Source organism: Marinomonas sp. G8-14 (genome assembly GCF_055808935.1).
Genome location: NZ_CM147891.1, coordinates 2,206,573 through 2,437,258, shown reverse-complemented (window position 1 = coordinate 2,437,258; position 230,686 = coordinate 2,206,573). Strand labels below are relative to the sequence as shown.

Genomic DNA, 230,686 nt, shown 5'->3' with positions numbered 1-230,686 from the left:
GCCTCTTGGCTTTTTTGAAAAACAGGGGTCTCTGGCGAGTTGAGATATTTGGGTTTTTCATCGCCAAATGCTCGTCCGCCAAAGGCAATCACACGGCCTCGTGAATCGCGAATGGGAAAAATGATCCGGTCGCGAAAGCGATCATAGTAGTGGCCCGGTTGGTCTTTTTTCTCAATCAGCATGCCGCCTAATAAAAGCTGTTCTTGGCTCTCTGCGCGGGTACCTACTTTCTTAAGAAGATTGTCCCATCCGGCAGGTGCGTAGCCCAAGCCAAATACTTTAGCGATTTGACCAGATAGTCCACGCTCTTTCGACAAGTAGTCTGTGGCTTTTTTCTTGTCAGGGTGTTGAGTGAGTTGTTGCTGATAAAACTGCGAGCTTTCGGATAGGCGTTTAAGTAATTCTGCGTTTTGTTCGTATCTGTCTGGTGCACCTTGTTCTCTTGGCACTTCCATGCCCGCGTCTTTTGCCAGTACTTCAATGGCATCGACAAAGTCTAAATGGTCATGTTCCATGACAAAGGAAATAGCATTACCACCTGCGCCGCAACCAAAACAATAATAGAACTGTTTGTTTGGATTGAGACTAAAGGAAGGGCTTTTTTCGTTATGAAATGGGCACAGTGCACTGTAATTTTGTCCGGTTTTTTTAGGCTAATGCGAGACGCAACCACATCGGTCAGGTCGGTTCGAGCCAAAAGCTCGTCAATAAACTGATCAGGGATACGTCCCGCCATTATGTTAGCCTAATTGTGCTTTAACTTGTTTGCTGATTTGTGCCATATCGGCACGACCTTGAACTTGTGGTTTTACAATGGCCATAACTGCGCCCATTTGTTGCATGGAAGTTGCGCCCGTTTCTGCAATGGCTGCTTTTACAATCTCACCGACTTCATCGTCGGTCAATGGTGTTGGTAAAAACTCGCTAATGATGGCCATTTCTTCTTGTTCAATCGCAGCAAGGTCTTCGCGACCGCCGTCGATAAACTGTTGGTTTGAGTCTTTGCGTTGCTTGTTCATTTTGTCAAGAACGGCTAATACACGAGCATCATCTAGTTCAATGCGTTCATCTACTTCGATCTTTTTGCATTCGGATAGGATGGTGCGAATGACAGTGACACGTTGCTTTTCTTTGGCGCGCATCGCCTCTTTTAATGTGTCTGAAATGTGTTTTTTTAGGTCTGACATGGGATCCTCTTACTTTCGGTAGATTGCTGTCGAGTAGGCTGATAGGCAAAAAAAACGGCTAGTTGGTTAACTAGCCGTTTTTTATAAGCCTAAAAGTTAGAAACGTCTAGGCAAACATTTGTTTATAGCAAATTGCCAAACGGCAGATTGGCCTAGTACAAACGTTGGAATTTCTTTTGCTCACGAGAAACTTTCTTCGCGTGGCGTTTTACAGCGGCAGCTGCAGCGCGTTTACGAAGCGTTGTTGGTTTTTCGTAGCATTCACGACGACGAACTTCAGCCAAAACGCCTGCTTTTTCACAAGAGCGTTTGAAGCGACGTAGAGCGATGTCAAATGGTTCGTTATCTTTTACTTTTACTGCTGGCATGTTATTACCTTTAATAATATTTTTTTAAAGTTTAAGTATTCACAAAAACGGCGTGAATCATACCCGTATTTAATGGGCTTTCAAAGCGCGCTTTTGTTGAACAGAGTGTGGTCATAAATAGACCGATTTTTCTAGGCTTAGTAAAAGCCTAACCCTGAACAGACTATGATCGCGTCTGTAATGGTATTCATTCTTTTAGAGGGTGCTTGGTTCGCCATTTGCTTACATTTGAAGCTATGTGCCAAGCTAGAAAAATCACCTGCCTTTTATTTTAAACATTTAAAACGCGCGCATTATAATGCTTTTGCCTAGCTGTGTCTAATTTTCATTTGAGGGATCTGTAAAGGAAGTTGCTCTTTGCTCTGCAATGGAACGGGTAGATAAGGTACAATGTGCTTAATTTATTGATGAGATTGCTCTAATGAAAGTATTGGGATTAGAAACCTCTTGCGATGAGACGGGAATCGCCATTTACGATACCGAAAATGGGTTGTTGGCTCACAAGATTTATTCTCAAATCGCACAGCATGCAGAGTATGGCGGTGTGGTACCTGAGTTGGCTTCCCGTGATCATGTCCGTAAAACATTGCCGCTTATCGATGAGGTATTACACGCTGCGGGAATAAAAAAATCGGAACTGGATGCGATTGCTTATACCAGTGGTCCTGGCTTGGTTGGTGCTTTGATGGCTGGCGCGACGATTGGTCATTCTTTGGCGTATGCGCTAGGGATTCCAGCTTTGGGAGTGCATCATATGGAAGGGCACCTTTTAGCACCAATGCTAGAAGAGTCGCAACCTGAGATGCCTTTTATTGCTTTGCTCGTTTCGGGTGGCCACACTCAGTTGGTGCGTGTTGATGCGATCGGTGAATACCGTCTGTTAGGTCAATCTCTTGATGATGCGGCAGGAGAGGCTTTTGATAAAGCCGCTAAGATGATTGGCCTACCTTATCCAGGAGGGCCATACATTGCGGCGTTAGCGAAACGTGGTAATGCGGAATCTGGGTTGATATTCCCGCGCCCGATGACAGATCGTCCTGGTTTGGATTTCAGTTTCAGTGGTTTGAAAACGGCGTTTTTAACGGCGGTGCATGATGCATTAGATCATGATCGCTGTGATGAGCAGTTCAAAGCGGATGCTGCTTTGGCGTTTGAAACCGCTGTAGTCGATACCTTGGTCATAAAGTGTCGTCGAGCGCTGGAAGCAGAAGGTTTGAAACGATTGATTATCGCCGGTGGCGTGAGCGCGAATCAGAGATTACGTGAGCAGCTTGAAAGCCAACTGAAAAAAATCAAAGCCAGTGTGTTTTATGCCAGGCCAGAATTTTGTACCGATAATGGTGCCATGATCGCTTATGCTGGTGCTCAGCGTTTGGTCAATGGTCAATCTTCTGCGCTTAGTTTGTCGATACGCGCCCGTTGGCCTTTATCAGAATTGTCGCCTCTAAAGGAGTCTTAATGTGACCGACCTAGTGTTTATTGAGGGTTTAAAAACGCAAGCTGTGATCGGTGTGTACGATTGGGAAAAAAAGATCCAGCAAGATTTGGTGTTTGACTTGGAAATGGAGCACGACAATCGTGTTCCGGCAGAGACGGATGATCTTGCGAAGACACTGGATTACGAGGCAATCTCCAATTATATTTTAGCGTTTTGTGCCGAACGTCAATTTGAGTTAATTGAAACCTTGGCCGAGCACTTGGTTTCTGAATTGATCGGACAGTTTAAATTAAACGCTATCACGCTAACATTACGAAAGCCTGGAGCGGTGTCAGCAGCTCAAGCCGTAGGTGTGAAAATTCACAGAAAGTCTACGGTCACTTATTGAGACGTTATGTGTTAATTGATTAAAGGGGATAGGGTTTTGTCGAGAGCCTCTGTACGGGCTTTTTTCAACGCTTGACCCAGCTCTGCGCCATTTAAGCCTTGTTTGATGAATGGGGCGGCATTGATGGTCGCTATGGTATTTCGCAATGATTGCCAGTCATGAATGTCGCTGTTCGTCAAATGGCTCAGAACCTCAATCAGTAAAACATAAGGTTGGGGTTTTTTTATGGCATTAACGCAAACTAACCAGTTTTCCCATGCGATGGAATCCATAGGTATGCGTTGATTTTCTATGAATGAGCGTGTTTGCTCTGCCAGTATTTTGAATTGATTTGGGCTGCGGATGCGCTCATGTAATTGGGTGAGATTTGCAAGTGGCGTGTTTTTGCATAACATTGCCCAGCGCTGGGCGGGTGTTATGTCCTTTTGGCTTAGGCCCTCGGTAAGGTTCAGGTCTTCCTCCCATACTAACTCAGGAAAAAGCTTATCTAGAGCGTTTACTTCCTTTAATACCGAGAAAAAAATATTGGCATGGTGGGTATTAAGGGCTTTTTCTAGTTCTTTCCATACCCGTTCTGCACTTAAACTAGCCAGCTCTCCCGAGGCGCTAATGGTTTGCATTAACAAGATAGTTTCGGGGGCAATAGTAAAGCCAAAGTGATGGAAACGTGCGGCAAAGCGAGCAACTCGCAATACTCGAAGCGGGTCTTCAACAAAAGCATCTGAAACGTGACGTAATACGCGATCTTGTAAATCCTGTTGCCCGTGAAAGGGATCAATTAAGGCGCCATCCTTATCTTGTGCTATGGCATTGATGGTAAGATCTCTGCGCTCTAAATCTTCTTCGAGGCTGATATCAGGAGAAAAATCACAAATAAAACCTGTATAGCCTTGCCCTTGTTTTCTTTCTTTGCGAGCAAGGGCGTATTCCTCTTTACTTTTTGGGTGCAAGAAAACAGGGAATTGTTTGCCTACTTGTTGATAGCCTTGTTGCTCAAGTTGCTCTGGGGTGGCGCCCGTGACAACCCAGTCATGATCTATAACTGGCAGTGCTAAAAGTGCGTCTCTAACAGCACCGCCAACGAGATAGACTTGATACTTGGCTGTCATGGTTAGTTAGCTACCTGTTTCGCATTGTTCTGGGAACATGGCGCTCCATTGACTAAAACCACCATTTAGTGAATAGACTTCCTTGAAGCCTTGTGATGCTAGGTATTCTGCAGCGCCTTTACTACTATTGCCGTGGTAGCAGCAGACAATGACAGGTTGATCTTTTGCGGCACGATCAATAAAGTCTTGAACATTATCATTGGTTAAACTGATTGCGTTTGTTATGTGACTGTTATGGAAACTGGTCAGATCGCGAATATCAACAATAGTGGCATTGTTTTCCATAATTGGCAGTGCATCTGAAATATCAATACAATGAAAAGTCATGAATTCTTCCGATTAAGTGTGCAAGGTGTACTAAAGCGCTGTTTATCTTCTAAGCGCAACGCTGTCAGACTTCCGCCCCAGACGCAGCCTGTGTCTAATGCATGGATGCGTTCTAATTGGGTTTTTCCTTCTAAAGCGGCCCAATGACCAAAAACAATATGGCAGTCCTCGGGGACTTTTGAGGGATAATTAAACCAAGGAGCGAAGCCTTTCTCAGCCGTGTTAATGCCTTCTTTAGATTTAAGATCAAGCTTACTGTTTTCATCGCAAAAACGCATGCGAGTTAAGTAGTTGGTGATCGCACGAAGACGATCTAAGCCCGTCAGTTCATCACTCCAAGTGTCTGGAGTATTACCATACATGGTCGCAAAAAAATCATCAACACTGTCTGATTTGAGTTTTTTTTCGACTTCCTTGGCGAGAGATTGAGTTTTTGCTAGATCCCAGCAAGGCGGGATTCCCGCGTGTGTCATAACGGTATTGAGTTGTTCGTCGTAATGAAATAAGGGTTGTTGGCGAAGCCAGTTCATTAAGTCATCACGATCACTAGCCGTCAGAATTTCAGCTAATGTATCACCTCGTTTTAACTTACCATAGCCATGGGAAACCGCTAGCAAATGCAGGTCATGATTACCTAGAACAATGGTGGCGTTGCTGCCCAGTGATTTTATGAAGCGAAGCGTTTCTAGAGATTCTTCACCGCGATTGATCAGATCACCAGCAAACCAGAGCTTGTCTAGTTGTGGCTGGTAGTTAATTTGTTCCAAAAGCTGCACTAGCGGTGTAAGACAGCCTTGTAAATCACCAATAACATAGGTTGCCATAAGTCGCCTCAGTGAACCTGATTGGGTACGGACAGGGTGAAAGGATGAATAGGGGCTTCAAACTCTGTGCCATCATCAGCCAGAAATTGATAACTACCTTGCATGCTACCAACGACCGTGTCCATCACCGTGCCGCTGGTGTAATGAAAAGACTCTCCTGGCGCTAAGTGCGGATATTCTCCAATGACACCGCTGCCTTTCACTTCTTGTACCTGTTCATTGCCATTGGTAATAATCCAGTGGCGGGTCTGAAGCTTGGCTGGCTCTGTTCCGCAGTTTTTGATTGAAATGTGATAGGCAAATACGTAACGGGATTCATTAGGTGTGGATTGGCTTGCGAGATATTCTGTGCGAACAGAAACCGCGACGTCATATTTCTGCATTTACCCTTCCTTTTTGAGGATGTAGTTGGTGATTCGAACGAAGTCTTCTACGTCAAGCCTTTCAGGACGCAAGGTGGGGTCAATATTGAGTGCCGAAAAATCATCGGTGTCTAATACCCCTTTGTAATTGTTGCGTAGGGTTTTGCGGCGTTGTTGAAAGCCTATTCTGACCATGTCTTCTAGCATTTTTATGTCATTAACTGGGTAAGGTAATGATTTGTGTGGCGTCATTCTCACAATCGCAGAATCGACTTTTGGTGCTGGGTCAAATGATTCAGGCCCAACAATAAAGAGTGATTCGACGGAGCAGTAATACTGCGCCATTACGCTTAGGCGTCCATAAAGGCTATCACCAGGGCGCGCGGCTAAACGATCAACCACTTCTTTTTGTAGCATGAAGTGCATGTCTTCAATGGCGTTGGCTTGGCTTAATAAGTGAAAAATAAGCGGCGTTGAAATGTTGTAAGGCAAGTTGCCTACAACACGAATGGCTTGTTCTGGCGTGCTCAGTGAGGCAAAGTCAAATTTCATGGCATCCGCTTCATGAACGGTAAGCTCGGGAAAGCGGAATAAGTTTACCTTCAAAATAGGGATTAGATCACGGTCAAGTTCAACCACATCCATGCGCTCAGTGACACTGATTATGCCTTCCGTTAAGGCGCCTTTGCCCAGCCCAATCTCGACGATGCGCTGACCTTTTTTGGGGCCAATGCATGCCACAATGCGTCGAATTACGCCGTGATCATGAAGGAAGTTTTGGCCGAATCTTTTTCTGGCTTTATGGGGTTGCTGTTTGCTCATTTAGAAAACTTTTTCGCGTTATTTGCCATGTTAATAGCATGTTGAATGGCCACTTTAAGGCTGCCGTTGTTTGCTTTGCCTGTGCCAGCCAAATCAATGGCTGTGCCGTGGTCGACAGATGTTCGAATAATAGGTAAGCCTAATGTGATATTGACGGCATTACCAAAACCTGAATATTTTAACACAGGTAAGCCTTGATCGTGATACATAGCCAAGGCGCAGTCGGCATCATTTAGGTATTTTGGGGTAAACAGGGTGTCTGCTGGAAGAGGGCCCACAAGATCTAAGCCTTCTTGGCGCAGTTTATCGAGTGTTGGGATAATTACGTCAATTTCTTCTCTGCCAAGGTGGCCATCTTCACCCGCGTGGGGGTTTAAGCCACAGACTAAGATCTTTGGTTTTGTAATCCCGAATTTCTCTTGCAGGTCTTGATTCAGTGCGTTGATGACAAGACTGATACTTTGCTCTGTAATGGCAGCAGACACATCTTTTAGTGGTAGGTGAGTGGTGACGAGTGCCACTTTCATTGCTTCTGTTGCTAGCATCATCACCACATGTGGTGACTTACACTGAGCCTGAAAGAATTCGGTATGCCCAGAAAAATGCACACCCGTTTCGCATAAGATGCCTTTGTGAACCGGAGGGGTGACAATGGCATCAAATTCTTTTCGTAGACAACCTTCCCCAGCTTGCTTGAGTGTTTCTAAAACATAGGGGGCGTTTTCAATATCAAGCACGCCTGCAATCGTCTGTTTCGCTTGCTGAATTGGCAAGACGCTAATCATGCCTTGTTGATGTGCACTTACTTCATGTGAGTGACTGAGTGTTCGAGTGTCGACAGTTAGACCCAGTGTTGACGCTCTATCTTTCAGCAATTGTGGATCAGCAAGAATAATTAAACGAGCAGGAAATGCCTGCTCGTTTAAGGCGCTTAGAATAATGTCAGGGCCGATTCCTGCCGGTTCACCAGAGGTGATGGCAATAATAGGGAGTGACTCTACCGGATTATTCGCCATGTTTTTCTCTTATTTTTTGATGTCAATAAAGGCATCTGCGCGTAGCTCGTCAAGCCAGTTACTAAGCACGACATCTTGTTTTTGAGCGGTTAAGGCGCGCTCAGCATTACTACGTTTTACTTTGTCGCTGATATCTGCTTCACGACGACCTTCGACTTGCAAAATATGCCAGCCGAATTGTGTGCGGAAAGGTTTGCTGATGTCACCGATGCTAGTTTGATTCATCATATTCTCAAATTCAGGGACCATGGTGCCCGGTGTTACCCAGCCTAAATCACCACCTTGCAAGGTAGAGCCTTGATCTTCGCTGTGTTCTTTCGCAAGTTGCGTGAAATCTGCACCATTTTCTAGCTTATTATAAAGGTCATCGGCTAATGCTTTGGTTTGCTCTATATTGCGAATTTCATTAGCACGGACCAAAATGTGACGTACTTTAGTTTGTTGTTGCAGGGTAACATCAGGGGAACGTTTTTCGATCAGCCAAAGCAAATGAAAGCCCGCATTACTTTGTAATGGTCCAATAAGAGGGCCATTATCGGCCTCTAAGGCACGAACAAATAACGGCGGTAGTTGATTTAGCGGACGCCAACCTAAATCCCCTCCTTCAATAGCAAATTGCCCGTCAGAGTTTTCAACTGCTTGCTGAATGAAATCTTCTTCGGTATTGATTTTTTGTCTAATAGACTGAATTTTGGCTTCTGCTTCTTCTGGGTTACTCGCTCTGATAAGTAAGTGACGCAGACGAACTTGTTCTTTTTCTTTGGTAATGCTGGTATCTGAGCTTAAATAATCGTTAATTTCTTGCTCAGAAATCACAATACGCTTTTTTAAAATTTCTCGTTTGACATTATTGATTAGAATTTCTTGCTCAATTTGCTCGCGATAGCGTGAGTAGTTAATACCCTTGCTAGCGAGTACATCTTTTAAGCCTTGCAAATCTAAGTTCATATTTTGAGCGACTCCAAGTATGGCGTTATCCACATCTGTGCTAGAGACACGCATGCCGATTTTGCGCGCGTAGTTTACCTGCAGAGCTTCGTCAATCATCTGGTTTTGAATTTGACGGTGAATGTTATCTGTCATCACTCCGCCAGGCACTCGGTCTTTGACAATTTGAAAGCGATTTTGAATATCACTTTCTAAAATAGGTTTTGAGTCTACAATGGCTGAAATGCCATCAATCTTCGTCGGTTCAGCATGTAATGTTTGCAACGGTAGCAATGTCACGAACATAAAAGAGAAAAAGAAAACAACTTCATGATTAATATCCAACTTTTCCTTGGTTCCAATAACTGTCAGCAATGTTAGTTTCGCTATTAGCACGACCCGCACTGCTTAAGCCACGTAAAATAAATTGTAAAAAGACGCCACGATCGTATTGATTGTCATCATTGAGCCAGTGTTGATAGCTCATCGAAACCTTTATACAGCAGTTTTCATAACCTAGTCCTGCGATTTCTTTAGTGCCATCCTCTCTTAAGAAATCATAAGTGTATTGTGTGAACATTGACCAATTTTGGTTGATTGGAAAAATTGTCCCTACGCTTGCTTGTTTGGCATCATCATCTGGATCAGTATTGTTAATTGTATACAAATAACTAAGATTGATTTTGACATCATCAACTGGTGTTAGTGATGCAACGATTTGTGCTAAGTTTACCTTGCTGTTGTCTAGGTTGTAATTCAAATTCCCTGTTAAACTAAAACGATCAGTATTGTAGTTAGTCGAAGTGAGTAAATCGCTGCGCTTTGAGTCATCAATTGCATTGTTTTCATCCGTGTTGCCAGTAATACCAACATAACGATCTTTCAAATAAAAGATCTGACCGGCTTTAAATGCCCATCTTTCATTATTGTTTGCATCATATAGACGACTTTCTAGACCAAATGTTACTTGCTCTGTATCGCCGATTCTATCATTGCCATTGAAGCGATTGTGGCTGAAGGCTTGAGAATAGGTCATCGTTGGTACGCTTGCATCAAAGTCAGGAATAAAATCTTGATCTTTATAAGGCGAGTTTAAATAACTTAATTGTGGTTCCAGTGTTTGTCTCCACGGGCTATTGTCTAGAATTAAGCGGCGTTCAAACACTACAGAAGAGTCTATGTATCCAGTAATGTGACTAATGGACTCTTCGCTGTCAGATGTTGTTGTGTAATTGTGGATGTCATAGTCACGGTACTGTATTAAAAGTCCTGGCGTTAAACTTCCCCATCCATTGCTGATGTTCGCTTTTGTGTCTTGATTCAAAACGATTCGTTTGCCATCAAAATTATTTTCGTCTGGATCGTAAAAATCCGTGTATTGGGCATCAATTCTATAATCTAAATTACTTGTCGATAATCGATAGGAGCTATCAACCCTGGGTAACCATTCGAAAGGTTTATCAACCGTATTATCTGGTGTTTGGTAAGTTAAGTAAGTCACCTTATTTAAGAGGTTGCCATTATTAGCGCTCACATAAACACTTCGTTGGTAATGATCTTTTTCACCAATGGATGTGCTGTTTGCCTCTGGGTATTTGTTTTCTGTTGGATTGTCTTCTAGCAAGAAGCCTGTACTAAAATAGGTGTTTATTTTTTGTGCGGTTGTGAGTTTGAGTAGGGTTTGCTCACCTTCGTCATTATCAAAAAAAGTGGACTGCTCATACATTGTCTCACCATAAGGGCTTAGGTGACGTAACTCTAGATCGAGTCCTTCGCCTTTTTTTTGAATAACCTGTGGTGTGATAGTGGCATCATAGTTCGGTGCAATGTTCCAGTAAAAAGGCGCTGATAGGCTTAGACCATCTGATCCTGAGAACCCAAAGCTAGGAAACAAAAAGCCTGTTTGACGAGTGTTATCAATTGGAAAACGCAACCAAGGGAAATAAAAAATAGGCAGTCCAGCCACACGAATTTGTACATGTTCTGCAGTACCAAAGCCACTTTTCGTATCAATCTTAATGGAGCTTCCATAAAGCTGCCAGCTCTCTTCAGTGGGTTCACAGGTAGTAAAAAAGCCTTCTTTTATAAAAATGACGCCATCTTGACTCCGTGAGAGTAGCTTAGCTTCGCCACGCGTTTTGGACTGATGGCTAAGGAACTTGGCGTCGCTAAATTCTGTTGGAGAGCTGTTATTATTTGTTATGTAGGCGCGTGAACTGCGGATCAGCTGATCGTTACTACGTAGAGTAACATTTCCATTAGCTTGATAATATTCATTTGGTATGCCTTCAATTTTGTCAGCAGACAAAGTGGTTTCTGGCTGGCGTATTTCGGCCTCACCTTGAAGATGAATCACGCCGTTTTCGTCACGGACTATTAGATCTGCGGTGAGGTCGGTTCCTTGAATATCGTTTGCTTGCCAGCTATTGATATAGGATCCTTGACAGTATCGACTGAGTTGAGATTGCTGTTCTTTCGTTAAGGATTCTCTTGGTATCCAATCCCATTGGTCCACTTGTCCGTATGCCATTGGCAATACGAAAAGACTTTGAAAAAATAAGGCGTATGTTCGTAAATGCTTAACCATGCAGGGTATACTTGCTACCAAAAGTTATTGTCCGAAATCGGATACTGCCCATAAGCGGGTCCATGTTGAGAGACAAATGATAATCTAAGCAGGCCCATAGGGGCTACCGATTCTGGAGAAATATCTTTATGTGGAAGATTGTTTGTGCAATTTTGGGTTATATTTTAGCCGGTTTTATCGGGGCTTTACTGGGATTTTGTGTGGGGGGCGTGATAGACAAAGCCCAGACTGGCGGTGCTTTCAGTCGAATTCGTAGTCGAGCCGATGTACGGCTGCAGCAGGAAACTTTTTTTCGCACATTATTTCTTTTAATGGGGCGATTGGCTAAGTCTGATGGTCAAGTAACAGAAGCAGAAATCCAGTTGGCTCAATCTGTTATGCAGCGTTTAAGGTTGTCGCCAGCGGCTCAGGATCAGGCTAAGCGATTGTTTAATGAGGGAAAGTCTGAAAATTTCGACCTCGCTTCAGTACTAAATACCTTCAAGCAGGTGGTTGGCCCTGGTGATTTAACTCGCACACTTTTAGAGGTGTTGCTGGTGTCGGCTTACGCTGATGGCCATTTTAGTTTGGAGGAGAAAGCCTTTGTTTCTCAAGTTTGTTCGTACCTTGGGGTGTCGGTTGCAGAATTTGAAGCGTTGCATATTCAAGTAAAACAGCAAGCTCACTTCAGTCAAGGTTTTCAGTCATCCTCAAATAGCATGGGATCGAAAGATTTATTAAAAGCGGCCTATGAGGCGCTGGGTGTGACGCCTGAGATGACGGATGCCGAGATTAAAAAGGCGTATCGTCGTTTAATGAGCCAGCACCATCCCGACAAATTGAGTTCAAAAGGCCTGCCAGATGAAATGATTGAGCTGGCGAAAGAGCGTACTCAAGAAATTCAAGCGGCATATGAAATGGTTAAGAAAGCGCGCAAATAACACTTTATGAATTATTTTTTTAGTGATCAATTGTTAATAGGGCTTTCGTAAAAGAGCCCTTTTTTTACGCTGGGTAATGTTTTTTGTTGATTTATTTGATCGGTGTTTTGTTTTAAAAAGCCTCGAACTCGCTGTATAAGCAGTTGTTTGCTGTCTTTTCCGGTGACTCTATCTGGTAAAGCATCAAGTTGAATAAAGTCCCCCCGTTTTTCTGCTCTTTGGTTGGCGGCTTGTTTGCGCCACATCGCAAATTGATCACTTCTTGTTGAGCTAACATAATAGTCCAAAATAGGCTGGGGGACTTGGCGAATTTTTTGAGCCATTTCGTAGCTAGATGAGCCTGCTGGTGATTCAATGTCAATGAGAATTAAAGCGTTACCCGCGCCTTGGTTCGCGGCTAAAAAACTCAGTGCGTAACTTGCGCCAGTTCCATAGCCAAGAAAACTAAATTGTTCGATGTTTTGCGTCTTTGCGTAAGCGATAGCGGCGTCTATTCTGCCAAAAACCACAGCTTGGTTAGGCAGCTCAGCGGATGTTGGTTGTGTGTTGTCGGCGATTGATGCATCGTTTGGTGTTGATGTATTGATTTTTATTGGGTCTGCGCGCTTGATAATGTCTGGAACGTCAATGGATAAGGTGCACCAGCTGTATTCAGGTAGGGCATTACGCAATGGCGCTATCGCATCAGGCCAATCGGGATGTTCGTTGTCTGAGTGTAGTAGGAGAATGCAGCCTTGCGTGTCGCTGGTCATTGATCTTCTGTAAAGGGTAAGAAAAGGCTCACTGTTCGCCTCTAATGTTAATATTTGGTGATTTAGTTGCCTCAACATTAAAGACGTTTTTAGCGCATTAAGGCGTGATGCTTGTGGCTGAGGGATAGCATATTCAGCGTTGTTTTGTGTTGAAGTGTTTGGCGCAGGAGTGCTTTCATTTGTCGTGCTTTCTGTTGGCGTGGCAGTTTTTTCTTGTGTGCCATTGGTCGCGGCTTGTGGCTCTTCTGCTAAAACAGGGAGGTTTTTGCTCAAGAAAAGAAGTGTAATGATGGCGTGGCTTAGCGCGTTAAATTTCTTCATTGTTTTCAATACTTCTTTTAAGTGTCTTGGTAAAATGCAGTGTAAATTTTCATTATGAGACCTTTATTGTGTCACTGCTGGAGTCAGATATGAATGATTTTATCATTGCCCCTTCTATCCTTTCTGCCGATTTTGCTCGATTGGGCGAAGAAGTTGACAATGTGTTAGAGGCCGGAGCCGATATCATACACTTTGACGTGATGGACAATCATTACGTTCCCAATTTAACGATTGGCCCTATGGTCTGTAAAGCGTTGCGTAAACATGGTGTGACCGCGGATATTGATGTTCATTTGATGGTGAAACCAGTGGATCGTATGATTGGTGATTTTATTGAAGCTGGGGCTTCCTTTATTACTTTTCATCCAGAAGCCAGCGAGCACATAGATCGATCCTTACAGATGATTCGAGACGGTGGTTGCAAAGCGGGTTTAGTGTTTAACCCTGCTACCCCCTTACATTATTTAAAACATGTCATGGACAAGATCGACATGGTCTTATTGATGTCTGTCAATCCAGGTTTTGGTGGACAGTCTTTTATCCCTGGAACGCTAGACAAGCTTCGTGAAGCACGAGCATTGATAGACGCTAGCGGTTATGACATTCGCCTTGAGGTGGATGGTGGTGTTAGTGAAAAGAACATTGCTGAGATTGCTCGTGCTGGTGCGGATACTTTTGTGGCAGGGTCGGCTATTTTTGGTAAGTCTGACTATAAGTCAGTCATTGATAGCATGCGCAAAGAATTAGCGAGCGTTCGTCAATGAAAACACCTAAGTATTTTTCCGATTGGTTTGAAGGGTGGCCTGAACTGGTGTGTCTGGATTTGGATGGCACCCTAGTTGATAGTGTGCCGGATATCGCCGACGCTGTTGATGCGTTTTTAGCGGAATTGGGTGCCCCTTTAGCGGGCGAGGGTCGCGTACGGGGCTGGGTGGGCTTTGGCTCGGCCAAGTTGATTGAGCAGGCCTTGGATTGGGCTGGTATAGACAAAGCTAAGCACGAAGAAGCGTATCGAGTTTTCTTATTGCATTATCATGCACACCTGACGGATAAAACGACCCTTTATCCTAATGTAAAAGCTTTGTTGAAAGCGCTGAAACATCATAATGTGCCCGTTGCGTTAATTACCAATAAGCCAAGTGTGTTTGTTAAACCTATGTTGGATCATTTTGAGTTAACGGAGCAATTTGGTTGGCTGTTAGGTGGCGACACATTAGAAGAGAAAAAACCCTCCGCTTTGCCTTTGTTGCATTGCAGTGAGTCGATTGAAGCCTTGCCAGAAAATTGCTTGATGATAGGCGATTCCATTACCGATTTTAAAGCTGCGAGCAACGCCGGGTTTAAGTGTGCTTTGGTAACTTATGGTTATCATCAAGGTGAAGATTTGGCTGCGTTAGGTGCGGATGCGATTATTGATGATTTGGCGGAGTTACTGGTCTAGACTCGCTGTGAAACAAAGTACGCATTAAAAAATGCCAAGTTATTTAACTTGGCATTTTTTGTGGCAATCATTTTTCAACTTCGGTTGATAAAGGTTCTGGTGATCCTGATTGTTCAGGCAATAGTGTCATTTTACTGTCTTTTGCCATATGGAGAGTGTGTGTGGGGAACGCAACTTCCGCACCGTGTGCTTCTATGATCTGCATCGCTTGAAATAAAACATCTTGTTTGACGTTGTGGTAGGTTCTCCAATCTACCGTTTTAGTATAGGCGTAAATAAAGAAGTCTAAAGATGAAGGGCCAAACTGATTAAAATTCACCATATAAGTTTGGTTTGTATCTAGATCTTCGTGATTGGCGACCATATTTTTTATGTCAGCCAAAATAGTGGGTAAAAGATGAAAATCGCTATAACGCACGCCAATTGTTTCATTAATACGGCGATGGGTCATACGTGAAGGGTTTTCGACCGAAATAGTTGAAAATGTGGCATTTGGTACATACAGCGGGCGTTTATCAAAGGTACGGATGCGCGTCTGTCGCCAGCCTATGTGTTCGACTGTGCCTTCAATATTCTGATCTGGTGAGCGAATCCAGTCGCCGATAGCAAAAGGACGATCTAAATACACCATTAATCCACCAAAGAAGTTGGCTAGTAAGTCTTTTGCCGCAAAACCCACCGCTATACCACCAATGCCACCAAACGCTAATACACCAGAAATGCTATAGCCTAAGGTTTGCAAGATGACGAGGGCCGAGGTAATAACCACGGAAGCGCGTAATAATTTACTGATAGCGCTGGCGGTGGTGTAGTCAACCTTAGTGGCCACTTTATCTGAGTTAGTAAGGGTTCTTTCACTCTCAGAAACACAGCGTAGAATAAACCAAGTAAGAATAACAATAACGCCAATTTCTCGGATTGACTTAATCAGCGAAGACAACCCAGGATCCATCTCTGAACCAGATATCTCAGCGGCAACGCTTAGGCCTACTAACCATATGAATACTCCGACGGGTTTTTGTGCAGCGTGAATCAGTACGTTATCCCAGGGGGTTTTTGTACGTTCTAGTTGTTTGTCTATACGCGTCAAAATATGATTCGCAACAAAGTTGGCGATGAGTGTGCCAAATACCACAAAAAAGACTCGGACCACCCAGTGCATTTGGGTATCTCCAAGGCCTAAATAAATTTGCATTGTTTCCCAGTTCATTTTTTTCTTAGTCTCTTTGTCGTATGAGTTGTTTAGTGGATTAGAGTAACAGCAAAGTACCCAGCCCTAAGAAGGCGACGAAACCTGCAATATCCGTTACCGTAGTTAAAATAACGGAACCAGATAACGCAGGGTCAATACGTAGTTTGTCTAGCAAAACAGGTATTAGTACACCAGAAAGTGCTGCCATAAGAATATTGACAATAATAGCGAGGCCGATAACGGCACCGAGCATCGGACTTTCGAACCACCAAAGAGTGACCACTCCGATGACAATAGCCCATAATATACCGTTCAGTCCGCCAACTTTTAACTCTTTTGACAGCAATGACTTCAAGTTGCTACGGGTGATTTGTCCAAGTGCTAAGCCTCGTACAATAAGGGTCAGTGTCTGGCTACCGGCGATGCCACCCATTGAGGCAACAACAGGCATCAATACCGCTAGTGCAACTACTTGCTGTAATGTGGCTTCAAACAAACCAATAAAAGCGGAAGCCAAAAAAGCGGTCAGGAGATTAATGCCCAGCCAGATGCCGCGAGTTGCCGCACTGCGTTTGACTGGTGCGAATAGATCAGATTCTTCGTTAAGACCGGCTGTCGACATTTGTTGAGCTTCGTTTTCTAGACGCCATGTTTCCATGGCCAGCCCAGCATGAAAACGGCCTAATAAAATGTGATTGTCGTCCACAACAGGAAGTGCTGACAAGGAGGAGCGCTCTAGTTGTTCTGCGGCTTTGGTTAGCTCTGTATCAGCATGAATAAAGGAGCATTCCTCATCAATAAGTCCGGAGATAGGCTCATGCCCTTGCGCCTTAAATAGCTGGTCAAATTTGACGCACCCTACCCAGCGACCAGTTCGATTCACGAGATACACCATGTCTGTGTAGGCAGGGGTATTCTTTTTCAGTAGTCTTAGTGCTTCTGATACTCGAATGGATTGAGAGGCAATGAGCAGTTCGTGGTCTATCCAGCGGCCAACTACATCGTCATCGTAGACAATACCTTGTTGGTAATATTCTCGTTGCTTATTGTCCATTTGCTTAAGGGCAATATCAACGAGGCGATCAGGAAGGGAGTCTGTTATTTCAAGTAGGTCTTCCGCGTCTACATCGGTGAATAAGGTTTCAATTTCGGTATCGTCTAAGCCTTTTAGGAGTAATTGACGAGATTCTCCGCGCATTTCAACGAGAATATCAAGGCGGTTTGCCTGCTTAATATTTGCCCATGCTTGTTTACGTTGTGCCAGAGGAATAGACTCAAGCGCTAAAGCAACGTCATCGGGGGTTAGTTCGGAAATGGCCTTATTAATTGACTCGGGAGAATGCTCGTCATGAATGAGGGTTTCGATGAGATCGGTGACTTGGCTGTGCACTGGACATCCTTAAAACACAAAATAATTGTGGTAAAGATAACATGCTTTCAGCTTTGTCGCATAACCGTATGCATATGAAGCAAAGCTTTATAAATCAGCGATGGCGTATCGCATCCTTCCTATGGGAGACACGGTGTTCATGACAGTGTAGAATTTGGCGCATTTTACATTACGATATTTTATTATTGCTTTTAGGCGCGTCTCTTCTTTATGTTATTGATGATCGACAATTACGACTCTTTTACTTATAACCTAGTGCAATACTTTCGTGAGTTGGGTGCAGATGTGCAGGTGTTTCGTAATGATGAAATTAGTCTTGAAGATATTGAGCGTCTTGCTCCGTCTCATCTGGTGATTTCACCCGGTCCCTGTACGCCTAACGAAGCGGGTATATCTTTAGCGGCGATTGCGAGGTTCGCAGGCAAGATTCCCATATTGGGTATTTGCTTAGGTCATCAAAGTATTGGTCAAGTCTTTGGTGGCGAAGTGATTCGTGCTAAAAATGTTATGCATGGTAAAACTTCATATATTTATCATCAAAATACGTCGCTATTTAAGGGGTTGCCGAATCCTCAAACAGCCACACGTTATCATTCGTTGGTAATATCTGCAGACTCTTTGCCAGATTGTCTGGAAGTGACGGCGTGGAGTCAAACGGCAGCGGGTGAAAGAGAAGAGATTATGGGTATTCGACACAAAACGCTTGCCGTAGAAGGGGTGCAATTTCATCCTGAGTCGATTTTGACCGAAGCAGGCCATGCTTTATTGGCCAATTTCTTAACACGATAATTTTAATACGATAGGAGAGGCTGGTGGATATTCAAAAGGCGATTGCCGCTGTTGTTGAGCGCCAAGATCTAAATGGTGCTGAGATGCGCATAGTAATGAATGACATCATGACGGGAAAAGCCACGCCAGCACAGATAGGTGGTTTTCTTATAGGCCTAAGAATGAAAGGTGAGTCGGTCGAAGAAATTACGGCGGCAGCACAAGTCATGCGAGAGCTGTCCAGTAAAGTGGAGTTAAATCTTGATGGTGTTGTGGATACCTGTGGTACGGGGGGACGGCGGTAATTTATTCAACGTATCGACGGCGTCTGCTTTTGTAGTTGCCGCTGCTGGCGGTAAAGTGGCAAAACACGGAGGTCGATCCGTGTCTTCTAAATCAGGTAGTGCGGACGTGTTGGAACAGGCTGGTATTTACCTTGGCCTAGATGCGGTGCAAGTATGCCGATGTGTTGAAGAAATTGGCTTAGGCTTTATGTTTGCGCCGAATCATCATTCAGCGATGAAGTATGCCGTTGGCCCTCGTAAAGAAATGGCCACTCGTACTATTTTTAATTTACTGGTACCTTTAACCAATCCAGCGAATGCTAAACGTCAAGTGATGGGCGTATTTCATCAAAAATGGGTGCGACCTATCGCGGAAGTATTAAAAGCGTTAGGCAGTGAACATGTGATGGTGGTTCATTCAGAAGATGGCCTAGATGAAATTAGTATTGCGGCGCCCACCTATGTTGCTGAGTTGAAAAATGGGGTGATTTTAGAATACAAAATTTCCCCTGAAGATTTTGGTATTCCTCTGCAGTCTATTGATACCATTCAAGCGGCCGATGCCACAGAAAGCCTTGTTTTGGTGAAGACGGCGTTAGATGGTAAAGGAAAAATTAATCCTGCTCGAGATATTGTTGCTTTAAATGCCGGGGCAGCGATCTACGTCTCAGGTATTGCAGATACTTTAGCTGAAGGAGTAAACATTGCCGAAGATGTGATTGGTGGTGGTACAGCGAAGGTCAAAATGTCTGAATTGGCTAGTTTTACTCGTTGTTTTATGAGTCCCTAATTCACTGTAAATAGAGAGGAGCAGTAATCCATGCAAATAGAAACTCCGACCATTTTAAAGAAAATAGTCGCTCGTAAATACGAAGAAATTCAGGAGCGTAAATCCCACACACCATACGGAAACTTAGAAGTGGCAGCGTCAGTGGCGAATGTCCATAATGCGCCTCGTGGTTTTGCTCATGCCTTAAAGCACCAAATTGCCATTGGTAAGGCCGCTGTTATTGCTGAAGTGAAACAAGCGTCTCCGAGCAAGGGGATCTTACGTAACCCCTTTATTCCTGCCGATATTGCAAAGTCCTATGCAAAAGGCGGTGCAGCTTGTTTGTCAGTTTTAACAGACAGTGATTTTTTTAAAGGCCACGAAGAGTTTTTAGTACAAGCTCGGGCCGCTTGTAAATTGCCTGTTATTCGCAAGGACTTTATTGTTGATGAATATCAAGTTCTTGAAGCTAGGGCGATTGGTGCTGACTGTATTTTACTGATTGCTGCTTGTTTAAGTGGTCAAAAGTTACGTGAATTGGATCAAATGGCGCGTGATTTGGGTATGGATGTTTTGGTTGAGGTGCATAATCGTTCCGAGTTAGATTTGGCGTTAGAGCATACTCAGACGGAATTGCTTGGTATTAATAATCGGGACCTTCATACCTTTGAACTGAGTTTAGATCATACATTTGAGTTAATGCGTGATGTCCCCTCTGATCGACTTATCGTCACTGAGAGTGGTATTCACACTCGTGATGACGTTGCCTTGATGCGTCAAAAAGGGATTCATGCGTTTTTGGTTGGTGAAGCGTTTATGCGTGCTGATGATCCGGGTAAAAAATTAGCTGAGCTGTTTCAATCATAGTGTCGACAGTTTTAGTCATGGCTGAATAATATAAGGTTAAAATATGAAAGCGAATGTGAGTTGGCAAGAAGATGTGCATTTTACTGCCGAAACAGGCTCTGGCTTTAAGGTGGAAATTGACGGTAATCAAGTGGCTGGGCCAAGACCTATGGAGCTGTTGTTGGCAGGGCTTGGTGGTTGCACTTCCTATGATGTGGTGAGTATTTTAAAGAAGTCTCGCCAGGATGTTGTTTCCTGCGTTGCGCAGATTGATGCTGATCGTGCTGATACTGTGCCGGCCGTGTTTACTGAAATTCGAGTGCATTTTGTTGTGACTGGCCGTAATTTGAAAGAAAGCGTAGTTGCCCGTGCGGTTAAACTATCCGCAGAAGAGTATTGTTCTGCTTCTCTTATGCTTGAGAGAGGTGGGGTGAAAATCGTTCATAGTTTTGAAGTGATCGACGTAGAATAAGCCATTATGCCAGACATAAAAAAAGCGCTTATAAGCGCTTTTTTTATGTCTGGCTTTTCTTGGTATATAGAAAAGTGGTGTCCTCACCAGGACTCGAACCTGGAATAGCTGCTTAGGAGGCGGCCGGTATATCCCGTTTACCTATGAGGACGTATTTTTAAGAAGGTTTTATACCTTATTTTTGCCTGAAACACAAATTCGAACCCAGTATAGTATTGATTCGTATGACTTTTTAAGCTCTGCCTAGTGTGTGTTTACTGCTGATAGGGCGAGTTGATCCTCTGGCTGTATAGACTTTGTTCTTACTATTGTGGCCTTGGAGGAGTTCGAAGAGATGTTTATTGCGTTTTTGCAGCGTATTTAAAATACGAGCGTTAGTATTGTTTTTGGTTTTGCATTGTCTTAATAGAGTGTCGCACTCTTGCATGAGAAGGCGAACATTATCCATAGAGCTATCTTGTAAGCTAAGCCACTTTTTAAACGCTTCTTCGGTAGGATTTTTTCGGTCAACAATATCGAATTTAATAAGGACGTTAACTCTTTTTTCATTGAGCTGATTCATTTCATCAAGCAGTGTCTGCTTTTGCTCTGATAAGCTAAGAATGGTTTGGCTGTTTACTTCACCATAAGCGAGGCGTTCATCATCAAGAAGCAAAGAGAGCTTTTCTAATATCTCTTTGCTTCTGACAAATATAGGGGCAATGGGAATCATAAGACAGACCGTTTAAAGACCGTATTAAATATACAGTCTAGAATAGCGAGTCCATAGAAGCCATATTATTCGCTAGCTTCTGCGTATCGATTTTGTATTCACCAGCCGCTATTGCTTTTTTAATCTGTTCTACTTTTGCCATGTCGACGTCTGGTAAATTGTTAATTTTAGATTGTTGATTTTGCAAAGTTTGTGCCGTACCGCTTAGTCTAACGGTATCTTCTGCTAACGTACCACCTTGCACTGTGCTTTGTTTTCCTGTCGCACTACCAGTCGAATCGTCTTTTTGCGATCGCTCACTTTTGTTGATTGTGCTCTGGTTTGATAGACCTGTAAAATGTATTGCCATTGGGTTTTCCGCCCTTTTATGATTTGCCTGTCTATATTGTCGGCTGGGTCTACAGAAACTTTAATGAAAAGCCCAGAAAAAAGCATTTAGTAAGTCGCCGATCATTCTGTACTCAATAGTTTACAAGAACCTCACTGTCAGTTACAACTTTGGCGTATATAATTCGTTCAGAGCTGGTGTTTTTGACACGTATTTGTTGTCCCTTTACGCCATTTTCCAATGCAACGCCATTCATTCTAACTATAATGGTACCACTGCTTGCTGTAATTAGGACAATATCGCCTTTTTTTACCAGTGTTGGTTGGTTGATAAGAGTGTCGGTTATGAAGGTGTTGATACGAAGGTTGCGTGAAGCGATGAGGCCATAGGGTGGGTTCTTTTTGGTAAAAACCTGTCCTCTAAGGGTTGATATATCAACGTCACCGATATCTGTGTTGGATTGGTCAATAACCTGTCCACGGTTAATCGGTGTTGTGGTCTTTATCGCGGGAATTAGAATTTCTTGTGTAACGGGTATGTAGGATTTCCACGTAGGTGAATCACAGCTGATTTCATAGTTCGTGCGTTTGACGGCTTCAGGTCTTTGGTTGCTAATTTGAATTGCGTCATCTTCGCATTCGGATAGATAATTGAGAGCCGCGAGATTATTTAAGGTAATGTTGATCGTCGCTTCAGGGTATATTTGTGATAGCCGAGGAATTTCTACTCGATCTATGAAGTGGTTAATTTGTTCTTCTGTGGATAAGGCGAATACTAGGCCTGTTTGGAAACAAATGAAGGCTACGCTTAGCCTTATTATTCGCATGATTCACTCTCTTTGTTTATGATTAGGTTATAAATAAGATAGTTAGTAAAATAGTAAAAATCACTTTATCATTGGATGATGCATTTTAACAATTTTGAGGTGATACCTCATTATAATGTTTACACATTTTGGAGGCGTTTATGGCTGGAGTTCTGGATACTGTTAACCAACGTACACAGCTTGTAGGAGAAAACCGACTTGAATTGCTGTTGTTTCGCTTAAATGGTAAGCAAATTTATGGCATTAACGTCTTTAAAGTCAAAGAAGTGCTTCAATGCCCTAAGTTAACGACCATGCCTCATAGTTCACCGGTAGTGAGAGGCGTTGCCCATATTCGTGGTGGCACTATACCTATTTTGGATTTAGGGTTAGCGACTGGGGCGAAGCCCAATGGAAAACATTAGTCAGTGTTTTGTGATTATCACCGAGTACAACCGTCGTATTCAAGGTTTTCTAGTGCGTGGTGTAGAGCGTATTGTCAACATGAACTGGAGCGATATTCAGCCGCCACCAAAAGGTTTGTCAAATGACAATTATTTAACCGCCGTTTGTCAGGTTGATAAAGAGATGGTTGAGATTATTGATGTTGAGCAAATCCTTTCCGAAGTGGCGCCTACTCGCCAAGATATCTCTGAAGGTATTGTCAATGCAGGTGTCACAGAAAATGCGCAGAAACATCATATACTCATAGTTGATGATTCTTCTGTGGCACGTAAGCAGATTAAGCGTTGTATGGAGCAAGTCGGTTTTGCAACAACGGTTCTTTGTGATGGGCGAGAAGCGCTTACTTATCTTCAAAACATGGTGGCGGAAGGTAAGGATGTGACGAAAGAGTTTTCTATGGTGATTTCTGATATAGAAATGCCAGAGATGGATGGATACACGTTAACGACTTCAATTCGTAATGATAGCCGTCTACAAGACTTATTTATTCTTCTTCATACATCATTAAGTGGTGTTTTTAACGAATCAATGGTTAAGAAAGTTGGGGCAGATGGTTTCTTGGCGAAATTTCAGCCAGATGAGCTGGCTCGATTAGCAATAGAAACAGTGCAGGTTCAGTCTGAATAATGGTTGGGCTGGACGCTTTGTCTAGCCTTAAATGGAACCTGTAAAATATGGAGTTTTAATGCTCAGTAGTACAAATGCAATTACACCTAATGGCTATATTAGGTTCAGGGACTATCTGCAGAAAGCTTGTGGCATTTCGCTGAGTGATAACAAGCAATATCTGGTTGCCAGTCGTCTGGGAAAAGTGCTGGAGAGAGAAGGCTTTTCTAAGATTGAGCAACTTGTTGATGCCTTGGAAAAATATGGGAGCCTCTAAACTAAAAGAAGAAGTCATTAATGCGATGACAACGAACGAAACGCTTTGGTTTAGAGATATTCACCCGTTTACAATTTTAAAAGATAGGGTGTTGCCTGAAATGACATCAGGCCCTCTTAGAATTTGGTCGGCAGCCTCATCAACAGGTCAAGAGCCTTATTCTATCAGTATGGTGATAGACGAATTTAAATCGGCTCGTCCTGGTGTGTTAAAAGCAGGTGAAAAAATAGTAGCGACCGATATTTGTACGAATATCCTTCAGCACGCTAAGCAGGGTGAATACGATAGCTTGGCTATTGCACGTGGTCTTGGGCCGGACTTACAAAGACGCTATTTTGATAAGATAAATGACCTAACATGGAAGATCAAACCGCATTTAAGCGCTCGGGTTGAGTTTAAGTATTTGAATCTTATTGAATCCTTCTCTACTTTGGGTAAGTTTGACGTGATTTTTTGTCGAAATGTGCTGATCTATTTTACTGTTGATCTTAAGTTGGATATTTTGAAGAGAATGCACGCTTGCTTGAAGCCTGGAGGGTATTTGTTTCTTGGTGGTTCAGAAGCACTCAGTGGTCTGTCAGACTATTTTGAAATAGTGCAGTGTCACCCAGGGATAGTCTACAAGGCCAAATCTTTATAGTATTTCCGTTTACATTTATTTCTATTCTGTATTTAAGAGCCCATCCGAGTAATCGATGGGCTTTTTTGTTTCTGTATTATGTCTTTTAGTGATTGCCGCTTTTTGCCGTTTGTTTATTTTTATTTTTTAAGTATATGAATTTAAAGGGTTTTTGTTTTTGGCATTATAATTGCTTTATATCGATCAAGTTAATAAATTATTTTTGAGGGTCGAATGGCTATATCTTTTGCAAGTGCATTTGCCGGGCATGATAAAACGCTTGAGTTTCGCAGCGCAAGAGCGGCGGTTCTGGCAAATAACATCGCCAATGCTGATACGCCAAATTATAAAGCCAGAGATATTTCATTCGATTCACTATTTAATGCAGAGAGTAATAAGTTGAAACTGGCTGGTACAAATTCTCGTCACATATCAGGCGAGAGTACTGCTGGAGAGTCGGATGAGTTGCTTTTTCGCAATGCGAGTCAGCCGTCATTAGACGGTAACACAGTTGATATGCAAAGAGAGCAAGCAGAGTATGCGCAAAACTCATTGCAATTCGATACGAGTTTTATGTTCTTGGATAGAAAAATTAGCGGTATGAAAAAAGCGCTTACTGGGAATTAATAGCCATGTCATTGAGTAATATTTTTACTATTTCTGGGTCTGCGATGAGCGCCCAAACGGTTCGTTTGAATACGATTGCAAGTAATATGGCAAACGTAGACAGTGCCGCCAGTTCAGCGGATCAAACATATCGTGCTCGCAAGCCCGTATTTTCAGAAATGATGAATGACAGTATGCGCGAAAACGGCTGGGGCAATGTTAATACCGATAACAGTGGTGCAGGTGTCGGAGTGAAGGTGGACGGCATAGTGGAGTCAAACGCGCCGTTGCAGCCAAGGTATGAACCAGATCACCCGATGGCGAATGAAGAGGGCTATGTTTTTTACCCTAACGTAAATCCGATGGAAGAAATGGCGGATATGATGTCAGCTTCCAGATCCTTTCAGACAAACGTAGAAATTATGAACTCAGCGAAAAGTATGATGCAAAAAATGCTCACGCTTGGTCAGTCATAGGAGCTGATAGATGGCAAATATATCTGATAGCAAAGGTCTTGGTGGGTTAATTTCCCAATATGGCACAGACGCTGCTAAATCCAAGGCTGGCATTGAAAAGCCAGATGTATCAAAAACAGAAGAGGCGGGAGCATTAGCCGATCAAAATGTGTTTTTGAAGCTATACATTGAGCAGCTCAAAGGTCAAGACCCGACGTCTCCGCAAGATGCGAATGACATGGTGGCGCAAATGTCTCAGTTTAGTTCTTTGGAGAGGTTGACGAGTATTTCGGATCAATTAGAAAGCATGGCCACTTCGCTCACCTCCAATCAGGCGCTTAGTGCGTCTACACTGGTGGGTAAGTCTATTCTTATGGACGGAAGTAAAGTGAAAGTAACCGACGGTCTTGAAACGGTTCAGTTAAGAACAGTAATACCAGAGAACTCCAAAGCCGCAACACTGAAAATATACGATGCTGATAATCGTTTAGTTCGCACTGCTGCGCTGGATTCAGGGGAATTTAAATGGGACAAGTTAGGTGATGACGGAAATCCCTTGCCGCCTGGTGAATATCGTTTTGCCGCATCTTCAACGGATGAGAAGGGCGAAGTATCGTCAATGACGACTCAGCTTCCAGCGCGCATCCAGGGTGTCACCATTAATGGCGAGAACGGTACGGTTTTAAACGTGGAAAACCACGGCAAGATCAAACTTACGAATGAATTAGAAATATTAGGGTAATTGGAGAGCATCATGGGATTCAATACTGCACTGTCTGGCATTAAAGCTTCTGCTGATTATTTAAGTGTGACAGGTAATAACATTGCCAACGCCGATACGACAGGCTTTAAAAAGTCACGTATTGAATTTGACGACCTATATAACACGAGTGTTCTTGGTGCTGGGAGTGGTAATACTATTGGCTCCGGTGTCAGTGTGAGTAAGGTTTCTCAAGAGTTTTCCGCTGGCAACATATCTTATACGGATAACAACCTTGACCTTGCCGTTGATGGTAGTGGTTTCTTTATTTTAGATTCCGGTATTGCTCAATCCTACACCCGTGCTGGTAACTTTAAGCTTGATGAAGATGGCTTTTTGGTCACTAATAACGGCAGTAATGTTTTGGGGTTTAATGCGGTTGATGGTGTTGTTGGTGGTAATTTGGAAGACTTAAAGGTACCAACGGATAGGATCCCACCAGAGCCAACCACAGCAATGGAGTTAAAGGTAAATTTAAACTCAGAAAATGATGATGTTCCGGCATTTATTCGAGCTGATTTTGACCCATTGAATCCAGATACCTATAACTTTACGCAAACTCAGGGTATTGCCGATGGGAACGGACAAAGTCATATAGTGACTTACTATTATTCAAAAAGTGAGTTGCCGAACACCTATAAAGTTCATGCGACAGTGGATGGTAATTTGACAGATGAAACAGGTGCAGCGTTCCTAGGTGAAACGTTTGCTACTTTTAACTCTGCAGAAGGCGGTACGGATTATAACGGTGATGGTGTAGAAGAGCAGCCATTTGAGCTTCTATATCTTGGTGCTGCAGCGCCTGGTGAAGCAGAGATCGCTGCGGCAACAAAAACACCTTTAGCCGTTGCTGGCACATTAGGAGGTGTGGCGATTGCTTCAACTCTTGCGCCAGAAGAGGTGCGAGAACCTATCGCGGTGGCCCGAGAAGTGTTTGATCCATTAAGTCCTGAAACGTACAATTATGGTAATACCAGAACGGTTTTTGACTCTTTGGGCGAACCGCACACTATGGGTTATTATTTTATTAAGCAGGGAGAAAATAATACCTACGAACTTCGAGTCACTCTGGATGGAAAGGAAAGTTATGTAGATCCATTTAGTGGTGCAGATACACGCTTTTTAGAGAAAAATACAACCGTCTCTTTTGACCCTGCAGGTAACTTGTTGGGAGTGTATCGTGGGCTTCCACCTTTTGGTGTTCCGCAGCCGATTACATTAGAAGTTATGGGATTGGATCCGACCAATCGTGGTCAAATTACACCATTAGACTTAAAGGGTTCGACGCAGTTTGCTTTAAATAATACAGACAGTTTTGAACAAAATGGTTTTTCAGCTGGTGAGTTGCAAGGTGTGTCATTCGATAGTGATGGCTTTTTGATGGCCAATTATACCAACCAGCAAACGGCAACTCTTGGCCAGATCGCCTTGGCAACATTTGACAGTACTGACGGTCTTATGCCGTCTGGACACACTACTTGGTTGGCAAGCAAGGGTTCTGGCCCTGCTGATATAGGGCGCCCCAATACGGGAACGTTCGGAAAAATTCAAGGGGGGCGTTAGAAGAGTCTAACGTTGATTTAACGTCTGAGCTTGTTGCGCTTATTGAGGCGCAGCGTAATTATCAAGCAAACAGTAAAACATTAGAAACCGAAAATACGGTAACACAGACGATTATTAACCTCCGCTAGTTTTCTGGAGAGAGAAGATTTGGTGCCGGAACGGCTTTGCTGTTCCGGCTTTTTTTTGCCTTTTTTATGTTCTTTATAAGTTGGTACGATTTTTGATAGTAGTTAATCATGTGATGTGAATTTTTGAGGAGTATCGCGGTGGATAAGGCCTTATATTTGGCAATGAGTGGTGGTGTACAAACCATGAACGCTCAAACAATACACGCTAACAACTTGGCAAATGTCAGTACAACAGGTTTTCGTTCTGATTTCGAACAGGCCCGTTCTATGCAGGTCTATGGGGATTATTATCCTAGCCGTGTGTATGCAATGACCGAAAATCCAGCGACACGATATACTCAAGGTGACATGATTCAAACGGGTAGAAATTTAGATGTTGCGGTGGCAGGCGATGGCTTTATTGCTGTATACGATGAGAGTGGTCAGGAAGCCTATACTCGAGCTGGCGACTTGCAAATTAATGCCGCTGGACAATTGGTAACAGGACGAGGTTTGCCTGTTGCCGGTGTGGGTGGTCCTATTTTTTTACCACCGTTTAGCAGTATTAACATTACCGCAGACGGTTCTATTTCTATTGTGCCTCAAGGCGGGGCCGAGAATGAAGTGGCGGTACTTAACCAGATTAAGTTGGTTAATCCAGACCCACAGAACTTACGCAAAGAAGAAGACGGTTTAATACATTCTCGGGATGGGCAAGAATTTGATCCTGATCCAAACGTCCAGTTAGCGAGTGGATTTATTGAAGGTAGTAACGTGAATGCTGTTGAAGAGATGACACACATTATGAACCTTGCGCGACGCTTTGAAATGAATGTGAAAATGATGGATACGATTCGAGATAATGCAGATTCTTCTGCTCGAATTTTACAGCGCTCGGCTTAAGTATCATCAATTTATAACGAATAACGGAATGTAAAAGAGGCAATTATGAATTCAGCATTGTGGGTCAGTAAAACGGGTTTAAGTGCCATGGATAAGCAGTTAAACGTTGTCGCCAACAACTTGGCAAACGTTTCAACGACGGCGTTTAAAAAAGACAGGGCGGTATTTGAAGATCTCATGTACAAAACCGTTCGTGCACCCGGTGGTCTGAGTGCTCAGAATGCGGAATTACCATCAGGCCTGCAATTAGGTACAGGGGTAAAAGTAGGCGCGACCCAAAAAGACTTTTCTAATGGCGATTACAATATGACGGATAGGCAGCTTGATATTGCCATCCAAGGTAAAGGCTTCTTACAAGTATTACAGCCCGATGGTACCATCGCGTATACGCGCGATGGTAGCCTTCAACTTAACAGTCAAGGCCAGCTCGTGTCATCTGGTGGTTTGGTTATTGAGCCAGGGATCCAAATCGATCCAGGTGCAGTTGAAATCATGATTGCCGAAGATGGTATTGTCTCAGTGCGAAACAGTGGTGATGCCGACGCTCAGCAAGTTGGCGCAATTAATATCGCTGGTTTTATCAATCCAACAGGGCTTAACTCTGCCGGGCAAAATTTATTTACGGAAACCAATGCGAGCGGTCCACCGATCGTTGGTGTTCCTGGTACAGATTCGTTGGGAACGATAGCACAAGGCATGTTAGAAGCATCAAATGTGAATTCCATTGAAGAGCTAGTGAACATGATTACCACCCAGCGAGCTTATGAAATGAATTCGAAAGTGATTGCGTCGGCCGACGGTATGATGAGTTTTGCAATACAGCAATTATAGTAACGTGTGGAATATGATGAAGATTAAATTTGCCTTCTTAGTGTTGTTCAGTGCTTGCTTGTCAGGTTGCCTTTCTTGGGATGTGAATGAGCAAGCTGTTGCCAATGCCGCGGCCGCAGGTGTGGTGGCGGCAGTGACTGATGCCGTCGTTGATGCTGTAACGGATGAGGAAGACCCCCCAGAAGAGCCTGCAGAGGTGCCGCGTAAAGGGTATGTACCGGACCCGAACGATCCTCTGAATGGACCAGAAATCAGTCAATCGATTCAGTCTGATGACCCTTATTATGCGCCAGTTTATCCGAATGGTATGACGCCCTCCCAAGCACCAACAGGCGGTATTTATCAGACAAGTATGGGCGATGTGTTTTTTGGTGATCAAAAGGCCAGCAAGGTTGGTGACATATTAACAATTAATTTGAATGAAACGACAACGTCAACGAAGGCCAATGCGGCTACGGTGTCTAAATCGTCTTCAGCTACAATTGAAAACCCAACAGTATTAGGCCAAGAGCTGAAAGTAGATACCACCTTGCCGCAACAGGGGACGGATTTCACAGGTAATGCTTCTGCTAATCAAAATAACAGCTTAAGTGGGACCATTTCAGTTACTGTTTTTCGAACCTATCCAAACGGTCTTTTGGCAGTACGTGGTGAAAAATGGCTGCGTTTAAATCAAGGGGATGAGTATATTCGTTTCTCAGGTATTGTGCGTCGGCAAGATATTTCCCCAAATAATACCGTGGATTCCGAACGTGTTGCTGATGCAAGAATTACCTATTCCGGTACTGGAGATGTGGCGGCTGGAAGTGAACAAGGTTGGGTAAGTCGTTTGCTTAATTCTAGCGACATGCCTTATTAATTTAATGATTCTAACAGCAGAGAGATTGGTTTCTCTCAATAGGTGATGTGATGAAGTACGCAGCGCTAATTGTCTTATATTTCTTGTCCTTTTCAGTTCAAGCTGATCGGTTGAAAGACATTGCCAGTGTTCAAGGCGTTCGAGAAAACCAATTATTTGGTTATGGCTTGGTTATTGGTCTAAATGGCACGGGTGACAGCACACCGTTTACCAATCAAAGCTTCGCTAGCATGTTGTCACGTTTTGGTGTGACGTTGCCAGAAGGGGTCAGCGCGACGTCGAAAAATGTCGCGGCGGTGTCTTTAACCGCCACATTGCCTGCTTTTTCAAAACCAGGACAAAAAATTGACGTGACAGCATCGTCGATAGGTAACGCCAGTGCGCTACGTGGTGGGACGCTATTATTATCTACCCTAAAAGGGGCTGACGGTGAAGTGTATGCTATTGCTCAAGGTAATCTAATTGTTGGTGGTTTAGGCACAAATGGTACGGATGGCTCTCGAACCTCTGTCAATGTTCCTACGGTGGGTCGTATACCAAACGGTGCGAGTGTAGAGCGCATGGTGCCAAGTAGTTTTAATACGGGTGATACCTTGACGTTTAACTTAAATCGTCCAGACTTTACAACGGCTAAGCATGTTTCAGATAAAATTAATGATCTTCTCGGGCCTGGTGTTGCTACGACTTTAGACGCAACGTCAATACGAGTATCTGCGCCAAGAGATTCGAGTCAGCGTGTGACGTTTTTATCGATTCTGGAAAATCTTGAAGTGGATGTGGCTGAGGAGCGGGCGCGGATTGTAGTGAATTCTCGCACCGGAACCATTATTATTGGACAGCACGTGAAAGTCTCTCCCGCCGCAATTACCCACGGTAGTCTGACTGTGACAATAAGAGAAACGCCACCTGTGGTTGGGCAAGATGGAACGGTAACGGGTGGGGAGACGATTATCTCGCCTCGCGAGGGTATTGAGATTGCTCCTAATAGCGGTCGTATGTTTGTCTTTGACCCTGGTGCTTCATTGAATGATATCGTTCGAGCTGTCAACCAGGTTGGCGCAGCGCCTGGGGATGTGATGGCAATTCTGGAAAGTTTAAAGCAAGCTGGCGCAATTAATGCGGATTTGGTTGTGATATAGGTGATCAGTTTTTATGATGAATTCAGTGCCTCCTAAACAAGATTTTTTTGCTGATTTCTCGACGTTAACCGCGTTAAAAACGAAAGCTCAGCAAGACCCTGATGCCGCACTGGAAGTGGTTGCTCAACAGTTTGAGTCCATCTTTATCAATATGTTACTTAAAAATATGCGCAGCACGAATGAGGCAATTGGCAGCGATCTTTTTTCAAGTGCTCAAACTAAGCAGTATCAAGAGATGATGGATGCCCAGATGTCTCAAAGTTTAGCCAAGTCCGGTGGCATTGGTTTATCGGAAGCGCTTATTCGTCAATACCAAACACAGCAGCAAGGGGGAGTCAGTTCTCCTGGGGCAAAAGAGCGAGGCGATACAGACTTTCTTAATCAGGTGGCTAAGCAAGATCTGGCTAGGATTCAGGCTCTGGCTCATCGTGCTTCCACAGAATTTATTGAATCTGTGCAGCAAGAAGCGAAGCAACAATCACAGAACGTCACTCAAGTTACAGAACGCTCAAATCAACCTTCGCCATCGGCTATTTCCGTTGTATTTGACTCTCCAGATGAATTTGTTGAGCACCTGTGGCCTCATGCTCAGCGTGCGGCACAAAAGTTAGGTGTTAACCCGAAGGCAGTGCTTGCGCAGGCGGCTTTGGAAACGGGGTGGGGGAAATACCCTATTGCCAAAGAGAACGGTACGGCGAGTTTTAATTTGTTCGGCATCAAGGCAGACAGTCGCTGGCAAGGAGATCGCGCTGTGGTCAATACATTAGAATTTCGTGATGGCGTAGCAAAACGAGAAAAGGCCGCGTTTAGAGCATATGACTCTTTTTCTCAGAGTTTTGAAGATTATGCAGATTTCCTCTCATCAAGTGAGCGGTATAAAGATGCCCTTAAAGCTGGAGATGACGCATCAATGTTTGCCGCTTCTCTGCAAAAAGGTGGTTATGCAACAGATCCTAAGTACTCCGATAAAATAGATAGCATCCTTTCTAGTAAGTGGTTCAAAGGCTTACCGCAATAAAATGACGCAATTATTATCTTTGGTAAAGTTTTTGCATAGATAGCCGATAACACGAAAGGTTATCTTCGACAAACGCACTAGGGGTGTGAGCTATGGGCTCAAATTTATATTCAATTGGTTTATCTGGACTACAGTCCAGTAATGCCCGTATTAATACGACAGGGCAGAATACGGCCAATGTGGATACTGAGGGCTATAGCCGTCAAAGAACGGATACCGCTAGCTCGCCCCTCGGTGGTGTTGTCATTCGTGATACAGCTCGTCTTGTTGACAATTTTGTGAGTGCACAAGTGCGAGCGGACACATCGGACTTCTCTTATCATGATACTTATCATTCCTTGATGACAATGTCAGATAGCTTGCTTGCCGAAGACAGCGTTTCTTTAACGGGTTATTTGAATAAGACATTCAGCGCACTGCAAAATGCAAACAATGATCCAACCTCGTCATCCCTTAGGGAGCTTGCTTACTCTAGTTTAAACAATCTGGTGAGCCAGTATAAAACCTTGTCAGGTTTGGTAAAAGATCAGGAAAATTTGGTTGACGAACAGTTGTCATCGTCATTGACTGATGTCAATGCCATCACCACTAAAATCTCGGATTTAAACAGTAAAATCTTACGAGAAGAAGGTCTGTCCTCTTCGTCTGCGAATGAACTACGAGATCAACAGGAATTGTTGGCAAAAGATCTCTCTAAATATTTAGACATCAATGCTCAGTTCAATGATAAAGGCTTAATGACGATTCAATTGATGAATGGTCAGCCTTTGGTCATGGATCAAAATCCAACGGAACTGAAAGTGATTCAAAATTCGTTAAATCCCAAAAGAATGGATTTTGTATTGAGTTTTGGTGATTACAATGTTGGTTTAAAAACCGAAAGCTTAGGGGGGAGCGTTGGTGGCATGGTAGATTTTCGCTCCGAGTTTAGCGAATACGCAGATCGTACTTTAGGGCAGCATGCTATCGCGATTGCGGATGCTATGAATACTCAGAATGCGAAGGGATTGGATGCTAATGGTGAATTTGGCCGAGATTTATTTTCTTTGGGTCGGATAGATATATATTCTAGTAAAGACAATATCCAGAAATTACCTAATTTTTCGGTACGAGTCTCTTCTGGAGAAGCGTCCAAAATCACCACAGATACTTATGAGGCTCAGTAGAACCGATGATAATCGTTTTGCTATTACAAAATACGATTTAAATGATAAAGCTGTGGGGCAATCGACCGTGTTTGATTTGGCGAATATGACTCCGGATCGTCATGGGTATTACAAAATAGAAGAACTGGGTCTTGATATTCGTGTAGGTGATCTGAATGCTTTTGATCAAGACGATGTGTTTCGTTTTACGCCAACAGCTGGCGCCGCTGCTAATCTGAGTCTGCACGCAAAAAATGGGGATGCACTTGCGTTGAGTGCACCTGTAGGGGCGACGACCAGTTCAGATAACTTATCTGATGCGAGAATATCTGTGTCTTCTGTGTCGAATACAAAGCCAGATTCTTCTGCATTTGCAGCCGATGGTTCGCTTTATCCCAGTGCGCCTCATCAGATTTATTTTACTTCTCCTAGTTCTTATGTGGTTCGTGATGCATCAGGGACTGAGATTGCATCTGTGAATAATGTTTTTCAGTACAGTAATTTACTAGAGCAGGCAGGGCTGGCAAAAGAGGCGGGGTTTGATGTGTCAATTTCATCCATGCCTCAGCAGGGGGATGAGTTTTCTATTAGTACGGAGGATGTGGGGCCATCAGATAATGTCAACGGCTTGGCGTTAATTAATCTACAGAACCAAGCATTAGTCGAAGGTAAAGCCAGCCTAACAAAAGCGTTTGCGGGCTTTATTTCGTATGTTGGAACTAAGACGGCTGAATCCGCTGGGCATGCAAAATCCAGTGAAGTGATTATGAATGATAGTATCAATCGTCGAGACAGATTGTCGGCAGTGAGCCTTGATGAAGAAGCGGTGAATCTTATGAAGTACCAGCAATCTTATTCTGCCTCAGCTCAGGTGGTGACGGCTGCACGTACAACGTTTGAAACGCTATTAGGGATCATGAGGTAGATTTATGCGAGTGACGAATAATCTCATTTATAGTCAGTCCAGCAGAGCGATTGGTCAAGCGAACGAAAAAATTCTGAATGCGCAAGAAAAGATTTCTGCGCAAACCGATATTGTTAGGCCGAGTGATAACCCAGTCGGTGCCAGCCAAATATTGATGTATGAAGGTAGTAACAATAGTCTAAAGATATATGATGAATCGATAAAAATGGCGACTAGTCATCTAGAATATCAAGAAGTGGCTTTAGAAAGTCTGAACGATTCTTTAGACGATGTTCGTACGCTTTTCATGCAGGCACAAAACGATATCAATACTCAAGCGGATGTAGATGCAATAGTACAAGAAATAGCCTTAATTACGGGTTCAATGGCAGAGCTGATGAATTCAAAGAGTGCTGATGGTAACTATATTTTTGCGGGAACTGATACACAAGGTCCACCTTTCATATTAAATAGTGATGGCCGTTATGAGTGGGCAGGGAATGAGGGTCAAAAATTTGCCCAAATCTCGGAAGATATGAAAATTCCCGTTTCAGACTCTGGGAAAAAGTTGTTTCAAGATGTTTGGACCAGTCGAACCTTTTCATCTCAGGTGTCAGCTGGCGATGTGTCCCTTACAGCCAAAGTAAAACACCATGGCGACTTTAATCAATTTGTTGAAGACTATTATGACCCTCAAAACCCTACTGCTAATCAATATCGTTTGACTACGCAGCCAATCCTTGCTGAAGGTGCAGTAGCTGACCCTATAGAAGCCTCTACAGGATCAGACACCAAAGCAGATGAGGATCGTCGTCGAGCGTTTGATGGTACACCTGGTTCTTATAGCATTACCAATAGCCTCGGAGAGGTTGTGTCTTCTGGATCTTATACTGCTGGGAAACCTATTGCCTTTGCTGGTATGACATTTTTGCTAAAGGGGGCACCAGGCGCAGTGGTTGATATCTCTTTGGATAAACCAAGAAGAGACAATGTATTGAACGAAATAAACGATAGTTTGGCGGTATTGAGTGATTTATCGTCTAGTAACGATGAGCGTCAAATGGCTTTTTTTGATGCGACGGTCAGTATTAATAATGCGCAAAGAAAAGTCAGTGAAGGTCGATCTTCTGTAGGCGCTAGATTGAATATTTTGCAAGACAGGACTGGTTTTAGCTCAGCGAATCAGTTATCAAACAATGTTGCGCAAGACCGTATTGGCGGTTTAGATATTGCAGCGGCGGCAACGGAGCTAACCATGAAAGAGTCTGCGCTTAGTGCTTCACAAAAGGTGTTTACTCGCATGAATAACCTTTCCCTTTTTAATAAGATGTAATCACCAAGGTATGATATAAAAATGTCAGCATTTAAAATTGAGTCTTGTTTTGGGGCTGATATTTATGTTGGGTATTTCGACATGGAAGAAATACTGGAAATTTTAGGGATTAAAGATCAAGTTGTTAGCAGTAAGCGGGTTCAAAGCTTAATAAAAATGCATGGAAGAAAAGACCGCATTATCAGTGTTGCGATGCGCCAAGTAACTTTTGATGTGCTGCGTCCTGCGTTAGATTCTGAATATTTACCTTACGATCCATATTTCGCTTATGACAAGTTGCTAAGTACTCGCCGTGAAAGGCTATATGATGCACAAGAGCGATTTCTTCTCCTATGTTTGTCCATTGCTTATGGTCGATCTGTAAAAGGGCTAAAAAAGCTCAATCCCGACTTAAATACTAAAGAGTTACGTATCAAACATACGAAAGGGCAAAGCTTGTTTCGCTATTTTCGACAAGAACTAAACGAACAGACCCGTGAATACATTCTTAGTTATAAAGCGCGTATGGATAACAGTGCTGATGGTTCGGTCAAAGAGAGTAGCAGTGCTACGGTTGAGTTAGAGCCAAAAAATACGCTTTCTGGTAGTAATAAAAAGATTCCCTTCGAACATAAGTTTATTCCCACGTCATTTGATGATGAGACGGTCACAGCGCTTAAGTTGTTTCAAGATGGGTACTCGCTGTTGTCATCGCAAGTTGAGCGTTTTAAGCGTGGCGAGCAATTAGATATGTTGGAGTTAGTGAAATTTTGCCGTCGATTAATACAATCTCATACCCGCAATAATTTCTCTTTAATGGCGATACGTCATATAAAAGACGCCTCTATTTATTTAGAGCAACATGCCATGGGGATGGCTGTTCTGGGCATCCACTTTGCGAAAGCCATGAAATTATCGAGTGCGTATGTCGAGGTTATTTCTCTCGGAGCACTTTTGTTTGATTTAGGACGTTTTCGTTTACCAATGGCCATGGTATCTAAAACAACAAAAATGACGGACGGTGAGTTTGATCTGTTTCGTAAGCATATCCAATTTGGCGAACAAATTTTACAAAAATGTGAAGGTGTTCCTAAAGCCGTTTATCAGATGCTATTAGATCACCATGAAAAAATTGATGGCTCAGGCTATCCTGCTGGTAAGCAGGGGGATGAAATTTCTGTTTACGGTAAAATAGCTGCGATTATAGATGCATATGATGCCATGACATCAGAACAGCCGCACAAGCCCTCGATGGGGCCTATCAAGGCGTGTCAGCAGATGCAAAAGGAATCAGGATTGGCATTTGACAGGCAATTGCTCGCGGTGTTTTTAAAAAGTATCGGTTCTGTTCCTGTCGGTTCCTGTGTGCAATTGTCTAATGGGCGAATAGGATTCGTTCTGACGCTTAATAAATCCTTTCAGCCATCGCTCATCCGACAGGTGTACAGCATAACAAATAGATCTTTTGTGGCTGCTTCAGATATCGAGCTTAATAAGTCTGCTAATCTCAGAACCGAAGTGACAATTGAAAAAGAGGTTGATCCTCAAGCTTTTGGATTGCAGTTTATCAATCATATCTCATAATACCGTTCACCGTTCACCGTTCACCGTTCACCGTTCACCGTTCACCGTTCACCGTTCACCGTTCACCGTTCACCGTTCACCGTTCACCGTTCACCGTTCACCGTTCACCGTTCACCGTTCACCGTTCACTGCTTAAGAAAAAATTAGAGTTCAAATGTTTTCAATCTTCTTTTTTTATGATTGTGCTCTTTTAGCATTATTTTGATGTTTTAGTGCTTTTATTTTTAAAGTTATTTGCTCTGAGTTCGATAACTGTGGGTACTGCTTTTTTTGAGTGTAGAAAATGTAAACAATTCAAAAAAAGTATAAAAAAATATTAAAGATCAGACCTAATGTGTCGATAACCTTAATAAGAGACAAAAACCAAATAACTAATTAAATCAAAAGGTTGTCTCGTTAAAAAAATGTTTTTAGGAGAGAAAAAATGGCTTTATACGTAAATACAAATGTGTCCTCGCTGAATGCTCAGCGTATGCTAACCAACTCTAGTCGAGAACTTGATACCTCTTACGAGCGTTTATCATCAGGTCGTCGAATTAACAGCGCTGCAGACGATGCCGCTGGTCTTCAAATTTCAGATCGTTTGACATCACAGATTAATGGTTTGAATCAATCTGTTCGAAACGCAAACGATGGTATTTCTTTGGCTCAAACTGCTGAAGGTGCGTTGGACGAAACAACGAGTATGTTACAACGTATGCGTACTTTGTCTATCCAAGCGGCCAACGGTTCAAACACAGACAAAGATCGTGTCGCACTACAGCAAGAAATGGCGCAATTATCTGAAGAGATAAACCGTATTGCATCAACCACAACATTCGGTGGTGAAAACTTACTTGACGGTACTTATCAAGGTTTGTTCCAAGTGGGTGCTGATGCTAACCAGACAATCAGTTTTACTCTGGAGTTTGGTGGTGCGAATAATTCCATTGATTATCAAGGAAATAATGGCTTCACCATGTCTGGTTTATCAAGCCAAGCATCATCGCAAGTGAGTGTATCAACCGCTTCTGTCTCTACGGTCGTCAATGCGCAGAGTATGATAGGTATTATTGATACGATGATTTCAGCGGTAGATTTTAAGCGGGCAGAATTAGGTGCGGTACAAAACCGTTTTAGTTCAACTATAACGAACTTAAGCAATATTTCTGAAAACGTGTCCGCAGCACGTGCTCGTGTTCGTGATGCCGATTTCGCTCAAGAGACAGCAAACTTAACCAGTGCGCAAATTCTTCAGCAAGCGAGTAGTACTATCCTTGCTCAGGCTAATCAGCGTCCTCAAGCAGCACTTTCTCTATTAGGTAATTAATTGAAATAAATGGCATTGCGTGAGGCGGCACAAGATTGTCGCTTTTACAAAGTATTCGAGTCTTTTCTCGGATTATGGGCAACTTCTCTCTCCTAGAGGTGCCTTTTAAGCCAGGTGATTTTTTCACCTGGCTTTTTTTGCCCAAATAATGCGATGTGTCAGCATTTTGGTGGGTTAGGAGTGCGCAGGCTTATGTCACAGGCAGTTAATGAACAATGTTGCGAAGGGGGAAATGATCCCTTTGGGTTCTGGATTGGCTTTGAGATGGGCTTCATTAGCAAAATGAAATTTAGACTATTCGCCCTTTAGTGAGTGTTTTCTAAAGAATTTTACTGTTACGGCAGGACATCAAGATAAATTTTACGTCGTATTTTTATGAGGTGAATGATGGTTTTTACAGAGGGGTTAACTGCTTTTAGGTGGATGGCATTGCTGCGTAAGCGATGATTTGGCTGGGATTCCTCAGAAGTCAGTTAATGCATGAGGTTATGTGGAAAAAATTACGAGACTGAAATGTTAATAACACAGGTGTGGTGCGCTGATTATTCGGTATTTATTGGCCAAGCTGCTCAGATGGTTACTCAAAACTCTGCGAAGTTGAAGTTGGGTTAATGGAAGGTAGTTACTTTGTTCCTCATGTTTTTGCCTCTCCAAGAGGTGGTGTTGGAGTGATGCTGTGGCATAGCCACGTCTTATTTTTGAGGTATTTACTGGTGGCGTCGGCTCGGGATCCTCTATGTAAAAACAGCTGTGTCTATTGTTTCGCAAAACGAAGGTGGATCAATTTATGAGGCAAAAAACGCTGAATGAGTTCTTAAATGGATATTAGGTGTTCGTCATTAGGCATTGGGTCTTAGAAATCCCCGCGCTCTAAATATGGCGTTTCGACATACTGGTACGGCACAGCTACGTCTTTTTTTAGCTGAGTATGGGGTGGTGAGCATATAGATATTGGTGGTTCGGATCCGTGGTCACCTTGTTGGCATTCTGGCTGTTATTTGTAAGCCCGTGGGTATAGCGATCCGTTTTCAAAAAGGTGCTAAGGGGGACTGATTATTGGGTCTTTAAATATAAAAAATCAAAATGATGGCATGGCACTACTGCGTCTTTTTTTTGGGGGGGTTGTTGAATGTCCGTTTTGAACATAAATGGTCGCTGTTTTCTACAACGAGGGGAGGGAGGCTGTCGTGCGTAAATCGATAATACGTTCAACGAAAAGCAGAGAAAAAAGGGTCTCACTTGGGCTATTTTTGTGAGCCATTTTTTGTCGGTTTTTATAGGCAGTTTTCGTCGTTTAAAGGCGGGGTTTTGCCACTTTTTGTGTGCTGCTAAATATGATGTATGAGCTGCGAGAGTGTTGTTTCTGCTCGCCTCAAATTTTGTCACGGCAACGTAAGGTTCATGGGCATTTTTAGTGTATTTAATGACCGATTTTGATGAATAACGCTTTTTTTAAAGAAAAAGTGTAAAAAAATTTAATTGTTTTTTAGTGATTTAAAACAATTAGTTAGGCAGTTATTTGCCGCTGTAAGGGAATGTTTTATCCACTATGAGGAGAAAATGTTCCGAATTTGACTAAAGGTTTTCAAAGTCTTGCCGAAAACCTTATACGATCTGCTTTATTTTGCAGGATTTAATAAAACCTAGGAGGCTATAATGGCTCTTTATGTAAATACTAATACTTCATCTTTAAGTGCACAGCGCCAGCTAATGGGCTCTGCTAAATCTTTGGATACATCTTTTGAACGTTTGTCTTCTGGTTTGCGTATCAACAGCGCTTCTGATGATGCGGCAGGTCTACTTATCTCCAACCGTTTAACCTCTCAGGTAAATGGTTTGAATCAGTCTGTTCGTAACGCTAATGACGGTATTTCTTTGGCTCAAACAGCAGAGGGTGCATTGGATGAAACGACGAATATGTTGCAACGTATGCGTACGCTATCTATCCAAGCGTCAAACGGCTCTAACTCAGATAAAGACCGTGCAGCCATTCAACAGGAAGTAAGTCAACTTTCTACTGAAATAAACCGTATCGCTTCCGATACTACTTTTGGTGGTGAGAATTTATTAGATGGTACCTACACTGGTATCTTCCAGGTGGGTGCAGACTCTAACCAAACGATTAGTTTTAACCTAACCGACGGTGGTGTTAATAACACAATCGATTACGCTGGAAATGGTGGTTTCACTATGTCTGGTTTGTCGAGCAGTTCTACTACAGCGCAGGTGAGCGTGTCTACGGCTTCGGTTTCTACTGTAGCGAATGCTCAGAGTATGATTGATACACTAGATACTATGATTGCTGCGGTTGACTCGAAGCGTGCTGAGTTGGGTGCGGTCCAAAACCGTTTTGGTTCAACAATCAGCAACTTGAGTAACATCACAGAAAACGTATCATCTGCACGTGCTCGTGTTCGTGATGCTGACTTTGCGGCAGAAACGGCGGAGCTAACAAGCTCTCAAATTCTTCAGCAAGCAAGTTCATCTATTTTGGCTCAAGCGAACCAACGTCCACAAACGGCTTTGTCTCTTTTAGGCTAAGTTTAGTGGTAGCGGAAAGCTGGGACTTTGTCCCGGCTTTTGTCTATTTGGAGGAACTCTGATATGTCTATTAATGCCAGTGATTTTTCTAAGCAGGGTCTCAACTATTCCTTGAAGCCGGATCAGCGTACAGTGGAGGATTTTGCTGCATTGCGCCAAGCAAATGCTAAAGTTGTACAGAATGCGGCCGAGACAAACAAAAGTGATAGAGAAAATAGACATTCTCATTCCTCGAATTTGTCGGCCCCTGTTGAGCCAAGCGATCTGAAGGCAATGAATCAAAAATTGTCTCAATTAAATGTACATTTAACCTTTGAAATGACAGAAGACCGAGCGCAAAATATTGTGAAGGTATTGGATCAGTCAACGGGGGATGTGGTTCGTCAAATTCCAACAGAAGAGTTTCTCAAAATGTCGGAAAGAATTGATGCTATCATGAGCCAGTTAAGTGATATCAAAGGAACCTTGGTAAACAGTGAGGTTTGATTAGATCATAGATAATGCGAAGCGTTAGGAGATGAAGTTATGTCGGTAGGCTCATTAGGTGCAGGGTCTGGTATAGATTTAGAATCCCTTGTAAATCAAATGGTGAGTGCTCAAAAAGACGTCAAGGTTAAACTTTATCAAGATAAAATCAATGATTATGAAGCAGAACTGTCTGCTCTTGGTAAAGTTGGTTCGGCCATTGATAACTTTAAATCTTCCGTTAAGGCGCTGAATGATGATGAGGCTCTTTACTGGTCGAGATGCCAAAATAGACCAAAAAGAAGGAGAAGAAGTTATTGCTATCACCACAGATAGTACGGCTTCTAATGGTTCCTACGCAATTGATGTGAATCAATTGGCGAAAGGCAGTCGCGTGATGTCGGCTCCTGGGGTTTTTCTTCCGCTGATGATGTGGTCTCTAACGAGGAAGCACAGCTCATTTTTAAAGCTGGCAGCCATGAATTTTCCATAAATGTTGCTGCCGGTACAACTTTATCCGAACTACGCAACCAAATTAATACGTCAGAAGATAACTTTGGCGTGTCGGCTAATCTTGTTGATGATGGTAGTGGTAATTTATTTTTTACCTTAACCTCTTCTATTCAAGGGGCTGGTAACACTCTAAAGATATCCAACACCGCCGTTGCTCGAGATGAAGACGGTAATATCATTAAAGATAACCCTACAATTGAAGAAAGCGATGACACTAGCTCGGAAGATGCGTCGACCGATGAAATCGATGAATTAGACCTAGAAGGTGACGATGTCGATTTCGCCAATGACGGTCCTATTCCTGCAGATGAAGAAAAAAATCGCTTAGCGGCGGATGATGAGTCCAGCCCTGACTCTGACGAGCTTGATAAAGCAGACTCCAATTTATCACCATTTGCTTCCGGTATTACATTAGACAGCGTGTCGACAGAGGGCGCGTTTGCTGGCTTATACACACCTTTGGGTGAAGAAGCGCGTGATGCTGTGATTACCGTTGATGGTATTCAAATCCGAAACGATACCAATACTTTTGATGAAGCCGTTGCCGGATTATCAATAGAGGCGCTAGCGCCAACGAATAAGACCACGAAAGTGGATATCAGTTTTGACCAAAAAACAGTGCAAGAAACGATCGAGCAATTCATTTCTTCCTATAATGAGATGGTCGGTTTGTTAAACGCCAGCTCTCAGAAAGGCGCGGTGCTGAACGGTAACAGTATGATTCGAAACCTCCAGGCGTCTTTGTCGACTCAGTTAATGAGTGGTCATGGTGATTCATCGACCTTTACATCCATTTTTGATTTAGGCGTAAAAATGGACAACCAAGGCCAATTAAGTTTCGATAGTACCAAGTTTAATAATGCTATGAAGCGTGGCTACAGCGAGATAGCGCCGTTGATGTCTGGTGATAATGGTTTGGCTCAGTCATTGGAGAACCTGTTAGATAACTATACAGGACCACGTGGTATGACAAATACATTAAAGGATTCCATAAGTCGGTCGATAGATAGTACAGAAGAGACATTAGAAGCGTATGAAAGTCGTATGGCGAAATACGAAGAGTCGCTTCGTACTAAGTTTACTAGTTTGGATTCTCGCCTAGCGGAGATGAACGCGCAGGGTGGATATCTAAACTCTGTCTTAGCGAAAATGTAAAACGGTTTAAATTGTGTAAGTTAATAAATGGGGTTGTATATGTACAAGAGTAAAGGGATCCAAGCCTACAGAAAGGACTCAATTAAGTCCGATTTAGCGTCGGCTGACCCTCACCGTGTCATTCAGCTCTTAATGCAAGGCGCGCTTGAAAAGCTTGCCTTAGGAAAAGGCTGTATTGAGCGTCGTGACTGGGAAGGAAAGGCGGCAGCATTGACTCGTGCGAGTGAAATTATTAATGCATTAAGAGATGCATTAGATCGCGATGTTAATCCAGAGCTCGTTGATAACCTTGAGTCTCTTTACGAGTACATGATAGTCCGTATTACTGAAGCCAGTATTGCTAAAGATACCAGCATTCTTGATCAGGTAATGGGTCTTCTTCTGCAAATTAAAGGCGCTTGGGATCAAATATCCAACGCTGATAAAGAAGCGGCTTATCATGGTCAAAATGAAGCTAGGGTAGGCGCAGTGTAATGTTTGATATGTCTCACTTAATAACCTTGAGTGCCGCATTAGAACAAAGTATCACCGATAGAGACATAGATCAGATTCAGCAGTTATGCGAAGACAATAATCGTTTTATTCTCACCATAGAGCCGCTTGATGATCCGGCTGCCAATGAAAAAATAAGACACTTTATATTGGTACATCAATCGGCTATTCGGCTCATCCGTGATGTGCGCTCAGAAATGCAAAAACAACTTTATCAAACTCATAAGACCCGTAAGGGTGTAAATAAGTACAAAGGCGTGAAACATGCAGAATGAGGAGAATTTCTCGTCTCTTGGTCAGGCAGAAGCGTTTGTTTCTATGTTTGAAAGGGGTGCGGCTCGCCTCAAAGAGAATGATCAAGAGTTAACAGACCGTTACCTAAGAAACATGAATATGTTTGCTCAGGTCATGCCTCATATCTTTGAATCTTTTCAAAACTATCAGCCCAAAAAACGCCATATCTACATGGAAGAAAGCGGTGAGCTTAACCTTTACCGTGAAGATATTGGTGTACCGCTTTTTTCCAATGTGCCAAGAACTCAAGCGGCAGAAAAAGTAAAACGGGCTTTTTTGAAACCTAACAAAACGCTGTTAAATTTAGAGCGTACGGCGAATCATCCCAGTCGTCACGTATATTACAGCAATAAAATTTTAGATAAGGTTGAACATCAATCAGAAGGGCTAACAGCACAAGAAGGCTGGCCGGAATTCGTCGGTTCGACCATTTTGTTTGGTATAGAGTTCGGCTATCAACTTGAAATATTGCTTGCCGAACGTCAGATCAAACACCTGTATCTTTATGAACACGATTTGGACTTTTTTTACTATTCGTTGTTTGCCATTGAGTGGCGAGATATTTTAGAAGTGTGTAACCAAGATGGCCGCACTATTCATTTCTTCTTAGGCGTCAGCCCTGAAGAGTTTACTGAGAAATATTTGCGTCAGTTGGAAGAAAATGGTTTTTTCATGGCGCCAGAGACCTTCTTGCATGTTGGTTATACTAGCCCTGAAAATGATCAGGCCATCGATCATTTCAAAAAACAGTACGCCCGCCAAGTAATGGGCTGGGGCTTTTTTGATGATGCCTTAATTGGCATTGCGCAAGGTCTAAAATCCTTGCCGAAAACCAAAGTGGCTCATTTCCAAGGCCGCGATGCTTTGCCTAAATGGGTGTCCAATATTCCTGTCTTTATTTTGGGTAATGGGCCTTCCCTTGACCAAGGCATCGAACTGGTTAAAGAAGTGCGAGATCAGGTGTTAGTTATCTGTTGTGGCTCCACCATTAATACCTTGAAAAAATTGGGTGTGACGCCTGATATTCACGTGGATATTGAGCGTCTCAAGCAAACCGTAGACAAGTTCCAATTTTTGGATCAGGACTATCTGGACAAAATCTGGGCGTTGTCCGTCAATGTGATGCACCCAGGCCTGTATGACTGCTTCAAGCGCTCAGGCATGGCGATGAAACCAGGCGAGGCCATCACGTCTTTGATGCTGAACCAAGCGCGCCTGAATGGTGATAACAAAGAATACGTGCAACTTAACTACTGTAACCCTGTGGTGGCTAACCTTGCCTTGTCTTATGTGCATCTGTTTGGTTTTAACAACGTTTACTACTTGGGCGTGGACAACGGCTTTAAAGACAAAGGCAGTCACCATTCTATTCACAGTGGTTACTACAAAGATGGCAAAGAATCTGGCTTCCAAACGTTTCAAGAGGCTAAGTTAGTCGAGCGTGAAGGTAATTTCGGTGGCACTATCTATGCTACAGGTATCATGGACACGTCACGAGTGCAGCTGGAGTCTCTTACTCGGTTGCTGAATAAACGTCGTAACTTTGCCAGCTTCAATTTATCTGATGGCGCGAAAATCGAAGGGGTGACGCCTTTGCCATTAGAAGATGTGTTGATCATGGATCCAAAAATCGACCACGCCAAAGTGATCGACATCCTAGAGCAAACTTTTTTTACAGATCCGCCATCGGCTCTGCTAGATAAAGCCACAGACTCACTGATCTCGGTTGATGATTTCCGTAAGATCAGTCAGAACTTGCAACAGGGCTGGGATGAATCGGTGACCACCCGTCAACAGGTGTGTGATTTACTTTGGTCTCACCATCGTCAAATCTATTTCTTGAAGGGCAGTGTGCATCGTCACATTTACGACTTGCTGATAGGTTCCTTCACTTATTCCGCCTTCCTGATCGTACAGTTCCTGTTTAAATATCAAGATGAAGCGGAAACCGTGGCACGTGCAAAACATCTATTTGCCCCATGGTGCGAGTTCTTAGAAGAAATGCCTAGTATGTTGCAACAGGCCTCAGACTATGTGGACAAAGGCAACGACCACCTGATTACTTACTACAACGGTTAATTATGTTCGAAGCTACGTTTGAAAAAATGCCTTTTATCATTGCTGAGTTATCGGGCAACCATGACCAAAACTTCGAGCTTGCCAAAGCCATGATTCATGCTGCGGCTGAGGCGGGAGTTGATGCCATCAAGTTGCAAACTTATACCCCAGATACCATGACTCTCGATGTGCGTCATGGGGAATTTATGGTGTCAGAGAGCGACAGCTTATGGCGTGGTACCAACCTTTATGATTTGTACCAAAAAGCGTCGACCCCTTGGGAATGGCATAAACCCTTATTTGAACTGGCAGAGTCTTTAGGGCTGGTGGCGTTTAGTTCACCGTTTGACTTGAGTGCGGTGGACTTCTTGGAGTCCCTTGATGTGCCTTTGTACAAGATCGCTTCCTTTGAAATGACCGACATTCCGCTGATTCAAGCAGTAGCACGCACTGGCAAGCCCATCATCATGTCTACTGGCATGGCAAGCGAAGCGGAAATAGCGGAAGCCGTGGCGACCATCCGAGCCATTGGCAATAACCCGTTAACCTTGCTCAAATGCACCAGTACCTACCCTGCAAAAATTGAAGACACCAATTTAGTGACCATGGCGGATTTGGCGGCTAAAACAGGTTGCCCTGTGGGGTTGTCCGATCATACCCGTGGTTTGGGAGCGGCGGTGGCCGCTACGGCCTTGGGTGCGACCGTGATTGAAAAACACTTTGTGTTGGATCGCAGCGCAGGCGGAGTAGACGCAGAGTTCTCTATGGAGCCTGCCGAAATGAAAGCGCTTGTCGATGCCTGTCGCGCAGCCAAAGCCGCCTTGGGCACCGTGACCTATGGCGGTTCAGAAGCCGAGCAAGCGGCGAAGAAATATCGTCGCTCTATCTACGTAGCAACTGACCTGCCAGCGGGTACGGTACTCACTGAAGCTCATCTAAAAATCATACGCCCGTCTTTTGGCTTAGAGCCAAAGTATTGGCCTGACGTGTTGGGTAAAACCCTCGCCAGAGATGCTCAAAAAGGTCAACCACTCGCTTGGGATATGCTGGCGTGAAACTGCTCGTGCGCGCCGATGCGTCTGTCGAAATCGGCATGGGGCATCGAGTGCGCAGTCAAGCGCTGATTCATGCGTTTCACGCTCTCGGTTGGCAATGTCAGTTTGCGGTAGCGCAGCGACATGCTTCGTTTGCCAGCCCAGACGATATACTCATAGAGGATGAAGTGGCTTTTCTTGCCGTGGCTCAGCAAGCGGATTTAGTCATCCTAGACCACTATGGCTATAGTGCAGCAGACATCCGACGTTTGTATCAGCATCAGCCTAATCTGTTGGTGCTGGATGACATGAACGACCGTGGCGACTTTCCTGCCCGATGGCTATTGAATCCCCTTGAGCAAAACTATTCCACTTTGGTAGAGAAGCCGTTAACGGGTAGCCAATACGCCTTGCTGAGGCCAGCCTTTCAACAATCAAGCATCGATCAACCCCGAACTAAACGCGCCGATAAACTCTTAATTACTCTTGGTGGAACCGATCCGCTGGCGCTCACTTTGCCCATTGTGCAGAGCCTATTAACTGCGGGTTTTGCTATCGATAATCTACAAGTCTTATTGGGAGCCAATGCCAAACAGGCCGACCAAGTGGAGGCGTTTTGCGCTGCTCATCAGATTGCGGTTGAGCGAGGTGTCTCAGATGTTACGCCGTTAATGAAACGCGCGAAAATGGCCATTTCTGCCGCAGGTGGAACCCTGTTTGAATTAGCTTGCATGGGCGTGCCGACGGTTTTTGCGCAAGTAGCTGACAACCAAACGCGCTCCCTTGAACAACATATCCCTTTGGGCTGGTGCCGCGCGGTACGCTTTGATAATCAGCCTATTGCTTTGCACTCGGCTTTGGTGGAGCAACTGGTGTCTGAGCTTCGTTCACTCTGGCTGAATGATGCATGGCAAGTCCAAGCTCGTGCTACGGCAAAAAGCTTAGTCGATGGCTTGGGTGCGCAGAGAGTGGCACAAGTCATCACAGATGATCTGTCACGACTCGGCAAGCTTGAGTCGCATGATTTGCGTTAAGCGTTGCCAATCTTCCTCGGTATCTAGATCCTGAATTCGATGTCTTGGTAATAGCAGTGGCTTGGATCGTGGGCCAAATATTACTTCATCAAACCAGTCTTTTGTGCTTGCCCAATAAAACTGTCCAGCATCGTGTATGGCTTCCACTAAATCCTGTGAACGCTTGCCAATGTGTTCGGGGAACATAGGCGCTAGCTCACCATTGGTTTGAATATGCAGAGCGCGCTGAATAGGGAAGGCAAAGGTCGTAGCGGAAAAGCAAAAAGTCGTGTCGGCCTCTGCTAACTTCTGCCAACCTTGTTGTATGTCTTCGACGGTGAGCATTGGGCAAGTGGCGTAAATCAAACAGGCTTGGTCTGGCGCTCTGCCTTCCTCAATAAGATAGTTCAGCGCGTGCTGCATCACAGGGGTTGTGCCCGTCATGTGGTCGGCTAAGTCAGCAGGGCGCATAAAGGGCGTTTCTGCACCATAACGTCGCGCCACGTCAGCTATTTCAGCATCATCGGTCGATACAATGACGCGATCAAACAAGCCAGACGCCAACGCCGTTTCAATGGAATACGCAATCAGCGGCTTGCCTTCCAATGGACGAATGTTTTTCCTTGGAATGCGTTGTGAGCCACCACGAGCGGGAATGACCGCCACTCGATAAGGCCGCTGCTCAGAAAAAGAGTCATCTTTTAACCGCTGTTCGTAAGACATGGTTAGGCTCTCATGACACGATTGGCGATCAAAGCATGTTTTAAAATCAGTGCCACTCGTTCTTGTTGTGCATAAGTGAGGTCGGCAAAAAGCGGCAAACTCAGTGTGCGAGCATAATAATCTTCAGCGATAGGAAAGTCGCCATGTTTAAATCCCAACGCTTGATAATAAGGTTGCGTATGCACAGGAATGTAATGTACCTGAGTCCCAATACCAGCGTGACGTAGCACATCAAAAACGCCTTTCCTAGCGGACTTATTGTGCTCAGGTAATAAAATCGGATACAAGTGCAAGGAGGAATAGTTGTCCTCAGACTGATAGGGCAGAGTAATAGGAAAGTTTTTCAACAGAGTTTTATAGTGTTCAAATTGTTTATGACGACGTTCTATGAAGTCGTCCAAATGAGATAATTGAGCCAACCCGAGTGCAGCTTGCAGCTCTGTCATACGGTAATTAAAGCCTAATGTATGTTGTTCATAATACCAATCGCCAGGTTGTTGATTGAGTTCGTCTGGTGATTTGGTTATGCCTTGCGAAGCATGAGTGCGCATGTGTTTGGCGAGCAGTTCATTATTGGTGACAGCCATGCCACCTTCCGCTGTGGTAATGATTTTTACCGGATGAAAGCTAAAAACACAGATGTCGCTAAATTTTCCATTGCCCACATGATCGCCTTGGTAGGTGGCACCAATGGCATGAGAAGCGTCTTCAATAATGCGAAAACCATACGCTTTAGATAGGGCATAAATGGCCGCCATGTCACAGGATTGTCCAGCAAAATGTACTGGTATAACCACTTTTGGAAGCGTGCCAGTTAACTTCGCTGCCTGAAGTTTTTGGGCCAATTTGTTTGCACACATGTTGTAAGTTCGAGGATCAATATCAACAAAATCCACCAAGGCACCACAATAACGAGCGCAATTGGCCGAAGCGATAAAGGTATTCGGCGAAGTCCACACCCTATCGCCCACACCAACGCCCAACGCCAAACAGGCAAGGTGCAACGCTGAGGTGGCACTGTTTGCCGCCACACCGAAACTTGCTCCCACTTTGGCTGCGATAGCTTGCTCAAATTCACCAACACACGGTACTCGGGTTAAAAAATCAGAGCGCAGCGATTTTACAACAGCCGCAATGTCGTCTTCGCTAATGGATTGGCGACCGTAAGGAATAAAATCAGTGGGCATCATCGAAGGTTAAAATCTCTGCAATACTTAAAAAGTGTGGATTACTACCAGATTGATACTCGTATCCTGGTTCAACTAACTCACCTATTTCTCCTAAACGACTGTGGGCGAAATCCATATCGTCTTGGTAAAACTTAATGCTAGGAGCAATCACGTAATGATTTTTAAACTCATAGGTGTGGTAGGAATCATCACTTGGACACATGACTTCGTGCAGTTTCTCACCAGGGCGAATGCCCACGTCACGGGTGGGAATATTTGGTGCATAAGCTGCCGCCAAATCCAGAATACGCACGGAGGGAATCTTAGGCACAAAAATTTCACCACCATGCATGCGTTGAAAGTTTGTTAGAACGAAATCGACACCCATTGGTAGCGTGATCCAAAATCGTGTCATGTCAGGGTGTGTGATAGGAATAGAATCCGCACCATCGGCTACCAATTTTTGGAAAAAGGGCACCACAGAGCCACGTGAGCCAACCACATTGCCATAGCGAACCACAGAGAAACGTGTACGGCCTTGACCGACCATATTGTTAGCCGCCACGAACAGCTTGTCAGAGGCTAACTTAGTGGCGCCGTAAAGATTGATAGGAGCCGCGGCCTTGTCAGTGGATAACGCGATAACCTTGTCCACATTGTTCGCAATGGCCGCCGCGATAACATTTTCAGCGCCATGAATGTTGGTTTTAATGCATTCCATAGGGTTGTATTCTGCTGCTGGAACCTGCTTGAGGGCCGCCGCATGAATCACATAATCCACATCACGCATGGCTTGAGTCAAACGGTCTTTGTCTCTCACATCTCCAATGAAGTAGCGCATACAAGTGGCATCAAAATCTTGCTGCATTTCGTATTGCTTGAGTTCATCGCGGGAGTAAATAATCAAGCGTTTAGGTTGGTAATTGGCCAGTAACGTTTTGACATACTGACGACCAAATGACCCCGTGCCGCCAGTAATAAGAATGCTTTTGTTGTTAAACATGTATGAGTACCAAACCAAAATGAAAGTTACACAAGCCTAATGAAGATTGATGATGAACCAGTTTCATAGACAAAGAATCTTTTTACCGTATCGACAACTTTAGGCGAAACATTAATGAAATCAAGTGCCTCCTTTGAGGCTATCCCTTTTCAGACCATCGCAAAAACGACAGCTTCTTCGAAGGAGGTAATCTTTTAAGCGTCATTTGCTTTGCGAGCCACACAGTTCGCAATATGGTCATTCACCATGCCGGTAGCCTGCATAAAAGCATAACATGTTGTGGGACCAAGAAACTTAAATCCTCTTTTTTCAAGTCTTTGGCGAGACGCGTCGACAGCTCTGTTACGGCGGGCACCTCAGCCAGTCCATTAACCCGATTATCAATCACCTTGTGATCACTAAAGCCCCAGTAGTATTGACTGAAAGAGCCAAACTCGTCGGCGATTTTTAAAAAGGCTTGTGCATTATTAATGGTGGCTTCTATTTTGGCTCGGTGACGAACAATCCGTTCGTCCAGTAACAATCTTTCCACATCATCGTTTGTCATTTTAGCGACTTTGCTTGGATCAAATCCATTAAAAACGGCCCGATAGCCTTCTCGTTTGCGTAAAATGGTAATCCAGCTTAGACCTGCTTGGGCGCTTTCGAGTACAATGCACTCAAACAGCGAGGGGTCATCGTATACAGGGATGCCCCATTCGGTATCGTGGTAATGAATGTACTCGGGCGATCCCAAACACCAAGTGCAACGTATATTGTCCATGTAGCGCTCCGTCTTAAGATTATCAATGAAGGAAAATCGATCCTTCTATTTCTCATTTACTGATCTGATCATATCAGAGTCGATTCAACATAGTGTTTTACTCAAAGCGAGACAGCATGAAGTTTAAACCAACATATAGTAAAAATGACGTAGAAGTTATAGCTGACGAATGCCTTTACAAAGGTTTTTTTGAAATGCGTAAACTGACCCTACGACATAAGAAATTTAATGGCGGATGGAGTCAACCCATGAGCCGCGAAATGATGGTGCGTAATGATGCCGTCTGTGTTCTTTTATTTGATCCTGTGGCCGATAAGATTTTGCTGATCGAACAATTTCGACCTACGGTACTTCGCAGCGAATCGCCTTGGTTGCTGGAGCTGGTAGCTGGCATGGTGGAAGAGGGTGAAAGTGATGAAGAAGTCGCGCGTCGTGAATCTTTAGAGGAAGCGGGTGTGACCGTAAAACGTCTCGAATACATGTTTAAATTCGTGCCTTCTCCTGGTGGTTTGGTGGAGTATTTACGCATGTATGCCGGTGAGTTTGACTCGAGCCTTGTTGACACCAGTAAGGTGCACGGTTTAGACGCTGAGAACGAAGATATTAAATTGCATCTCATCTCTGCTGATGACGCCATTGCCTTGCTGAAAGATGATGTGGAAAATGCCAGCACAATAATGGGACTGCAATGGTTTGCGTTAAATAAAAACGATCTTGTTACACGTTGGAGTGCATAAGTCGATGGCAGATGAACATAACATCTCCACAATGTCTATATTAAAACGCATGGTAATACAGCCTATAACGGGTGTGTTTTCTTTCTTTTTTATGTCCGCTAACGCGCTTTTTTGGACACTGCTGGCGCACTTGGTTGCTCCGCTATTGTTGCTGAAAAATACACAATACGAGGCGTTTGCTGAGCGGTGTTTTAATCGTCTCTATGAGGGTTGGGCGGCGGCGAACGAATGGTGGTTTCAGCATGTGCTTGGTATAAACTGGGAATTAGACGACACCATGGAGGTCGATTTCCAGCATTGGCATTTGATCATTGCCAATCATCGTTCTTGGGTGGATGTGTTTGTGATTTTTGCGCAGCTAAGAGGGCGTCGCCCTTTGCCAAGGGTGTTTATGAAGCAGGCCTTGATCTGGATGCCTTTTGTTGGCAGTGCCACGTATATCATGGGGTTTCCTTATATGAAGCGCTACAGTAAAGATACGCTAAAGAAAAAACCGCATTTAATTGGCAAAGATTTAGAGACCACACGCAAGTCCTGCGTTAGGCTATTAAAACGTCCTAACGCCATTATGAGTTTTGTGGAAGGCACACGCTTTACCGACGGCAAACATAAGCAACAAGCGTCGCCTTATGGCTGTCTTCTTAAACCAAGGGCTGGTGGCGTGAGTTTTATTCTGCAAACCATGCCACAGACCATCAAAAGTATCACTGACATCAATGTCTTGTACGAACGACCCAAGGTAACGGGTTGGGATTTGCTGTGTGGACGCATAGGTAAAGTCAGAGTGGTAGTGCGAGACATCGCATTACCAAAGGCAATGTTAACGCCAGAATATAACGCGGCAGGCAAAGACAGAGAGCACTTTTTTGCGTGGTTTAATCTATACTGGCAAGATAAAGACACACGTTTGAGTCGTCAACTCGAGGCATTAAGGCATCCTTCGAATCTCGGTACAGAAGCTGATTTTTCCATAAAAAATGCCCCGTAATGATGGCAAATCTGATAACAAACGATGATAAAGGCAAAATGATAGAGAAAATGTCAAAACAGTACGTACCAGACTTGGTCAGTTTACAGATGTTAGGCGAACTGAATTATCGTCGCTTAGGTAAACTCATGCGTGGCCAAGAGGAAATGGATGCTTGGCACTTTTCGATTCACAGCGTGGGGAACCAAGAAAGCCGCTTGTCTCTCACCTTGGGCAAAGAAAGCCGATTTACCACTGAGATAGGGTTAGAGTTTGGCCCTGAGATTGAAAAAAAGCTGTTATTTGAAGCCAGATTATCCATGACAATACGCCTTTATCATGATGTCGCTATTGCAGAAATCACGGATGGACATAGGCAATATCAAGGGGCTTATCCATACCCTAACGATGCTATGCTGCACCGAGATGAAAAGTTTCGCTTGAATCAACAGTTAGCGGATTTGTTGGAACTGTGCTTGAAGCATGGGCATAGACTGAATAACACTTTGTCTTTTCAGTTCGCCTAATATTGACGTATTTAGGAAATCCTTTGACTAATTTACTCTACATACACGGTTTTAATAGTTCAGAGCGCTCCCATAAAGCCACCGTATTAGTCGATGCGGCTACGGCAATGGGGCGACCAAATGCGGTTATTTCTCCCCGTTTGTCTTGGCAACCCGCGCAAGCAATTAAACAGCTTGAAGCCATTATTGAAGCCAAACAGGACGATGGAATCACGTTAATTGGCAGCTCACTTGGTGGTTTTTACGCGGCTTACTTAGCGGAAAAATATCGTCTTAAAGCAATATTAGTAAATCCAGCAGTACAAGCGCCCCTCTTATTAAAAGATTATCTTGGTCCACAAACCAACCCTTATACCCAAGAAAAATACGAACTGACAGAGGCTCATATGCGAGAACTGGAACAGTTAGTCGTTGCGGAACCCACCGCATCGTTATATTGGCTGATGGTGCAAGAGGGCGATGAAGTATTGGACTACAAAGAAGCACTCAATGTTTTTTCTAAAACAGCACGCTTAACACACGAAGCAAAAGGTGACCACAGCTTTACTGAATTTGAGCGGTTTTCCTCAGAAATTCTGCGGTTTGCACAAATTATAACCGAGTAAACCATGGCTCTTGTTGGACTATTTCACACCACGTAAAACCAGTGATAGACTCTAACGAATCTAATTTACACTCGCACGCGCTCTAGTATTTTGACACTATGGCGCACGATCAACTTGGAAGCAAAAACACGCATGTCTGCAAAAGAATATAACGCCGGATCGATAGAAGTTCTTAGTGGCTTAGAACCTGTTCAAAAACGTCCTGGAATGTACACAGATACCTCGCGGCCGAACCATTTAGGGCAAGAAGTTATCGATAACTCAGTTGACGAAGCCTTGGCTGGTCATGCAGACCGCATTGAAGTGATTTTATACAAAGATGGCTCCTTGAGCGTAGAAGACAATGGCCAGGGTATGCCGGTGGATATTCACCCAGAGGAAGGCATATCCGGTGTTGAATTGATTCTTACCAAACTGCACGCTGGTGGCAAATTCTCGGGTGACAATTACCAATTTTCAGGCGGTTTACACGGAGTTGGTGTCTCTGTGGTGAACGCGTTATCAACCTCTTTAGAGGTGTGGGTAAGACGCAACGGCATTCAGTACCACATAGGTTTTGAAAACGGTTTTAAAACCTCAGAGCTAAAAGAAATTGGCACTGTGGGTAAGAAAAACACCGGAACCAAGGTGAAATTTACCGCGGACAGTAAATACTTTGATAGTCCTAAGTTTTCGGTTTCCCGTTTGAAACATCTTTTAAAAGCCAAAGCCGTATTGTGTTCAGGCTTGCATGTTGTCTTTATTGACCAAAGTGGCGCAGAAGAAGTCCGTGAAGAATGGTTTTATCAAGACGGCTTAAAAGATTATCTTGCACAAGCAAACAACGGTTTTGTCCTATTACCGGATGAGCCTTTCATTGGCGGTGTAACGGAAAAGACACAAGGCGTTGACTGGGCGGTACAATGGTTGCCAGAAGGCGGTGAATTGGTAACAGAAAGCTATGTCAACTTAATTCCAACCGCACAAGGTGGCACACACGTCAATGGTCTTCGAACAGGGCTGTTAGAAGCCATTCGGGAATTCTGTGACTTTCACAACCTCTTGCCTCGTGGTGTTAAGCTTACCGCAGAAGACGTATGGGATCGCTGTAGCTATGTGTTGTCAGCAAAGATTCAAGAGCCGCAGTTTTCTGGTCAAACCAAGGAGAGGTTATCGTCTCGTCAAATCGTTGCCTTTATTTCGGCCACACTCAAAGACGCCTTTAGTCTATGGCTGAATTCGAATGTTGAAGACGGTAAAAAGATTGCCGATATCGTCATCAATAGTGCGCAGAAGCGCCTAAAAGACAGCAAAAAAGTCGTGCGCAAACGAATTACGCAAGGCCCAGCCTTACCGGGTAAATTGGCCGACTGTTCAGGACAAGATTCATCACGAAGTGAGCTTTTTAGTGGAAGGGGATTCAGCGGGCGGTTCTGCCAAACAAGCCCGTGAAAAAGACTTCCAAGCTATTTTGCCACTGCGTGGTAAAATTCTGAACTCATGGGAAGTAGACTCCAATCAGGTACTGGCTTCGCAAGAAATTCACGATATTTCCGTGGCGCTTGGGGTGGACCCAGGCGATGACGATTTGAGTGGCTTACGCTATGGCAAAGTCTGTATTCTTGCCGATGCTGACTCGGACGGTTTACACATCGCCACCTTGATTTGCGCCTTGTTTGTACGACATTTTCCGGCTTTGGTGAACAGTGGACATGTCTTCGTTGCTATGCCGCCCTTGTACCGAATCGACATCGGCAAAGAAGTGTATTACGCCCTAGATGACGAAGAAAAAGACATCACCTTGCACAAAATAGCCGCGGAAAACAAACGTGGTACACCAAACGTACAGCGCTTTAAGGGGTTGGGTGAGATGAACCCAGCACAATTACGTGAAACTACTATGGCGCCAGACACCCGTCGTTTGATCCAACTTACTATGGAAGACAAACCAGATACCGACGAACTACTGGACAAATTGCTATCGAAAAAACGCGCTGGTGATCGCAAAAACTGGCTAGAAACCTATGGTAACTTGGCGATTATTGATTAATGAATCGATAATTTCTTGCTTTGGCCAAGACAAGCTAAAATATATGTATAGCTCAACTAAATGGAAACGAATAAATGTCTGAAGAGATAAACGATGATGTCATCAGCGAAGAAGTTCTGTACGAAAAAATAGACCACTATTTATTGACGTTTGGAACCGATCGTTCGCTGATGTGTGTGTCGGAGTTAGATGGCTTTTTAACTGCGTTGGGTTGTTCTGTACAAGAATTAGAGCCGGATGTCTGGTTGAACGCCATTTGGGGAGCAGATGAAGATCAGCCTGTTTGGGAGTCCACTGAACAGGAAGATGAGTTTCTCAGTCTCGTGTTGATCATGTACATGGAAACGATGAACAGCTTGTTGTTTGGGGATTTTTACCCTGTGTATCTAGAGCAAGAAGTGGATGGTGAATACAGCATCTTGGTTGAAGAATGGTGTGTTGGCTTCATTCGCGGTGCCAAACTGATAGGAATGGGTATCGGCGGCGACAGAGAATTTTTTGATGAAGCGATGGCGCCAGTGCGACTATTTGGTACAGAAGCGGGCTGGGATAAATTGGAAGCCATGGTGGAAGAAGAAGTGACTTTTTGGCGGGATATGTTAGAACCATCCATTTTGCGCTTGGTACAGTATTATCATCCAGATATGCAAGCGGGTAAAAAGAACTCAGAGAATCGCGTAATACACTGATTCAGTTGGTTTTTCGTACAGTATTCTTTTTTGCTAAAAACAAAAAAAGCCGTGATGAATTACATCACGGCTTTTGCTTTTTTTACAGGCGAGGAAAATTAACCCACGACCTTCGCAATGCTTTCACACAAATAATCGATGTTGTTATCACTGACACCCGCAATGCTCATACGGCCAGTATCCGCAATATAAATCGCGTATTCACTGCGCAAGGTACGCACTTGCTCTAGGGTTAAACCAGAATAAGAGAACATACCGCGCTGATCTTTGATGAAGCTAAAGTCTTTACTCGCACCAGAAGCCGCCAATTTTGCGACCAGCTTTTCACGCAAACCGTTAATGCGATCACGCATCGCTGCCACTTCTAGTTCCCATTCTGCTTTCAGCTCAGGATTGCTCATAATGGTATAAACCACTGCCGCACCGTGAGCGGGTGGCATAGAGTAGTTGGCACGAATGGCCTGACCAATGATAGAAAACGCCGCATTGGCTTCATCTGCAGACGCTGCAATCACACTCAAACCACCACAACGCTCGCGGTAAATACCAAAGTTTTTCGAGAAAGAGTTCGCGATCAACATATCTTGAACATTGGCCGCCATATAACGCAAGCCTGCCAAATCTTCATCCAAACCATCACCAAAGCCTTGGTACGCCGCATCAACCAACGCCAATAGACCGCGTTTGTTAACGAACTCCGTTAGGACTTTCCAATGATCGAATTGCAAGTCGATGCCGGTTGGGTTGTGGCAGCACGCATGCAGCAACAACACATCGCCTTCTTTTACTTCGGCTTCTAGGGTGGCCATCATGTCGTCAAAGCGCAAACCGTTTGTTGCTGGATCGTAGTAAGGGTAGTTTTTCACCTCAACGCCAGCAGAGTCAAAAATCGACTTGTGGTTACCCCAAGTTGGGTCACTTACCCAAAGGCGCGCGCCTTTTAAGTTAGCACTGATAAAGTCAGCCGCCACTTTTAATGCGCCAGTGCCACCAGGCGTTTGCGTTGAGCGAACACGACCAGATGCGATCAGTGGATTGCCTTCACCCAAAATCAAATCTTTGATAATGGCTTCAAACTCAGTAGCACCATAAATGCCTAGATAGCTTTTAGAATCTTCTTGTTCAAGCAAAATGGCTTCGGCTTTTTTTACCGTATTAAGAATCGGCGTATGGCCGTTATCGTCTTTATAGACACCCACACCCAAATCGATTTTCTTTGGATTGGTATCTTGCTTATGGGCCATAATAAGGGCTAAAAGAGGGTCGCCAGAAACAGCTTTAAGATGCTTGAACATAATAATTACGGGGTCCTTATATACGTCACAGGGAAATCACTGTGGCTAGAATCATTGCTTAAATAGCCTCTTCATTTTGCCGTTTTTATGACAAAATACAATGCAACAGTGAGGGAAATTTCCCCAATACTGTCAAGAAAAAAAGACACTGAGTTTTCCTCCTGCACCGAGCCTGTTTATGACCTCTTTCCAACGGCGTTTTCAATCTTTAGACACTTGGTTAAAAACGCACCAAGCCCTTTGGCAATTTGATACATTTCACCAATTCAAAACCCCTTGGCGTGATGATTATCCAGCTTTAGCCGATTACCTAGAAAACCATGGACAGCAACCAATCGATGACACCTTTTACGCTGAAGTATTTCGTCTTTGTCCTGAGCTTCAGACGCCATTTGACGAAAAAACACAGGGAAAAAATACCTTACCGACGAAGCGAACACTTACTAACGACTTTCCTGCTTATGTATCCGCGGGGATAAAAGGCCGCAAATGGTCGCAGATCCAAGCCTTTGTTGCACACACGCCGCACGCCAATAACTATCTAGAGTGGTGCGCTGGCAAAGGCCACTTGGGCAAACTCTTGGCTTTTGAAGATCACCACCCAGTCCACAGCCTAGAATGGCAGAAATCACTCTGTGAAGCGGGAGAACAAGAAGCCAAGCGGTTAAAAATTCCACAAACTTTCACTCATGCCGATGTGCTAAAAGGTGAAGGTCAAGAGGCGTTAGCGAACGCTCACTGCGCTGTAGCGCTTCATGCTTGTGGGGATTTGCACCGAGAACTGATCAAACAAGCTGTTGCTGCCCATACTGCTTCGCTGTGTATTTCTCCTTGCTGCTATCACCTAACACAAGACGAGTATTATCAGCCGCTGTCACAGACCGCCCAACAATCCGCACTGACACTACGCCAAGCCGACCTCAAACTCGCCGTCAAAGAAGTCGCCACCGCAGGCGCCCGTGAGCAACGCCTCAAACAGCTCGAACTGACTTACCGACTCGGCTTCGACGCATGGCAACGAACCGCCCGCCAGCAAGACGACTACCTACCGGTTCCTTCCATACAAAAAAACCGCTTAAACCAAGGCTTCCACACTTTTTGCCAGTGGGCCGCCGAGCAAAAAGGGCTAACGGACTTAACCTCTAAAACCTCTTTTGAAAACTTCGAAGCCACCGGCCAATCTCGTTACCAACAAATTCAAAAACTCGAAGCCATTAGCCAACTCTTTCGACCCGCCCTCGAACATTGGCTTGTCCTCGACCGTGCCATGTACCTAGAAGAGCACGGCTACCACGTCGAGATAGGAAAATTCTGCGAGAAAAGCCTCACCCCAAGAAACTGGATGATCAGGGCTACGCAGACGTAAGAGGCTTTTGTGATATAGTGTTTAGCGAGGTGCTTTCTTTTAGAACGGTGCTATATGTACCGTCAACGAACACGCATGGATGCAGATAACATTGACCATTGGGAGAGGGTGTTATGATCAAAAAAACGCAACTTAGCCTACAAGACCAAACCTCAGAATTCTTACTTTATACCGCCCCGAATGGAGACGTAAAAGTAGAAGTATTGCTCAGTGGTGAAACCATTTGGTTAACACAGGAGCGGATAGCAGAGCTGTTTGGGGTACAACGTCCGGCTATCTCTAAGCATTTAAAAAATATTTTTGAAAGCGGTGAGCTGCAAGAGGAACTGGTTATTTCCATTTTGGAACATACCACTGCTCATGGTGCCATGGCGGATAAAACGCAAACTAAACCTGTGAGATATTACAACTTAGATGCCGTGATCTCGGTCGGCTATCGGGTTAACTCAACGCAAGCCACCCAATTTCGTATCTGGGCAACTCAACTCATTAAAGACTACATCATCAAAGGCTTTGCTATGGATGATGAACGTCTTAAAAACGGTCGCTTTTTTGGCAAGGATTACTTTAAAGAATTACTGGAACGAGTTCGCTCCATTCGAGCCAGTGAGCGACGTGTTTATCAGCAGATAACCGATATTTTTGCTGAATGCAGTATTGATTACGACCCACGTTCAGAAACAACGCACTTGTTCTATGCCCATGTGCAAGATAAGTTTCACTTTGCTATTACAGGGCATACGGCGGCAGAAATTATTTCACTGAAAGCCGATGCCAGCCAACCCTTGATGGGCATGATGACGTATAAAAACGCCCCTTCAGGTCGAGTGCTTAAATCCGATACAACCATCGCGAAAAACTACCTAAGTGAAGATGAAATCAAAAAATTAGAGCGCACAGTTTCCGCCTTTTTTGACTACATAGAAGGCATCATTGAGCGCCGCAATACCTTTACCATGGAAGCCTTTGCGGAAAGCGTTAATAAATTTTTAGCCTTCAACGAGTATCAAGTGTTAGAAGGTTACGGCCAAGTATCGCGTCAAGCCGCAGAGCAAAAAGCCCATATTGAGTATGAACAGTTTAATAAACAACAAAAAATAGAATCAGATTTTGACCGTGAAGTGAAGCAATTACTGAGCAATAAAAAAAGGACGTAGATAAATCTGCATAGGCAGGGCGCTAATCAACAAGCAAACACACAGCGACACATTTATTGATCTGACTACAAAAACACCACAATTGTGATTTGGCGATCAAACAAAACTGCGTTACATTGCTAGACCGTCAAATGTAAAGGAATGCTCAGAATGGAAGTGGCGCAACGTTATTGGATGATAGAACTACTGGCTTTTTGGGAAGGGCAGATTAACACCACCCCTTTAATCAAGAGCTTCGGCCTATCGCGGCAAAGTGTCAGCCAGCTTCTTAAACAATATCAGGCCAATTTTCCAAACTCGCTAGACTATGATGCCAAACGAAAAGCCTATCAAATAACAGACCACTTCAAACCGCATTACATTGACCAAACCGTGGATGAATACTTTGATTGGCTAAATTACGGCAAAATCCCCACTTTTTCGAATACCGCCACGCACTCCGCTCAACACAGAATAGAAGCCCTAGCACGCTTCGTTTCGCCACAAGTCATGCGGCCGTTATTAAAAGCCGTCAGAGACAAAACCGCCGTAGATTGCGAATACCTCTCTGTTTCCAGCAGCGACCCACAAGGTCGGCTACTCTATCCCCATAGCTTTGTAAAAACTGCAGGACGCTGGCACGTTCGTGCTTACTGCGACATGCGACAACACTACCTCGACTTCGTCTTGAGCCGCTTTCAACATGTCGACTACGATGGCAAAGCCAGCGAACATACCGAGCAACAAGACACACTGTGGAACACCCCAGTCAGCCTCATTCTAGCCCCTGATTCGCGCCTCACCGACAAACAAAAACGCGTCTTGGAAAACGACTATGGCATGACGGATGGACAGCTCAACGTCACCACCCGCGCCGCTCTTGTTAAATACACCCTAGACGACTTGCAAATCAAAACCAAAATGCTCGAAGCCAACCCCCAAGCCCAACAACTGGTGTGTGTTAACTATACCGACATAAAACAATGGTTATTTGACTGATAAACACCATAAAACGCTGACATAGGGCAAAACCTGTCAAATGACTTTACGTGTGTAAATGAACAGTGTTGTGGGAGGACGGGAAATCAATCAAAGTATTGGAATTGAAGGAAGGAGAACCATAGTGAGTGAGAAAAAATTGGCTATTAAAGAGGCTCTTTCTCTTATTTCGAAGTATTGGGGAAAGGCTCGATCTTCATCCGATGAGGGGGATCCTTATCACTTGCTTCCTTTTCATTGCTTGGATGTGACCGCTGTCGCTGCTTATTGGTGGGATCATAGCTTTGTTATGCGAAACCGATTTGTACAAGGCAATGATTTACCTGAGGAACAAGTTAGAGCCTGGGTGCTATTTTTTATTGCTTTGCATGATCTTGGAAAATTCGATATTCGTTTTCAATGTAAGGCAGATAGTGTGTGGATATTACTAAACCCTGATGATAAACCTGTTCAACGCCCTTCTTATACGGCGTGTAAGGGTTTTGATCATGGACGTGCCGGCTTATATTGGTTTGTTGAAGATTCTCAGCCAACGTCTAGTATGGCGATGGGTAGTTTAGATTTTTTATTAAGTGCTCCTTTAGAGCACCCATATCAAGAGTGGTTTAGTTGGTTAGAAGCCGTGACAGGGCACCATGGCTATATTGTGAGAAGGGAAAACGTCAACAACCTTATGCTTGCTGAATATCCACAGCTTGCAGAGCGAGATAAATTAGCTCGACAGGCATGGTTAAAGGTTTTAGAAGCGCTTTTCTTAGAGCCAGTTGGCTTGTCTCTTGAATATATTCCACCTGCTCCATCGTCTTTACTTGCTGCTTTTTGCTCTATTTCCGATTGGTTAGGGTCTTGGATCTCAGAAGATACATTCCTTTATCGGGCATCGCCTTGCGACAGTTTAGGAGCATTGCGAGACTATTTTCAGGAAAAATATAAACGAGATGCAGCCTTAGTGATAGCACGCAGTGGCTTGATAAAAGAAAGCCGACCCTATGGGGGCGTGGCGAGTTTATTAAAGCAAGGTTATGAACCTAGACAGCTTCAGGTATTGGTGGATCATTTACCCATAGCATCTGGTTTAACTCAGGTTGAAGGTCCGACGGGGTCGGGCAAAACGGAACTTGCTTTAGCCTACGCATGGCGGTTATTAGAGGCTGGACTGGCAGACAGTATTGTTTTTGCTTTACCCACTCAAGCGACAGCAAACGCTATGCTAAGTCGTTTGGGGTCATTGGCAGATAAGCTGTTTGACCAGCCAAATATAATCTTAGCGCACGGTAATTCTCGTTTTAATGAGGAATTTAAAGCGATTAAGCAACGAGGCGGTAATGTTCAACAGCAAGAAGAAGCATGGGCACAGTGTTGTGAATGGTTAACACAAAGCCGTAAACGTGTATTTCTAGGTCAAATCGGGGTATGCACCATAGATCAGGTATTGGTGTCCGTATTACCAGTGAGGCATCGTTTTATTCGTGGATTTGTGGGACGAAGCATTCTTATTGTGGACGAGGTACATGCCTATTCAACTTATATGTATGGCCTGCTAGAAGAAGTGCTTAAACAACAGGCGCGAGCAGGTGGCAGTGCAATATTGCTATCGGCAACCTTACCAAAACATCAAAAGCGCCAGCTAATGGCGACTTATGGCGAGGTGGAGCTAGAAATTCCAGAAGCTTATCCATTAGTGAGCTGGAAAGGGAGTGATAAAGCTCGGTTTTGGGATTTAGAGAAAACGCCAGAGCACCAACCTAATCCTATTTCTCTAACACTTGAGCCTTATTATTCAGAGCAGCTTATACCCACCCATGAGCTATTAGAGCGAATGGTAGATGCTGTCGAGCAAGAAGGTGCTCAAGTGTGCTTAATTTGCAATTTAGTTGATGTTGCACAGCAAGTTTATGAGCAGCTTAAAGCACTGACTCATCATGAGGTCATTCTCTTCCACTCGCGTTTTACATTGATCGACCGGCAGGCAATAGAGGAAAAAGTACTGTCTTACTTTGGGCCTGATGGAAACCGTAGTGTAGGGCGCATTCTGGTATCCACACAGGTTGTAGAACAATCCCTTGATCTTGATTTCGACTGGCAAATTACTCAACTCTGTCCTGTGGACCTACTGTTTCAGAGATTTGGCAGGGTCCATAGACATAAACGAGACAATCGCCCGAAAAGCTTTCCTGAACCTAAAGCCACTGTCTTACTGCCAAAAGAAGAGAGTTATGGTGGCAGTGGCGTAATTTATTCCAATACAGTGGTTATGTGGCGAACTCAGCAACATATCGAAGCGCTTGGGCAATCGTCTTTGCAATTCCCTCCTGCCTACCGTGATTGGATCGAACCTATCTATCAAAAGGAATTAAAGGGTGATGAGCCTGAATGGGTGCGTCTAGGTTATGAAGAATTTAAAAAGAAAGAATTCATTAATAGAGGGTTAGCTCGGCAGATGTTGGAATGGGCGAAAGAGGCAGTGCCACATAAAGATGATGAGGCTAATATTCGTGCAGTTACCCGCGATGGTGACATGAGCTTACCTGTTATTCCTTATATTGAGACAGCACAAGGTAAGCAACTATTAGATGGTAAAGTGCTAGAGCGGATTCCAGAGTTCGAAAAACAAGAAGCTCAAATCTTAAATCGTGTCAATGTTCCCTCCACATGGAAGGATCTGTTTTTACAAAAAGCGGATGAAGAGGGGCTGATTTGGTTGCCGGGTCAGAGATTGGGTGATGTCTTTGAATTTAAAGGTAAAAAAGGTGTGAAATTTGTTTATTCACAGGAGAAAGGATTGGAGAAGCAACAATGAACCTACTTTTAGATAACTGGATTCCCGTTCGGCCTCTAGCCGGAGGCGAGCCGGAAAAAATAACTTTGCAACAGCTTTTCTGTGGGCAAGTAAGGTGGATACTGTGCTTGCCAAGAGATGATATGGAATTGGCTGCATTGCAATTGCTAATTTGCCTAGTGCAGGTCACTTGGCTGCCTAAATATAAGGGCGAATTTTTGGCGCGAGTTAGGGATGTGCTAAATGAGTCAGACTTTCAGCAAGGCGTAGCGCAATGGGGAGAAACTTTCCGCTTAGATCACCCAGAATATCCTTTTATGCAGGTAAAAGGTGTAGCGGCCAAAGAGCCAACGGGTATGGATAAGCTGATGGCGGGGTTAACTGGAGCTACAAACAGCGCTTTTGTTAATGAACCAAATCAGGCGGAAAGCCTATGCGGTGGTTGTGCAGCGATTGCGCTTTTTAACCAAGCCAATAATGCGCCTAGCTTTGGTGGTGGTTTTAAAAGTGGTCTGCGCGGTGGGTCCCCTGTTACAACGTTGATCAAAGGGAGCGACCTGCGCACGACAGTATGGCTCAATGTCTTAACAGAAGAACATTTGGATTCTTCTATGCCTGATTGGCGAGAATTGACTGACCAAGCACCCACTTGGCTACAGCTTATTGTTGCAGGTGAGAAGATACCAGCGATAAAGATTGGGTTGCTGAGAGGTTTGTTTTGGCAACCAGATCATATTGAATTATGTCCACCTGTAGGTGAAGGTCAGTGCTCAACCTGTGGTGCTTATAGCATTCAGCGCTACAGTGGTTTTCTAAAAGCGAAATTTAATTTTACTGTAGACGGTGTTTGGCCCCATCCGCATTCTCCTCGTGTATTGCAGATCAAAAAAGGCCAACAAGAAGAGAAGTTTTTGGCCTTTACTACTTCTGCACCTTCTTGGACTCAGATCAGTCGAATGCTGGTGGCACAGCAGGTAGAGAAAGGGCAAGAAGGTCATAAAACAGCGTCTGTTTTACAACAAATGCAGCAGATTTGGCCAGGACATCGTCTGCATCTGATTGTTGGCGGTTATCGTAATAATCAAGCATCTATTTTAGAACGTCGCCACGAAGTCTTATCTTTTAATCAAGGCTGGGAAAAGCACCCAGATACCATTCTCGCAGTGGTGCAGATAGGTTTGGGTTATAAAACCGCGTTGCGTAAAGCTCTATTCTTATTCGCCGAAGGGGTTAGAAATAGCGAGATAAAAGGCGCGGGTGTTGCCGTACAGGAGGTCGCTGAGCAGCAATTCTATCGTCAGAGTGACCCCGTTATTACAAGTTTGCTGGCTAGCTTAGATTTTGATCAGAGTGAACAAATCCTCGCTTATTTAAGGCTGCAACTGCGTGATATTTGCCTGCAACTTTTTCAGCAGACGACAGCTCCTTATTACCATCATCCTAAACTGGTTGCCTCCATGGCAATCGCCCGTCGTAATTTGCATAAGTCTCTTTCAGAACTTCAACCTCAAGGAGAGAAACATGACCCTCAAGAAGCTTGATGCCATGGCACTCTTTAACGCTTGGCAAACACTGGACTCAGGAGCCAGTGCCCAATTAAGACGTGTCACCAAACCGGATGAGCTACAAGATATTCCGGCGTTTTACCGCTTGGTTCAGCCATTTGGCTGGCAGGAAAAAGACAATCAACGCCAGTTACTGAGCATGGTGTTTTGCTTGAGTTCGGGTAAAAACGTGGTGAAAAATACTGCTGAAAAAGTCAGCTTAGGCAGGGCCTTGGCTAAGACTGGCGCCATTAATGAACGTCGAGTTTTTCAGCTTATCCGAGCAGATTATCCCAATGATTTGGTACAGCTTCGCCGCTTACTGATTCATGCTCAGCCTACTCTAAATTGGGACGATTTTGCTCAACAATTGCAGTACTGGGGCGCGAAGGCTAAGCGCCAGTTACTGGAAGACTTTGTGCTTGCTACACCAAAAAAAGATTAACTCTAGAAGGACTCAATCATGACTAACTTTATTAATTTCCATGTGCTTATTTCCCATAGCCCAGCCTGTTTAAACCGTGATGATATGAATATGCAAAAGGATGCTGTTTTTGGTGGTAAGCGACGTGTACGTATCTCCAGCCAAAGCCTTAAACGCGCTTTTCGTAAAAGTGACTATTACGCAAATCATTTTGGTAGCTCTAGTATTAGAACAAGACAGCTAGCTCTACTTGCAGAAGAGCTAGGATCGAGGCTGGAAATAGAAAATGAAGAGGATAAAGACTGGATACATAAAACTATTAAGGCTTTTACAAGTCAGTCGGCGACATCATCAGCTAATGATGAAAGCAATGAAGAAGAGGAAAGTGTTGTTAGTACAAAAAAAGTAGCTGTGGCTCCATGGTCATTAGAAGAGTTTAAGGAATTAATGTCTTTGGTGAAGACAGCTTACCAAACACCTTTAACAGAAAAAGAAGAAGCCAGCTTGGCTCAAAATATTAATAAAGAGCATGCTCGTAAGCCTACACAGAAGAAACCAAGAAAATCGGATGATGAGATAAAAGATGACTTCTATCTTAAAAAAGTGGCTGGGTTGGTGAAAGATAATATAAAAGTACTTTCTCAAGCATGTGGACAAACATTAGATATTGCCTTATCTGGTCGTATGGCGACGTCTGGTTTAATGACAAACATTGATGGTGCTTTATCATTAGCACATTCTATTACGACTCATACAGTAAATTCCGATATTGACTGGTTTACCGCTGTGGATGATTTGCAGCCACTTGGCTCGGGTCATCTTGACACCCAAGAGTTTTCAGCGGGGGTGTTTTATCGCTATGCCAGTTTAAATATTAGCCAGCTACAAGAAAACCTTGGTAATGCGGATAGGGCAAAAGCACTGGATATTGCGTCCCATTTGGCGCATCTGCTCGCTACAGAAACGCCTAACGCAAAACAGCGCAGCTTTGCAGCCTTTAACCCAGCTGATTTAGTGATGGTTTCCTTCTCTGATTTTCCAATGTCACTAGCCAATGCGTTCGAGCAACCTGTAAAACAAGATTCTCAAGGTGGATATTTATCTCCTTCGATTAAAAGCTTGAATGGCTACTGGGAAAAGGTTGCTAAAGGCTATGGATTAAATGGTGCGACGGCACAGTTCCAAATTTCAGTTAACGACGTGCCAGAAGGGATTACATCACTCGATACTCTTGCATCACTGAAAGAATGGATCCGTAACAATGGCGAGGTGTAATGATGGGGCAATATCTGATATTAAGGCTTTCTGGCCCCATGCAAGCGTGGGGACAGCCAAGTTTTGAAGGAACGCGCCCAAGTGCTGCGTTCCCCACTCGTAGTGGCTTATTGGGTCTTTTAGGTGCTTGTCTTGGGATTCGTCGTAATGATCGTAAAGCCCTGCAAGAACTGAGTAATGGGGTGCGTTTTGCTATACGGTGCGAGCAAAAAAATATCGAAGGGAAGGTGATCAAGGTTACTAAGCTAACGGATTACCATACGGTAAAAGACGCTCGTGAAAGTTACCAAGGTTTAAAAAGCCACGAAACCATACAAACATGGCGAGAATACTTATGTGATGCGACGTTTACTCTTGCAGTGTGGACGGTTGAGTCTTCTACTGTTTCATTAGAGCAATTGGCGCTAGCGGTTAAAAAACCTGTCTTCACACCTTATCTTGGTCGCCGGAGCTGTCCGTTGTCTGAGCCTCTTTATTTATCAGAAGTCGAGGCAGAAAAACCGCTGGATGCATTAAACCTTCATCCTCCCATTGAAGGTATCGTTTATAGCGAAATAGCAAATACAGAATATGATGGGCGAGTTTCAGTTCGAGACGAGCCTATTATTAATTTGCCTAGACAATTCGCAACACGTGAATGGTTTATTGTTCAAGGAGGGATCGGAAATGTATCTAAGTAAAGTCATGGTTAACTGGAAATGGGTCGAGAATCCTTACAAGTTACATAAAGCATTATGGCAACTGTTTCCTGATAGAGATGGTCAAAAGCGTGATTTTCAATTTCGAGTTGAGCAATACCAAAAAGGAATTGGTGCATTGGTTTTGTTGCAATCAGAGCAAGAGCCAATAAATGCTGATGTTGCCATGATTATGGCAAGCAAGTCTTTTAAGCCAAACATCGAAACAGGCTCAATTATACGTTTTAAGTTGCGAGCAAACCCTGTGAAAACGATCAAGGATAAATATGGTCGATTAACAAAAAAAGGGGAGCCAAAAAGTTGTCGAGTTCCTTTACTTAAAGAAGAAGATCAAATCAATTGGTTGCAACGAAAGCTTGAAGGAAAAGCGACTTTGCAATCTATTCAAGTACAAGTAGAAAAGCCTCTGTATTTCTATAAAGAATCTGAAGACCGCCGTGGTCAGATTAAGCCTGTTTGTTTTGAAGGAGTGCTATCTATTGATAATGCCGAGGCATTTTCACAAATGCTTCAAACAGGTATTGGGGCGGCTAAAGGAATGGGGTGCGGGATGCTATCACTGGCCCCTGCGGGATAAATATTCTCCCAATGTCATTGAATCTAATGACATTGGCATTGTTTTAAACCCGTCGAATCCAACGGGTTTAAAAATTTACCTGAGCCTTAATTGGCGAGCCACAAATAGTAATGAGCTAAACCATACAAGGAGCCAAGTATGAGTAGTTTTATTGCACTGAATCCGATTCCGATTAAGAATCGGGTGTCGATGATTTTTCTGCAATACGGTCAGTTGGATGTGAAAGACGGGGCGTTTGTGCTGATTGATGTGAATGGTGTGCGCACCCATATTCCAGTGGGTTCGGTGGCGTGCATTATGCTGGAGCCGGGCACGCGGGTGTCTCATGCGGCGGTGAAGTTGGCAGCAACTGTGGGGACATTACTAGTTTGGGTCGGCGAAGCGGGTGTGCGTTTGTATGCATCAGGGCAACCGGGTGGTGCTCGTTCGGATCGTCTGCTTTATCAAGCTAAGCTTGCCTTAGACGATGACTTACGCCTAAAAGTCGTGCGTAAAATGTTCGAGCTGCGTTTTGGCGAAGCGCCGCCTAGTCGCCGCTCGGTGGAGCAACTACGCGGTATCGAAGGCGCACGAGTCAAAGAAACCTATAAGTTACTTGCTAAGCGTTACGGTGTGGATTGGCAAGGCCGCCGTTATGACCCGAAGGATTGGGAAAAGGGTGATACCGTCAACCAATGCATCAGTGCGGCTACCTCATGTCTATACGGCATTACCGAAGCGGCCATCCTTGCCGCAGGTTACGCACCTGCTATTGGCTTTGTCCATACAGGTAAGCCCCTATCTTTTGTTTATGATATTGCCGACATTATCAAGTTTGATGCAGTGGTTCCTAAAGCCTTTGAAATCGCTGCCAAGGGGACTCATCAGCCTGATAAAGATGTGCGTATTGCCTGCCGAGATATTTTCCGCAGCGCCAAAGTGCTGGATAAGCTGATTCCATTAATTGAAGAGGTCCTTGCAGCAGGCGAGATAGCACCACCCGAACCACCAAAGGATAGCCAACCTCCCGCGATTCCAGAACCAGAGTCCTTGGCTGATAGTGGTCATCGGAGTCATTAGCGGAGAAACATCATGAGCATGTTGGTAGTGGTAACGGAAAACGTACCGGATAGGCTAAGAGGGCGTTTAGCCATCTGGTTATTAGAGATTCGTGCCGGTGTTTATATCGGCGATACCTCACGCAAAATCCGTGAAATGATCTGGGAGCAAATCAATGTTTTAGCGGAACAGGGCAATGTTGTAATGGCTTGGGCGACCAATACCGAATCAGGATTTGAGTTTCAAACTTATGGCGAAAATAGACGGATTCCTGTTGATTTAGATGGATTGAGACTGGTCTCCTTTTTACCAAAAGATAACTAACTTATTGATCTTAAAAAAATTTTGGTGGAACGGTTTGTTCTAAAAAAGAAATAAATAAAAGTTTTTAAAATCAATTGGTTACAGTTCTTTAAAAATTCAAAAAAGAGAAAAACTCTTGGTGGATTTTTTGCTAAAGAATTTTTCTTTGCAAAACAATCGTCTACACTAAGAGCGTTCCCCATGCACATGGGGATTAACCGCCATCAAAGTGGCCGAAGTTTCTCAGATTGAAGCGTTCCCCATGCACATGGGGATTAACCGTTTCAATATCTTGTATTTCTAGATTGCGAGACGCGTTCCCCATGCACATGGGGATTAACCGACAGGGGAAACGGATCAAAATGATGTCAATCAGCGTTCCCCATGCACATGGGGATTAACCGTGGAAATTTGATCGCGTGAAATCTGCGGTAGAGCGTTCCCCATGCACATGGGGATTAACCGGATTAAGAAATGAACTAGAAGGTCAAGATGCAGCGTTCCCCATGCACATGGGGATTAACCGCCATTTATGGCGGAGCTGATTTTGACACAGCTGCGTTCCCCATGCACATGGGGATTAACCGCACGGTTTATGCGGCGGTGGGCGCGGCACTGGGCGTTCCCCATGCACATGGGGATTAACCGCGGATATGGCATTTATTACCATTGCGGGTCAGGCGTTCCCCATGCACATGGGGATTAACCGTATAGCCTCTATAAAAATTGAATCTATTGATTGCGTTCCCCATGCACATGGGGATTAACCGTAAGCCATTTATTTGAGGAGTAACCTTTATTAGCGTTCCCCATGCACATGGGGATTAACCGCCAAAGGCAAGAACAGCACAACCGAAATCGAAGCGTTCCCCATGCACATGGGGATTAACCGACCGCGCTAAATTCGTTTAAAGAATGGATAGAGCGTTCCCCATGCACATGGGGATTAACCGTCAATACAGATGCCGTGGCAGAGCAGTTGTTTGCGTTCCCCATGCACATGGGGATTAACCGCACAAACTTGCCGCCTTGGAGACGCTAGACAAGCGTTCCCCATGCACATGGGGATTAACCAGTATTGTCCCTTCCCAATCGCTCAGCATGAGCGCGTTCCCCATGCACATGGGGATTAACCGCGAAACAGCGCGGGTAACATTCCGCGAGCGTGGCGTTCCCCATGCACATGGGGATTAACCGCCATTAGAAAAAACAATGGCGCAGATGCTAGCGCGTTCCCCATGCACATGGGGATTAACCGCGCAGTATTTCAAACATCAACAGATAAAGTATGCGTTCCCCATGCACATGGGGATTAACCGAGCTGTTGAAAATATTTTGAATAAACCTGCAAGCGTTCCCCATGCACATGGGGATTAACCGTCGGTAACGGGCTGGCTTGATCCTGCCAATCCGCGTTCCCCATGCACATGGGGATTAACCGCGCCAGCTAGTCAAAGACAGCTTTGAATTGAAGCGTTCCCCATGCACATGGGGATTAACCGATGCAGGTTTGTTTTTTGTTGGTTACACAAACGCGTTCCCCATGCACATGGGGATTAACCGAGGTTCGATAGATTGTGAAATAGACATGAAGGCGCGTTCCCCATGCACATGGGGATTAACCGGAAACCGCTATCCGCTCTGGCATGTACAGTTTGCGCGTTCCCCATGCACATGGGGATTAACCGTTCTAAATTAGTTTCGATTGGCAGCATGTTTAGCGTTCCCCATGCACATGGGGATTAACCGATGATGCTTTTTCCGCGCACGATCACCAACTAGCGTTCCCCATGCACATGGGGATTAACCGTATCAGATATTGAGGCAGCCACTGCAACTGGGGCGTTCCCCATGCACATGGGGATTAACCGCGGCGGTGTTTGATTCTGACGGTAATATGATAGCGTTCCCCATGCACATGGGGATTAACCGGCGGATATAATCAGCAACCGCCCCAAGGTGGAGCGTTCCCCATGCACATGGGGATTAACCGTGATGATACCCGCGACAGATTGACGCGCTTAGGCGTTCCCCATGCACATGGGGATTAACCGATTGGCACGATTTAATGCTTGAGCGTAGTTTGGCGTTCCCCATGCACATGGGGATTAACCGCATTTTGTTGAAATCGTGTACTCATTTGTGTAGCGTTCCCCATGCACATGGGGATTAACCGACAGTGTTGGGCTGGTTGAATTGACGCTCTTCGCGTTCCCCATGCACATGGGGATTAACCGAAGAAACAGATATTAATGCAATAGCTAACTCAGCGTTCCCCATGCACATGGGGATTAACCGAATCCGCCACCAAAGTAGAAGGCGATTATCGTGCGTTCCCCATGCACATGGGGATTAACCGTTATAAAGCGGCTTGCCTTGATCGTGTTTGGCGCGTTCCCCATGCACATGGGGATTAACCGCCAACGCTAAAGCAGAAGGCGTCATAACACAAGCGTTCCCCATGCACATGGGGATTAACCGGTCTTAAATCTTCCCCGCAGGGCGAAGCCCTCGCGTTCCCCATGCACATGGGGATTAACCGCACCTAGAAAGCATTTCTCGCAAACTAGATTGGCGTTCCCCATGCACATGGGGATTAACCGCTGTTGCCCAACACTAGGCAGCACATGCAGAGGCGTTCCCCATGCACATGGGGATTAACCAAGCACTGTTATTGTGACAGAGGGTAGAGATGCGCGTTCCCCATGCACATGGGGATTAACCGCTGAAATTGATGCGGCCATGGCTCGTGGGGAAGCGTTCCCCATGCACATGGGGATTAACCGGGCTTTTAGTACTTGCTTTAATTTCACCACTTGCGTTCCCCATGCACATGGGGATTAACCGCCATACCTGCATTAAACAGCCTACTCAAATAAGCGTTCCCCATGCACATGGGGATTAACCGTAGATATAAGGAAAATGCAAAAAAAATAAAGGGCGTTCCCCATGCACATGGGGATTAACCGCTCTATAGCCCATAAGCGGATGATCGCTCTCAGCGTTCCCCATGCACATGGGGATTAACCGTTCCGCCTCGCCCCGAACGATGAAAACTTGTTGCGTTCCCCATGCACATGGGGATTAACCGATCCAGCACCAAACATAATTCTAGTATCTTTAGCGTTCCCCATGCACATGGGGATTAACCGGACTTTGGCCAGCCTTTCGCTCCGTGCCTGTGGCGTTCCCCATGCACATGGGGATTAACCGGTTCTGCGACTTACGCAAAAGGTGGTGATCCGGCGTTCCCCATGCACATGGGGATTAACCGGCTTAGATAAACTAAACCCCTCTTTCGAGGGGGCGTTCCCCATGCACATGGGGATTAACCGTGATACCGCTGGAAACTCGGGTGTTTTTACTGGCGTTCCCCATGCACATGGGGATTAACCGGCGGGACGGTTACGAGCAACAAGGATCTTACTGCGTTCCCCATGCACATGGGGATTAACCGGCGAGGCTGCGAAAATGATTAGAGACAATTCAGCGTTCCCCATGCACATGGGGATTAACCGCCTTGGCTGCAAAGTCAGTTACTAGATATACTGCGTTCCCCATGCACATGGGGATTAACCGCATTCAAATTTAGCTTCTACATTGCCGACACGGCGTTCCCCATGCACATGGGGATTAACCGTGACTATATTCATAGTTATTGTGAACTAACATGCGTTCCCCATGCACATGGGGATTAACCGCCCTCATTGCGAGGGCTTTTGTTACTTAAACCGCGTTCCCCATGCACATGGGGATTAACCGAACTAACGGGAAATATGCGGGAAGCGCAATCGGCGTTCCCCATGCACATGGGGATTAACCGTTGCTACTATTGAACAAATTAAGGCCGTATATGCGTTCCCCATGCACATGGGGATTAACCGCTTTCAGAAAACGCTATCAAACAGATTATCCCGCGTTCCCCATGCACATGGGGATTAACCGACCGTGACATTGTTGAGCTTGATGAGCTTGGAGCGTTCCCCATGCACATGGGGATTAACCGCAAAAAGATAACCGTCAATGCAGATGGTTCCGGCGTTCCCCATGCACATGGGGATTAACCTCAACTAATTCAAAAATGGCCTGAGTGTAAAGAGCGTTCCCCATGCACATGGGGATTAACCGCTGGCCAGCACCATACGCAAGCTCTTGGAATCGCGTTCCCCATGCACATGGGGATTAACCGCGTCAGTAGTTGAACCTTGCTGCAAGAAGTTTGCGTTCCCCATGCACATGGGGATTAACCGGTTGCTTTGATGAACGCTTATGCGCCATTCAAGCGTTCCCCATGCACATGGGGATTAACCGCGTGCTTTAGATACTGGAAAGATAATGGTGAAGCGTTCCCCATGCACATGGGGATTAACCGCGAACCAAAATGACGAATATTACCGCATTCTGGCGTTCCCCATGCACATGGGGATTAACCGGTTGTCTAAAAACTCTTCGGCAATGTCGGGTTGCGTTCCCCATGCACATGGGGATTAACCGGCGAGATAGAACCTTGTCTATCTCGATACGCTGCGTTCCCCATGCACATGGGGATTAACCGCCGAGACGGCGAGCGTTATCAATCAAGAGTTGGCGTTCCCCATGCACATGGGGATTAACCGGTTCGGCGGTGGGTTATATCGTCAAATACATTGCGTTCCCCATGCACATGGGGATTAACCGGTTTCCGCCTTGATAGATGACCCGTGTGTCAGGCGTTCCCCATGCACATGGGGATTAACCGCGTCTGCATTTTTGCGACAAGGTTATTACTGAGCGTTCCCCATGCACATGGGGATTAACCGTATTTAATTGACGGTAAAACGGTCGTCCTAGAGCGTTCCCCATGCACATGGGGATTAACCGCGATCCGAAGCCAGAAACCGGATCAAGCAACGGCGTTCCCCATGCACATGGGGATTAACCGTCATTTTTTGGGTACATACCGAGGAAAATACAGCGTTCCCCATGCACATGGGGATTAACCGATAACATTTCACAATCTGTTAGCTATTTCACAGCGTTCCCCATGCACATGGGGATTAACCGCGCTCATGCTCGTCTCTACCGATCGCATTGCAGCGTTCCCCATGCACATGGGGATTAACCGATTATTAATTTGCGTTTCATGGTCTACCCCTTGCGTTCCCCATGCACATGGGGATTAACCGGCGAGCTTACACGCCTGGCATTTGAAGATCGCGCGTTCCCCATGCACATGGGGATTAACCGCGTTTATTGATCCATTACAGTTATCCCACTGCGCGTTCCCCATGCACATGGGGATTAACCGGCGGCATTGGCGGTTGAGCTGGGTGATAGATCGCGTTCCCCATGCACATGGGGATTAACCGTGAATACGTCATCACCATCATTGTCGGATTTAGCGTTCCCCATGCACATGGGGATTAACCGACGATCTATTCTGGTTGTTGGGTTCGCGCACAGCGTTCCCCATGCACATGGGGATTAACCGGAATATCACCTGGTGCAATTACAGTTAACATGGCGTTCCCCATGCACATGGGGATTAACCGTCCGTTTTATTTGACTTGTGAAATGGCACAACGCGTTCCCCATGCACATGGGGATTAACCGACTAAACAAGACATTGACAGAATGAAAAAACAGCGTTCCCCATGCACATGGGGATTAACCGTATTTGACGGTTGGCTGGGTGCGTACTGTGGCCGCGTTCCCCATGCACATGGGGATTAACCGGTATCGCGTGAAGACGTGGAAGCCGAAAAAGAGCGTTCCCCATGCACATGGGGATTAACCGCCACTATGGTCGTAGTAAGTAACTCTTGGCGTGCGTTCCCCATGCACATGGGGATTAACCGTTGGATGGTGTGGACGATAGTCCTTTATCAGGGCGTTCCCCATGCACATGGGGATTAACCGCCAGCAATCAACGTCAGGCCGCGCCACAACAAGCGTTCCCCATGCACATGGGGATTAACCGGGCGCATTGCCATTGCCGACGGTGCCACTGGTGCGTTCCCCATGCACATGGGGATTAACCGGTTGGTTGTGTTGACATCGGTGCGGCTGAACAGCGTTCCCCATGCACATGGGGATTAACCGCATCTACTATGCAGCGCAATACCTAACAAAGCGCGTTCCCCATGCACATGGGGATTAACCGGATTTAGATAGTTGACGCGACGCGCCAATACTGCGTTCCCCATGCACATGGGGATTAACCGCAAATCTTGCCTAGTGATGCTCTCAGGCTTGTGCGTTCCCCATGCACATGGGGATTAACCGGTACTTTACAATGGTTTCACCGACCTACGAACGCGTTCCCCATGCACATGGGGATTAACCGGTCCAGCATAGATTGTAGAACCACACCGAAAGGCGTTCCCCATGCACATGGGGATTAACCGCTCGAAAAAGAGTCAATGGCATGGGAAAAACAGCGTTCCCCATGCACATGGGGATTAACCGCGGCCGCGCTCACAGGTCGAACGCCAAAAGAAGCGTTCCCCATGCACATGGGGATTAACCGCGGATGGTGGCCAAAAGTTGGGTATTAAACCCGCGTTCCCCATGCACATGGGGATTAACCGCTCAAAAGAGCCGACTCGCCCTCTGTATCCTCGCGTTCCCCATGCACATGGGGATTAACCGCCTAACCAACTTACCTTTAGACGACATTTCAAGCGTTCCCCATGCACATGGGGATTAACCGCGTTAACGCGCCGATGATGTCAGTAGGTGTAGGCGTTCCCCATGCACATGGGGATTAACCGAAAATAAAAAACAGGATAAGAACGAAGAAAAAGCGTTCCCCATGCACATGGGGATTAACCGGCACTCGATTCATTTTCCATTGGTTATAGAGTGCGTTCCCCATGCACATGGGGATTAACCGCGGCTAAGTGCTGAAAAGAAGTAGCAAAATAGGCGTTCCCCATGCACATGGGGATTAACCGACAACATAAAAACCAGTGGCATGTGCTCCTAAGCGTTCCCCATGCACATGGGGATTAACCGTACTGAGTAGTGAAGATTGAGTTTATGACTTCGCGTTCCCCATGCACATGGGGATTAACCGGTAGTTATCATGGCTAGTCGTACAATCATCACGCGTTCCCCATGCACATGGGGATTAACCGGTGTCTATTATGCGTTTTGGTTATGCGCGGGTGCGTTCCCCATGCACATGGGGATTAACCGTATCAATCTCTATATGGTGGCGGATCGAACGGGCGTTCCCCATGCACATGGGGATTAACCGTCTTTGGAAGCCGAGGAAGCCGCCGAAAGCGCGCGTTCCCCATGCACATGGGGATTAACCGGCGATTTGCCTGTTGAGGTTTTGCACCGCCTACGCGTTCCCCATGCACATGGGGATTAACCGACTTAGCAACCTTTATTTGCTATTATTTATCTGCGTTCCCCATGCACATGGGGATTAACCGGCCTTGATAGGCTTTGGCGCGGTGCTAAAGACGCGTTCCCCATGCACATGGGGATTAACCGTCGTATAGATGTTGAGTCCCATGTAACCATTTGCGTTCCCCATGCACATGGGGATTAACCGTTATCTAAAGGTTCGAGTTCGCCATTGTGGTGGCGTTCCCCATGCACATGGGGATTAACCGCGGATATCTAGAAGAGATTGAGTCTGGACGCTGCGTTCCCCATGCACATGGGGATTAACCGCGTTAATTTATATGCCCAAGAGATCAACGATGGCGTTCCCCATGCACATGGGGATTAACCGATTTATTAGGTCTCCGACATCCTCATTTTTAGGCGTTCCCCATGCACATGGGGATTAACCGCAGGGCGCTTGGCTATTGCGCAGTATGTGAAAGCGTTCCCCATGCACATGGGGATTAACCGTGACACTTACGCCATTGGTGAGATTGGGGCGCGCGTTCCCCATGCACATGGGGATTAACCGCAGGGCGCTTGGCTATTGCGCAGTATGTGAAAGCGTTCCCCATGCACATGGGGATTAACCGTGACACTTACGCCATTGGTGAGATTGGGGCGCGCGTTCCCCATGCACATGGGGATTAACCGCAGGGCGCTTGGCTATTGCGCAGTATGTGAAAGCGTTCCCCATGCACATGGGGATTAACCGTGACACTTACGCCATTGGTGAGATTGGGGCGCGCGTTCCCCATGCACATGGGGATTAACCGGTTTTTCCAGACGACACAGAAAGCACCATTAAGCGTTCCCCATGCACATGGGGATTAACCGCCGCCAGCGACTAGAACCAGCTTGTTCATTATGCGTTCCCCATGCACATGGGGATTAACCGGTCTCATAATCACTATATGGGTCAAACAATGCGCGTTCCCCATGCACATGGGGATTAACCGCGTTTCGGATGCTGAAAGAACGCATCGGCTATGCGTTCCCCATGCACATGGGGATTAACCGCCATCTTGTATCGATGGCGCGTAAGCTAACGGGCGTTCCCCATGCACATGGGGATTAACCGCAGCCACATCGCCTTGAAACTCCCACGTCAATGCGTTCCCCATGCACATGGGGATTAACCGTCTAAAGAGGTAGCGTTTTTAGCTTTATCTAGGCGTTCCCCATGCACATGGGGATTAACCGAGCTTGATATGAAGTTGCTTCGACATAGCCTAGCGTTCCCCATGCACATGGGGATTAACCGTATCTCATTGCTATCATATTCCAACCTTCCTAGCGTTCCCCATGCACATGGGGATTAACCGGAATCTTACTTCCTGCACTATCTTCTAAATACGCGTTCCCCATGCACATGGGGATTAACCAGGTCAGGACAAGTTACTATGCAGCCGCTTAGAGCGTTCCCCATGCACATGGGGATTAACCGCGGTCGAAGTGTCAGCGGGTGCCATGTACCAGGCGTTCCCCATGCACATGGGGATTAACCGCGTTTACGGCTACGCTGGCTGGCAATGTGCTTGCGTTCCCCATGCACATGGGGATTAACCGCAGCAAGCAAAGGTTGGCGGGGTTGTCGGAAGGCGTTCCCCATGCACATGGGGATTAACCGATCTGGTGAATGACCTAATTTGTCAGTCAAATGCGTTCCCCGAGCACACGGGGATAAACCGCGAATGGTAAACATATGCACCAATCGGCCCCGGCGTTCCCCGAGCACATGGGGATTAACCGAATTGTCATTTCCCTGTAAACTCGGCTGGCTGGCGTTCCCCATGCACATGGGGATTAACCGTTGGTTGGACAGGTACACACGCAGCAGACCAAGCGTTCCCCATGCACATGGGGATTAACCGGCCAACTCGGCAGAGCAATGGATCAATGGCGCGCGTTCCCCATGCACATGGGGATTAACCGCAACTCTTCCAACTTCCAGCCGTTTGGGTTGTGCGTTCCCTATGCACATGGGGATTAACCGAAATCGGAACGACTCACCTTGCTTTCGACTACGCGTTCCCCATGCACGTGGGGATTAACCGATAAACGTGTTTGGCTGAGGGAAACGACCAACGCGTTCTCCATGCACGTGGGGATTAACCGTTCTAATTGGTGCGGCTGCTCAAGGTCTAGGTGTGTTCCCCATGAACGTGGGGATTAACCGTGCCGCTTGATATTCTTCTTGCGAGTCAAAACGTGTTCCCCATGAACGTGGGGATTAACCGCTGATGTCAACGGTAATCGGAAATTGACCCAGTAAAGGAGTGGTCTCGCCAGTGGCACTCAAGCTGCCGTGTGGATTGAAGTATTAGTTGGTAGGTGATTAGGCGCTGGGTTGTTGTTCCGCCTTATAAGGTGATGGTTTATGCGTATAGTAACTGATGCTTATTTATTCTTTGTTTCTTGGATTTTAATTATGGCGAGTTCGCCACAGTTAAAATATCAGCAGACTGGGTAATTGTTTTTCAATGATGATAGAGCGGATAAACAGGAATGACGGGAGAATATTTCTGTCGTGGGATTGTGAGTATGAGGAGTTGGATCATCTATTGTTTTAATGTCATCGAATTCAATGATTTAGTTTTGGTCGTTAAGTCTGTTGTTGGCAGATTACGGTCGTGCTCTCCTCATGCTGCCCTACAGTGTGGTTTATGACGGTTGGGTGTGTTTTGGGGCAACAGGCCTCTGTGGCAGATTACTGTCGTTCCTCCCTAACGCTGTCCTACGGTGTGGTTGGATGTTAAAGGGAATGGGTTTTTGCAGTTGTTAGATGATTCGATTATATTGTATGAGTCGAACGATTTATTTGGAGATGATGATGAATACTATTTCTGCCAATGAGGCTAAAACTCATTTTGGTGATTTATTACTAAATGCTCAAAAATCTCCTGTTCAAATCAGTAAAAATGGTAAGCCAGTTGCTGTTGTTATTTCCGTTGATGATTATGAGAGTATCGAAGCGTTAAAATTGCATTTATTGCAAAATAAAGCCGCTCAAGCAATGAAAGATATATCAAAGGGAGATCTGATTGCTGGTGAAGCGTTTTTCAGTGAGCTTGAAGAAGGGCTTTATGATTAATGTCTGTCACTTATTATTTAACACCTGATGCAAAGTCAGACTTAGTTGGAATTCATCGTTTTACGTTAGCAAACTGGGGAATCACTCAGTCTAAACAGTATTTGTTTGGGATTAGGCAAACGATTAGATTGCTTGCCGAATCACCTTCTCTTGGTAAGAGTCGGCCGGAGATCCGAGAAAATGTTTTCAGTTTTCCCTACGGTAGCCACGTTATTTATTATGTTGAAGGTAAAAATCAAATTGTTGTCTTTGCCGTTTTGCATAAAAGTATGGTGCCGTTTATTCATCTTATTGAGAGAAAATTCATCTAAACTCCCCTCCGTTTTATAGGCCGCTGTGGCAGATTACGGTCGTGCCTCCCTCATGCTGCTCTACGATTTTGTGGGTTTTATTTGGTGGGGAGCCCAATTAAGGAAGTGTTTCCTGCGAGCCTAGTACGGTGATTTTGTCAAAGGCACTAATAAAGGTGAGAACGTATTCATTGATAGGTGCTTTGCCAGACTGTTTGGTTTCCTTTATTTATTGATAAGGGTTATCATTATTATTTGTATGTTGGTATCTACCTCCTAATACTTTTCTTTTATTTGGTGTTTTGGGGATCGGTACTTTTTGTACTTAATAAGTGAGTTTTGTTCCTAGAATAGGTAGAGGGTTTGCAGTGTCGATATTGAAGCATGAGCGTATTCAGGTTCCTTTAAAACAGCGTGTTGCGAGGGTCATTAAGTTAGCCGATTTGTCATCCACATTACGGCGAGTGACTCTGCAGGGAGAGGATTTACAAGGATTTGGTTTTCATCCGTTGGCACCAGAAGCTCATGTGAAGCTTTTTTCCTGCTGGGGCTGATGATGTGCTTCGTATGCCTGAGGTATTGGAAGATGGCAATGCGGATTGGCAAGGTGCGGCTGAAGGGCGTTTTTCAGCGTTTCGTGATTATACTATTCGTGCGTTTGATGCCGATTTATTAACCATTGATATAGATTTTGTGTTGCATGACGTCGGAGTGGGTGGGCCTTGGGCGAAGCAGGCAAAAGTGGGAGACTTGTTGGGGATATTTGGGCCAAGATCTGTGAAGTTGCCTCCTCTTGATGCTGTGAAATATGTGTTTTTTGTTGATGAAACAAGCCTTCCAGCCTTAGCTCGTTGGTTAGAAATTTTGCCTGAGTCCGCCAATGTTGATGCTTGGATAGAAGTGGATTCAGTGAACAGTGAGATTTCATTACCGGCACATGCTGGTGCTAATTTGCATTGGCTTCATCGCAATAATGAACAAGAAAGCCATTCATATGGTCGTTTATTGTTGGATGCGTTAGATAATATGCCAAGTGATTGGGCATGTGGAAACTCTTGGGTATGGGCTGCCACGGAAGCACATGCGATTGTTCAGTTGAAACGTAAGCTGATAAATATTGATGCCCTTAATAAGGATCATTTGGATTTGATAGCCTATTGGAAGCATGTTTAAAAAAGAAGGGTGAATCGTGCGATATTGAGAATGCCTCACGATTTATTTTTCATTGTTCATTTTGAGTTTAACCCTGTGAGAATCTACAGGGTTAAACGGTGACGCAATATAACTTCCCCAAGTGTCACACTTTACGTTTAATCAAGCCAGGTCAAACAGTAGGGCTTTGACGCGTTTTTTGCTCAGTCTTTCGAAGTTTATTTCGGTTATGTCTTCGATTTTCGCGCCGTCGCCTGGATGCATGGTGATGCCGTTGCCTAGGGAGAGTTCGCCTTCGATGAGGTGAACGTAGTAGCGACGGTGGTTGTCTGCTTGCCAGGTGGCGGTTTGTTGATCTTCAAGGATCAGTTGGATGAGTTGCATGTTTTGTTTTATGTGCAGCGTGCCATCTTTGCCATCGGGTGTGATGATGGTGGTGAAGCCTTGTGCTTGGCTAAATTCTTTTTGTTGGTAGCCGGGTTGTCCGCCCAGTTGGTTTGGTTGTATCCAAATTTGTAGGAATTTGAGCATGTCTTTTTTGGATGCGTTAAATTCGCTGTGATAAATGCCTTTGCCTGCGGACATCAGTTGGTATTCGCCTGCGGGCAGTTCTTTTACGTTGCCTGCGCTGTCTTTGTGGGCGATGGTTCCTTCCAGTACTAAGCTGAGTATTTCCATGTCTCTATGACCATGCGTTTCAAAGCCGGCGCCGGGTGTGACGGTGTCGTCGTTGATGACGCGTAGGTGCGAAAAGCCCATGTGTTGTGGGTCGTAGTAATTGCCAAAGGAAAAGGTATGGTGGCTGTTCAGCCAGCCGAAGTTGGCGTGTCCACGGTCTTTTGCGTTGCGTAGTGTGATCATTGTTTGTCTCCTGATTTTTTCTCGCAAGTCTTAATGAAGTGCGGTGTATGAAGTGAGTGTAGTGGGTGGTAAAAAGAAAGAAAATTGGAAGGTTTTGAGCTAGTATTTCAAAAAATTTGAATGAAGGTTGGGCTATGGCGTACGCGGTCACGTTGGAAGCATTGCGCGTTTTGGAGGCGATTCATCAGTTGGGCAGTTTTGCCGCGGCGGCGGAGGCGTTGTTCAAGGTACCGTCGGCATTGACCTATACGGTGAAAAAGCTGGAAGAGGATTTGGGGGTGGCGTTGTTTGACCGATCTCGGCAAAAAGCGGTGCTGACGCCGGCGGGGCATTTGGTGTTGGAGCAAGGTCGCGCGATTTTAGAAGCGGCGATGCGTTTAGAAGATTCGATCAAGCAGTTTGAGTCTGGCTGGGAGCCTAAGCTTAGAATTGCCCGTGATACGGTGCTTTTGGAGTCGCCTTTGATGTCGGTGGTGGGGGAGTTTTTGTCGCAGAGTCGGCCTGTTGAGCTGACGTTGTCAGAAGAGGCGGTTGGCGGTGGTTGGGATGCGTTGCAAGACGATCGGGTCGATTTGGTGATTGGGGCGACGGGGGAGTTGCCAAAAGGTAGTGTGCATATTCGTGCTATTGGTGAGATCGAGTTTGTGTTTGCCGTGTCGCCCACGCATCCGTTGGCTCTGACCGACGGGACTATTACGGCAGCCCAGTTGCGTCAATATCCGGCGATTGTGGTGGCGGACAGTTCAAAAATTTTGCCAGCGCGCAGTAGTGGGGTTTTTGAGAGTCGTCAGGTGCTTAGGGTCGATACTATGCGCAGTAAAATTCAGGCGCAATGTTTGGGCTTGGGGGTGGGGTATTTGCCGAAACATCGTATCGTCGATGAACTGAACTCTGGGCGTTTGGTGTTACGTCAATGTGAGTTACCAAGGCCCAATCAGATGGCGTATTTGGCGTGGCGAAAAGACGAACCTGGGCGAGGTTTGTCGTGGTTTGTTGAGCGTTTGGCGATACAGGATTGGCAGCTTTTGCCGGTGTAATTATGGCGGTTATCTGGTGATCGTCTTGTTTGACGATTTAAAGGGGTGTGTGTGTTTTCTCTTTCTCTTTCGGTTCTTCCGGTCTTTTTGTTGTTGGTGGCGGGAGCCGTGTGTCAGCGTTGGCGTTTTCCTATGGAGGGGTTTTGGCAGGGCGTTGATAAGTTGTCTTATTGGGTGCTGTTTCCGGCTTTGTTGTTTCATAAAACCTCGCAGATAGACTTTTCTAATCCTTTGTTGCCTAAGTACGCTTTTATTTTGTTGTTTGCGTTGTTGGTGACCGCGGTATTTGTGTTTGTTAGCACTTGGTTGATGAAGGTGGTGGCGCCGACGGCGTCGTCTATGCTGCAAGCGGGGGTGCGTTTTAACACGTTTGTGATGTTGGCGTTGGCTGGCAGTGTGTATGGCAACGAAGGGTTGGTGTTGGCGGCGTTGGGGGCGTCGGTGTTGATTCCTTCTATCAATGTTTTTTTGGTGGTGTCCATGACGTTAATGCATGGGCCGTCTTCAGCGGATCGTTCGTCGTCAACCTCCTTACCACGTTTGTTAAGTGGTGCTTTGATTCGCAATCCGTTAATCGTCTCTATCGTGTTGGGTAGTGGCCTGAATTTGCTTGGTTTAACGCCCATTATTTTGCTGTCTGATGTGGTGGGGATGGTGTCTCAGGCGGCGCTGCCATTGGTGTTGTTGGCGGTGGGGGCAAGTGTGCGCTTTGAGACCATTCGGTCTGTTGGGATGACGTTTGTGATGTCGTCGGTGGCGCGGTTTGTGGTGTTTCCTCTGGTGATCGGCCTGATGTGCTGGTGGTTGGAAGTGCGAGGGTTGCCGGCTTTGGTGGCGGTGTTGTTTGGTGTGGTGCCCACAGCGACGTCGGCGTATGCGCTTGCTCGTCAGTTGGGGGGCGATGCCGATAGAATGGCGGCTTATATCACCATGCAAACCTTGCTTTCTGTGGTGACTGTGCCAGTTAGTATTTGGTTAAGTCAGTTGTATTTGGCGTAAGGCTTACGAGTAGGAGGAGTAAAAAAAGCATCTTGTTACCTTTTTTCATATCAATATTGATATGCAGTTTGCTGTAACTTGCATTTGAAAGCGCAGGAAGTGAGTTATATTCTCAATGGCAGAGTATGGCTTGGTTGGTGTCTCCGCTGGGTTGTTCTCAGTACTGATCACAACAAAAATAAAAGGAATCTAGTATGCAATCTCTTTCTACTCGTCATCCGTTACCTTGGCTTAGTGCGTTTAAACGTAAAGCGGTGGTGACGACCTTCTCTGTGTTGCTTCCGGTGTTGTCCGCTTCGGCGATGGCAGCAGATTTAACTCTTGGTTTTTCGCAAATTGGTTCGGAAAGTGGTTGGCGGACTTCTGAGACGGAGTCGATTAAGGCGGAAGCCGAACGCCGTGGCTACGATCTGAAATTCTCTGATGCGCAACAAAAGCAAGAAAACCAAATCAAGGCGGTGCGTTCTTTTATCGCACAGGGTGTTGATGGTATTTTGCTGGCGCCTGTGGTGGAAACGGGCTGGGATCAAGTGTTAAAAGAAGCACAACGGGCTAACATCCCGGTTGTGTTGATTGACCGTGGTGTGGCGGCAGATCCAAGTTTGTACCTAACCAAAGTGGCATCTGACTTTAAAGAAGAGGGCGCGTTGGCGGCTTCTTGGTTGGCAGCACAGACCAATGGTCGTTGTAATATTGTTGAGCTGCAAGGTTCGGTGGGATCGTCTGCGGCGATCGATCGTAAGACAGGGTTTGACTCTGTTATCAGTAACTTCCCAAATATGACCATTATTCGCTCTCAGTCTGGCAACTTTACTCGCGCTGGCGGTAAAGAGGTTATGGAAAGTTTCTTGAAAGCCGAAGGCGGTGCGAAGAATATTTGTGCCCTGTTTGCTCACAATGACGACATGGCATTGGGTGCAATTTTGGCGATGAAAGAAGCGGGTATCAAGCCAAGTAAAGACATTATTGTCGTGTCTATTGATGCGGTGCCAGATATCTTTAAAGCCATGGCCGATGGCGAGGCGAATGCAACTATCGAGTTAAACCCTCATCTTGGTGGTCCTGCCTTTGATGCGATTCTAGCGCATCAAAAAGGAGAAAATGTCGATAAGTGGATCAAGGCAAATGGCCCACTTTACCTTCCAGACACAGCGGCTGCGGAATACGCGAAGCGTAAATAATATCGTGACGTACCTAGGTACTAAAACCTGATAACTCGTTGAAATTTTACGATTTGTTGGAATAGGTCTAGGTACGTTGTGCTCTTGTTGATTTATGTTAGCGAAAACGGAGACCGCGGATCATGTCACATTTAGTCAAGACAACGTCGGTAGTGGAAGAGGCACAAGGTGCCGCTCGTCCTTTACTTGAAATCAATCATTTATCCAAATCATTTACTGGCGTTCAAGCTCTTAACGGCGTGTCTTTGCAGGTTCAATCGGGTGAGATTCGAGCGTTATTGGGTGAGAACGGCGCAGGTAAATCAACGCTGATCAAGGTGCTGACAGGGGTTTATCCACGAGACAGCGGCGAGATTTTTTTAGATGGCCGTTTAATGAACGCATCGGATAGCGGCCATGCTCAGCGTTTGGGGATCAGTACGGTTTATCAAGAGGTGAATCTCATCCCAACCATGTCGGTGATGGAAAACCTCACGCTGCAACATCAAGAAAAAACCTTTGGTCTGATTAGCTGGAAGAAAGCCGAAATCCGCGCCAGAGCCTTATTAGCTCAAGTGGGTTTAGACATAGATCCATTGCGTCAACTGGATACGTATTCGATTGCCATTCAGCAGTTGGTGGCGATTGCGCGGGCGTTAAGTACGCAAGCCAAAATGTTGATTTTAGATGAACCAACCGCCAGTTTGGACAGCGATGAAATCCAGCAGTTGTTTACTCTGATGAGGCGTCTAAAGGCTGAAGGGTTGGGGATTATCTTTGTTACACATTTCTTGGATCAGGTGTATAGCATTACCGATAGCATCACTGTGTTACGCAATGGCGAGTGTGTGGGTACGTTCCAAACAGCTGAGCTGACGCGTTCCGAGCTGGTCAGTCACATGGTGGGGAAATCGTTAGAAGATCTTACGCCAACGGCCCATGATCACTCGATTCAACGAGAGCGTGCCGATTTATTACAGCTTAAAAATGTCGGCAAACAGCGTTACCTGCAGCCGTTGGATTTGCGTATTGCGGCAGGGGAAATTGTGGGGGTGGCAGGCTTGTTAGGTTCTGGCCGTACTGAGTTATGTGAATTGGCATACGGTTCGGTGAAGGCCGATCAAGGCGATGTGACGCTGGGTAAACATTCGCTGACAAAATCATCTTTACGTCGGGCGATTCAAGTGGGCATGGGTTATTGTCCAGAAGATCGTAAGCAAGACGGTATCGTGGCGGAATTGAGTGTCCGAGAAAACATGATTTTGGCTTTGCAAGCGAGCAGAGGTTGGTGGTCGCCCATTTCTATGGCGGAGCAGCAACATTTGGTTGAAGACATGATCCAGCGTTTGGCGATCAAGACATCGGATATGGATAAGCCTATTGGTGAGTTAAGTGGCGGTAATCAGCAAAAAGTGATTCTGGCTCGCTGGTTGATTACGCATCCTGCGTTGTTGATTTTAGACGAACCAACGCGGGGCATTGATATTGGCGCTCATCACGAGATTATTCAAATTATCAAAGAGCTGTGTGAACAGGGCATGGGGTTGCTGGTGGCGTCTTCCGAACTGGAAGAATTGGTGTTGTTTGCCCATCGTGTGGTGGTGATGAAAGACCACCATAAAATAGCCGAACTTCACGGAGAGGATGTGTCTGAACAGGCCATATTGCGTCAAATCGCCAGTTAATGTGTTGTTGAAAGCGTCTGTTGCGCTGGTTCTATTTGTGTCTCAATCAATCTCTTTATTAGTAAGTATTCAAAGTAGTTGTTCCTATGAAAAAGAATCATTTTCTGCATAAGCATCAAAAAACACTCGCGCCCTTATTGTCGCTGGTGCTGATTATTTTGGTTACGGCGTCGGTTACACCGGGGTTTCTGAGCATTCAGGTTGTGGATGGTCATTTGTTTGGCAGTCTGGTGGATATTTTGCACCGCGGTACGCCCACGGCATTGGTGGCCTTAGGTATGGCGGTGGTCATTGGTACGCGTGGTATTGATCTTTCTGTCGGTGCGGTGATCGCGATTTCTGGCGCGGTGACGGCGGTGTTGACGGTGAATACCGATTGGCCTGTTTGGCTGGTGATTATGTGTGCCTTAGGTGTTGGCATGTTGTGTGGATTGTGGAATGGGATTTTGGTGTCGGTGTTTTCCATTCAGCCCATTGTTGCTACGTTAATTTTAATGGTGGCGGGCCGTGGTATTGCACAGATGATTACCGAAGGGCAAATCGTTACCTTCCATTCCGAGGTGTTGGATGCCATTGGTAATGGTTATTTTTTGGCGTTTCCGATTCGGGTGTGGATTGCGATTGGCATGATTGTGTTGACCTTGGTGGTGATGCGGAAAACCGCACTGGGTTTGTTTATTGAAGCGGTTGGGGCGAATGTCAGAGCCAGTCGTTTGGTGGGAATTGAGGCGCGCTTGCTCGTGATGTCGGCGTATGTTTTTTCTGGTCTGTGTGCGGCCTTGAGCGGCATTATTCTAGCGGCTGATATTCGTGGGGCAGACGCCAATAACGCCGGTCTGTGGTTGGAGCTGGATGCGATTTTGGCGGTGGTATTGGCTGGTGCTTCGTTAGCGGGTGGGCGTATTTATTTATTATTGACGATTGTCGGAGTGTTGATTATTCAAACCTTAACCACCGCCATTCTGACCAGTGGCTTGCCAGCGCAATACAATTTGGTGGTTAAAGCGACCATTATTTTGGCTGTTTTGCTGATTCAGTCACCGAAAACGCGGCAATGGGTTTCTGGTTTTTTCCTGAAAAAACAGAAGGTTGTTAAAGGGAGTACCACACCATGATCAATGAACGTAATTTGCCTATTTTAGCGACTTTGCTGGTGTTCATTCTGTTGTATGGTTATGGCGTGTATGAATACAAGGGGTTTCGTGACACCTTGGTGTTTTCCAATCTACTGACGGATAACGCGTTTTTGATCATTACCGCCATTGGCATGACCTTTGTCATTCTCTCTGGGGGCATTGATTTGTCCGTGGGCTCAATGATTGCGTTTGTGGGCGTATTGATGGCGTATCTTATTTCCACGGCTGGTATGCATCCTTTATTTGCCATCGCCATCGCATTATTGGTTGGTGTGGCGTTTGGTACGCTGATGGGGATCATTATTGCGTTTTTCGAGATTCAAGCCTTTATCGTGACCTTGGCGGGGATGTTTTTATTTCGTGGTTTGGCGTATTTGATTAACCTAGATGCGGTGCCCATCAGTCATCCGTTTATTACGGGGTTGTCTGATGTCTATTTACCCTTGCCAGGGCGGGGTGGACTGACTTTTATCGCTATGGCTATGTTGGTGTTATTGGTCATCGGTATCCTCATTGCCCGTCGCACGCGTTTTGGTATGAGTGTTTATGCCTTGGGCGGAGACAGCCATTCGGCGGCTTTGTTGGGGGTGCCAGTAAAAAAGACCATTATTAAGATCTACGCCCTAAGTGGTTTTTACAGTGCTATGTCTGGGGTGATTTTTGCGATTTACACCGGTTCTGCGTACCCGTTAGCGGCGGTTGGGGTGGAGCTGGATGCGATCGCGGCGGTGGTGATTGGTGGAACCTTGTTAACGGGTGGTGTGGGTTATGTGTTTGGTACGTTTTTAGGCGGCATGATTCAAGGCATTATTCAGACGCTAATTACTTTTGATGGCTCGCTAAACAGCTGGTGGACAAAACTGGCGGTGGGTGGTTTGTTACTGTTCTTTATCTTGCTGCAAAAAGGCATTGTGATGTGGGTGAAAAAACGCTCAGCAGCCTAGGGTTTGGTTTTGTAGATACTCTGTTTAAGCGCAAGCTTTTTTATGCTCATCACTGAATAATTTTGAGGAGTCATAGGGTGTGTTTAATTTTAAACACGCCCATATCCCTGTTAACATTTTACGCATAACTGCGCACATGGCTTGTATCTTTTTCTTACCTCGTGCGACTAATGCCTCGTAAAACGCTTTTACATTTGGGTCATGACGTACAGCCGACATGGCAGGCATAAAGAGCGCGCTACGCAAATAAGCATTTCCAGCCTTACTGAGTCTACCTGGACGGTTGAGACTGCTACCAGATTGGTTAAGTCGGACATCCAAACCTGCATAGCGACTAACCTGATTGGCCTTAAGTGTTTCAGGTAAAATAATCAGCTCTCCTAGCATCGCAATAGCAGAGACTTCTCCAATGCCCTTAGCCGCTAGAATATTATTAAATTGCTGTGCTATTTCAGTATCGCTTTTAATCATTTCTAGGGCTGCCATTCGCAAGCGTTGAATACGACTTTCTAGGTACGCAATGCCATCTTGCTCATCATGGATGACTAGATCAGAGGTGTCTTCATAAGATTTCATAGCATGTAAGCGGTTCTTCGCTTTGGTGCAATCATCTGTTAAACGATTGATCTGCCTTGATATATCTCGTATTTTTAATTTATTTTTCTGGGGAGGCGTCCACTTTTCAGGTGCCATTCGTTGTGCATATTCAGCCAGTAAGCCAGCATCAATATTATCAGTTTTGCTGTGTTCTAGTTTTATTTGAGCGAAGTGGTTAAAGCTTTTAGGGTTAATCACACTGATAGGTATGTCGGCATCATGAAGCGCGACAGCTAAATCCAAATAATAGATTCCAGTGGCTTCCATAACGACAGATTGCGGCGCATGTTGTTGCAGGAGAGTAAGTATTTCTGTTCGCCCATTTGGCGTCTGCTCAAAGGTTTTTACTAGACTATTTTTATTGTCATGGCGTATGACAAGGTCAACGGTTTTTGCTGCGATATCAATACCTACAAATGTGCTCATAATTTGCGTACTCGCTAATTTGGTTGGATAATAATTATCGGTTCCCGACCTCGCACTTTTTTACCGCTCAACCTTGTAACGCGAAGTCACTTAAGTGTGCTTCTTGATACTCTTCGAGATGAGTAAATGAGGCGGGAGCCACTCTACACGCGAGGTCAGTACACTGCCTCAAGGTCGCCGCGGCCTCCCGATAATGGTTAAATAATACACCTCAATAACCATTAAATTCATCATACAAGGTCGTGGCTTTAGCCCGACAAGACGTCATGTGTTGTGATGAGCTTTTGTCGGCATAAATGCACGACCTACAGTTTGATCTTGTAGGTCGTGGCTTTAGCCCGACAACACTGGTTTTTTATTTCTGCTTTATTTTGGTGCAAAGCGTGTTGTGAGTGACATTACACAGCGGTCGGGTCTTTGTAGATGTTTTGGTAGCAGTAGTTAGTGGCTTCAACAAAGCCGTCTACACTACCGCAGTCAAAACGTTTGCCTTTGAATTTATAAGCTAATACACAGCCTTCTTTTGCCTGTTGTAGTATGGCGTCAGTGATTTGTACTTCGCCGTTACGACCTGGTGGTGTGTTACGAATTTTGTCGAAAATATCGGGGGTAAGAATGTAGCGGCCGATAATGGCAAGATTCGATGGGGCGTCTTCTTTGGCGGGTTTTTCCACCATGTCAGTAACGCGATATAAGCCTTCCATCATAGATTCACCTTGGATTACGCCGTACTTGTGTACTTCGTCTTCAGGGACTTCTTCGATGGCAACGATGGTGCAACGGAATTGGTTATAAAGTTTAACCATTTGTGCCATGACGCCATCGTCTTCGCCGAAACAAAGGTCGTCTGCTAACACGACGCCAAAGGCTTCGTCACCGATCAGTGGTTCGCCGGTAAGGATGGCATGGCCTAGACCTAACATGTTGTTTTGACGAGTAAAAGAGAAGTTGACGTTATCGATCAGGTAACGAATCTCATCCAAATATTTTTCTTTGCTGGTGCCTGCAATTTGGTGCTCAAGCTCATAGCTGATGTCGAAATGGTCCGCAATGGCACGTTTACCACGACCTGTTACAAAGGTGACGTTGTCCAAACCTGCTTTGACTGCTTCTTCTACGCCGTATTGAACCAAGGGTTTGTTCACAATCGGAAGCATTTCTTTTGGCATGGATTTGGTGGCAGGCAAAAAGCGAGTGCCATAGCCAGCGACAGGGAATAGACATTTGCGAATCATAATTTTTCCTTAAAATGTTGTTGTAAAATGGCGGCCCAAAAAATGGCTGTCCAGAAGTAATGCATGCCAGCCTGTTTCGATAGATGCCTGCATTCCTGCATTATAGAGCATCTCGCGTGACAGCTCGTATCACCTTGGTTAACCGATCTAATACAGGTGAATTAAGTTTGTACCAATGCCAGTAAAGTGGCAAGGCCAGTCGCTTGTTTGGCAGCAAGGATACCAGTTTCTTGCTTTTTATTTTCTGTTTAATTTGAATACTAGGTACTAAAGCACAGACTGTGCCACTCATAACCAATTCAACAAAGCCATGGGAAGACGGGTACCAATGGCTGTGGCTAATGTCTGTTGCTACGTTCAAGCATTCGTTTTGATATCGAGTTCCAGAGTTCATCGTATTCGTCATAAATCAGAGAGGGAGATTTTAGAACCGCTGTAGCGCTAAGGTCACCTTTTAAATGCTCTTCAATGAAGCTTGGTGTGGCGACCAGCTCATAATACATATTGCCAAGAAAAATAGAATCCCCACCTGCGACTGGTGTGCCGATTTGACTGACGCAGGCGACCACTTCGCCGGTTTGTAAGAGAGCGCGAGTTTTAGCTTGATCGGCGGCTTTGATGTGCAGTTTGGTTTTATCTGATGCCGAGAATTGGCAGACAACGTCTGTAAACCAGGTTGCGAGTACATCATTGTTTACCGCGATATTGATAGGTTGTGTGGCCTGTTGACCTTGAATGGCTTCTTGCAAGCCTTCTTCGAGCATGGTGACTTTGTTGAAATGCGCCAGCAGCTGTTCACCAAGCGGCGTGGCAACCACAGGTCTGGCACGAATTAATAGTGGCCGTCCGCATTCTTGCTCCAAACGTTTGATGTTCTGAGACACCGCGGACTGAGTAAGGTGAAGGTATTCAGCGGCTTTATCAAAGCTTTGAAACTTTAGGACAGCGTGAAGGCTGGAGAGTGCTTTATAATCCAACATTAATTTTACTAATGTAATTTAAGTTTAATTAATTTTAATTTAGTCTTTGTCATGTTTAATATCAAGCGCTATCGAGAGTACAGGCAGTAGGGTAACGCGATGTTAGCATTTTTGAGTGGGGCAATTACCGGTGGCGGCTTGATCGTCGCGGTAGGCGCGCAGAATAGTTTTTTATTAGAGCAAGCATTGAAGCGGCATTATGCGTTTCCGATTGCGCTGTTGTTTATCGTAAGTGACGCCATTTCCATTGCCCTTGGTGCGTTTGGCTTGGGCTTGATTTTGCAAAGTCACGATTGGCTTTTAACGGTATCTCGTTGGGCTGGCGTGGCATTCCTGGTGTGGTTTGCCTTGGGGAAATGGCGTGCTTCTTTCCAAGAGGAACATTTGATTCTGAAACAGTACAGTATGCGTCTCGCGTTATGGCCTTTGGTGATGATGGGCTTTGCTGTCACTTGGCTGAATCCGCATTTTTATTTAGACACCATGATCTTAATGGGCAGCTTGGCAAATCAATGGCAAGGGGAAAAATGGGAGTTCGTATTGGGTGGGATAGTGGCGTCCGTATTGTGGTTTCTATCTCTGGCCTTTGTTGGCAAGCTTTGCGCTAAGTGGCTCGAGAAAGCGTCATTCTGGCGCTGGTTTAACCGCGTTAATGCGATTTTAATTTGGAGTATCGCATTAAAAATAGCCACACAACCCTTGTCCTAGTTGAACAAGGGTTGCGTATGATAAAAGTATCAAGTCGCTACAGTTTGATTTCCACTTCGTGGCTTTTCTCTTCATGGTTCGATGAAGAATCGGCTTCGGCAAGCATTTCCGCGGTTGCCACAGAAGACACGGTCAAGGCGACAGGGATTTGATCCCCTTGCTCTTCGATGTTCATGGCAGGTTGGTAGTTGATTCGATACAAGGCCACCAATGCAACACTTAGGTTCATTGCGGCAACAAACCAGAACAAAGCATCAAGACGAACCCAATCCATAAATATGGCCGCCAGCAATGGCCCTGTCATACCGCCAACACCGTTTAGTAGGATAATGCCGCTACTGGCTGACAAGATTTGTTCTGGTCGCAGCTGATCGTTAATGTGCGATGAGGCCAAGGAATACATGGGAAAAGTGAAAGCCCCAATGAAAAACATCCCTACCATCATGACGACCTGACTGTTGAGTGTGCTGCCAAGTGGCACAATAAACGCCGCAATCGCACCAACAATGGCCACCCAAAGAATCGTTACACGTCGATCTTGGCGGTCAGATAATCGCCCAATAGGCCATTGTAAGAGCATCCCCCCAACATAACTGGCACCAATGAACAGGGATATTTGCCCCACATTCATACCGCTCGTCTTAGCGTAAAGCGCCCCTAAGCCTAGCAACGCGCCAGAAGTCACCCCTGCAATGGTTACCCCCGTCACCCCCAAGGGCGCCGTTTTGATTAACCCCATAATATTGAGTTTTTCAGGGATGCTAATCGTCGGAGACGGTGTGCGTACTAATAGCAAAGGCACCAAGGCCAATGAAATTAATACCGATGATAAAATAAATAAGCCATAGCCGCTTGGTGAGGCCAAGTTAAGCAACACTTGTCCAAGTGTCTGGCTCGCCCATAGCTCAATAATATAAATCGAAAACAAACGACCACGGGTTTTATTGGTCGCAATGTCGTTTAACCAGCTTTCCGTTACGATAAACAGCGCGGCATAACACAAGCCAGTACACATCCGCATCAACATCCAGAACCAAGGATTGACAATGACTGACTGCATTAAAATGGTAATGGATGCCAAAGAGGCAACCGCAGCAAACACACGGATGTGACCAACATTCTTGATCCAATTCGGCACCAACAACGAACCGATAATGAAACCTAGATAATAAGCCGACATGATTAACCCCGTTGCCGAGGTATTAAAGGATTCGATAGAGGCCCGAATACCAATCAATGAGCTTTGCAAGGCGCTCGCCATGGTCAAAATGGCAATACCGAAGAGCAGGCTCCAGATCGGAAACAGGGTTTGCTTTAACATGCAGTGTCCTTATTGAGCTGAGCGTGTTTTTAATAAAAATATCTTAATAATCGGGGGTGATCATTATTTGCGCCGACTATACCAAGAGAATCTTTGAATGCAATCAATAATGTCCCTAGTAAAAGATAGCAAAGAAAGCGAGCATTTTCAGAACGTATTATGGCATTTGTGTTATTGGAATTATGGAGATCAATTTTTATGCCAATATATTTACTATAGGATAATTTTATGACAATTAAGTATTCGTCATACAGGTTGCCATGCGAGCAGGTTTCAGCGATAACATAATAAGTAACTATTACTTTTCATTTTGTGAGTACGACTTAGTTTATAGAGCGGTTTATTCCCCGTTTATGAGAGGATCTGAATTATGAAAACCTATCAAGAATGGCAAGCGTTACGATCAAACCTTGTTTTGCCGAATCAAGCGTATATCAATGGGGCGTTTGTGGCCGCGCAGAGTGGCGAGACTTTTGATTGCATTAATCCGACCGATGAGTCTTTATTGGCTCAAGTAGCCAGTTGCGATAGCGCAGATGTCGATTTAGCTGTGACGGCAGCGCAAGCCAGTTTTCGATCTGGTGTGTGGTCTGATATGGCACCAGGAAAGCGCAAGCGAGTGTTGCAAAAATGGGCAGATTTGCTTGAGCATCATCAAGATGAATTGGCGCTGATAGATACTCTAGATATGGGAAAGTCCATCAGTGAGATGGTGAATATTGATGTGCCTGATTCGTTAGACTGTTTACGTTGGTCTGCCGAGTGCATTGATAAATTGTACGGTGAAATTGCCCCCACGAATTCACAAAATCTTGCACTCATCAGTCGTGAGCCATTGGGGGTTGTGGCGATTATTACGCCTTGGAACTATCCTCTAATGATGGTGATGTGGAAAATTGCACCAGCGTTGGCGGCGGGTAACAGTATTATTTTAAAGCCGTCTGAGAAGTCGCCATTAAGTGCATTAAGAATTGCGCAGTTAGCCACGCAGGCTGGTGTACCTGATGGGGTGTTTAATGTGTTACCCGGTTTTGGACATACCGCAGGTAAGGCACTGGCGTTGCATCATGGAGTAGGCACTTTAGCGTTTACCGGTTCTAGTCGTGTGGCGGGCATGTTAATGCAGTACGCGGGTCAATCGAATATGAAACGTGTTTGGTTGGAGGCAGGAGGGAAATCCCCCTGTTTGGTGTTTGATGACTGTAATGACATTAAAGCCGCTGCAAAAGGCGCAGCCACGGCCATTTTTACCAATCAGGGCGAAGTGTGTATCGCCTGTTCGCGTTTGTATGTTCATAGCCGTATTAAAGACGTTTTTATGGCAGAGCTTTTGAATGCGGCCCGTGAGTATGTGCCTGGAGATCCATTAAATCCGAGCACCAAAATGGGGCCGTTGGTAGACAAAAACCAATTTGAAACCGTGTCTCAGTTTATTCAGAGTGCGATAGACGAGGGGGCTAAGCTTGAATTAGGCGGTGTGCCTGAATATCAAACTGGCCAAGGGTTCTTTATGCCACCAACGATTTTTTCACAGGCGAATCACCAGATGCGCTTTGTGCAAGAGGAAATTTTTGGCCCAGTCCTTGCTGTAATGAGCTTTGATACAGAAGAAGAAGCCATTGCATTAGCGAATGATTCTAAATATGGCTTGGGGGCAGCTCTTTGGACGAATGACTTATCGCGGGCGCATCGTGTGAGTAGACGCTTAGAAGCTGGTATGGTGTGGGTCAATACTTGGGGCGATGGCGATACAACGGTGCCTTTTGGTGGTGTCAAAGCCTCTGGAAATGGCCGAGATAAATCGTGGCATGCGTTAGAGAAATATACCGAGATTAAGAATACTTGGATTCGTCTTTGATGTTTAAAGGAGTACTTCATTTATGTCCGCGCCTACTCATGTGAACTCGTATTACGCTGATTCTGCCAACGATAAAGTGCTGCGCCCGAAACTGAGTGGTGAGCAACGTTTTGATGTGTGTGTTATCGGTGCTGGATTTACCGGTATTTCCACGGCTTTGAGCCTCGCCGAAAAAGGTAAAAAGGTGGTGGTTTTGGAAGGTAGCCGTATCGGTTTTGGCGCTTCGGGCCGCAATGGCGGTCAAATTGTGAATAGCTTTAACCGTGATATCGATTACATCACTCAGCATTATGGTGAGGATATTGGTCAAAAAATGGCTGCGATGGCGTTTTCTGGGCAAGCTTTGATTCGTCAGCGTGTTGAGCGATACGGTATCGATTGTGACCTCAAGCCTGGCAATATCTTCGCGGCCTGCAACGCTAAGCAATTTGAGGCGCTAAAAGCTAAAAAAGCACTGTGGGAAGCGAATGGCCATGAGGGATTGACGTTATTATCGGCAACAGGCATTCAAGACCACATCGGTTCAGAACGTTATGTTGGTGGTCTGTTGGACAAACACGGTGGTCATATTCAGCCGTTGAATTTGGTGCTAGGACAAGCGAAAGCGTTTGAATCGTTAGGTGGTGTTATTTATGAAGATTCGAAGGTGGTTCGAATTGAGCACGGAAAGCCGATTAAAGCCATTACCGCAGACGGTGTCGTTATCGCCAATACGCTTGTGGTAGCGGGTAATGCCTATGTGTTTGGTTTGCTTCCTGACGTGGAGAAGAAAGCCATGCCTTGTGGTACTCAAGTGATTGCGACGGAACCGCTCTCTGAGGCATTACAAAAACAACTTTTACCGACAGATCACTGTGTCGAAGATGGTAATTATTTATTGGATTATTACCGTTTGTCCGCAGATGGACGTTTGATTTATGGTGGTGGCACGACCTATGGTGCCCGTGAACCTGCAAAAATAGAAGCCATTATCGGTCGTAAAATGCTCAAAACTTATCCCATGCTCAAGGATGTGAAAATTGAGTTTGCTTGGACGGGGAATTTTTTGTTGACCATGATGCGTATGCCACAAGTTGGGCTGATTGGCGACAATCTTTATTACGCTCAAGGTTACTCTGGCCATGGGGTAACGAACTCGCATTTGATGGGGGAAATTCTGGCGGATGCGATAGAAGGCGATACATCACGTTTTGATGTGTTTGCCAGCATGCCACAATACCCTTTCCCAGGGGGCGTTTTTTACGCGTCCCTTATACCGCCATGGGGGCCATGTATTACAGCCTGAGAGACAAATTAGGTATCTAACATTTTTTCAGCAACTGGTTTTTTTGAATTCTCCCGTTATTTAAAGCGTATTTTTTAGAAGAGTATGTTGTATGTCGGAAATGTATGAAGGGAATAAAGAGTTTGATTTATTTATTGCAGATTTAAACGGCAATCTTCGAGGTAAACGAATCCCGGCAAGTGGGCTTGAAAGTGTCATGACCCAAGGTGTTAAATTGCCTCAATCGGTGATCGGTTTTGACAATTGGGGAGACGATGTTTTAGGTAATGGTTTGGTTTTTGAAACAGGCGATACGGATGGTATTTGTTTACCAGTATACGATGAGCCAACATCTGTGCCTTGGGCTGAGTCGCCCCGTGGACAAGTATTGGCGATGATGCACAATATGGACGGTTCGCCTTTTTATCCTGATCCGCGTCAGACATTGTTGCGTATCGTTGAGCGCTATAAAGCACTAGGGTTAACGCCTGTTGTAGCGACTGAGTTGGAGTTTTATTTGCTGGATGGCGAGTCAGAATTTAAACGTCGCCCAGAGGAACCCATTATCAACGAGGGTAATGGTCGTCGTTTGAGTGAAATTGACTGTTATTCCATTGATGAAATGGATGGCTTAGAAGGTTTTTTTACCGAGGTGCGTGAGGCGTGTGAGGCCCAAGATATTCCTGCTGATACCATTGTGTCTGAATTAGGGCCTGGACAGTTCGAAATTAATATGCAACACACCAATGACGCAGTATTATCCGCCGATCATGCGATACTCTTTAAACGCCTGATTAAAGGCGTAGCCAGACGCAACGATTTAGGGGCGACTTTTATGGCAAAGCCTTATGCCAATAAGAGCGGCAGTGGGATGCATGTCCACTTTAGTTTATTGGATGAGGCCGGTAATAACGTATTTGATAGTGGTGATGAAGACGGTTCGTTGATGATGCGCTATGCGGTCGCAGGTTTATTGAACCATATGTCTGAGTCCATGCTGATATTTGCACCACATATGAATTCTTATCGTCGTTTTCAGAATGGGGCCCATGCGCCAACTTTCGCCAGTTGGGGTTATGAAAATAGGACGGTGGCGGTGCGCATTCCAGACAGTGAATGCGAAGCTCGCCGTATTGAGCATCGAGTGGCTGGAGCGGATGCGAATCCGTATCTTGTGCTCGCGGCGATATTGGGAGCAGCATTACATGGTATTGAGACCAAGATGCTGCCACCTCAGCCGATAGAGGGAGACGCTTATTCGCTCTCTGAGCGTTATGAAGCACTTCCTAATCGTTGGGAAATGGCAACGGAAGCCTTTCAGGACAGCGCATTTATGCGGGAGTATCTTGGAGAAACCTTTGTCAGAGTGTTTACTGCGGTAAAGGAACAAGAGCAGGAAAAAATTTATGGACGTATTTCTGATGTGGAATACGAAGCATATCTATAAAAAGGTTGTAATAGGCTTCGGCCAATTTTATTAGCTGATTGGGAGATCCCTCAATGAAAAAGAAGACACTTGGTTTAATGCTCGCATGCGCAGCTAGTTCTGCAACGGTTTCTGCAGAGCAGGTGGTTAATATATACAACTGGTCTGATTACATGGCGCCAGGTACGTTAGAGCAATTCACTGCCGAGACCGGCATTAAGGTGAATTATGATGTGTATGATAGTAACGAAGCATTAGAAGCCAAAATGATGGCAGGTGGTTCTGGTTACGATGTGGTAATGCCATCGAATTCTTTTTTGAGCGCCAAGTGAAAGCAGGTGTTTACCAGACGATAGACAAGAGTAAGTTGAGTAATGTGGGCAACCTAGATGAGACTTTACTTAAGCAAATCGAAAAACATGATGCGGGTAATCAGCACAATATTCCTTACGCATGGGGAACCATTGGTATTGGCTACAATACGAAAATGATTGAAGAGCGATTAGGCACCACGGAGTTGGATTCTTGGGATGTACTGTTTAACCCAGCTATTGCGGCAAAGCTGAAAGATTGTGGTATTGCTGTATTGGATTCGCCGGCCGAAATTATGTCTATTGTGCATAATTACCGTGGTGTGGATCCTAACTCAGAGGATGGGGATGAATTAACGGCGTCTGCGAAATTAATGTCTGAAGCGCGCCAAAACATCAAATACTTCCACTCTAGTACCTATATTTCCGATTTAGCCAACGGCGAAATCTGTGTGGCGGTAGGTTACAACGGTGACATTCTGCAATCACAAGGGCGTGCAGAAGAAGCCGGTCAAGGTATCGAGATCAATTATTCGATCCCGAAAGAAGGAACCTTGGTATGGTTTGATTTGATGGCTGTGCCAGCAGATGCTCCACACCCAGAAGCCGCGTTGGCGTTTATTGATTATATTTTACGCCCTGAAGTAGCTGCGTCTATCTCTAACTATGTGTATTATGCCGTGCCAAATAAAGCCGCTGAGCCACTGTTAGATGAAGCGATTCTATCAAATAAGGGCATCTATCCTACCCAAGCGGTGAAGGATAAGCTTTATGTGCAAGTGGCTCATACAGCGCGTTTTGATCGTTCTTTAACGCGTGCATGGACTAACATTAAAACAGGTCGTTAATCGACATATCGGCGGAGCTTTCTGGCTCCGCTATTTTTTCGCTCATTTTGATAGGTCGTAGGTTATGTCTGCTTTTCCCAATCCCTCTGTTGTACAGACGAAATCTGTGCCGACGTGGCGTCAACAAGACGCAAAACCTTTTGTGCAAATTGAACAAATTACCAAACAATTTGGTCAGTTTACCGCGGTGAATTCTGTGTCTTTGGATATTTATCGAAATGAGCTATTTTGCTTATTGGGCGGTTCTGGTTCAGGGAAAAGTACCTTATTGCGTATGCTGGCTGGGTTTGAAGAGCCAACATCGGGCCGTATTTTAATCGACGGCGTCGATATGACGGGCATTCCACCTTGGGAGCGTCCAGTCAATATGATGTTCCAGTCTTATGCCTTGTTTCCGCATCTATCGGTCGAAGCCAATGTGGCATTTGGCTTAAAACGTGAGGGTATAAAAAGCCCAGAAGTGAATAGACGGGTGGGCGAAATTTTGGAGATGGTACAACTAGGCCATTTGGCCAAGCGCAAACCTCATATGTTGTCCGGTGGTCAGCGTCAACGTGTGGCTTTGGCTCGAGCCTTGGTAAAACGCCCAAAGTTGTTGCTATTGGATGAACCGTTGGGCGCGCTGGATAAGAAGTTGCGAGAAGAAACGCAGTTCGAATTGATGCGTTTACAAGATGAATTAGGCATTACCTTTGTGGTGGTGACCCATGACCAAGAAGAAGCGATGACCTTGGCAACGCGTATTGGTGTCATGAACAATGGCGAAATAGTTCAGACCGCTGAGCCTCATGAAGTCTATGAATACCCTAAGAGTCGTTTTGTTGCGGAATTTATCGGTAATGTGAATCTTTTTGACGGCGTTGTCGTGGAAGATGAGCGAGACAGTGTGTCGATTCAAAGTCCAGATTTAGACGCCTTGTTGCAAGTGGATCACGGTATTAGCTGTGCGCCCAATCAAGAGGTCAGTGTGGCGATCCGGCCAGAAAAAATTCATATTAGTCGTGAGCCAATGGACATCGAGTTAAACGGTGCGACAGGCATTATTTCTGATGTGGCCTACATGGGAAGCCAATCTGTTTTCAAGGTGCGTCTTGCTTCTGGTAAAGAACTGCGTATCACTCAGCCTAACGTTTCTCGTGAGATGGGTAGCCGTTTAACTTGGGAAGACAATGTGTATCTTTCCTGGGACCCAGATAGCTGCGTGGTATTGATGTCATGATGAGTGAGACAACAATAGACAAGAAAAAACACCGTTTGACTTGGCGCTTGTCTGAGCTTCGCCTCGGACGTGCGGCGGTTATTTTGGTTCCTATGTTGTGGTTGGCGGCGTTTTTCTTTATCCCCTTCTTGGTGGTATTTAAAATATCACTCGCAGAAGCGGTCATTGCCATTCCACCGTATTCGCCGTTATTACAATGGGACTCGAGCAGTGCGTATCTTACTTTTAAGATTAATTTTGGTAATTATCTGTACCTATTCGAGTCGCGTTTCTATTTAGATGCGTATTTAAGTTCGTTAAAAATTGCCGCCATCTCGACGTTTTTTGCTTTGTTGATTGGTTTTCCGATTGCCTATTTGATTGCGCGTAGCGGCCCCACGATGCGGATTACATTACTGGCTCTGGTCATTTTGCCGTTTTGGACGTCCTTCTTATTGCGTGTTTATGCTTGGATGGTACTGCTTAGAAAAGATGGCTTGGTGAATGATGTCTTGATGGTGATAGGTATCATTGATCAACCTTTGCAAATATTGCAGACCGATTTTGCGGTGTATTTGGGTATTGTCTATACCTATTTGCCTTTTATGATTTTGCCTCTTTATACCTCGTTAGAAAAGATGGACCTGAATCTAATCGATGCGGCTCAGGATTTGGGGGCGAAACCGTACCAATCCTTTTTCTTGGTCACTTTGCCGTTGGCGAAGACGGGGATTATTGCGGGTTGTTTACTGGTGTTTATTCCTGCGGTTGGTGAATATGTGATTCCTGCTTTGTTGGGCGGGTCAGATACCCTGATGATTGGCCGTGTGTTATGGGATGAATTCTTCCAAAATCGTGATTGGCCTATGGCGTCGGCTGTTGCCGTGATGATGCTGATTGTCTTGGTGGGACCGATTATGTTTATTCGTAATAGCAATAAGGAGGCCGAATGAAACAGGGCAATTCTTTGACCTTGAAAGTCATGTCTGGTGCGGGCTTTGTGTTTTTGTATGCGCCAATTATTGCCTTGATTGTGTACAGCTTTAATGAGTCTAAATTGGTGACAGTTTGGGGTGGATGGTCATTAAAGTGGTACGTGGAGCTGTTTCGTAATGAACAGATCATGAGCGCGGCGTGGGCCAGTTTAAAAATTGCCTTTATCAGTGCCACACTGGCGTCTGTATTGGGTACTTTAGCGGGCTTTGTTTTGAGTCGAATGCGCAAGTTTGTTGGTAAAGCCATGCTAACGGGTTGGGTGACTGCGCCTCTGGTGATGCCTGAAGTCATTACAGGTTTGTCTCTGTTGCTGTTGTTTGTATCATTGGAAAACATGTTTGGTTGGCCTGCAGGACGTGGCGTCATGACCATAGTGATTGCTCACACGACTTTTTGTTTGGCCTATGTGGCCGTGGTGGTGCAATCTCGCCTGGCAACGTTAGATGAAACCCTAGAAGAAGCGGCCATGGATTTAGGAGCGAAACCGACATCGTTGTTTTTCCTGATCACGTTGCCTTTGATTGCGCCAGCGATAATTTCTGGTTGGTTGCTGTCTTTTACCCTGTCACTGGATGATCTGGTCATTGCCAGCTTTGTGTCGGGTCCGGGTAACAGTACCTTGCCGATGGTGATTTTTTCAAAAGTACGTCTAGGTGTGACACCCGAGGTGAACGCATTGGCAACATTAATGATTGTCGCTGTGTCGATCGCGGTGATTGCTGCGATAGTGATTTTGCACAGACAGAGTCGTTATAACGAGGTCAATAAGTAGTATGCAGCTTTGTATTGAGAAATCGTTGTTTAAGGACAAATAAATGAAAATAGGTATTCTTGCGGCAGGTATCACCCCAGATTCTTTATTGGGTGAATTTCCCTCTTATGCGAATATGTTTGCTGAGCAGATCGGGAAAAAGCAAAGGGATTTCGACTTTGTCACTTACGATGTGCGCCTAGGTGTCTTTCCTCACGGTGCACAAGAATGTGATGCTTGGCTGATTACCGGGTCTAAAGCCGATGCGTACGCAGATGACCCTTGGATTCTGCGTTTATGTGATCTTATCCAAGACATTGATCAGTTGCAGCGACCTCTAGTGGGTATTTGCTTTGGTCATCAAGTTATTGCTCGGGCATTGGGTGGTCGTGTTGAGAAGTATCAAGGCGGTTGGGGAGTGGGTGTGCATCACTATACTGTCTGTGAGCCTTTACCTGTGTTGCCTGAGGCAGAAGAATTGGCTTTGTGCGCGTTTCATCAAGATCAGGTGGTGGAAAAGCCTGCGCGAGCGCGGGTCATTTTGCGTTCTGATTTTTGTGAAAACGCAGGCCTGCTATATGATCAGCATATTTTGACGTTCCAGGGCCATCCCGAATTTTCTAAGGTGTATGAAAAAGCCCTGATTGATTTATACGATGGTCAGCAGTTAACGCACGAGCAAGCATTGCTTGCCCGTGAGTCTCTTGTCAGCAGGGATATTCAATCGTCACAATTAATGACCTGGATTGGTCAGTTTTTAAAGCAGTAGAGTGAAGACGACTCCCGTTTCAAGGGAGTTTGTCCAGCGTCGAATAATACAGCATGCCAGCGACCAGTCCTGGCCAACGCAATAGAGTGCCGCCAGGAAATTTTTCATCGGCAGGCGCTCAAACGCGTCTATGCCTTCTAATGAACCCTGTACGGCTTTAGCAAACAGCGCGCCTGCATAGGTGGCAAGCGCCACTCCATGTCCAGAATAGCCTTGAGCGACAAACACATTGGCTTCTTGTCTAGCGATGTGTGGCATACGATTGAGTGTGATGGCTAAAGTGCCTCCCCAAGCATAATCAATAGTATGATTCACCAATTCAGGATACACATTAAGCATGTGCTTTTTGACGAAGCCAGCAATGTCGTTTGGAAAGCGTTGACGATAATTCTCACCGCCACCCCACAGTAAACGGTTGTCGGCTGATAGTCTAAAATAATCCACCACAAATTGAGAATTCGCGACAGCCAAACGTTCTGGATTGATGCGATTGGCAATGTCATCGCTCAACGGCTCGGTCGCTATGATGAAATTGTTAATCGGCATGATTTTTTTCGCGGCTGAGTGATTGAGTTTGCCTAAATAGCCGTTGCAGGCGAAGAGTAAGTAGCGGCAGCGTATTTTACCTTGTTCGGTCACCACTTCGGGTCTTTCTCCTGTTTGATAGGACAGGACTGCGGTGTTTTCATAAAGCGTGGCGCCATGTTGTGTGGCCGCCTTGGCCATCCCTAAGACAAAATTAAGTGGGTGGAGGTGCGCGCCGTCTCGATAGAGTTCACCGCCATAAAAGTGTTCAGTGCCAAGCAATGCCGATACTTCTGGCGCGTTGAGATAGTCCACGTCTTGGTAAGCTAATTGTGTATGTTTGTATTCAACTTCGCTTTTAAAGTCTTCAGCGTGGCGGCGTTTGCTGGCGACGTGTAAAACGCCATCGCTTAAATCACATTCTATGTTATGACGTTTGATCAGGTCTTTGACTAGGGCGACGGAATCGACAGAGCTTTGCCAAAGCTGATCGGCTATCTGTTTGCCAACGTGCTTGACCATGGTCTCGTGGCTCATGTTATGGCCTTGACACAGTTGCCCACCATTGCGACCTGACGCGCCCCAGCCGATTTTGTTGGCTTCGACTAGGCTGACATTAAAGCCAGCTTCGGCAAGGTGTAACGCCGCAGATACCCCCGTGAAACCACCACCGATAATGCAAATATCCGCCTCTTGCTCGCCGTGTAAAGTGGGGTAATCTGTCTGTTGATTGGCGCTCGCCGCGTAGTAGGTTGCTTCGTGTGTGTTCAAACGTTGGGACTCCTATGAAAACAAACAGCAATAAAGGCTTGTTAAGTTAATGCGTTGTTTTGGTATGACTATTTTGTGTGAGTGTTTTAGTCTGTTAACAAAATAGTGCCAGTTTAGTGTGAATGATAGAGCAATAGAGTAAGATCGCAATACGTAATATTTTGGCTCCGTATCCTAAAAAGGCAGGTAGCATAAGGTGAGTTATGACAGAGTTTGAAGCTTTTTTGAAAGAACATTCTATTACTGAAATCGAATCGACGTTGGCGGACATGACCGGTAACGCCCGTGGTAAGTTTTATCCAACGTATAAGTTTTTAGCAGAATTATTTGGACGTATCCCAGAAACCATACTCGTGCAAAGTGTGACGGGGGATTGGGCGGATAACCATTATGAGCTGGTGGACGCCAGTGACCGAGATATGGAGCTACATCCGGACCCAAATACTTTCCGTTTAGTGCCTTGGGCAGATGAACCGACAGCGCAGATTATTAATGACTGTTATGATAAAAGCGGTCAGTTGCACCCTTTGTCGAGTCGTACCATTTTGCGCAACATTCTGGCTTTGTACGCAAAAGAGGGGATCACACCGGTTATTGCCCCTGAGGTGGAGTTTTATTTGATCGATCCCAATACCGATCCAGATTACGAATTAAAGCCTGCTGTAGGACGTTCAGGCAAACGAGAAACCTCACGTCGCTCTTATAGTATCGACGCCGTGAACGAGTTTAATCCTGTTATTGATACGCTTTACAGTTATTGTGAAGCTCAGGGTTTGGATGTGGATACGCTGATTCATGAGTCAGGTGCCGCGCAGATGGAGATCAACTTTATTCATGGTGACCCATTGGATTTGGCTGACCAGGTGTTTGTCTTTAAGCGTACGTTACGAGAAGCTGCGATGAAGCACGGCATGTACGCAACTTTTATGGCCAAACCTATGCAACACGAGCCGGGCAGTGCCATGCATATTCATCAAAGTCTGGTCGACAGCAAGACGGGCAAAAATTTGTTTGATAACAACGGCAGCCCAAGCGAATTGTTTTATAACTATTTAGGGGGGCTGCAAAAATACACCCCGAATGCGATTAGTTTTTTTGCTCCTAATGTGAATTCTTATCGTCGTTTTTCCCCTGAAATGGCGGCGCCGATTAACATGCAATGGGGGGTTGATAATCGTACTGCTGGGCTGCGAATTCCGTTTTCTGCACCGGAAGGTACGCGCATTGAAAACCGTTTTCCTGGCGCCGATTGCAATCCTTACTTGGCGATTGCGGCAACCTTGGCTTGTGGTTATCTTGGTATTAAACAGCAATTACAGCCAACTGAACCGGTAGAAGGTAAAACACCGCCTTCGGAAGAAGTTGAGATTGCACGAACATTGGAGGAAGGTTTGCGCTTACTTGAGGAATGCCAACCACTTTGTGACATTATGGGCGAGCATTTTGTCAAAGCCTTCATGGGAGTCAAACGCAGTGAGTTTGAAACCTTCAACCGAGTGATCAGCTCTTGGGAACGGGAACATCTTCTGCTGAACGTCTGATGATTTGAATGGTGATTGAAATAAAAAGGCCAGATGTTGAACATCTGGCCTTTTTATTTCGCGTGTTATTTGTATTCCATCAACAGCGAATCATTACGCTGCCACTTCTTCACGTCCAAAGTGTTTACCCAATAGAGCGTGGTAAAAATTATGGTCGTTGAGGATACCGATGCATTGGTCTTTGTCTTCCAATACCATGAACATGTTTGAGTGGTAACGCAGTTCTACCGCATCTCGCATGGCGATGTTGGCTGGTACGATGAAAACGGTGTTTTCAGGCACATTGGCGAGGATGGTTTCGGGTGTCCAGCGGGCGGTTGGTATATCGCCTTTTGGTCCTTGTACCGACGCTAATTTGCCATTTTCCAGAGTCAGCCAAATGTCGTCACTGACAGAAATACGATCCTCTTTGACGGCTAATTGAGCCAGTGGTGTCATTAAAGAATTGCCACACAGTACATTGAGCGGGTTGGTGTGGGCAACAAACCTTTCCACATAGTCAGTAGCTGGATTTAGTACGATCTGCTCTGGTGTGTCTTCCTGAATGATTTTAGCGGACTCCATGATGGCGATTTTACTGCCAATTTTGAGGGCTTCGTCTAAATCGTGGCTAACAAAGATGATGGTTTTATTGAGACATTTTTGTAGCTCAATCAACTCGTCTTGCAGCTGGGAGCGAATTAAGGGATCCAGCGCTGAAAACGGCTCGTCCATTAACAATACATCGGTATCCATGGCAAAGGCGCGTGCTAGGCCTACGCGCTGGCGCATACCACCTGATAATTCGTCTGGTTTTTTGTCCGCCCATTTGTCCAGGCTGACCATTTTCAGCTGTTCGCGAGCTTTTTTTAGCCGCTCTGCTTTAGGCATGCCTTGCATTTCTAAGCCGAAGGCCACGTTTTCTAACACGGTAAGCCATGGCATTAGGGCAAAGCTTTGAAATACCATGGACACTCGACGAGTACGCATGTGTCGTAGTGTGGCATCGTCGCATTTTGCCATATCGACCATGGTGTCGCCGTCTCTTACAAGGCAACGACCACGGGCAATTTTATTTAACCCGTTAACAGCACGTAACAGGGTGGATTTGCCCGATCCAGACAGACCCATCAGGACACAGATCTCTCCTTCATTGACTTCGATGTTAGCGTTTTGTACTCCAACAACGTCACCTGTCATGCCAAGAATTTGATCTCTGGTATGACCTTTATCCATAAGCGGAAGTGTTTTTGCTTTATTGTCACCAAAGACGATGTCGACGTTTTCAATTTTTACAACAGACATAAATTATCCCTCGTTTTTCGTTGCTGGTGATTTACAAATGCGGTCTAGCATGATGGCGACCAATACAATGGCAACACCCGCTTCGAAACCTTGGGAAATGTTCACCGTGTTTAATGCTCTAATGACGGGTTTTCCGAGGCCGTCTGCACCTACAAGAGCCGCTACTACCACCATTGAAAGTGACAGCATGATACATTGAGTGATACCGGCCATGATGTTGGGCATAGCAGCGGGTAGTTCGACTTTGTAAAGTAGCTTTGACTTTGTGCAACCAAACGCTAATCCCGCTTCAATTAATTCACTAGGGACTTTACTAACGCCTAAGTAGGTCAAACGGATCGGCGCAGCGATGGCGAAGATAATGGTGGAGATTAAGCCTGGTACGTAGCCTAGACCAAACAGAATCAGTGTCGGAATAAGGTAGACAAACGTAGGGATTGTCTGCATCAAGTCGAGAACCGGACGTAGCATGGTGTATAACCAAGGACGGTGCGCGGCAGCAATACCAATAGGTACACCAATTAAGACACTGATGGTGGTGGCCGTCACAACTAGAACAAGGGTTTGAATTGTTTCTACCCAGTAACCCATGTTAATGATCAATAAAAAAGAGGCGGCAATAAACACCAGCAAACCAATATTGCGATGTAGGAACCATACGCCGATAAGGATGACCGCGATCACCGCCAGTGGATGAGGCCCATAGAATCGAGTCTACTAGCGTGTAGATGATGGTCTCAAGTGTAATAGAAATGAAGTCAAAGAATACGGAAGCTGCTGAAACTAGCCAATCGACAAAGCTTTCCATCCAAGCGCCAAGAGGGATTTTATTATCCGTCAGCCAATTCATATATGTGTTCTCCCGATAGTTCGATGAAGCACCCTACGCAGAGTGTGTGTTGCGTAGGGTGTGAGTAAGTGCTGGTACAAAAAAAGATTACAGACCTAGGTGTGATTTTACTGCGCTTAAGCCGTTATCACCGGAGGTTGTTGTGACGCCTTCAAGCCAGGTGTTAAGCACATCTGGGTTGGCTTTAAGCCATTCTTTGGCCGCGATATCAGGTTTCTTGCCATCGTCTAAAATGGCGCCCATGATTTCGTTTTCCATTGGCAAAGAAAAGGTTAGGTTAGTGAGAAGTTTACCGACATTTGGGCACTCTTGAAGGTAGCCCTTGCGAACGTTGGTGTGCACATTGGCACCGCCAAAATTAGGGCCAAAGAAATCGTCTCCACCTGATAAGTATTCCATTTCAAAGTTGGCGTTCATGGGGTGTGGTGCCCAACCTAAAAAGGCAATCCATTTATCGCGGCGTGCATTACGGCTGACCTGAGAAAGCATGCCGGCTTCACTGGATTCAACCAGTTGGAAATCGCCTAGGTTGAAAGCATTCGAATCAATCATGTCTTGGATAATACGGTTGCCGTCGTTGCCAGGTTCGATGCCGTAGATCCGGCCTGAAAATTCTTTGCGGTGTTTTGCAATATCAGAAAAGTCGGTAACACCAGCGTCGTAGGCAGATTTGCTGACGGCTAGGGTGTATTTTGCACCAACCAAATTTGGGCCTAAATCTTCCACCGTGCCTGCTTGTAGGTAGGGTTCGATGTCCGCTTGCATGGTTGGCATCCAGTTGCCTAGAAATATATCAATATCGCCATTGGCTAGTGATGTATAAGTAACTGGAACAGACAGTAATTGCGTTTTTGTCTCGTAGCCTAGGCCTTTGCTGATTTCACTAACAACGGCCGTTGTTGCCGTAATGTCTGTCCAGCCAACATCGGAAAAACGAACTGTGGAGCATTCCGCTGCCATGGTTAATCCAGAAAAACTGGCGATACTAATGGCAATTGTGGTCTTTTTTAGCTTATTCATACCCATACCCTCTTTCTATTGAACTCAAAATCAATGAGCAAATACAGTGCCTAGTGTTGGCACTGAGCGTGAACTCCTAAAAGCGTTTAGCAGCGTGTTGGTTTGTAGGCTGCCTAAAAATATGATGATAATGTTGTATACGCTGTGTTTTATTTGGCTTGAAGTGCCTAACAAAGCGATTTTTATCTGGTGTTGTCAGGCGTTATCTTGAAACACCAAATCTAAGTAATCTTGTATTTGTTCAGCCGATTCTTGTTTGTTGATACCACCGGCTAATGAACCTCGTAGCCACATGCCATCAATGAGTGCGGCGACGGTGAGAGCGATGCCACGGGCTTTTTTCACATCAAACTCTTCTCTTAACACGCACACGAGCGAAGACTGTAGTCGTCTAGAATAAACATTCTGCAATCGGTACAAAGACGGTGTGTGCATGGCTGATGCCCAAAACCCCATCCACGCTTTGACAACTTGAGGATGTGTTTGAGACTGACTAAAACTGGCTCTAACAATCGCCATTACTTTACTTTTAGCTGATTTGTTTTTCGTTTTTGTGACTTCTTTGGATAAAATTTCAAAAAACTCACGAATCAGACTTCGCATGGTTGCTTCATAGAGACCATCTTTACCACCAAAGTAGTGGTTGATGATGGCTGGAGAAACTCCCGCTTTTTTACCAATAACACTGACGGTTGCACCTGCAAAACCGTACTTGTCTATGGCTTTTATGGCTGCCTCGATGAGCTGAGGTTTACGTATTTCAGGCATTCCAACTTTTGGCATTATGGATCCTTTTTTATTAAACAGCCGTTTAATGAAAACTATACTAGGCTGATTGTGTAATTTAGGTCAACCCTTGACAAATCAAAAACTTAGTTCTCTAAGTAATTTAAAATATTGATTTATAAGGATATTAAGGCTTTTAAAAATTTTTTAGTCTTTTTTGTCTGGTATTATGTCGGTTTAAGATAAGAAATGAGGATTTTTTACCTTATTTCGTTTTTAAAGAGTCAGCTTGATTTTGTATTTTTTCATTTCCTTTGAGGTTATTTATGGCTGGAATTAACGGCTAAGATTGTGTTAATTATAAAGCTAAATGAATGATGGGAGTGTAATTTAATGGATGTCTCTTTGTCGGTATTTGATACCCTAATTGACCGATCAGATATGAGCAGTGATAAGTGGGCTAAATACCCTAAAAATGTGATTCCTATGTGGGTTGCAGACATGGATTTTGACGCTCCAGATTGTGTTAAAGAATCATTAAATCAAAGGGTTAACGAAGGTGTATATGGCTATACGCATACGCCAAAAGCGTTAGTCACTGCCATCCAGTCACATTTAAAATACCGCTATGATTGGTCCGTTTCTGGTGCGCATCTAGTGCATTTACCTGGCTTAGTTTGTGCATTGCATCTGAGTGTTCGTGTCTTCTCCGAAGAAGGTGATGGCATCGTTGTTCCAGGGCCTGTTTATTATCATTTAACTAAGGCACCATTGACGGCAAAACGTGAATTGCTCAGTGTCGACATGCAGGCTGAAAATGGTCGTTGGGTGCCGAACATGACGCAATTTGAGGATGCCTGCGCCCATCCCAAAAGTAAAATGATCCTTTTGTGTAACCCCCATAATCCAGGCGGAAGTGTCTATACCAAGGCTGAATTATTACGTATTCATGCTCTGGCAGAAAAATATGATCTTATCGTCGTAAGCGATGAAATTCATTGCGATTTGATTTTAGATGATGTCCCTCATGTACCTTTTGCTAGTTTGAATCAAGATGCCGCGAATCGAACCATAACCTTAATGGCGCCAAGCAAGACGTTTAATCTTGCTGGTTTAGGCTATGCTTTTGCGGTGATTGAAAACCCCTCGTTAAGACACGCTTTTAATCAGGAAAAGGCCGGTTTGATCCCATCGCCTAACATGTTGGGCTTGACCGCGGCTATTGCCGCTTATGAAGATGGGCGCGCTTGGCACCAGTCATTGTTGAAGTATTTGAAAACTAATCGTGACTTTTTGGCCAAAAGAATTGCCGCGACGCCTATGAAAATGCTGCATTTAGAGGCGACTTATCTTGCATGGATCGATGTTTCCGCTTTGTCATTGGATAACCCGCATCAGTTTTTTTGGACGCTGGAGTCGGGGTATCCGATGGTAAAGATTTTGGTAATCCTAATTATGTTCGCCTAAATTTTGGTTGTCCCCAATCTGTTCTTGATAAAGCCATGACTCGTATTGAAGAAGCATTAATCGCGCAAGGTTTTATGTGATCGATTTTAGTTTGCGTTTTGGTGTCTTTCTTGCGGTGTTTAGTGCCTTATTAATATGGCAATGGCGTTGCCCAAGAGGAATGTTGCTGCAATGGCGTCAACGCTGGCGCCATAATCTCTTTTTGTTAGGGATTGGTGCGTTGTGTGTCAGAGTGGTACAGCCTGTGCTGTTGTCAATCGTCGCAGTCATGAATCAATACGTTGGCGTATTGTCTGTCTTTGAGCTGCCGTTTTGGTTGATCGTTTTACTGAGTATTTTGGTACTGGATTGTCTGATTTATTGGCAGCATAGACTCTTTCATCAGGTGTCTTTTTTGTGGCGCATCCATAGGGTGCACCATTCTGACCCTGAATTAGACATTAGCTCTGCGGTGCGTTTTCATCCCATTGAGATTCTTTTGTCTTTGTGTATTAAAGCCGTCGCAATTTGGCTGTTTGGTATACCATTAGAAGCCGTATTGATATTCGATATTTTATTGAATGCATCGGCGATGTTTAACCATACGAATGCGAGGTTGCCAGTCAGTATTGAAAGCGCGGTGCAGCGATTATTCGTGACGCCAGACATGCATCGTATTCATCATTCAAGGGTAGATCTTGAAGCAAACAGTAATTTTGGTTTTTTCTTGAGCATTTGGGATGTGCTTTTTTTAAGCAAAAGAGCACAAGCGTTAGATGGAGACGAACACTTAAAAATAGGATTGCCTAGTACGAAAACATATCAACCTACATCGTTTAAAGAAGTATTGCTGATGCCTTTTAAGACGTTCAAAAGGCACCGTTAATGACCCGATAGAGTCAAGCTGAATAGACCAAAGCTGTTAGGGAGTCTTATGCGTTATCATGAAGTGAATTTTATCGAAATGCGTGTGATTGGTTGTCTTTTGGAAAAAGAGATTACCACGCCAGATCAATACCCTCTTAGTTTGAATGCCTTAGTCAATGCCTGTAATCAAAAGTCGAATCGTGAGCCGGTGACTCAATTATCCGAGTCCGTGGTGCAAGATGCCGTAAACGCCTTAGTGGATCGTGGTTTGGTAACGGAAATGACAGGTTCACACAGTCGTGTGAGCAAATATCAACACAGGTTTTGTAATACGGAATTTTCTGATTTGCAGTTATCGTCAGCCGAAACCGCTATTATTTGTTTGCTTTTTTTACGAGGAGCCCCAGACACCGGGTGAGTTACGCTCGCGAAGTGGACGTTTACATAGCTTTCAGTCTCTTGATGAAGTGACATCGGCATTGCAGTCTTTGCAAACCAAAACGGGCGGTCCTTATGTATGCCAGTTGCCGAGAGAGCCAGGCAAGCGTGAGCAACGTTATCAAGAGTGCTTTTGTAATGAATCTGAACGCCCTCAAGCTGATGTGTCGGTTTCTAATGAGGAATATACTCAGCAATTGAAAGAGCGGATACTTGAGTTAGAGGCGCAGGTAGAGAAATTAAACGAACGCATTCAAGAGCTTGAAAATGCCAGTGGACTCTAGTGCTTTTTGAGGTCAAACTTATAGGACTTTAGCACTATGGTTGTACTTGCCAATATTGTGTTCAAAATAAACGCGTTTTGGCGTCGTTCTTGACGTCAAGAGAATGTCTCTTAGTGAGAGTTGGAATGCTAATGCTGTTGATTATGGCGGTGGGGAGAATCCTATGAAGAAAGTACGCTGGGGTATTATTGGTACAGGTCAAATCGCGCATGTGTTTGCGGGTGATTTTTGTCATGTCAAAGCGGGCGAACTTCGTGCTGTGGCTTCTCGTGATAAGGCATCTGCTGACGCGTTTTCAGATGAATTTGATATTGAGTTGGCTTTTGTTGATTATTTTTCATTGATCAATAGCAATGAGGTGGATGTCATATACATAGCAACGCCTCATGTGTATCACTATGATTTGACAAAAGCCTGTATTCTAGCTGGTAAGGCTGTGTTGTGTGAAAAGCCTTTTACACTGAATGAGGCGCAGTCTAGAGAGCTTTATGATTTGGCTTTAGAGCATGATGTTTTTGTCATGGAAGCCATGTGGACACGCTTTAATCCCGTCATTGAACAGGTTGTAGAGTGGGTTGAAGAGGGGGAAATAGGTAATTTAAATAGCATCCAAGCCAGCTTTAATTTTATCGGTCCTACCGATCCAAATCATCGTTTGCTGAATTTAGAACTGGGCGGCGGTGCTCTACTGGACATTGGCATCTATCCTGTTTTCTTAGCACAGTTGTTTTTTGGTAAGCCCGATTTTGTGCAAAATCAGGCGGTGATTGGCGATACAAATGTCGACTTGTTTGAACAGATCTTACTGGGTTGGGAAGGGGGGCAGCTTGCCTCACTGGACGTCTCTCTGATCTCTCATAATCCAAACCGAGCCATCTTGTCAGGTTCAAAAGGGTACATTGAAATTGATTCTGAGTGGTTTAGAGCAAAGTCTTGCCGTATTGTGACTGCGGATAATAAAGAGCGTGCTGTGGAATTTGACTTCCCTGGTAATGGCTATCAGTTTGAGGTAGATGAGGTAAATCGTTGCCTAGCGGAAGGAGTAATTCAAAGCCCTAATCACAGTTGGCAGGACAGTTTAGAATTGATTGCGACGTTGGATGAGATTCGTCAGGACATTGGTTTGTATTATCCTGGAGAAACGAATCCATGTGACGATCATCATCATGATGATGAGGATTTGCATGACCATCATCACGAGCACTGTCATCACAAGCATTAAAAGTGTGTGTTAAATAAAAAGGGGCTCTTTCCTGCGTCAGAAAGAGCCCCTTTTAGTGTCTGTGTATTAGTATTAGTTAAGGTGTTTGTTTAATGTAGGCAACAAGACTTTAAACAAACGAGGCGCTGCACATAGTACATCACCTTTGTCGATACTGGGTGAACCATCAAAACCGGCGAACAAACAACCCGCTTCTTTTGCAATGAATAGCGGTGCTTGCATTTCCCATTCTTGAAGTTTAATACCCCAAGCCGCATCCAGACGGCCAGCGGCAACGTTAGCAAGCATCAATGCTGGGCAATCTTGCATAACAGCACGAGCGCCTTGTTCTGCTATTTCAGTTAGTACCGCAAATTGACCAGACAGATAAGGCATAAGGCGATCTGTGGCAGGAAATTGAGCCGCTACCGTTACTTTTTCTAAAGTGCGTGCAGAGCTGCTACGAATGCGTGAATTGTTTAGGTAAGCACCACGACCTTTACTGGCGTAAAATTCGTCTTTGGTGTGAGGATTGAGCACGAGAGCGTGCTCCACTTTACCGGCAACTAAGTAGCTCATTGTAATCACGTTACCTGTTAGGCCGCGTGAGAATAAGTGCTGTCCTTGGATGGCATCAATGATCCATTCGCCTTCGTTACCATTTTGTACAGTGCCTTGCAGGCGAGTGGTAATGGTATCCGCTGGGTAAGCTTTTTCTAGGTGGTAAACAATGCTGCGTTCTGCGCCTGAGCAAACGGTTTGATAAACTTGTTCAGCGGATTGGCCTTGTTCTTTATCAAACAGTAGTTTCTCTTGCGAGTGAACTATGTATTCGGCAGCGGCACGAGCTGCTTTGAGTGCGACATTGATTCTAGGTTGCATAATTTACCGTCAGTTATTTCGTCATTAAAATGCACATACCGCCAATAAAGACGATAAGTTGCCAAATAAAGTGTTAAAGAGCGGGCGTCTAGGGGCTATCTGTTCACTTCAAGCCAATCAATGGCTTAAACGACGTGAGCGATATCATCGAGCGCCTGTAAATAAGAGCGCGAATTCTAGCGTAACAGTATGCTTTTTGCCAGTGATATTTTGGTTAAAAACTGAACGGTTTGCGGCTTTGTGACAAATATCTGTTAAGATACGCCGCATTGTTTGATGGCTATCACTGGTAACTTATAAAATGCAAAATACAGTAAGAATTGTCCTTGTTAATACTTCGCACCCTGGCAACATCGGTGCCGCTGCTCGTGCCATGAAAAATATGGGGTTAGCGGATCTTTATCTTGTTGCCCCAAAGGTGTATCCGAGTGAAGAGGCCATTAGCCGCGCAGCGGGTGCGACGGACATTTTAGACAATGCCGTTGTGGTGGAAACACTAGAAGAAGCTTTGGCCGACTGCCAATTGGTCATTGGCACCAGTGCTCGTGAACGAAATATTCCTTGGCCTTTGGTTGACCCAAGACAGGCGGCAGATTTGGTGTTTGATGAAGGTTTGCTCACCGCGTTTGTTTTTGGTCGTGAGGATCGTGGATTAACCAATGAAGAATTGCAGCGTTGCAATTATCACGTGCATATTCCTTCGGTTGAGACCTTTAGCTCATTAAATTTAGGTGCCGCGGTACAGGTCATTGCTTACGAGTTACGCATGAAGAGCTTATTGATGAAAGATGCGCCTGTGGTTGCGAGTAAATGGGATGTGCCAGCGGCCAATGTGGAGCAAATTGATTACTTGCTTGAGCATCTAGAAAAAGTATTGCTGCAGACCGAGTTTCTTGACCCAGAGATGCCGATGCAAGTCATGACGCGCTTTCGCCGTTTATTTCAGCGCTCGCGTTTGGACCAACAGGAACTGGGTATGCTTAGAGGGATGTTGACGTCAATGGAAAAGAAAATGAAGTAATGGCTACTGTGCTGACAAGACGTTGTTGAGAGCTGGTGCCAACTTTTTAAGTTACATAAAAAAAACGCTGACTTATTGCTAAGTCAGCGTTTTTTAATCGGAAAATAGCCTTACGCTTTGCGTTCCGGACGACCTTTTTCTTGCCAGTACGTGTGGAATTTTTGACCTGGTTCTGCGTCTACTCGCTCATAAGTATGGGCGCCAAAGTAATCGCGCTGTGCTTGCAATAAATTAGCCGGTAGCACCTCTGAGCGGTAGCCATCAAAATAAGCCAATGCCGAGAAGAAAGAGGGGGTTGGAACACCAGATTGCGCCGCAAGGACAACCGCTTTACGCAGACCAGACTGTTTCTTAGCCATAGCGTCGGCGAAGTAATCGCTTAGTAGCAGGTTTTCAAGCTCATGATTGTGATCAAATGCGTCGGCAATTTTCTGTAGGAAAGAGGCTCGAATAATGCAGCCACCGCGCCAGATTTTGGCGATATCACTGAAATTGAGCGTCCAGTCGTATTCTTTTTGAGCCGCGCGCATGATTTGGAAACCTTGTGCGTAAGCGCAAATTTTTGCGCAATATAGGGCTTCTTCAATCGCTTTTTCCACCTCTTCCGCGACAATGTCGCCGCTTTCTACATCGGCGGTTAATATGCCGGCTGCATGTTCGCGTTCACTGGTTAAGGTACTCAGTGCTCGGGCATAAACGGATTCACTGATAATGCCAGCTGGAACGCCCATTTGAGTTGCGCTGATCGATGTCCAACGGCCAGTGCCTTTTTGCCCAGCACTGTCGAGAATCATGTCAACAAGGGGGGCGCCTGTTTTATGGTCATATTGCTGTAGAATATCGGCGCTTATTTCAACAAGGTAGCTGTTCAATACACCCTTATTCCATTTTTCAAATAACTTGCCAATTTCTTCTGGCTCGTAACCAAGTAAAGAACGTAGCAAGTGATAAGCTTCACAAATAAGCTGCATGTCAGCATATTCAATGCCATTGTGAACCATTTTAACGTAGTGGCCAGCGCCATTTGGTCCTAAGTAAGCGGTACATGGTTCGCCTTCGGTCACAGGCTTGCCTGGTGTGTTGCTTTCAATTGGCTTGCCATTTTCATCGACTTTGGCTGCAACGGCTTCCCACATAGGTTGTAGGTATTTCCAAGAGTCAGCGTCACCGCCTGGCATTAATGATGGGCCAAAGCGAGCACCCACTTCACCGCCTGATACGGCCGTGCCAAAGAATTTAAATTTTTCTTTGTACTCTGATTCACGACGAATGGTGTCTGTCCATTGACTGTTTCCGCAGTCTACAACGATATCATCCGCTTCTAGTCCTGCATCAATTAGGCTTTGGCAAACAATATCAACTGGTTTTCCTGCCGGAACTAAAACCACAATCACACGAGGTTTGACTAGGTTTGACAGCATGTCTTCCATGCTGGTACAGCCAATGATTCGGGCTTCTTTGGAAGATTCAGGGCGTTCAGCCGCTTCGGTGTCTAAAACGTCTTGTATTTTATGCGTGTCAAGATCAAAGCCTGCAACTCGGTAGCCATGGTCAGCTAAATTTAAGGCCAAGTTTTTACCCATGACACCCAGGCCGACAAACCCAATATTGCAGTTCTGATTTGTTTTTAACATAAATATTGATCAACCTTTTGGACAATTGGAGGGGAATTGAAGAAATAATCTTACCACGAAGCAGTCGTATTCAGGACATATTAGAGGTAAGAAAAATTCAAATAATTGTGTTTTTTTGATGTTTTTTAATAGAAACCTTACATTTTGGGTGGCCTTTTATTCCTAATCCGCTTCTTATTTAAGGACTTTTTTACAACGTTGATGATTGGTAAGAACTTTCCTGTTAAGTAGGAAGGCAACAAAAAAGAAAGAAAACTACAAAAATATTAGGCTGTATGAGGGGCTTAAGGATAGGTTGATGCTATTTTAATACGAAATTTTTATAAAAATCCTTATTTATCATTTGGTTATGAGTTTTTTGAAAATTTCAAAATGGTAATAAAATAACATATTGTTATAACAATATTTTTTTAGATTGTTTTGTTACTATCCTTATCACAGTAAAAAACTTTCGCATAATAATAAATATGACCAGACAATCTTTATAGTTCAGAGGATCTAGCAACATGAACTCCGCATCAGACGTAATAACTATTCACACAAATCTAACGACGCCGCAGTTGGTTGAAAAAGCCTTGCAGAATGGCGAAGGTGTGCTTGCCGATAATGGCGCGCTTGTTGTTGAAACAGGCGCTCGTACTGGTCGTTCTCCTATGGATCGTTTTATCGTAGAAGAGGCGTCCAGCAAAGATAGTATTCATTGGGGGCCTGTTAACCGACCCTTCCCAGAGGTGAAGTTCGCTCCTTTGTGGGACAGGGTGGCTGCTTACTTGGATGGAAAAGAGTCATTTGTGTCGAATATTCATGTCGGTGCGGGGGATGAATATTATCTACCAGTTATTATGCGTACTGAGACCGCTTGGCATCAGCTGTTTGGGCGTAATCTATTTATTCGCCCCGATATTTATAACCCATCAGGCAAGGGTGAATGGCAAATTTTGAATGCGCCAAACTTTGTTTGTGAGCCGGAACGTGATGGCACGAATTCTGATGGTTGTGTGATTTTGAACTTTGCTGAGCGCAAAGTGCTGATTGCCGGTATGCGTTATGCTGGTGAAATGAAAAAAGCCATGTTCTCTGTGCAAAACTACCTGTTGCCAGCTTATGATGTATTGCCAATGCATTGTGCGGCTAACGTCGGTACTGAAGATGATGTTACTTTGTTCTTTGGTTTATCTGGAACGGGGAAAACGACCTTGTCTGCTGATCCAGAGCGCTTTCTAATCGGCGATGATGAACACGGTTGGGGCAAAGATACGGTGTTCAATATTGAAGGCGGTTGCTACGCCAAAACCATCGATCTTTCACAAAAAAATGAGCCAATTATTTGGGATGCGATTAAATTTGGTACTATCGTTGAAAACGTGGTGCTAGATCCTAAAACTCGTGTGGCGGATTATGCAGATACTTCTTTGACTCAAAATGGTCGTGCTGGCTACCCACGTGAGCACATTGAGAAACGTGCTGCCGACAATCGTGCTGGTGAACCTAATGCCATTATCTTTTTAACGTGTGACTTAACTGGTGTTTTACCTCCTGTTTCTATTTTGACGAAAGAGGCGGCTGCCTACCACTTTTTGAGTGGTTACACCGCACTGGTTGGTTCCACTGAAATGGGGGCTGGTACAGGCATTAAGTCAACTTTCTCCACTTGTTTTGGAGCGCCTTTCTTCCCACGTTCTGCCGACGTATATGCGGATCTTTTGATTAAGCGTATTGAGGAGTTTGGTAGTAAGGTTTACCTAGTCAATACTGGTTGGACCGGTGGCGCACATGGTAAAGGTGGCAAACGCTTTAGCATTCCAACGACCCGTGCAGTGATTGCTGCGATTCAGTCCGGTGTTTTGGTTGATGCAGAAACAGAGCATCTGGCGGATGTCAATCTTGATGTGCCAACTCAAGTGCCAGGTGTGGATAGTATTTTGTTAAATCCACGTAAAACATGGTCGGATCAGGCGGCTTATGAGGCGCAAGCTAAGCATCTAATTTCTCAATTTGTTGAAAACTTCAAAAAGTTTGATTCAGTCTCTGAGTCTATTGTGAAGGCGGGTCCCTCTCTTTAAAGTGCTTTCCCGTTATATTTTAAAAAGCCGCGCTAAATGCGCGGCTTTTTTATGTCTGATTGCTTTATAATTTAGCACTTGCCTTCTGAATTCATGTAATCTTTTGTGTATGTTGATTGATAGCCATTGTCACTTTGATTTTGATGTATTTGATGCGTCTCGCGATGTATTAATGTTGCGCTGTCTTGAACAAGGCGTGGCGGGTTTTTTGGTTCCAGCAACAACCTATGCAAGCTGGTCAAAATTAGAGTCTCTGATTGAGTCTTATCCATCATGGCGTGCAGCTTACGGGTTGCACCCTTATTTTTTGAAAGAGGCTTTGTTAAGTCAGATAGATTTACTTGGTGAGCAGTGTGAAAAAAGTAAGGTGGTAGCTGTGGGTGAGATAGGCTTAGATTGTTGGCCTAATGCGGTTGATATGAGCACTCAGATGGATTTTTTCTCTCGCCAGTTACATGTTGCTAAATTATTGAAATTACCAGTTATTTTGCACGCTAGGAAAAGTTATGATCTAGTGTTTAAATGCTTGCGTGATGCTGAATTTAAAGAAGGCGGAGTAGTTCACGCTTTTAATGGTAGCCTTGAACAGGCTAAGCGTTTTTTAGGATTGGGTTTTGTGTTGGGAATTGGCGGTACTATTACCTATCCAAGAGCTAAAAAGGCGCATAGGGTATTGGCCTCATTGGATGGTCGAGATTTTATTCTTGAAACTGATTCGCCTGATATGCCGATTCAGGGGTTTCAGGGACAAGCAAATACACCTCTTTCGATTCCTTTGATTGCACAGAGTGCTGCAATAATAAGAGATGAGAGCATCGAACAGATTACAGCTCAGACATATGATAATCTACTTAGGGTTTTTCCTAAGTGGCGTGAGGACTTACTTTGAATAACATACAAGATATTAATGCCCCTATTCGTATTCTACTATTAGGCAGTAATACTGAGGTGGGATTATCTTTATTATCGCTTTCTGCAGGCAAAAATGAGTTTGAATGGTTATGTCCAGAAGAGTCATTGTTGCTGGATGTAACAAGGAGGGCGGAATTAGATGCTATGACGTTTGATGTTGTCATCGATGCGTTAAGTCTTCGTCATGCGCTGCAAAGTGATTATACAAAATTTCAATCTACATTACGCTATTTAAGTGAGCAGGGTAGAGCGTCATTGATAATGATTAGTAGCGCGCGAGTGTTTTCGGGCAACAAGGATGTTCCTTACTCTGAAGTCGATGTGCCAGACAGCTCAGACCCTTACGCCTTAGCGCTAATTGAAGCCGAGAAAATTGTTTTGAGTCATCCTGAGAACATTGTACTACGCACTGGGTGGTTGTTTAGCGGAAAAGGGGATGACTTCGTTTGCAGAACCCTTGGACTTATTCAAGATGGCGTTAATCTTGCTTATAAAGATGATTTGATCGGCAGTCCAACGCCCGTGTCCGACTTGGTTCGAGTCATTTTATCTGTGGTGAAGCAAGGTCACTATGGTGCGAAAAATAAAGGTGTATACCACTATTGCTGTGCTGAGGAGATCAGTTGGGTGGGCTTAGTCGAGGCTATTGTTGCGACATCGAGCCAGTTTGATCCAAAAGCGCAAGTGGAAGTGGAAGCGATCAGTGATGCATTCCCAGAAGTACAGGACATGGTGGTGATGAAACGACAATCATTGTCTTGTCGAAAAATATTTAATCATTTTGGTATAAAGCAGCGCCCATGGCGATCAAAGTTACGCAATTTAGTCAAAGAATTATACCAGGCTGGCAGTCAAAGTTAGTTGTTTATCCATTTAAGCAAACGGAATCATAGGGGATGACGTGTACAAAATAAATTATAAAGCAGTTGTGTTGGCTTTTATTCTGCAAGTGCTTGCCGGCGTGGTTTGGTATGCTTCAACGCCTGTTAAATTCTTAGGTCGACCTGTATGGGAGGATGTATCCACACAGCCTTCTATTGGGATGATCTTGCTGTTTGTGTCTTCATGTTTTACTTGCCTATTTTTTACCGCTTGGGTACTTGCAAGGGTCAAGGGGGTTTCAGGGAGTGGTCGGTTTTTTTAGTAATAGGTATGTGGTTATTTATCGTGCTGCCGAATCATTTTTTTATAAGTATGCAGCTTCACTTAGATGAATCTGAGGTGTTGTATTTATTGTCTTATGGTGCTGTTAATAGCGTCATAGCGGCAATCATATTGCCACTATGGCGCTCTTCTCGATCAATATTTAAAAACTAGAGATCGATAAACTAATATAGACTGCTTTCCGGCCAAATCAGCCATAAGCTAAATGCGCTGATTATGCCGCTAATGACAACTTGACTGGCCATAATGTGACTGATTTTGTTTGTAAATAACAGAACCAGTGGTGTGACGAATAGGCTGGCACTTAGCATTAGCATAACCTCTAAAGGAATATCGGCAAGGACATGACTTTGCGTAATCAACCCGCCTAATATTAAAAGCGCTGGAACAAAGGCGTTGTTTTGAGCGTGTTTTGTTAAATAACCGACAATAACATAAGCCAACATTGCTGCAGCGAACGCTCCTAGTAATTGCCCAATCAGCAAACTACCTCCAATGGACACCACTGGAGCAGCACATCCAGCCACAATCATTAAGCCGATAGGTAGAAGATGGTTATGTAAACTGCGTGTTTCATTTTGATATGGTTTTTGTGTTTTGTGGGAAATAAGGTAATAACACATGACGATCAGCGAGGAGATTACTGCCCAACTTAAGCTCATCATAAAGCCTGTATGCTTTAGCACAGGATTTAGTAAAAAGAAAAACGATAGTCCAGACAGAAGAAAAAGAGCGCTGTTCGTAATGGCTGGGGTTTTTATTAGACTGAGGCAAAGTAATAATATTATGCCAATGAGTATGGTTACTGCGTAATAATCAAGCGCTTGATTCGGAGGAAAACTCAGGCCTGAATGAATCAGGCTGAGTCCTACTACGAATCCACCGAGATAACCAAGGTAAGATGATGCACGTAACAATTTACCAGCGACAAGACTGATTATGAGTGCGGCGATAAAAGGGTAAACCGCCGTATGTAATAACATCAGGAGGTTTGTATTGCTGGCTTCTTGGTACATGTTTGTCTGCTTCCTTAGCTAATTACTGGCGGATGCCTTCTACATAAACATCGATTTCTGTTTTATCAGAAACACCAGGAATAAAGTAAGTGATGCCAAAATCGCTGCGGTTGATTTCAGCACTCGCTTCAAAACCTGCACGATAACCACCCCATGGATCGCTGCCTTCACCAATCTTATCTACATCAAAGCTAACGGTTTTGGTTACGCCATGAAGGGTTAGTTCGCCAGTTAACGTTTCGCCATCAAAGGATGTACTTTTGAATGTGAGTGTTGGGAATTGTTTGACGTTAAGGAAGTCTGGGCTGCGAAGATGTTTGTCGCGAGCTTCATGGTTGGTGTCAATGCTATCTGTGTTGATAGTAAAGTTAGCGCTGCCAGATTTACCATCGTCAGAATAAGAGAAATCGCCCTCAAAGCTGTTAAAGCGTCCTACAGTAGTGCTTACACCCAAGTGGCCAACTTCGAAAGTAACGGCAGAGTGAGCTGGGTCGATTTTATAATCGGCTGCCATCGTCATGCTTGATGCAAGAGCAAGTGCACTGATAGTGAGTAATTTCATTCTGATTTTCCTTGTGTCTAGTTTGAAAGATGGTATTAGTCTAAAGTGTTTTTATTAATAAATAATCCAACCAAAAAACAATTCAATATTAACTAAAAAGAAATGATAATGATGGAACTTTCAGTTTAATTGGTGAATGAATGGATAAATTGCAAGCAATGAAGGTTTTTTGTCGAGTCTGTGAGGCAGAGAGCTTTAAGTTGGCCAGTGATTCGTTGGGTATTTCTCGCCCGATGGTGACACGTTATATTAATTTCATTGAGGAAGAGTTAGGCACTAAGCTGCTACAGCGAAATACACGCAATATAAGTATTACTCATGCTGGTCATAAGTACTATCAGCATTGCATCACCATACTAGATGCTATTGAAGAAGCGGAAAACGAAATAGGTGAGTTGACACAAAAGCCAAAAGGTCTATTAAAGCTAAGTGTGCCAATGGACTTTGGTTTATCTCATGTCGTGCCTTTATTGGATCGATTTAGCCGTTTGTATCCTCAAATTGAGTTGGATATTGACTTTACCGATAAGCGTGTCGATATGACGGAGTCTGGTGTCGATATCGCTATTCGAGGAGGGGATCTTGGTGGCGATCAATTTGTTGCCCGGCCGTTGTGTCTTTTAACGGGGTATGTTTGCGCCTCACCCAGTTACATCTTGGAAAAAGGCGAGCTGAAAGATTTAGAGGATTTAAAGCACCATTCATGCCTTCTTTATAATAATGCGCAGATGCCTGATCGTTGGTCGTTGACAGATGGTGAGGGTGTGTCTCGAACGGTAAGTGTTTCTGGTGCGTTAAGGGCAAATAATGGCAGTGCATTGACACGCTTTGCGTTGGCAGGATTAGGCGTTATTTATCAGCCCGATTTTTTAGTGGCAAAATATATTGAGTCAGGTGAGTTGGTTAATTTGTTGCCAGATTACAAAGGCTATGAGTTTAACTTTTACGCTATTTATCCGCAAAGAAAGTTAATGTCTAGAAAAACACGACTATTGTTGGCTTTTTTACAACAAGAGTTAACCAACACAAAATTCTAGTTGTGTTGGTTAACTCGACTGTTAATAAGCGCTTAGCTTAGATCACCAAATTCATTTTCTATGTTTAGATCGACCGGTATGTCGTATCCTGGTAAACGAATTTCTTTGTCTGTAATTTCTAACTCTTCACCGCCTAGTACGTTGAAGCCAAACTTATAGATAGGTAAGGTTTCCCCTCGAATTGTCGCTTGGTTGTACTCTTCTGCCGCATTAACAACATCTGCTTTTTTAGTTTGGTAAGCATCAAGTTGTTCTGCAGTGTAGCGTTTACTTAGCATCTTCATTGCTTGATTGGGTGATAACAAAACAGCTGTTGCGTTGTTACCTCCGAATCCTTTTGAGTTTAATAAAGCGGCATCAAAATAGTCTTTTCCGTAAGCTTCGTGTTTTAGCTGAAACTTTAAGCCATCCTGATATACATCATCAGCAATTTCATGTGACGTTGTAATACCTGGCAAAATGCCATCTTTCCATACACCTAATGAGAGGTGAAGTTGATCACCACCAGCTGTTCCTTGGGAGTGACCGAGAAAAGCTTTCATGGCAACAACGGGTATGCCTGTTGCGCCAAAGCTGGTTGCCGCTTTACTAAGTACATGAGATTCTGTGATGCGGTTTTGTGGTGTACTTGTGCCGTGCGCTTGAATAAAGGTGCGTTGCGTTAAACCATCATTACCAATGATATTTTGCAAGTATGCCATGGCTTTGCTCATGGTTAAATAATTGCCAATACCCGGTGCTGAGATGGACTTTTTATGTCCGTCAGCATAAGAAAAAACAGCTGGGATAGCGCCAAATATTTGTGCTCCAAGTTCAATGGCGAGTTCATCGTCCATTAACAGGGTCCATTGGCTGGATTCTCCGATCGTAAAACCACAGTTTTGAGCAAATGGTCGACAACTACGAGTGTGGTCCGGTTCTTCTTGGTTGGTAATTTGATCCAGAGCCAAGAGTGCGGTGTCTTCCGCCAGCGCTCCCATGGTTCTAAAGCCTTCGATAATCTCAGGGGTGATAGGTGCATCACTGCCACCAACCATAGCAACGCGGAACTTGCCCGATTTAATACCATCAATGGCTTTTTCTAAGTTGAAGAAATAGGTGGCACAAGCACCAATAGCTGTCCCTACATTACCTACACTACCTAGTATGTAGGCGTTAACAAAGTCAGCTGGCATTTGAGCGTAACCAAGAGGTAAATGTTTGGAAGTGGTACGTTTGCCCATTAAGGCTGATTTTAACATGCCGCCAAATCCAAGGTCGTCCATTTGACCAATGGAGTTCGCCGCATAGACGGCCATCTGATCGGGAGCCACTTTACTGCGGATGATTTCCCAGTCAATCCCACTGCTTTTGATGGCGTCAGAAGCGCCATATACCGTCATTTGTAAACCGCGTGGATGGTTTCGGCTTTGGTATAATCTGGATGGATCAAAGCCTGTTGGCAGCTGACCTGCTGCTTTTACGGACAATGGTCTGGTGTCCTTTATAAAGGTTTCCAAATTACCATCGACGACGACTTCACTCAAACTGTCAGATATTTCAGTCACCTGCCAATTGGTCGGTCGATCACTAGGAAGAGATCTTGTTTTAATGGTAAAACTTAGTTTCTCTTCTGATTGATTGGCTTGTAATACCGTCGATTTGTGTAACACCACATGATCTACGTCGAATAGGCTTGGGTGAATGCGACGAATCAGAGTACGTGCTAGTAGTGACTCACCAATACTATCAATCAGTGCAGCAGCGTCTAACGCTTCACCACTTTTTGTGTGCCAAAGTCCATTTTTATGCTCCGCCATCTCCGTGATGGTCGCAAGATCTAATAACACATCCTGCTGGATTGAATTTGGCAGAAGATCAAAGACAATTCGACGATATGCTTGATGAGATGAGGTACGACCAGCCGAATTGATTCCGCCAAAGCCAACAATAACAGGTAAACGGGCCAATTGAATTTCCTCGTTTGATGAGTGGGTGAAATATTACGATATTGTAATGAAGGGGGGATGCTTAGCCACCCCGCGTATGATAATTTCGTAACAATAAATTGCATTTTATTACATATAGGCCTGTTTAGGCTGAGAGCTTTGTAGGATTTATTGTGGCTCTGCTGTCTGTTGGGAGCGATTGAAACGCCACAACTTGTTATAATTAATTAAACCTTCTATTTCTTCAACATACGCTTGGCCACGTTCTGAATAACGTTGTAAACCATGCACTAGAGCTAAGCCTGTAATTTCTTCGTTGTTGTCACGCAATTCGGCGTGCGCTGCGCGCAACTCTTTATAGGCTGCGTTTGTATTTAGGTTGTCTATGTATGCAAAGACAGACTCACGGGCGTCGTTAAACTTGCGAACTTCATGATCCGCATCGCTGTCCCTTGATTCTGGCACTAGGCCACACCCCTTGCGAAAACACCATTGTCCAAAATAGTTATTTCCTTCTGTTGCAAAGCGGGAAGTACCCCAAGCGGATTCATTTGCGGCCTGGGCTAATACTAAGGAAACAGGAATAATATCGAGTCGATTCAGCAGAACTTTGAGATCTTCTTTTGAATAACTATCAAGCTTTTTGAGTTTAAGATCTTGTCGAAGAGAGGAGATCCACTTTCTGTTTTTATTTGACAACTTCTTGCTGCTGTTGAGCAAATCGGTTAAACGTTCACGGTCCTTTAAAATAAGGTTGTTTTTTTCATTTACAAACGGAGATAAGTAGTCAAAAAATGCGCTCTTACGTTCACTGATGTCTGTGATGGTTGCAAAGTCTGGGCGGCTGGTTTCTATGGGGTGTGATTTAAAGTAGCTTTTTTCGTTAGAGGTTGCTTCTTCCGCGTCTTGATGTGGCTCGCTTGATTCTGGTTTTTCTTCTTTATAGTAGCGTTCTGTATCACTTTTAAAAGGACCTGCTTTTATCCACAGAATAAATATCAGTGCAAAGGAGATAGTCCACAGTATTCTTTTTTCCATAAGCCACAACTCTCAAGTATTTATATTTTCTAGCAAGCGCTACTTATGTCTGTAATGGCTGGCTAAAGCGAATAAAAAGTGAGCGTATTATCCTTAAAAAGCACTCACTTTAATAGACTTTAACTTAGGCTTCTTGAATTTGCCTTAATTCCCTTTTTAGTCCTCTAACTCTCAATTAAAGAGTGTAGCAGGTCCGGCAGGAACAAGCTGGGTAGGATTGATGGTTGTATGGCTGAAGTAATAATGGCGTTTGATATGCTGTAAATTGACCGTGCTCGCAATATTGGGCACCTCGTAAAGACGTTTCAAATACGCATTAAGATGTGGGTAGTCTAAAATGCGCTTTATATTGCATTTAAAGTGGCCAAAATAGACCGCATCAAAACGAATGAGTGTGGTAAAGAGTCGCCAATCCGCTTCAGTTTGTTCATCCCCAAGCAAATAAAGGCGATCTGAAAGACGTATTTCCAAAAAGTCCAGCGTGTCAAACAGAGGTGTTAATGCCTCCTCGTAAGCGTCTTGAGTTGTAGCAAAGCCGCATTTATACACCCCATTGTTCACTGTGTTGTAAATACGTTCGTTGATCTCATCTATCTCTGCTGCTTTTTCAGTGGGATAAAAATCGAGAGTATTCCCAGTGATATCATTAAATGCATGGTTAAAGATACGGATAATGTCTGCCGATTCGTTAGACACTATGGTTTGGCGCTCTTTGTCCCATAAAATTGGAACAGTTACTCTACCGCTGTAATTAGGATCTGCTTTGGTATAGAGCTGATGAGCAAAATCAAAGTGATACAGTGGATCGCCCATTGTTACATTTGGGTCGTCAAAATGATGATCGTGCTTAAACTCCCAGCCATTTTCGAGCATGTCTGGGTGCACGCAGCTGATACTAATAATCTCTTCTAGTTGCTTAAGTTTGATGAATGCTAAAGTACGGTGCGCCCAAGGACAAGCGAGGGAAATGTACAGGTGGTAGCGTCCCTTTTGAACAGGAAAATGACAAGTATCATTTGAGTTGTACGCATTTTCTGGGTGAATCCAATTTCTGAAAGCCGATTCGCTGCGAACAAATTTACCTTGGTTTGCTTTTGTGTCGTACCACTGATCAACCCATTTTCCGTCGACAAGTAATCCCATTGTTTTTTCCTTTAATTTAGAATTCACATTATTATTGATGAAAACGAATCGTTTTCGGGGCAATATATTGGTCGTATTTAATCGAATGATTCGATGGGTTTGATTTCTCTATGTCCGAACGTTTAAGTTCATTGTTAGTGCCTTGCTTCATTCTTCTAGTAAGTATTTATGCTAGTTTGTATGTCGGGTTGCTGCCACCTTTGTGGTTTAGTTTGCTGCCTTTATTGCCGTTTATCTTATCCGGTGTTGCGATTCTTCTTGCTTGGCATTTTAACAAAGGCCGAGTGTTGATCCTTATCCTGTTACTGCTGATTCCTAAGTTATACGGGGATTTTGATCAACAGGCCTCATTGACAGCGTATTTGGTGGTGTCGTGTTTTTGCATTGCCTTGCTAAGTTTTGTGCCAGAAAGGGGCTTTTTTAATCGTTTTGCGATAAATCGCATTCTGTTTGTGTTTATGTTGGTTTGCTGGTGCTATGCGATAGAACGTAGTTGGGTATCTTTTGCTTTTTTAGATAGTTCTTTTTTTGGCACCAATGTGAGTTGGTCGACAATTTTGCTCTGGTGTGTATTGGTCGTTAGTTTGTCAGCGATAGGTCTGGCTTGGTGGTTGAGTGGTGAGGTATTTCGGGCCAGTGGGTTAGTAAGTATCGTCAGTCTGCTGATTATTAGCCACTTTGTTTCATCAAGTGTTCAGTTTGATGCTTTATTGTCTGCGCAGTTTCTGTTGTGGATTTGGTTTTTGCTGATGGAAAGCCACCGAATGGCGTATTTAGACGATATGACTAAGTTACCAGGTCGGCGTGCATTAAATGAGCAACTTGTTGGTTTGCCTAAGCAATACGCCATTGCGATGGTTGATGTGGATCATTTTAAGTCATTTAATGACACTTATGGCCATGATATGGGTGATAAAGTGCTGAAAAGTGTGGCGTCTGTATTAAAGCAACATGCTAGCCCTGGTCGCGCATTTCGTTATGGTGGGGAAGAGTTTACGATTGTATTCCGAGGTCGACATCTTGGGAATGTTGAACATGTTTTAGAATTGGTGCGTAAGAATATTGAATCTACTCTTGTTAAAGTGTTTGACCCTAAAAAGAAAAAAGATGTGGAGGTTAATGTAACCGCCAGTCTTGGAGTTGCTTTTGCGGGCCAAGGTGAGTCGCCGGATTCGGTGCTAAAACGAGCCGATGACGCCTTGTATCAATCAAAAAAGAAAGGAAGAAACCGTGTTTCCAAGTCCTCTTTGCCGAGGAAAATACCGTAACCTAAAATAATTGATCAATCGGTCAATTATTTTCATTCCACCTATTGCGCCCTAATGTCACTTGTTTAATAATGAATCTACTTATTCATAAGTGACTGTATGTGGCTTTAATCTTCATACTGTCACTTAAGGTTGCTTTCATGAGTAATCTTAAAGAACATTGAGATGCGCATTTTTATTGTGCCTCGATTACAGTGCCAACGTGGTGTAGCAGTTAGCCCAGTGACGAATGCCTATAGTCATGACGGTCTCTGCTACGAGGGGAAATGGGGAGCTTCGGCTCCCTTTTTTTATGCTGATTTTTCTTATCGCTTCGTGTCAATTCTAAAGGATGTTATTCTTTCGCTGGTATCGCTCAGGATGATAAGTCGATATCTATTACTTTTCCCCTTTAGTAAAAAATACATTGTGAGGCCACACGTTGAGTGAAGAAAAACGACCAAAAGATCAGTTAAAAGCGCATATTCGCGCTCAAAACCAAGCACTTATTTTGGAAACGTCTGAGCGTGTTTTTGCGCGACAGGGGCTTGCGAAAACAACGACGCAAATGATCGCTGATGAAGCGGGACTCCCTAAAGCTAATGTTCATTATTACTATCGTTCTAAAAAAGATTTATTAGAAGCTGTGTTGGAGCGCATTTTGCGCTTATGGTTGGATTCTGTCAGTGAATTTAATCTTGAAGAAGGTCCCAAACGCAATTTAACGCGTTATATTAGCGAAAAAATAGATCAATCTCGTATCAACAAAAACGCCTCGAAAATTTTTGCTATGGCGCTGATTGGTGAAGAGCATTTTGTTTTAGATTATTTACGAAATTTATTTGTTACTGAGTTGAAGCGAGAGAAAGCTACCATTCAAGCATGGGTGGATAAGGGGTTAATGGCGCCAGTATCGACGGAGCATCTTTTTATCAGTATTTGGGCGATGACGCAGACTTATGCCGATTTTGATGCGCAAGTGAAAATAATGCTGCAGAAAGACGAGCTAGAAGAAAGCGACTTTGATGAAGCGAAACAGTTTATTACTCGGATGGTATTGGCTGGTTGTGGTGTGGTTGAGCATTAATTGAGGGCAGGTTATGACATTAGAAAGTGGGATTACGTTCTTTTTGGCCATCTTTATTTTTAGCATTACCCCAGGCCCTGGTGTGTTTGCTATTTTGGCTAGAAGCATGTCTAAAGGGGCGCGTGCCAGTATTTCCTTGAGCGCTGGAATGGTGTTGAGTGATATTGTCTATTTGGTGATGGCTTGCTTTGGTTTGGCAGCCATAGCGTCTGCTTGGGAAGATCTTTTTTTAGTGATTCGTTATGCCGGTGCGGCGTACCTGATGTATTTAGGTTGGAAAATGTGGGTATCGCCAGTGGCAACAGCCTCTTCAGAAAATGATGTGCATGCAGAAACAAATCAAGTCGCAAGTTTTATTCAGGGCTTTATGATTTCGGCATCTAATCCCAAAGTGATTTTATTTTATGTGGCTTTTTTACCGACCTTTATGGACCTGACTGTATTGAGCGGCTTTGATATTGTATTGGCTTCGGTGCTGGCTTCGGCTGGACTTATGCTGGGGTTGACCATTATTTCTGTGAGCGCTTCACAGGCGCGGCGCTTTATGAAATCGGAGCGCTCAATGAAGGTATTAAACAGAACGGCGGGGGGATCATGGCCAGTGCTGGTGCGTTTCTTGCGCTAAAAAACTAGCCCTTTTTCTATAGTCAAACAACGGCTGTTGTTCAAAGCAATAGCCGTCGTTTAAAACAGTATAGGCCGCCTATTTTAGGTCAATAAGGCGGCCTATTGTTTTATACGGGTTGCTAACGGTTAGCGAGTGCCGTAAATACGGTCGCCAGCATCGCCAACACCTGGACGAATATAAGCATGTTCGTCAAGGCCACGATCGATCGAGCCTATGTACATAGCAACATCAGGGTGTGCCGCTTTAAATGCTTGAATGCCTTCTGGTGCCGCAAACAAACAGATAAAACGAATGTCAGTGGCACCCATTTCCTTCATTTTTTCGATCGCCATGATTGCAGAGTTGCCGGTTGCGAGCATAGGGTCGACCACAATAATGGTACGTTCGTTAACGGAATGTGGCATTTTTAGATAGTATTCAACCGGTTGTTTTGTTTCTGGGTCACGATATAAGCCAACGTGCCCAACTCGAGCGGAAGGCGACAGTTTCAATACTCCCTCTGCTAATCCGTTTCCTGCTCTCATTATCGTCACGATACACAGCTTTTTGCCTTTTAAAACTGGGCACATGGCTTTTTCAAGAGGGGTTTCTATTTCGACATCAGTCGTTTCTAAATCGCGTGTTGCTTCGTAGCCTATGAGTGTGCCGAGTTCTTCTACCAGCATTCGGAATTCACGTGTGCTGGTGTTTTTGTCGCGAAGACTAGTGAGTTTGTGCTTCACAAAAGGATGTTTGATCACAAATATATCGTTGTAAGCCTTAAGGAGTTCATCGCGGGTCATTAGCCTTTCCTTTTTTGATCACTTTGGAAGTGTGAGATTGATCGAGTTGTGTATAAGTCATGGGGGCTATAATAACACTAAGTTGGTATTGACCAAATAACTAATCCTGTCTACACGGTTAGTTATTCATGAAGTAAGTAAGGATTGGGAAAAGTAAGGGATGGTGTTGTTTTCAGAAATATTGTCATTACATATGAGATAACCCAGTAAGAAGTAGCGAATGTCTATTTTTGAAGTTTGAACCTTTAGATTCATTGAGAAATATATTATGAACGATGACGAACAATATTCAGATGCGCAAGAAGGAAATGAGGTTATATCAGAAGAGGAGAGTGTGGTGATCAGTGATCCACGAGGTCTTGCACTTCCTGATGATGTGTTGCCTGAGACGCTTTTTATTTTACCTATTTCAAGTCGTCCTTTTTTTCCGGCGCAGGTTCAGCCTGTTATGGTTGACGCAGAGCAGTGGGAAAACACACTAGAGCGTATTGCGGAGCATCCTCAGGCTGCTGTGGGTTTGGTCTATGCGGACAAAAAAGCCAAAAAAGCGCCTTCTGTTGACGAGTTTCGTGCAATTGGTTGCGTCGCTAGAGTGCACCGAGCAGAAAAGCAAAATGATAAGTTAACGTTTTTGGCACAAGGCGTGAAGCGTTTTGAGGTGATTGAATGGCTGAGTGAAGAAGCGCCTTATCTTGCACGTGTGCGTTATATCAATGATGTGAAGTCAAACGATGACGAGTCGAAGGCTTATTCTATTGCCATACTGGATGCGATAAAGCAGCTGATTCGTTTGAATCCATTATTTAGTGAAGATCTACGACAATATTTGGGGCGATTCTCGTTTAATGAATCGGGATTGCTAGCGGATTTTGCCGCATCGATTACCTCTGCAGAAGCGGAAGATTTGTATGACGTATTAGCGACCATTTCCATTCCTGCTCGTATGCATTTGTCCCTTACATTGCTAAGGAAAGAGTTAGAAATTGCTCGCCTTCAGAACGAAATAAGCGCTGAAGTGAACGATAAGATTAGTAAACATCAGCGAGACTTTTTTCTAAAAGAGCAGCTGAAAGTCATTCAGAAAGAGTTAGGCATTTCGAAAGATGATCGCACCTCAGATGTGGAAACATTTCAGGCTCGGTTGGAAGGAAAAACCTTATCGAAAGCCGTGAATGATAAGATTCAAGAAGAACTACATAAGCTCAGCATTCTTGAGACCGGTTCGCCTGAATACGGTGTAACGCGCAATTATTTAGATTGGGCGACGTCATTACCTTGGGGAGTGCATTCAAAAGATAACCTAGATATTGCCTTAGCCCGTGATGTACTAGAGTCTCATCATGCGGGTCTGGGAGATATAAAGGATCGCATTGTAGAGTTCTTAGCTCTTGGTGCGCATCGCGGTGAAATGGGCGGCTCTATTTTGTTGTTAGTGGCTCCTCCAGGGGTTGGTAAAACGTCAATTGGTAAATCGATCGCTGAGTCGTTGAATCGTAAGTTTTATCGTTTTAGTCTTGGTGGCATGAGAGACGAAGCGGAGATAAAAGGCCATCGACGCACCTATATTGGCGCATTGCCAGGCAAGTTTGTACAAGCCTTGAAGGATGTGGAGGTTGAAAACCCTGTCATCATGTTGGATGAGATCGACAAGATTGGCTCTTCTTTTCAAGGCGATCCGGCTTCATCTTTATTAGAAGCGTTGGACCCTGAGCAAAATAGTGAGTTCTTAGATCATTATTTAGATATGCGTATCGATTTGTCGAAAGCCTTGTTTATATGTACCGCTAACCAGCTTGACACCATTCCACCTCCTTTATTGGATCGAATGGATGTTATTCGCCTGTCTGGTTATATAGGCGATGAAAAACTGGCGATTGCCAAGCAGCATTTATGGCCAAAATTGCTAAAGAAAAACAAGCTGCTTAAAAAACAGTTAAACATTACCGATGCGGCCTTGCGTCATATTATCGAGCATTATGCCCGTGAAGCAGGGGTTCGAGGCTTAGATAAATTGCTGCAAAAGGTATTGCGTAAATGCGTGGTCGAGCTGATGACGGGCGAAAAAGAGCGCATTAATATCGGCGTGAAAGATGTCGAAACGCTGTTGGGAATGCCATATTTTAGACCTGAGAAAACCTTGCAAGGGGTAGGTGTGGTGACAGGTTTAGCCTGGACTTCCATGGGGGGAGCGACCTTACCGATTGAAGCCAACAAGGTACATGAATTAACGCGAGGCTTGAAACTCACAGGCAAGCTGGGTGATGTGATGAAGGAATCAGCCGAAATTGCTTATTCGTACGTATTTTCTCATACGAAGAGTTATCAAAAAGCCCCTGAGTTTTTTGATAAGAGCCTTGTGCATTTGCATGTGCCTGAAGGGGCAACGCCAAAAGACGGCCCAAGTGCGGGTATTTCGATGGCGACAGCTTTGCTATCTTTGGCCAAAGGCGAACCCGTGCGTCGAGGATTGGCGATGACGGGCGAGTTGACGTTAACAGGTCAAGTGCTCGCTGTTGGCGGTATCCGTGAAAAAATCATTGCCGCTAAGCGCAGCAAAATTAGTGAAGTGATTTTGCCTGAGTCTCAATCGTCGTGATTTTGAGGAGCTACCTGAATCCGTTAAAGATGGCATGACGGTGCATTTTGCTGAGCGTTTTGCTGATGTTGAAAAGATCGTTTTTAATCGCTCAAATAATCATCTTCATTAAGTTATTCACAAAGTAAGCATTTTCTCAAAACCTCATACATGAGAAAATATGGAACCGGACGAGCGGGTGCTTGTCCGGTTTTTTATTATTTGTCGTATCGTTTGGCGTTGCTTTGGTGATGCTGCATAGTAGATACGCCATTTTTAGGGGAAACGAATGCCTGGTTCGGCAAAGCTTACGCAAGGTTCAACATTTAAGCATGTAGTTAGCATGTCTGTTACTGGTGCGTTAGGCTTGATGTGTATGTTTTTGGTAGACCTTGTCGATATGCTGTTCCTTTCTATGTTGGGGGAGAAAGAAGCGGTAGCGGCGGTGGGTTTTGCCAGTACTATCATGTTTTTTACCATTTCCTTGAGTATTGCTGTGTCGATTTCGGCGACTGCATTAGTATCTAAAGCCATTGGTGAAGGAAATATCGAATTAGCTAAGCGTCGAGCCGTTAATGTATTGGCGTTTGGTATTCTATTTTCGTCAGGTGTTGTCTGGTTTTTATGGCCAAATATTCCTCATATTTTGTTGTACATTGGTGCAACGGGCCGAACTCTTGATTTAGCGACAGACTATTTGCAAATTCTAGTGATCGGTATGCCTGCTGTTATGATTGGCATGATAGGTTCTGGAATCATGCGTGCCTTAGGGGATGCACGTCGTGCGATGTACGCTACTCTTGTGGGTGGATTGGTTAATGCCGTGTTAGACCCTATCTTTATTTTTGCTTTTGGACTAGGGGTGCAAGGTGCCGCTATTGCCTCGTTGATTGCGCGCTTTTCTATGGTGGCGGTGTCTTATTATGGCGTGGTATATATCCATAAAATGTTGGGTGAGTTCGATCTAATAGATTTTTTCAAGGACGTTAAGTCCATTTCTGTGATTGCCGTTCCTGCGATGTTAACCAATATGTCGTCTCCGTTAGCAAACGCGATTGTCATGGAGCATACTTCGTCATTTGGCGATGATGCGGTAGCTGCTGTGGCAGTGATAGGGCGTATTATTCCCGTTGTTTTTGGTGGGGTGTTTGCTTTATCCGGGGCGGTAGGGCCGATATTAGGACAAAATTACGGTGCTGGCCGTTTTGATCGAATGCACAGTACGATTAGTAGCGCTGTTGTTTATGCTTTTGGTTATTGTTTGTTGCTGTGTGTTGTGTTGTATCAGATGCAGGATTGGCTGGTAGCTACTTTCAATGCCACACAAGGCAGTGCTGATATTATTCGTTTTTTTGCGACTTTTGTTTCTTTTAGTTTTTTCTTTCAAAGTTTGTTATTTATTGCGATTGCTGTTTTTAATAATCTGGGTAAGCCCTTAAATAGCACGTTGCTGAACTTCGGTCGCGCGACGCTTGGAACTTGGCCGCTCATTACGGTGTTTTCTCTTTTTATGGGAGCAGAAGGGATATTGTTTGGGCAAGCTATTGGTTCGGTGATTTTTGGCTGTTTGGGTTTCTATATGGCAAGAAATTACATCACTGAGCTGGAAGAGAAGGAAGCTAAAGAAATCCTACCAAGTAATCATCTTAGCTTCGATGAGATTATTTGACCCGTTATACTTTTATCGCCCAGAGTAAAAATTCTTGGTTGCCATCCCCGCCTTTTATTGGGCTTTCAATATAGCATTTTACTTCAAAACCGAGCGATTTAATAAAGGCTTTCATGTCGTGTTCAAGCTGATCGACACGGGGTTTGTTTTTGACGATTCCACCTTTGCCAATAAATTCTTTTCCTACCTCAAATTGTGGCTTTACTAGAGTAATAATATGGCCATTTTTAGTCAGTAAATCTGGCAGTCTAGGCAAAATCTTAGTTTGTGAGATAAAAGAGACGTCCATGACAACAAGATTAAAACCATGTTGAGGAAAGTGTCCCTGTAAATCTGCTACTGATAAGTCACGTGCGTTGATGCCTTCTAAGCAGACAATCTGTTGATGGTTGCGTAGTCTAGGGTCTAATTGGTCGTGACCCACTTCAACTCCGACCACTTTTGCCGCGCCGTGTTGAATAGCACAGTCACTAAAGCCTCCGGTAGATTGGCCGATATCTAGGACATGAAAGCCTTCGATGTTTAATTGAGTGTGCAGTAAAGCGCCTTCAAGCTTTAATGCCCCGCGAGAAACATACTTATCGGCTTCATCCTCAGTAAGGCTAAGTTCGATATCCGAGGAGAGTTTTAAGCTAGGTTTGGTGACTTTTATCCACTGTGTGTTTTGTTTGTATGATACTCGTCCTTCACTGATAAAGGTTTGTGCCTGTGAGCGCGATTTGGCTAGGCCTTGCTCCGTGAGAATTAGGTCGATACGTAACATAGAAACACTCAATAGTAAGATAACGGTCGTAAATATTAGCAAAAATTACAGAATCAAAGTAGATTTAAACCAATAGAAAAGGTCTGTTTTATGACCGTGGATGACTGTCTGAGGAAAAGCCTGTGTTATTAAAAACGTTAATAAATACAAATGAACTGGCCATACTGCTTGGGCTGCCGGATGTGGTTGTTTTAGATTGTCGGTTTTATTTGACCGATCACACGAAAGGTAGGTCTGAGTATAATAAAGGGCACATTCCTGGTGCTATTTTTGTGGATGTTCATCATGAATTGGCTTCGCCAGAAACCACGTTGACTGGCCGACACCCTTTGCCAGAGGAAATGGTTTTTTCTAAGCAGTTGCAAGATTGGGGCATTGATATGAACTCTCAAGTCATCGTTTATGATGATATGGGAGGCGCCATTGCCGCTCGTGCTTGGTGGATGCTCAGTCAGCAAAATGTGGATGTTAGAGTCTTGAATGGTGGCTTTCCTGCATGGTGTAAACAAGGTAAAGACGTCTCTGTGACACCCAGTATTGCTACACCAACATCCAATCAAATAAAGGTGTCATTTCCTTGGGCTATTAGTGAGCAAGCCATTGTGGAAAATTTTGAAACCAATCAATTTCAGTTAGTGGACGCGAGGGCAGCAGATCGTTTTAATGGCGAAAATGAAACGATAGACCCTGTTGCTGGCCATATCCCAGGTGCGATAAACCGTCCTTTCTCCGATAATTTAGACCCTGAGGGGTACTTTAAACCCGCTGAGCAGTTGCATGTCGAGTGGCAAGATTGGTTGTCTGATAATGGTGATGCTTATGTGTATTATTGTGGATCTGGGGTAACTGCCTGCCATAATGTTTTGGCTTTGAATCATGCAGGGATAGAAGCAAGACAAGTGTACGTGGGATCATGGAGTCAATGGTCTAAGAGAATGCTGAGAGCGTTAGCGACTTGATTGGAGTTAAACTTAGCCTCTGTTAAATAGAGGCTAAGCTGTTTGCAAGACTATTGCGCTTAGTTTGGTGTTGCGCCAGCCATAAAAATTTGCACTTGTTGGTGTGTTTCACCCCAGATGTGTGACTTAATGGCGTGCAAAAAACGTTCTGCTTCTTTTAATGTGACAATACCGTCCATTAATTTGATGCCAATGCCTTCTTGGGTAAAGAAAAAATACCAAGTGTGCTTGTCTACAATTGCTTCACCTTCTCCGTTATTGTAACAGACTTGCTCAAATGGATAATCGCTGGGAATAAAGCAGGAAAGCTCTTTTCCTGCCGCGCCATAGTTGAGATCCGGGATGTAGCCTTGACGATCGACCAGTTCAAATTTCATGTGGAACTCCTTGTTTTTTTATTGATATTAGCCTTGGTGTTCTCTATTCGCTGACTTTATTGATGTAATTCACAAAAAAAGCATGATTTGGCATTTTTAATTATGGTGCAAGCTGTAAAATAGCGTCTTTTGAATACAAATTCTATCTTTATAGTGAAGGGTAAACGCAATGAAAATAGCAGTGGCAGGAACAGGGTACGTTGGCATTTCTAATGCTCTGTTATTAGCGAAGCACAATCAGGTTGTTGCTTTAGACATTGTTGCCGCTAAAGTGGATATGCTCAACAATAAACAATCCCCGATTGAAGATCGTGATATTGAACGTTATTTAATTGAAGAGACGCTTGATTTTGCTGCGACCCTTGATAAGGAGGAAGCATATCTTGGTGCAGACTATGTGATCATCGCGACCCCCACTGATTATGACCCTGAGACCAATTATTTTAATACACGCCATGTTGAGTCTGTTATTCAAGACGTTATTCGCATTAACCCCAAAGCAATTATGGTGGTGAAATCAACCGTTCCGGTTGGCTTTACGAAATCTGCAAGCGAGCGTTTTGCAACGAGTAACCTGTTGTTTTCGCCTGAGTTTCTGCGAGAAGGTAAAGCCTTACACGATAACTTATACCCTTCTCGCATTATTGTCGGTGAAGTGTCTGATCGAGCCTCAGGTGTTTGCTAATCTTTTGGTTCAGGGCGCAGACAAAGAAAATATTGATGTGTTGCTAACGGGGTCGACAGAAGCGGAAGCGATTAAGCTATTTGCCAACACTTATCTAGCTATGAGAGTGGCATTTTTTAACGAGTTAGACAGTTATGCAGAATCTCACCATTTAGACAGTCGTCAAATAATCGAGGGCGTTGGGTTAGATCCCCGTATAGGAAGCCATTACAACAATCCCTCCTTTGGCTATGGCGGCTATTGTTTGCCAAAAGACACTAAGCAACTGCTTGCTAATTACGATAAAGTGCCTAATAACTTAGTGCGTGCCATTGTTGACGCGAATGCGACTCGAAAAGATTTTGTTGCTGAGTCCATTTTGAAAGGTAATCCTAAAGTGGTTGGTATTTACCGATTGGTCATGAAAGTTGGTTCAGATAATTTCAGAGCATCAGCGATTCAGGGCGTTATGAAGCGTATTAAAGCCAAGGGGGTTGAGGTCGTTGTGTATGAACCCGCCCTTGCCGAAGATCGATTTTTCAATTCAAAAGTGATAAAAAATCTAGAAGAGTTTAAAGCGCTCTCCGATATTATTGTTGCGAACAGAATGACTGATGATGTGCTTGATGTGAAAGAAAAAGTCTATACACGTGATTTATTTGGTGTGGATTCTTGATTAGATTTCTGATTTACATTATCAATTTTCATTTTTAGGTATGATCATGGCGACCAGTAGTAAGCGTTCTGTTTTTAGCTGTTTTATAATCATAAATATATTTTTTTCTGTTCTTATATCTATACGATATTTTTCATTTTTGCCTGAGTTTCCAACGGATGTATTAGGGGCTTCATTTATTTTTACTAGCTTAATAGGGCAGATGGCGCTATTAGGTGGTATATTAGGTTTTTTTCTTTCTTCTTCGTTTTTTTACCTAGAAAGATTTTTTATTTTATAGTGAGTCTTTTGGCTTCTGTTGCATTATTTGTATTGCTAATAGATACCTTTGTTTTTGCTCAATATCGTTTCCATATTAATGAGGTGGTTCTTAAACTCGTCTTTTCTGGCGATGTAGTCGATTTTTCTCTTCTTACTTGGTTCGTCGTTATAGTAAGTTTTCTTGTTATATTTCTTATCGAGTATTTTTTACTGCATTTCCTCACTAAAGATATAGGTAAAAGCGTTAAAAAAAGATATTTCGTTTCTGTATTTATTGTGTGTTTTTTAGCAAGTAACTTCATTCATATATGGGCAGCGGCAAATGCTTATCAGCCAGTCACTATAAGTAAAAGCTATCTGCCTTTATTTCAGCCAGCTACTGCAAATGGGTTTATGCGTAAGCATGGTTGGATTGATGAAGAAGCATTGGCTCAGCAAAAAGAGTTATCTTTAAAAGTCAGCAGTAATCTTAATTATCCAAGAGAAGTGCTCAGTACTATTTCTGTAGATAAGCCAGTGAATATTTTATTCTTGGTAGTCGATTCGTGGCGTTTTGATACCTTTAACGCAGATAATACGCCGAACTTATGGTCATATGCTCAAAATGGCGTTTCTTTTTCGAACCATATGTCTACAGGGAATGCCACTCGAACGGGGATTTTTGGTTTGTTTTATGGTTTGCCTGGTACATATTGGCAGGCAGTATTATCAAATCAAAAGTCGCCTGTTTTAATGGACAGGCTTCAAGAATTGGATTATCAAATGGGAATATTTGCTTCTGCGTCTCTTACAGACCCAGAGTTTAATAGGACTGTTTTTTCTAAAATAAATAATTTGCGGCTCAGATCTGAAGGTGAATCTCCAGCTGAAAGAGATCAGGGGTTGACCGAAGATTGGTTGCGCTGGTATCAAGCGAGAGATAAATCCAAACCGACTTTTTCGTTTCTTTTTTACGACGCTCCGCATGGCTACGATTTTCCGAATGATTATGATAAACAATACACGCCAATGCTAAATACGGTGAATTATCTGGCTCTTAATAACGATACAGATCCAACCCTTTTTATGAATCGTTATAAAACCAGTGTGCGTTATGTAGATGAGTTGGCTAAAAAAGTATTGGATGAGCTGAAAGAGAGTGGTGATGCAGAGAATACTCTTGTCGTTATTACTGGTGATCATGCTCAAGAACTCAATGATAATAAATTGAATTATTGGGGGCATAATAGCAATTTTACAGCGGCACAGATTCATGTTCCATTTATCATTGTTGGGCCTGATTTTTCCTCTGCCGACTCTAGTGATGTTCAGGTTTTAACTAGTCACGAAGATCTAGTGCCAACCTTAATGAAAAACTATCTTGGCGTGAATAGTCCTATAGATAGTTATTCAGAAGGATTAGACCTTTTGCATGATAAGACCAGAAGAGAGTGGGTGTTATCATCAAGCTATTCTGGCTATGCAATGATTACTAAAGACAGTATTTTAGAAGTTGGAGCAGGCGGTCAATATAAAGTTTATGATCTATCTAACCGCGTAAAAAAAGAGGCTGAACCAAACTATATTTATTTGAAAGATGCATTAGAAAGTATCAGCCGATTTAAGAAGTAATAGAGCGTTAATAACAGCTAAAGAGAATTCTCTTTAGCTGTTATTTTATGATAAAGAGATGAATAACTTTCTGCCATTCTTTGTGGTGTATAGTTTTCGAGTTGTTTTTTTGCGCCTTCAACTAATTTCGCTTGAAGAATCTTATCGCTAGAAAGTCTAATGATGGCCTCCTTTAATGCCAAACTATCATTTGGAGGAACTAGGATGCCTGTCTCATTATTAATAACAATATCTGGGATACCACCAACATTAGAGGCAATGATAGGCACATTGGCATCCATCACATCTAACAAAGTTGATCCTAGGCCTTCATTGCGAGAGGGGAAAGCGAAGAGGTCGAAGTAAGGTAAATAATCACCAATCTTGGCTTTAAATCCCATCCACGTAATGTTTGTCATTCCTTTGGACAAAGACTCAAGCTCTTCTTTGTCGGCACCATCACCAAAAACAATCTGCAGGTTAGGATGGCTTTTTTCTAATAAAGCTGCGGCTTCAATGAGTACCTTTTGTCCTTTGTGTTTATCAACTAAAGCACCTACATGACCCACAATGGTTTTTCCAGGAAAGGCGCTACGAAACAACTCGCCTTCTTTATGATTGGTTTCTAAGTGGGCAAGCGTGCTTGGAATCTGATAAACCTCTCCCCATTGTTTATCGCGAATGTGGTTGGCAATAAGTGTTGATATGCCAACTAGTGCAGATGCATTTTGGTAAGTCTTTTGGTTTAGCCATTTATCTTTTACAGCCGTATCTACTCGCCGAGTAATGATATAAGGCGTACTTTTTAATAGCTTATGCACATAAGCCCAATGAACCGCTTTCGCCTCATGAGCGTGAACAATGTCGACCTTAGGGGTAGTGTAGTGCCCTGAGAGCTGATGATTTGCGGTAACGAAAGATAAATTGTCTATATCAGCCAGTCTATCGCGCAGAGGGGAGTCTTTACGACAAGCCAGTAGTTGTTGGGTATTAAAGTGCTTAGATAACGCTCTAATAAGCAGTTCAGTTTGCCTTTCTCCACCGCGGAAACCCTTGGCGAGATTGACATGGAGTACAGTTAGCGTTTTGCTCAAGGTGTATCGCCTGTTTTATTACCAAATATTTTTGAAGTCGTCTTGTTGAGTGACGCTTGGATCGCGTTGATATTCCAGTAGTTTTGCGTATTTTAAATAGCTATTCACCGCTGCACTTAAGGCAACGGTCATTCCATCAACACCACCCATAAAGCCTCGTTGAAAAATATATTTACGAATAAAGGCATTTAAGCCATGAGTGAAAGGAGATAAAGCATTTGCTCTCTTACCCTTGGCGTACATTATTTTTGCTGCTCTACCGCTGAAATTACGGCCTGGCTTGGCAAATAATTCGCCGATGTTCTTAAAGGAGTAATGGACAATATCCGCATCAATATTTTTGACATTTTTTGTTTGCACACTGGCGTGCTGTTTTACATCTGCGAAGCGGGTTTTGCTTGTATTGTATAAACGTATGCAGCGGTCTGGATACCATCCACAATGTTTGATCCAGCGATCACCTATCATGTTTTGTCTACGAAACGAATACGCCTCAAAAGTGGCTGACTCTAAGTCGAGTTGTTGGATGGCTTCTGTCATCTCAGGGGTAAGGCGTTCATCAGCATCTAAGCTTAATACCCAAACATTTTTAGTATGATTTAGCGCAACATTTTTTTGGATGCCGTCGCCTAGGTAGGGTTGATGCACAATGGTCGCTCCTAACTCTTGAGCGATGGTAACGGTATTATCTGTGCTGCCAGAGTCAACCACGATAATCTCATCGCATACAGTTTGCATGGATTTGATGCACGCTGCGATATTTTTTTCTTCATTTAAGGTGATGATATTACCTGAAATTTTCATACTTAGCTCTTTAGCAGTGTCACCGCATGATCTATTACGGCTTGTGGTTGGATAGTTTTTATACCTTGCCCTTCTTGTGGAAGTATTTTTATCGATTTTGGATGATATAGAAACCACTCTGTATTTGGTTCTCTGAAGAGTCCAATATAGGGTTTTTGCATACATTGCGCTATATGAGAAGGGCCGCAATCATTTGCGATTGTCAAATCGCATTCATCCACTAATTTTGCGATGTCTTTGATGGGGATGTTTATATACAAAGAAAAGCGGTTATCAGAGCGTATGAGTTTTTCCACAAACACAATTTCATCTTTCTCGTCAGGCCCTAGTAATACATTGATATGGCAGCTTTTATTGACTGACTGTGCAATTGATTTGCTCGCTGATACGAAGTTTTCGATCCCCCACTTTTTTATTTCTCCGGCACCACCACCGGGCATAATAAGGATGTTTAGTTCTGCTTTTTTTGTCTCTAATTTGGAGTCCTTTATTAAAGAAAAAAATGGTGCGGAAAGATGTTCTAATAGTGCTTGTTCATCTTTAATAAAGATCTTCAGATAGGCGCTTGCCCTGTATTCACTAGTACATAATACATTGTGAGTGTTTGATGTCAGACGTGCGAGAGAGTCATTTTTGACCAGATCAAATAGATTCCCTTTTCCCAGAATCTTATGCAGCATGACGGGGAGGCGATTGCTTGGTCTTAAATTAAGTAAATTATCACAGCTGCAAAGCTTTTTTATTTCTTCTATTTTGCTGTTTGAATGAATGCACTCTTCTATCCATGGTAGTTGTTGATAAACCCATGAAACATTGCTTTTTGATAAAAGCGTCAGAGGCACTTGTTTTCCATGATGAAGGAAAAAAAGTACAAAACAGGTAGGCTGGTTATTTGAGCGCCAAAGTGTGGTCTGTTTCTAAGTAGTACAAGATTCATGGGGAAATGACTGCCCTTATCACTCTATCTGGAGTGAGTTGAGTCTGACAGTTCGTGTGCCCTAATGGGCAAGTCCGTTTAAAACAAGGTGAGCATTCTAGGTGAAGGTTATGAATGGTCTTGTTTTCCGTCAGAGGTGGGGTGAACGCTTCGCTAGTCGAGCCATAGATGCCGTGAACTTCTGTTCCTACCGCAGCCGCGATGTGCATCAAACCAGAATCATTGCTCACCGCTTTTTCTGCGGCGGCAAGTAGGTCTATCGCATCGACTAATTGTGTTTTACCGCATAAATTATGGGCAAATTCGCCTAATCCTCTTGTTATAATTTCGCCATCCGAGGCGTCTTTCGGGCCACCTAAAACCCAAATTTGGTAACCCGAGTCAATGGCGCTTTTCGCTAATTCGTGAAAGTAGGCAATGGGCCATTGTTTTGAAGGGCCAAACTCCGCCCCAGCCATCAGCGCAATGGCTGGTCTATCTGATAAATGGTGCTGTTGATAAAGACTTTTCTGGTTTTCTGAATTAACACTTAAAGCAGGAGACGGAATATCCACAGGTGGATACGCCTGCTCTTTTGGTAGACCGAGAGAGGTAAAGCGCTTTACGGTTTGATTTAAAATATTTTTATCGAGCTTGCGACGCTCGTTGAGTAACACATAACGCTGTTCACCAGTAAAGCCAACACGATGTGGCACTTTGGCAAAAAAAGGCACTAAAGCTGACTTCCATGAACGAGGCATAATAATGGCATGGTCATAATGTTCTGCACGCAGGGTATAACCAAGGTTACGGCGTGTGCTGATGCCCCATTCACCATGACTTGTTGGCAGGGTGATGGCATGTCTTACTTCTGGCATACGCGCTAAGATAGGAGAAGACCAACTGGGGCCTATGACATCAATAATCGCTTCTTCATCACGTTGTTTTAGCGTGATGAAGAGACTTTGTGCCATCACCATGTCACCCACCCAAGATGGGCCAACTATTAAATATTTAGCCATGTGTATCGAGCCAACCCAAATAGTCTTGCACACCTTGTGCTAAGCCACGAAAATTACCTTTGTAGCCTGCGTCACGAAGTTTACTGATATCTGCTTGAGTAAAGCTTTGATAAGCGCCTTTCAAGTGTTCCGGGAAAGGGATGTATTCAATTTCGCCTTTTTTATAATGGGCGATAACCGTTTCCGCTATGGTGCGGAATGGTTCTGCTTTGCCTGTGCCTAGATTGAAAATTCCAGATTTTTCCGGATTTTCTAGAAACCAAAGTTTGGTATTTACGAGATCTTCAACATAAATAAAATCTCGGCTTTGACCGCCCGCCTCGTAGCCATCGTAGGCGCCAAATAATTTCGGATTTTCGCCTGCCAGTACCTGATTGCGAAGATGAAAAGCCACACTGGCCATACTGCCTTTGTGTTGTTCACGAGGACCATAGACATTGAAGTAACGGAAACCCACTATTTGGCTTTTCGCTTTCGGTAACACTGCGCGAATGTATTGGTCAAATTGAAATTTAGAGTAGGCGTACATATTAAGCGGTTTTTCGTTTTCGCGAGATTCTTGGAAAACGGGGCCAGAGCCGTAAACTGAAGCAGAGGATGCATAAGAGAATGCGGCTTCATGCTTTAGGCAAAAATCTAATACTGCTTTTGAATACTGGTAATTGACGTCCATCACATATTTGCCGTTCCATTCGGTGGTTGCTGAGCAAGCACCTTCATGAAAAACGGCAATCGGGTTAATGCCTAAGGTGTCATTTTTAATGGCATCTAAAAAATCGTACATATCCATGTAATCGGCAATATCAAGGTCAGATAGATTCAGACACTTTTTCCCATCTGTCAGGTCGTCGACGAGAAGGATGTTTTTGATGCCTTTGTTATTTAGGGCTTTAATGATATTACTGCCAATGAATCCAGCACCACCAGTGACTATATACATAACTTATGTCCTATTTTGTCTTTATTAAGTATGTCTTTAAAACCAGACTTTTACTTAAAAAGAATCTTCTAAATCATTATTTGCTTTTGCCCATGCTATCACTTCTGTAAGGCCTAGAAAAATATGATAGCTGCTCGTGCCTGGGAGTGGAAAGTCTTTTGGCGTATTATCGGCATTAAGGTATTCGTTCCAGCGCCCATTTGGCTGTAAATAGTGTTGTTGCATAAAGTCGAGCGCTTTTTCTAAACGATTTATTTTTTCTTCTTTTCCGATGGGCATAACCGTGACGGCTTTCAGGTATTCAGTGATCGGCCAAATACGTTTTTCTTTGTCGATAGGGTGGTAGTCGTTGCCGTCGATCTGGTTGTAAATCCCCCCATTGTTTGCAAGTCCATGGCGGCTAGCTGTTAGCCAGAGTTGCTGTGCAAGGTCTGTATAGTCTGAATTAGGTAAAATTTTATTGGCTTGATAAAGCAACCATACCCACTCAAAGTGATGGCCAGGTTCTACCAGATGTCCCGTCGTTGGGTGTAACTGCCAGTCTGTGTTGAAAAACTCACGCAGTGTTTTGGACTTTTTATCATAAAAATGCGCTAAGGCTAAGGCAAGAAGGGATTGTATTGTTGCCTTATAGTCAGCATCTTGAGTGACTTCAAAGGCAGCAATATAGCCTTCTAAAAGGTGCATGTGTGGGTTTTGGCGACGAGTCTGTTCAACATCGACAGGAAAAGATTCATAAAAGCCGCCGGATTCAGCCTGCATATTGTTTAAGAGAAACTGATGTGTTTCTTTCATGTAAGAAAGCGCTCTGTCATCGTTTGTCACTTTGTAGTAGTGGCTAAAGGACAGTAGAACAAAGGCGAGGGCATAGGCATCAGAGTGTTGATCTTTAATGGATAAATCGTCATTTAAAGCGAAAATCCAACGACCATCAATGAAGTATCGAGAAGTAATAAAATTAAACAGTGGCCCTAACAATGCTTGCCAATCTTTGGTGTGATGATTTTGGCAGGCATGGCTAAAAGTATAAAGTTGGCGGCATTGAGTGAGTAAGCGAATACGGTTAATGGAGTTTATTGTCCAGTCATGATTCATGCTTTCATAGCTAAAACCCTGTTCTTTATCGATGCCATGACGCGACCAATTCTTCAATAGCCCATCAAACAAAAAAGATTGGCTAGATAGTAGAGCGGAATTCAGCATTGTGTAAAAGCCTTATTTCGTGTGTTTTAGGTATGTCCAACTTATTGAGGGAGTATGATAAGATGAGTGTCTCTAAAAATCGATTATTATGTGGCTATGAACTCTTCGTATCTAAATTTTAAAGATAAACACATCCTAGTTGTTGGGGATGTCATGTTGGATCGTTATTGGCATGGTGGTACCTCACGTATATCGCCGGAAGCGCCGGTACAAGTCGTAAAGGTTTCCAACATTGAAGATCGTCCAGGTGGTGCGGCTAACGTTGCGCTGGGTCTGGCTAAGTTAGGGGTGTCAGTAACCTTGGTGGGGGTGGTCGGTAACGATGAAAATGCCGATGTTTTAACCCGATGCTTGGAAAAAGTGGGCGTGACATGTCGATTTATTCGCTCGGAAACCTTGCCTACCATTACGAAACTACGAGTAATGAGCCGCCATCAACAACTTATTCGTTTGGATTTCGAAGAGCGTGAGGACAATCTTTCGCAGAATGAGGCTTTGGCAAAAGTGGTTGAAGAATGTTTGCCAGAATCTGACGCTGTCATTTTTTCTGATTATGCAAAAGGCTGTTTAGCAGACGTTCAGAACCTGATAAAACTGTCCAATGCAGCAAAGGTCCCCAGTTTTGTGGATCCCAAAGGAGATGATTTTTCCATTTATCAAGGTGCTACTCTGGTTAAGCCAAACCTTCTTGAATTTGAAACCATCGTGGGTAAATGCCATTCAACAAAAGAGTTAGAAGAAAAAGCTAAGGCACTGCGTGAAAAATTTGGCTGGAAGGCGCTACTAGTTACTCGAGGTGAAGAAGGGCTAATCTTATTGAGCGAAGGTAAGCCGCCTTTTTCGTTGGCCACGGCCGCCAAAGAGGTGTTTGATGTTACCGGAGCGGGTGATACCGTGGTGGCGGTATTGACCGCCGTGTATGTGACCAGTAAGCGTTTTATTGACGCGGTTGAGTACGCTAATCAAGCCGCGGGTTATGTGGTTGGTAAGCTTGGTACGGCTTCGATTAGCGCAGACCAACTTGAAGCGATCATGTTTCAACGCTCACACAGCACAAACTTTGGTGTACTTTCGCCAGAAGAGCTACTTGAGCAAATCAAGTTGGCGCAAATGAATGGTGAGAAGATTGTTTTTACCAATGGCTGTTTTGATATTCTTCACCCAGGGCACATTGCCTATATGAAACAAGCTAAGGCGCTAGGCGACAGGTTGGTCGTCGCGGTCAACACGGATGCGTCTGTTAAACGACTAAAAGGTGAGAAACGCCCAATTAACCATTTAGAACATCGTATGGCGGTACTGGAAGGCGTCGGCGCGATTGATTGGGTTACTTGGTTTGATGAAGATACTCCAAAAGAAATTATTGAAAAACTGACTCCTGATGTATTGGTGAAGGGCGGCGATTATACCATCGAGACCATTGTTGGTGCAGACCACGTTCTTGCTAATGGGGGCGAAGTAAAAGTCTTGACCTTTGTCGACGGCTATTCAACCACTGCAATTATCAAAAAAGCGAACCTGTAAATGCAAGAAAAAGAAAATGTTGAAGCGGACATGTCTACGCAAAAGGCTCCTGTTTCAGGTGTGAAAATCTACTTTCGCTTGCTCGGTTACGTGCGTCCGTCTTGGATGTATTTACTGTTGAGTGTGATTGGTTATGTCATTTACGCCGCTATGGAGCCCGCGTTGGCGGCATTGTTAAAACATATTGTCGATATCGTCTCTGTGGGTAGTATTTCTGAAAGTCGTTTGTTAATTCCGCTGGCTATTTTAGGGGTTTTTATTGCGCGAGGAGTGGGGACTTTCTTAGGTAACTATTTTATGGCGAAGGTCGCTAATAATGTTGTTTTTGATTTGCGTACCGACATGTTTAACAAACTTGTGCTCTTGCCTTCGAGTTACTACCACTCTATTCCCACGGGACGTTTGTTAGCCAAGTTGACTTATGATACAGAGCAAGTCATCGGTTCTATCACGCAAGCCATACGGGTTTTATTGCGTGAAGGGTTAACGGTAGTTGGTTTGTTATGCTACATGATCTACATGAACTGGCGTTTGTCTTTGTTGTTTCTGTTGGTCGTGCCGTTAATTGGTTTAGTGGTTTCTTATGCATCAAAACGCTTTCGTAAGTTAAGTACCCGTATCCAAAATGCCATGGGTGGTGTGACAGATGTCGCCTCAGAGGCGATTAAAGGGCATGAAGTCGTCAAGATATTCGGTGGTAGTCAGTATGAAATTGAGCGTTTTCATAAAGCAGCCAATGAAAACCGTCGTTCTCAGCTAAAAATGGAAATGACCAAGTCTTTGAATATACCTATTGTGCAGTTTATTTTGGCTGTCATGATGGCAATTTTGATTTGGTTTGCATTGAGCCCGTCTATCAGTTCGCACATGTCTCCTGGCGACTTTATTGCTTTTTTGACCGCCGCTGGGATGTTGGGAAAACCGATTCGTCAGCTGACGGACGTGAATAGCATTTTGCAAAAAGGCATTGCGGCCTCTTACAGTATTTTTGATTTTCTGGATTTGCAAGAAGAAGTTGATAAAGGCAAAACATCGGTGGAAAGTATCAAAGGGAATATTGAATGGCATTCAATGTCCTTTAAATATCCCAATGCCGAGAAGCAAACCTTGAATAAGATTACCTTGTCTTTGCCTGCAGGAAAAACGCTAGCGTTGGTGGGACGGTCTGGTAGTGGTAAGTCTACTATCGCAAATTTAATTCCACGTTTTTATGATATTGATGATGGGCTGTTAAGCATTGATGGCATCTCTATCAATGATTATAAGCTGACTGAGCTGCGATCAAATATTGCCTTGGTGAATCAGCAAGTGGTGCTTTTTAATGGCACGATTCGTGACAATATTGCTTATGGTTATTTGCAAAACACCAGTGATAAAGAAGTAATAGAAGCCGCTAAAGCTGCTAATGCTTGGGATTTTATTCAGGAGCTTGATCATGGTTTAGATACTATGGTCGGAGAAAATGGCGTTCTGTTATCTGGGGGCAACGCCAGCGCATTGCCATCGCGCGGGCTATTTTGAAAAATGCGCCGATTCTTATTTTGGATGAAGCTACGTCGGCATTGGATACAGAGTCTGAGCGAGCGATTCAGACAGCGTTGGATGGCCTGATGGCGAACCGCACGACCATTGCCATTGCGCATCGCCTATCGACCATCGAGAATGCTGATATTATCGCGGTTGTGGATCATGGAGAAATTATTGAACAAGGTTCTCATAGTGAGTTATTGGCGATGAATGGCGCTTACGCTCAGCTTCATAACCAGCAATTTAGTGAGACGCCTGTTTAATTATGTGGTTTTATCGAATCGCTTTGCTGTTATTAACGCCGGTTGTATTGTTGAAAATTCGGCGTTTTAAAAAAAGCTATGCGGATTATCGGGCGAAAGAAGCATTTGGTATCTGGCCTTCTGTCGAGGCTGATTTATGGATCCATTGTGCGTCTGTGGGAGAAGTGCTGGCGGTTCGGCCACTGGTACTTCAATGGCGTGAAAAATTTCCCACTCATCGTCTTTTAATGACAACAATGACGCCAACAGGGGCGGAACAAGTGGCGAAGGCTTTTCCTTTCGCGGAGCATCGTTACTTGCCGATGGATTGGCGTTGCAGTGTTAAAAGTGCATTGAATAAAATTGCCTGCAAGCATTTATTGATTGTCGAAACCGAGCTTTGGCCAAATTTATTGCAGCTAGCCAAGCGGCAAGGTTTGCGAGTTGAGGTGGTCAATGCACGCTTGAGTGATCGCTCTTTTCAGCGTTATCAGAAGTTTCCTTTTGTTTCGCGTCCTTTGTTTGCGCTGCCTGATTGTTTCTTGGCTCACGCTCAAGCTGATGCTTTGCGTTTTGAAGCGTTAGGGGCAAAAAAAGTCTTGGTAACTGGCAGCATTAAATTTGATCTGGTTGTTCCTCCTGAAGTGATGCAGGCGAATTGGCGTCGTCGACTTGGTTCGCGGTTTGTTTGGGTAGGCGGGAGCACTCATCAAGGGGAAGATGAAGCGCTATTGCGTATCCATAAAACCCTTATGCAGAAATTTTCTAATGCGTTGTTGTTGCTCGTCCCTCGTCATCCTGAACGGTTTGAGGCGGTGTATGCCTTGGCCAAACAGTCTTTTGAGCGGGTCGCTCTTCGTAGTCAAATACCACCAGATCAATGGTCTGACTTCGATGTTGTGATTGGCGATTCGATGGGGGAGCTGATGTATTATTATCAGGCTGCCGACTTAGCCTTTGTTGGCGGAAGTCTGATTAAACGAGGAGGGCACAATCCGATTGAGCCTGCTCTGCTGGGTAAGGCTGTTTTGGTGGGGCCTTATACGTTTAATTTTTTGGACATCACAGAACAGCTTTTACAAGTGAATGGTGCTGTTCGTTGTCACGATGAAGCGCAATTAGAAAGTGTGGTGGTGGATCTTGCTGGGCAGTCGTCACAACGTTATCGACTTGGGCAGACTGCGTTGCGTTTTGCCGAAAAAAATCAAGGGGCTGTGACGCGAGTGCTTACGGAAATAGACTTCCGCTGAACGACTCTTTACAATAATGACTCTTTATCTCATGGGGTGCTTTGGTTGTTAAAGGCTAGAGCTGAGAAGCGGATTGACCGCTAACCCACTGAACCTGATCCAGATCATGCTGGCGTAGGAATTGAGGTAGCAAGCTAAGCAATCGTATCTTGCCGTTTCTCCTGTACGCCGCTCACTTATTTTTAGGAGCGACACCTTGAATACATTTTCATTTAAAACTCTTTTTTCGGCTGCCATCGTCAGTTGTGGCGTTATTTTCTCGCCCCTGATGTTGGCTAAAGATACCCTTAATGTATATACCTACGATTCGTTTGCTTCGGATTGGGGGCGTGTCCAAAGATTAAAGCCAATTTTGAGAAGACATGTGATTGTGAGGTGAATTTTGTCGCCTTAGATTCTTCAGTTGGGATTTTGTCTCGAGTGCAGCTAGAAGGGCGGTCTTCGCAAGCAGATGTTCTGCTGGGGCTGGATTTGAATTTGATGGAAGCAGCCAAGAAAAGCGGATTATTACTAGAACATTCTGTCGATACGTCTAACGTTACTGTCCCAGGAGGCTGGTCAGATAAAATTTTTGTGCCCTTTGATCAAGGCCACTTTGCTTTTATCTATAACTCTGACACGCTACAGAACCCGCCGACTAGTCTGAAGGATGTGGTGGATAATAAGAATTTGCGAGTGATTTACCAGGATCCGAGAACCAGTACACCAGGTCTTGGATTATTGTTATGGATGAAGTCAGTTTACGGTGAAGACGCTGCTGATGCGTGGGCGCGTTTAGCGGGTCATACGGTAACGGTGACGAAAAGCTGGTCTGATGCCTATAGTTTGTTTTTAAAGGGCGAAGCCGATTTGGTACTGAGTTATACCACATCCCCTGCTTATCATATTGTTGCGGAAGGCGAAACTAAGTACCGGGCTGCAATGGCCAGTGAAGGGCTGTATCCTCAGATTGAAGTAGCCGCTATGATGAAAAATGCCCCTAATTCTGCTCTGGCGCAAGAGTTTATGCACTTTATCCTTCAGCCAGGTTTTCAATCTACGGTAGCGACTGGAAATTGGATGTTACCAGTGATTGAGTTGGATGAAACCTTGCCTGCTGCTTTTGACAGCGCGTTAAAGCCTAGTAAAAACTTAGTGTTGTCCGCAAAAGATGTGGCTGAACACCGTGGCGCTTGGGTGGATGAGTGGCTAAACGCCACGACGCGATAACAGGCGTTATATCGTTGTCTTTTCGATCTATGAAAGGATTATTACCGGCGCTATTAGGCGTCGGTTTTTTCCTATTGATGGGAGTTGTCTGCTTGGCGGCTCTTTTGCGTTATAGCGAATTACACTCTTGGTTTGGCTATTTGCAGCAGCCTTATCTTTGGCGAGTTGTGCGTTTTTCTTTATGGCAAGCCCTGCTAAGCAGTGGTATTAGTTTGCTCATTGCCATTCCTGTTGCTTCTTGTCTTATGCACCGACGATTTTATGGGCGAGCTGCACTCTTGCAGTTGTTTTCTGTGTCGATGGTGGTGCCAACCATAGTGGCCATCTTGGGATTGGTCGTAGTGTATGGCCGTTCAGGTTGGTTAAGTCAGTTTTTGGGTATTCAAGTTTCCTTGTATGGTTTAACTGGTATTTTATTGGCGCATGTGTTTTTCAATATTCCTTTGGCTGTGCGTCTTTTGTTGCAAGGGTATGATTTGATTCCTGCAGGTCAGTGGCGTCAGGCTACGCAGTTGGGCTTTTCTCGTTGGACAGCCTTTCGTTGGATTGAATGGCATTACATGAAAAAAGTCTTACCGGGAGCGTTTGTGCTTATTTTTATGTTGTGCTTTTCAAGCTTTGCTGTGGTGTTGAGCCTAGGCGGTGGGCCTAAGTTTAGCACCTTGGAGGTGGCTATTTATCAAGCTCTCAGGTTTGATTTTGACCTCAATAAAGCCAGTTTTTTAGCTTTGCTGCAGGTGATGATATGTTCGCTCTTCGCGTTGTTTGTATACCGTATAGCACCTGTTAATCGCCAAGATGTGAGCTTATTGGCGCTGACTCGTTATCCACTCAAAGATTCTTATTGGGCAAGGTTTGCCGATAGTATGGCCTTGCTGTGTGTGTTTGTGCTGGTAATTCCACCTTTTTTGGCTATTTTGGGTCCTATTTTTTCGCCTTTATTTTTTGAAACTTTGCAGTCTCCTGCGCTTTGGCGGGCGGTGTTGGTGTCATTACAGATTGCGCTTCCTGCCGCCTTGGTGAGTTTAGTGCTCGGTCTCTGCTTTGCTGTGCTTGCGCGGTTTTGCATGGGGCGTCCATATTTGGCTTTTTTACCAAATAAAATTGAACACTTGGGTAATATGATCTTAATGGTACCAGGGCTGGTAATAGCCACAGGCCTGTTTCTGGCGTTACGAGATATTGGTTGGGGGCTGCAGTCGAGCTACTGGATTGTCGTGTGGGTGAATGCGGTAATGGCGTTGCCATTTGTGCTGCGCGCTTTAATGCCAGTGATGTATCAACAAGAGCGGCGCTTTAGGAATGTCTATCTGAGCTTAGGTATTCAGTCTTGGTCGCGGTGGCGACTTGAGTGGCCCTTAGTTCGCGTGAATGTGGCTCAAGCTTTAGGTTATGCGCTGTTACTGTCTTTGGGAGACATGGGAGTGATTGCTTTGTTCGGCAGTCAGGGATTGGTGTCTTTGCCCTTGTATCTTTTTCAACTCATTGGTTCCTATCGTTTGGAAGAAGGTTCCTGTGTGGCGGTGGTGTTGATTTTACTTTGCTTGATGCTGTTTTATTGCTCATCTCGCTTTGTAGGCGGAAAAATGGGTGGTGTACATGTTAAAAATTAACCTTCAATATGATTGGGAGCGTTTTCATGCAAATTATTGTGTGAATATTGAGCCGGGTATGACCACCTTACTAGGAGGCAGTGGTGAAGGGAAAAGTACGCTTTTGCATCTGCTGGGAGGGTATTTAGAGGGACGTGGTGAGCTGTATTTTCATGAGGAGTCTCTATTGTCTTTACCGGCTTATGAACGTCCTATTTCTACTTTGTTTCAGAGTGATAATCTCTTTCCGCAGTTGACCGTTTGGCAGAATGTCGCCATTGGTGTGTCGCCTTCGCTGAATTTAACGCCAGAGCAAAAGGAAAAAGTGAGTTGGGCGTTGGAAAAAACACAGCTTGTTGATAAGATGAAACGTTTTCCTCAGGCATTGTCAGGTGGCCAAGCCCAGCGAGTCGCGATTGCTCGGGCCTCTCGTTAGAAAGAAACCTATTTTATTGTTGGATGAGCCTTTTAGTGCCTTGGACCCCGCTTTGCGGGAAGAAATGCTTTATTTGGTTAATGAGGTTACTGAGGAGTTAGGGTTAACGACCTTGCTGATTTCCCATTTGCCTCAAGAGGCTTGCTTGGTGGGAGGGCGTGTTATTTTGATCGAGCAGGGTGAAGTGATTGCTCATGAACCTGTGTCCGTATTGTCTCAAATTGAACCTCATGTGCTTTTTTCTAATTATCTTGGTGTCGGCGTATCTAGTCGCTCGACAATCTAGTTTGGTTCAGTTAAATAGTCATCCCGCTTCACGTTTATAGAAAGAGCGATTTAGTGTTAGATGATAATGAGTTGTTGAAGAAAGGTATCATAATGACAATCGCTTATGCGTTTGTTATGTCGCTTACCGCATTGGCTGCCAAGCAGGCTCAAACCATGATTCCGGTATCAACTTTAGTATTTTGGCAAAGTCTCTTTTGCGCCCTCATATTATTACCGCAGATGCACGGACGTTGGCAAAAGCGTTCTTTTGTGGTGTGGAAAATTCATTTTCTACGTAGTTTTGGTGGCTTTGTGGGCTTTCTTTTTTACTACTGGGCATTGAATCACATCCCCCTTGTTGAAGCGTCTTTATTACGTACATGCGCGCCTTTGTGTGTGCCGTTTGTGGTATGGATGCTGCATCGGATTCGCATTCCGAAGGCGCGCTGGTTGCCCTTGATTATTGGGTTTATTGGGGTGGCTTTTGTTATTCAGCCAACACCGGATCATTTGAACCCGTGGCATCTTGTCGGTTTTATATCGGCTCTTGGGTTGGCGCTGTCCATGGTGACGACGCGTATGTTGTCTCAGCAGGTTTCTGGACAAGAAACGTTATTTGTGTATTTTTTTGTGTCGACGGTGTTGTCACTGCCTTTGGTATGGTTACAAGGTGAGTCATTGGTTTTGCCTTTAGAGGTTTGGCCTTTAGTGGCAGCTGTTACTGTCACCTTGTATGTTGGCATGTATCTTTATAATTTGGCTTACACCTATGCGCCAGCCAGTATCGTCTCACCAGTAAGTTATGTTGGTGTGGTATTCAGCGGCTTTTGGGGCTGGGTTATTTGGGACCATGTGCCTGATATTTACGCCATTTTGGGGATGCTGTTCATTTTTTCGAGCATCATGATTAGCACCCGAATGGCGAAGAATAGAGGTTAAGATATTTTTGTCTTATTGGGGTGTTTGTGATTTGGTTATTTTTTTATTTAGCATGGTTGCGACAAAAATCCCTGAAAAAATGAGTAGAATGCCGACATAGTGGAAGCTTAGTAGGTTTTCACCCAAAAAGATAACGGATAGAACAATACTAAAAACAGGCAGTAAATGAATGAAGTGCCCTGCTGTGGCAGCGCCCAGTTTTTGTACGCCAGTATTCCAGCATAGAAATGCGCCGATAGAGGCAAACAGTCCCATGTAAAAAATGGCTCCCCAGTTACTTACACTAAGATCAGTAAGTGAGCCGTGACCGAAGAGAAAAAATAGCGGCGCTTGAATAAACGTGCCAATTAGTGCGGTGCACGCGAAAAAGCCAATCAGAGACATGTCTTTTGGTCGCTTTACAATCAGTACGGAATAAATTGCCCAGCTGATGGCGGCTGTGATAATCCACAGGTCGCCTGGTGAAAAACTGAGATGTAAAAAGGTCTCCAAACTGCCACGACTGACGATGGTGATGGCGCCTAGTGTAGAGATTAAAATGCCAGTGTTTTGGCGCCAAGAGGTTTTGCTGCCCAATAGTATGCGCGCGGTGATTAAAATCATCACTGGCATAATGGAGTTGAGTAGTACAGCATTGGTTACTGTGGTTGAGGTGAGTCCGATATACAAAAATAAATTGTAATTGCAGATACCAAGCCAACCAAATAGTGCCAGTAATTGCCAGTTATTCATGATGATGTGACGTTCTAACCGGAGTTTTTTGTAAGCAAAAGGCAAAATGATTAAGCAAGCGAGGGACCAGCGTAAAAATGAAATGGAAAAGGGATCTATGCCGCTTGAGACAGTAATACGCCCTAAAATGTAATTGCCTGACCAGAAAAAAATGGGCAAAAGTAAATAAGCAAACGCTGGCATGGAGAGTCCTATGTAGATTGTTTGGTTTTTTTCGCTACGTTTTGTACAAACAGCCCAACAAGAATGCACGCTAGACCAATGATAGTGGAATTTAGGATGGGTTCTCCTGCAAATTGTGACAACCAAATAATGGACAGCAAAGGGGATAAAAAGATGAGGTTAGCGACTTGGCTGGCGTTTGTTGTTAATTTCATTGCTTTGTTCCATAAAACAAAACTTAATCCCATTTCAAACAAACCAATATAAATGGCGCCCCACAAGCCATTGTTATCCCACTGCGTTAGCTCTCCAGTGATACCCGCAAAAATAAGTATTAATGGCAATGCAAAGGCGAAGTTTAGCGTAATACCTATTAGGCTAGGACGGTTATCTTTTGTGTTTAGTAGCCAATAAAGTGCCCAAATAATAGTGCTAAATAGAGCGAATGCGACACCAGAAGCATTGGAAAATTCTAATGAGCCAATCTGCCCACGGGTTGAAATATATAAGACACCAAAATAGCAGGCTCCAGCGGCGAGATAGTCTGCAGGTTTAAGTCGCTGCTTGAGAATGGGCACGGCCATAAAGCTTAACATGATTGCCCAAGTATAGTTGATGGCCTGTGCCTCCTGAGCGGGAAGGGTGTTGTAGGCTTGCAGTAATATTAAGTAATAAAGAAATGGGTTAATAGCACCAAAAAACAAAGATGACTTCCACGTTTGTTTTGCTATGGTCATTAACGACTTTATTTCGCCTTTATACATAATTAGGCTAACTAAAAAGAGCAGCGATATTAGATTGGCGACGAGCAGAAGCTGTGTTGGGGAAAAATGTCTAAGAGACAGTGAAAAGGCTGTTGCAACCGTTGACCAGAGTAAAACAGCGCCAAGCCCAAAGAGCATGGCTTGGCTATTGTTGGAAAGTTTGCTCATCAGGTTTATTCCGAAGCCTTTGTTTGTGGTAAAGCGTTTTAGTTCGCGGTTTCAAGTTGCGGCTGTTTTAGAAGGACAGGCTAACACCCGCTAACACAGAAGTAATGGTGTTATCTTCTACGATAGGACTTTTTAGAATGTCTTTATCGAATCGTGTATGACTGATACCAAGCATGAGGTTAAGGCTTTTAAACACGGGGTAGATCCCTCTTACTCCATAGCGAATGGAAGAAATAGCATCTGTATCATAGGCATCAATTGCACCGCCTGTTCTCGCTGATTCTGCTTGAGATACACCAAATAGGTGGTTGCTCATTTTACTGTCCATATACCGATAAGCGATGGATGGGATCACTGTCCAAGCGCCAGCAGCAATAGGGTATCCCGCCGATATTTGTGCGTAGTAGCCATCATGTTCGCCGCTTATATCCTGCGCTATCTTTGTGGTAACTGGACCTAGCTGATAGGATGCAAATGCCATAATACTGGCGTCCCTATCATCGAGCTGCCTAATATTGGCATTATTTGAGTCATCGGGATCGAATCCTGTGCTTTCGTAAGATAAGCCCACTGACATGTTTTGGGCCGACTGTTTGGGTAGAAAACGATAGCCGATTTCAGGTAGGCGAAGGAAGAAGTGTTCGCCTTCATAACTAAAGTTAGGTAAAAAAGTAGACTCAGAATCCGTGTCTTTATAGAGGGAATCTGACTTGACTGCAATGATGCCCAAATTGGTGTCGGCCTGAGCAAAGACTGGAATAGCCAATAGCAGTGTTAAGCATACTTTTTTCATGAAAACTATGTCCGTCAAAAAGAGTTAAGTAAAAGGGCGCAAACAAAAATCCATTTGATTTTATGGTCTTTGATTAGAGCTGTAAAACATTTTCGTAGAGTGCGTATTTATTGCTTTTTTGGGTTTACATGGCGCCACCGAAAGCGACTTTTTTATGGTTTTCAGAGTTGGTGTGTTGATTTCGTTTACTTATTGTCCACTCGTGCTATATAATGCGCGTCCCTGTAAATCAATACTCCTTGTCTCACAGCTTTATCACAGGGGAAGCAAGCGTGGAGACTAAGAACCCATAAGGAGCTTAAATGCGTCATTATGAAATCGTCTTTCTGGTTCACCCAGATCAAAGCGAGCAAGTACCAGCAATGGTAGAGCGTTACACTAACCTAATCACTGAAGATGGTGGTCAAGTTCACCGTTTTGAAGATTGGGGCCGTCGTCAACTTGCTTACCCAATTAACAAAATTCACAAAGCACACTATGTTCTAATGAACATTGAGTGTTCTGACAGTGTTTTGTCTGAACTAAACGACACTTTCCGCTACAACGATGCCATCATCCGTAACTTGGTGATTCGTCGTAAAGATGCGGTAACTGACGTATCTCCTATTAAAGCTTCTGAAGGTCGTGAAGATCGTCGTTCTGCTCCTCAACGTGAAGAGCGTCACCACGACAATTCTGACGAAGTATCTGAAGAATCTGAAGATTAATCTATTTTTATTAGGAGACACTCATGGCTCGTTTTTTCCGTCGTCGTAAGTTCTGCCGTTTTACAGCAGAAGGCGTTAAAGAGATCGATTACAAAGATCTAGACACACTGAAAGGTTACATCACTGAAACTGGTAAAATCGTTCCTAGCCGTATTACTGGCACTAAGGCTCGTTACCAGCGTCAGCTAGCGACTGCAATTAAACGCGCTCGCTACATTGCTTTGCTTCCTTACACTGATAGCCATTTTAATTAATAGGCTAAAGAAGCGCTTTATATGAGTGGTTTAGCAAATTGGGTAATGAAAAAACGTCTTAATGCCATAATAGGTGTTATGGTGTTTGGTCTAATTCCTATGATGTTTTGGCTGGCCGCTGCAATCCTTGGATTGGTGGTGCTTCGCAAAGGTGTAAAAGAAGGAATACCTGTATTAGCTTGGGGATGTTTACCAGCGTTTGTGCTGTGGATATACCAAGGCGATGCAACGGCACTTATGGTATTAGTCGATGTGATGTTGTTGGCCTATTTGCTTAGATCAACCATGTCATGGAGTTGGGTGTTATTAGCTGGCAGCTTTTTAGCGGTCGTTAGCACTCTGCTTCAGCCTCTTTTGATGGCTGATGTTTTGAATTTGGCTGTTGCCTTGGTTCAAAAAGTATTGGTTTCGGAAGGTGTTGAAGTTCCCGATAAAGATATGATCTTTAACCAAGCGGTGATGGCTGTGTCCATCTTCCAAGTGGTGATTGCCGTGATTTCGCTGTTTTTGGCGAGAAAGTGGCAAGCAGGATTCTATAATCCTGGCGGTTTACGCGCAGAATTTCATCAATTGAGGCTGCCGATCGCGTTTAGTTTGGTGTTGGGTGGAATGATTCTTGTAGGGGAATCCTTAGGTGGGTCCTTTGCTATTCTGTCTCAAGCTGCTATTCCTGCATTAGTGTTGCCAGGGCTTGCTTTAGTACATGGTGTTTTAGCAAAAAAAGAAATTGGGGTTGTTGGACTGATCGCATTTTACCTTGTGGGATTTTTTGTTTTGAATGTGTATTTCGCGAACGTGTTAGTCGCACTTTGTGTGATTGATAGTTTTGTGAATATTCGTTCTAGAATCCAAGGTAAGGCGTCCAACTCAAGTGATAGCTAATGATTAATTAGAGGTGATCGAGATGGAAGTTATTCTACTCGACAAAGTAAACAAGCTAGGCGGTATTGGTGACGTTGCAGTTGTTAAACCAGGCTATGCTCGTAACTTTTTGATTCCAAACAAAAAAGCTGTAATGGCTACTAAAGCTAACTTGGCTAGCTTTGAAGAGCGCCGTGTTGAACTTGAAGCTCAAGCAGCAGAGCGTAAAGCGGCTGCTGAAGCTCGTGCTCAATTGCTAGAAGGTAAAACTTTCACTATCGCTGCGAATGCTGGTGACGAAGGTAAGCTTTTTGGTTCTATCGGTACTCGTGACATCGCTGATGCTATTTCTGCGCAAGTAGCAGTAGAGAAAGCGGAAATCCGTCTGCCAGAAGGCGCGATTCGTCACACAGGTTCTTTCGAAGTAGACGTTCAACTTCACGCTGAAGTGATTGTAACGGTTACTTTGTCTGTAATCGCTGAGTAATTTGTTTCGATAAATTACTTAAGAGAGATGCGAATCTTTCTTGAATAAGAGAAGGGTGTCTTGCTATTGCAAGATGCCCTTTTTTATTAGCGTGATAAGCTAATCTTCCTGTTTTTTCTGTCTCTGTATGGGTGTTTTGCGTGCAACTAAATGATTCTGAAGTCGCTTCTATTAAATTACCGCCATATTCCATTGAAGCTGAGCGTTCTGTTGTTGGTGGCTTGATGCTTGATCCCCAAGCTTGGGAAAGAGTCTCTGAGTTGGTTATTGCGGATGATTTTTATCGTCCAGAGCATAAGTTAATTTTTACTGTTATTGCACGCTTAGCCGATGAATCTGAACCGATTGATGTGGTGACCATTGGTGAGCGCCTTGATAAGCGCGGTGACTTAGAGTCTATTGGTGGCATGGCTTATCTTATCGAGGTGGCTGAAGCGACTCCTAGTGCTTCGAATATAGCAGCCTATGCCGATATTGTGCGAGAACGCTCCATCTTACGTCGCCTTATCTCTACGACCAATGATATTTCAGCGCGTGCGTTTCATCCAGAAGGTATGACGGCAGCTGAGGTATTGGATGAGGCTGAGCGGAAGATATTTCAGATCGCGGAAGGCGGTGAGAAAAAAGGTGGGCCACGAATTGCCGCGGATATCTTGAGTGCTACGGTGGATAAAATTGATGAGCTTTATCATCAAGATGGCGCAATTACAGGCTTGAGCACAGGTTTTACGGATTTAGATGCGATGACAGCGGGTTTGCAGCCCGCAGATTTGATTATCGTTGCAGGTCGCCCATCCATGGGTAAGACGACTTTTGCTATGAATTTGGTGGAAAATGCTGCCATGATCAGTGATAAGCCTGTTATCGTGTTCAGTTTGGAGATGCCTGCGGAATCATTGATGATGCGTATGCTTTCTTCTCTTGGGCGAATTGATCAGACACGTATGCGTTCTGGTCAGTTGGTTCAAGAGGACTGGGATAAGTTGATGTCAGCGGTAAAAATGCTCAAAGACCGCAAGCTATTTATCGATGATACGGGTGGTATCAGTCCAACGGAAATGCGTTCTCGTGTGCGCCGTATTGCTCGAGAGCATGGTGGCGTCGCCATGATCATGGTCGATTATCTTCAGTTGATGCAAATTCCAGGTTTTACTGAAGGTCGTACGAATGAGATCTCAGAGATTTCTCGATCTCTTAAAGCTATAGCCAAGGAAATGGATTGTCCAATGGTTGCGCTTTCTCAACTTAACCGTAGCTTGGAGAACCGTCCTAATAAACGCCCAGTAAACTCAGATTTGCGTGAATCTGGGGCGATCGAGCAGGATGCGGATGTGATTTCTTTTGTTTATCGTGATGAGGTATATCACGAAGACACGCCTCATAAAGGTATTGCGGAAATTATTATAGGTAAGCAGCGTAATGGTCCAATAGGTACTTGTCGATTGGCGTTTGTGGGTAAATATACTCGATTTGAGGATTTAGCACCGGATGCGTATCGAGATTTTGATGACGAGTAAGTCATTATTGGTGTACTTTTAAGCTATCTACAAAGAATCATAAATCACACAATATGTGATAAAAATAATTACTATAAAATCGAGAGTTGTTTATGCGAAAAATGCCAGTAACAAATAAAGAAAATGATTTTCCTGAAAGCTATGTTCTAGTTTCCAGCACCGATGTGAAAGGACGTATTACCTTTGTTAATGATGTTTTCTGCGAGGTGGCTGGTTATGAGCGCGAAGCGCTGATTGGTAAGGCTCATAATATCATTCGTCACCCTGATGTTCCTGCGGCTGTTTTTGCTGATATGTGGTCAAACTTGAAGCAAGGCAAAAGCTGGATGGGGTTGGTGAAAAATCGTTGCGAGAACGGTGATCACTATTGGGTGAGTGCGCATGTGAGTCCGCTGTTGGATGGCAGTAAGGTAGTGGGTTATGAGTCCGTGCGTCGCAAGGCGACTCGGGATGAGATTCGGCATGCTCAATCAGTTTACGATCGTCTTAATGTCGGTAAGGGCTTGGTGCCAATGTCGACTAAGATGATGGCATATCTCGCCAATTCTGCTTGGCCTCTAATGTCTTGTTTTGTGCTGTTGGCTTTACTTGGATGGTTGTCAAATGGTCTTGAACTAAAATTAGCCGGATCCGTTTTGGCTATATTGGGCATTTGGCTGATTTATCATCAAAGCCAATCGTTGAATGCGGTGGTGTCAGGGCTATCTTCTGAGGCGCACAACCCGATAGGGCAATATCTGTACTGCAAAACGGTTGGCGCAAAAGCGGCCATCAAGTTTGCTAAAATTCACCAAGAGGCTGCCGGAAATACCTTCCGATACCGTCTTAAAGAAGGTGCTCAGCAGCTTCGTAAGCGAGCGTCTGAAGCGAAAGCCAGTGTGACAGCGAATTTAGGTAATTTTAATAAGCAACGTAATACTTTCCAAGATGTAGTCGCGGCAAGTTCTCAATTGTTGTCTAGTGTGACACATGTTGCAGAGCATGTTCATGTGGCGGTTGAGGCAACGGAGTCTGTTGGTGAGTTGTCCCGAGGTAGCCGCTTGCTTGCCCAGCAAACTGGCGCAACCATGCGTCAGGTTTACCAAGACATATCTGATGCGAAAAAAGTGGTGGCGGTGCTGGCAGAGCGCAGTGATAGCATTAATGAAGTGGTGAATTCTATTAGTGGTATTGCGGAACAAACCAACTTGTTGGCTCTTAATGCGGCCATTGAGTCAGCTCGTGCTGGTGAGGCTGGGCGTGGTTTCGCCGTCGTAGCGGATGAAGTTCGTGCTTTGGCGATAAGAACTCAGAATGCAACACAAAGTATCCATAGCATGACAGAAGAGCTGAAGAAAAATACTGCGGACGTGACCAGTACCATTGATAAAGGGACGACGGTTGCCCAGCAAGGGGTTGATAGTGTTAACGATGTTGCGCAAAAAATGAGTGATATCGAAGCGGCTATTAAGCGTGTTGTTGAAATGACAGCACAAATTAATGTTTCTTCAGAAGAGCAGGCAAGTGTAGCACGTGACCTTAACGATAAAATGCAAGAAGTAGATGCGCTGAGTATTAACAGTATTGAAAGGGCAGAAAATATCGTGATCAACATTAGCCATATTGAAGAAGAGGCGTATGAGCAGGGAAATCTTGCAGAACGCATGAAGCAGTAAGTCGCAAAAAAGAATATTTTGTAGATCGTGCCTTTAGGCCGGCAATGCTTGATTCCTTGAATTAGCTTTTGTCGGCATAAATGCCGACCTACAACTCATTATTTAACCTTCTGGTCCGGTGGTTTAGCAAGGTTCTTCATTTACTACTTGGTAGATGGCTTTAGCCAATGTTTGCACTTGTTGCTGGCTAATAACATAAGGCGGCATTAGGTAGATGAGTTTGCCAAAAGGCCGTATCCATACACCAAGTTCGACGAATTTTGGTTGTATTTTGTGTAAGTTAACTGAGTTTTTCAATTCAACAACGCCAATGCCGCCAAAGCACCGCACCTCTTCAACTTGTTCAAGCTTTGCGCAAGGGGCAAGAGCGGTCTTCATCCAGTTTTCGAGTTGAGTGATCTTTTCTGGAATATTGTATCTCATCAGCAGGGAGAGGCTGGCATTCGCAGCGGAGCAGGCGAGAGGATTACCCATGAAGGTCGGGCCGTGCATAAAGACGCCGTCATTTTCGCTGATACCCAGGGCAACTTTGTCGTTTGTTAGGGTGGCTGCTAACGTCATATACCCCCCGTTAGCGCTTTACCGACGCACATGATATCTGGGCAAATGCTGGTGTGATTTGTGGCGAAAAGTTTTCCTGTTCTGCCAAATCCTGTTGCGATTTCATCAAATATTAGAAGGATGTCGAATTCGTCACACAGAGCGCGTATGTGGTTTAGATATTCTGGATTATAGAAGCGCATTCCCCTGGCATTTTGCACGACGGGAACTCGATGATGAAGCCTGCTAGCTGATTGTGGTTTGCTTCAAACATGGCTCTTATTTCGTGTAAATATTCTGGTTTGACAGGGGTTTCTAGTCCGGTGGGGGGCAGAGATAAAGAACTGTTGTGTCAGTGCACCACTGAATAAATGGTGCATACCATTATCAGGGTCGCAGACGGACATGGCGGCAAACGTGTCTCCATGGTAGCCACTTTTTGGCGTGACAAAAAATTGTTTGCTTGGTTTTCCTTGAGCATTCCAGTATTGGATGGCCATTTTTAGTGCCACTTCAACGGAAACTGAACCTGAATCAGAGAAGAAAACCCGTTGTAGATCGCTAGGACTGATGGCAATGAGTGTTTCGGCAAGGTCAATAGCGGGCTTGTGAGTGAGTCCACCGAACATGACGTGGGAGAGTTGTGTCAGTTGTTGCTGAATAGCTGTGTTGATTCTAGGATGATTGTAGCCGTGAATAACACTCCACCAAGATGACATGCCATCAATTAATGTACGTCCATCACTCAGTGTAATTTCACAGCCGACCGCCTTTTTGACCAAAAAGTGTGGGCTGGGGTTGCTCATGGATGTGTACGGATGCCAGAGAAGTTGTTTGTCTAAATCCAAGTATTCTTGATCTGTTTTCATAAGGTCCACCTTGCTTTGTTCTGCGCATACTAAAGCAAAGCTAGGTCGGATGGCTAGATTGTCATAGTGGTGGCGGCTTAATGTGTTTTGTCGGGTGTTCGAGCGATAACCCAGACATCAACGCGCTCTGCCCCTGCTTTTAATAATAATGTGGTGCAGTTTTCTATTGTACTTCCCGTCGTCATGACATCATCGAATAGTGCGACATGCCCACTGATAGGGGCGTCAATCTCATAGCTGCTTTGAGGGCTTGTTAAGCGCTCTTTGCGACTAAGCGAATGTTGAGCTTGGGTGTTTTTTACTTTTTTTAGTGGATTGTTTTTTGGGATGATGGGGCATTTTTTTCCTAGGTGCTGTTTGAGATTTTTTGCTAACTGGTTGGCCATCGTGTTTGTTTGGCAAAATCCACGCTCTTTAATTCGACTTGGATGGCTGGGTACATAGAGGATTTGATCTGGCCAGCTTTCGGCTGCATATGACTTAATAAGATGCTTACTTAGCAAATAGGTGAGAGGTCGAACGTAGTGGGTTCCTTGATGAAACTTAATGCTATGAATCAATGCTTTTATAATCCCCTCGAAGCGATAAGGTGCGATGCACTGTTGGTATGTTGGAGAAGCAGTTTGGCAGCTTCCACATAGAATGTTGGTGTGGTGAGTGGGTCGTTTGCAGCGGTGGCAGTGAATTGCGTTGAGTGGGAAGCCTTCTTGGCAGGCTTGGCATACGGTATTTTTACATTTTGTGTTACAAAGATAGCACTGATTTAAAAATATACTGCAGTAAACCTCTGTTATTTTTTCGGTTGACAGTTTTTTCCAGTCCATTAGTATTGCTCCATTACTTTTTATGGATCGAGGATACTATGTCTTTAAGTACGTCTACAAATGTGTCTGTAGCGAATATGTCTGCCAGTAATATCAGTGCACTGCGTTTTGACTGGACTCATGCTGAAATAAAAGCCTTATTTGATTTGCCTTTTATGGATTTGATGTTTCGTGCTCAGACGATCCATAGAGAAAACTTTGCGCCTAACGAAGTGCAAGTCAGTACGCTGTTGTCTATTAAAACTGGCGCTTGTCCGGAAGATTGTAAATATTGCCCACAAAGCGGTCATTACAATACAGAGCTTGAAAAAGAAAAGTTAATGGAAGTGCAAAAGGTGCTTGAAGAAGCCGCGTTGGCAAAAGAAAAAGGCGCAAGCCGTTTTTGCATGGGAGCGGCGTGGAAGCATCCATCAGAAAAAGACTTTCCATATGTGCTTGAAATGATCAAAGGTGTTAAATCGTTAGGGTTAGAGTCCTGCGTTACTTTAGGGTCGTTAAACGATGATCAGGCCAAGCGTTTGTCGGAAGTAGGGCTTGACTACTACAACCACAACTTAGACACGTCGGCTGAGTTTTACGATAGCATAATCACCACACGAACTTATCAAGACCGTCTTGATACTTTATCTCGTGTCCGTGACTCCGGCATTAAGCTTTGCTGTGGTGGTATTATGGGCATGGGGGAAGAGCAAAAAGATCGTGTCGGTTTGTTGCGTCAACTTTCTCAAATGTCTCCGCATCCTGAAAGTGTGCCAATTAATATGCTGGTCAAGGTAGAGGGAACACCGTTAGAAAACGTTGAGGATTTGGACACTTTCGAGTTTATTCGCACCATCGCGGTGGCGCGTATTTTGATGCCAAAGTCCCATGTGCGCTTGTCAGCAGGCCGTCAAGGAATGAATGAACAGACCCAAGCCTTGTGCTTCATGGCAGGGGCAAATTCCATTTTTTATGGCGAGAAATTGCTAACGACAGGTAACCCAGAAGCCGATAAAGATATGGCTTTGTTTGCCACTTTAGGGATCAACCCTGAGAAACGTGAGGCTCATTCTGATGAGGCGGTTGTAGAAGCCATTGCAGCACAAGTTGTGAAGCAAGAAGAGTCCAAGCTGTTTTATGAAGCCAGTGTTTAATACACCGGATTGGGTGTTGGCAGCGCTTGCGGAGCGTCGCCAACACAATCTGATGCGTCGTACTATGACGCTGGACAGTGCACAAACGCCCCATACTTGTATTAATAACCAAGCTTATACTGCTTTTTGTTCTAACGACTATCTTGGATTGGCAGATCATCCTGATGTTATTCAGGCTTTGCATCTTGGTGCGCTAAAGTATGGTGTTGGTGGTGGGTCATCGCATTTGGTGTGTGGGCATTTAGCGCCTCATCAAGCGCTTGAAGACGCCTTAGCGGATTGGCTGGGTTACGATCGAGTGATGCTGTTTAGTACGGGGTATATGGCGAACCTAGGCGTGATATCGGCGCTGGCGGATAAAAACCGTCCAGTATTACAAGATAAGCTCAATCATGCTTCTTTGATTGACGGTGCGATGTTGGCGCAGGCCTCGCTGCGTCGTTATTTGCATGGCGATGTGGTGAGCGCGGAAAGGCTATTGGCAAAATCTGCCATGCCAGGTCTATTGGTCACAGACGGTGTATTTAGTATGGATGGCGATATAGCGCCGTTGCTTGAACTGTCTAGATTAGCGCGTAAGCATGAATGGATGTTTATGGTGGATGATGCTCATGGCTTGGGCTGCCTGGGGGAACAGGGTAAAGGTTGTTTATCTCTGTCGGGTTTGAATGCCAATAGTCTACCTATCTTGGTGGGTACCTTTGGTAAAGCGTTTGGCACCGCTGGCGCGTTCGTGGCGACGTCTCATGATTATGCGGAGTATTTGACGCAGTTTGCTCGGCCTTATGTGTATACCACATCGATGTCGCCAGCCATTGCGAGTGCGACGTTGGCGTCGTTGCAGATTATTCAGTCAGCAGAAGGTCAGGATAGGCGCGAGAGGTTAGCTCGACATATTGAGTATTTTCATCAAAGGATTCAGTCGCTTCCAGTTGAATTAATGCCTTCCAATACGGCCATTCAGCCAATTATTGTGGGCGACAGTAAAACCGCGCTTGATATTAGCGAGCAGTTAAAAGCACTTGGGGTTTGGTGTACGGCGATTCGCCCGCCGACTGTGCCAGCTGGTCGTGCGCGTTTACGAATTACCTTAAGCGCCGCCCACTCTGATAGTGATTTAGTGTTATTATGTGACTCACTCGAAAAAGTGTTAACCGCGACACTTTGAAATGCAAGACGTTTAAATCCAAAGTAACAGAGGGGCAGCATGCGAGCACGTATTGAAACAGAGGCGTTTGGAGACGCGTCTAATCAAGCTATTTTTATGGTATCTGGTTGGGCTATGCCGAAAGAAGTAATGCGTTCGTTTGCTTTACGTCTAAGTCAGCGTTTTTATGTTGTTGTTGCTAATTTACCTGGTATTTCGCTGGACGAGCAGTGGATTTCTCGCTCCCGCATTGGCCCTAATTACGATATTGATGCGTTATCTGAGCAATTAATTGATGTCGCACCAAAAGAGTCGTGGTGGATTGGTTGGTCTTTAGGTGGCATGGTATCTGCCTATGTCGCTGCTCGTCGCTCTAGTTGTGTGGTGGGTTTGATTACCTTGTCGTCTTCGCCGAGTTTTATTAAGCGAGAGGGCTGGGAAAATGCGATGTCTGTCGAGGACTTCGATACCTTTGCAAGCTTGGTTGAACAATCACCGGAAGAGGGTCTAAAGCGTTTTGTGATGTTGCAAGCCAAGGGCGCCGATAATGAACGGGCTTTGGTGAAACAACTACAGGCATTTTTACCCGTGAAAACCTTGAGCCGACCGGCTTTAATTGGTGGTCTTCGGTTGCTAAAAGGGCTTGATGTGCGCCGTGAGTGGTCGCTTTTAGATCGTCCTAATTTACACATACTTGGTGGTAAGGATGTGTTGGTTTCGAGCAAGTCATTTGAACAACAAGCTGATGTAAACCCTTTGCAGCACTGTGTTGTACTGTCCAATTGTGCGCATCAGTCTTTTCTTGAAGATGAAGAGGCGTGTGTACGTCATATAGAAAACTTTATCGATGCTAATAACCCCTGATATATCGACGCTTAGCTATAAGCGGCAATTGGCTAAGCGTTTTGATCGTGCTTCGCAATCTTATGATTCTTATGCGGATTTTCAAAAAATTGTTCTCAATCGACTTTTGGCCATGTTGCCTCTCAGTCAGGCGGATGTCGTATTGGATCTTGGTACGGGAACCGGTCAGGCGTTGGCGGCTTTATCAGAGCAATTAACGCCTAAATGCACGATAGCGCTTGATCTGGCACCACAGATGTTGGCTGTTGCGAGAGAGGGCGCGACCTCTTTGTCAAATATCCATTACGTTTGTGCGGACGCTGAGCGATTGCCACTTCAGGATCAGTCTTGTGACTTGGTTTTTTCGAGTCTGGCTATTCAGTGGTGCCTTAGCCCCGTGGATCTGTTTGCAGAGCTTTATCGTGTCGTAAAGCCTGGTGGCTATGTGGTTTTCTCAACACTTTCGCAAGGTTCTATGCCAGAGATTACTAAAGCTTGGTGTGGCCTAGATGATAAAAAGCATATTCATGACTATATGTCATCAGATGCGCTTGTAGCGTGTGTTAAAGCGTCAGGGTTGAACCTTTTGTCTTCTCCGTTATCTGATATTTTAATGTGGTTTGATTCACCAGAGGCGGCGGTTTATTCGTTAAAAAAAGTGGGGGCAAGTCTGATTGCAGAGGCTGCTAATGCCTCTGTCTCACCCAGTAAGTGGAAAGCATTTTTGCGCGAATATGAAAAGCAGCGTCGTGAGTTTGGTATCCCACTGAGTTATCAAGTCTCGTTTGTTGTGGCGCATCGGCCTATTAGAATTCAGGAGTAGTGAGTGAAAAAGCGTTTTTTTGTAACGGGTATTGATACCGATGCAGGTAAGACTTATGTCACGGTGGGGTTGCTGGAGGCGGCAAAACGGGCTGGCCTTAAGTCAATAGGATTAAAGCCGATTGCAGCCGGGGCTGAGTTTGTCGAAGATCGCTTGCGAAATAGTGATGCATTGCTGATGCAGCAGGCGAGTAGTGTTAATTTGTCTTATGAGCAAATAAATCCTGTGGTGTTAGAGGCTGCGATTGCACCTCATATTGCAGCGATGAAAGAGGGGCGGCTGGTAACGGCTTCTCGATTAGAGGGGTTTATAAAAGGTACATTGCTGACTCCCCATGATTTTGCTTTGATTGAGGGAGCGGGTGGTTGGAGAGTGCCTTTAAATGATAGGGAGTTTTTGTCCGATCTGGCTAAGTCGTTGCGTTTTCCTGTCATTCTGGTTGTTAATATGAAGCTTGGTTGTTTGAATCATGCTATTTTGACTGCGGAAGCAATTGTCCGTGATGGGTTGTCTTTGGCTGGTTGGGTTGCAAACTCTGGTAAAGAAAAAATGCCTGGTTTTGAAGAGAATCTTGCTAGCCTTACCAGTATGTTATCGGCGCCTTTATTAGGGGTGTTATCTTGGTACGAGAATCCACTTGATTCGCAGCAAGCGTTTGATGAAATGCTGTCAAAATTATAAAATTTTCATGGTAAGAATTTGCGATGCAACTTGTAAATGGGTGATGAAAACACATTATCATAAGTGCATTCTTTGGGGTTGAGGTGATGGTGTGAAGGCTTGGTTATGTGGTTTAGATGACGAAGAAATTTCGAGTGTTTCCAGTATCTTAACCTTTATTGGTATTGAACACAGTACGTCGTTGACAGCGTTTCACTTACCTGATTTTGTCGTATTAGGAAAGGCAATATCGTCTTTTGAATTGGATGAAATGGTACCCGTGATTTCTTTGAATGAATCTATGGAGGTTGAGGGGGATTATAATGTCTGGTTTTGCCCTTTACCTTGGCGGTCAAAAACGTTGTCGTCTGTTTTAAAAGAAATTAAACAGTTGCATACGTTTCCTCAGGCCTCAGGGGTGAATTTGAATTTACATGTTCGTCATCTAGAGGCATTGCTGATTCGTCAAGCTTTGGTGTCCACTCAAGGAGTGGTGTCTAAAGCGGCTCAAAATCTTCAAATACAACGCACCACTCTTATTGAAAAAATGCGTCGCTATAATATTGATAAATCGGAGTTTTAGTGACAAAGGATGAAGAAATTGCGGAATTAAAAGCCGCGTTTAAAGCGTTTTCCGAGTCTTCAGATGTGTTGGCTAAGTCTTATCTAGATCTTCAACAGGAAGTGGTCCGGTTGTACGAACAACTGGAAAGGTCAGAGCAGGATAAGCGCCAAGAGCAGGATAAGAACCGTATTCTTGTATTGCAGTTTCAGCAGCTGTTTGAATCGATGCCGGTTGGCGTTTTATTACTAAACGAAGATGGCATGGTGGTCATGGCGAACCCTGTCGCAGACCGATTGTTCAATCTCCCTTTGGTTGGTAAAGCTTGGGGAACCATTGTTCCAATGAGCTTTCGTCCGCAAAAAGACGATGGTCATGATGTGAGTATGGTGACAGGGCGTCGTGTTCGTGTGGAGACCGCTTCATTGGGGAATGTACCAGGGCAGTTGGTGATTCTGGTTGATTTGACGGAAGCGTATTTGTTGCAGAAGAAGCTGAGCCACCATGAAAGATTGTCTAATATGGGCAAAATGGTTGCTGCGTTAGCTCATCAAATTAGAACACCACTCTCTTCAGCAACCTTGTACGCTGGCCATTTACAAAAGCCGGATCTTCCTCCTGTTATGCGCCAAACTTTTGCGAATAAACTGGCGGATAGATTGGCGAATATTGAAAAACAAATTCGGGACATGTTGATCTTTTCACGCAGTGAAATAAAGTTAGATGAAACGGTAGCTGTTGATGACTTTATTAAGGAGCTGATCCAGCATTGCGAAGAAATTTGTGAGCCTCAAAAACATGCGTCTCGAAGCGGAAGGTTGTGACTTTTTGGTGACAGATTGTATTCAATGCAATAAAGAAACATTATTAGGGGCGCTGCTTAATTTATTGAACAATGCGATTGATGCTCAGTCAGAAGGGGATTTGGTGCGATTGCATTGGCATCATCATGAAGGCTATGTGACACTGACCTTTAAAGATCGTGGTATCGGTATGTCAAAAGCGCATTTAGAGCATGTGCAAGAAGGCTTTGTCACCACGAAACAGCATGGGACAGGGTTGGGGTTGATGGTTGTGAAAGCCATCGCAAGAGCCTCATCATGGGAAATTTGAAATAGACAGTATAGAGGGTGCTGGCACGACAGCCAGTTTGACGCTTCCTCTTGTAAGGGTATGAAATGTCTGATGTTAAGTTATTGATAGTAGAAGATGACAAAGGGCTTGCTGAGGCGCTGGAAGACACGCTCATGCTGGCAAGCTATCAGTGTAAAATGGTGTACAGTGCGGAAGAGGCGATTATAGCCCTCAAGCATAATACATTTGATATGGTCGTCTCAGATATTAATTTACCTGGAATGGATGGTTACGGATTATTACGCCACGTTATTGACGCTTACCCAGAATTGCCCATTATGTTGATGACGGCATATGGTGATATTGCTCATGCCGTGGAGGCGATGCGCGATGGTGCAGTAGACTATCTGTTAAAGCCATTTCAAGAGGAAGAGCTACTTAATGCTATTGCGAAGTACACAGTAAAAGTGGCGACATCATCAACGCCTAGGCCCATTGCGAAAGATCCGGCAAGTATTGCCTTGTTAGAATTGGCTAAACGTGTCGCTGTTACCGATTCAACTGTTTTAATTTGCGGTGAAAGTGGGACAGGTAAAGAAGTGCTCGCGCATTATATTCATCAGCATTCTAACCGTCCTAATGCACCTTTCGTTGCTATTAACTGCGCTGCTATCCCCGAGAATATGCTGGAGGCGATTCTTTTTGGTTACGAAAAAGGGGCTTATACGGGGGCGGTTTCCTCTCAGGCGGGTAAGTTCGAACAAGCCAATGGCGGTACTTTATTGCTAGATGAAATCACTGAAATGGATGTGGGATTACAAGCGAAACTGTTGCGGGTTTTACAAGAGCAGGAGGTTGAGCGTCTTGGTGGGAAAAAATCGATTCCTTTAGATGTAAGAATCATTGCCACGACAAACCGTGATTTGGCGGAGTATGTTCGCGAAGGGGGATTTAGGGAAGATTTGTACTATCGTTTGAATGTGTTTCCACTGCGTTGGTTACCGATTCGCGAGCGTAAAGGTGATATTTTACCGATAGCACAGCATTTGCTGGCCAAGCATGCGGCTAAAATGCGAATTAACGGTGCGATCTTAAAGCCGTCAGCCCAAAGTAAATTAGAAGCGCATCCTTGGCCTGGTAATGTTCGAGAATTGGATAATGTTATTCAACGAGCCTTGATCTTAAGCCCAAATGCACAAATTAATGAAGATCACATTGCTTTTGATATGATGAGTTTGGCACCAGCGATGAGTGTGTCGGAGGTAGAAGAAGACAGTGCGGCCTCTATTCTTGGAAAAGGTGTGCAACAACATGAGTTTCGTATCATTGCCCAAGCCTTGCTTGATGCGCATGGAAAACGTAAAGTTGTGGCAGATAAATTAGGAATCAGCCCTAGAACTTTACGCTATAAAATCGCCAAAATGCGTGAAAGCGGTATAGATGTCGATTGATTTTTGTGTCTTGTTTTCATTCGCTTTATGCTAAGCTGTGTATTAGCGTTATGTTAAGTTATATAAATGTGATTTTTTAGGTGAATAACATGATTTCTGGTCGACCAGACATTAATCAGGTGTTGTCCCAAATGAGGGATATGCGGTCGCAGGTTCAGGCGCCTAGTTCTCCTGTGTCTAACATTGCCAAGGTGGGCGGTGAAGAGGGAAGCGGACAAACAGTTGAGCGAGCCGATTTCGCAGAAATGCTGAAAAATGCCGTTAACAATGTAAACGCTTTGCAAAAAGAATCTACACAATTAGCCCAATCTTATGAGCGCGGTGACGAAGGGGTTGATTTACCTCAAGTTATGATTGGTCTACAAAAATCGAGTGTGTCATTTGAAGCAATGACTCAGGTGCGTAATAAACTTGTAGACGCGTATGAAAAAATCATGAATATGCCTATTTAGGCGTAATAAACCGCTTGGCGCTTTTTAATGGATAATGTCCCTGCAGAACAATCGGAGCAAAAGCTCTACTTAGAGTTAGTTACCGGCTTTAACAAGCTGACCGTTATACGTCAGCTGGCATTAATGGTCGGTTTAGCTGCATCTATCGCAATTGGCTTGGCGGCGGTTTTATGGAGTAACGGACCAGACTATAAGCCTGTTTTAAGCAGCATTACTGATTATAATGCCGATCAGATCGTCGAAATTCTCAGTGTTAACAACATTCCTTTCAAACTAGATCAGAATACAGGTGCTTTGCTTGTTGAGGCCGATTACTACCATCAGGCGCGACTAAAACTCGCCGGTTCAGGTATTGTTTCCGATAACATTGTCGGTATGGAAATAATGGATCAAGAGCAAGGACTTGGTACCTCACAATTTGTCGAAACGACCCGTTACAGACGAGGTTTAGAAGGTGAATTGAGTCGTACTATCTCTAGCCTGCAGAGTATCAAAAGTGCTCGTGTACATTTGGCGATTCCAAAAGAGTCGGTATTTGTGCGCGATACGCGTAAGCCTTCCGCATCGGTTTTTCTAGAGCTTTACCCTGGACGACGTTTAGATCGCAGCCAAGTGGAAGCGATAGTGAATTTGGTGGCGTCGAGTATTTCCCAGTTAAGCGATAAGGATGTCACCGTTGTTGATCAACGTGGCACGTTATTGACGGAAAAAGATACGGATTCTGAGTTGTCTGTGGCGGGTAAGCAGTTTGATTACGCTCGAAAAGTAGAAGATGTCCTATTGCAACGGGTGAACAACATTCTTGGTCCAGTGATTGGTCAAGGACGTTTTAAAGCAGAAGTGTCGGCTGATGTTGATTTTACGGCAGTAGAAAAGACAGATGAGCAGTACAACCCAGACCTTTTGGCCCTGCGTAGTGAACAAACATTAAGAGAAAATCGCGGTGCAGGTGCAAATACGGGAGGTATTCCAGGCGCATTGACTAATCAGCCTCCTGGTGCTGTCTCTGTTCCTGAAGCCGTTGATGAAAACGGCGCACCGATAGGTGGAAATTCCACTGGGACAAACAGGCAATCTCGCGAAGAAACCACACGTAATTTTGAGCTTGATAGAAGTATTAGTTATACAAAACGTCAGCAAGGTATGGTGAGACGGCTGTCAGTGGCGGTTGTCGTGGATGATTTGGTCAGCCTGAACCCTGATACGTCTGCGGTTGTGAGAACGCCGTGGAGCGATGATGAACTTGGGCGTTTAACGTTATTAGTGCGTGATGCCGTTGGTTACGATCCCTCTCGGGGCGACAGTGTGAGTGTTATTAATTCTCCCTTTGCTCTGCCTGACCCAGAGGAACCAGAGATTGAGTTGCCGTTTTATCAGCAGGCGTGGTTCTTGAGTTTAATTCAGCCTACTTTGGTTGGTATATTTGTGCTTGTATTGCTGTTGGTCGTGGTTCGTCCAATCTTGAAAGCCCTTAGCGACCAAAATAAGATTGCGGTTACCGAAGACACTGAAGCGGCTATTTTTTCTGATGAGACGGATGAGATTTCAGATGATCAAGTCTCTCTTGTTAGTGCAGAAGATATATTGGTGCCCGGCTCTCCTGAGAAAATTGATCGCCAGTTAAATGCGATTCGTGGTTTGATAGCAGAAGAGCCAGAGCGTGTGGCTCAAGTGGTTAAACAATGGGTAATGGAAAGTAAATGAGTGAAAACCAAGGCGCAGAGTTAAGTTCCGTTCAAAAGGCAGCCGTACTTCTGATGTCGCTGGGGGAGTCGGACGCTGCGCAAATTTTGAAGCATATGGGGCCAAAAGAAGTCCAGAAGATTGGTCAAACGATGGCGCAGCTCTCCAATATCCAGCGCCATCAGGTTGAAAAAGTCTTGGATGATTTTCTGGTGTTAGTGGGAGACCAAACGGGGTTAGGTTTGGGAGCGGATGGGTACATTCGAAATATGCTTCGCGAGGCGTTGGGTGAAGAGAAAGCGGGCAGTTTGATTGATCGAATTTTGCTTGGTGGTAATACGACGGGTTTGGATACCCTCAAATGGATGGAATCGCGAGCTGTTGCGGATGTTATTCGTTATGAGCATCCGCAAATTCAGGCAATTGTTATTTCTTATTTAGACCCTGATCAAGCGGCTGATATCCTTGCCAATTTTGATGAGCGAGTTCGTTTAGACATAGTGTTACGTGTGGCGGCTTTGGAAACAGTGCAGCCCGCTGCTTTGCAAGAGTTAAACAATATACTGGAACGCCAGTTCTCCGGAAATAATTCTACACAGTCAACCACTATTGGTGGTGTCCGCACCGCTGCCAATATTATGAACTTTATCGATAGCTCGGTAGAATCTGAACTCATGGAGTCTATTCGTGATGTGGATGAAGATTTGGCGAATACTATTCAGGATTTGATGTTCGTCTTTGATAACTTATTAGACGTGGATGACCGCGGTATTCAAGTAATTCTGCGAGAGGTAGAGTCTGAAACCCTGATTTTAGCGCTTAAAGGGGCTGATCCAGACATGCAAGATAAAATCTTTAAGAACATGTCATCTCGTGCGGCCGATATGTTGAGGGATGATTTAGAAGCAAAAGGTCCTGTACGGGTCAGTGAAGTGGAAGTGGCTCAAAAAGAAATATTGGCCGTGGCCAGACGCCTTGCTGAGAACGGGGAGATAGTCCTCGGTGGCGGCGGTGAGCAGATGGTTTAGTTAGGTTATGTCTGATAAACAGGAAAAAAGTGAGCGTAAGCTGACAGCTTATGAGCGCTGGGAGCTTCCCCATTTAGAGAATAACGCGCCGCGTGAGCATTCTGGTCCTGCTATTCTTATTCAAAAAGACACCATGGTGACCACGGAGGAAGTGGATCAGGATTCTTTGGTGTATGAGCCTCTTACGGCTTCGCAGTTAGAAGAAATTCGCAGTGCGGCTTATGATGAAGGTTTTATCCAAGGGGAAGAAGAAGGTCATAAAAAAGGCCATTCTGATGGATTTGCGAAAGGGGAAGTCGATGGCTTTGAAAAAGGTCATGAGGAAGGCCGGCTTTTAGGTATTGAAGAGGGAAAGGCTCAGGCTCGAGAAGTAGCCGAAGCGCAATTAGAGTCTATTGAAGCGTTATTAGCGAATATTGTAAAAGAAATTACATCGCCTTTAGAGGAAAGTCGTACCGCTGTTGAAGATGTCTTATATCATTCTATGGCGAGAATAGTTGAAAACGTTTGCCTTGCAAAAATGCAGCAAGAAGGGCATAAGGTTTTAAAAGAGCAGTTGACCCGAGTGTTTGATGAAATTGGTGAATATGAAGGCCGTGTACGGCTGAGATTGCACTCAAATGATATTGTGGTTCTAGAAGAACTAGGCGTGAAAAGTAGACTCACCTTGCAAGTCGAAGCCGATGACTCTCTTGTTAGTGGCAGCTTTGTCATTGACTCTAAATCTTTTCATATTGATGGACGGCTTGAACAAAGGCTAGAAGCCGTTTGGGAAGAACTTCGTCACCTTTCATTACTTGATAGCTAGTTGTCATGCCAACCCTTACCGAACGTCTTAGTAAACTCAGTAGTGTGTCTGTGTCCGCGTTACCTCCGCAGCTTGAAGGGAAGGTTACCCGTATGGTTGGCTTGACCATGGAGGCGGTAGGCTGTGTGGTTGCTTTAGGCGATCGTTGTTCTGTTCAAGTTCGAAAAGATCGCTGGGTCGAATCAGAAGTGGTTGGCTTTACCGGTGACCTGACTTACCTAATGCCGACAGAAGCCATTGAAGGGATATCGCCCGGGGCACGAGTTCGTCCTTTGCTTGGGGACAGTAGAATGCCAGTGGGGGATGAGTTATTAGGTCGCGTTGTGAATGGATTAGGCAAGCCACTAGATGGTAAAGGGCCTATTAAAACCAAAGATTCTGTGACACTGCATGGCACTGTTATTAATCCATTGCAACGTAAGCCAATCAGTGAACCTTTAGATGTTGGTATTAAAGCTATTAATAGCTTGCTCACTGTAGGTAAAGGACAAAGGTTAGGTCTGTTTGCAGGCAGTGGCGTCGGTAAGAGTATGTTGCTTGGTATGATGACAAAATTTACCGAAGCAGACATTACCGTTGTTGGTCTCATAGGGGAGCGGGGACGAGAAGTTAAAGAGTTTATTGATCAGATTCTTGGTGAAGAGGGGTTGGCTCGTTCTGTAGTCGTGGCTTCTCCAGCGGATGATTCAGCTCTTATGCGATTGCGTGCTGCTATGTTAGCTACCCGTATTGCGGAATATTATCGAGATCAAGGTAAGAATGTGTTGTTATTGATGGATTCTTTGACGCGATATGCCCAAGCGCAGCGAGAAATAGCCTTATCCGTTGGGGAGCCACCTGCGACAAAAGGTTATCCACCTTCCGTATTTTCTAAATTGCCTCAGCTGGTAGAACGTGCTGGTAATGGCTGCGAAGGTGGTGGTTCAGTGACGGCATTTTATACCGTTCTAACGGAGGGAGATGATCAACAAGACCCTATTGCAGATGCTTCTAGGGCTATTTTGGATGGTCACATAGTGTTGTCTAGGCGTCTGGCAGAAGAAGGTCATTATCCTGCTATCGATATTGAGGCGTCGATCTCTCGAGCCATGCCTCATATCGTTAGCCAAGATCATTTGTACGGTGCTATGAGGGTGAAGCAGCTTTATTCTAAGTTCCAGCAAAATCAGGATCTTATTTCCGTAGGAGCGTATGCCAGAGGCAGTGATCCAGACTTGGATCAAGCGATTATACAAATGCCTGAAATTCGTCTTTTTTTACAGCAGTCTCTAACAGAAAGTTTTACCATTGATCAGAGTCTGGGTGCGTTAGTCGCTGCGATGACAAAAGGGCAGTAGACGAACACTTATAAAAACGTCTACCATTCTTTTTATTAACAAGTATTCTTTTGTAATCACTGAAATCATCCTTGTCTACTTGCTTTGGTTACGTTTATCACTTGCTCAACGATCTCTATACAGGGGGAGGGAATGAAGAAATCCCGTAGGATGCAAATTTTGGTTGATCTTGCTAAACGCAAAGAGGATGTCGCTGCCCAGCAGCTTGCTCGTGATAAAGCAAAAGTGCAGCATGATCTTAAAAAATTGAATGAGTTAAAAGATTACGCTGGGCAATATGAGTCAGAACGTAACCTCCTTGGGTTGAGTCCATACCTGACGACAAATTATCAGCATTTCGTTGACCGTGTTCAGCAGGCCATAGTTCAACAAGAAGCTGCCGTAGGTCGAGCGGAGCAGCAAGCGGATATGAGTATGCGTCGTTGGTTGCAAACTCGTACTAAAACAAAAAGTATGGATTGGTTAAAAGAAAAAAGCCACAAAGTAGAGTTGGCTGTTGAGGCAAAACAAGAACAACGTCAAAGTGACGAATTTGCCATGCGGCGTTTTTTGGACTCTATGTAACGAATGTTCAAACCTTATTTACATAACCGCTTAGTCTATTGCTAGAGTAAAATATGGCGCGACAGGATAATGGAATCATCGATTTGTCTTTGCCGATTTCGGAAATAGAAAAGGCGTTGTACAACTATGCCCATTCTCCTGAGCAAGGTTTAGAAGCGCTTCATTTAGCGCTTTTGTCTTTTCAAAAAAATACTCAGGTTAGTATTTCTTATGCAGACTATCACCACCGACTTTCTTCTTTTATTTCTGCAATTGAGCATCTTTTAGTTTCAGGTTCGCCGTATGTATCGCGTTACCATAAGGCTTTCTTCTCTTCGGCTGACGCGCTTGTTCAGGTGGCGATTGCATGTCAGTTAGGTGGGGGGCGTTCAGAGCAACTGTATTATTTATTGTCCATTGAGCGTTCCTGCTGGCAGGAAGTCGTGTCCGTTCTCAATAAAGAAACAGTTTTGCCTAGTTACGTGAATTATCTGGCTCGACTAGGTGCTAGTCAATCTGAATCTATTAGCGTGGATGCCTATTTAATGGATCTTGCTCGTGTAGGGCAGGTTTCTTTTGATTTGGATACGGTCAACGATGGAAACGTAAATGGCCTATTTAGGTTAGTCAGTGCGCAGTCGCTGGAATGGCTTCAGATGAAATACCCTCAATTACAATGGCAAGTAGCGTCAGTTAATGAGGATATGTCTTTAAGAACTTTATGCGAATTAAGTTTTTTGCCGATTTTTCAACATTCATCAATGCGGCGGGATGCCCGTTATCGGTTATTGGGTGAGTATGAAAAGACATTTGAGCGTCTATTTTATCAGCCTTTTAACAGACTATTCGCATCTGACGATTGTATTTTTGAGTCACCGGATCGTTTGGTGCCTATTCCGCATGACTGCTCCCAGTTTAAACTTGATGATAATGCCAAATACTTTCCGTTACGCCATGGTGGAATCTTTTATATCGGGTCCTGTTTACCAGAGCAGAGGTATTCAGAAATGGCCTATCTAAGTCGATTAGGGCGTGATTTTTTATCATGTTTTTTGTACGAACTCGATACCAGCTTCGGGTGTTTTGTATTTGATCGTGAAGAATGCCTTGGCACTTATGCGGTTACTGAGCACCAGTTACGTCGTCATGAGGCATTGTTATTGTTTCGTGTGACCGCTGGTATTGAGGCTGAGGTGGTGTTGACGGCATGTTTATTGACTTCTGTTGATGTCGCATTTTGTTTATTGCCTCAGTGCATTGATCAAGTCTTGGTGGTTAGGCAAGGAGGACAATACTTTGCCGTACCTTATACTGCGATACGTGATGTAGAAGGTGTGTGTTCTATTATGTCAACACCACGAGCTTGGGTAAAAAATGTTTGGCTTAGTCGAGTGAATCGTCCGCTGATAGAGCCTTGGTTGTTCCGTTCGGATCGTCTGCCTACCACATCGATTGGGTCTGGAAAAGATAAATCACTGGGCTTTTCTAAGAATGGTTATTATTTTGGTAAGGTCTGTGGCAGGATGTTTTGGGTAGACGCGGAGTTGGTATTGGCGATATTGCCGTATCAGCCGCCTTTTTCTGCTGTTTATATTGATAATGATAAATTCAGTTGGAAATCTTTTATTATTCATGAAGGTCATTGTTTTGATAAAGTGCTCTCGAGAGATTTTGTAAGTGATGGGGGCGGGTCGGCAGGTGGGAAAGGAGGTTTCTCCATGATCCTTGGCGGTATGGGGGAGTCCATTGTGTTGCCTTTTGAGTTTTGTGACTGGGGGGCTTCATTGCCCAATGCTCATTATGTTCGAGAGTTTGCTTCGTTTTTGGAACTGTTTTGTTGTAGCGATGAGAAACGTCATTTGATGTCCTTACAAGAGGATGCGGTGATGATTGATAAAAAGAATTTTTTGTCTTTTGTTGCTGGCTTATCAGCTTCTTTATCATTAGTTTAAAAGTGATTATAGATTATGAATACACGACATTTACCGTTTGGTGCGCCACGAAAAGAACTGATTAGTGGTTTGCAGAAAGGCGTTGTTATTGTGTTGTTTGTGTTGCTATCGACTTTTGCTGGCATGTATTTTCTGGTGAATGGCAATGTAGAACGACAGAATGTCCAGCAAGGAAGGCTAGGTGAATTATTAGGGTTGGTGCATAGCGCAGAGGAGCATTGGCTGCAATGGCTATTAGTTGAAGACCGCCAAACTCATGACTCTAATAATGATTCTTTGTACTCTCCTAGCTATTTGCATCAGATGTTGGTCAGCGAATATAAGTTGATTGAGCTTAATCTTAAGCGTTTTGAGTCTACGCTTGGAGCGGATATTGCGTCATCTCTTGCGTTATTAGATACGTTATCGCAAAGAGAGTTAAACACGTCTTCTTTGACGAATGAAGAGCGGAGTGAGATTTATCGTGCTTTTGAAACCTTAGAGGAAATCAGTGATGGCTTGCTACAAGTTCGTGTTGATGTTGAGTATGAGCGTCGGGTGTTTGCTGATCAGTTAATTTGGATGCATGTTGTGCTCTTCTCTGTGCTTGCCATGTCTATTTTAGCATTGTCTATTCGATTTGGCCGTCAGTTGCGTTCTGGTTTTTCTGCTTTGCATTACGTGGTTGATCATCGAAAGCGCGGGCATGCTTCCGTGTTTCCTTCCCGTAATGTGGTTGATGAATTTACCGATTTAAGCCATTTGGTGGATAACGAATTGGCATCACGAGATTTCGATATCAAGCAAAAAAGTGACAATCTCAACTTAATCGAAAAAGCATTGGCCGAAGTTGATGAACCGTTTTTGGTCACCAACCAACAGGGAGATATTGCTTGGTTAAGCGCAGGAGCTGAGCGACTGTGGTTCCGCAATACAGCGGTGTTTGAGTCTTTGTTTGGTATCGATGCTGGTTTAGATGATCCGACAGGAGAACGTATTACGGATTCGATTTTATTGTCTGATGTGGCATTAAAGTTAAACTTACAAGGTGGCGTGTACTGGTTAAGCGTTGTTTCTTTTGTATCTGATAGCGCGGTTGAGGTGGAAGACTTGCAACGTTTTATTGCTATTCGCTCAAAATCAGACACCGCAGAACTGGATATCTTGCACCACAGTTTGAAATTACTTGAGCAAGATGTATGGGATGCGCCTATTCGCGTATTGCGCCAAGAGTCTCCTTATGCAGGTTTTGCGATCTCTTTGGAGACGATGCGTCAAAAAGTGACGTCACTGTTCGATCTCCTTAATGCCGCCACAGTGCGAACACATTCCGTTGAAAAAATTACTAAATTACAACAAATAGCATCCCTAATTGACGAAGAAACAGATCACAATGAAGTATCAGTGAAAGAGCTAGTTTCGGTGGATTCCTCCTCTCTTGAAGGTGTGAAGGTTGAGCTGAATACTATTGCTTGGCTTTCGGGGCAAGTTAGAGACTCTTTTATATTGGGTTATGAATTGGTCTTGCAGCGTCTAGCGTTAGTTGAGAAAGACCTATCATCCGATGTGTTTCTGTTAGGCGAGGTTGATCGTTATCTAAATGAAGTGCGTGCAGGAGTATTAAATAGTCTTGCTGCAACGGAAGGTGAAAGCGAAGCAGTTCGTCGTCGCTTTGCTGTAGATATAGAGCACGATATTAGTCAGGTTCAAGAGCAAATTGAAGGTATGAAGTCTATGGCTGCCTCAACTTTGTCTCTGCTGGAGTCAGATCGAAGCGTAGGCATAGCTCGTTTAGAGAGAGCCAGAGAATCTGTTTCTGAGATGATTGAGCGCATTCATGTTGTAATGGCGAAAATGCCGCCTGATGTATCCATTGATGATGAAGATACATCAACAAAAAAATCTAATGATGAGTGGAATGGCTTGTAATATCTTCCACTCTTACTTAAGGAGTAGGCTGTGGTTGAAAGTTTTTTTGATAAAAAAACAGGGTGCTTGACCATTAAGATTGATGGTCGATTTGATTACAGCTGCCATAAAATGTTCAAGGAAGCCTTTGCGAGCGTCACTACAGCCACATCTTATGATGTAAATTTAGCAGATGTGGTCTACTTAGACAGTTCTGCCCTTGGTATGTTGTTGTTACTAAGAGATCATGCTGGTGGGGATAAGGCTCAAGTTCGTTTGCTTTATGCCAATGGCGCGGTGATTGATATTCTTAAAATTGCAAACTTTCATCGCCTTTTTAATATTACCGAGTAGTGTTGTATGGAGCAAATTTTAACCATATTGATTGCTGATGATAATCCGTCTGATCGTATTCTGTTAAAAGCGATTTTGAGTCAATTTGGGCATAAAGTAGTGTCTGCTGTCGATGGGCAAGATGCAATTGATAAATTTGATCCTCATACTATTCAGTTAGTATGTTTAGACATTAAGATGCCTCATAAAGATGGTTGGGAAGCTGCCTTTGAGATTCAGCGTATTGCTGGTGATGTTTTTGTTCCTATTATTTTTCTTTCTGGTGTGTCTGATCCTATTGCCTTGTCTAATTGTTTGAGAATTGGGGGAACAGACTTTATTTCCAAACCTTATAGTCCTGCTCTTATAACCGCAAAGTTAAATGCCATTGTGCGTTTATTGGTTATGCAAAAAAAGCTTGAAGAACAACGCGATGCGATGCGTACATACAATGAACAATTGCTTAATGACCAAGACATCGCAAAGGTCGTTTATGAAAATATAACGCATTCGAATTGTTTGAAAGACCCTGCTTTATCTACTTTCCATTATGGAACTCATACTTTTAATGGCGATGTTATTTTAGCGGCTTATAAACCTAATGGTGGAATGCACCTATTACTGGGGGATTTTACCGGTCACGGACTGTCTGCCGCCATTGGTGCATTACCCCTCGCTGATATTTTCTTTGATTGGACAAAGAAAGGGTTTCTGATGCGTCAGATTATTCCGGAAATAAATGCGCGTCTTAAACGTATTTTGCCTGCTAATATGTTCTGCAGTGCTGTATTTATTGATATCAAGGTCAACGATAAAAGTATTGAAATTTGGAATGGTGGTTTGCCTGACGTGTTGTTTTTTTCTGAAAAAGCGAGTCAGCCAATCCGTTTTCCCTCAAAAAATTTGCCTCTGGGGGTATTGTCTCCAGATGCCTTTGAATGCCAAATCGATCCCATCTCTTTTCGCCCAGGAGATAGATTGATGGCATTTTCTGATGGTGTTTATGAAGCCCAAGATGCATCTGGACAGATGTTTTGTCATTCTATTCTCAATCCACTTTATCAAGGACATATTGACGCTGATCATTCAGTAAATTGGCTGATTGAGCAGTTAGAGCAAGAAGGGGTATTGAAAAACCCTCATGATGATATGTCCTGTCTTAGTGTCCGTCTTGATGCCAATATTGGGATTGACTCTTCAGAACGAGAGTATTCATTAGCGCATCATGAAGCGCCCGCAGATTTTTCCTTTGAGTATGTTTTAAACGCCCATTCTCTGAGGAACACAGACCCGTTGCCTTATGTGTTGCAAATACTGACAACAGTGCCAGGATTAAGCAGCTTTTCAAGTCAGATATTTATGATTTTATCTGAATTATACTCAAATGCACTTGAGCATGGTGTTTTGCAGCTTAACTCGGAAAAGAAGAGTTCAAGCGATGGTTTTTCAGAATATTATGAGGAACGTGAAAGTCGTTTGGCTAAATTGACTAATGGCTACGTTAAGATTTCAGTGAAAGTAACGTCGGATAATCATCGCCGAGCACTTGTTTTGTATGTAGAAGACAGTGGCTCAGGGTTTGATTTTAAGCGCGTGAATTTCGATATATCCAATACGGAGTTATTGTATAATCGTGGCTTGGCCTTATTGGATCAGCTTTGTTCTAAGTTGGAGTTTTCCAAGGGAGGGCGAGCTGTGACCGCTTATTATGATTGGCAAGTGGGTTTGGATAGTTAAACAAGATTGGTCATTAAATTGGCCTTGCAATTGCATACCATTCTCCATTGTCGGAGAAAAATATGCGCACAGATTCAAATACAGTATTATCTTTATCGTCAAGTATACCACCTAAAAAAGCAGCCTTAGCTAAAGCTTCCTCAGAAAGCGGTGTGGCTTTTTCGAAGGATTTGCATAATGCCAAAGAAGCTCATAATGCAAAAAAAGAGGTGGTAGCGAATGGTTCGTCTGTATCCAATGGGGCTCCAGCGGCACCCGCTACTGAATCTTCTTCAGTTAAGACTTCTGCTGTTGCTGCTGAGGCGTCTCCTACCGAGGCCTCTTCCTCAGTTGCTGCTGAGGCGTCTGCTGCTGAGGCTTCTTCCCCAATTGCTGCAGAGGCTTCTTCTACTGAAGTTTCCTTAGTTAAGCCCACTTCAAGTTCTAGCATCGAAACTTCACCAGTCGTGAATGGTGAAAGCAAAGTGGCGAACTCAGCTCTCACATCTTCTTCAGATGAAACTGTTGTAGTGACAAACTCATCGATCAAAGGTGGCAAAGATTTGCAGCTCGATGGTGAGAATTTACCGACTAAAAGTTCCATGGTATCTGCGCAAAGTCAAGTTGAGCCTCCAGTTGAATTAAAAACGAACCTAAAAGAAGGTGCCAACGTAACAGCCTCATTGCAACTTGGTGATGGCTCCACAGAAGCTGTTGGTTCTATGGCAAAGGAAAATAAAGTTGCTGATCAGGCGGGGGTATTGAGTACACTGGGTGGCACGGCTGGAATGTTAATGAATAGTACAAATAAACAAGTAGCGTCGGTTCCATTAGATAAAGCGAACATGCCACTTGTTGATGCTGATAATAGTGTTCCTGATACGTCTTTAGAGCAGGATAATGGTGAGTTATCTTGGGTGCTGTCTCAAATGGATGCGTCGGCTCTTAAGGCTGTACCAAAAGAGGCAGCCGAGAGTGCGGTATTAGATGTGGGGAAAACAGCCTCAGCGGCCCTAGCGGCAGGCGTGTTGGTCAATGCGGCTAATAAAGAAAGTCGAGTTGACGTCGTTCCATCTGCTTTATTAGGCTCTGCTACTGATGCCCCTTTATCTTCCGAGGTCGTGACAGATTCAGCAGAGACTTTGCTTGGAGAGGATGGTGTGTTAATCAATGAGCCAATTGAATTGCGTAAGAAAGAACAGGAAGCGATGATAGGTCGCATGTCTGCGCAGCTAGATGGTAAGGCTATAGATGATGCTACAGGTGGTCTAAATAGTTCTTTGCAAAATAATGTTAATCGAGCTGCTGTGGGAGTAGCCGCTGCCACGGTTGTCGCACAAAATCCGCAGCAAAATTTAGCTATGAGTGTGCCGCCAGGACATCCTGGATGGGCTGGGGAAATGACGCAAAAAGTGGCTTGGATTGCCCGTGATGGTGGTCATACTGCACACATTCGATTGGATCCTCCTGAGCTTGGTAGTCTTACCGTTAAGATATCAGTAGACAGTGATTCTAATACTCAAGTGAGTTTCATTGCTGCGACGCCACAGGCTAGGGATCTACTGGAGGGGCAAATGGCGCGTCTCCGTGAAATGCTAGCACAACAGGGCATGGATTTAAGCAGGGCGGATGTTGATGTATCACAGCAAGATACGTCGGGTGCGCAAGAGCGTGGAGGCTACCGAAATAGTGGCGTGAATCAGGGGGGCTGGTTGCCAATGAGGACCTTGATAACGAATTAGTGGCGAATCATGTTTCTTATGTCTCAGCATCGGGTATTGACTACTATGCATAAACTTACGAGAAATTGATGGTGCTGCGTATGATTCTTTGTAGAATAGAGTGCTGTTCGAGAATAAGGATGCTATAAGCGTTCGTTTTATAGAAAGAATTTGATATAGCTAAGGTTTGTTGATATGGCTGAAGATGGTTTAGATATTGGTGCAGAAGAAGGGAAGTCGGGCGGTAAGAAAAAACTGATTATTATTGTTGCTCTTCTTCTCGTCTTAATTGGTGGTGGCGCTGCGGCTTACTTTTTTATTGAGTGGGCCTAGCGCTAGTGGTGACTCCGCTGAGTCAGAAACCGCCGCCCTAGCGAATGAGCCATCCATTTATTTGGATTTGGCACCTGCTTTTACCATAGATTTCATGGTTGAAGGTCGTCAGCGATATGTTCAACTCAACATGAGTGTTAAGTCAAAAAATGCGGCCCAAATCGACGCGGTAACCTTACATATGCCGCTGATCCGCAACAGTCTTGTTTTGCTGTTTTCCAGTCAGTCATTTGACGAATTGCAAACCGCTGAGGGTAAGGTTGCTCTAAAAGCGGCGGCTCTTGATGCCATCAACGGTATTCTAGAGCAAGAAACAGGACAGGGTGGTATTGATGCCGTATTATTTACTAACTTTGTGATGCAATAAGATTATGTCAGCTCAAGACTTATTATCCCAAGATGAAATCGATGCGCTTTTACATGGTGCCGATGAAAAGCCTGCGGAAGAGGATAATCGAGATGCCAATGGTGTGGCATCTTACGATATTACCAGTCAAGAGCGCATTGTGCGTGGGCGCATGCCCACCCTGGAGATGATCAACGAACGCTTTGCACGTTATACTCGTATTAGTTTGTTTAATATGTTGCGACGTACGGCGGATGTATCCTCTGGCGGTCTTCAGGTTATGAAGTTTGGTGAATATGTTCATACGCTCTATGTACCAACCAGTTTGAATTTGGTGAAATTTCGTCCTTTAAGAAGTACGGCACTTTTTATACTGGATGCTAAGCTAGTGTTTAAATTGGTTGATAATTTTTTTGGCGGTGATGGTCGACACGCTAAAATCGAAGGACGAGAATTCACACCCACTGAAATTCGCATTGTACAGTTGATGCTTGAGCAGGTTTTTAAGGATCTAACCGAGGCTTGGGCGCCTGTGCTAAAGTTAGAGCTGGAATACATTAGTTCAGAAGTGAATCCGGCGATGGCAAATATCGTAAGCCCAAGTGAAGTCGTCGTGGTATCTACTTTTCACATAGAATTAGATGGCGGTGGTGGTGAGTTACACATTACGTTACCTTATTCGATGATTGAACCGGTGCGAGAGTTACTTGATGCGGGGGTGCAGAGTGATGTCGATGAAAAAGATGATCGGTGGGGGAAATCGCTCGAGCAAGATGTAAAAGAGATTGATGTTAATTTATCGGTCAATGTCGCCAATCGGAAAATTTCACTTGGTGAGGTACTAAAATTTAAAGCAGGTGATATCATTCCGATAGAAATGCCAGAGTTTGTCACCGTTAGGGCCAATGGTGTGCCAACGTTCAAAGGCAAATTGGGCATAAGCAATGAGCGTTATTCAGTGCAAATGATAGAAAGTTTTAAAACGAAGGTAGCGAAATAACATGGCAGAAGAACAGAACCCAGATGCAGCAGGGATGGATGACGATTTAGCGGATGAATGGGCGGCAGCTATGTCGGAGTCTGGTGACGCTAATGGTGGTGAAGAACTTGAGGATGAATGGGCCGCTGCTATGTCTGAGCAAAAAGTTGAGCCAGTTAAGTTAGAAACATTATCAAATCCTTCCGTACCAACTGGTGGTGTTGGCTCAGACCTTGATTTGATTATGGATATTCCTGTTGTTCTCTCTATGGAGTTGGGGAATACAGAAATTGCTATTCGTAACTTAATGCAATTGACGCAGGGTTCTGTTGTTGAGCTGGATCGATTTGCTGGTGAACCGTTGGATGTGCTGGTGAACGGTACTTTGATTGCGCACGGAGAGGTAGTGGTGGTGAATGATAAGTATGGCATTCGTTTGACGGATGTTGTAGTACCTAGTGAGCGAATTCGACGACTTAAGTAGTAGCAATTGATTTTTTCTTTTCTTATTCGATGTGTTTTTGTTGCCATGTTTTCTATGGCTTTCTCCCCTCTTTATGCAGCAGGCATGCAAGAAGTGTCTGTTGCCTCCTCTATCTGGAAAGTGGTTATATCTTTGATCTTTGTGATCGCCTTTATCCCAGCATGTCTTTGGTTGATGAAGCGTTTTCAGTTTGCCCAGATGAAGTTGGGACAATCTGAAATAAAGATCATTAATGTACAATCGCTGGGTACAAAAGAAAAATTGATGCTGGTCGAGGTTGAAGGTGAGCGTTTATTGATTGGTGTGACGTCTCAATCAATAACACACTTGAAAAGCTTTGCGCCTAAAGCAAAATCCTTTGCCTCTGTGATGGACGAAGTCGATAAAGAAAACACAGCTGACAATAAAAGTACTGGAGACAGTCAATGATTCGTTATGTACTACTCTTATTGTTAACGTTTCCGGTATTGTCTTGGGCGGAAGTGGGATTGCCTGCGGTAAAAGTGGTGACCAATCCAGACGGTAGTCAAGATTACACTGTGTCATTGCAAATTCTATTTATCATGACGGCATTAACGCTTTTGCCTGCCGCCTTGATGATGATGACTTCTTTTACCCGTATCGTGGTTGTGTTGGCTATTTTGCGTCAAGCGATTGGTTTACAGCAGACACCGTCTAACCAAATTATGATAGGTATGGCGCTGTTTTTAACGCTTTTCATCATGACGCCGACATTAGATAAAGTGAATGAAGTTGCTTTACAGCCTTATTTAAAAGAAGAAATGACTTCTATTCAAGCTGTCGAGGCCGCATCCATTCCTGTCCGTGATTTTATGCTTGCACAAACAAGAGAGGATGATATTTCACTTTTTGTGAAGCTGGCTGGCCGAGAAGGCACAATTCAATCCATGGAGGAGCTTCCTTTCACTATATTGATGCCTGCTTTTGTGACCAGTGAGTTGAAAACGGCCTTTCAGATTGGTTTTATGATTTTTATTCCTTTTTTAATTGTCGATATGGTCGTAGCAAGTGTGTTGATGGCAATGGGTATGATGATGTTATCGCCGATTATTATTTCTTTGCCTTTTAAAATCATGCTCTTTGTGATGGTTGACGGTTGGTCTATGATTATGGGGACTTTAGCGGCGAGTTTTGGGATTTAATTATGGATCCTCAAGTAGTACTAGATTTATATGGGCAAGGTTTTTATTTAATTGTTCTTATTGTCGGTGTGGTGATGATGCCAAGCTTACTTGTGGGCTTAATTGTCAGTGTGTTTCAGGCCGCAACACAGATTAACGAGCAAACTTTGTCTTTTTTACCCCGATTAATTGTGACCATTTTGGTTATTATGCAATTAGGTCCATGGATCTTAATGAAGCTGATGGACTTCACGACCAGTTTATTCATTAATATTCCTATGATAATAGGCTGATGTTAGAGATTTATCCTGATCAGCTGCTCAATTTAACGATTAGTTTTCTTTTGCCATTTTTTCGTATTGGCGCCTTTTTTATGGCACTTCCTTTGTTTGGCAGTCGCCTAGTCAGTCCTAGAGTGCGTATTGCGTTTTCATTCGTTGTTGCCATCATTATTACTCCTGTCATCGAAGTACCTAACTACGATCCTATTTCGCCTGCTTATATTGTTTTGATTGCTGAGCAGTTGGTGATTGGTTTTGTACTGGGTTTTGTTGTGACTATCTTGTTTCAATTGTTTTCCCTTGCGGGTCAGTTGGCAGCAATGAAGGCGGGATTAGGCTTTGCTATGTCTAATGATCCTGCGAACGGTATTTCTGTTGCCACACTTGGACAGTATTATTTGTCGATGGTTGCGCTGGCCTTTTTGGGTACGAACGGGCATTTAGTGATGATAGAGTATCTAGCAGAGAGTTTTACTTACTGGCCGATTGGTGGTGGCTTTGATAGCCAGCGCTATTGGCAGCTGGTGTTGTTAGGTGGGTGGATGTTTGAAAAAGCCTTGCTTATTGTGATGCCTTTGGCTATTGCTGTATTGGTGATTAACTTGTCGTTTGGGGTCGTGGCTAAGGCTTCTCCTCAATTGAATATTTTTGCACTGGGTTTTCCTATTATCATGTTATTTTCGTTGTTCTTTTTCTGGATTATGTTGGATGATTTTTTGAATATCTATTTGTTGTTTTTTGCAGAGATGATTGACTGGATGAAAACGACATGGGGGATCCAGATAAATGGCTGAGAACGAAGATGGCAGCGAAAAAACCGAAGGTGCCAGTAGTAAGAAGCTTCAGGATGCACGTGATAAGGGGAACATTGCTCGGTCGAAAGATTTAAGTTCGGCTCTGCTATTAATTGTCGCAGCAGTAACCTTATATGGAACTGGCACTTTACTGGTTCGGGATTTGGCGGTTATTTTTGACTTTAATTTTTTGGTTGAGCGAGATGATGTATTCGATCTGAGTCGGATGATTTTTCATCTCTATGAGTCTGTTGTGGCTATGATGGACTCAATGATTCTGCTTATGTCTGTTTTAGCGGTTGCTGGTATTATAGGGAGTATTGCCTTGGGTGGGGCTCAATTTTTCTTGGGAGCCTTTATTGCCCAAACTCAGTAAGATGAGTTCCAATAGCTGGCTTAAAAAGAATGTTTTCTGTGCAATCATTGGTGGAGCTTTTAAAGGCGATTGCTAAGGTGACGTTAGTCGGTATTGTGTCTTATTTAGTGCTTGTCTATTTTTTACCAGAGACACTAGGGCTTACTTTTCAGTCAGTTGAATTATCGATTGCTCACGGCATTGATATCGTTATTTGGTCTTTTATTTTCGTGAGTCTCGCCTTGGCATTAATTGCGGCGATTGATGTGCCTTTTCAAGTTTGGTCTCATAAAGAAAAGCTTAAAATGACCAAGCAGGAAGTGAAGGACGAGTTTAAGCAACAGGAAGGTGACCCTTTGGTCAGAGGGCGTATCCGTCAGATGCAGCGGCAAGCCGCCATGAACCGGATGATGTCGGATGTGCCAAATGCGGATGTTATTATCACCAACCCGACACACTTTTCGGTGGCGTTAAAATACGATCAGGCGGGGGGGCGTGCGCCGATACTATTGGCCAAAGGTGGTGATTTTATTGCGTTGAAAATTCGTGAAGTGGGCAATCACTATGATATCCCTGTGATACAATCTCCAGCATTGACGCGGGCAATTTATCATCACACCGAAATCGGGGATGAAATACCGCAAGGTTTGTTTAAAGTGGTGGCTCAGTTATTGGCGTATGTATATCAATTGCGTAATGCTCGCACTGGTGCTCCAAGGCCTGAATCAATGCCAAATTTAGATGTGCCTGATGAGTTTCAGTGGGATGGTCGTTAATTATGTTTTGTTGTTTTTTTGTAGGGATGTTGTGTGAACTTTGATCGTGGTCGGCTTACAGGCCAAGTTCAAGGGATTTTTAGTGGGAATCTAGGGATTCCTATATTGTTGTTATCGCTTTTGGCGATGATGATTTTACCCATCCCCGCTTTTCTGCTAGATGTGCTGTTTACCTTCAATATTGCCTTGGCCATCGTCGTGTTGTTGGTGGCTGTGTATTCCCTTCGTCCTTTGGATTTTGCTGTTTTTCCAACAGTTTTGCTGGTTTCAACGCTTATGCGGTTGGCATTAAACGTAGCCTCTACGCGTGTGGTGCTGCTGGATGGTCATGAAGGTGGTGATGCGGCTGGTAAGGTTATTCAGGCATTTGGTGAAGTGGTAATTGGCGGTAATTACGTCGTTGGTTTTGTGGTCTTTGCTATTTTGATGATCATCAACTTCGCTGTAGTAACAAAAGGTGCGGGTCGTATCTCTGAGGTGAGTGCGCGTTTCACTTTGGACGCCATGCCTGGTAAGCAAATGGCCATTGACGCGGATTTGAACGCAGGCATGATTGATGCTGAGCAGGCAAAACAGCGACGGATGGAGATCGCTTCTGAGGCTGAGTTCTATGGCTCTATGGACGGTGCCTCAAAATTCGTAAAAGGGGATGCCGTTGCCGGTTTGTTGATACTAGGGATTAATATTGTCGGCGGTTTGTCTATCGGTATGGCGCAGCATGGCCTTTCGTTCAGAGAAGCTGTTGAGCTGTATTCACTGTTGACCATTGGTGATGGTTTGGTTGCGCAACTGCCTTCATTGATGCTATCTACTGCTGCCGCTATTATGGTGACTCGTGTTAATGAGTCTGGTGATATGGGCTCGCAAGTTGTCCGTCAGATGTTTGGTTCATCCAAAGCTTTGTATGTCGCGGCAGGTGTTATGACGATTATGGGGGTTGTGCCGGGTATGCCGCACTTTTCCTTCTTATCTTTAGCGGCATGTTTAGGGGGCTTGGCTTACTTTCTTGAATACAATAAGAAGAAAAAGTCCAAGCAAGGACCAAAAAACTCTGGTAAGACATCGGCAGATAATCCTATGCCTGCTGAAGCGAAAGATTTGAGTTGGGATGATGTTGCACCAGTGGATATGTTGGGGCTGGAGGTTGGTTATCGACTGATTCCTTTGGTTGATAAAACCCAGGGTGGTGAGTTGTTGGCGCGTATTAAAGGTGTGCGCAGAAAGCTTTCTCAGGATTTAGGTTTTTTAGTACCAAGCGTACACATTCGTGATAATTTGGATTTAATGCCAAATGCGTATCGAGTGACACTCATGGGGGTGAGTTTGGCTGAAGCGGAGGTGCATCCTGATAAAGATTTGGCTATTGATCCTGGTCAGGTGTTTGGCAAGATTGATGGGATTGCTGGCAAAGATCCATCGTTTGGACTGGATGCTGTCTGGATTGATCCCAAGAAGAGAGATCAAGCTCAAACATACGGTTATACGGTTGTAGATGTGAGTACGGTTGTGGCGACGCATATTAACCAAATTATGCATAAACATGCCTACGAATTGATTGGTCATGATGAAGTCCAGCAGTTGCTTAGCTTGCTAAAACAATATAATCCTAAGTTAGCAGAAGAGCTTGTGCCTAATACAGTGCCCTTGAGTGTGCTGTTAAAAGTCTTGCAGAATTTGTTGATTGAAGGGGTGCCGCTAAGGGATATGCGTACCATTGCAGAAGCTATTATGGGGGTTCAGCCTAAAACACAAGATCCGATGATTTTGACGGCTGCTGTACGAGTATCCCTATCGCGTTTGATTATCCAGACATTGGCTGATGGGGTTGAGGAAATCCCTGTTCTAACCTTAGAGCCGCAATTGGAAAAAATGCTGATGCAGACGGTTCAACAAAGCCAGCAGTCTGGTATAAAAAACGAAGAAGCGCTTATTTTAGAACCCAAAATGGCTGAGCAGTTACAAGCGTCGTTGCGACAATCTGCTGAGCAGCAGGAGGCGATGGGGAATACGCCTATTTTGATCGTATCTGCGCCCATACGACCAATGTTGGCGCGTTTTATGCGTTATGGTATGGTCAATATGTCTGTTCTTTCCTATCAAGAAGTGCCTGACCATAAACGTATAACCGTGGTAGGGGTCATTGGTCAATAAAAACTAGCTATTGACGTGATGTATTGTGTCTATATTTATTTGGATCTTTCGGGTAAGCTATGGATTTGTAAGAAAAATACACTGTAAGGATTAAGTTATTCATGCAAATTAGGCGGTTTCGAGCACCTGACATGCGGCAAGCGATACGGAAGGTTCGCGATGCTGTTGGCCCTGATGCGGTCATTTTGTCAAATCAGCGTCTGCCTACTGGCGAGATAGAAATTGTCGCCGCTTTGGATTATGACGGCTCTTTGCCTTCGAGTATGACCTCGAAGCGCTCAACATCGCCTCGCCCTAATAAATATGTTGATCCTAGTGCGGATTATTTAGAGCGTATAGAAAAAGCCAAGCTGCAGACTCCGCCTGCAGAGAATACTCCTCCTCAAGAGATAAAACGTCCAGTAACACAGTTTGAAATGCCACCTTTATCGAGTGATAAAGAAGACCCAGTGTTAGAAGAGACCTTGTCCATACACAATAACGATAGCGCGAAACAATTGCGTGATATGGAATTGGAGTTAAAAAATGTACGAGCTATGCTGGAACAACGTCAGCAAAGTGAAGCCCGAGCTGAATCAAAAGAAAACGCCATAGAGTCACGAGCGCGAGAAAAGCTAAAAGGTTTAGGCTTGTCAGAGTTTGTTGTGTCTAGATTAATTGACGATATTGATTTAAAGGGGCGAGAAGACGATTGGAATCGTTTGCTTGCGCATTTAGCTGATTATATTCCTGTTCGTTCAAGTTCTTCAGAGCTTAAAGGGTGTATTGCCTTTATGGGGCCGACTGGGGTTGGTAAAACAACGTCCATAGGTAAAATTGCTGCTCAACATGTTTTGAAGTATGGAACAGAGGGGGTGGTTTTGATTACCACCGATTCCTACAGGATTGCTGCCCATGAGCAGCTAAGAACTTTTGGTCGTATTTTAAATGTCCCCGTAGAAGTGGTTAATGAATATTCAGATTTAAATGAAGTGTTAGCGAAGTACGCTCATTACTCTTTGGTGCTTGTTGATACGGCAGGTATGAATCCAAGAGACTCCAATCTAGAGCGACAGCTACTGATGATGAAGCGTGCTAGAGCAAGTCTAAAAAAATTGTTGGTATTGCCTTGTACAAGTCAGAGACAAGTCTTGAAGACAGTGGTTGATGTTTATTCACAAATTCAGTTAGATGGCTGTGTTTTGAGTAAGTTAGACGAATCTGCTTCACTTGGTGAAGCAATTAGTGTAGTTATTGAGGAAGGTCTGCCTGTTGTCTATATAGCGGATGGTCAAAGAATTCCGGATGATATTGAGCCTGCTAGGGCGCATAATTTGATTAGTAGAGCGGTTTATACTGCAGAACATTACAATCAGCTTTATGGGTCACTAAAGTATGGTAGTTAGTAAAATTTTGTTATTACTGAAAGCGTTGCGCCAAACTATGTAGTACAGTTAGTTAGCGCAACTAACTTAAATGGTAAAGGTTGCTTAGACTATTTTATGCAGACCAAAAATGGATATGACACATACTCTAAAAAAGCGACGCTTTCGATTGATGCGATTGTTGAGCAGTATGGGTATTTGGTAAAAAAAATTGCTTACCACTTATTGGCGCGTCTACCTGATAGTGTAGATATTGACGATTTAATTCAAGCTGGCATGATGGGGCTAATTGAAGCATATAAGCGTTTTGAGTCAACCAAGGGTGCAAGCTTTGAAACCTATGCTGGTATCCGAATTCGTGGTTCTATAATGGACGAAGTGCGAAAAAGCGATTGGGGCTCCTCGTTCAGTTCGACGAAATGGTAGGGCAGTGGCTCATGCGATTAAAGAGTTAGAAGCCAAACTCGGTCGTGAAGTGTCTGATATGGAAGTGTCAGCTCACATGGATATAAGCATTGAGGAATATCATGAAATGATTCAATCCTCTATGTCGACGCAGTTGTTTAGCTATGAAGAAATGCTAGACTCTGATACAAATAATTTGGAAAGTGTAGAGCCGGAAGTTGAAAATGCGCCTTATTCGTTAGTTGAAGAGGGTGGTTTTCAAAATCAATTAGCGCAAGAAATTGATAATCTACCGGAGAGAGAAAAGTTGGTTTTGTCTCTTTATTATAATGAAGAACTTAACTTGAAAGAAATTGGTGCTGTGTTAGGTGTCAGTGAATCAAGAGTGAGTCAAATTCATAGTCAAGCGGCTATGAGGTTGAGAGCCTCGGTTAAGTGATTGGCGAGATTAATTATGAGTTGTGAAATATTACCTTTGGGGTGTGGAGGTTGCATTGGATAAAAACATGAAGATCCTGATTGTTGATGACTTCTCGACAATGAGACGAATCATTAAAAACTTACTGCGGGATTTAGGGTTTACCAATACAGTCGAAGCAGATGATGGAACGACAGCCTTGCCTATACTTCAAGGTGGGACAATTGACTTTCTTGTGACTGATTGGAATATGCCAGGCATGACAGGAATTGAATTGCTTCGTGCGGTTCGGGCTGATGAAAAACTGAAAAGCATTCCTGTTCTTATGGTAACGGCAGAAGCGAAGCGTGATCAGATTATTGCTGCGGCTCAGGCTGGAGTGAATGGTTACGTGGTTAAACCGTTTACCGCAGTGGCTCTCAAAGAAAAAATTGAGAAGATATTCGAACGCATAGACGCTGCTAAATAGGGAATTTAGATGTCAAATGTATTGGGATCTGGGCTAGTGGAATTTGAAAACCTAGTAAAAGACGGTGCGGTAGAGCCTCTTGAACCACATTGAAGTCGGTGACTTTAGTGGGGCGATTAAAATAATTCAAGAGTTGAGCGAGGCTCGTCATAATAGCTTTTATAACGAAGTGGGTTGTTTAACTCGAAGTCTGCATGATGCTATTCGTGATTTTCAAATTGATTCAATGGATCTGGTCGTTGGTGAAGGTGGGCACGATGCAGCCACTAAAATTACTGATGCATCAGATCGATTAAATTATGTTATTGAAACGACTAGTGCAGCTGCTAATAAAACCATGGATATGGTTGACAGTAGTGTTCCTGTGGCCAGTGAGCTACAAAATCAGGCTAGAGAGCTGAGAAAAGACTGGAGTCGGTTGATTCAACGCGATTTAACGCCACAAGAGTTTAGAGACTTATACAAGCGTATTGATGTGTTTTTATCGTATGCTGATGAAAGTGCCACCACCTTGCATTCAAACCTCAACACAATTCTTCTAGAGCAAGGTTATCAAGACCTAACTGGTCAAGTTATCGCTAGAGTGAATGATTTAATTCGCGATGTAGAAGACAAACTTGTGCATCTCGTTGCTGTTGCTGGACGCGTTGATAGTATCTCCGGAATTGAACACAAAGAGAAAAAGTCTGAACACGATGACACTCGTGGACATGGCCCAGCTATTAATAAACAAAACAACCCTGAAGTACTGAATAGTCAAGACGAAGTAGACGACTTGCTATCAAGTCTTGGTTTCTAGAAGGAGCTGAGGATGAGTTTCGAGGTCGATGAAGAGATTCTACAAGATTTTTTGGTAGAAGCTGGTGAAATTCTAGAACAGCTTTCCGAACAGTTAGTAGATTTAGAGCAAAACCCTAATGATAAACAGCTACTAAATGCGATTTTTCGTGGCTTTCATACCGTTAAAGGCGGTGCTGGGTTTTTACAATTAACGGCATTGGTTGATTGTTGTCATTATGCTGAAAACGTTTTTGATATTTTAAGAAACGGTCAGCGTAAAATTGACTCAGATTTAATGGATATTGTTCTACAAGCACTTGATGCTGTGAACGAAATGTTTGACGCGGTACGTGCTGGCGCGGAGCCAGAGCGTGCGTCTCCAGAACTTATTGCTGCGTTGAGCGTATATGCAAAACCTCCAACAGCGGAAGAGCTTGCCGGGAAAGAAGAGACGGATGAGCTTGATGAAGTTGAAGATATTGCTGAAGAGCAAGATGAAATAGAAGAAGAGGACGACGAAAACACGTCGTCAAGTTCTGATGAATCTGTGGATATTTCTGATGATGAGTTTGAGTCATTGTTAGATGCGCTTGGTGACACTTCTGCAGATGAGGCTACTGATAAAGGTCAGTCTGACTCAAAAACTGACGATGAAATTACAGAAGACGAATTTGATGCTTTGTTAAATCAGCTTCATGGAAGTGGTGCGCCTGGAATAAACGACAGTCAAGATAAAACAGAGCAATCAAATGCACCTTCAGACGAAATCACAGAGGATGAGTTTGAAGAATTGCTTGATAAACTTCATGGTGAAAGTGGTTCTCCAAGCAAAAAATCTGAAAGTGCTGATAAAACAAAAGCAGGGGCGGATAAGTCTGCTAAAGACGAGTCAGCTGGTGCTGAATCAGACTTGATTACTGAAGACGAGTTCGAATCACTTTTGGATAGTCTTCAAGGTAAAGATAAAGCAACGAAACCTAGTTCATCTGCGCCTAAAGCTGAGCCGAAAGAGGTTCCAGCCGCTAAGCCTAAAGCGAAAGCTGCGCCAAAATCTATACCTAAACCAGAACCCAAAGTGTCTGATCCACATGATTCAGAAATGGATGGTGTGAAAGAGAAAACAGCGAACTCGCCTGTTACTCAAGAAGCCACTGTTCGTGTTGATACTAAGCGTTTAGACGATATCATGAACATGGTGGGTGAGCTGGTATTGGTTCGTAACCGACTTGTCAGATTGGGTCTTCAAAGTGAAGACGAGTCGATGGGTAAAGCCGTTGCCAATTTAGATGTGGTGACGGGCGACTTGCAAAATGCAGTAATGAAAACGCGCATGCAACCGATCAAAAAGGTGTTTGGTCGATTCCCTCGAGTGGTTCGAGACCTTGCTCGTAATATGAAGAAAGAAGTTAACCTTGTTCTTCGTGGTGAGGAAACTGATTTAGACAAAAATTTGGTTGAAGCGTTAGCGGATCCTTTGGTTCACTTGGTGCGAAACTCAGTGGATCATGGGGTTGAGGCACCAGATGTCCGAGAGGCAAGTGGCAAACCTCGAATGGGGACAGTTATTCTATCTGCTGAGCAAGAAGGTGATCACATTCTGTTGTCTATCGAAGATGATGGCGCAGGTATGGATCCGAGTTTATTGCGTAGAAAAGCGGTTGAAAAAGGATTAATGGAAGCCGACGCAGCAGAAAGATTGTCTGATGAAGAAGCTTTTAATTTGATCTTTGCGCCAGGTTTCTCTACAAAAGTAGAAATAACCGATGTGTCCGGACGTGGTGTTGGGATGGATGTGGTGAAAACCAAAATATCTCAGCTTAATGGTACCTTAGACATTAAGTCGGTACTTGGTCAAGGCTCTCGTTTTATCATCAAAGTACCTTTAACCTTGGCAATTATGCCTACCTTAATGGTGACCTTGTCTGATCAGGCCTTTGCGTTCCCGTTGGTAAGTGTGAATGAAATATTCCACCTTAATTTGAAAAAAACTAACGTCGTAGATGGTCAGCAAGTTGTTGTTATTAGAGGTAAAACTCTTCCTATATTCCATCTGAAGAGCTGGTTGATTAAGGGGAGTAGTAAGGATAATTTACCCTCTGAAGCTCATGTTGTTGTTGTACAAGTGGGTATGAGTGAGGTTGGGTTTGTTGTTGATCAATTAGTTGGCCAAGAAGAAGTTGTTATAAAGCCATTAGGAAAAATGTTGCAAGGTACTGCTGGTATGGCAGGCGCAACAATTACTGGTGATGGTCGTATTGCATTGATTCTGGATGTGCCTAGTATGCTCAAGTGTTACGCATCTAGGTAGTAGGTTTTTCATTTAGGGGATGTGATATGCCTGTTAAGGTGCTGGTTGTTGATGATTCTGGTTTCTTTCGACGTCGTTTAGTAGAGATATTTGAAGCTGATCCCAGATTAACTGTTGTCGGTACTGCAAATAATGGAAGAGAGGCGATAGACAAAGTTCAATCCTTATCGCCTGATGTAGTTACGATGGATTACGAGATGCCTGTCTTAGACGGTATCGCAGCAGTCGCCAATATAATGAAACTCAAACCGACGCCGGTGCTGATGTTTTCCTCTTTAACCCATGAGGGTGCCAAAGTCACTTTGGATGCTCTAGAGGCTGGCGCTGTTGATTTTATGCCAAAGAATTTCGAGGATATTTCTCGTGATTCTGCCGTGGTTAAACGTGCTCTGGTTGAGCGAGTGTTATTGGTAGCTAGAACCCGTTTTTCTGGCAACAGAGAGCCGGTTGCTGCTTTAGCGCCTAGGGAGGCACCTAAGCCAATCGTTACTGATCGTGGGGTTATTATACCTCGTGTCAGGAAACGGGTGAGTTTAGTGGCCATCGGTACGTCTACCGGAGGTCCGATGGCGCTTCAGGCCGTATTGACAAAATTGCCTAAAGATTTTGCTGCTCCTTTGGTTTTGGTTCAGCATATGCCTGCGGCTTTTACTGGCGCTTTTGCAGAGCGACTGAATAACATCTGCCAAATTACCGTGAAAGAAGCTCAGGATGGAGATCGTTTACAGGCTGGTGTTGCTTTGCTAGCGCCGGGTGGTAAACAAATGATGATCGACCCTCGTAATGGTGGTTGTGTTCGAATCTTAGATGGTGATGAGCGGCTTAATTATAAGCCTTCTGTTGATGTTACTTTCGGTTCAGCGTCCAAATGTTATCCAGGAAAAGTTCTATCTGTGGTGATGACAGGAATGGGGGTTGATGGTCGTGAAGGGGCTCGTATGCTAAAAAATTCGGGTTCAAGAGTTTGGATTCAAAGCGAAGAGTCTTGTGTCATTTACGGCATGCCAATGGCAGTAGAGAAGGCAAATTTAGCGGATGAAATCATAGATTTAAATCATATTGGTGAACGTATTGCACGTGAGGTCAGTTAGTGGATTTCGTCACCTTAGCTGGTCTTCTCATTGCGTTCAGTTCTGTATTTCTAGCTAACTGGTTAGGAGGAGGAGAGGTTATTCTCCTTCTCAATCTTCCCTCAGCAATTATAGTGATTGTTGGTAGTATTGGGGCATCATTAATTCAAAGCAGTATTCAAGAGGCTACTCGCGCGCTTGTTTTGCTTAAATGGAGTCTCTTCCCACCCGTTTACGATTTTAATTCCGCTAGAGCGACTTTAAACAATCTCGCCCATAAAGCCAGAAGGTTGTCATTATTGGCGTTAGAGTCTGATATTGATGCCATGGGAAATCGTTTCTCATCCCGCGCTTTGCAAATGGCAATCGATGGAACAGATCCTGAACTGCTAGCGGATCGGTTAAATGATGACGCCGTGCGTATTTACGATAAACGCATGAAAAGTGTTTCTTTCATAGAATCAATTGGAGGTTATGCTCCTACATTAGGGATCATGGGGTCTGTGTTAGGTTTGATCCAAGCTATGGCAAACTTAGACAGTCCTGAAGCTCTAGGGCACGGTATTGCAGTGGCTTTTGTGTCGACACTTTACGGACAAGGGTTTGCAAACTTGGTTATTTTTCCTATTGCCAAAAAGCTGACCGGCTATATTGAAAAAGAGTTGTTATATCATCAGTTACTGATCGATGGTATCTGTGGCATTGCGATAGGCAAACACCCCTATCGACTAGAGCTTGAGCTGAATACGTATGAGTGACACTCCTGTTCGACCATCAAGGCGTCGTCGAATGGCGGTTAAATCGTCAAGCTCTGGTGCGCAAGGTCGAGATCGTTGGATACTGTCGTATGCCGATTTTATTACTTTGTTGTTTGCCTTTTTTGTTGCCTTGTATTCTATTTCATTGAAAAACTCAGGGGATGAACAGCGCCTAAAAGAGACACTTCAGGGTGTGTTTGATGCTGTACAAAAGTCAGTAAAGCCCATCAATATTGGCGAGCCTATTGTTGGCGAGCCTAAAGATATTGAAGTGATAGAGGCCAAACCGATTCCAGCTGCGCCACCCACGATTGAAGAAAATACGTCCTCAGCGGTTTATGCGCTTCTGAGTCAAGTGGTGGAAAACCAGTTTTCGGGATTGCATGCTTCCGGTCAAATTTCTGTTAGCGAATCTGCCGATTGGGTAAGCTTAGAGCTAAAATCTGGTTTGCTGTTTGGACAAGGAGAATACGATTTAACGAATGAAGCGGTTGCTTTGCTGATCTTAGTGGCGAATGTTCTAAAAGCTTACCCATCAGTAATACTAGTAGAGGGTAACACTGATGACTTGCCGGTTAATTCAAGGCGTTTAGTTTCGAATTGGCATTTGTCGAGTTTACGCTCTTCCTCCGTTGTGGATGAATTAGTTTACAGGGGCGTGGATCCAAAAATGATCGCGCCAATTGGTTTTTCAAGTGAACATCCTAAGGTAAGAAATACTAATGATTTTGCTCGTCAACAAAATCGTCGAGTCATTTTACGAATTAGTAAACGTGGGGCGGATAATCTACATGATTACTTGTTTCAATAGCGTATTACTGTATATGATTGCAAGGAATTCGTAAGCAAAATAATCGCATAGGGTAGCAGGGGAGTCAGAGTGCACATTTGGGCAGTGGCGAATCAAAAAGGTGGCGTTGGAAAAACGACCACAGTAGTGTCTTTGGCTGGATTGTTAGCAGACGCAGGCCATCGAGTGTTAATGATTGATCTAGATCCTCATGGATCCTTGACCAGTTATTTTCGCTTTGATCCAGACTCTATAGAAAAGAGTGCCTATAATCTCTTTCAAACACCTAACAAGATTCCAGCAGATCTGCCCGCTTCCTTGATTCTAGAAACTGGCCATCCAAATTTATCTTTATTACCAGCGTCTACGGCTTTAGCCACGCTAGAACGTCACGCACAAGCGCAGGGTGGGATGGGGCTGGTTGTCTCGAAAACTCTCGCGATTTTATGGGACCATTATGATTATGTGCTAATTGATAGCCCTCCAGTCCTTGGTGTGTTAATGATTAATGCGTTAGCGGCCTGTCAACAACTAGTAATACCCGTACAAACTGAGTTTTTGGCGATTAAAGGGTTAGAGAGAATGGTTAGAACTCTGACGATGATAAACCGTGCACGAAAAAGGCCGGTGCCATTTTTGATTGTTCCCACTTTATTTGACCGACGCACTCAGGCATCTAACAAAAGCCTGCGTAGCCTAAAAGACACTTATGAAGAGCTAGTGTGGCACTCTGTTATTCCTGTAGATACCAAATTAAGGGATGCGAGTACTGCTGGTATAGCGCCTTCTGCATTGGATCCTAATGCACGAGGAATAAAGGCTTACGCTAGCCTAATGGATTCTTTGCTGACCCCAGCGAGATAGTAATCGTTATGAAAGAAACAAAAAGTAAAGAACAAGCTCTTATTGGGCCGCAATTAGCAGTACAGCGTTATCTTGACGATTTGCTGCAGGAGGCGACGACTGAGCAAGCGGATGATCAAGAGGTTATTGAAGATCAATATACTGCTGAAGAGTTGGATGGATCTGAAGAGACAAAAGAAGATTTTGAAGAGCCAGAAGAACTAGAAGCTTTTGATGAGTCAGAAGAGGCACAAGGGGCAAAAGCTTCGGATTATGGATTAAGTGAAGGTGAGCTTTCGTCTTTAGATGCTTCATTCAAAGATTTTGAAGAAGCTATATCATCGCAAGTGAGTGGGTTGTCAGGCGCTGCTGAAGAAGCACATCTGCCTCAGTCAGAGCCAGAATTAGAACTAGAGACAGAATTAGAGCCAGAGCCAGAACCTGTTAAGAAGGTTTCTAGGACAGATCCTTTACCTTGGGCAACAGGTCGGTTTGAATGCCTACTTTTTTATGTTGGTGGATTAAAAATGGCGGTGCCCTTGGTTGAATTAGGTGGCATTTTCCAAAGTAGTAAGGATAAATTAACTTCTATATTTGGGCAGCCCAACTGGTTTATGGGAGTGGCAAATGTGGGGGAGTTTAATCTTAGAACCGTAGACACCGCGCTTTGGGTCATGCCTAATCATTATCAGGGTGAGATGAAAGAGAATTTTAAGTTTGTAATACAGCTTGATCGTTCTAATTGGGGTGTGGCGTGTGAACGTGTTGCTGAGGCGATCACGTTAGAGCCATCACAAGTTAAGTGGCGAAGTGATAGAAGTAAACGACCTTGGTTGGCAGGTACCGTGATTGACCATATGTGTGCCATACTTGATGTACAAGGTTTTATAGAATTGTTAGATGACCCAAATAATGGGTTTAGAAGAGCAGTAAAATAATTTTATTGATCATTTTTTGATCTTTGGAGACAGATAATGGCGACTAGCATAGCGTTAAAAAGCGGAAATCACACAGACGACCCTATGTTGCAATGGGTAACATTTCGCCTAGAGCATGAAATTTATGGTGTAAATGTCATGCAGGTGAAAGAGGTATTGCGCTATTCTGAGATTGCGCCTGTGCCTGGTGCGCCAAGTTTTGTCTTGGGTATTATTCACCTACGTGGCACCGTAGTGACGGTGATAGATACATGCCAGCGATTTGGTTTACCTTCTGGTGAGATTACAGATGCAACACGCATTATGATCCTTGAGGTAGAGGGTCATGTGATTGGTATTTTGGTGGATGCGGTGTCAGAAGTGGTGTATCTACGTCAGTCTGAAATTGAGCCTTCTCCTAGTGTTGGTAATGATGAATCCTCTAAGTTTATTCAAGGGGTTTGTCATAAGAACAATATCTTATTAATTCTAGTAGATCTTGATAAGCTTCTATCGGAAGATGAATGGTCTGAAGTTGGCACAATGTGAGTATTAAGGTAGTTGTACTAGATGGAATCTCAGTGGTTATTTAACCTTCTCCTGACGCTTCAGTTTGTGATCTTAATTGCTGTTGTCGTGTGGGCTTTTCGGTTGTCAAAGCAAGTAAAGCGAATGAAGCAGCAGCATACTGAAGCGGAGCTGAATCAAAAAAAACAGGTTCAGGTGCTCGCATCGGGATCGATTGGTATGGGACGGCGCTTGGTAGCTATTGAGAAAAAACTAAATCTAGCGGTGGAAAAGCAGTCTGAAATTTTGTCAAAAGAAGGCGGTGTTTCTTACAATCGCGCCATGGAACTTTTGGAAATGGGGGCAACGATTGATGACTTGGTGTCTAAGTGTGGTCTGATTCGAGCAGAGGCTGAGTTGATTAGCCTTTTGAAGCAAGAGTCACGAAGAAATTCAGATTACCACTGATGATCTCTGATTTTGTGCGCAAAGGCGATGACTTCTGCCACGGCTAAATATAACGACTCTGGTATTTCTTCGCCTAATTCCAAAGTGCTGAGCAATTCAACAAGCTCAGGACTTTGGTGCAGCAGAACGTTGTTTTCTTTGGCGACGGCCATTATTTTCTCTGCAAGCAAACCATTCCCTTTTGCCACCACGGTTGGTGCTGTGCTGAAGTCATATTTTAGAGCGACGGCTTTTTGCATTATGTCCTCACATCGATTAATGATTGAGTGTTGTTAATATGACTCTTTTCTTTTTCAAGTTTTGCTTGGAACGCTTCCAGTCTTTCGACTTCAATATCTTTGTCTTTTAATTGCTGTTTCAAACTAGGGATGTTCTGGCGTAATTTTTGTACGGTATCTGATTCTTCTGCCGCAAACAGTATTCCAACCTTGTTTGCTTGAACACTGGCTCTTGCATCAAAACGTCCTGTTTCTTCAAAATCAAATTTCAGTTTCACGAGCCAGCGTCTATCTTGTTTTGCTTGTTCTTCTGTTGCGGCGTCTTTGTCTATTTCCATTTGCACAAAGCTGGGTGTTTGACCGTTTTTGATCGGCAACTCTATGTGCAATGGATAGCTTGGACCATTAATCTGATTTTGATCTGAAACGTGCCGTAATTGATTGGTGGTTATTCGCTCAATGGCACTGGCAATGTGTTCGGTTGGAACGCCAGTAAGACGCAATGCTGCTGAGTTTTCTTGGGCGTCTTTTAGCTGCATTAGATTGAGTTTTAAATCGGCAGGTATTTGTGTCTTGCTATCATTCGCTAGCAAGGACTCTGAAAAAAGGCCGCTGGTCTGAATGGCCTGTTTCATGGCTTCTGGTGACGTGGTTAACGTTCCTAACGTGGGCATATTTTGCATCAATTGCTTGAGTGCTTGTTGTGTCTGTGGCGGTAAGTTAGCAGAGGATGTTTCGTTTAGCGCATGTAATTGTCTGACAAGTTGTGACATATCCCCAAAAGATAACTGCTTCGGTAGGCTGTGTTTAAGTGCTTCAACTTGAATGGAGTTAGGAGCCGGATGATTTTTTGCTGGCAGCACTTGCATATTGTTATTGGCATCGACCATGACGCGAACGACATCGCCTTTTTTTAACGGTGTTTGGCTCACAATGGGAAACTCGGTGTTACCATCTGAGACAGTGGCTAATATAGGTGAGGTGTGACTGGTAATCGTCGTGTTTGATGGCGACGTTACACTCGCCTGAATGTGTGGTGTAGCATTAGCCTGATAGGGAGTTGCTTGTAAGGGTGGTATTGGACCTTGGGCTTGAGTAGTCGTTGCACTGGGTGCCACGGCTGTCACGGTTAAGTTGACAACGCGTGAGGCCAGCATAAGGTTATCAGCTTGTCGGATTTGTGGAATGTTTGGGTTATTGGTGGCTATCTTACTTGTTTGAGTATCGAGGGGCATCGTTAGCGAGGCTTGCAGACCGTTGCTTTTATGTAATTTGGCATTCTGAATGTTGTTAACATCAATGGGAGTGCCTGTATTTACCAGGGTGAAGGGGTGTTGTGCGCTGGTTGCATGTAATAATTGTGCGGGTTTTCCTTGAAAATTAAGCGACTCACTGCCTTGAAACTTGATCAAACTGAGATTTTCTATGAGTTTGATTTCACTGCTTAATTTCGCAATGGTCCCCGTACTGCCTAATACATTGTTACCGCTGCTCGCCCCGTTGCTCTGCTTGCCTGAAGATGCATTAAGCATAGATTGGATGTCAGAGATCATGTAGCCTGCCTGTTGATTTACATAGCTGATTGATTTGTGCTTTTAGAAACGATTCTCATATAATGTTTAAACACTTTAGTATAGCTAAGCTGTATAGTAAAAACCGTGTCACACAAATAATGTTAACCTTTACCTACATATCGGCCGAATTGGAAATATCTTTTGCAATCTTTTGCTTCATTAACCATATCAGACCTTTGGATTGAACGTGCTGAAAGGGACTTGTGTAAAGGGCTTTCTTTTAGTGTCCAGTCTGGTGACGTCGTACGAATCCTAGGGGAAAATGGGGCGGGTAAGAGTTCTTTGTTAAAAGTCATCGTTGGCGCTCTTTCTCCTGAAGAAGGGCGGATAGCGTATTCGGGCGAAGATGTCACCTTAGACAGAAGTACATTGCAGCAAGATGCCCTCTATATTGGTCATTCGGTTGGTGTTAAACAACGGCTCAGTGTGGCTGAAAATATTCGTTGGTATTGCCCTGACGTTTGCACAAATGTTTTACACGAGGCATTAAAATCGCTGGAGCTTATCGATTACATGGATACACCGGTTAAAAAGCTGTCTGCCGGACAAACTCGTCGTGTTGCATTGGCGCGTTTATGGTTGAGCCAAAAAACACTTTGGCTGCTAGACGAACCCTTTGCTTCTTTGGACGTGAGAGGGGCTGAGCTGTTAGAAGAGCGTATTCGACAGCATGCTTTGGCAGGTGGGATGGTGCTATTAACAAGCCATCAGAATTTGCTGTCCCTCGCTTCCCGTGACGTGATGTTGTTGCCATGACGTATTCTTCTTTCTTAAAAGCTGAGTTTTTGGTGTTGTGGCGTCGCAAACAAGATGTCTTCAATGCTCTGTTGTTTTTTATTATTGTGGTTGTTCTATTTCCGATCGGTGTTAATTCGTCACCTGAATTTTTAGCCCCAGCAGCGGCTGGTATTATCTGGTGTGCCACGGTATTGGCTGTCTTAATGGCGTTAGAAAGCACATTCAAAGAAGATCATCGAGATGGCTCTTTGGAGCAGCTAGTCGTTAGCGGACTTTCTTTACCGTTATTGATCGTATTAAAAATCATCGCACAATGGTTGGTGGTTATGCTGCCCTTGCTTATCACGATGCCTTTGTTAGCGGAAATGCTGTACTTGCCAAGCTCCGGTTTTTGGGCGTTGATCGTCACCTTGTTGGTTGGCTCGCCGAGCTTATTTTTCATTGGCGTGATTGGTGGAGCATTAACGGTGTCGATAAAACAAGGTGCTATGTTGGTGATGTTGCTAATATTGCCGTTTTATTTGCCAGTGATTATTTTCTCGACGTTAGCGGTCAAAGCGGCGCAGGCAGGTTTGCCGTACTCTGGTTTCTTGGCGATGTTGTTGGCGATGTCTTTGTTGTCTTTAGTTATATCGCCTTTTATGACGGCGATTGCCGTCAAAGCGAGTGTGAACGCATGAACTGGGCATGGTTTCACAAATTGGGTTCGCCAAAGTGGTTTTATTCTTGGTCTAAAGCGTGGGCTTTACCTGTTTTCTGTTTTGGCTGTTTGTGTCTTGTAATTGGCTTAGTGTGGGGGCTGGCTTTTGCGCCCGCCGATTATCAGCAAGGCAACAGTTTTCGCATTATTTACATTCATGTGCCAGTGGCGATGTTGGCGCAATCTTGTTACTTGGCGATGGGGATTGCAGGTGTTGTTTTTCTTGTCTGGCAGATGAAAATGTCGCCCATTTTTATCAAGGCAATGGCGCCAGTTGGTGCCATTATGGCATTGATTGCTTTGGTGTCTGGGGCCATTTGGGGTAAGCCTACTTGGGGTACTTGGTGGGTTTGGGATGCTAGACTGACTTCTGTGTTGGTGCTGTTTTTGCTTTATATGGGCATTATTGCTTTGCAAAATACCATAGATGATGTGCTATTAGCCAACAAAGCCGCAGCGGTTATTAGTGTTGTTGGGCTAATTAACTTACCCATTATTAAATATTCCGTGGTGTTGTTAGAGACCTTACATCAAGGGCCGACGTTTACCTTGACGAAAAAGCCTGAAATGCCTGCAGAAATGTGGTTGCCGTTACTCTTTTCTGTCATTGGGTTGTACTGTTTTGTAGCTGGAGCTCGTTCTGTGGCGAATGCAGTCAGAAATATTGCTACGTGAACATAGGTCCAGTTGGGTCAAGCAAGAGGTAACAGAGAATGACCTTTGATAGTCTGTCAGCGTTTTTGATGATGGGAACCCACGGCGTGTATGTTTGGTCGGCTTATGGCTTCAGTACGTTGGCGTTAGCATGGTTGGTTTGGAGCACGTTGTCGACACGTCGAAAAACACACGACACCTTACGCAAACGTTTTAAAAGGAGCGTGTCTCGCTAATGCATCCGATCAGAAAAAAACGCTTACTCGTCATAACCATTCTTGTCTTGATACTGAGCGCTGTGGTGGGTTTGGTGATGTACGCCTTGCAACAAAATATCAATTTATTCTTCTCTCCGTCCCAGATCGTGATGGGAGAAGCCCCGCGAAATACCAATATTCGCGCAGGTGGCATGGTGGTAAAAGGCAGTGTAAAACGCCATTCTGATACCTTGGCGGTTGCGTTTGACGTGACCGATTTTCAGCACAAAGTGACCATTGAGTATCGTGGTATTCTGCCAGACTTATTTCGAGAGGGTCAGGGCATTGTGGCTTTGGGGAGATTGAACGAAGAGGGAGTATTTGAAGCAATCGAAGTGTTGGCAAAGCATGATGAGAAATACATGCCTCCTGAAGTATCAGAGGCATTGAAAAATGCCCAAAGTTCGATGGATGAGAATCATGCGCCCACGCAATCTACTTATTAATTTAGGCTGAATATGTTTCCTGAGATTGGTCAGTTTTCACTGATATTGTCGTTGTTTTTTGCCCTGTCGCTGGCTTTTTTGCCCTTAATTGGCTATCGGAAAGGCAATCGTTTCTTATTGCAAAGTGCGCAACCGCTTACTTTTATTATGTCGGCTTTGGTGTTGGTAAGCTTTGTTATCTTGAGCGCGTCTTTTTTGATGGACGATTTTTCGGTGCTGTATGTGAGTCAGAACTCGAATAGCCAGTTACCCGTTTGGTATAAGTTCAGTGCTTTGTGGGGCGGCCATGAAGGGTCATTATTGCTTTGGGTGCTGGTTTTGTCTGGCTGGTGCTCCGCGGTAGCGATAAAGGTACGAACCTTACCGGAAGATGTCGGTCCGGTTGTTTTGTCTGTGTTAGGCATGATCTGTGTTGGCTTTTTATCCTTTTTACTCTTTACCTCTTCGCCTTTTGCGCGTTTATTGCCAGATGTGCCTGCCGATGGCGGGGATCTGAATCCACTGCTGCAAGATTTTGGTCTGATTGTGCATCCGCCTGTTTTGTATATGGGGTATGTCGGTTTCTCTGTGGCCTTTGCCTTTGCTGTCGCGGCTTTGATTACGGGGAATTTAAATGCATCTTGGGCGCGTTGGGCAAGACCTTGGACGGCCGCAGCGTGGGCGTTTCTGACACTGGGCATTACTTTAGGCAGCTGGTGGGCTTATTACGAATTAGGCTGGGGTGGTTGGTGGTTTTGGGATCCTGTGGAAAACGCCTCTTTTATGCCTTGGTTGGCGGGAACGGCTTTGTTGCATTCTCTTGCGGTGACGGAAAAACGTGGTGTGTTTAAAAGCTGGACTGTCTTGCTGGCGATTTTTACGTTTAGCCTCTCCTTGCTTGGGGCATTTTTGGTTCGCTCCGGCGTCCTCACCTCGGTGCATTCTTTTGCTGCAGATCCTACGCGCGGCATGTTTATTCTTGCTTTGCTTGTGGTGTTTGTTGGCGGTAGTTTGTTGTTGTATGCCATCCGAGCGGCAGAGGTGCGTTCCAGTGTGTCTTTTGGTGCGACAGGACGAGAAGCCTGGTTGCTGCTCAATAACATCCTATTAACCGTTTTAACCTTAACGGTTTTATTGGGGACTTTATATCCCTTGATCTTTGATGCGTTAGGCTTGGGAAAAATTTCTGTTGGCGCGCCGTACTTCAACAGTGTCTTCACGCCGATTGCGTTGTTGCTGATAGTGTTTATGGCGGTTGGACCTCTTTCTAAATGGCATCATACGCCGTTTAATGTGTTTTTTAAGGTGTGTTCTGTTGCTGCCGTTGTCGCTGTTTTGTCGGCTAGTTTGGTGGTTTATTGTTATGAGTTTGGTTTTACCGTTTGGCTCAGTTTGGCGGTGGCATTTTGGGTGGTATGTTTATCCTTCTCTGATTGGTTTGGTAAGGTCTCTGCCGGAACGAAAGGCATTATTCCCCGTGCTCGACAATTGCCAAGAAATTACTACGGTATGTTATTGGCGCATCTTGGTATGGTCGTGACCTTGGTGGGCATTGTTTTGGTCAGTGTTAACAGTCAGGAATCTATGTTGCGATTATCCCCTGGGGACCGAGCAAGGGTAGCAGGTTATGAATTTCACTTTGACCAAATGGAGCAAGTAAAAGGGCCAAATTATGTGGCAAGCAAAGGGCAATTTACCGCTTATTATGCGAATAAAGTGGTTGCCGTGCTGCACCCGGAAAAGCGCTTTTTTACCACCCGCAAGCAGGTCATGACGGAAGCGGCTCTGGACGCGGGTTTTACGCGTGACTTATATGTTTCTTTAGGGGAAAGGTTGGATGACTCTGCCTGGGGCGTACGAATTTACGTGAAGTCTTTTGTACGCTGGATCTGGCTTGGTGGTTTGATGATGATGGCGGGTGGATTGTTGGCCGCATTGGATAAACGCTATCGAAAACGGACGCGAGGCTAACCATGCGTAAACTGTTATTTTTTATACCTCTGGCGGTTTTTTTGATACTTGGCGTGGTGCTTTATTTGCAGCTTGGTAAAGACACTCAATATATGCCTTCTGCTTTGGTTGGTAAAAAAGTGCCTGCCTTTACGTTGGTATCATTGCAAGACGATCAGGTGTATACCCATCAGGATTTGCCGACGGCGCCTTATTTGATTAATTTCTGGGGCACTTGGTGTCCTGCATGCCATGTTGAACACCCTTTTTTAATGGCATTGGCCGATTCTGGTGTGACAATTATTGGTATCGATTACAAAGATAAGAAAGACCTTGCGGAGCAATGGTTAGGACAAAAAGGGAACCCTTATCAAATCGTATTAATGGATGAAATGGGGCGCTTTGGTATGGATATGGGGGTGACAGGTGCGCCAGAGACTTTTGTGGTGGATGGCTCTGGGGTGGTGGTTTATCGACATCAAGGTGTGGTCAACGCCGAAAATTGGCCTGACATTAAAGGCTATATGAAATGAGGTGTATTAAGGGGATTTTTTTGCTCTGTGGAATGTGGCTGTCTTTGTCTGCGGTTGCTCAAGAAGAAATGACGTTTCGTACAGAGTTGAACAAAACACGTTATCAAAGTTTGGTCGAAGAGTTACGTTGTCCAAAATGTCAGAATCAAAATTTGGCTGATTCAGGCTCTGGCATTGCGGTGGATCTTCGTGAACAAGTCTACCAGATGATAGAGCAAGGCAAGACAGATCAAGAAATAGTGGATTACATGGTGGCCCGTTATGGTGAGTTTGTGTTGTATCGTCCGCAGCATTCAACGGCCACTTTTTTGCTTTGGTATGGTACTCTTTATTCTGCTAGGGATAGGGCTATTGGCTTTTATTTCTGTGGTGATGACGAATCGTAAACGACAAGGTCGAGGCTCTATGATAGCCGCGTATTTGGTGATGATCATACTGATTGTCTTAAGTCTGTTTTATCTGTTTAGTTCGATTGCGCATGGTTTGGCTAAGTACTCTGCAGAAGAAGATAAAAGCCGGCTGTCATTTTTTGAGGTGCGTCGAAAAGAAATCGCAGAAGAGGAAGAGGCTGGGCGATTGACCCCTGACGAGTCAGCGCAACTGTTAGTTGATGTTGATAGTGAAACAAACTCGATAGACAGTCAAAAAAAACCTTTGCTTCAGGCCAATGTCACCTTTGCCCGTTGGGTCATGCTTGGCGCGACCGCAATGACGGTACTCGGTAGTGTGAGTCTCTATCAATGGATTGGTTATGCGAAAGAAGTGGCTTTTACACAAGATTTGCACATGCAGCGGCTGAGTCCTCAAAAAATCACAGATTTCTTGCAATATCGCACTGAACGTTACGACAGAGCAGAAGATTGGTACTACTTAGCTACGGAGTATATGCGGGCTGAACAATATGCTATGGCGGTGGACGCGTTTGAAACAGCATTGGAAAAGTTGCCCAAAAATGCCGAAGGGCGTGTGGCTTTATTGGTGGAATACGCGCAGGCGATTTTTTATGCGAATGGGAATCAAAGTTCGCCTAAAATGCAGGCCGTGGTTAGTGCTATTTTGCAACAAGATCCAACCCAAGCTATTGCCCTGGATTTAAAGGGCGTGGCGGACTTTGCTCAACAAAACTATCTAGGTGCCATACTGTCATGGCAAGAAGCGATCCGCTACAGCGCCCATTCTAGAGAGCGTCTTGCCTTGTTGTCAGCCATTAACAAGGCAAGAGAATTGGGGCGTATTGACTATCAGCAAGTGGCGCCCATTATTACGGATCAGTTGGCCGTAAAAGTTGAATGGGATACCGCTCAGTACGAGTGGCACCAGGACGATGTATTATTAGTTTATGCGGTTTTAAATGGTCAGAAAATGCCGTTGGCGATCCAAAGAGTATTTCCTGAGGATTTGGAGCAACCAATTTTGTTAACGAACCTAGATGCAATGACGCCAACAGCCTCGTTGGCTCAAGTACAAACAGTGGATTTGGTGGTGAAATTATCAAATATTAATGACAATGATCTGACAAAAGGACGAATTATCGGTATAAAGCATAATCTACTGGTAAATAGTAGAGAGATTTTCGTAATCAAGGTGGCCTTGTAATTGAATCCTAAGGCGCTTCGTTTGATAATACAGTCAACTTTAATTGATGCTATTCGGAATGTGTAATGGAATTTAGCTTGCGTGAATGGCTAATCTTGATTGGGGTCGTCATCATTGTTGTGATCCTCATAGATGGATTTCGTCGATATAAAAAAGGTCAAGAGCATGCTCAAACAGGTGGTTATGCTGATGCCGATGAATCAAATGATGCATTGGTTAGACAACGAGCCACCATGGGATACGGGAAAATGTCGTCTAGAGTGAGTCGACCCGCCGCCGATCCTATTACCAATGCGTTTGAAAATGCTCGTAAAACGGCTAAGTCACCTTTAACCGAGGTTCCTCATAAGGTCGATTCGGGTCCAGAATTGGATAGGGGTGAGGACTTACATCTTGATGAGTTAGCGTCGTTAGTACCTGAACGAGATTTTGGGGACTCAGCTGTGTCTGAGCAAAATTACTCAGATGATGGCTTTTATGAGCACGATGATCTCAATCTTGATTACACGTCAGAGACACATCATCGCAGCGAATATGATAGCGATGAGGACTATGAGCGTAGTTATTCAGAAATAGATATTGATCAAATAACACCCAGTCATTTGGTGGATGACGTTGTCGATAAACAAGACAAAAGTATTGTTGAGATTGAAGAAGTCATCGTCATTAACGTGTTTGCTCCAGAAGGGCAAAGTTTTTCCGGAATAGAGCTGCTTCAACTTATTTTAAATTGCGGCATGCGCTATGGTGAAATGGATATCTTCCATCGTCATGAAGACGGATTTGATCGTGGTCGAATACAGTTTAGTATGGCGAATGCCATTGAGCCAGGCACCTTTAATTTAGAAACCATGGGGGAAAGTGATTGTCCTGGTGTGAGTTTCTTTATGGGTTTACCTGGGCCTAAAAATAGTATGAAGGCGTTCGATTTTATGCTGGAAACCGCTCAAGCCTTGGTGCGTAACCTAGGTGGTGAATTGCGCGATGAACGACGCTCACCAATGAGTGATCAAACCATCGCACATTGTCGACAACGAATACGTGATTTTGAGCGCCGTCGGTTAATGCGCAATAAGCAGTAAGACAAACCAAGGCCCCGAGGGGCCTTGTTTTTTTGCCGTTAATATTTAATACAAGTCAAAAGAAATCGAGTTAATTGATATATGAGCCAAGAGACAAACATGACGCATCAGCAGATGCTGGAGTTGATTCAGCAACTTAATGATTACAGCTATGCCTATCATGTAAAAGACGAACCCATCGTCCCTGATGCAGTATATGACCGTGATTATCGCCAGCTTCAGGATATAGAGGCCAAACACCCAGATTGGATTCAAGCAGATTCTCCCACTCAGCGTGTCGGTGAAAAGCCCGACAGTGGTTTTGCCAATGTCGCTCATACTGTGCCCATGTTGTCTTTGGACAATGCTTTCGACAATGAGTCCTTGTCAGATTTCGATCAGCGTATTCGTAAACTGCTCAAAGTGTCGTCTATTACCTATTGCTGTGAGCCTAAATTAGATGGCTTAGCGATTAGTTTGCGTTATGAAAACGGCCGTTTAGTAAGGGGGTGACCCGTGGTGATGGTTTGTCTGGTGAAGACATTACCTCAAATATTAAAACGATTTATTCCGTGCCACTGAAGTTACGCACGCAAACACCGCCTACTGTTCTAGAGGTGCGCGGTGAAATCTATATGCCGAAACAGGGCTTTGAAAAGCTCAATGCTTTAGCGATAGAGCAGGGGGAGAAAACCTTTGTTAACCCACGTAACGCGGCGGCAGGCAGTTTACGCCAACTTGATCCTAAGATTACTGCCACTCGTCCTTTAGTGATGTGTGCTTATTCGATTGGCTATGTGGAAGGTTGGGATCAGCCTAAAAGCCATTACGAGGGGTTGCTACAGTTGAACGAGTGGGGCTTTCGTACCAATGACCTGATGGCAAAAGCAGAAGGGGCACAAGGTTGTATTGATTATTACGAGATGCTGAATGAAAAGCGTGCTGATTTGTCATACGACATTGATGGTATTGTTTATAAAGTCGATCAAATCGCTCAGCAGAATCAATTGGGCTTTATTGCCCGTGCACCACGCTGGGCGATTGCTAGGAAGTTTCCTGCGCAAGAGGAAATGACCCGAGTACTCGGAGTGGACTTTCAAGTGGGTCGCACGGGAGCAATTACCCCGGTGGCACGATTAGAGCCAGTGTTTGTTGGCGGTGTAACGGTTTCTAATGCCACCTTGCACAATAAAGATGAGATAGCGCGATTGGGAGTCAAAGTGAACGATTATGTGATTGTTCATCGCGCTGGCGACGTGGGTGTCACCTTAAAAGCTAATGTTTCAAATAGGAAATCTGTCACTGATAGGTTGGTTGAACAACATTGCTCTAATTCCAAATATTTCGTAAATGCTTGTTCTGCTTTTGCTAGTTGAGGTGGTTTTAAATGGTAAATGTTTCTTTTACTAATGAGCAATTGTTAGTTCTCAATGATTGGAATGATAAAATTGATCCTCAGAAATTGGTTTGTTTATTTAATGAGCCAGAGTTAGAAGAGCAAGATTTAGTTTCAGTATTAGGTGCTGCCAATGCACTTTATAGGTCTGGTGCACCAGTTATCAGTGATAATCAATATGACCTTTACATTTCCATGTTAAGAAATATTAATCATCTTCATCCGTATTTAAATAAAGTAGAGCCAGAAGTACTAGCTGAAGCAAAGACTGTCGAATTACCGCAAAGGATGCTATCGACAGAAAAAGCTTATTCCATTAAAGATATTGAAAAGTGGCTCAAAAGAATTTCAAAAGCGGCTCAAGAAATTGAAGTGTCTGAACAAGATATACAAATACGTATTACGCCTAAGTTAGATGGGTACGCAGCATATGATGATGGAGAGACGCTTTACACCAGGGGGATGGTTTTAGAGGGCAAGACATCACGAGAGCTTTTAAGCGCGGCTTAAAAGTCGCTGCATCTGGTGGCCGTGGTTTAGGCCCAGGTGAAATAGTCATTAAGAAGAGTTACTTTGACGACGTGCTTAGTGAAATATTTGAGAATTCAAGAAATCTGCAAGCTGCGATTATTGCAGAAAAAAGTAGATGAGGACGTACAGAAAGCGATCAATGAAGGTGCTTGTGTCTTTTATCCATTTGCATTACTCCCGAATAAAGTCATTGGTTTTTCAGAAGTTATTGAAAACTTTGAAGTCATAATTGAAGAAATTTGGAATGCCGTTGATTTTGATATTGATGGCGTTATTTTAGAAACCACTCATGACGCTATTAAACAACGCATGGGTGCAACAAGACGTAATCATAGATGGCAGATTGCATTTAAAGTAAATGAAGAGTCTGTGGACGTTGAAGTAATTAATGTCATTCCTCAAACCTCAAGAACAGGCCGAATTTCACCTGTGGCGGAGTTGGTGCCAACAAGAATAAGTGGCGCAACGATCAGTCGAGTGACTGTGCATCATTACAATATGGTGAAAACTAATGGCGTTGGTCCTGGGGCCATTGTGCAAATCGTTAGAAGTGGTTTGGTGATACCAAAAATTGAAAAAGTCTTAAAGCCAGTAGAGGTAACATTACCAGAAACGTGCCCGAGCTGTCAGACGCCGCTTTTATGGGAATCAGACCATTTAATCTGTCCAAATAAAACGGATTGCCCAGCACAAACTGAAAATACCTTAATTCATTTTTTTAAAACCTTAGGGAATAATGACGGGTTCGGTCCAAAGGTGATTGAAAAACTCAGTAACTGTGGTATAAAACGCATACATGAGATATATGGCATTAAAGTCCATCAGTTTGTTATTTATGGATTTGGCGACAAAACGGCTCAGAACTTATCTGACCAATTGCAGGCTAGTCGAGAGATTGAAGTGGAAGATTGGCGTTTTCTTTCCGCTTTTGGTGTTAGTAGATTAGGAGGCGGAAATTGTGAGAAATTACTTAAGCATCACTCCATTACTGAGCTGTTTGACCTATCTGCCGAAGAGATGATCAAGATTGATGGTTTTGCTCAGGTTAGTGCAGACGCCATCGTAGAAGGGTTAGCGAACATTAAAAAAGAGTTTTTTAAAGTGTATGAACTCGGTTTTAATTTGTCTATCACTCCAAAAGAATCAGAGAATGAAAATTTAGACTCGCCAATTGCAGGAACTGTGATTGTTTTTACTGGTTCTATGCAACAAGGTTCCCGAGGAGACATGGAGAAACAAGCTAAATCTTTAGGTGCGAAAGTTGCTAAATCTGTAACAGGAAAAACTACTTATTTAGTGACCGGTGAAAAGGTTGGAGAGACAAAAATCAATGCGGCTATAGATAAAGGTGTTAAAGTGCTTTCAGAACAAGAGTACTTAGATCTGATAGGTTAAATGTCGCTAATAAAGAAATTAATATATATTTACCATGTGAAAATTGGTGTTACATGCATAATAGAATAATTGATTCTGCAGATCTATTCTAATGTATGTAGATGAATTACGTTTGTTGATGAGCTTCCGAATTTCACTAGCACACAATAGTGTCTAAACCATTTATAAAGATAGGAGATCGAGATATGGTAAATCATTTTCATAGCCTGCTTGCAAGCAAAACTAAACCCTCTTTGTTAAGTAACTTGAATTTGACCAAAAACGAAGAGGATGTTTTGGTTCTTGCTGCGAAAGATATTAGAAAAGCGATCATTTCTGGATTTAAAGATATTCGCGAAAAGTTCAAAAGAGAAAAAATTGAGATAGAAGTTCCAAGACCAAAATTTGCTATTCAGGGTTCATTTGCATATGGAACTTTAAACGATCCAGCGAATCCACCGGAGCAACAAGTTGATATTGATCTAGGTATGTATTTGCCATTTTCAGCGCTAGGTAATGGGCAAGAACCAAAAACGGCAACTACATTTTACTTCAACTCTGTTACATCGATTCTCAATGCTTTTATACAATCTAATAATAATGGTTGGCAAATACTTTCAGGTGAGAAAGAAAAAGATACTTGTGTCAGGGTGATAGTGAATAACAAATCACATATTGATATTCCTTTGTTTGCAGTACCAGAGAGTGAATTTAACAATGTGATTGAAGATAGGCAATTGACGGAGGCAAAATTAGAAGTTGCATTACTTACTATTGATGAAGAACTTGATATGGAATCTTATCAAGTTAAAGCAGTTGACCCAAATGTAATCCATATGGCTCACAGAAAAGATGGATGGTTGCCATCAGATGCCTTAGTGGTAAGTAGGTGGATTACACATCAGTTCAATTTAAAAGGTCCAATGATCCGCCCAGTTAATAGGTTTCTTAAAGCGTGGCGTGATATCGAATGGCCTGATGGCGATGGTCCAAGTTCTATATTTTTGCTTCTACACAGTATAAAAAGCTATCCTGATAATTCCAACGGAATGAATCATTGTCAGGTATTCAAAGAGGTTGTCGATAGACTTCCGCAAGTCTTTGATAGTCCGTTGTTAATACCTTGTCCAACCTCTTCTGATAAAAATAATAAAAATGACCTGCGAACTTCTATATCTGATGAAAATAAGCACATTTACAAACAAAAGTTCGAAAGTTTTACTAGGCAATATAATCTAGCTAAAAATACAAATCCTCCTGAAGCCAACAATATACTTATAGATTTGTTTGGAGAGAGATTTCCTCGAGATCCATCTCGGATTGTTGTTAATGATGAGCCAGATAATAAGGTTCGAGAAATTACAGGCACTGAACCAGAAATTCATCCACTTCGTACAACAGAGAGAAGCACCTCAGGTTAAACATGGAAGGAATAGAGCGATATCTTAATTCTCAAAAATTTTATGCTTTTCAAGCTGTTGGAACACCTGAAAAGCCTTGTTTTGAGGGGTGTATCAATGTTGGGGGTTGGAGGCTTCAACTGGAACTTCGATTTCACGAAGGAAAATACGATTTCCCAAAAGCCTACTTAAGTGAATGGATGTTTAGCCCAGAGCTTCGCCAAGTATTCGGTTTTCGACATATAAATACAAATGGGCATGTTTGTTATGTTGATGAAAGTCGAGTTTGGTGGGATTCAAGTATGGCTGTTGAATTGGTAGCCGGTCTATTAGAAGACATTAAAACTCTGTTACATGAAAACCTGTTAGCCGCCTCTGAGGATGATGTAATTGCACGTGATTTTTTGGGCTATTGGGATGGGGAAGAGAGTCTATATGTCGGTACTAGCCCACAAAATTTTATGGAATTTAGGCTTTTTTCACAACGACATAGTAGAAATCAATGGCTTTTCGAAAAAGATCAAACGCCATGGATTGATTTCGAAGAAAATGACATCAATGTTAAATGGTTTGCTTTTCGTTTACCTTCACCACCCTCAAATCTAAGTGAAACTGATTGGCCTCCAACTACTATTGGTCAAGCATTAACCTGGATTGAGAATAATACAGCAGGAGCGGTTCATAATTTCCTAAATAAAATAGGTATGAAATTATTTTCCAAAGGAAAAAAAGATGCTAAGTTTGGTACTGAAATTGGCATAATACTTACTTGGCCACGAGAGAATGGAGTCACTGAAATTGGTGCTGGCCTTAGTTTTAAGATTTCATCGACAATAACTAATGCGCTAATTCAACATCGATTTAATAACGCAACGTTCATGTTAAGAAACAGTAAGGCTGAGATTAAAAGGTTTTCTCTAAACCAAGCTGATCCAAAATATATTCAAGAAAGAAATATCATCAACTCTACGCCAACCCTTAAGGATAAAACGATTATACTGGTTGGGGCTGGAACAATAGGAGGATATCTATCGAAGCTTTTGTGTGCTCATGGAGCTGGTTGGGGGCGTTCAGGTAAGCTACTAGTAATCGATCCTGATATTTTAAGTATAGAGAATATAGGGCGACATTTGTTGGGAGCAGATAGCCTTGGTCTTTATAAAGCTGAAGCCTTAAGTTATCGGTTGAAAATGGATTTCCCTCATCTTCAAATAAATTCATATGCACAGTCAATTACTGAGTCTTGGAAGTTATTTTCAAATGATTGTATTGTTGTCGACGCCACTGGTTCACAAACAGTAAGTATTGCTATTCCCGATTACCTTAAACGACAAAATCTAACTCCGGTCTTACTACACAGTTGGGTGCATGGACACGGAGCAGCTACTGTAGCTTTTTTGAACAATCGAAAAGAGCGTTCTTCAGCTTGCTTTCGCTGTTTATGGCAGATAAAGCAAAACAAGTACTCCCCCCGATTTCCAATAAGCAAAGGGTTTATAGAGGACACTCCAAATTTTGTCGGCTGCCATCAAAGCTATCATGCATACGCCTCGACAGTGTCAATGATCGCAGCAACTCAGGCAATGGAGTTACTGCACGATTACCTTTCCAACACAGTTGATAATACTTTGCGATTTAATATTATTCGTCACGATCAATGTGAAAAACGCCCAAATACTACTCCAGATAAAAGTATAAGTTGCCCAATATGCAATCGTTAAATCGTTTTGTTCTTCATGGTGGCCGACTATGGAGTATGAATAATGGTGGATACGTATATATTGATCAAAAGGTGCTTGAAACAATCGATCAATATCGACAGATTGAAACCAAAGTGCCTGAATCTGGGGGATTTTTATGTGGTTATTATAAAGGGGTTAACTTGCATGTTATAGATTTAACTGTTCCGCAACCGAAAGATATTCAAAGACGCTGTGCTTTTCAACGGCTAGATCCAAAACATGTTGATCAAGCAAGAGACTTGTACATAAACTCAGGAGGGAAAATAAACTGTCTTGGTGAGTGGCACACACATCCAGAAAAAAATCCAACACCTTCTTATATTGATAGACAAGGCTGGAATATTTTTAATAGGAATCGACCCACTCAACCTGCAATCTTCCTTATTGCTGGCACGCAAGAAGTTTGGATTGGGGCAGTTAAATACTAATACTTATGTAAATGGTTAAATACTTCATAGCTTTATTCGATTGATTTCTTCATTTTTACATTTTGAGATAGTTTGATATTAAGAAAGAGATAGCTTATTTATTATGTTTTAAAAAGTGTTTTTCAATTTTTTTGGAGGTAGGTATGTGGAAGGTTTTTCCAAAATTTGGAATTGCAAAGGGCTTGATGTTTATTATCTGTAGTCTAGTCACTATAGGTGTAGTATGGATTACAAGAGGCTGGTCTGGCGTTGCTGATTTTTTCAACGGAGATGGTCTTGATATAGTTACACGCTTAACACTACCTATACTAATTGTATTTATAGCCTTTACCTGGTTTATGGGAACATATGTATGGAGAGCTATATGGAAAATACCGTATCTTGGCTCTACATTGCTTAATCAAAAGGTATGTCCAGATTTAAATGGCACTTGGGTTGGAGAAACAGTTTCAACTTTTAAAGATGATGAGGGCAACCCCTACAAAAAAATGGTTACATTAGTCGCTAAGGCGTCATTTTTTAACTTTGATATTAAGTTGGTTTCTCTTGATAAATATCAGCGCAGTACTGTTGTTCAGAGCGAGATTTATAAAGATCAAAGAAATGGTTCTTTTTATCTTAGCTATATCTTTGAATCAGTTGTAGATCAGCCAGTTGAAACTGATGACTCAAAGTTCGATGGTGCCGCAAAATTGCATGTGCGATTTGATGACAACCAAATTACTTTAGTTGGTGTCTACTGGACAAATAGGTGTTGGCAGAAAGGTATGCAGACAGCTGGTACGATAATTTTGGTTAAAAAATGATCTTTTTTTATGGCGTTTTAGCTTATAAATTGCTTCGTTTAGAAGCATGTTCCTAAAATTTTAAATTTGCAAACAGGGCTTTAAGCGCTCGCTTACCTATTAAGGATAACATATAACACAGCCTATTTTTTCGAAATTAATAATGTGAAATTTACCAAAAGCTATCGTTAACTGTGTGCCAGTATTTCTAATAATTCGTATGGAGACGTATCAATGTCAGAATCAAAAGTACCTAGAGGAATAAAGCTTCGATTTGTCGAGATTAGTAATTTCCGTAGACTTGGCAAAGTCCAGTTGAACATTGATCAAAAAACCACAATATTGGTCGGTGCGAATAATAGCGGAAAGACTTCAATTCTTGCGGCGCTTCGTCATTTTCTTGCAGGTGGGTCTCCCTTCAGTGCTTTTGACATAAGCATATCACAGTGGTCAAAGATACGGGCTCTTGGCAAAATTTGGGAAGCGCTGTCAGAAGATCCTTCAACAGTTGCCGAGTCAGAAGAATGGAAAGAGCACCTCCGTATACTGCTTGATACAATGCCAGTGTTAGACCTTTGGTTCGATGCAGATGTTGGAATGTATCATTACGTAGCTCCATTTCTTTCTAAATTCAGCTGGAAAGGAGGCGCTGTAGGTGTTCGCCTGCGACTAGAGCCAGTAACAAGTATAGAAGAGCTACAGCAGTTGGCATGGGCTTACTGTAATGCACGTTCACCGATAAAGGATATGGGGGAAGACTCATTAGCATGGCCCATCGACCTTCTTGATTTCTGGCTGCGTGAGCCTTTAAAACTTGGTCAAGTACGCGCATACAAGCTAGACTCCGACAATAATCCTATTACTGAATTGCCTCTCTATGAGACACAGACATTAGATGCCGATACTATTCCAATTGAGCGTAAGCACTTATCAAGGTTGATCCGTGTTGATTTTATTGCTGCTCAGCGAGGACTTGGAAGTGAAGAAGCCGACTCACGGTCTGCCTCAGGGCCGCACCAAGTAGGTATGTTTTCAAACCAACTAATTAAGTTTGCCCGACAACACTTAAACGTTGCTAGCTCAGGACATGGTCAGCGTGTAGACCTTATCAAGGCTGTGGCATTGGCTCAGAAAGAATTAGATAATAAGATTCATGCAGCCATCGCTGACTCTGTTGAGGAAGTGAAAGATCTCGGCTATCCAGGTTTGCATGATCCCCAAGAGATTCGCTTCCGTACTCGTATACAGACAGCTGATTTGCTTGATCATGGGACAGCAGTCCAGTACAGCATGCTAAAAGAGTCAAGTGACGAGCTCTTACCTGAACATTCTATCGGGCTAGGTTACCAGAATCTTCAATCACTTAGCTATCAGCTAGTTTCTTTTAGAGCTGCTCGGCTCAATCCTGAAAAAGGGTCTCCTGTCGCTGTTCACATAGTTATGATTGAGGAGCCTGAGGCGCACCTCCATGTTCAGGTGCAGCGTATATTTCCGAGCAACGCGCATAAATTAATCAGCCCTACAGAAAAAGAAGCCTTGAGCCTAAAAAGTCAATTAATCATAAGTACTCATTCAAGCCATTTAGCTCATGCAGAAAATTTTGATAGGCTCCGATATATTCGCCGTACAGCCAAGAGCGCTGATATACCTATGCCGTCGACAGAGGTTATTAACCTCGCCGATGTGTTTGGTGATGACAAGAAGACACGCCAGTTTGCTGAACGCTATTTCCGTGTACAACACACGGACTTGTTGTTTGCCAACGCAGCTATTTTTGTTGAGGGTGTTGCAGAACGAATGCTGGTACCACTCTTCATTGAACGTGACTTCAAAGAGCTGAACGGTCGTTATGTGTCCTTTCTGGATATTGGCGGGAGCCATGCCCACCGACTCAAACCACTTATCGAAAAGCTTCGTATCCCTACAGTTATCATTACAGACATTGACCCGTCCAAAGAAAAAGAAGGCAAGCCCAAGAAAAATGATGAACCAACTATAAAACTCGTCGCAGTTGCAAACACTGGGCAAACTGGGCTTCAGTGCGGTAACCAAACCTTGCGTGGCTGGCACCCTAAACTAAAACAACTCGACGATTTCAAGTCTCCGACAAACGCTCAGTTGGTGTGGAGTGAAATTGAAGATTGCCCAGTGCGTTTCGCTTGGCAGTTACCTATCACAGAAGCTGATAACAGCTGGCCTAGCACATTTGAAGATTCGCTGATCCTGACGAATTTATCTTGGTTCAAAAGTCTAATGGATGAAAAGCTAGATGAGAATGGAATGGAGATTGATACGCCTAAAGGGGCTCTTGGCTCTGTTGCAAAAAGAGCTGCTAAAGCTGCAAGCTCTAAAGATCTTCTAATTGAGCTTCACAGCCTTATGCACAGCTCTTTTAACAAAGGTGACTTCTCTGCCAGCATCTTTGAGTTAGTGTCCTCAGGTGAGGATATCGAGTGTCCTAGGTACATTACTGATGCCTTAGCTTGGTTGCAAGCAGAACTTGAACCAAGAAAAGGAGCTATGTAATGAGCATACATACAACTGTTGATGACAATGATCGTGATGCTGGAGTTGTTGATGAAATTTGCGGCTATCTAACTGGGGAGCCTCCCCGAAGCTACTTTCTTTTTGCGGGGGCAGGTTCTGGGAAGACTCGAACTCTAATAGAGGTACTTCGTCGTGTGACAGGAGTTGTGAAACACGAAAAAGGGGAGCTGCTGGCTAGACGTTTGCGTATGTACTGGCGCTCAATACGAGTGATCACTTATACGAAAAACGCTGTAGCTGTTATTAATGGGCGACTAGGAGATAATGACTTAGTAAGAGTATCCACCATTCATGCATTTTGTTGGGAGCTTATCAGTGGGTTCAATGATGATATTCGAACCGCTCTAATTTCAATAAAAGAAGCTCAGCTTGAAAAGGAGACGACGGAAGCGCTTGCAAAGCCGCGTGGTATTACTCAAGCAAAACAGCGTGATCTGGATGAAATAAAAGAGGCAATACAGGCATTTAGAGAAACTGATGTATTTATTTATCATCCAGACCGCGAGACGTATGGTCATGGTGCACTTGCCCATAATCACGTTATTGACGTAGCTGCTTGGCTTTTAAAAAATAGACCTACCCTCTACATGATCCTCAAAGACCGATATCCTATCGTACTTATTGATGAGTCTCAGGATACAATGAAGGGCATATTGGATACCTTGATAGGTCTCTCAGAGTCTAGTGAAAGTAACTTAATTATTGGTCTACTCGGTGACCACAGACAGCGAATCTATTCAGGTGGGCATTCCGATCTTCCGAGCTTAGTTCCTGATAGCTGGGCGACGCCGGAGCTGCAAATGAATCATCGTAGCCAACGTCGAATTGTGGACTTAATCAATACAATATGGGGAGCAAAGCTCGAGGGTCGAACTCAACCTGCGAATGGTATAAAACAGCATTCAAGAACTGATAAGTCAGACGGTCTTGTTCGAATTTACGTAGGTGATACAAAACTCTCACCAGAAGATAAAGCTCTCGGTGAACTTTGGTGCGCAGATCAAATGTGGAAGGAAAGCCGATCTGAAGCCTGGTCTCTAAGAGAATTTCAGGTGCTCGCACTTGAACATAAGCTTCTCGCAATGCGTGGTTCTTTTCTTAATGTTTTTAGTGCCATGACTTTACTAGATTTCAACGCTGCTGCACCTAGTGGGAGCGGCGAGAATAAAGGGCCTGCTGTAATACAAATATTATTAAATGAGCTTGCTGATTTAGAAGCATGTTTTGATTCCAATGGCTTCCTTGATGAGTTTAAAGTCACCGAGGTCTTTAGGCGTTACGGTTGCCTTGATGATATGCCCGAAGACTCTTTAGCGCGATCAATCCGTGTCGAAGAAATGCTTCAAGCTATTGAAACTTTCGCGGCCATTTGTGCCAACCCCATTGCGACAGTTGGAGAGGTACTTGAACCGATTTTGAAGGCAAGGTTGTTTAGCATTGATAATCGCTTAATAGTGGGGCACGCGGATAAGTCACCCTCACCTCCTGTGCCCGGTAGAGGTG

The 230,686-nt window shown here is 44.1% G+C and carries 213 protein-coding genes, 1 tRNA gene, 13 pseudogenes, 1 CRISPR repeat array and 1 riboswitch (3 of these 229 only partly in view); of the genes and pseudogenes, 170 read left to right on the top strand and 57 right to left on the bottom strand.

What is annotated here, in order from left to right; translation table 11 throughout:
- Positions 1–61, bottom strand: partial view of a toprim domain-containing protein gene (locus tag AC0L6V_RS12510; protein WP_473481688.1) — the 5' end (the start) only. Its footprint begins 566 nt before the window's first position; 61 of the gene's 627 nt are visible here — the first part of the coding sequence; it begins with the start codon at positions 59–61; the stop codon falls past the left edge of the window.
- Positions 1–623 carry the 5' portion of a DNA primase gene (locus tag AC0L6V_RS12505; RefSeq protein WP_473483156.1) on the bottom strand. The gene continues 16 nt to the left of window position 1, outside the view, so 623 of the gene's 639 nt are visible here — the first part of the coding sequence; it begins with the start codon at positions 621–623; its stop codon lies beyond the left edge, outside the window. Before AC0L6V_RS12505 ends, AC0L6V_RS12510 begins: the two co-directional genes overlap by 77 nt.
- Before the next feature lie 117 nt (positions 624–740).
- A complete protein-coding gene (locus tag AC0L6V_RS12500) occupies positions 741–1,187 on the bottom strand; it encodes a GatB/YqeY domain-containing protein (RefSeq protein ID WP_265218395.1) in 447 nt (148 codons plus the stop codon).
- 152 nt (positions 1,188–1,339) lie between these two features.
- Positions 1,340–1,555 (bottom strand): 30S ribosomal protein S21, encoded by a 216-nt coding sequence (gene rpsU / locus AC0L6V_RS12495; RefSeq protein ID WP_009835737.1) that lies wholly within the window; start codon positions 1,553–1,555, stop codon positions 1,340–1,342.
- 421 nt (positions 1,556–1,976) lie between these two features.
- Here rpsU and tsaD point away from each other — a divergent pair, with 421 nt between their 5' ends.
- Both tsaD and folB read left to right on the top strand, forming a co-directional pair.
- Positions 1,977–3,014, top strand: coding sequence for a tRNA (adenosine(37)-N6)-threonylcarbamoyltransferase complex transferase subunit TsaD (gene tsaD / locus AC0L6V_RS12490; RefSeq protein WP_265218396.1), 1,038 nt, complete (start codon positions 1,977–1,979; stop codon positions 3,012–3,014).
- A 1-nt stretch (position 3,015) separates the two neighbouring features.
- Positions 3,016–3,381 carry a dihydroneopterin aldolase gene (folB, locus tag AC0L6V_RS12485; RefSeq protein ID WP_265218397.1) on the top strand — a complete coding sequence of 122 codons (366 nt, stop codon included), beginning with the start codon at positions 3,016–3,018 and terminating at the stop codon, positions 3,379–3,381.
- 11 nt (positions 3,382–3,392) lie between these two features.
- Here folB and AC0L6V_RS12480 read toward each other — a convergent pair whose 3' ends face one another.
- Genes AC0L6V_RS12480 through AC0L6V_RS12445 form a run of 8 tightly spaced genes read right to left on the bottom strand, consistent with a single transcriptional unit; the run spans position 3,393 to position 11,355 of the window.
- Positions 3,393–4,490 carry a tRNA nucleotidyltransferase/poly(A) polymerase-related protein gene (locus tag AC0L6V_RS12480; protein ID WP_265218398.1) on the bottom strand — a complete coding sequence of 366 codons (1,098 nt, stop codon included), beginning with the start codon at positions 4,488–4,490 and terminating at the stop codon, positions 3,393–3,395.
- 6 nt (positions 4,491–4,496) lie between these two features.
- Entirely contained in the window at positions 4,497–4,817 is a 321-nt protein-coding gene (gene glpE, locus AC0L6V_RS12475) for a thiosulfate sulfurtransferase GlpE (protein WP_265218399.1), read from the bottom strand.
- The gene (locus AC0L6V_RS12470) at positions 4,814–5,641 is read right to left on the bottom strand and encodes a symmetrical bis(5'-nucleosyl)-tetraphosphatase (protein ID WP_265218400.1); all 828 of its coding nucleotides are present in this window, start codon (positions 5,639–5,641) and stop codon (positions 4,814–4,816) included. The genes glpE and AC0L6V_RS12470 overlap by 4 nt, the downstream gene beginning before the upstream one ends.
- 8 nt (positions 5,642–5,649) lie before the next feature.
- Positions 5,650–6,024 carry a Co2+/Mg2+ efflux protein ApaG gene (gene apaG / locus AC0L6V_RS12465; RefSeq protein WP_265218401.1) on the bottom strand — a complete coding sequence of 125 codons (375 nt, stop codon included), beginning with the start codon at positions 6,022–6,024 and terminating at the stop codon, positions 5,650–5,652.
- Entirely contained in the window at positions 6,025–6,825 is an 801-nt protein-coding gene (gene rsmA, locus AC0L6V_RS12460) for a 16S rRNA (adenine(1518)-N(6)/adenine(1519)-N(6))-dimethyltransferase RsmA (protein ID WP_418138319.1), read from the bottom strand.
- On the bottom strand, positions 6,822–7,841 hold the full coding sequence (pdxA, locus tag AC0L6V_RS12455; protein ID WP_409418598.1) for a 4-hydroxythreonine-4-phosphate dehydrogenase PdxA: 1,020 nt from the start codon (positions 7,839–7,841) through the stop codon (positions 6,822–6,824). The genes rsmA and pdxA overlap by 4 nt, the downstream gene beginning before the upstream one ends.
- Positions 7,842–7,850: 9 nt before the next feature.
- Positions 7,851–9,113, bottom strand: coding sequence for a peptidylprolyl isomerase (locus AC0L6V_RS12450; protein WP_418138318.1), 1,263 nt, complete (start codon positions 9,111–9,113; stop codon positions 7,851–7,853).
- Positions 9,103–11,355: an LPS-assembly protein LptD gene (locus AC0L6V_RS12445; RefSeq protein ID WP_409418597.1), complete on the bottom strand. Its 2,253-nt coding sequence runs from the start codon at positions 11,353–11,355 to the stop codon at positions 9,103–9,105. Before AC0L6V_RS12445 ends, AC0L6V_RS12450 begins: the two co-directional genes overlap by 11 nt.
- A 128-nt stretch (positions 11,356–11,483) precedes the next feature.
- On the opposite strand from AC0L6V_RS12445, the gene djlA reads away from it, so the two are divergent.
- Positions 11,484–12,275 carry a co-chaperone DjlA gene (djlA, locus tag AC0L6V_RS12440; RefSeq protein ID WP_265218406.1) on the top strand — a complete coding sequence of 264 codons (792 nt, stop codon included), beginning with the start codon at positions 11,484–11,486 and terminating at the stop codon, positions 12,273–12,275.
- Positions 12,276–12,301: 26 nt separating this feature from the next.
- Here the strand turns inward: djlA and AC0L6V_RS12435 are convergent, their stop codons facing one another.
- The gene (locus AC0L6V_RS12435; protein WP_265218407.1) at positions 12,302–13,348 is read right to left on the bottom strand and encodes an alpha/beta hydrolase family protein; all 1,047 of its coding nucleotides are present in this window, start codon (positions 13,346–13,348) and stop codon (positions 12,302–12,304) included.
- Between the two features lie 89 nt (positions 13,349–13,437).
- Between AC0L6V_RS12435 and rpe the strand changes: the two genes are divergently transcribed.
- Together rpe and AC0L6V_RS12425 are read left to right on the top strand one after the other, a co-directional pair.
- Positions 13,438–14,112 carry a ribulose-phosphate 3-epimerase gene (rpe, locus tag AC0L6V_RS12430; protein ID WP_265218408.1) on the top strand — a complete coding sequence of 225 codons (675 nt, stop codon included), beginning with the start codon at positions 13,438–13,440 and terminating at the stop codon, positions 14,110–14,112.
- Complete coding sequence (locus AC0L6V_RS12425) at positions 14,109–14,789, top strand: phosphoglycolate phosphatase (RefSeq protein ID WP_265218409.1); 681 nt, start codon at positions 14,109–14,111, stop codon at positions 14,787–14,789. The genes rpe and AC0L6V_RS12425 overlap by 4 nt, the downstream gene beginning before the upstream one ends.
- Positions 14,790–14,856: 67 nt before the next feature.
- Here the strand turns inward: AC0L6V_RS12425 and AC0L6V_RS12420 are convergent, their stop codons facing one another.
- On the bottom strand, positions 14,857–15,999 hold the full coding sequence (locus tag AC0L6V_RS12420) for a mechanosensitive ion channel family protein (RefSeq protein ID WP_265218410.1): 1,143 nt from the start codon (positions 15,997–15,999) through the stop codon (positions 14,857–14,859).
- Between the two features lie 40 nt (positions 16,000–16,039).
- Positions 16,040–17,371 carry a magnesium transporter gene (locus tag AC0L6V_RS12415; RefSeq protein ID WP_265218411.1) on the bottom strand — a complete coding sequence of 444 codons (1,332 nt, stop codon included), beginning with the start codon at positions 17,369–17,371 and terminating at the stop codon, positions 16,040–16,042.
- A gap of 210 nt (positions 17,372–17,581) precedes the next feature.
- Here AC0L6V_RS12415 and AC0L6V_RS12410 point away from each other — a divergent pair, with 210 nt between their 5' ends.
- The 4 genes and pseudogenes from AC0L6V_RS12410 to AC0L6V_RS12395 all read left to right on the top strand — a co-directional run bounded on the left by AC0L6V_RS12410 (position 17,582) and on the right by AC0L6V_RS12395 (position 20,510).
- Complete coding sequence (locus tag AC0L6V_RS12410) at positions 17,582–18,160, top strand: anthranilate synthase component II (protein ID WP_265218412.1); 579 nt, start codon at positions 17,582–17,584, stop codon at positions 18,158–18,160.
- Positions 18,161–18,183: 23 nt separating this feature from the next.
- Positions 18,184–19,213 (top strand): annotated as a pseudogene (gene trpD, locus AC0L6V_RS12405) (anthranilate phosphoribosyltransferase).
- 30 nt (positions 19,214–19,243) lie between these two features.
- On the top strand, positions 19,244–20,059 hold the full coding sequence (gene trpC / locus AC0L6V_RS12400; protein ID WP_265218413.1) for an indole-3-glycerol phosphate synthase TrpC: 816 nt from the start codon (positions 19,244–19,246) through the stop codon (positions 20,057–20,059).
- Positions 20,060–20,102: 43 nt separating this feature from the next.
- Complete coding sequence (locus AC0L6V_RS12395; protein WP_265218414.1) at positions 20,103–20,510, top strand: OsmC family protein; 408 nt, start codon at positions 20,103–20,105, stop codon at positions 20,508–20,510.
- Between the two features lie 75 nt (positions 20,511–20,585).
- On the opposite strand, the gene AC0L6V_RS12390 is transcribed toward AC0L6V_RS12395, so the two are convergent.
- The 4 genes from AC0L6V_RS12390 to flgA form a co-directional block, all read right to left on the bottom strand.
- A tRNA-Arg gene (locus tag AC0L6V_RS12390) sits at positions 20,586–20,661 on the bottom strand.
- Between the two features lie 81 nt (positions 20,662–20,742).
- Complete coding sequence (locus tag AC0L6V_RS12385; RefSeq protein ID WP_265218415.1) at positions 20,743–21,222, bottom strand: flagella synthesis protein FlgN; 480 nt, start codon at positions 21,220–21,222, stop codon at positions 20,743–20,745.
- A 37-nt stretch (positions 21,223–21,259) separates the two neighbouring features.
- Positions 21,260–21,571, bottom strand: coding sequence for a flagellar biosynthesis anti-sigma factor FlgM (gene flgM, locus AC0L6V_RS12380; protein ID WP_265218416.1), 312 nt, complete (start codon positions 21,569–21,571; stop codon positions 21,260–21,262).
- 112 nt (positions 21,572–21,683) lie between these two features.
- Positions 21,684–22,376: a flagellar basal body P-ring formation chaperone FlgA gene (flgA, locus tag AC0L6V_RS12375; RefSeq protein ID WP_265218417.1), complete on the bottom strand. Its 693-nt coding sequence runs from the start codon at positions 22,374–22,376 to the stop codon at positions 21,684–21,686.
- A gap of 140 nt (positions 22,377–22,516) precedes the next feature.
- Between flgA and AC0L6V_RS12370 the strand changes: the two are divergent.
- From AC0L6V_RS12370 to pseG, 26 genes and pseudogenes are all read left to right on the top strand, one after another.
- Positions 22,517–23,447 (top strand): annotated as a pseudogene (locus AC0L6V_RS12370) (chemotaxis protein CheV).
- 58 nt (positions 23,448–23,505) lie between these two features.
- Positions 23,506–24,343 (top strand): annotated as a pseudogene (locus AC0L6V_RS12365) (CheR family methyltransferase).
- A gap of 213 nt (positions 24,344–24,556) precedes the next feature.
- Positions 24,557–24,949, top strand: coding sequence for a flagellar basal body rod protein FlgB (flgB, locus tag AC0L6V_RS12360; protein ID WP_265218419.1), 393 nt, complete (start codon positions 24,557–24,559; stop codon positions 24,947–24,949).
- A 5-nt stretch (positions 24,950–24,954) separates the two neighbouring features.
- Complete coding sequence (gene flgC, locus AC0L6V_RS12355) at positions 24,955–25,404, top strand: flagellar basal body rod protein FlgC (RefSeq protein WP_265218420.1); 450 nt, start codon at positions 24,955–24,957, stop codon at positions 25,402–25,404.
- Between the two features lie 10 nt (positions 25,405–25,414).
- Positions 25,415–26,125: a flagellar hook assembly protein FlgD gene (locus AC0L6V_RS12350; RefSeq protein ID WP_265218421.1), complete on the top strand. Its 711-nt coding sequence runs from the start codon at positions 25,415–25,417 to the stop codon at positions 26,123–26,125.
- Positions 26,126–26,137: 12 nt separating this feature from the next.
- Complete coding sequence (locus AC0L6V_RS12345) at positions 26,138–27,706, top strand: flagellar hook-basal body complex protein (RefSeq protein ID WP_265218422.1); 1,569 nt, start codon at positions 26,138–26,140, stop codon at positions 27,704–27,706.
- 41 nt (positions 27,707–27,747) lie between these two features.
- Positions 27,748–27,834, top strand: coding sequence for a flagellar basal body rod C-terminal domain-containing protein (locus tag AC0L6V_RS12340; RefSeq protein ID WP_265219383.1), 87 nt, complete (start codon positions 27,748–27,750; stop codon positions 27,832–27,834).
- A 138-nt stretch (positions 27,835–27,972) separates the two neighbouring features.
- Complete coding sequence (gene flgF / locus AC0L6V_RS12335; protein WP_265218423.1) at positions 27,973–28,716, top strand: flagellar basal-body rod protein FlgF; 744 nt, start codon at positions 27,973–27,975, stop codon at positions 28,714–28,716.
- 45 nt (positions 28,717–28,761) lie between these two features.
- Positions 28,762–29,547: a flagellar basal-body rod protein FlgG gene (gene flgG, locus AC0L6V_RS12330; RefSeq protein WP_409418593.1), complete on the top strand. Its 786-nt coding sequence runs from the start codon at positions 28,762–28,764 to the stop codon at positions 29,545–29,547.
- A gap of 13 nt (positions 29,548–29,560) precedes the next feature.
- Positions 29,561–30,406 carry a flagellar basal body L-ring protein FlgH gene (locus AC0L6V_RS12325; protein WP_265218424.1) on the top strand — a complete coding sequence of 282 codons (846 nt, stop codon included), beginning with the start codon at positions 29,561–29,563 and terminating at the stop codon, positions 30,404–30,406.
- 50 nt (positions 30,407–30,456) lie between these two features.
- The gene (locus tag AC0L6V_RS12320; protein ID WP_265218425.1) at positions 30,457–31,545 is read left to right on the top strand and encodes a flagellar basal body P-ring protein FlgI; all 1,089 of its coding nucleotides are present in this window, start codon (positions 30,457–30,459) and stop codon (positions 31,543–31,545) included.
- Between the two features lie 13 nt (positions 31,546–31,558).
- On the top strand, positions 31,559–32,563 hold the full coding sequence (gene flgJ, locus AC0L6V_RS12315) for a flagellar assembly peptidoglycan hydrolase FlgJ (RefSeq protein WP_409418592.1): 1,005 nt from the start codon (positions 31,559–31,561) through the stop codon (positions 32,561–32,563).
- Between the two features lie 92 nt (positions 32,564–32,655).
- Positions 32,656–33,729 (top strand): flagellar hook-associated protein FlgK, encoded by a 1,074-nt coding sequence (gene flgK / locus AC0L6V_RS12310; RefSeq protein WP_418138317.1) that lies wholly within the window; start codon positions 32,656–32,658, stop codon positions 33,727–33,729.
- A complete protein-coding gene (locus AC0L6V_RS12305) occupies positions 33,716–34,633 on the top strand; it encodes a flagellar basal body rod C-terminal domain-containing protein (RefSeq protein ID WP_265218428.1) in 918 nt (305 codons plus the stop codon). Before flgK ends, AC0L6V_RS12305 begins: the two co-directional genes overlap by 14 nt.
- Positions 34,634–34,637: 4 nt before the next feature.
- Positions 34,638–35,945 carry a flagellar hook-associated protein FlgL gene (gene flgL / locus AC0L6V_RS12300; protein ID WP_265218429.1) on the top strand — a complete coding sequence of 436 codons (1,308 nt, stop codon included), beginning with the start codon at positions 34,638–34,640 and terminating at the stop codon, positions 35,943–35,945.
- Between the two features lie 81 nt (positions 35,946–36,026).
- Positions 36,027–37,508 (top strand): HD-GYP domain-containing protein, encoded by a 1,482-nt coding sequence (locus tag AC0L6V_RS12295; RefSeq protein ID WP_409418589.1) that lies wholly within the window; start codon positions 36,027–36,029, stop codon positions 37,506–37,508.
- Positions 37,509–37,932: 424 nt separating this feature from the next.
- Complete coding sequence (locus AC0L6V_RS12290) at positions 37,933–38,817, top strand: flagellin N-terminal helical domain-containing protein (RefSeq protein WP_265218431.1); 885 nt, start codon at positions 37,933–37,935, stop codon at positions 38,815–38,817.
- Positions 38,818–40,473: 1,656 nt separating this feature from the next.
- Positions 40,474–41,358 (top strand): flagellin N-terminal helical domain-containing protein, encoded by an 885-nt coding sequence (locus tag AC0L6V_RS12285; RefSeq protein ID WP_265218432.1) that lies wholly within the window; start codon positions 40,474–40,476, stop codon positions 41,356–41,358.
- A 63-nt stretch (positions 41,359–41,421) separates the two neighbouring features.
- Positions 41,422–41,844 carry a flagellar protein FlaG gene (locus AC0L6V_RS12280; RefSeq protein ID WP_265218433.1) on the top strand — a complete coding sequence of 141 codons (423 nt, stop codon included), beginning with the start codon at positions 41,422–41,424 and terminating at the stop codon, positions 41,842–41,844.
- Between the two features lie 39 nt (positions 41,845–41,883).
- Entirely contained in the window at positions 41,884–42,159 is a 276-nt protein-coding gene (locus AC0L6V_RS12275; RefSeq protein ID WP_265218434.1) for a flagellar cap protein FliD N-terminal domain-containing protein, read from the top strand.
- Positions 42,160–42,255: 96 nt separating this feature from the next.
- Positions 42,256–43,491 carry a flagellar filament capping protein FliD gene (fliD, locus tag AC0L6V_RS12270; protein WP_418138316.1) on the top strand — a complete coding sequence of 412 codons (1,236 nt, stop codon included), beginning with the start codon at positions 42,256–42,258 and terminating at the stop codon, positions 43,489–43,491.
- A gap of 39 nt (positions 43,492–43,530) precedes the next feature.
- Entirely contained in the window at positions 43,531–43,965 is a 435-nt protein-coding gene (fliS, locus tag AC0L6V_RS12265; RefSeq protein ID WP_265218436.1) for a flagellar export chaperone FliS, read from the top strand.
- On the top strand, positions 43,965–44,258 hold the full coding sequence (locus tag AC0L6V_RS12260; protein WP_265218437.1) for a hypothetical protein: 294 nt from the start codon (positions 43,965–43,967) through the stop codon (positions 44,256–44,258). Before fliS ends, AC0L6V_RS12260 begins: the two co-directional genes overlap by 1 nt.
- On the top strand, positions 44,248–46,356 hold the full coding sequence (locus AC0L6V_RS12255; protein ID WP_265218438.1) for a motility associated factor glycosyltransferase family protein: 2,109 nt from the start codon (positions 44,248–44,250) through the stop codon (positions 46,354–46,356). Before AC0L6V_RS12260 ends, AC0L6V_RS12255 begins: the two co-directional genes overlap by 11 nt.
- A gap of 2 nt (positions 46,357–46,358) precedes the next feature.
- Positions 46,359–47,390 carry a pseudaminic acid synthase gene (pseI, locus tag AC0L6V_RS12250; RefSeq protein ID WP_265218439.1) on the top strand — a complete coding sequence of 344 codons (1,032 nt, stop codon included), beginning with the start codon at positions 46,359–46,361 and terminating at the stop codon, positions 47,388–47,390.
- Positions 47,387–48,403, top strand: coding sequence for a UDP-2,4-diacetamido-2,4,6-trideoxy-beta-L-altropyranose hydrolase (gene pseG, locus AC0L6V_RS12245; protein ID WP_265218440.1), 1,017 nt, complete (start codon positions 47,387–47,389; stop codon positions 48,401–48,403). Before pseI ends, pseG begins: the two co-directional genes overlap by 4 nt.
- Here the strand turns inward: pseG and pseF are convergent.
- The 4 genes and pseudogenes from pseF to AC0L6V_RS12225 form a co-directional block, all read right to left on the bottom strand.
- Positions 48,365–49,105 carry a pseudaminic acid cytidylyltransferase gene (pseF, locus tag AC0L6V_RS12240; RefSeq protein ID WP_265218441.1) on the bottom strand — a complete coding sequence of 247 codons (741 nt, stop codon included), beginning with the start codon at positions 49,103–49,105 and terminating at the stop codon, positions 48,365–48,367. The two genes, pseG and pseF, sit on opposite strands and share 39 nt — an antisense overlap.
- Positions 49,106–49,107: 2 nt before the next feature.
- On the bottom strand, positions 49,108–50,295 hold the full coding sequence (gene pseC / locus AC0L6V_RS12235) for a UDP-4-amino-4,6-dideoxy-N-acetyl-beta-L-altrosamine transaminase (protein WP_418138315.1): 1,188 nt from the start codon (positions 50,293–50,295) through the stop codon (positions 49,108–49,110).
- Complete coding sequence (gene pseB / locus AC0L6V_RS12230; RefSeq protein ID WP_265218443.1) at positions 50,282–51,277, bottom strand: UDP-N-acetylglucosamine 4,6-dehydratase (inverting); 996 nt, start codon at positions 51,275–51,277, stop codon at positions 50,282–50,284. Before pseB ends, pseC begins: the two co-directional genes overlap by 14 nt.
- 194 nt (positions 51,278–51,471) lie before the next feature.
- Positions 51,472–52,040: pseudogene (locus tag AC0L6V_RS12225) on the bottom strand (DNA-3-methyladenine glycosylase I).
- Positions 52,041–52,156: 116 nt separating this feature from the next.
- Here AC0L6V_RS12225 and AC0L6V_RS12220 point away from each other — a divergent pair.
- The 6 genes and pseudogenes from AC0L6V_RS12220 (at position 52,157) to AC0L6V_RS12195 (ending at position 57,594) form a co-directional block, all read left to right on the top strand.
- The gene (locus AC0L6V_RS12220) at positions 52,157–52,777 is read left to right on the top strand and encodes an NUDIX domain-containing protein (RefSeq protein WP_265218445.1); all 621 of its coding nucleotides are present in this window, start codon (positions 52,157–52,159) and stop codon (positions 52,775–52,777) included.
- A gap of 4 nt (positions 52,778–52,781) precedes the next feature.
- Positions 52,782–53,765, top strand: a complete 984-nt coding sequence (locus tag AC0L6V_RS12215; RefSeq protein ID WP_265218446.1) for an acetyltransferase — start codon at positions 52,782–52,784, stop codon at positions 53,763–53,765.
- A gap of 50 nt (positions 53,766–53,815) precedes the next feature.
- On the top strand, positions 53,816–54,271 hold the full coding sequence (locus tag AC0L6V_RS12210) for a DUF1249 domain-containing protein (protein ID WP_265218447.1): 456 nt from the start codon (positions 53,816–53,818) through the stop codon (positions 54,269–54,271).
- 23 nt (positions 54,272–54,294) lie between these two features.
- Entirely contained in the window at positions 54,295–54,876 is a 582-nt protein-coding gene (locus AC0L6V_RS12205) for a YqiA/YcfP family alpha/beta fold hydrolase (protein WP_265218448.1), read from the top strand.
- Between the two features lie 132 nt (positions 54,877–55,008).
- Positions 55,009–56,905, top strand: a pseudogene (parE, locus tag AC0L6V_RS12200) (DNA topoisomerase IV subunit B).
- A 74-nt stretch (positions 56,906–56,979) separates the two neighbouring features.
- Positions 56,980–57,594, top strand: a complete 615-nt coding sequence (locus AC0L6V_RS12195) for a UPF0149 family protein (protein ID WP_265218449.1) — start codon at positions 56,980–56,982, stop codon at positions 57,592–57,594.
- Between the two features lie 98 nt (positions 57,595–57,692).
- Here AC0L6V_RS12195 and AC0L6V_RS12190 read toward each other — a convergent pair whose 3' ends face one another.
- A complete protein-coding gene (locus AC0L6V_RS12190) occupies positions 57,693–58,889 on the bottom strand; it encodes an amino acid aminotransferase (RefSeq protein ID WP_265218450.1) in 1,197 nt (398 codons plus the stop codon).
- A 178-nt stretch (positions 58,890–59,067) separates the two neighbouring features.
- Between AC0L6V_RS12190 and AC0L6V_RS12185 the strand changes: the two genes are divergently transcribed.
- The 15 genes from AC0L6V_RS12185 (at position 59,068) to AC0L6V_RS12115 (ending at position 82,965) form a co-directional block, all read left to right on the top strand.
- The gene (locus AC0L6V_RS12185; protein WP_265218451.1) at positions 59,068–60,255 is read left to right on the top strand and encodes an SAM-dependent methyltransferase; all 1,188 of its coding nucleotides are present in this window, start codon (positions 59,068–59,070) and stop codon (positions 60,253–60,255) included.
- Positions 60,256–60,368: 113 nt separating this feature from the next.
- Positions 60,369–61,412 carry a virulence RhuM family protein gene (locus AC0L6V_RS12180; RefSeq protein ID WP_265218452.1) on the top strand — a complete coding sequence of 348 codons (1,044 nt, stop codon included), beginning with the start codon at positions 60,369–60,371 and terminating at the stop codon, positions 61,410–61,412.
- Positions 61,413–61,562: 150 nt separating this feature from the next.
- Entirely contained in the window at positions 61,563–62,390 is an 828-nt protein-coding gene (locus tag AC0L6V_RS12175; RefSeq protein ID WP_265218453.1) for a BrxR family helix-turn-helix transcriptional regulator, read from the top strand.
- A 124-nt stretch (positions 62,391–62,514) separates the two neighbouring features.
- Positions 62,515–65,190, top strand: coding sequence for a CRISPR-associated helicase/endonuclease Cas3 (cas3, locus tag AC0L6V_RS12170; RefSeq protein WP_265218454.1), 2,676 nt, complete (start codon positions 62,515–62,517; stop codon positions 65,188–65,190).
- The gene (casA, locus tag AC0L6V_RS12165) at positions 65,187–66,710 is read left to right on the top strand and encodes a type I-E CRISPR-associated protein Cse1/CasA (RefSeq protein ID WP_265218455.1); all 1,524 of its coding nucleotides are present in this window, start codon (positions 65,187–65,189) and stop codon (positions 66,708–66,710) included. Before cas3 ends, casA begins: the two co-directional genes overlap by 4 nt.
- Positions 66,691–67,158 carry a type I-E CRISPR-associated protein Cse2/CasB gene (gene casB / locus AC0L6V_RS12160; RefSeq protein WP_265218456.1) on the top strand — a complete coding sequence of 156 codons (468 nt, stop codon included), beginning with the start codon at positions 66,691–66,693 and terminating at the stop codon, positions 67,156–67,158. The genes casA and casB overlap by 20 nt, the downstream gene beginning before the upstream one ends.
- An 18-nt stretch (positions 67,159–67,176) precedes the next feature.
- Positions 67,177–68,412, top strand: a complete 1,236-nt coding sequence (gene cas7e / locus AC0L6V_RS12155; RefSeq protein WP_265218457.1) for a type I-E CRISPR-associated protein Cas7/Cse4/CasC — start codon at positions 67,177–67,179, stop codon at positions 68,410–68,412.
- The gene (gene cas5e, locus AC0L6V_RS12150; protein ID WP_265218458.1) at positions 68,412–69,092 is read left to right on the top strand and encodes a type I-E CRISPR-associated protein Cas5/CasD; all 681 of its coding nucleotides are present in this window, start codon (positions 68,412–68,414) and stop codon (positions 69,090–69,092) included. The genes cas7e and cas5e overlap by 1 nt, the downstream gene beginning before the upstream one ends.
- Complete coding sequence (cas6e, locus tag AC0L6V_RS12145) at positions 69,046–69,687, top strand: type I-E CRISPR-associated protein Cas6/Cse3/CasE (protein ID WP_418138314.1); 642 nt, start codon at positions 69,046–69,048, stop codon at positions 69,685–69,687. The genes cas5e and cas6e overlap by 47 nt, the downstream gene beginning before the upstream one ends.
- A 138-nt stretch (positions 69,688–69,825) precedes the next feature.
- On the top strand, positions 69,826–70,746 hold the full coding sequence (gene cas1e, locus AC0L6V_RS12140) for a type I-E CRISPR-associated endonuclease Cas1e (RefSeq protein ID WP_265218460.1): 921 nt from the start codon (positions 69,826–69,828) through the stop codon (positions 70,744–70,746).
- 12 nt (positions 70,747–70,758) lie between these two features.
- Positions 70,759–71,049 carry a type I-E CRISPR-associated endoribonuclease Cas2e gene (cas2e, locus tag AC0L6V_RS12135; RefSeq protein WP_265218461.1) on the top strand — a complete coding sequence of 97 codons (291 nt, stop codon included), beginning with the start codon at positions 70,759–70,761 and terminating at the stop codon, positions 71,047–71,049.
- 171 nt (positions 71,050–71,220) lie between these two features.
- Positions 71,221–80,648: a CRISPR direct-repeat array (repeat unit 29 nt; unit sequence GCGTTCCCCATGCACATGGGGATTAACCG).
- Between the two features lie 593 nt (positions 80,649–81,241).
- On the top strand, positions 81,242–81,502 hold the full coding sequence (locus AC0L6V_RS12130) for a type II toxin-antitoxin system Phd/YefM family antitoxin (protein ID WP_111605481.1): 261 nt from the start codon (positions 81,242–81,244) through the stop codon (positions 81,500–81,502).
- Complete coding sequence (locus AC0L6V_RS12125; RefSeq protein ID WP_265218462.1) at positions 81,502–81,813, top strand: type II toxin-antitoxin system RelE/ParE family toxin; 312 nt, start codon at positions 81,502–81,504, stop codon at positions 81,811–81,813. The genes AC0L6V_RS12130 and AC0L6V_RS12125 overlap by 1 nt, the downstream gene beginning before the upstream one ends.
- A gap of 347 nt (positions 81,814–82,160) precedes the next feature.
- Positions 82,161–82,346, top strand: coding sequence for an SIP domain-containing protein (locus tag AC0L6V_RS12120; protein WP_265218463.1), 186 nt, complete (start codon positions 82,161–82,163; stop codon positions 82,344–82,346).
- 13 nt (positions 82,347–82,359) lie between these two features.
- Positions 82,360–82,965, top strand: coding sequence for a siderophore-interacting protein (locus tag AC0L6V_RS12115; protein WP_265218464.1), 606 nt, complete (start codon positions 82,360–82,362; stop codon positions 82,963–82,965).
- Between the two features lie 141 nt (positions 82,966–83,106).
- Here AC0L6V_RS12115 and AC0L6V_RS12110 read toward each other — a convergent pair whose 3' ends face one another.
- Positions 83,107–83,805, bottom strand: a complete 699-nt coding sequence (locus tag AC0L6V_RS12110) for a pirin family protein (protein WP_265218465.1) — start codon at positions 83,803–83,805, stop codon at positions 83,107–83,109.
- Positions 83,806–83,939: 134 nt separating this feature from the next.
- Here AC0L6V_RS12110 and AC0L6V_RS12105 point away from each other — a divergent pair, with 134 nt between their 5' ends.
- From AC0L6V_RS12105 to yjfF, 6 genes are all read left to right on the top strand, one after another.
- On the top strand, positions 83,940–84,842 hold the full coding sequence (locus tag AC0L6V_RS12105; RefSeq protein WP_265218466.1) for a LysR substrate-binding domain-containing protein: 903 nt from the start codon (positions 83,940–83,942) through the stop codon (positions 84,840–84,842).
- Positions 84,843–84,893: 51 nt separating this feature from the next.
- The gene (locus AC0L6V_RS12100; RefSeq protein WP_111605477.1) at positions 84,894–85,841 is read left to right on the top strand and encodes an AEC family transporter; all 948 of its coding nucleotides are present in this window, start codon (positions 84,894–84,896) and stop codon (positions 85,839–85,841) included.
- A gap of 194 nt (positions 85,842–86,035) precedes the next feature.
- Positions 86,036–87,022, top strand: coding sequence for an ABC transporter substrate-binding protein (locus AC0L6V_RS12095; protein WP_321160296.1), 987 nt, complete (start codon positions 86,036–86,038; stop codon positions 87,020–87,022).
- 122 nt (positions 87,023–87,144) lie between these two features.
- Positions 87,145–88,686 carry a sugar ABC transporter ATP-binding protein gene (locus tag AC0L6V_RS12090; protein ID WP_265218467.1) on the top strand — a complete coding sequence of 514 codons (1,542 nt, stop codon included), beginning with the start codon at positions 87,145–87,147 and terminating at the stop codon, positions 88,684–88,686.
- A gap of 86 nt (positions 88,687–88,772) precedes the next feature.
- Positions 88,773–89,801 carry an ABC transporter permease gene (locus tag AC0L6V_RS12085; protein ID WP_265218468.1) on the top strand — a complete coding sequence of 343 codons (1,029 nt, stop codon included), beginning with the start codon at positions 88,773–88,775 and terminating at the stop codon, positions 89,799–89,801.
- On the top strand, positions 89,798–90,766 hold the full coding sequence (yjfF, locus tag AC0L6V_RS12080) for a galactofuranose ABC transporter, permease protein YjfF (RefSeq protein ID WP_409418584.1): 969 nt from the start codon (positions 89,798–89,800) through the stop codon (positions 90,764–90,766). The genes AC0L6V_RS12085 and yjfF overlap by 4 nt, the downstream gene beginning before the upstream one ends.
- Before the next feature lie 24 nt (positions 90,767–90,790).
- Here yjfF and AC0L6V_RS12075 read toward each other — a convergent pair whose 3' ends face one another.
- From AC0L6V_RS12075 to AC0L6V_RS12065, 3 genes are all read right to left on the bottom strand, one after another.
- A complete protein-coding gene (locus tag AC0L6V_RS12075) occupies positions 90,791–91,789 on the bottom strand; it encodes an IS110 family RNA-guided transposase (RefSeq protein ID WP_265218470.1) in 999 nt (332 codons plus the stop codon).
- 398 nt (positions 91,790–92,187) lie between these two features.
- Positions 92,188–93,024 (bottom strand): UTP--glucose-1-phosphate uridylyltransferase GalU, encoded by an 837-nt coding sequence (gene galU / locus AC0L6V_RS12070; protein WP_265218471.1) that lies wholly within the window; start codon positions 93,022–93,024, stop codon positions 92,188–92,190.
- Between the two features lie 338 nt (positions 93,025–93,362).
- Entirely contained in the window at positions 93,363–94,004 is a 642-nt protein-coding gene (locus tag AC0L6V_RS12065) for an ArgP/LysG family DNA-binding transcriptional regulator (RefSeq protein WP_418138313.1), read from the bottom strand.
- A gap of 99 nt (positions 94,005–94,103) precedes the next feature.
- Between AC0L6V_RS12065 and AC0L6V_RS12060 the strand changes: the two genes are divergently transcribed.
- The gene (locus AC0L6V_RS12060) at positions 94,104–94,712 is read left to right on the top strand and encodes a LysE/ArgO family amino acid transporter (protein WP_265218474.1); all 609 of its coding nucleotides are present in this window, start codon (positions 94,104–94,106) and stop codon (positions 94,710–94,712) included.
- A 37-nt stretch (positions 94,713–94,749) separates the two neighbouring features.
- On the opposite strand, the gene AC0L6V_RS12055 is transcribed toward AC0L6V_RS12060, so the two are convergent.
- A complete protein-coding gene (locus tag AC0L6V_RS12055) occupies positions 94,750–96,033 on the bottom strand; it encodes an MFS transporter (protein ID WP_265218475.1) in 1,284 nt (427 codons plus the stop codon).
- Between the two features lie 370 nt (positions 96,034–96,403).
- On the opposite strand from AC0L6V_RS12055, the gene AC0L6V_RS12050 reads away from it, so the two are divergent.
- The 9 genes and pseudogenes from AC0L6V_RS12050 (at position 96,404) to AC0L6V_RS12010 (ending at position 105,454) form a co-directional block, all read left to right on the top strand.
- Positions 96,404–97,891, top strand: a complete 1,488-nt coding sequence (locus AC0L6V_RS12050; protein WP_265218476.1) for an aldehyde dehydrogenase — start codon at positions 96,404–96,406, stop codon at positions 97,889–97,891.
- Between the two features lie 22 nt (positions 97,892–97,913).
- Positions 97,914–99,196 (top strand): annotated as a pseudogene (locus AC0L6V_RS12045) (NAD(P)/FAD-dependent oxidoreductase).
- A gap of 71 nt (positions 99,197–99,267) precedes the next feature.
- Positions 99,268–100,602, top strand: coding sequence for a glutamine synthetase family protein (locus AC0L6V_RS12040; protein WP_409418582.1), 1,335 nt, complete (start codon positions 99,268–99,270; stop codon positions 100,600–100,602).
- Positions 100,603–100,655: 53 nt separating this feature from the next.
- The gene (locus AC0L6V_RS12035; RefSeq protein WP_418138312.1) at positions 100,656–100,913 is read left to right on the top strand and encodes a hypothetical protein; all 258 of its coding nucleotides are present in this window, start codon (positions 100,656–100,658) and stop codon (positions 100,911–100,913) included.
- The gene (locus tag AC0L6V_RS12030; RefSeq protein ID WP_418138311.1) at positions 100,910–101,740 is read left to right on the top strand and encodes an extracellular solute-binding protein; all 831 of its coding nucleotides are present in this window, start codon (positions 100,910–100,912) and stop codon (positions 101,738–101,740) included. The genes AC0L6V_RS12035 and AC0L6V_RS12030 overlap by 4 nt, the downstream gene beginning before the upstream one ends.
- Before the next feature lie 64 nt (positions 101,741–101,804).
- Positions 101,805–102,959 carry an ABC transporter ATP-binding protein gene (locus tag AC0L6V_RS12025; protein WP_265218479.1) on the top strand — a complete coding sequence of 385 codons (1,155 nt, stop codon included), beginning with the start codon at positions 101,805–101,807 and terminating at the stop codon, positions 102,957–102,959.
- Positions 102,956–103,891, top strand: coding sequence for an ABC transporter permease subunit (locus tag AC0L6V_RS12020; RefSeq protein ID WP_346433234.1), 936 nt, complete (start codon positions 102,956–102,958; stop codon positions 103,889–103,891). The genes AC0L6V_RS12025 and AC0L6V_RS12020 overlap by 4 nt, the downstream gene beginning before the upstream one ends.
- Positions 103,888–104,706 (top strand): ABC transporter permease subunit, encoded by an 819-nt coding sequence (locus AC0L6V_RS12015; protein WP_265218480.1) that lies wholly within the window; start codon positions 103,888–103,890, stop codon positions 104,704–104,706. Before AC0L6V_RS12020 ends, AC0L6V_RS12015 begins: the two co-directional genes overlap by 4 nt.
- A 43-nt stretch (positions 104,707–104,749) precedes the next feature.
- Positions 104,750–105,454 (top strand): glutamine amidotransferase-related protein, encoded by a 705-nt coding sequence (locus AC0L6V_RS12010; protein ID WP_265218481.1) that lies wholly within the window; start codon positions 104,750–104,752, stop codon positions 105,452–105,454.
- On the opposite strand, the gene AC0L6V_RS12005 is transcribed toward AC0L6V_RS12010, so the two are convergent.
- On the bottom strand, positions 105,443–106,750 hold the full coding sequence (locus AC0L6V_RS12005; RefSeq protein WP_418138310.1) for an NAD(P)/FAD-dependent oxidoreductase: 1,308 nt from the start codon (positions 106,748–106,750) through the stop codon (positions 105,443–105,445). The two genes, AC0L6V_RS12010 and AC0L6V_RS12005, sit on opposite strands and share 12 nt — an antisense overlap.
- Before the next feature lie 203 nt (positions 106,751–106,953).
- Between AC0L6V_RS12005 and AC0L6V_RS12000 the strand changes: the two genes are divergently transcribed.
- Positions 106,954–108,291 carry a glutamine synthetase family protein gene (locus AC0L6V_RS12000; protein ID WP_265218483.1) on the top strand — a complete coding sequence of 446 codons (1,338 nt, stop codon included), beginning with the start codon at positions 106,954–106,956 and terminating at the stop codon, positions 108,289–108,291.
- Between the two features lie 93 nt (positions 108,292–108,384).
- Here the strand turns inward: AC0L6V_RS12000 and choV are convergent, their stop codons facing one another.
- From choV to betI, 4 genes and pseudogenes are all read right to left on the bottom strand, one after another.
- Complete coding sequence (choV, locus tag AC0L6V_RS11995; protein ID WP_265218484.1) at positions 108,385–109,575, bottom strand: choline ABC transporter ATP-binding protein; 1,191 nt, start codon at positions 109,573–109,575, stop codon at positions 108,385–108,387.
- Positions 109,576–109,578: 3 nt separating this feature from the next.
- A pseudogene (gene choW / locus AC0L6V_RS11990) lies at positions 109,579–110,425 on the bottom strand (choline ABC transporter permease subunit).
- An 87-nt stretch (positions 110,426–110,512) separates the two neighbouring features.
- Positions 110,513–111,445, bottom strand: a complete 933-nt coding sequence (locus AC0L6V_RS11985) for a choline ABC transporter substrate-binding protein (RefSeq protein ID WP_265218486.1) — start codon at positions 111,443–111,445, stop codon at positions 110,513–110,515.
- Between the two features lie 195 nt (positions 111,446–111,640).
- Positions 111,641–112,228, bottom strand: coding sequence for a transcriptional regulator BetI (gene betI / locus AC0L6V_RS11980; protein ID WP_265218487.1), 588 nt, complete (start codon positions 112,226–112,228; stop codon positions 111,641–111,643).
- Positions 112,229–112,564: 336 nt separating this feature from the next.
- On the opposite strand from betI, the gene AC0L6V_RS11975 reads away from it, so the two are divergent.
- The 5 genes from AC0L6V_RS11975 (at position 112,565) to AC0L6V_RS11955 (ending at position 116,428) form a co-directional block, all read left to right on the top strand.
- Positions 112,565–113,638, top strand: a complete 1,074-nt coding sequence (locus AC0L6V_RS11975; RefSeq protein ID WP_265218488.1) for a MalY/PatB family protein — start codon at positions 112,565–112,567, stop codon at positions 113,636–113,638.
- 76 nt (positions 113,639–113,714) lie between these two features.
- Positions 113,715–114,503 (top strand): sterol desaturase family protein, encoded by a 789-nt coding sequence (locus AC0L6V_RS11970; RefSeq protein WP_265218489.1) that lies wholly within the window; start codon positions 113,715–113,717, stop codon positions 114,501–114,503.
- Positions 114,504–114,551: 48 nt separating this feature from the next.
- Complete coding sequence (locus AC0L6V_RS11965) at positions 114,552–114,902, top strand: DUF480 domain-containing protein (protein ID WP_321160299.1); 351 nt, start codon at positions 114,552–114,554, stop codon at positions 114,900–114,902.
- A 49-nt stretch (positions 114,903–114,951) separates the two neighbouring features.
- A complete protein-coding gene (locus tag AC0L6V_RS11960; protein ID WP_418138308.1) occupies positions 114,952–115,206 on the top strand; it encodes a YceH family protein in 255 nt (84 codons plus the stop codon).
- A 163-nt stretch (positions 115,207–115,369) separates the two neighbouring features.
- The gene (locus AC0L6V_RS11955; protein WP_265218490.1) at positions 115,370–116,428 is read left to right on the top strand and encodes a Gfo/Idh/MocA family protein; all 1,059 of its coding nucleotides are present in this window, start codon (positions 115,370–115,372) and stop codon (positions 116,426–116,428) included.
- A gap of 72 nt (positions 116,429–116,500) precedes the next feature.
- Here the strand turns inward: AC0L6V_RS11955 and AC0L6V_RS11950 are convergent, their stop codons facing one another.
- Positions 116,501–117,289, bottom strand: coding sequence for an inositol monophosphatase family protein (locus tag AC0L6V_RS11950; protein ID WP_265218491.1), 789 nt, complete (start codon positions 117,287–117,289; stop codon positions 116,501–116,503).
- A 301-nt stretch (positions 117,290–117,590) separates the two neighbouring features.
- Between AC0L6V_RS11950 and AC0L6V_RS11945 the strand changes: the two genes are divergently transcribed.
- Entirely contained in the window at positions 117,591–118,310 is a 720-nt protein-coding gene (locus AC0L6V_RS11945; RefSeq protein ID WP_111605450.1) for an RNA methyltransferase, read from the top strand.
- A 110-nt stretch (positions 118,311–118,420) separates the two neighbouring features.
- On the opposite strand, the gene gndA is transcribed toward AC0L6V_RS11945, so the two are convergent.
- Positions 118,421–119,944, bottom strand: a complete 1,524-nt coding sequence (gene gndA / locus AC0L6V_RS11940; protein WP_265218492.1) for an NADP-dependent phosphogluconate dehydrogenase — start codon at positions 119,942–119,944, stop codon at positions 118,421–118,423.
- A gap of 506 nt (positions 119,945–120,450) precedes the next feature.
- On the opposite strand from gndA, the gene AC0L6V_RS11935 reads away from it, so the two are divergent.
- From AC0L6V_RS11935 to AC0L6V_RS11920, 4 genes are all read left to right on the top strand, one after another.
- Complete coding sequence (locus AC0L6V_RS11935; protein WP_265218493.1) at positions 120,451–122,007, top strand: phosphoenolpyruvate carboxykinase; 1,557 nt, start codon at positions 120,451–120,453, stop codon at positions 122,005–122,007.
- A gap of 109 nt (positions 122,008–122,116) precedes the next feature.
- Positions 122,117–122,896: a TatD family hydrolase gene (locus AC0L6V_RS11930; protein ID WP_265218494.1), complete on the top strand. Its 780-nt coding sequence runs from the start codon at positions 122,117–122,119 to the stop codon at positions 122,894–122,896.
- The gene (locus AC0L6V_RS11925) at positions 122,893–123,780 is read left to right on the top strand and encodes an SDR family oxidoreductase (protein ID WP_265218495.1); all 888 of its coding nucleotides are present in this window, start codon (positions 122,893–122,895) and stop codon (positions 123,778–123,780) included. Before AC0L6V_RS11930 ends, AC0L6V_RS11925 begins: the two co-directional genes overlap by 4 nt.
- 40 nt (positions 123,781–123,820) lie before the next feature.
- Positions 123,821–124,063 carry a hypothetical protein gene (locus tag AC0L6V_RS11920; protein WP_418138307.1) on the top strand — a complete coding sequence of 81 codons (243 nt, stop codon included), beginning with the start codon at positions 123,821–123,823 and terminating at the stop codon, positions 124,061–124,063.
- Positions 124,064–124,247: 184 nt separating this feature from the next.
- Here AC0L6V_RS11920 and AC0L6V_RS11915 read toward each other — a convergent pair whose 3' ends face one another.
- Together AC0L6V_RS11915 and AC0L6V_RS11910 are read right to left on the bottom strand one after the other, a co-directional pair.
- Positions 124,248–125,099, bottom strand: a complete 852-nt coding sequence (locus AC0L6V_RS11915) for a hypothetical protein (RefSeq protein ID WP_265218497.1) — start codon at positions 125,097–125,099, stop codon at positions 124,248–124,250.
- A 22-nt stretch (positions 125,100–125,121) separates the two neighbouring features.
- Positions 125,122–125,661: a YceI family protein gene (locus AC0L6V_RS11910; protein WP_265218498.1), complete on the bottom strand. Its 540-nt coding sequence runs from the start codon at positions 125,659–125,661 to the stop codon at positions 125,122–125,124.
- Positions 125,662–125,801: 140 nt separating this feature from the next.
- Between AC0L6V_RS11910 and AC0L6V_RS11905 the strand changes: the two genes are divergently transcribed.
- The gene (locus AC0L6V_RS11905; RefSeq protein WP_265218499.1) at positions 125,802–126,698 is read left to right on the top strand and encodes a LysR family transcriptional regulator; all 897 of its coding nucleotides are present in this window, start codon (positions 125,802–125,804) and stop codon (positions 126,696–126,698) included.
- 32 nt (positions 126,699–126,730) lie between these two features.
- On the opposite strand, the gene AC0L6V_RS11900 is transcribed toward AC0L6V_RS11905, so the two are convergent.
- The 3 genes from AC0L6V_RS11900 to AC0L6V_RS11890 all read right to left on the bottom strand — a co-directional run bounded on the left by AC0L6V_RS11900 (position 126,731) and on the right by AC0L6V_RS11890 (position 130,807).
- Complete coding sequence (locus AC0L6V_RS11900) at positions 126,731–128,647, bottom strand: beta-ketoacyl synthase (RefSeq protein WP_409418577.1); 1,917 nt, start codon at positions 128,645–128,647, stop codon at positions 126,731–126,733.
- Between the two features lie 147 nt (positions 128,648–128,794).
- Positions 128,795–129,664 carry a glucosaminidase domain-containing protein gene (locus AC0L6V_RS11895; RefSeq protein ID WP_418138306.1) on the bottom strand — a complete coding sequence of 290 codons (870 nt, stop codon included), beginning with the start codon at positions 129,662–129,664 and terminating at the stop codon, positions 128,795–128,797.
- A 171-nt stretch (positions 129,665–129,835) separates the two neighbouring features.
- Positions 129,836–130,807 (bottom strand): glutathione S-transferase family protein, encoded by a 972-nt coding sequence (locus tag AC0L6V_RS11890; RefSeq protein ID WP_265218501.1) that lies wholly within the window; start codon positions 130,805–130,807, stop codon positions 129,836–129,838.
- Positions 130,808–130,917: 110 nt separating this feature from the next.
- Here AC0L6V_RS11890 and AC0L6V_RS11885 point away from each other — a divergent pair, with 110 nt between their 5' ends.
- The 3 genes from AC0L6V_RS11885 (at position 130,918) to AC0L6V_RS11875 (ending at position 133,766) form a co-directional block, all read left to right on the top strand.
- Positions 130,918–132,075 carry a GGDEF domain-containing protein gene (locus AC0L6V_RS11885; RefSeq protein WP_265218502.1) on the top strand — a complete coding sequence of 386 codons (1,158 nt, stop codon included), beginning with the start codon at positions 130,918–130,920 and terminating at the stop codon, positions 132,073–132,075.
- Positions 132,076–132,496: 421 nt separating this feature from the next.
- Positions 132,497–133,141 (top strand): TetR/AcrR family transcriptional regulator, encoded by a 645-nt coding sequence (locus AC0L6V_RS11880; RefSeq protein ID WP_265218503.1) that lies wholly within the window; start codon positions 132,497–132,499, stop codon positions 133,139–133,141.
- A 13-nt stretch (positions 133,142–133,154) separates the two neighbouring features.
- Entirely contained in the window at positions 133,155–133,766 is a 612-nt protein-coding gene (locus tag AC0L6V_RS11875; RefSeq protein WP_418138305.1) for a LysE family translocator, read from the top strand.
- Between the two features lie 128 nt (positions 133,767–133,894).
- Here AC0L6V_RS11875 and upp read toward each other — a convergent pair whose 3' ends face one another.
- The gene (upp, locus tag AC0L6V_RS11870) at positions 133,895–134,551 is read right to left on the bottom strand and encodes a uracil phosphoribosyltransferase (RefSeq protein WP_265218505.1); all 657 of its coding nucleotides are present in this window, start codon (positions 134,549–134,551) and stop codon (positions 133,895–133,897) included.
- 268 nt (positions 134,552–134,819) lie between these two features.
- Here upp and lon point away from each other — a divergent pair.
- Positions 134,820–137,259: pseudogene (lon, locus tag AC0L6V_RS11865) on the top strand (endopeptidase La).
- A 156-nt stretch (positions 137,260–137,415) separates the two neighbouring features.
- Positions 137,416–138,795, top strand: a complete 1,380-nt coding sequence (locus AC0L6V_RS11860) for an MATE family efflux transporter (RefSeq protein ID WP_265218506.1) — start codon at positions 137,416–137,418, stop codon at positions 138,793–138,795.
- Between the two features lie 4 nt (positions 138,796–138,799).
- Here AC0L6V_RS11860 and AC0L6V_RS11855 read toward each other — a convergent pair whose 3' ends face one another.
- Positions 138,800–139,558 (bottom strand): TlyA family RNA methyltransferase, encoded by a 759-nt coding sequence (locus tag AC0L6V_RS11855; protein ID WP_265218507.1) that lies wholly within the window; start codon positions 139,556–139,558, stop codon positions 138,800–138,802.
- Positions 139,559–139,680: 122 nt separating this feature from the next.
- Here AC0L6V_RS11855 and AC0L6V_RS11850 point away from each other — a divergent pair, with 122 nt between their 5' ends.
- Entirely contained in the window at positions 139,681–140,517 is an 837-nt protein-coding gene (locus AC0L6V_RS11850; RefSeq protein WP_265218508.1) for a sulfurtransferase, read from the top strand.
- Positions 140,518–140,576: 59 nt separating this feature from the next.
- Here the strand turns inward: AC0L6V_RS11850 and AC0L6V_RS11845 are convergent, their stop codons facing one another.
- Entirely contained in the window at positions 140,577–140,894 is a 318-nt protein-coding gene (locus AC0L6V_RS11845) for a hypothetical protein (RefSeq protein WP_265218509.1), read from the bottom strand.
- Positions 140,895–141,063: 169 nt separating this feature from the next.
- Here AC0L6V_RS11845 and AC0L6V_RS11840 point away from each other — a divergent pair.
- The 3 genes and pseudogenes from AC0L6V_RS11840 (at position 141,064) to AC0L6V_RS11830 (ending at position 144,106) form a co-directional block, all read left to right on the top strand.
- Positions 141,064–142,234: pseudogene (locus AC0L6V_RS11840) on the top strand (nucleotide sugar dehydrogenase).
- A 40-nt stretch (positions 142,235–142,274) separates the two neighbouring features.
- Positions 142,275–142,514 (top strand): DUF3413 domain-containing protein, encoded by a 240-nt coding sequence (locus tag AC0L6V_RS11835; protein ID WP_418139056.1) that lies wholly within the window; start codon positions 142,275–142,277, stop codon positions 142,512–142,514.
- A gap of 8 nt (positions 142,515–142,522) precedes the next feature.
- Positions 142,523–144,106, top strand: a complete 1,584-nt coding sequence (locus AC0L6V_RS11830) for a DUF3413 domain-containing protein (protein WP_265218511.1) — start codon at positions 142,523–142,525, stop codon at positions 144,104–144,106.
- A 17-nt stretch (positions 144,107–144,123) separates the two neighbouring features.
- Here AC0L6V_RS11830 and AC0L6V_RS11825 read toward each other — a convergent pair whose 3' ends face one another.
- The 6 genes from AC0L6V_RS11825 to AC0L6V_RS11800 all read right to left on the bottom strand — a co-directional run bounded on the left by AC0L6V_RS11825 (position 144,124) and on the right by AC0L6V_RS11800 (position 150,064).
- On the bottom strand, positions 144,124–145,179 hold the full coding sequence (locus tag AC0L6V_RS11825) for a glycosyltransferase family 4 protein (RefSeq protein ID WP_418139055.1): 1,056 nt from the start codon (positions 145,177–145,179) through the stop codon (positions 144,124–144,126).
- A gap of 18 nt (positions 145,180–145,197) precedes the next feature.
- The gene (locus AC0L6V_RS11820; RefSeq protein WP_265218513.1) at positions 145,198–145,983 is read right to left on the bottom strand and encodes a glycosyltransferase family 2 protein; all 786 of its coding nucleotides are present in this window, start codon (positions 145,981–145,983) and stop codon (positions 145,198–145,200) included.
- 2 nt (positions 145,984–145,985) lie between these two features.
- On the bottom strand, positions 145,986–146,825 hold the full coding sequence (locus AC0L6V_RS11815; RefSeq protein WP_418139054.1) for a glycosyltransferase family 9 protein: 840 nt from the start codon (positions 146,823–146,825) through the stop codon (positions 145,986–145,988).
- A gap of 91 nt (positions 146,826–146,916) precedes the next feature.
- Positions 146,917–147,921 (bottom strand): lipopolysaccharide heptosyltransferase II, encoded by a 1,005-nt coding sequence (gene waaF / locus AC0L6V_RS11810; protein ID WP_265218515.1) that lies wholly within the window; start codon positions 147,919–147,921, stop codon positions 146,917–146,919.
- Positions 147,914–148,861, bottom strand: a complete 948-nt coding sequence (rfaD, locus tag AC0L6V_RS11805) for an ADP-glyceromanno-heptose 6-epimerase (protein WP_265218516.1) — start codon at positions 148,859–148,861, stop codon at positions 147,914–147,916. Before rfaD ends, waaF begins: the two co-directional genes overlap by 8 nt.
- A gap of 54 nt (positions 148,862–148,915) precedes the next feature.
- Positions 148,916–150,064 carry an AGE family epimerase/isomerase gene (locus AC0L6V_RS11800; protein ID WP_265218517.1) on the bottom strand — a complete coding sequence of 383 codons (1,149 nt, stop codon included), beginning with the start codon at positions 150,062–150,064 and terminating at the stop codon, positions 148,916–148,918.
- Between the two features lie 96 nt (positions 150,065–150,160).
- Between AC0L6V_RS11800 and hldE the strand changes: the two genes are divergently transcribed.
- The 9 genes and pseudogenes from hldE (at position 150,161) to AC0L6V_RS11755 (ending at position 159,050) form a co-directional block, all read left to right on the top strand.
- The gene (hldE, locus tag AC0L6V_RS11795) at positions 150,161–151,588 is read left to right on the top strand and encodes a bifunctional D-glycero-beta-D-manno-heptose-7-phosphate kinase/D-glycero-beta-D-manno-heptose 1-phosphate adenylyltransferase HldE (RefSeq protein WP_265219389.1); all 1,428 of its coding nucleotides are present in this window, start codon (positions 150,161–150,163) and stop codon (positions 151,586–151,588) included.
- Positions 151,589–153,087: pseudogene (locus tag AC0L6V_RS11790) on the top strand (ABC transporter transmembrane domain-containing protein); the annotation flags it as partial.
- Between the two features lie 18 nt (positions 153,088–153,105).
- Positions 153,106–153,378: a hypothetical protein gene (locus AC0L6V_RS11785; protein WP_418139111.1), complete on the top strand. Its 273-nt coding sequence runs from the start codon at positions 153,106–153,108 to the stop codon at positions 153,376–153,378.
- 2 nt (positions 153,379–153,380) lie between these two features.
- Positions 153,381–154,607, top strand: coding sequence for a 3-deoxy-D-manno-octulosonic acid transferase (locus AC0L6V_RS11780; RefSeq protein ID WP_265218518.1), 1,227 nt, complete (start codon positions 153,381–153,383; stop codon positions 154,605–154,607).
- Between the two features lie 22 nt (positions 154,608–154,629).
- A riboswitch (TPP riboswitch) is annotated at positions 154,630–154,746 on the top strand.
- 236 nt (positions 154,747–154,982) lie between these two features.
- A complete protein-coding gene (thiB, locus tag AC0L6V_RS11775) occupies positions 154,983–155,816 on the top strand; it encodes a thiamine ABC transporter substrate binding subunit (RefSeq protein ID WP_265218519.1) in 834 nt (277 codons plus the stop codon).
- Positions 155,792–157,429: a thiamine/thiamine pyrophosphate ABC transporter permease gene (gene thiP, locus AC0L6V_RS11770; RefSeq protein WP_265218520.1), complete on the top strand. Its 1,638-nt coding sequence runs from the start codon at positions 155,792–155,794 to the stop codon at positions 157,427–157,429. The genes thiB and thiP overlap by 25 nt, the downstream gene beginning before the upstream one ends.
- Positions 157,416–157,844, top strand: a complete 429-nt coding sequence (locus tag AC0L6V_RS11765) for an ATP-binding cassette domain-containing protein (RefSeq protein WP_418139053.1) — start codon at positions 157,416–157,418, stop codon at positions 157,842–157,844. Before thiP ends, AC0L6V_RS11765 begins: the two co-directional genes overlap by 14 nt.
- Complete coding sequence (locus AC0L6V_RS11760; protein WP_418139052.1) at positions 157,825–158,130, top strand: hypothetical protein; 306 nt, start codon at positions 157,825–157,827, stop codon at positions 158,128–158,130. Before AC0L6V_RS11765 ends, AC0L6V_RS11760 begins: the two co-directional genes overlap by 20 nt.
- A gap of 53 nt (positions 158,131–158,183) precedes the next feature.
- Complete coding sequence (locus tag AC0L6V_RS11755; RefSeq protein WP_265218523.1) at positions 158,184–159,050, top strand: DMT family transporter; 867 nt, start codon at positions 158,184–158,186, stop codon at positions 159,048–159,050.
- A gap of 12 nt (positions 159,051–159,062) precedes the next feature.
- Here AC0L6V_RS11755 and AC0L6V_RS11750 read toward each other — a convergent pair whose 3' ends face one another.
- The 3 genes from AC0L6V_RS11750 to AC0L6V_RS11740 form a co-directional block, all read right to left on the bottom strand.
- Positions 159,063–159,965 carry a DMT family transporter gene (locus tag AC0L6V_RS11750; protein WP_265218524.1) on the bottom strand — a complete coding sequence of 301 codons (903 nt, stop codon included), beginning with the start codon at positions 159,963–159,965 and terminating at the stop codon, positions 159,063–159,065.
- An 8-nt stretch (positions 159,966–159,973) separates the two neighbouring features.
- Positions 159,974–160,876, bottom strand: coding sequence for a DMT family transporter (locus tag AC0L6V_RS11745; RefSeq protein ID WP_265218525.1), 903 nt, complete (start codon positions 160,874–160,876; stop codon positions 159,974–159,976).
- Positions 160,877–160,943: 67 nt separating this feature from the next.
- Entirely contained in the window at positions 160,944–161,669 is a 726-nt protein-coding gene (locus AC0L6V_RS11740) for a MipA/OmpV family protein (protein WP_265218526.1), read from the bottom strand.
- Positions 161,670–161,971: 302 nt separating this feature from the next.
- Between AC0L6V_RS11740 and rpsF the strand changes: the two genes are divergently transcribed.
- The 6 genes from rpsF to AC0L6V_RS11710 all read left to right on the top strand — a co-directional run bounded on the left by rpsF (position 161,972) and on the right by AC0L6V_RS11710 (position 167,150).
- On the top strand, positions 161,972–162,376 hold the full coding sequence (gene rpsF, locus AC0L6V_RS11735) for a 30S ribosomal protein S6 (protein ID WP_111605418.1): 405 nt from the start codon (positions 161,972–161,974) through the stop codon (positions 162,374–162,376).
- A gap of 23 nt (positions 162,377–162,399) precedes the next feature.
- Entirely contained in the window at positions 162,400–162,630 is a 231-nt protein-coding gene (gene rpsR, locus AC0L6V_RS11730) for a 30S ribosomal protein S18 (RefSeq protein WP_013662377.1), read from the top strand.
- Positions 162,631–162,651: 21 nt separating this feature from the next.
- Complete coding sequence (locus tag AC0L6V_RS11725; RefSeq protein WP_418139051.1) at positions 162,652–163,512, top strand: hypothetical protein; 861 nt, start codon at positions 162,652–162,654, stop codon at positions 163,510–163,512.
- Between the two features lie 22 nt (positions 163,513–163,534).
- Entirely contained in the window at positions 163,535–163,978 is a 444-nt protein-coding gene (rplI, locus tag AC0L6V_RS11720; protein ID WP_265218532.1) for a 50S ribosomal protein L9, read from the top strand.
- Positions 163,979–164,118: 140 nt separating this feature from the next.
- Entirely contained in the window at positions 164,119–165,495 is a 1,377-nt protein-coding gene (dnaB, locus tag AC0L6V_RS11715) for a replicative DNA helicase (protein WP_265218534.1), read from the top strand.
- Positions 165,496–165,587: 92 nt separating this feature from the next.
- Entirely contained in the window at positions 165,588–167,150 is a 1,563-nt protein-coding gene (locus AC0L6V_RS11710; RefSeq protein ID WP_265218536.1) for a methyl-accepting chemotaxis protein, read from the top strand.
- Between the two features lie 123 nt (positions 167,151–167,273).
- Here AC0L6V_RS11710 and bioA read toward each other — a convergent pair.
- A pseudogene (bioA, locus tag AC0L6V_RS11705) lies at positions 167,274–168,496 on the bottom strand (adenosylmethionine--8-amino-7-oxononanoate transaminase).
- 140 nt (positions 168,497–168,636) lie between these two features.
- On the bottom strand, positions 168,637–169,119 hold the full coding sequence (locus tag AC0L6V_RS11700; protein ID WP_265218537.1) for a ComF family protein: 483 nt from the start codon (positions 169,117–169,119) through the stop codon (positions 168,637–168,639).
- Between the two features lie 341 nt (positions 169,120–169,460).
- Between AC0L6V_RS11700 and bioB the strand changes: the two genes are divergently transcribed.
- The 43 genes and pseudogenes from bioB (at position 169,461) to AC0L6V_RS11485 (ending at position 209,274) form a co-directional block, all read left to right on the top strand.
- Positions 169,461–170,516: a biotin synthase BioB gene (gene bioB / locus AC0L6V_RS11695; RefSeq protein WP_265219390.1), complete on the top strand. Its 1,056-nt coding sequence runs from the start codon at positions 169,461–169,463 to the stop codon at positions 170,514–170,516.
- Positions 170,500–171,684, top strand: a complete 1,185-nt coding sequence (gene bioF, locus AC0L6V_RS11690) for an 8-amino-7-oxononanoate synthase (protein ID WP_265218538.1) — start codon at positions 170,500–170,502, stop codon at positions 171,682–171,684. The genes bioB and bioF overlap by 17 nt, the downstream gene beginning before the upstream one ends.
- 39 nt (positions 171,685–171,723) lie before the next feature.
- Positions 171,724–172,527 carry an alpha/beta fold hydrolase gene (locus tag AC0L6V_RS11685; protein ID WP_265218539.1) on the top strand — a complete coding sequence of 268 codons (804 nt, stop codon included), beginning with the start codon at positions 171,724–171,726 and terminating at the stop codon, positions 172,525–172,527.
- Positions 172,511–173,329, top strand: a complete 819-nt coding sequence (gene bioC, locus AC0L6V_RS11680; protein WP_111605409.1) for a malonyl-ACP O-methyltransferase BioC — start codon at positions 172,511–172,513, stop codon at positions 173,327–173,329. Before AC0L6V_RS11685 ends, bioC begins: the two co-directional genes overlap by 17 nt.
- A gap of 3 nt (positions 173,330–173,332) precedes the next feature.
- Positions 173,333–174,010 (top strand): dethiobiotin synthase, encoded by a 678-nt coding sequence (bioD, locus tag AC0L6V_RS11675; protein ID WP_265218541.1) that lies wholly within the window; start codon positions 173,333–173,335, stop codon positions 174,008–174,010.
- A gap of 91 nt (positions 174,011–174,101) precedes the next feature.
- On the top strand, positions 174,102–174,572 hold the full coding sequence (locus AC0L6V_RS11670; RefSeq protein WP_265218543.1) for a helix-turn-helix domain-containing protein: 471 nt from the start codon (positions 174,102–174,104) through the stop codon (positions 174,570–174,572).
- Entirely contained in the window at positions 174,572–175,375 is an 804-nt protein-coding gene (locus tag AC0L6V_RS11665) for a histidine kinase dimerization/phospho-acceptor domain-containing protein (protein WP_418139050.1), read from the top strand. The genes AC0L6V_RS11670 and AC0L6V_RS11665 overlap by 1 nt, the downstream gene beginning before the upstream one ends.
- Positions 175,335–175,664: an ATP-binding protein gene (locus AC0L6V_RS11660; protein WP_418139049.1), complete on the top strand. Its 330-nt coding sequence runs from the start codon at positions 175,335–175,337 to the stop codon at positions 175,662–175,664. The genes AC0L6V_RS11665 and AC0L6V_RS11660 overlap by 41 nt, the downstream gene beginning before the upstream one ends.
- 65 nt (positions 175,665–175,729) lie before the next feature.
- Positions 175,730–177,076, top strand: coding sequence for a sigma-54-dependent transcriptional regulator (locus tag AC0L6V_RS11655; RefSeq protein WP_265218546.1), 1,347 nt, complete (start codon positions 175,730–175,732; stop codon positions 177,074–177,076).
- A gap of 89 nt (positions 177,077–177,165) precedes the next feature.
- A complete protein-coding gene (fliE, locus tag AC0L6V_RS11650) occupies positions 177,166–177,528 on the top strand; it encodes a flagellar hook-basal body complex protein FliE (RefSeq protein WP_111639189.1) in 363 nt (120 codons plus the stop codon).
- 27 nt (positions 177,529–177,555) lie between these two features.
- Positions 177,556–179,232, top strand: a complete 1,677-nt coding sequence (fliF, locus tag AC0L6V_RS11645) for a flagellar basal-body MS-ring/collar protein FliF (RefSeq protein WP_265218547.1) — start codon at positions 177,556–177,558, stop codon at positions 179,230–179,232.
- On the top strand, positions 179,229–180,239 hold the full coding sequence (fliG, locus tag AC0L6V_RS11640) for a flagellar motor switch protein FliG (RefSeq protein ID WP_265218548.1): 1,011 nt from the start codon (positions 179,229–179,231) through the stop codon (positions 180,237–180,239). The genes fliF and fliG overlap by 4 nt, the downstream gene beginning before the upstream one ends.
- A gap of 7 nt (positions 180,240–180,246) precedes the next feature.
- Positions 180,247–181,047, top strand: coding sequence for a FliH/SctL family protein (locus AC0L6V_RS11635; RefSeq protein WP_265218549.1), 801 nt, complete (start codon positions 180,247–180,249; stop codon positions 181,045–181,047).
- Positions 181,048–181,052: 5 nt separating this feature from the next.
- Positions 181,053–182,384, top strand: coding sequence for a flagellar protein export ATPase FliI (gene fliI / locus AC0L6V_RS11630; protein ID WP_265218550.1), 1,332 nt, complete (start codon positions 181,053–181,055; stop codon positions 182,382–182,384).
- 132 nt (positions 182,385–182,516) lie between these two features.
- A complete protein-coding gene (gene fliJ / locus AC0L6V_RS11625) occupies positions 182,517–182,948 on the top strand; it encodes a flagellar export protein FliJ (protein ID WP_265218551.1) in 432 nt (143 codons plus the stop codon).
- A gap of 53 nt (positions 182,949–183,001) precedes the next feature.
- Positions 183,002–184,879, top strand: a complete 1,878-nt coding sequence (locus tag AC0L6V_RS11620; RefSeq protein ID WP_265218552.1) for a hypothetical protein — start codon at positions 183,002–183,004, stop codon at positions 184,877–184,879.
- A gap of 15 nt (positions 184,880–184,894) precedes the next feature.
- On the top strand, positions 184,895–186,787 hold the full coding sequence (locus tag AC0L6V_RS11615; protein ID WP_265218553.1) for a hypothetical protein: 1,893 nt from the start codon (positions 184,895–184,897) through the stop codon (positions 186,785–186,787).
- A gap of 30 nt (positions 186,788–186,817) precedes the next feature.
- A complete protein-coding gene (locus tag AC0L6V_RS11610; protein WP_265218554.1) occupies positions 186,818–187,120 on the top strand; it encodes an STAS domain-containing protein in 303 nt (100 codons plus the stop codon).
- Positions 187,121–187,126: 6 nt separating this feature from the next.
- A complete protein-coding gene (locus tag AC0L6V_RS11605; protein WP_265218555.1) occupies positions 187,127–188,836 on the top strand; it encodes a fused response regulator/phosphatase in 1,710 nt (569 codons plus the stop codon).
- A gap of 62 nt (positions 188,837–188,898) precedes the next feature.
- Positions 188,899–190,557, top strand: coding sequence for a flagellar hook-length control protein FliK (locus tag AC0L6V_RS11600; protein ID WP_418139048.1), 1,659 nt, complete (start codon positions 188,899–188,901; stop codon positions 190,555–190,557).
- A 174-nt stretch (positions 190,558–190,731) separates the two neighbouring features.
- Complete coding sequence (locus tag AC0L6V_RS11595) at positions 190,732–190,869, top strand: flagellar basal body-associated FliL family protein (protein WP_265218559.1); 138 nt, start codon at positions 190,732–190,734, stop codon at positions 190,867–190,869.
- Complete coding sequence (locus tag AC0L6V_RS11590) at positions 190,856–191,236, top strand: flagellar basal body-associated FliL family protein (protein ID WP_265218561.1); 381 nt, start codon at positions 190,856–190,858, stop codon at positions 191,234–191,236. Before AC0L6V_RS11595 ends, AC0L6V_RS11590 begins: the two co-directional genes overlap by 14 nt.
- A 4-nt stretch (positions 191,237–191,240) precedes the next feature.
- A complete protein-coding gene (gene fliM / locus AC0L6V_RS11585) occupies positions 191,241–192,215 on the top strand; it encodes a flagellar motor switch protein FliM (protein WP_265218562.1) in 975 nt (324 codons plus the stop codon).
- A 1-nt stretch (position 192,216) separates the two neighbouring features.
- A complete protein-coding gene (gene fliN, locus AC0L6V_RS11580) occupies positions 192,217–192,678 on the top strand; it encodes a flagellar motor switch protein FliN (RefSeq protein ID WP_265218563.1) in 462 nt (153 codons plus the stop codon).
- A gap of 6 nt (positions 192,679–192,684) precedes the next feature.
- Positions 192,685–193,107 (top strand): flagellar biosynthetic protein FliO, encoded by a 423-nt coding sequence (gene fliO / locus AC0L6V_RS11575; RefSeq protein ID WP_418139047.1) that lies wholly within the window; start codon positions 192,685–192,687, stop codon positions 193,105–193,107.
- A complete protein-coding gene (fliP, locus tag AC0L6V_RS11570; protein WP_265218566.1) occupies positions 193,104–193,841 on the top strand; it encodes a flagellar type III secretion system pore protein FliP in 738 nt (245 codons plus the stop codon). Before fliO ends, fliP begins: the two co-directional genes overlap by 4 nt.
- 2 nt (positions 193,842–193,843) lie before the next feature.
- Complete coding sequence (gene fliQ, locus AC0L6V_RS11565; RefSeq protein WP_111639204.1) at positions 193,844–194,113, top strand: flagellar biosynthesis protein FliQ; 270 nt, start codon at positions 193,844–193,846, stop codon at positions 194,111–194,113.
- Complete coding sequence (gene fliR / locus AC0L6V_RS11560) at positions 194,113–194,895, top strand: flagellar biosynthetic protein FliR (protein ID WP_265218567.1); 783 nt, start codon at positions 194,113–194,115, stop codon at positions 194,893–194,895. The genes fliQ and fliR overlap by 1 nt, the downstream gene beginning before the upstream one ends.
- Positions 194,888–195,271, top strand: a complete 384-nt coding sequence (locus AC0L6V_RS11555) for an EscU/YscU/HrcU family type III secretion system export apparatus switch protein (protein WP_418139046.1) — start codon at positions 194,888–194,890, stop codon at positions 195,269–195,271. Before fliR ends, AC0L6V_RS11555 begins: the two co-directional genes overlap by 8 nt.
- Positions 195,272–195,309: 38 nt before the next feature.
- Positions 195,310–196,026 (top strand): flagellar type III secretion system protein FlhB, encoded by a 717-nt coding sequence (gene flhB, locus AC0L6V_RS11550; protein ID WP_418139045.1) that lies wholly within the window; start codon positions 195,310–195,312, stop codon positions 196,024–196,026.
- Positions 196,027–196,059: 33 nt separating this feature from the next.
- Positions 196,060–198,177: a flagellar biosynthesis protein FlhA gene (flhA, locus tag AC0L6V_RS11545; RefSeq protein WP_409419829.1), complete on the top strand. Its 2,118-nt coding sequence runs from the start codon at positions 196,060–196,062 to the stop codon at positions 198,175–198,177.
- Positions 198,178–198,278: 101 nt separating this feature from the next.
- Positions 198,279–199,562, top strand: a complete 1,284-nt coding sequence (flhF, locus tag AC0L6V_RS11540; RefSeq protein ID WP_265218568.1) for a flagellar biosynthesis protein FlhF — start codon at positions 198,279–198,281, stop codon at positions 199,560–199,562.
- A gap of 96 nt (positions 199,563–199,658) precedes the next feature.
- Positions 199,659–200,398 (top strand): annotated as a pseudogene (locus tag AC0L6V_RS11535) (RNA polymerase sigma factor FliA).
- A 54-nt stretch (positions 200,399–200,452) separates the two neighbouring features.
- The gene (locus tag AC0L6V_RS11530; RefSeq protein WP_204355562.1) at positions 200,453–200,833 is read left to right on the top strand and encodes a chemotaxis response regulator CheY; all 381 of its coding nucleotides are present in this window, start codon (positions 200,453–200,455) and stop codon (positions 200,831–200,833) included.
- A gap of 79 nt (positions 200,834–200,912) precedes the next feature.
- Positions 200,913–201,632, top strand: a complete 720-nt coding sequence (locus tag AC0L6V_RS11525; RefSeq protein WP_418139044.1) for a protein phosphatase CheZ — start codon at positions 200,913–200,915, stop codon at positions 201,630–201,632.
- A gap of 12 nt (positions 201,633–201,644) precedes the next feature.
- Positions 201,645–203,921: a chemotaxis protein CheA gene (locus tag AC0L6V_RS11520; RefSeq protein ID WP_265218572.1), complete on the top strand. Its 2,277-nt coding sequence runs from the start codon at positions 201,645–201,647 to the stop codon at positions 203,919–203,921.
- Positions 203,922–203,947: 26 nt separating this feature from the next.
- A complete protein-coding gene (locus tag AC0L6V_RS11515) occupies positions 203,948–205,012 on the top strand; it encodes a protein-glutamate methylesterase/protein-glutamine glutaminase (RefSeq protein ID WP_409419827.1) in 1,065 nt (354 codons plus the stop codon).
- Complete coding sequence (locus AC0L6V_RS11510) at positions 205,012–205,749, top strand: flagellar motor protein (RefSeq protein ID WP_265218573.1); 738 nt, start codon at positions 205,012–205,014, stop codon at positions 205,747–205,749. The genes AC0L6V_RS11515 and AC0L6V_RS11510 overlap by 1 nt, the downstream gene beginning before the upstream one ends.
- Before the next feature lie 31 nt (positions 205,750–205,780).
- Positions 205,781–206,560, top strand: a complete 780-nt coding sequence (locus tag AC0L6V_RS11505) for an OmpA family protein (protein WP_418139043.1) — start codon at positions 205,781–205,783, stop codon at positions 206,558–206,560.
- A 69-nt stretch (positions 206,561–206,629) separates the two neighbouring features.
- A complete protein-coding gene (locus tag AC0L6V_RS11500) occupies positions 206,630–207,403 on the top strand; it encodes a ParA family protein (RefSeq protein WP_265218575.1) in 774 nt (257 codons plus the stop codon).
- A gap of 8 nt (positions 207,404–207,411) precedes the next feature.
- The gene (locus tag AC0L6V_RS11495; protein ID WP_265218576.1) at positions 207,412–208,320 is read left to right on the top strand and encodes a chemotaxis protein CheW; all 909 of its coding nucleotides are present in this window, start codon (positions 207,412–207,414) and stop codon (positions 208,318–208,320) included.
- A gap of 36 nt (positions 208,321–208,356) precedes the next feature.
- Positions 208,357–208,848 carry a chemotaxis protein CheW gene (locus AC0L6V_RS11490; protein ID WP_265218578.1) on the top strand — a complete coding sequence of 164 codons (492 nt, stop codon included), beginning with the start codon at positions 208,357–208,359 and terminating at the stop codon, positions 208,846–208,848.
- Positions 208,849–208,869: 21 nt separating this feature from the next.
- Positions 208,870–209,274, top strand: coding sequence for a DUF2802 domain-containing protein (locus AC0L6V_RS11485; RefSeq protein ID WP_111605375.1), 405 nt, complete (start codon positions 208,870–208,872; stop codon positions 209,272–209,274).
- Here AC0L6V_RS11485 and AC0L6V_RS11480 read toward each other — a convergent pair.
- Together AC0L6V_RS11480 and fliK are read right to left on the bottom strand one after the other, a co-directional pair.
- The gene (locus tag AC0L6V_RS11480; RefSeq protein ID WP_265218580.1) at positions 209,265–209,513 is read right to left on the bottom strand and encodes an EscU/YscU/HrcU family type III secretion system export apparatus switch protein; all 249 of its coding nucleotides are present in this window, start codon (positions 209,511–209,513) and stop codon (positions 209,265–209,267) included. The genes AC0L6V_RS11485 and AC0L6V_RS11480 overlap by 10 nt on opposite strands.
- Positions 209,513–211,045 carry a flagellar hook-length control protein FliK gene (fliK, locus tag AC0L6V_RS11475; protein WP_409419826.1) on the bottom strand — a complete coding sequence of 511 codons (1,533 nt, stop codon included), beginning with the start codon at positions 211,043–211,045 and terminating at the stop codon, positions 209,513–209,515. The genes AC0L6V_RS11480 and fliK overlap by 1 nt, the downstream gene beginning before the upstream one ends.
- A 162-nt stretch (positions 211,046–211,207) precedes the next feature.
- Here fliK and ccmA point away from each other — a divergent pair, with 162 nt between their 5' ends.
- The 19 genes and pseudogenes from ccmA to AC0L6V_RS11380 form a co-directional block, all read left to right on the top strand.
- Complete coding sequence (gene ccmA, locus AC0L6V_RS11470) at positions 211,208–211,822, top strand: cytochrome c biogenesis heme-transporting ATPase CcmA (RefSeq protein ID WP_265218583.1); 615 nt, start codon at positions 211,208–211,210, stop codon at positions 211,820–211,822.
- Positions 211,819–212,484, top strand: coding sequence for a heme exporter protein CcmB (gene ccmB / locus AC0L6V_RS11465; RefSeq protein ID WP_265218584.1), 666 nt, complete (start codon positions 211,819–211,821; stop codon positions 212,482–212,484). The genes ccmA and ccmB overlap by 4 nt, the downstream gene beginning before the upstream one ends.
- Positions 212,481–213,179 carry a heme ABC transporter permease gene (locus AC0L6V_RS11460; RefSeq protein ID WP_418139042.1) on the top strand — a complete coding sequence of 233 codons (699 nt, stop codon included), beginning with the start codon at positions 212,481–212,483 and terminating at the stop codon, positions 213,177–213,179. Before ccmB ends, AC0L6V_RS11460 begins: the two co-directional genes overlap by 4 nt.
- A 38-nt stretch (positions 213,180–213,217) precedes the next feature.
- Positions 213,218–213,394 carry a heme exporter protein CcmD gene (gene ccmD, locus AC0L6V_RS11455; RefSeq protein WP_265218586.1) on the top strand — a complete coding sequence of 59 codons (177 nt, stop codon included), beginning with the start codon at positions 213,218–213,220 and terminating at the stop codon, positions 213,392–213,394.
- The gene (gene ccmE / locus AC0L6V_RS11450; protein ID WP_265218588.1) at positions 213,394–213,861 is read left to right on the top strand and encodes a cytochrome c maturation protein CcmE; all 468 of its coding nucleotides are present in this window, start codon (positions 213,394–213,396) and stop codon (positions 213,859–213,861) included. Before ccmD ends, ccmE begins: the two co-directional genes overlap by 1 nt.
- A 12-nt stretch (positions 213,862–213,873) precedes the next feature.
- Positions 213,874–215,811 carry a heme lyase CcmF/NrfE family subunit gene (locus tag AC0L6V_RS11445; RefSeq protein ID WP_265218590.1) on the top strand — a complete coding sequence of 646 codons (1,938 nt, stop codon included), beginning with the start codon at positions 213,874–213,876 and terminating at the stop codon, positions 215,809–215,811.
- A 2-nt stretch (positions 215,812–215,813) separates the two neighbouring features.
- Positions 215,814–216,323 carry a DsbE family thiol:disulfide interchange protein gene (locus AC0L6V_RS11440; RefSeq protein ID WP_265218591.1) on the top strand — a complete coding sequence of 170 codons (510 nt, stop codon included), beginning with the start codon at positions 215,814–215,816 and terminating at the stop codon, positions 216,321–216,323.
- Between the two features lie 20 nt (positions 216,324–216,343).
- Positions 216,344–216,709, top strand: coding sequence for a cytochrome c-type biogenesis protein (locus AC0L6V_RS11435; RefSeq protein WP_418139041.1), 366 nt, complete (start codon positions 216,344–216,346; stop codon positions 216,707–216,709).
- A complete protein-coding gene (locus tag AC0L6V_RS11430; protein WP_418139040.1) occupies positions 216,675–217,919 on the top strand; it encodes a tetratricopeptide repeat protein in 1,245 nt (414 codons plus the stop codon). Before AC0L6V_RS11435 ends, AC0L6V_RS11430 begins: the two co-directional genes overlap by 35 nt.
- A 65-nt stretch (positions 217,920–217,984) precedes the next feature.
- Complete coding sequence (gene zipA, locus AC0L6V_RS11425; RefSeq protein WP_265218597.1) at positions 217,985–219,001, top strand: cell division protein ZipA; 1,017 nt, start codon at positions 217,985–217,987, stop codon at positions 218,999–219,001.
- A 99-nt stretch (positions 219,002–219,100) separates the two neighbouring features.
- A pseudogene (gene ligA / locus AC0L6V_RS11420) lies at positions 219,101–220,239 on the top strand (NAD-dependent DNA ligase LigA); the annotation flags it as partial.
- A 128-nt stretch (positions 220,240–220,367) separates the two neighbouring features.
- Complete coding sequence (locus AC0L6V_RS11415; RefSeq protein WP_418139039.1) at positions 220,368–220,886, top strand: hypothetical protein; 519 nt, start codon at positions 220,368–220,370, stop codon at positions 220,884–220,886.
- 87 nt (positions 220,887–220,973) lie between these two features.
- Entirely contained in the window at positions 220,974–222,302 is a 1,329-nt protein-coding gene (locus AC0L6V_RS11410) for a BRCT domain-containing protein (RefSeq protein ID WP_418139038.1), read from the top strand.
- A gap of 185 nt (positions 222,303–222,487) precedes the next feature.
- On the top strand, positions 222,488–223,702 hold the full coding sequence (locus AC0L6V_RS11405; protein ID WP_265218600.1) for a CBASS cGAMP synthase: 1,215 nt from the start codon (positions 222,488–222,490) through the stop codon (positions 223,700–223,702).
- 2 nt (positions 223,703–223,704) lie between these two features.
- Positions 223,705–225,402 (top strand): ThiF family adenylyltransferase, encoded by a 1,698-nt coding sequence (locus AC0L6V_RS11400; protein ID WP_418139037.1) that lies wholly within the window; start codon positions 223,705–223,707, stop codon positions 225,400–225,402.
- Positions 225,390–225,851, top strand: a complete 462-nt coding sequence (locus AC0L6V_RS11395; RefSeq protein ID WP_265218605.1) for a Mov34/MPN/PAD-1 family protein — start codon at positions 225,390–225,392, stop codon at positions 225,849–225,851. The genes AC0L6V_RS11400 and AC0L6V_RS11395 overlap by 13 nt, the downstream gene beginning before the upstream one ends.
- Before the next feature lie 143 nt (positions 225,852–225,994).
- Positions 225,995–226,657, top strand: coding sequence for a hypothetical protein (locus AC0L6V_RS11390; protein ID WP_265218606.1), 663 nt, complete (start codon positions 225,995–225,997; stop codon positions 226,655–226,657).
- A gap of 213 nt (positions 226,658–226,870) precedes the next feature.
- On the top strand, positions 226,871–229,162 hold the full coding sequence (locus AC0L6V_RS11385) for an AAA family ATPase (protein ID WP_409419821.1): 2,292 nt from the start codon (positions 226,871–226,873) through the stop codon (positions 229,160–229,162).
- On the top strand, positions 229,162–230,686 hold the 5' portion of the coding sequence (locus AC0L6V_RS11380; protein WP_265218609.1) for a UvrD-helicase domain-containing protein. It continues 437 nt past the right edge of the window; only the first 1,525 of its 1,962 coding nucleotides appear in the window; it begins with the start codon at positions 229,162–229,164; its stop codon lies beyond the right edge, outside the window. Before AC0L6V_RS11385 ends, AC0L6V_RS11380 begins: the two co-directional genes overlap by 1 nt.

Excerpts from the sequence above, each read along its gene's own strand:
- AC0L6V_RS12500 (WP_265218395.1), bottom strand. The coding sequence starts at position 1,187 with ATGTCAGACCTAAAAAAACACATTTCAGACACATTAAAAGAGGCGATG.
- rpsU (WP_009835737.1), bottom strand. The coding sequence starts at position 1,555 with ATGCCAGCAGTAAAAGTAAAAGATAACGAACCATTTGACATCGCTCTA.
- tsaD (WP_265218396.1), top strand. The coding sequence starts at position 1,977 with ATGAAAGTATTGGGATTAGAAACCTCTTGCGATGAGACGGGAATCGCC.
- AC0L6V_RS12480 (WP_265218398.1), bottom strand. The coding sequence starts at position 4,490 with ATGACAGCCAAGTATCAAGTCTATCTCGTTGGCGGTGCTGTTAGAGAC.
- glpE (WP_265218399.1), bottom strand. The coding sequence starts at position 4,817 with ATGACTTTTCATTGTATTGATATTTCAGATGCACTGCCAATTATGGAA.
- AC0L6V_RS12470 (WP_265218400.1), bottom strand. The coding sequence starts at position 5,641 with ATGGCAACCTATGTTATTGGTGATTTACAAGGCTGTCTTACACCGCTA.
- apaG (WP_265218401.1), bottom strand. The coding sequence starts at position 6,024 with ATGCAGAAATATGACGTCGCGGTTTCTGTTCGCACAGAATATCTCGCA.
- rsmA (WP_418138319.1), bottom strand. The coding sequence starts at position 6,825 with ATGAGCAAACAGCAACCCCATAAAGCCAGAAAAAGATTCGGCCAAAAC.
- pdxA (WP_409418598.1), bottom strand. The coding sequence starts at position 7,841 with ATGGCGAATAATCCGGTAGAGTCACTCCCTATTATTGCCATCACCTCT.
- AC0L6V_RS12445 (WP_409418597.1), bottom strand. The coding sequence starts at position 11,355 with ATGGTTAAGCATTTACGAACATACGCCTTATTTTTTCAAAGTCTTTTC.
- djlA (WP_265218406.1), top strand. The coding sequence starts at position 11,484 with ATGTGGAAGATTGTTTGTGCAATTTTGGGTTATATTTTAGCCGGTTTT.
- AC0L6V_RS12435 (WP_265218407.1), bottom strand. The coding sequence starts at position 13,348 with ATGAAGAAATTTAACGCGCTAAGCCACGCCATCATTACACTTCTTTTC.
- rpe (WP_265218408.1), top strand. The coding sequence starts at position 13,438 with ATGAATGATTTTATCATTGCCCCTTCTATCCTTTCTGCCGATTTTGCT.
- AC0L6V_RS12425 (WP_265218409.1), top strand. The coding sequence starts at position 14,109 with ATGAAAACACCTAAGTATTTTTCCGATTGGTTTGAAGGGTGGCCTGAA.
- AC0L6V_RS12420 (WP_265218410.1), bottom strand. The coding sequence starts at position 15,999 with ATGAACTGGGAAACAATGCAAATTTATTTAGGCCTTGGAGATACCCAA.
- AC0L6V_RS12410 (WP_265218412.1), top strand. The coding sequence starts at position 17,582 with ATGTTATTGATGATCGACAATTACGACTCTTTTACTTATAACCTAGTG.
- trpC (WP_265218413.1), top strand. The coding sequence starts at position 19,244 with ATGCAAATAGAAACTCCGACCATTTTAAAGAAAATAGTCGCTCGTAAA.
- AC0L6V_RS12395 (WP_265218414.1), top strand. The coding sequence starts at position 20,103 with ATGAAAGCGAATGTGAGTTGGCAAGAAGATGTGCATTTTACTGCCGAA.
- AC0L6V_RS12385 (WP_265218415.1), bottom strand. The coding sequence starts at position 21,222 with ATGATTCCCATTGCCCCTATATTTGTCAGAAGCAAAGAGATATTAGAA.
- flgM (WP_265218416.1), bottom strand. The coding sequence starts at position 21,571 with ATGGCAATACATTTTACAGGTCTATCAAACCAGAGCACAATCAACAAA.
- flgA (WP_265218417.1), bottom strand. The coding sequence starts at position 22,376 with ATGCGAATAATAAGGCTAAGCGTAGCCTTCATTTGTTTCCAAACAGGC.
- flgB (WP_265218419.1), top strand. The coding sequence starts at position 24,557 with ATGGCTATATCTTTTGCAAGTGCATTTGCCGGGCATGATAAAACGCTT.
- flgC (WP_265218420.1), top strand. The coding sequence starts at position 24,955 with ATGTCATTGAGTAATATTTTTACTATTTCTGGGTCTGCGATGAGCGCC.
- AC0L6V_RS12350 (WP_265218421.1), top strand. The coding sequence starts at position 25,415 with ATGGCAAATATATCTGATAGCAAAGGTCTTGGTGGGTTAATTTCCCAA.
- AC0L6V_RS12345 (WP_265218422.1), top strand. The coding sequence starts at position 26,138 with ATGGGATTCAATACTGCACTGTCTGGCATTAAAGCTTCTGCTGATTAT.
- flgG (WP_409418593.1), top strand. The coding sequence starts at position 28,762 with ATGAATTCAGCATTGTGGGTCAGTAAAACGGGTTTAAGTGCCATGGAT.
- AC0L6V_RS12325 (WP_265218424.1), top strand. The coding sequence starts at position 29,561 with ATGATGAAGATTAAATTTGCCTTCTTAGTGTTGTTCAGTGCTTGCTTG.
- AC0L6V_RS12320 (WP_265218425.1), top strand. The coding sequence starts at position 30,457 with ATGAAGTACGCAGCGCTAATTGTCTTATATTTCTTGTCCTTTTCAGTT.
- flgJ (WP_409418592.1), top strand. The coding sequence starts at position 31,559 with ATGATGAATTCAGTGCCTCCTAAACAAGATTTTTTTGCTGATTTCTCG.
- flgK (WP_418138317.1), top strand. The coding sequence starts at position 32,656 with ATGGGCTCAAATTTATATTCAATTGGTTTATCTGGACTACAGTCCAGT.
- AC0L6V_RS12305 (WP_265218428.1), top strand. The coding sequence starts at position 33,716 with ATGAGGCTCAGTAGAACCGATGATAATCGTTTTGCTATTACAAAATAC.
- flgL (WP_265218429.1), top strand. The coding sequence starts at position 34,638 with ATGCGAGTGACGAATAATCTCATTTATAGTCAGTCCAGCAGAGCGATT.
- AC0L6V_RS12295 (WP_409418589.1), top strand. The coding sequence starts at position 36,027 with ATGGAAGAAATACTGGAAATTTTAGGGATTAAAGATCAAGTTGTTAGC.
- AC0L6V_RS12290 (WP_265218431.1), top strand. The coding sequence starts at position 37,933 with ATGGCTTTATACGTAAATACAAATGTGTCCTCGCTGAATGCTCAGCGT.
- AC0L6V_RS12285 (WP_265218432.1), top strand. The coding sequence starts at position 40,474 with ATGGCTCTTTATGTAAATACTAATACTTCATCTTTAAGTGCACAGCGC.
- AC0L6V_RS12280 (WP_265218433.1), top strand. The coding sequence starts at position 41,422 with ATGTCTATTAATGCCAGTGATTTTTCTAAGCAGGGTCTCAACTATTCC.
- AC0L6V_RS12275 (WP_265218434.1), top strand. The coding sequence starts at position 41,884 with ATGTCGGTAGGCTCATTAGGTGCAGGGTCTGGTATAGATTTAGAATCC.
- fliS (WP_265218436.1), top strand. The coding sequence starts at position 43,531 with ATGTACAAGAGTAAAGGGATCCAAGCCTACAGAAAGGACTCAATTAAG.
- AC0L6V_RS12260 (WP_265218437.1), top strand. The coding sequence starts at position 43,965 with ATGTTTGATATGTCTCACTTAATAACCTTGAGTGCCGCATTAGAACAA.
- AC0L6V_RS12255 (WP_265218438.1), top strand. The coding sequence starts at position 44,248 with ATGCAGAATGAGGAGAATTTCTCGTCTCTTGGTCAGGCAGAAGCGTTT.
- pseI (WP_265218439.1), top strand. The coding sequence starts at position 46,359 with ATGTTCGAAGCTACGTTTGAAAAAATGCCTTTTATCATTGCTGAGTTA.
- pseF (WP_265218441.1), bottom strand. The coding sequence starts at position 49,105 with ATGTCTTACGAACAGCGGTTAAAAGATGACTCTTTTTCTGAGCAGCGG.
- pseC (WP_418138315.1), bottom strand. The coding sequence starts at position 50,295 with ATGATGCCCACTGATTTTATTCCTTACGGTCGCCAATCCATTAGCGAA.
- pseB (WP_265218443.1), bottom strand. The coding sequence starts at position 51,277 with ATGTTTAACAACAAAAGCATTCTTATTACTGGCGGCACGGGGTCATTT.
- AC0L6V_RS12220 (WP_265218445.1), top strand. The coding sequence starts at position 52,157 with ATGAAGTTTAAACCAACATATAGTAAAAATGACGTAGAAGTTATAGCT.
- AC0L6V_RS12215 (WP_265218446.1), top strand. The coding sequence starts at position 52,782 with ATGGCAGATGAACATAACATCTCCACAATGTCTATATTAAAACGCATG.
- AC0L6V_RS12210 (WP_265218447.1), top strand. The coding sequence starts at position 53,816 with ATGTCAAAACAGTACGTACCAGACTTGGTCAGTTTACAGATGTTAGGC.
- AC0L6V_RS12195 (WP_265218449.1), top strand. The coding sequence starts at position 56,980 with ATGTCTGAAGAGATAAACGATGATGTCATCAGCGAAGAAGTTCTGTAC.
- AC0L6V_RS12190 (WP_265218450.1), bottom strand. The coding sequence starts at position 58,889 with ATGTTCAAGCATCTTAAAGCTGTTTCTGGCGACCCTCTTTTAGCCCTT.
- AC0L6V_RS12185 (WP_265218451.1), top strand. The coding sequence starts at position 59,068 with ATGACCTCTTTCCAACGGCGTTTTCAATCTTTAGACACTTGGTTAAAA.
- AC0L6V_RS12180 (WP_265218452.1), top strand. The coding sequence starts at position 60,369 with ATGATCAAAAAAACGCAACTTAGCCTACAAGACCAAACCTCAGAATTC.
- AC0L6V_RS12175 (WP_265218453.1), top strand. The coding sequence starts at position 61,563 with ATGGAAGTGGCGCAACGTTATTGGATGATAGAACTACTGGCTTTTTGG.
- casA (WP_265218455.1), top strand. The coding sequence starts at position 65,187 with ATGAACCTACTTTTAGATAACTGGATTCCCGTTCGGCCTCTAGCCGGA.
- casB (WP_265218456.1), top strand. The coding sequence starts at position 66,691 with ATGACCCTCAAGAAGCTTGATGCCATGGCACTCTTTAACGCTTGGCAA.
- cas7e (WP_265218457.1), top strand. The coding sequence starts at position 67,177 with ATGACTAACTTTATTAATTTCCATGTGCTTATTTCCCATAGCCCAGCC.
- cas5e (WP_265218458.1), top strand. The coding sequence starts at position 68,412 with ATGATGGGGCAATATCTGATATTAAGGCTTTCTGGCCCCATGCAAGCG.
- cas1e (WP_265218460.1), top strand. The coding sequence starts at position 69,826 with ATGAGTAGTTTTATTGCACTGAATCCGATTCCGATTAAGAATCGGGTG.
- cas2e (WP_265218461.1), top strand. The coding sequence starts at position 70,759 with ATGAGCATGTTGGTAGTGGTAACGGAAAACGTACCGGATAGGCTAAGA.
- AC0L6V_RS12130 (WP_111605481.1), top strand. The coding sequence starts at position 81,242 with ATGAATACTATTTCTGCCAATGAGGCTAAAACTCATTTTGGTGATTTA.
- AC0L6V_RS12125 (WP_265218462.1), top strand. The coding sequence starts at position 81,502 with ATGTCTGTCACTTATTATTTAACACCTGATGCAAAGTCAGACTTAGTT.
- AC0L6V_RS12115 (WP_265218464.1), top strand. The coding sequence starts at position 82,360 with ATGCCTGAGGTATTGGAAGATGGCAATGCGGATTGGCAAGGTGCGGCT.
- AC0L6V_RS12110 (WP_265218465.1), bottom strand. The coding sequence starts at position 83,805 with ATGATCACACTACGCAACGCAAAAGACCGTGGACACGCCAACTTCGGC.
- AC0L6V_RS12105 (WP_265218466.1), top strand. The coding sequence starts at position 83,940 with ATGGCGTACGCGGTCACGTTGGAAGCATTGCGCGTTTTGGAGGCGATT.
- AC0L6V_RS12095 (WP_321160296.1), top strand. The coding sequence starts at position 86,036 with ATGCAATCTCTTTCTACTCGTCATCCGTTACCTTGGCTTAGTGCGTTT.
- AC0L6V_RS12090 (WP_265218467.1), top strand. The coding sequence starts at position 87,145 with ATGTCACATTTAGTCAAGACAACGTCGGTAGTGGAAGAGGCACAAGGT.
- AC0L6V_RS12085 (WP_265218468.1), top strand. The coding sequence starts at position 88,773 with ATGAAAAAGAATCATTTTCTGCATAAGCATCAAAAAACACTCGCGCCC.
- yjfF (WP_409418584.1), top strand. The coding sequence starts at position 89,798 with ATGATCAATGAACGTAATTTGCCTATTTTAGCGACTTTGCTGGTGTTC.
- AC0L6V_RS12075 (WP_265218470.1), bottom strand. The coding sequence starts at position 91,789 with ATGAGCACATTTGTAGGTATTGATATCGCAGCAAAAACCGTTGACCTT.
- galU (WP_265218471.1), bottom strand. The coding sequence starts at position 93,024 with ATGATTCGCAAATGTCTATTCCCTGTCGCTGGCTATGGCACTCGCTTT.
- AC0L6V_RS12065 (WP_418138313.1), bottom strand. The coding sequence starts at position 94,004 with ATGTTGGATTATAAAGCACTCTCCAGCCTTCACGCTGTCCTAAAGTTT.
- AC0L6V_RS12060 (WP_265218474.1), top strand. The coding sequence starts at position 94,104 with ATGTTAGCATTTTTGAGTGGGGCAATTACCGGTGGCGGCTTGATCGTC.
- AC0L6V_RS12055 (WP_265218475.1), bottom strand. The coding sequence starts at position 96,033 with ATGTTAAAGCAAACCCTGTTTCCGATCTGGAGCCTGCTCTTCGGTATT.
- AC0L6V_RS12050 (WP_265218476.1), top strand. The coding sequence starts at position 96,404 with ATGAAAACCTATCAAGAATGGCAAGCGTTACGATCAAACCTTGTTTTG.
- AC0L6V_RS12040 (WP_409418582.1), top strand. The coding sequence starts at position 99,268 with ATGTCGGAAATGTATGAAGGGAATAAAGAGTTTGATTTATTTATTGCA.
- AC0L6V_RS12035 (WP_418138312.1), top strand. The coding sequence starts at position 100,656 with ATGAAAAAGAAGACACTTGGTTTAATGCTCGCATGCGCAGCTAGTTCT.
- AC0L6V_RS12025 (WP_265218479.1), top strand. The coding sequence starts at position 101,805 with ATGTCTGCTTTTCCCAATCCCTCTGTTGTACAGACGAAATCTGTGCCG.
- AC0L6V_RS12020 (WP_346433234.1), top strand. The coding sequence starts at position 102,956 with ATGATGAGTGAGACAACAATAGACAAGAAAAAACACCGTTTGACTTGG.
- AC0L6V_RS12015 (WP_265218480.1), top strand. The coding sequence starts at position 103,888 with ATGAAACAGGGCAATTCTTTGACCTTGAAAGTCATGTCTGGTGCGGGC.
- AC0L6V_RS12010 (WP_265218481.1), top strand. The coding sequence starts at position 104,750 with ATGAAAATAGGTATTCTTGCGGCAGGTATCACCCCAGATTCTTTATTG.
- AC0L6V_RS12000 (WP_265218483.1), top strand. The coding sequence starts at position 106,954 with ATGACAGAGTTTGAAGCTTTTTTGAAAGAACATTCTATTACTGAAATC.
- choV (WP_265218484.1), bottom strand. The coding sequence starts at position 109,575 with ATGTCTGTTGTAAAAATTGAAAACGTCGACATCGTCTTTGGTGACAAT.
- AC0L6V_RS11985 (WP_265218486.1), bottom strand. The coding sequence starts at position 111,445 with ATGAATAAGCTAAAAAAGACCACAATTGCCATTAGTATCGCCAGTTTT.
- betI (WP_265218487.1), bottom strand. The coding sequence starts at position 112,228 with ATGCCAAAAGTTGGAATGCCTGAAATACGTAAACCTCAGCTCATCGAG.
- AC0L6V_RS11975 (WP_265218488.1), top strand. The coding sequence starts at position 112,565 with ATGGATGTCTCTTTGTCGGTATTTGATACCCTAATTGACCGATCAGAT.
- AC0L6V_RS11965 (WP_321160299.1), top strand. The coding sequence starts at position 114,552 with ATGCGTTATCATGAAGTGAATTTTATCGAAATGCGTGTGATTGGTTGT.
- AC0L6V_RS11955 (WP_265218490.1), top strand. The coding sequence starts at position 115,370 with ATGAAGAAAGTACGCTGGGGTATTATTGGTACAGGTCAAATCGCGCAT.
- AC0L6V_RS11950 (WP_265218491.1), bottom strand. The coding sequence starts at position 117,289 with ATGCAACCTAGAATCAATGTCGCACTCAAAGCAGCTCGTGCCGCTGCC.
- AC0L6V_RS11945 (WP_111605450.1), top strand. The coding sequence starts at position 117,591 with ATGCAAAATACAGTAAGAATTGTCCTTGTTAATACTTCGCACCCTGGC.
- gndA (WP_265218492.1), bottom strand. The coding sequence starts at position 119,944 with ATGTTAAAAACAAATCAGAACTGCAATATTGGGTTTGTCGGCCTGGGT.
- AC0L6V_RS11935 (WP_265218493.1), top strand. The coding sequence starts at position 120,451 with ATGAACTCCGCATCAGACGTAATAACTATTCACACAAATCTAACGACG.
- AC0L6V_RS11930 (WP_265218494.1), top strand. The coding sequence starts at position 122,117 with ATGTTGATTGATAGCCATTGTCACTTTGATTTTGATGTATTTGATGCG.
- AC0L6V_RS11915 (WP_265218497.1), bottom strand. The coding sequence starts at position 125,099 with ATGTACCAAGAAGCCAGCAATACAAACCTCCTGATGTTATTACATACG.
- AC0L6V_RS11910 (WP_265218498.1), bottom strand. The coding sequence starts at position 125,661 with ATGAAATTACTCACTATCAGTGCACTTGCTCTTGCATCAAGCATGACG.
- AC0L6V_RS11905 (WP_265218499.1), top strand. The coding sequence starts at position 125,802 with ATGGATAAATTGCAAGCAATGAAGGTTTTTTGTCGAGTCTGTGAGGCA.
- AC0L6V_RS11895 (WP_418138306.1), bottom strand. The coding sequence starts at position 129,664 with ATGGAAAAAAGAATACTGTGGACTATCTCCTTTGCACTGATATTTATT.
- AC0L6V_RS11890 (WP_265218501.1), bottom strand. The coding sequence starts at position 130,807 with ATGGGATTACTTGTCGACGGAAAATGGGTTGATCAGTGGTACGACACA.
- AC0L6V_RS11885 (WP_265218502.1), top strand. The coding sequence starts at position 130,918 with ATGTCCGAACGTTTAAGTTCATTGTTAGTGCCTTGCTTCATTCTTCTA.
- AC0L6V_RS11875 (WP_418138305.1), top strand. The coding sequence starts at position 133,155 with ATGACATTAGAAAGTGGGATTACGTTCTTTTTGGCCATCTTTATTTTT.
- upp (WP_265218505.1), bottom strand. The coding sequence starts at position 134,551 with ATGACCCGCGATGAACTCCTTAAGGCTTACAACGATATATTTGTGATC.
- AC0L6V_RS11860 (WP_265218506.1), top strand. The coding sequence starts at position 137,416 with ATGCCTGGTTCGGCAAAGCTTACGCAAGGTTCAACATTTAAGCATGTA.
- AC0L6V_RS11855 (WP_265218507.1), bottom strand. The coding sequence starts at position 139,558 with ATGTTACGTATCGACCTAATTCTCACGGAGCAAGGCCTAGCCAAATCG.
- AC0L6V_RS11845 (WP_265218509.1), bottom strand. The coding sequence starts at position 140,894 with ATGAAATTTGAACTGGTCGATCGTCAAGGCTACATCCCGGATCTCAAC.
- AC0L6V_RS11835 (WP_418139056.1), top strand. The coding sequence starts at position 142,275 with ATGATCATGGCGACCAGTAGTAAGCGTTCTGTTTTTAGCTGTTTTATA.
- AC0L6V_RS11820 (WP_265218513.1), bottom strand. The coding sequence starts at position 145,983 with ATGAAAATTTCAGGTAATATCATCACCTTAAATGAAGAAAAAAATATC.
- waaF (WP_265218515.1), bottom strand. The coding sequence starts at position 147,921 with ATGGCTAAATATTTAATAGTTGGCCCATCTTGGGTGGGTGACATGGTG.
- rfaD (WP_265218516.1), bottom strand. The coding sequence starts at position 148,861 with ATGTATATAGTCACTGGTGGTGCTGGATTCATTGGCAGTAATATCATT.
- AC0L6V_RS11800 (WP_265218517.1), bottom strand. The coding sequence starts at position 150,064 with ATGCTGAATTCCGCTCTACTATCTAGCCAATCTTTTTTGTTTGATGGG.
- hldE (WP_265219389.1), top strand. The coding sequence starts at position 150,161 with ATGAACTCTTCGTATCTAAATTTTAAAGATAAACACATCCTAGTTGTT.
- AC0L6V_RS11780 (WP_265218518.1), top strand. The coding sequence starts at position 153,381 with ATGTGGTTTTATCGAATCGCTTTGCTGTTATTAACGCCGGTTGTATTG.
- AC0L6V_RS11765 (WP_418139053.1), top strand. The coding sequence starts at position 157,416 with ATGTTAAAAATTAACCTTCAATATGATTGGGAGCGTTTTCATGCAAAT.
- AC0L6V_RS11750 (WP_265218524.1), bottom strand. The coding sequence starts at position 159,965 with ATGCCAGCGTTTGCTTATTTACTTTTGCCCATTTTTTTCTGGTCAGGC.
- AC0L6V_RS11745 (WP_265218525.1), bottom strand. The coding sequence starts at position 160,876 with ATGAGCAAACTTTCCAACAATAGCCAAGCCATGCTCTTTGGGCTTGGC.
- AC0L6V_RS11740 (WP_265218526.1), bottom strand. The coding sequence starts at position 161,669 with ATGAAAAAAGTATGCTTAACACTGCTATTGGCTATTCCAGTCTTTGCT.
- rpsF (WP_111605418.1), top strand. The coding sequence starts at position 161,972 with ATGCGTCATTATGAAATCGTCTTTCTGGTTCACCCAGATCAAAGCGAG.
- rpsR (WP_013662377.1), top strand. The coding sequence starts at position 162,400 with ATGGCTCGTTTTTTCCGTCGTCGTAAGTTCTGCCGTTTTACAGCAGAA.
- AC0L6V_RS11725 (WP_418139051.1), top strand. The coding sequence starts at position 162,652 with ATGAGTGGTTTAGCAAATTGGGTAATGAAAAAACGTCTTAATGCCATA.
- rplI (WP_265218532.1), top strand. The coding sequence starts at position 163,535 with ATGGAAGTTATTCTACTCGACAAAGTAAACAAGCTAGGCGGTATTGGT.
- AC0L6V_RS11710 (WP_265218536.1), top strand. The coding sequence starts at position 165,588 with ATGCGAAAAATGCCAGTAACAAATAAAGAAAATGATTTTCCTGAAAGC.
- bioB (WP_265219390.1), top strand. The coding sequence starts at position 169,461 with ATGTCTGCCAGTAATATCAGTGCACTGCGTTTTGACTGGACTCATGCT.
- bioF (WP_265218538.1), top strand. The coding sequence starts at position 170,500 with ATGAAGCCAGTGTTTAATACACCGGATTGGGTGTTGGCAGCGCTTGCG.
- AC0L6V_RS11685 (WP_265218539.1), top strand. The coding sequence starts at position 171,724 with ATGCGAGCACGTATTGAAACAGAGGCGTTTGGAGACGCGTCTAATCAA.
- bioC (WP_111605409.1), top strand. The coding sequence starts at position 172,511 with ATGCTAATAACCCCTGATATATCGACGCTTAGCTATAAGCGGCAATTG.
- AC0L6V_RS11655 (WP_265218546.1), top strand. The coding sequence starts at position 175,730 with ATGTCTGATGTTAAGTTATTGATAGTAGAAGATGACAAAGGGCTTGCT.
- fliE (WP_111639189.1), top strand. The coding sequence starts at position 177,166 with ATGATTTCTGGTCGACCAGACATTAATCAGGTGTTGTCCCAAATGAGG.
- fliF (WP_265218547.1), top strand. The coding sequence starts at position 177,556 with ATGGATAATGTCCCTGCAGAACAATCGGAGCAAAAGCTCTACTTAGAG.
- fliG (WP_265218548.1), top strand. The coding sequence starts at position 179,229 with ATGAGTGAAAACCAAGGCGCAGAGTTAAGTTCCGTTCAAAAGGCAGCC.
- AC0L6V_RS11635 (WP_265218549.1), top strand. The coding sequence starts at position 180,247 with ATGTCTGATAAACAGGAAAAAAGTGAGCGTAAGCTGACAGCTTATGAG.
- fliI (WP_265218550.1), top strand. The coding sequence starts at position 181,053 with ATGCCAACCCTTACCGAACGTCTTAGTAAACTCAGTAGTGTGTCTGTG.
- fliJ (WP_265218551.1), top strand. The coding sequence starts at position 182,517 with ATGAAGAAATCCCGTAGGATGCAAATTTTGGTTGATCTTGCTAAACGC.
- AC0L6V_RS11620 (WP_265218552.1), top strand. The coding sequence starts at position 183,002 with ATGGCGCGACAGGATAATGGAATCATCGATTTGTCTTTGCCGATTTCG.
- AC0L6V_RS11615 (WP_265218553.1), top strand. The coding sequence starts at position 184,895 with ATGAATACACGACATTTACCGTTTGGTGCGCCACGAAAAGAACTGATT.
- AC0L6V_RS11605 (WP_265218555.1), top strand. The coding sequence starts at position 187,127 with ATGGAGCAAATTTTAACCATATTGATTGCTGATGATAATCCGTCTGAT.
- AC0L6V_RS11600 (WP_418139048.1), top strand. The coding sequence starts at position 188,899 with ATGCGCACAGATTCAAATACAGTATTATCTTTATCGTCAAGTATACCA.
- AC0L6V_RS11595 (WP_265218559.1), top strand. The coding sequence starts at position 190,732 with ATGGCTGAAGATGGTTTAGATATTGGTGCAGAAGAAGGGAAGTCGGGC.
- fliM (WP_265218562.1), top strand. The coding sequence starts at position 191,241 with ATGTCAGCTCAAGACTTATTATCCCAAGATGAAATCGATGCGCTTTTA.
- fliN (WP_265218563.1), top strand. The coding sequence starts at position 192,217 with ATGGCAGAAGAACAGAACCCAGATGCAGCAGGGATGGATGACGATTTA.
- fliP (WP_265218566.1), top strand. The coding sequence starts at position 193,104 with ATGATTCGTTATGTACTACTCTTATTGTTAACGTTTCCGGTATTGTCT.
- fliQ (WP_111639204.1), top strand. The coding sequence starts at position 193,844 with ATGGATCCTCAAGTAGTACTAGATTTATATGGGCAAGGTTTTTATTTA.
- fliR (WP_265218567.1), top strand. The coding sequence starts at position 194,113 with ATGTTAGAGATTTATCCTGATCAGCTGCTCAATTTAACGATTAGTTTT.
- AC0L6V_RS11555 (WP_418139046.1), top strand. The coding sequence starts at position 194,888 with ATGGCTGAGAACGAAGATGGCAGCGAAAAAACCGAAGGTGCCAGTAGT.
- flhF (WP_265218568.1), top strand. The coding sequence starts at position 198,279 with ATGCAAATTAGGCGGTTTCGAGCACCTGACATGCGGCAAGCGATACGG.
- AC0L6V_RS11530 (WP_204355562.1), top strand. The coding sequence starts at position 200,453 with ATGAAGATCCTGATTGTTGATGACTTCTCGACAATGAGACGAATCATT.
- AC0L6V_RS11520 (WP_265218572.1), top strand. The coding sequence starts at position 201,645 with ATGAGTTTCGAGGTCGATGAAGAGATTCTACAAGATTTTTTGGTAGAA.
- AC0L6V_RS11515 (WP_409419827.1), top strand. The coding sequence starts at position 203,948 with ATGCCTGTTAAGGTGCTGGTTGTTGATGATTCTGGTTTCTTTCGACGT.
- AC0L6V_RS11505 (WP_418139043.1), top strand. The coding sequence starts at position 205,781 with ATGGCGGTTAAATCGTCAAGCTCTGGTGCGCAAGGTCGAGATCGTTGG.
- AC0L6V_RS11495 (WP_265218576.1), top strand. The coding sequence starts at position 207,412 with ATGAAAGAAACAAAAAGTAAAGAACAAGCTCTTATTGGGCCGCAATTA.
- AC0L6V_RS11490 (WP_265218578.1), top strand. The coding sequence starts at position 208,357 with ATGGCGACTAGCATAGCGTTAAAAAGCGGAAATCACACAGACGACCCT.
- AC0L6V_RS11485 (WP_111605375.1), top strand. The coding sequence starts at position 208,870 with ATGGAATCTCAGTGGTTATTTAACCTTCTCCTGACGCTTCAGTTTGTG.
- AC0L6V_RS11480 (WP_265218580.1), bottom strand. The coding sequence starts at position 209,513 with ATGCAAAAAGCCGTCGCTCTAAAATATGACTTCAGCACAGCACCAACC.
- fliK (WP_409419826.1), bottom strand. The coding sequence starts at position 211,045 with ATGATCTCTGACATCCAATCTATGCTTAATGCATCTTCAGGCAAGCAG.
- ccmB (WP_265218584.1), top strand. The coding sequence starts at position 211,819 with ATGACGTATTCTTCTTTCTTAAAAGCTGAGTTTTTGGTGTTGTGGCGT.
- AC0L6V_RS11460 (WP_418139042.1), top strand. The coding sequence starts at position 212,481 with ATGAACTGGGCATGGTTTCACAAATTGGGTTCGCCAAAGTGGTTTTAT.
- ccmD (WP_265218586.1), top strand. The coding sequence starts at position 213,218 with ATGACCTTTGATAGTCTGTCAGCGTTTTTGATGATGGGAACCCACGGC.
- ccmE (WP_265218588.1), top strand. The coding sequence starts at position 213,394 with ATGCATCCGATCAGAAAAAAACGCTTACTCGTCATAACCATTCTTGTC.
- AC0L6V_RS11445 (WP_265218590.1), top strand. The coding sequence starts at position 213,874 with ATGTTTCCTGAGATTGGTCAGTTTTCACTGATATTGTCGTTGTTTTTT.
- AC0L6V_RS11440 (WP_265218591.1), top strand. The coding sequence starts at position 215,814 with ATGCGTAAACTGTTATTTTTTATACCTCTGGCGGTTTTTTTGATACTT.
- zipA (WP_265218597.1), top strand. The coding sequence starts at position 217,985 with ATGGAATTTAGCTTGCGTGAATGGCTAATCTTGATTGGGGTCGTCATC.
- AC0L6V_RS11415 (WP_418139039.1), top strand. The coding sequence starts at position 220,368 with ATGGTAAATGTTTCTTTTACTAATGAGCAATTGTTAGTTCTCAATGAT.
- AC0L6V_RS11405 (WP_265218600.1), top strand. The coding sequence starts at position 222,488 with ATGGTAAATCATTTTCATAGCCTGCTTGCAAGCAAAACTAAACCCTCT.
- AC0L6V_RS11400 (WP_418139037.1), top strand. The coding sequence starts at position 223,705 with ATGGAAGGAATAGAGCGATATCTTAATTCTCAAAAATTTTATGCTTTT.
- AC0L6V_RS11395 (WP_265218605.1), top strand. The coding sequence starts at position 225,390 with ATGCAATCGTTAAATCGTTTTGTTCTTCATGGTGGCCGACTATGGAGT.
- AC0L6V_RS11390 (WP_265218606.1), top strand. The coding sequence starts at position 225,995 with ATGTGGAAGGTTTTTCCAAAATTTGGAATTGCAAAGGGCTTGATGTTT.
- AC0L6V_RS11385 (WP_409419821.1), top strand. The coding sequence starts at position 226,871 with ATGTCAGAATCAAAAGTACCTAGAGGAATAAAGCTTCGATTTGTCGAG.